Source organism: Clostridium malenominatum, from assembly GCF_039521365.1.
GTDB lineage: Bacteria > Bacillota > Clostridia > Clostridiales > Clostridiaceae > Clostridium_AW > Clostridium_AW malenominatum.
On record NZ_BAAACF010000001.1, the window covers coordinates 1,889,736 to 2,120,421 of the forward strand.

Annotated in this window: 209 protein-coding genes, 1 pseudogene and 3 riboswitches (2 of these 213 only partly in view); of the genes and pseudogenes, 36 read left to right on the plus strand and 174 right to left on the minus strand. The window is 31.5% G+C overall.

Going from position 1 to position 230,686, the window contains the following annotated elements; genetic code table 11:
* From ABDZ69_RS09605 to ABDZ69_RS09645, 9 genes are all read right to left on the minus strand, one after another.
* On the minus strand, nt 1-723 hold the 5' portion of the coding sequence (locus ABDZ69_RS09605; protein ID WP_343769120.1) for an aconitase X catalytic domain-containing protein. Its footprint begins 483 nt before the window's first position; the window shows 723 of its 1,206 coding nt (coding positions 1-723); its start codon is at nt 721-723; its stop codon lies off the left edge, out of view.
* 202 nt (nt 724-925) lie between these two features.
* Nucleotides 926-2,242, minus strand: a complete 1,317-nt coding sequence (locus ABDZ69_RS09610; protein WP_343769121.1) for a Na+/H+ antiporter family protein — start codon at nt 2,240-2,242, stop codon at nt 926-928.
* Nucleotides 2,243-2,360: 118 nt separating this feature from the next.
* Nucleotides 2,361-3,638: a YjiH family protein gene (locus ABDZ69_RS09615; RefSeq protein WP_343769123.1), complete on the minus strand. Its 1,278-nt coding sequence runs from the start codon at nt 3,636-3,638 to the stop codon at nt 2,361-2,363.
* Nucleotides 3,639-3,901: 263 nt separating this feature from the next.
* Nucleotides 3,902-5,428: a histidine ammonia-lyase gene (hutH, locus tag ABDZ69_RS09620; protein ID WP_343769124.1), complete on the minus strand. Its 1,527-nt coding sequence runs from the start codon at nt 5,426-5,428 to the stop codon at nt 3,902-3,904.
* A gap of 42 nt (nt 5,429-5,470) precedes the next feature.
* Nucleotides 5,471-6,370 carry a glutamate formimidoyltransferase gene (gene ftcD / locus ABDZ69_RS09625; protein ID WP_343769126.1) on the minus strand — a complete coding sequence of 300 codons (900 nt, stop codon included), beginning with the start codon at nt 6,368-6,370 and terminating at the stop codon, nt 5,471-5,473.
* Nucleotides 6,371-6,379: 9 nt separating this feature from the next.
* Nucleotides 6,380-6,952 carry a cyclodeaminase/cyclohydrolase family protein gene (locus ABDZ69_RS09630; RefSeq protein WP_343769128.1) on the minus strand — a complete coding sequence of 191 codons (573 nt, stop codon included), beginning with the start codon at nt 6,950-6,952 and terminating at the stop codon, nt 6,380-6,382.
* Between the two features lie 17 nt (nt 6,953-6,969).
* Nucleotides 6,970-8,226, minus strand: coding sequence for an imidazolonepropionase (gene hutI / locus ABDZ69_RS09635; protein WP_343769129.1), 1,257 nt, complete (start codon nt 8,224-8,226; stop codon nt 6,970-6,972).
* 90 nt (nt 8,227-8,316) lie between these two features.
* Nucleotides 8,317-10,032: an N-tau-methylurocanate hydratase gene (locus ABDZ69_RS09640; protein ID WP_343769131.1), complete on the minus strand. Its 1,716-nt coding sequence runs from the start codon at nt 10,030-10,032 to the stop codon at nt 8,317-8,319.
* Between the two features lie 218 nt (nt 10,033-10,250).
* A complete protein-coding gene (locus ABDZ69_RS09645; RefSeq protein WP_343769133.1) occupies nt 10,251-11,963 on the minus strand; it encodes a sigma-54 interaction domain-containing protein in 1,713 nt (570 codons plus the stop codon).
* 200 nt (nt 11,964-12,163) lie between these two features.
* Here ABDZ69_RS09645 and ytaF point away from each other — a divergent pair, with 200 nt between their 5' ends.
* Both ytaF and ABDZ69_RS09655 read left to right on the plus strand, forming a co-directional pair.
* Nucleotides 12,164-12,781 carry a sporulation membrane protein YtaF gene (gene ytaF, locus ABDZ69_RS09650; RefSeq protein ID WP_343769135.1) on the plus strand — a complete coding sequence of 206 codons (618 nt, stop codon included), beginning with the start codon at nt 12,164-12,166 and terminating at the stop codon, nt 12,779-12,781.
* 102 nt (nt 12,782-12,883) lie between these two features.
* Nucleotides 12,884-13,657: a 3'-5' exonuclease gene (locus ABDZ69_RS09655; RefSeq protein ID WP_343769136.1), complete on the plus strand. Its 774-nt coding sequence runs from the start codon at nt 12,884-12,886 to the stop codon at nt 13,655-13,657.
* Between the two features lie 41 nt (nt 13,658-13,698).
* On the opposite strand, the gene ABDZ69_RS09660 is transcribed toward ABDZ69_RS09655, so the two are convergent.
* From ABDZ69_RS09660 to ABDZ69_RS09705, 10 genes are all read right to left on the minus strand, one after another.
* Nucleotides 13,699-14,121: a DUF3785 family protein gene (locus ABDZ69_RS09660; protein ID WP_343769138.1), complete on the minus strand. Its 423-nt coding sequence runs from the start codon at nt 14,119-14,121 to the stop codon at nt 13,699-13,701.
* Between the two features lie 19 nt (nt 14,122-14,140).
* Nucleotides 14,141-14,359 (minus strand): (2Fe-2S)-binding protein, encoded by a 219-nt coding sequence (locus tag ABDZ69_RS09665; RefSeq protein ID WP_343769140.1) that lies wholly within the window; start codon nt 14,357-14,359, stop codon nt 14,141-14,143.
* Nucleotide 14,360: 1 nt separating this feature from the next.
* Entirely contained in the window at nt 14,361-15,599 is a 1,239-nt protein-coding gene (locus ABDZ69_RS09670; RefSeq protein ID WP_343769142.1) for a hypothetical protein, read from the minus strand.
* A 301-nt stretch (nt 15,600-15,900) separates the two neighbouring features.
* Nucleotides 15,901-16,083: an alpha/beta fold hydrolase gene (locus ABDZ69_RS09675; RefSeq protein ID WP_343769143.1), complete on the minus strand. Its 183-nt coding sequence runs from the start codon at nt 16,081-16,083 to the stop codon at nt 15,901-15,903.
* Between the two features lie 230 nt (nt 16,084-16,313).
* A complete protein-coding gene (locus ABDZ69_RS09680) occupies nt 16,314-17,429 on the minus strand; it encodes a metallophosphoesterase (RefSeq protein ID WP_343769145.1) in 1,116 nt (371 codons plus the stop codon).
* Nucleotides 17,419-18,651, minus strand: a complete 1,233-nt coding sequence (locus tag ABDZ69_RS09685; protein WP_343769147.1) for an MFS transporter — start codon at nt 18,649-18,651, stop codon at nt 17,419-17,421. The genes ABDZ69_RS09680 and ABDZ69_RS09685 overlap by 11 nt, the downstream gene beginning before the upstream one ends.
* 6 nt (nt 18,652-18,657) lie before the next feature.
* Nucleotides 18,658-19,704, minus strand: a complete 1,047-nt coding sequence (locus ABDZ69_RS09690; protein ID WP_343769149.1) for an ArsR/SmtB family transcription factor — start codon at nt 19,702-19,704, stop codon at nt 18,658-18,660.
* An 82-nt stretch (nt 19,705-19,786) separates the two neighbouring features.
* Entirely contained in the window at nt 19,787-21,763 is a 1,977-nt protein-coding gene (locus tag ABDZ69_RS09695) for a sensor histidine kinase (protein ID WP_343769150.1), read from the minus strand.
* A 170-nt stretch (nt 21,764-21,933) separates the two neighbouring features.
* The gene (locus tag ABDZ69_RS09700; protein WP_343769151.1) at nt 21,934-23,028 is read right to left on the minus strand and encodes an FAD:protein FMN transferase; all 1,095 of its coding nucleotides are present in this window, start codon (nt 23,026-23,028) and stop codon (nt 21,934-21,936) included.
* Nucleotides 23,029-23,104: 76 nt separating this feature from the next.
* Nucleotides 23,105-24,226: a hypothetical protein gene (locus ABDZ69_RS09705; RefSeq protein ID WP_343769153.1), complete on the minus strand. Its 1,122-nt coding sequence runs from the start codon at nt 24,224-24,226 to the stop codon at nt 23,105-23,107.
* A gap of 544 nt (nt 24,227-24,770) precedes the next feature.
* On the opposite strand from ABDZ69_RS09705, the gene ABDZ69_RS09710 reads away from it, so the two are divergent.
* Complete coding sequence (locus ABDZ69_RS09710; RefSeq protein ID WP_343769155.1) at nt 24,771-25,178, plus strand: FMN-binding protein; 408 nt, start codon at nt 24,771-24,773, stop codon at nt 25,176-25,178.
* 66 nt (nt 25,179-25,244) lie between these two features.
* Here the strand turns inward: ABDZ69_RS09710 and ABDZ69_RS09715 are convergent, their stop codons facing one another.
* The 13 genes from ABDZ69_RS09715 to ABDZ69_RS09775 are packed head-to-tail and all read right to left on the minus strand — an operon-like array spanning nt 25,245 to nt 34,206.
* Nucleotides 25,245-25,958, minus strand: coding sequence for a CoA-transferase subunit beta (locus tag ABDZ69_RS09715; protein ID WP_343769157.1), 714 nt, complete (start codon nt 25,956-25,958; stop codon nt 25,245-25,247).
* Nucleotides 25,958-26,791: a CoA transferase subunit A gene (locus ABDZ69_RS09720; protein ID WP_343769158.1), complete on the minus strand. Its 834-nt coding sequence runs from the start codon at nt 26,789-26,791 to the stop codon at nt 25,958-25,960. Before ABDZ69_RS09720 ends, ABDZ69_RS09715 begins: the two co-directional genes overlap by 1 nt.
* Before the next feature lie 15 nt (nt 26,792-26,806).
* The gene (locus ABDZ69_RS09725; protein WP_343769160.1) at nt 26,807-28,138 is read right to left on the minus strand and encodes a CoA-disulfide reductase; all 1,332 of its coding nucleotides are present in this window, start codon (nt 28,136-28,138) and stop codon (nt 26,807-26,809) included.
* A 13-nt stretch (nt 28,139-28,151) separates the two neighbouring features.
* Nucleotides 28,152-29,291, minus strand: a complete 1,140-nt coding sequence (locus tag ABDZ69_RS09730) for an ABC transporter substrate-binding protein (RefSeq protein WP_343769161.1) — start codon at nt 29,289-29,291, stop codon at nt 28,152-28,154.
* A 30-nt stretch (nt 29,292-29,321) separates the two neighbouring features.
* On the minus strand, nt 29,322-29,576 hold the full coding sequence (locus ABDZ69_RS09735) for a EutN/CcmL family microcompartment protein (protein ID WP_343769163.1): 255 nt from the start codon (nt 29,574-29,576) through the stop codon (nt 29,322-29,324).
* Between the two features lie 15 nt (nt 29,577-29,591).
* Nucleotides 29,592-30,254, minus strand: coding sequence for a phosphate propanoyltransferase (locus ABDZ69_RS09740; protein ID WP_343769165.1), 663 nt, complete (start codon nt 30,252-30,254; stop codon nt 29,592-29,594).
* A gap of 13 nt (nt 30,255-30,267) precedes the next feature.
* Nucleotides 30,268-30,543, minus strand: a complete 276-nt coding sequence (locus ABDZ69_RS09745) for a BMC domain-containing protein (RefSeq protein ID WP_425544633.1) — start codon at nt 30,541-30,543, stop codon at nt 30,268-30,270.
* A 30-nt stretch (nt 30,544-30,573) separates the two neighbouring features.
* Nucleotides 30,574-30,846, minus strand: coding sequence for a BMC domain-containing protein (locus ABDZ69_RS09750; RefSeq protein ID WP_343769167.1), 273 nt, complete (start codon nt 30,844-30,846; stop codon nt 30,574-30,576).
* Between the two features lie 13 nt (nt 30,847-30,859).
* A complete protein-coding gene (locus tag ABDZ69_RS09755) occupies nt 30,860-31,207 on the minus strand; it encodes a BMC domain-containing protein (RefSeq protein WP_343769168.1) in 348 nt (115 codons plus the stop codon).
* Entirely contained in the window at nt 31,200-31,499 is a 300-nt protein-coding gene (locus ABDZ69_RS09760) for a BMC domain-containing protein (protein WP_343769170.1), read from the minus strand. Before ABDZ69_RS09760 ends, ABDZ69_RS09755 begins: the two co-directional genes overlap by 8 nt.
* Nucleotides 31,500-31,526: 27 nt before the next feature.
* A complete protein-coding gene (locus tag ABDZ69_RS09765) occupies nt 31,527-31,850 on the minus strand; it encodes a BMC domain-containing protein (RefSeq protein ID WP_343769171.1) in 324 nt (107 codons plus the stop codon).
* A gap of 16 nt (nt 31,851-31,866) precedes the next feature.
* Nucleotides 31,867-33,393, minus strand: a complete 1,527-nt coding sequence (locus ABDZ69_RS09770) for an aldehyde dehydrogenase family protein (protein ID WP_425544649.1) — start codon at nt 33,391-33,393, stop codon at nt 31,867-31,869.
* Nucleotides 33,394-33,426: 33 nt separating this feature from the next.
* The gene (locus tag ABDZ69_RS09775; protein WP_343769173.1) at nt 33,427-34,206 is read right to left on the minus strand and encodes a class II aldolase/adducin family protein; all 780 of its coding nucleotides are present in this window, start codon (nt 34,204-34,206) and stop codon (nt 33,427-33,429) included.
* Nucleotides 34,207-34,469: 263 nt separating this feature from the next.
* On the opposite strand from ABDZ69_RS09775, the gene ABDZ69_RS09780 reads away from it, so the two are divergent.
* Nucleotides 34,470-35,231 carry a DeoR/GlpR family DNA-binding transcription regulator gene (locus ABDZ69_RS09780; protein ID WP_343769175.1) on the plus strand — a complete coding sequence of 254 codons (762 nt, stop codon included), beginning with the start codon at nt 34,470-34,472 and terminating at the stop codon, nt 35,229-35,231.
* A gap of 150 nt (nt 35,232-35,381) precedes the next feature.
* On the opposite strand, the gene mtnA is transcribed toward ABDZ69_RS09780, so the two are convergent.
* The 5 genes from mtnA to ABDZ69_RS09805 form a co-directional block, all read right to left on the minus strand.
* Nucleotides 35,382-36,434, minus strand: coding sequence for an S-methyl-5-thioribose-1-phosphate isomerase (mtnA, locus tag ABDZ69_RS09785; protein ID WP_343769177.1), 1,053 nt, complete (start codon nt 36,432-36,434; stop codon nt 35,382-35,384).
* A 10-nt stretch (nt 36,435-36,444) separates the two neighbouring features.
* Nucleotides 36,445-37,668 (minus strand): S-methyl-5-thioribose kinase, encoded by a 1,224-nt coding sequence (gene mtnK, locus ABDZ69_RS09790; protein ID WP_343769179.1) that lies wholly within the window; start codon nt 37,666-37,668, stop codon nt 36,445-36,447.
* Between the two features lie 18 nt (nt 37,669-37,686).
* Entirely contained in the window at nt 37,687-38,670 is a 984-nt protein-coding gene (locus ABDZ69_RS09795) for an ABC transporter permease (RefSeq protein WP_343769181.1), read from the minus strand.
* A complete protein-coding gene (locus ABDZ69_RS09800) occupies nt 38,660-40,177 on the minus strand; it encodes a sugar ABC transporter ATP-binding protein (protein WP_343769183.1) in 1,518 nt (505 codons plus the stop codon). Before ABDZ69_RS09800 ends, ABDZ69_RS09795 begins: the two co-directional genes overlap by 11 nt.
* Nucleotides 40,178-40,259: 82 nt before the next feature.
* Nucleotides 40,260-41,381, minus strand: coding sequence for a sugar ABC transporter substrate-binding protein (locus tag ABDZ69_RS09805; protein WP_343769185.1), 1,122 nt, complete (start codon nt 41,379-41,381; stop codon nt 40,260-40,262).
* A 355-nt stretch (nt 41,382-41,736) separates the two neighbouring features.
* Nucleotides 41,737-41,833, plus strand: a riboswitch (SAM riboswitch).
* Nucleotides 41,834-41,902: 69 nt separating this feature from the next.
* Here ABDZ69_RS09805 and ABDZ69_RS09810 point away from each other — a divergent pair.
* Both ABDZ69_RS09810 and metA read left to right on the plus strand, forming a co-directional pair.
* Complete coding sequence (locus tag ABDZ69_RS09810) at nt 41,903-43,180, plus strand: O-acetylhomoserine aminocarboxypropyltransferase/cysteine synthase family protein (protein ID WP_343769187.1); 1,278 nt, start codon at nt 41,903-41,905, stop codon at nt 43,178-43,180.
* A gap of 26 nt (nt 43,181-43,206) precedes the next feature.
* Nucleotides 43,207-44,115: a homoserine O-acetyltransferase MetA gene (metA, locus tag ABDZ69_RS09815; RefSeq protein ID WP_343769189.1), complete on the plus strand. Its 909-nt coding sequence runs from the start codon at nt 43,207-43,209 to the stop codon at nt 44,113-44,115.
* An 82-nt stretch (nt 44,116-44,197) separates the two neighbouring features.
* Here the strand turns inward: metA and ABDZ69_RS09820 are convergent, their stop codons facing one another.
* A complete protein-coding gene (locus tag ABDZ69_RS09820; protein WP_343769191.1) occupies nt 44,198-45,634 on the minus strand; it encodes a potassium/proton antiporter in 1,437 nt (478 codons plus the stop codon).
* Nucleotides 45,635-45,777: 143 nt separating this feature from the next.
* On the opposite strand from ABDZ69_RS09820, the gene truA reads away from it, so the two are divergent.
* Nucleotides 45,778-46,515 (plus strand): tRNA pseudouridine(38-40) synthase TruA, encoded by a 738-nt coding sequence (truA, locus tag ABDZ69_RS09825; protein WP_343769192.1) that lies wholly within the window; start codon nt 45,778-45,780, stop codon nt 46,513-46,515.
* Between the two features lie 74 nt (nt 46,516-46,589).
* On the opposite strand, the gene ABDZ69_RS09830 is transcribed toward truA, so the two are convergent.
* Nucleotides 46,590-47,684, minus strand: coding sequence for an RtcB family protein (locus ABDZ69_RS09830; protein WP_343769194.1), 1,095 nt, complete (start codon nt 47,682-47,684; stop codon nt 46,590-46,592).
* A gap of 219 nt (nt 47,685-47,903) precedes the next feature.
* On the opposite strand from ABDZ69_RS09830, the gene ABDZ69_RS09835 reads away from it, so the two are divergent.
* Entirely contained in the window at nt 47,904-49,469 is a 1,566-nt protein-coding gene (locus ABDZ69_RS09835) for a MutS-related protein (RefSeq protein WP_343769196.1), read from the plus strand.
* A 58-nt stretch (nt 49,470-49,527) separates the two neighbouring features.
* On the opposite strand, the gene ABDZ69_RS09840 is transcribed toward ABDZ69_RS09835, so the two are convergent.
* The 9 genes from ABDZ69_RS09840 to ABDZ69_RS09880 all read right to left on the minus strand — a co-directional run bounded on the left by ABDZ69_RS09840 (nt 49,528) and on the right by ABDZ69_RS09880 (nt 58,623).
* A complete protein-coding gene (locus ABDZ69_RS09840) occupies nt 49,528-51,120 on the minus strand; it encodes an oleate hydratase (protein ID WP_343769198.1) in 1,593 nt (530 codons plus the stop codon).
* 178 nt (nt 51,121-51,298) lie between these two features.
* On the minus strand, nt 51,299-51,865 hold the full coding sequence (dhaS, locus tag ABDZ69_RS09845; RefSeq protein ID WP_343769200.1) for a dihydroxyacetone kinase transcriptional activator DhaS: 567 nt from the start codon (nt 51,863-51,865) through the stop codon (nt 51,299-51,301).
* Between the two features lie 5 nt (nt 51,866-51,870).
* On the minus strand, nt 51,871-52,233 hold the full coding sequence (locus ABDZ69_RS09850; protein ID WP_343769201.1) for a VOC family protein: 363 nt from the start codon (nt 52,231-52,233) through the stop codon (nt 51,871-51,873).
* A 150-nt stretch (nt 52,234-52,383) separates the two neighbouring features.
* Nucleotides 52,384-53,118 (minus strand): amino acid ABC transporter ATP-binding protein, encoded by a 735-nt coding sequence (locus ABDZ69_RS09855; protein WP_343769203.1) that lies wholly within the window; start codon nt 53,116-53,118, stop codon nt 52,384-52,386.
* Between the two features lie 16 nt (nt 53,119-53,134).
* Complete coding sequence (locus tag ABDZ69_RS09860; RefSeq protein WP_343769205.1) at nt 53,135-53,890, minus strand: amino acid ABC transporter permease; 756 nt, start codon at nt 53,888-53,890, stop codon at nt 53,135-53,137.
* Between the two features lie 66 nt (nt 53,891-53,956).
* A complete protein-coding gene (locus ABDZ69_RS09865; RefSeq protein ID WP_343769207.1) occupies nt 53,957-54,793 on the minus strand; it encodes a transporter substrate-binding domain-containing protein in 837 nt (278 codons plus the stop codon).
* A gap of 115 nt (nt 54,794-54,908) precedes the next feature.
* Nucleotides 54,909-55,090, minus strand: a riboswitch (Lysine riboswitch).
* A 94-nt stretch (nt 55,091-55,184) separates the two neighbouring features.
* Nucleotides 55,185-56,519 (minus strand): TRAP transporter large permease subunit, encoded by a 1,335-nt coding sequence (locus ABDZ69_RS09870; protein ID WP_343769209.1) that lies wholly within the window; start codon nt 56,517-56,519, stop codon nt 55,185-55,187.
* Nucleotides 56,520-56,535: 16 nt separating this feature from the next.
* Nucleotides 56,536-58,116, minus strand: coding sequence for an N-acyl-D-amino-acid deacylase family protein (locus ABDZ69_RS09875; RefSeq protein ID WP_343769211.1), 1,581 nt, complete (start codon nt 58,114-58,116; stop codon nt 56,536-56,538).
* A 198-nt stretch (nt 58,117-58,314) separates the two neighbouring features.
* Complete coding sequence (locus ABDZ69_RS09880) at nt 58,315-58,623, minus strand: PadR family transcriptional regulator (protein ID WP_343769213.1); 309 nt, start codon at nt 58,621-58,623, stop codon at nt 58,315-58,317.
* A 133-nt stretch (nt 58,624-58,756) separates the two neighbouring features.
* Between ABDZ69_RS09880 and chrA the strand changes: the two genes are divergently transcribed.
* Nucleotides 58,757-59,854, plus strand: coding sequence for a chromate efflux transporter (chrA, locus tag ABDZ69_RS09885; protein WP_343769215.1), 1,098 nt, complete (start codon nt 58,757-58,759; stop codon nt 59,852-59,854).
* An 18-nt stretch (nt 59,855-59,872) separates the two neighbouring features.
* Here chrA and ABDZ69_RS09890 read toward each other — a convergent pair whose 3' ends face one another.
* From ABDZ69_RS09890 to ABDZ69_RS09910, 5 genes are all read right to left on the minus strand, one after another.
* Nucleotides 59,873-60,574 carry a CPBP family intramembrane glutamic endopeptidase gene (locus ABDZ69_RS09890; RefSeq protein WP_343769217.1) on the minus strand — a complete coding sequence of 234 codons (702 nt, stop codon included), beginning with the start codon at nt 60,572-60,574 and terminating at the stop codon, nt 59,873-59,875.
* Nucleotides 60,575-60,732: 158 nt separating this feature from the next.
* The gene (locus tag ABDZ69_RS09895; protein WP_343769219.1) at nt 60,733-61,602 is read right to left on the minus strand and encodes a DegV family protein; all 870 of its coding nucleotides are present in this window, start codon (nt 61,600-61,602) and stop codon (nt 60,733-60,735) included.
* Nucleotides 61,603-61,668: 66 nt separating this feature from the next.
* Nucleotides 61,669-62,205, minus strand: a complete 537-nt coding sequence (locus ABDZ69_RS09900; RefSeq protein WP_343769221.1) for a TetR/AcrR family transcriptional regulator C-terminal domain-containing protein — start codon at nt 62,203-62,205, stop codon at nt 61,669-61,671.
* Between the two features lie 223 nt (nt 62,206-62,428).
* The gene (locus ABDZ69_RS09905) at nt 62,429-63,976 is read right to left on the minus strand and encodes an AbgT family transporter (protein WP_343769222.1); all 1,548 of its coding nucleotides are present in this window, start codon (nt 63,974-63,976) and stop codon (nt 62,429-62,431) included.
* A gap of 350 nt (nt 63,977-64,326) precedes the next feature.
* A complete protein-coding gene (locus ABDZ69_RS09910; protein ID WP_343769224.1) occupies nt 64,327-65,526 on the minus strand; it encodes a DUF438 domain-containing protein in 1,200 nt (399 codons plus the stop codon).
* Nucleotides 65,527-65,698: 172 nt separating this feature from the next.
* Here ABDZ69_RS09910 and ABDZ69_RS09915 point away from each other — a divergent pair, with 172 nt between their 5' ends.
* Nucleotides 65,699-66,280: a LysM peptidoglycan-binding domain-containing protein gene (locus ABDZ69_RS09915; RefSeq protein WP_343769226.1), complete on the plus strand. Its 582-nt coding sequence runs from the start codon at nt 65,699-65,701 to the stop codon at nt 66,278-66,280.
* 416 nt (nt 66,281-66,696) lie between these two features.
* Here the strand turns inward: ABDZ69_RS09915 and ABDZ69_RS09920 are convergent, their stop codons facing one another.
* From ABDZ69_RS09920 to ABDZ69_RS09940, 5 genes are all read right to left on the minus strand, one after another.
* Nucleotides 66,697-67,434: a helix-turn-helix domain-containing protein gene (locus tag ABDZ69_RS09920; RefSeq protein ID WP_343769228.1), complete on the minus strand. Its 738-nt coding sequence runs from the start codon at nt 67,432-67,434 to the stop codon at nt 66,697-66,699.
* Between the two features lie 316 nt (nt 67,435-67,750).
* Nucleotides 67,751-68,557 (minus strand): MBL fold metallo-hydrolase, encoded by an 807-nt coding sequence (locus ABDZ69_RS09925; protein ID WP_343769229.1) that lies wholly within the window; start codon nt 68,555-68,557, stop codon nt 67,751-67,753.
* Nucleotides 68,558-68,712: 155 nt separating this feature from the next.
* A complete protein-coding gene (locus ABDZ69_RS09930; protein WP_343769230.1) occupies nt 68,713-70,338 on the minus strand; it encodes an ABC-F family ATP-binding cassette domain-containing protein in 1,626 nt (541 codons plus the stop codon).
* A 525-nt stretch (nt 70,339-70,863) separates the two neighbouring features.
* Entirely contained in the window at nt 70,864-72,621 is a 1,758-nt protein-coding gene (locus ABDZ69_RS09935) for an ABC transporter ATP-binding protein (protein ID WP_343769231.1), read from the minus strand.
* Entirely contained in the window at nt 72,618-74,348 is a 1,731-nt protein-coding gene (locus ABDZ69_RS09940) for an ABC transporter ATP-binding protein (protein ID WP_343769233.1), read from the minus strand. The genes ABDZ69_RS09935 and ABDZ69_RS09940 overlap by 4 nt, the downstream gene beginning before the upstream one ends.
* 111 nt (nt 74,349-74,459) lie before the next feature.
* Between ABDZ69_RS09940 and ABDZ69_RS09945 the strand changes: the two genes are divergently transcribed.
* Nucleotides 74,460-75,281 (plus strand): MerR family transcriptional regulator, encoded by an 822-nt coding sequence (locus ABDZ69_RS09945; RefSeq protein WP_343769234.1) that lies wholly within the window; start codon nt 74,460-74,462, stop codon nt 75,279-75,281.
* A 108-nt stretch (nt 75,282-75,389) separates the two neighbouring features.
* Here the strand turns inward: ABDZ69_RS09945 and ABDZ69_RS09950 are convergent, their stop codons facing one another.
* The 7 genes from ABDZ69_RS09950 to ABDZ69_RS09980 all read right to left on the minus strand — a co-directional run bounded on the left by ABDZ69_RS09950 (nt 75,390) and on the right by ABDZ69_RS09980 (nt 81,841).
* A complete protein-coding gene (locus tag ABDZ69_RS09950) occupies nt 75,390-75,989 on the minus strand; it encodes a hypothetical protein (RefSeq protein WP_343769235.1) in 600 nt (199 codons plus the stop codon).
* A 392-nt stretch (nt 75,990-76,381) separates the two neighbouring features.
* A complete protein-coding gene (locus tag ABDZ69_RS09955) occupies nt 76,382-76,735 on the minus strand; it encodes a DUF2512 family protein (RefSeq protein ID WP_343769237.1) in 354 nt (117 codons plus the stop codon).
* A 180-nt stretch (nt 76,736-76,915) separates the two neighbouring features.
* Entirely contained in the window at nt 76,916-77,842 is a 927-nt protein-coding gene (locus ABDZ69_RS09960) for a PhzF family isomerase (protein ID WP_343769238.1), read from the minus strand.
* A gap of 157 nt (nt 77,843-77,999) precedes the next feature.
* Nucleotides 78,000-78,656 (minus strand): hypothetical protein, encoded by a 657-nt coding sequence (locus ABDZ69_RS09965; protein ID WP_343769239.1) that lies wholly within the window; start codon nt 78,654-78,656, stop codon nt 78,000-78,002.
* Nucleotides 78,657-78,697: 41 nt separating this feature from the next.
* A complete protein-coding gene (locus ABDZ69_RS09970; RefSeq protein WP_343769240.1) occupies nt 78,698-79,648 on the minus strand; it encodes a hypothetical protein in 951 nt (316 codons plus the stop codon).
* Between the two features lie 184 nt (nt 79,649-79,832).
* A complete protein-coding gene (locus ABDZ69_RS09975) occupies nt 79,833-80,483 on the minus strand; it encodes an FMN-dependent NADH-azoreductase (protein WP_343769242.1) in 651 nt (216 codons plus the stop codon).
* 137 nt (nt 80,484-80,620) lie between these two features.
* Nucleotides 80,621-81,841 (minus strand): dicarboxylate/amino acid:cation symporter, encoded by a 1,221-nt coding sequence (locus tag ABDZ69_RS09980; RefSeq protein WP_343769243.1) that lies wholly within the window; start codon nt 81,839-81,841, stop codon nt 80,621-80,623.
* A 154-nt stretch (nt 81,842-81,995) separates the two neighbouring features.
* Between ABDZ69_RS09980 and ABDZ69_RS09985 the strand changes: the two genes are divergently transcribed.
* Nucleotides 81,996-83,615 (plus strand): PucR family transcriptional regulator, encoded by a 1,620-nt coding sequence (locus ABDZ69_RS09985; protein WP_343769244.1) that lies wholly within the window; start codon nt 81,996-81,998, stop codon nt 83,613-83,615.
* Between the two features lie 24 nt (nt 83,616-83,639).
* Nucleotides 83,640-85,175, plus strand: a complete 1,536-nt coding sequence (gene cls, locus ABDZ69_RS09990) for a cardiolipin synthase (RefSeq protein WP_343769641.1) — start codon at nt 83,640-83,642, stop codon at nt 85,173-85,175.
* 55 nt (nt 85,176-85,230) lie between these two features.
* On the opposite strand, the gene ABDZ69_RS09995 is transcribed toward cls, so the two are convergent.
* Entirely contained in the window at nt 85,231-85,839 is a 609-nt protein-coding gene (locus tag ABDZ69_RS09995) for a TetR/AcrR family transcriptional regulator (protein WP_343769245.1), read from the minus strand.
* Nucleotides 85,827-87,089 carry a glycosyltransferase gene (locus ABDZ69_RS10000; RefSeq protein ID WP_343769246.1) on the minus strand — a complete coding sequence of 421 codons (1,263 nt, stop codon included), beginning with the start codon at nt 87,087-87,089 and terminating at the stop codon, nt 85,827-85,829. The genes ABDZ69_RS09995 and ABDZ69_RS10000 overlap by 13 nt, the downstream gene beginning before the upstream one ends.
* Before the next feature lie 180 nt (nt 87,090-87,269).
* Between ABDZ69_RS10000 and ABDZ69_RS10005 the strand changes: the two genes are divergently transcribed.
* The gene (locus ABDZ69_RS10005; RefSeq protein ID WP_343769247.1) at nt 87,270-87,761 is read left to right on the plus strand and encodes a hypothetical protein; all 492 of its coding nucleotides are present in this window, start codon (nt 87,270-87,272) and stop codon (nt 87,759-87,761) included.
* Nucleotides 87,762-87,803: 42 nt separating this feature from the next.
* Here ABDZ69_RS10005 and ABDZ69_RS10010 read toward each other — a convergent pair whose 3' ends face one another.
* Genes ABDZ69_RS10010 through ABDZ69_RS10020 form a run of 3 tightly spaced genes read right to left on the minus strand, consistent with a single transcriptional unit; the run spans nt 87,804 to nt 89,771 of the window.
* Nucleotides 87,804-88,229: an N-acetyltransferase gene (locus ABDZ69_RS10010; protein WP_343769248.1), complete on the minus strand. Its 426-nt coding sequence runs from the start codon at nt 88,227-88,229 to the stop codon at nt 87,804-87,806.
* Between the two features lie 33 nt (nt 88,230-88,262).
* Nucleotides 88,263-89,501, minus strand: a complete 1,239-nt coding sequence (locus ABDZ69_RS10015) for a GNAT family N-acetyltransferase (RefSeq protein WP_343769249.1) — start codon at nt 89,499-89,501, stop codon at nt 88,263-88,265.
* Between the two features lie 48 nt (nt 89,502-89,549).
* On the minus strand, nt 89,550-89,771 hold the full coding sequence (locus tag ABDZ69_RS10020) for a winged helix-turn-helix transcriptional regulator (RefSeq protein ID WP_343769251.1): 222 nt from the start codon (nt 89,769-89,771) through the stop codon (nt 89,550-89,552).
* A gap of 196 nt (nt 89,772-89,967) precedes the next feature.
* Between ABDZ69_RS10020 and ABDZ69_RS10025 the strand changes: the two genes are divergently transcribed.
* Nucleotides 89,968-90,498, plus strand: coding sequence for a GNAT family N-acetyltransferase (locus ABDZ69_RS10025; protein ID WP_343769252.1), 531 nt, complete (start codon nt 89,968-89,970; stop codon nt 90,496-90,498).
* Between the two features lie 69 nt (nt 90,499-90,567).
* On the plus strand, nt 90,568-90,747 hold the full coding sequence (locus ABDZ69_RS10030) for an H-type small acid-soluble spore protein (RefSeq protein ID WP_343769253.1): 180 nt from the start codon (nt 90,568-90,570) through the stop codon (nt 90,745-90,747).
* A gap of 68 nt (nt 90,748-90,815) precedes the next feature.
* Here ABDZ69_RS10030 and ABDZ69_RS10035 read toward each other — a convergent pair whose 3' ends face one another.
* The 9 genes from ABDZ69_RS10035 to ABDZ69_RS10075 all read right to left on the minus strand — a co-directional run bounded on the left by ABDZ69_RS10035 (nt 90,816) and on the right by ABDZ69_RS10075 (nt 100,421).
* Nucleotides 90,816-91,808 carry an FUSC family protein gene (locus ABDZ69_RS10035; protein ID WP_343769254.1) on the minus strand — a complete coding sequence of 331 codons (993 nt, stop codon included), beginning with the start codon at nt 91,806-91,808 and terminating at the stop codon, nt 90,816-90,818.
* A 223-nt stretch (nt 91,809-92,031) separates the two neighbouring features.
* Nucleotides 92,032-93,507, minus strand: coding sequence for a protein adenylyltransferase SelO (locus ABDZ69_RS10040; protein ID WP_343769255.1), 1,476 nt, complete (start codon nt 93,505-93,507; stop codon nt 92,032-92,034).
* A 107-nt stretch (nt 93,508-93,614) separates the two neighbouring features.
* Complete coding sequence (locus ABDZ69_RS10045; RefSeq protein WP_343769256.1) at nt 93,615-94,250, minus strand: NAD(P)H-dependent oxidoreductase; 636 nt, start codon at nt 94,248-94,250, stop codon at nt 93,615-93,617.
* Nucleotide 94,251: 1 nt separating this feature from the next.
* A complete protein-coding gene (locus ABDZ69_RS10050; RefSeq protein WP_343769258.1) occupies nt 94,252-94,758 on the minus strand; it encodes a flavodoxin family protein in 507 nt (168 codons plus the stop codon).
* 17 nt (nt 94,759-94,775) lie between these two features.
* Complete coding sequence (locus tag ABDZ69_RS10055) at nt 94,776-96,185, minus strand: alpha/beta hydrolase family protein (protein ID WP_343769260.1); 1,410 nt, start codon at nt 96,183-96,185, stop codon at nt 94,776-94,778.
* 111 nt (nt 96,186-96,296) lie between these two features.
* Nucleotides 96,297-96,959, minus strand: a complete 663-nt coding sequence (locus tag ABDZ69_RS10060) for a response regulator transcription factor (protein ID WP_343769261.1) — start codon at nt 96,957-96,959, stop codon at nt 96,297-96,299.
* A 3-nt stretch (nt 96,960-96,962) separates the two neighbouring features.
* Complete coding sequence (locus ABDZ69_RS10065; RefSeq protein ID WP_343769262.1) at nt 96,963-98,147, minus strand: sensor histidine kinase; 1,185 nt, start codon at nt 98,145-98,147, stop codon at nt 96,963-96,965.
* A 158-nt stretch (nt 98,148-98,305) separates the two neighbouring features.
* On the minus strand, nt 98,306-99,973 hold the full coding sequence (locus tag ABDZ69_RS10070; RefSeq protein ID WP_343769643.1) for a GH3 auxin-responsive promoter family protein: 1,668 nt from the start codon (nt 99,971-99,973) through the stop codon (nt 98,306-98,308).
* 109 nt (nt 99,974-100,082) lie between these two features.
* Nucleotides 100,083-100,421 carry a hypothetical protein gene (locus tag ABDZ69_RS10075; RefSeq protein ID WP_343769263.1) on the minus strand — a complete coding sequence of 113 codons (339 nt, stop codon included), beginning with the start codon at nt 100,419-100,421 and terminating at the stop codon, nt 100,083-100,085.
* 245 nt (nt 100,422-100,666) lie between these two features.
* On the opposite strand from ABDZ69_RS10075, the gene ABDZ69_RS10080 reads away from it, so the two are divergent.
* Nucleotides 100,667-101,239, plus strand: coding sequence for a cupin domain-containing protein (locus ABDZ69_RS10080; protein WP_343769645.1), 573 nt, complete (start codon nt 100,667-100,669; stop codon nt 101,237-101,239).
* 98 nt (nt 101,240-101,337) lie between these two features.
* On the opposite strand, the gene ABDZ69_RS10085 is transcribed toward ABDZ69_RS10080, so the two are convergent.
* Nucleotides 101,338-101,850, minus strand: coding sequence for a dihydrofolate reductase (locus ABDZ69_RS10085; protein ID WP_343769265.1), 513 nt, complete (start codon nt 101,848-101,850; stop codon nt 101,338-101,340).
* Between the two features lie 175 nt (nt 101,851-102,025).
* Here ABDZ69_RS10085 and ABDZ69_RS10090 point away from each other — a divergent pair, with 175 nt between their 5' ends.
* Genes ABDZ69_RS10090 through ABDZ69_RS10100 form a run of 3 tightly spaced genes read left to right on the plus strand, consistent with a single transcriptional unit; the run spans nt 102,026 to nt 105,753 of the window.
* The gene (locus ABDZ69_RS10090) at nt 102,026-103,510 is read left to right on the plus strand and encodes a spore germination protein (RefSeq protein WP_425544634.1); all 1,485 of its coding nucleotides are present in this window, start codon (nt 102,026-102,028) and stop codon (nt 103,508-103,510) included.
* Nucleotides 103,503-104,594 carry a GerAB/ArcD/ProY family transporter gene (locus tag ABDZ69_RS10095; RefSeq protein WP_343769269.1) on the plus strand — a complete coding sequence of 364 codons (1,092 nt, stop codon included), beginning with the start codon at nt 103,503-103,505 and terminating at the stop codon, nt 104,592-104,594. Before ABDZ69_RS10090 ends, ABDZ69_RS10095 begins: the two co-directional genes overlap by 8 nt.
* 37 nt (nt 104,595-104,631) lie before the next feature.
* Complete coding sequence (locus tag ABDZ69_RS10100; protein WP_343769271.1) at nt 104,632-105,753, plus strand: Ger(x)C family spore germination protein; 1,122 nt, start codon at nt 104,632-104,634, stop codon at nt 105,751-105,753.
* A gap of 72 nt (nt 105,754-105,825) precedes the next feature.
* On the opposite strand, the gene ABDZ69_RS10105 is transcribed toward ABDZ69_RS10100, so the two are convergent.
* The 6 genes from ABDZ69_RS10105 to ABDZ69_RS10130 form a co-directional block, all read right to left on the minus strand.
* Nucleotides 105,826-106,716 carry a DegV family protein gene (locus ABDZ69_RS10105; protein WP_343769273.1) on the minus strand — a complete coding sequence of 297 codons (891 nt, stop codon included), beginning with the start codon at nt 106,714-106,716 and terminating at the stop codon, nt 105,826-105,828.
* Between the two features lie 159 nt (nt 106,717-106,875).
* The gene (locus ABDZ69_RS10110) at nt 106,876-107,730 is read right to left on the minus strand and encodes a hypothetical protein (RefSeq protein WP_343769275.1); all 855 of its coding nucleotides are present in this window, start codon (nt 107,728-107,730) and stop codon (nt 106,876-106,878) included.
* Nucleotides 107,731-107,787: 57 nt separating this feature from the next.
* A complete protein-coding gene (locus tag ABDZ69_RS10115; protein ID WP_343769276.1) occupies nt 107,788-108,825 on the minus strand; it encodes a serine hydrolase domain-containing protein in 1,038 nt (345 codons plus the stop codon).
* A gap of 127 nt (nt 108,826-108,952) precedes the next feature.
* Nucleotides 108,953-110,206, minus strand: a complete 1,254-nt coding sequence (gene apgM / locus ABDZ69_RS10120) for a 2,3-bisphosphoglycerate-independent phosphoglycerate mutase (RefSeq protein WP_343769278.1) — start codon at nt 110,204-110,206, stop codon at nt 108,953-108,955.
* Between the two features lie 48 nt (nt 110,207-110,254).
* Entirely contained in the window at nt 110,255-110,974 is a 720-nt protein-coding gene (locus tag ABDZ69_RS10125) for a hypothetical protein (protein ID WP_343769279.1), read from the minus strand.
* 13 nt (nt 110,975-110,987) lie between these two features.
* Complete coding sequence (locus tag ABDZ69_RS10130; RefSeq protein WP_343769281.1) at nt 110,988-112,454, minus strand: SLC13 family permease; 1,467 nt, start codon at nt 112,452-112,454, stop codon at nt 110,988-110,990.
* A 313-nt stretch (nt 112,455-112,767) separates the two neighbouring features.
* Here ABDZ69_RS10130 and ABDZ69_RS10135 point away from each other — a divergent pair, with 313 nt between their 5' ends.
* A complete protein-coding gene (locus ABDZ69_RS10135) occupies nt 112,768-113,682 on the plus strand; it encodes a LysR substrate-binding domain-containing protein (RefSeq protein WP_343769283.1) in 915 nt (304 codons plus the stop codon).
* Between the two features lie 145 nt (nt 113,683-113,827).
* Here the strand turns inward: ABDZ69_RS10135 and ABDZ69_RS10140 are convergent, their stop codons facing one another.
* From ABDZ69_RS10140 to ABDZ69_RS10310, 35 genes are all read right to left on the minus strand, one after another.
* Complete coding sequence (locus ABDZ69_RS10140) at nt 113,828-115,060, minus strand: cation:proton antiporter (protein WP_343769285.1); 1,233 nt, start codon at nt 115,058-115,060, stop codon at nt 113,828-113,830.
* A gap of 2 nt (nt 115,061-115,062) precedes the next feature.
* Entirely contained in the window at nt 115,063-115,686 is a 624-nt protein-coding gene (locus tag ABDZ69_RS10145; protein ID WP_343769286.1) for a TetR/AcrR family transcriptional regulator, read from the minus strand.
* Between the two features lie 204 nt (nt 115,687-115,890).
* Nucleotides 115,891-116,049, minus strand: a complete 159-nt coding sequence (locus ABDZ69_RS10150) for a hypothetical protein (RefSeq protein ID WP_343769288.1) — start codon at nt 116,047-116,049, stop codon at nt 115,891-115,893.
* A 66-nt stretch (nt 116,050-116,115) separates the two neighbouring features.
* Nucleotides 116,116-116,592: an NUDIX hydrolase gene (locus tag ABDZ69_RS10155; protein WP_343769289.1), complete on the minus strand. Its 477-nt coding sequence runs from the start codon at nt 116,590-116,592 to the stop codon at nt 116,116-116,118.
* Between the two features lie 22 nt (nt 116,593-116,614).
* Nucleotides 116,615-116,998, minus strand: a complete 384-nt coding sequence (locus ABDZ69_RS10160; protein WP_343769290.1) for a hypothetical protein — start codon at nt 116,996-116,998, stop codon at nt 116,615-116,617.
* 146 nt (nt 116,999-117,144) lie between these two features.
* On the minus strand, nt 117,145-117,588 hold the full coding sequence (locus tag ABDZ69_RS10165; protein WP_343769292.1) for a hypothetical protein: 444 nt from the start codon (nt 117,586-117,588) through the stop codon (nt 117,145-117,147).
* A 303-nt stretch (nt 117,589-117,891) separates the two neighbouring features.
* A complete protein-coding gene (locus tag ABDZ69_RS10170) occupies nt 117,892-118,587 on the minus strand; it encodes a flavodoxin family protein (RefSeq protein ID WP_343769293.1) in 696 nt (231 codons plus the stop codon).
* Between the two features lie 97 nt (nt 118,588-118,684).
* Nucleotides 118,685-119,158, minus strand: a complete 474-nt coding sequence (locus ABDZ69_RS10175) for a GNAT family N-acetyltransferase (RefSeq protein ID WP_343769294.1) — start codon at nt 119,156-119,158, stop codon at nt 118,685-118,687.
* A gap of 93 nt (nt 119,159-119,251) precedes the next feature.
* Nucleotides 119,252-119,668 (minus strand): hypothetical protein, encoded by a 417-nt coding sequence (locus ABDZ69_RS10180; RefSeq protein ID WP_343769295.1) that lies wholly within the window; start codon nt 119,666-119,668, stop codon nt 119,252-119,254.
* 12 nt (nt 119,669-119,680) lie between these two features.
* Complete coding sequence (locus tag ABDZ69_RS10185; RefSeq protein ID WP_343769296.1) at nt 119,681-120,646, minus strand: alpha/beta fold hydrolase; 966 nt, start codon at nt 120,644-120,646, stop codon at nt 119,681-119,683.
* Between the two features lie 78 nt (nt 120,647-120,724).
* On the minus strand, nt 120,725-121,096 hold the full coding sequence (locus tag ABDZ69_RS10190; protein WP_343769297.1) for a GNAT family N-acetyltransferase: 372 nt from the start codon (nt 121,094-121,096) through the stop codon (nt 120,725-120,727).
* A gap of 159 nt (nt 121,097-121,255) precedes the next feature.
* Entirely contained in the window at nt 121,256-121,573 is a 318-nt protein-coding gene (locus ABDZ69_RS10195; protein ID WP_343769298.1) for a MazG nucleotide pyrophosphohydrolase domain-containing protein, read from the minus strand.
* A 157-nt stretch (nt 121,574-121,730) separates the two neighbouring features.
* The gene (locus tag ABDZ69_RS10200; protein ID WP_343769299.1) at nt 121,731-121,862 is read right to left on the minus strand and encodes a hypothetical protein; all 132 of its coding nucleotides are present in this window, start codon (nt 121,860-121,862) and stop codon (nt 121,731-121,733) included.
* Nucleotides 121,837-122,349 (minus strand): nitroreductase family protein, encoded by a 513-nt coding sequence (locus ABDZ69_RS10205; protein ID WP_343769301.1) that lies wholly within the window; start codon nt 122,347-122,349, stop codon nt 121,837-121,839. Before ABDZ69_RS10205 ends, ABDZ69_RS10200 begins: the two co-directional genes overlap by 26 nt.
* A 524-nt stretch (nt 122,350-122,873) precedes the next feature.
* Nucleotides 122,874-124,127: a sensor histidine kinase gene (locus ABDZ69_RS10210; protein WP_343769303.1), complete on the minus strand. Its 1,254-nt coding sequence runs from the start codon at nt 124,125-124,127 to the stop codon at nt 122,874-122,876.
* The gene (locus tag ABDZ69_RS10215) at nt 124,120-124,800 is read right to left on the minus strand and encodes a response regulator transcription factor (protein WP_343769304.1); all 681 of its coding nucleotides are present in this window, start codon (nt 124,798-124,800) and stop codon (nt 124,120-124,122) included. Before ABDZ69_RS10215 ends, ABDZ69_RS10210 begins: the two co-directional genes overlap by 8 nt.
* Nucleotides 124,793-125,332, minus strand: coding sequence for a UBA domain-containing protein (locus ABDZ69_RS10220; RefSeq protein ID WP_343769305.1), 540 nt, complete (start codon nt 125,330-125,332; stop codon nt 124,793-124,795). The genes ABDZ69_RS10215 and ABDZ69_RS10220 overlap by 8 nt, the downstream gene beginning before the upstream one ends.
* 150 nt (nt 125,333-125,482) lie before the next feature.
* Nucleotides 125,483-126,019 carry a UBA domain-containing protein gene (locus ABDZ69_RS10225; RefSeq protein WP_343769306.1) on the minus strand — a complete coding sequence of 179 codons (537 nt, stop codon included), beginning with the start codon at nt 126,017-126,019 and terminating at the stop codon, nt 125,483-125,485.
* A gap of 564 nt (nt 126,020-126,583) precedes the next feature.
* Nucleotides 126,584-131,704: a sacsin N-terminal ATP-binding-like domain-containing protein gene (locus tag ABDZ69_RS10230; protein ID WP_343769308.1), complete on the minus strand. Its 5,121-nt coding sequence runs from the start codon at nt 131,702-131,704 to the stop codon at nt 126,584-126,586.
* The gene (locus tag ABDZ69_RS10235; RefSeq protein WP_343769309.1) at nt 131,701-132,018 is read right to left on the minus strand and encodes a hypothetical protein; all 318 of its coding nucleotides are present in this window, start codon (nt 132,016-132,018) and stop codon (nt 131,701-131,703) included. Before ABDZ69_RS10235 ends, ABDZ69_RS10230 begins: the two co-directional genes overlap by 4 nt.
* Nucleotides 132,019-132,223: 205 nt before the next feature.
* Nucleotides 132,224-133,531, minus strand: a complete 1,308-nt coding sequence (locus ABDZ69_RS10240; RefSeq protein WP_343769310.1) for a hypothetical protein — start codon at nt 133,529-133,531, stop codon at nt 132,224-132,226.
* Nucleotides 133,532-133,669: 138 nt separating this feature from the next.
* Nucleotides 133,670-133,912: a hypothetical protein gene (locus tag ABDZ69_RS10245; RefSeq protein ID WP_343769311.1), complete on the minus strand. Its 243-nt coding sequence runs from the start codon at nt 133,910-133,912 to the stop codon at nt 133,670-133,672.
* A gap of 449 nt (nt 133,913-134,361) precedes the next feature.
* The gene (locus ABDZ69_RS10250) at nt 134,362-135,453 is read right to left on the minus strand and encodes a hypothetical protein (protein WP_343769312.1); all 1,092 of its coding nucleotides are present in this window, start codon (nt 135,451-135,453) and stop codon (nt 134,362-134,364) included.
* On the minus strand, nt 135,437-136,795 hold the full coding sequence (locus tag ABDZ69_RS10255; RefSeq protein ID WP_343769313.1) for a hypothetical protein: 1,359 nt from the start codon (nt 136,793-136,795) through the stop codon (nt 135,437-135,439). Before ABDZ69_RS10255 ends, ABDZ69_RS10250 begins: the two co-directional genes overlap by 17 nt.
* A 20-nt stretch (nt 136,796-136,815) precedes the next feature.
* Nucleotides 136,816-137,250 (minus strand): hypothetical protein, encoded by a 435-nt coding sequence (locus ABDZ69_RS10260; protein ID WP_343769314.1) that lies wholly within the window; start codon nt 137,248-137,250, stop codon nt 136,816-136,818.
* 312 nt (nt 137,251-137,562) lie between these two features.
* Entirely contained in the window at nt 137,563-138,375 is an 813-nt protein-coding gene (locus tag ABDZ69_RS10265; protein WP_343769315.1) for a MerR family transcriptional regulator, read from the minus strand.
* A 102-nt stretch (nt 138,376-138,477) separates the two neighbouring features.
* Nucleotides 138,478-139,551, minus strand: coding sequence for a hypothetical protein (locus ABDZ69_RS10270; RefSeq protein ID WP_343769316.1), 1,074 nt, complete (start codon nt 139,549-139,551; stop codon nt 138,478-138,480).
* A 123-nt stretch (nt 139,552-139,674) separates the two neighbouring features.
* Nucleotides 139,675-140,376 carry a pirin family protein gene (locus ABDZ69_RS10275; protein WP_343769317.1) on the minus strand — a complete coding sequence of 234 codons (702 nt, stop codon included), beginning with the start codon at nt 140,374-140,376 and terminating at the stop codon, nt 139,675-139,677.
* Between the two features lie 166 nt (nt 140,377-140,542).
* A complete protein-coding gene (locus tag ABDZ69_RS10280) occupies nt 140,543-140,851 on the minus strand; it encodes a winged helix-turn-helix transcriptional regulator (RefSeq protein WP_343769647.1) in 309 nt (102 codons plus the stop codon).
* A 65-nt stretch (nt 140,852-140,916) separates the two neighbouring features.
* On the minus strand, nt 140,917-141,642 hold the full coding sequence (locus ABDZ69_RS10285; RefSeq protein ID WP_343769318.1) for a DUF2812 domain-containing protein: 726 nt from the start codon (nt 141,640-141,642) through the stop codon (nt 140,917-140,919).
* A gap of 15 nt (nt 141,643-141,657) precedes the next feature.
* Complete coding sequence (locus ABDZ69_RS10290; protein ID WP_343769319.1) at nt 141,658-141,978, minus strand: PadR family transcriptional regulator; 321 nt, start codon at nt 141,976-141,978, stop codon at nt 141,658-141,660.
* 197 nt (nt 141,979-142,175) lie between these two features.
* On the minus strand, nt 142,176-143,429 hold the full coding sequence (locus ABDZ69_RS10295) for a radical SAM/SPASM domain-containing protein (protein WP_343769321.1): 1,254 nt from the start codon (nt 143,427-143,429) through the stop codon (nt 142,176-142,178).
* A 30-nt stretch (nt 143,430-143,459) separates the two neighbouring features.
* Entirely contained in the window at nt 143,460-144,323 is an 864-nt protein-coding gene (locus ABDZ69_RS10300; protein ID WP_343769322.1) for a class I SAM-dependent methyltransferase, read from the minus strand.
* Nucleotides 144,320-144,895, minus strand: coding sequence for a class I SAM-dependent methyltransferase (locus ABDZ69_RS10305; protein ID WP_343769323.1), 576 nt, complete (start codon nt 144,893-144,895; stop codon nt 144,320-144,322). The genes ABDZ69_RS10300 and ABDZ69_RS10305 overlap by 4 nt, the downstream gene beginning before the upstream one ends.
* 79 nt (nt 144,896-144,974) lie before the next feature.
* Complete coding sequence (locus ABDZ69_RS10310; protein WP_343769326.1) at nt 144,975-145,847, minus strand: LysR family transcriptional regulator; 873 nt, start codon at nt 145,845-145,847, stop codon at nt 144,975-144,977.
* A 164-nt stretch (nt 145,848-146,011) separates the two neighbouring features.
* Here ABDZ69_RS10310 and ABDZ69_RS10315 point away from each other — a divergent pair, with 164 nt between their 5' ends.
* Nucleotides 146,012-146,551 (plus strand): DUF4865 family protein, encoded by a 540-nt coding sequence (locus ABDZ69_RS10315; RefSeq protein WP_343769327.1) that lies wholly within the window; start codon nt 146,012-146,014, stop codon nt 146,549-146,551.
* Nucleotides 146,552-146,652: 101 nt separating this feature from the next.
* Here the strand turns inward: ABDZ69_RS10315 and ABDZ69_RS10320 are convergent, their stop codons facing one another.
* The 7 genes from ABDZ69_RS10320 to ABDZ69_RS10350 all read right to left on the minus strand — a co-directional run bounded on the left by ABDZ69_RS10320 (nt 146,653) and on the right by ABDZ69_RS10350 (nt 153,714).
* Nucleotides 146,653-147,351, minus strand: coding sequence for a DapH/DapD/GlmU-related protein (locus tag ABDZ69_RS10320; RefSeq protein ID WP_343769329.1), 699 nt, complete (start codon nt 147,349-147,351; stop codon nt 146,653-146,655).
* Nucleotides 147,352-147,615: 264 nt separating this feature from the next.
* Complete coding sequence (locus tag ABDZ69_RS10325; RefSeq protein ID WP_343769330.1) at nt 147,616-149,172, minus strand: AAA family ATPase; 1,557 nt, start codon at nt 149,170-149,172, stop codon at nt 147,616-147,618.
* A 1-nt stretch (nt 149,173) separates the two neighbouring features.
* Nucleotides 149,174-149,629, minus strand: coding sequence for a hypothetical protein (locus ABDZ69_RS10330; protein WP_343769331.1), 456 nt, complete (start codon nt 149,627-149,629; stop codon nt 149,174-149,176).
* The gene (locus ABDZ69_RS10335; protein ID WP_343769332.1) at nt 149,626-149,796 is read right to left on the minus strand and encodes a hypothetical protein; all 171 of its coding nucleotides are present in this window, start codon (nt 149,794-149,796) and stop codon (nt 149,626-149,628) included. Before ABDZ69_RS10335 ends, ABDZ69_RS10330 begins: the two co-directional genes overlap by 4 nt.
* A gap of 20 nt (nt 149,797-149,816) precedes the next feature.
* On the minus strand, nt 149,817-151,544 hold the full coding sequence (locus ABDZ69_RS10340) for a hypothetical protein (RefSeq protein WP_343769333.1): 1,728 nt from the start codon (nt 151,542-151,544) through the stop codon (nt 149,817-149,819).
* Nucleotides 151,545-151,558: 14 nt separating this feature from the next.
* Complete coding sequence (locus ABDZ69_RS10345) at nt 151,559-152,038, minus strand: hypothetical protein (RefSeq protein WP_343769335.1); 480 nt, start codon at nt 152,036-152,038, stop codon at nt 151,559-151,561.
* A 209-nt stretch (nt 152,039-152,247) separates the two neighbouring features.
* Entirely contained in the window at nt 152,248-153,714 is a 1,467-nt protein-coding gene (locus tag ABDZ69_RS10350; protein WP_343769337.1) for a methyl-accepting chemotaxis protein, read from the minus strand.
* A 259-nt stretch (nt 153,715-153,973) separates the two neighbouring features.
* Between ABDZ69_RS10350 and ABDZ69_RS10355 the strand changes: the two genes are divergently transcribed.
* Nucleotides 153,974-154,972: a 3-oxoacyl-[acyl-carrier-protein] synthase III C-terminal domain-containing protein gene (locus tag ABDZ69_RS10355; protein WP_343769339.1), complete on the plus strand. Its 999-nt coding sequence runs from the start codon at nt 153,974-153,976 to the stop codon at nt 154,970-154,972.
* A gap of 79 nt (nt 154,973-155,051) precedes the next feature.
* Here the strand turns inward: ABDZ69_RS10355 and ABDZ69_RS10360 are convergent, their stop codons facing one another.
* From ABDZ69_RS10360 to ABDZ69_RS10390, 7 genes and pseudogenes are all read right to left on the minus strand, one after another.
* The gene (locus ABDZ69_RS10360; RefSeq protein ID WP_343769341.1) at nt 155,052-157,289 is read right to left on the minus strand and encodes an ATP-binding cassette domain-containing protein; all 2,238 of its coding nucleotides are present in this window, start codon (nt 157,287-157,289) and stop codon (nt 155,052-155,054) included.
* A gap of 132 nt (nt 157,290-157,421) precedes the next feature.
* Nucleotides 157,422-159,599 carry an RNA polymerase recycling motor HelD gene (gene helD, locus ABDZ69_RS10365; protein ID WP_343769343.1) on the minus strand — a complete coding sequence of 726 codons (2,178 nt, stop codon included), beginning with the start codon at nt 159,597-159,599 and terminating at the stop codon, nt 157,422-157,424.
* 175 nt (nt 159,600-159,774) lie between these two features.
* Nucleotides 159,775-160,131: pseudogene (locus tag ABDZ69_RS10370) on the minus strand (MBL fold metallo-hydrolase); the annotation flags it as partial.
* Between the two features lie 309 nt (nt 160,132-160,440).
* Entirely contained in the window at nt 160,441-160,791 is a 351-nt protein-coding gene (locus ABDZ69_RS10375) for a DUF2200 domain-containing protein (RefSeq protein ID WP_343769345.1), read from the minus strand.
* A 35-nt stretch (nt 160,792-160,826) separates the two neighbouring features.
* Nucleotides 160,827-161,993 (minus strand): iron-containing alcohol dehydrogenase, encoded by a 1,167-nt coding sequence (locus tag ABDZ69_RS10380; protein WP_343769347.1) that lies wholly within the window; start codon nt 161,991-161,993, stop codon nt 160,827-160,829.
* 98 nt (nt 161,994-162,091) lie between these two features.
* Nucleotides 162,092-163,723 carry a HEAT repeat domain-containing protein gene (locus tag ABDZ69_RS10385; RefSeq protein WP_343769349.1) on the minus strand — a complete coding sequence of 544 codons (1,632 nt, stop codon included), beginning with the start codon at nt 163,721-163,723 and terminating at the stop codon, nt 162,092-162,094.
* A gap of 60 nt (nt 163,724-163,783) precedes the next feature.
* Nucleotides 163,784-164,662, minus strand: a complete 879-nt coding sequence (locus tag ABDZ69_RS10390; RefSeq protein WP_343769351.1) for a DUF6414 family protein — start codon at nt 164,660-164,662, stop codon at nt 163,784-163,786.
* A gap of 225 nt (nt 164,663-164,887) precedes the next feature.
* On the opposite strand from ABDZ69_RS10390, the gene pdxR reads away from it, so the two are divergent.
* Nucleotides 164,888-166,297 carry a MocR-like pyridoxine biosynthesis transcription factor PdxR gene (gene pdxR / locus ABDZ69_RS10395; protein WP_343769353.1) on the plus strand — a complete coding sequence of 470 codons (1,410 nt, stop codon included), beginning with the start codon at nt 164,888-164,890 and terminating at the stop codon, nt 166,295-166,297.
* A 101-nt stretch (nt 166,298-166,398) separates the two neighbouring features.
* The gene (locus tag ABDZ69_RS10400) at nt 166,399-166,872 is read left to right on the plus strand and encodes a pyridoxamine 5'-phosphate oxidase family protein (RefSeq protein ID WP_343769355.1); all 474 of its coding nucleotides are present in this window, start codon (nt 166,399-166,401) and stop codon (nt 166,870-166,872) included.
* A gap of 239 nt (nt 166,873-167,111) precedes the next feature.
* Here ABDZ69_RS10400 and ABDZ69_RS10405 read toward each other — a convergent pair whose 3' ends face one another.
* The 10 genes from ABDZ69_RS10405 to ABDZ69_RS10450 all read right to left on the minus strand — a co-directional run bounded on the left by ABDZ69_RS10405 (nt 167,112) and on the right by ABDZ69_RS10450 (nt 179,992).
* Entirely contained in the window at nt 167,112-167,900 is a 789-nt protein-coding gene (locus ABDZ69_RS10405; RefSeq protein ID WP_343769357.1) for a response regulator transcription factor, read from the minus strand.
* On the minus strand, nt 167,893-169,611 hold the full coding sequence (locus tag ABDZ69_RS10410; protein ID WP_343769359.1) for a sensor histidine kinase: 1,719 nt from the start codon (nt 169,609-169,611) through the stop codon (nt 167,893-167,895). The genes ABDZ69_RS10405 and ABDZ69_RS10410 overlap by 8 nt, the downstream gene beginning before the upstream one ends.
* 95 nt (nt 169,612-169,706) lie before the next feature.
* Nucleotides 169,707-171,371: an ABC transporter permease gene (locus tag ABDZ69_RS10415; RefSeq protein WP_343769361.1), complete on the minus strand. Its 1,665-nt coding sequence runs from the start codon at nt 171,369-171,371 to the stop codon at nt 169,707-169,709.
* On the minus strand, nt 171,358-172,467 hold the full coding sequence (locus ABDZ69_RS10420) for an ABC transporter ATP-binding protein (RefSeq protein WP_343769363.1): 1,110 nt from the start codon (nt 172,465-172,467) through the stop codon (nt 171,358-171,360). The genes ABDZ69_RS10415 and ABDZ69_RS10420 overlap by 14 nt, the downstream gene beginning before the upstream one ends.
* Nucleotides 172,468-172,537: 70 nt before the next feature.
* The gene (locus tag ABDZ69_RS10425) at nt 172,538-173,599 is read right to left on the minus strand and encodes an extracellular solute-binding protein (protein WP_343769365.1); all 1,062 of its coding nucleotides are present in this window, start codon (nt 173,597-173,599) and stop codon (nt 172,538-172,540) included.
* A gap of 394 nt (nt 173,600-173,993) precedes the next feature.
* Nucleotides 173,994-175,118, minus strand: a complete 1,125-nt coding sequence (locus ABDZ69_RS10430) for a radical SAM protein (protein ID WP_343769367.1) — start codon at nt 175,116-175,118, stop codon at nt 173,994-173,996.
* A gap of 274 nt (nt 175,119-175,392) precedes the next feature.
* Nucleotides 175,393-176,541 carry a toxic anion resistance protein gene (locus tag ABDZ69_RS10435; RefSeq protein ID WP_343769369.1) on the minus strand — a complete coding sequence of 383 codons (1,149 nt, stop codon included), beginning with the start codon at nt 176,539-176,541 and terminating at the stop codon, nt 175,393-175,395.
* A gap of 18 nt (nt 176,542-176,559) precedes the next feature.
* Nucleotides 176,560-177,999 carry a 5-bromo-4-chloroindolyl phosphate hydrolysis family protein gene (locus ABDZ69_RS10440; RefSeq protein ID WP_343769371.1) on the minus strand — a complete coding sequence of 480 codons (1,440 nt, stop codon included), beginning with the start codon at nt 177,997-177,999 and terminating at the stop codon, nt 176,560-176,562.
* 320 nt (nt 178,000-178,319) lie between these two features.
* Complete coding sequence (rlmD, locus tag ABDZ69_RS10445) at nt 178,320-179,672, minus strand: 23S rRNA (uracil(1939)-C(5))-methyltransferase RlmD (protein WP_343769373.1); 1,353 nt, start codon at nt 179,670-179,672, stop codon at nt 178,320-178,322.
* Between the two features lie 29 nt (nt 179,673-179,701).
* Nucleotides 179,702-179,992 carry a hypothetical protein gene (locus ABDZ69_RS10450; RefSeq protein WP_343769375.1) on the minus strand — a complete coding sequence of 97 codons (291 nt, stop codon included), beginning with the start codon at nt 179,990-179,992 and terminating at the stop codon, nt 179,702-179,704.
* A gap of 278 nt (nt 179,993-180,270) precedes the next feature.
* Between ABDZ69_RS10450 and ABDZ69_RS10455 the strand changes: the two genes are divergently transcribed.
* Nucleotides 180,271-182,088, plus strand: coding sequence for an LTA synthase family protein (locus ABDZ69_RS10455; protein WP_343769377.1), 1,818 nt, complete (start codon nt 180,271-180,273; stop codon nt 182,086-182,088).
* Between the two features lie 33 nt (nt 182,089-182,121).
* On the opposite strand, the gene ABDZ69_RS10460 is transcribed toward ABDZ69_RS10455, so the two are convergent.
* The 3 genes from ABDZ69_RS10460 to ABDZ69_RS10470 form a co-directional block, all read right to left on the minus strand.
* Nucleotides 182,122-182,898, minus strand: coding sequence for a sulfite exporter TauE/SafE family protein (locus ABDZ69_RS10460; RefSeq protein ID WP_343769379.1), 777 nt, complete (start codon nt 182,896-182,898; stop codon nt 182,122-182,124).
* Between the two features lie 331 nt (nt 182,899-183,229).
* Nucleotides 183,230-184,621 carry a dipeptidase PepV gene (pepV, locus tag ABDZ69_RS10465; protein WP_343769381.1) on the minus strand — a complete coding sequence of 464 codons (1,392 nt, stop codon included), beginning with the start codon at nt 184,619-184,621 and terminating at the stop codon, nt 183,230-183,232.
* Nucleotides 184,622-184,654: 33 nt separating this feature from the next.
* The gene (locus ABDZ69_RS10470; protein ID WP_343769383.1) at nt 184,655-184,921 is read right to left on the minus strand and encodes an ATP cone domain-containing protein; all 267 of its coding nucleotides are present in this window, start codon (nt 184,919-184,921) and stop codon (nt 184,655-184,657) included.
* Nucleotides 184,922-185,077: 156 nt separating this feature from the next.
* On the opposite strand from ABDZ69_RS10470, the gene ABDZ69_RS10475 reads away from it, so the two are divergent.
* Nucleotides 185,078-185,974: an MBL fold metallo-hydrolase gene (locus tag ABDZ69_RS10475; RefSeq protein WP_343769385.1), complete on the plus strand. Its 897-nt coding sequence runs from the start codon at nt 185,078-185,080 to the stop codon at nt 185,972-185,974.
* Between the two features lie 13 nt (nt 185,975-185,987).
* Here ABDZ69_RS10475 and ABDZ69_RS10480 read toward each other — a convergent pair whose 3' ends face one another.
* The 5 genes from ABDZ69_RS10480 to ABDZ69_RS10500 are packed head-to-tail and all read right to left on the minus strand — an operon-like array spanning nt 185,988 to nt 192,246.
* Nucleotides 185,988-186,242, minus strand: a complete 255-nt coding sequence (locus tag ABDZ69_RS10480; RefSeq protein ID WP_343769387.1) for a hypothetical protein — start codon at nt 186,240-186,242, stop codon at nt 185,988-185,990.
* 39 nt (nt 186,243-186,281) lie between these two features.
* Nucleotides 186,282-188,579, minus strand: a complete 2,298-nt coding sequence (helD, locus tag ABDZ69_RS10485; RefSeq protein ID WP_343769389.1) for an RNA polymerase recycling motor HelD — start codon at nt 188,577-188,579, stop codon at nt 186,282-186,284.
* 39 nt (nt 188,580-188,618) lie between these two features.
* Nucleotides 188,619-190,148: a hypothetical protein gene (locus ABDZ69_RS10490; protein WP_343769390.1), complete on the minus strand. Its 1,530-nt coding sequence runs from the start codon at nt 190,146-190,148 to the stop codon at nt 188,619-188,621.
* Between the two features lie 11 nt (nt 190,149-190,159).
* Entirely contained in the window at nt 190,160-191,575 is a 1,416-nt protein-coding gene (locus ABDZ69_RS10495; protein ID WP_343769391.1) for a sensor histidine kinase, read from the minus strand.
* Complete coding sequence (locus tag ABDZ69_RS10500; RefSeq protein WP_343769392.1) at nt 191,560-192,246, minus strand: response regulator transcription factor; 687 nt, start codon at nt 192,244-192,246, stop codon at nt 191,560-191,562. Before ABDZ69_RS10500 ends, ABDZ69_RS10495 begins: the two co-directional genes overlap by 16 nt.
* Nucleotides 192,247-192,423: 177 nt before the next feature.
* On the opposite strand from ABDZ69_RS10500, the gene pepF reads away from it, so the two are divergent.
* Nucleotides 192,424-194,226 (plus strand): oligoendopeptidase F, encoded by a 1,803-nt coding sequence (gene pepF / locus ABDZ69_RS10505; protein WP_343769393.1) that lies wholly within the window; start codon nt 192,424-192,426, stop codon nt 194,224-194,226.
* Between the two features lie 124 nt (nt 194,227-194,350).
* Here pepF and hisS read toward each other — a convergent pair whose 3' ends face one another.
* Nucleotides 194,351-195,664, minus strand: a complete 1,314-nt coding sequence (gene hisS, locus ABDZ69_RS10510) for a histidine--tRNA ligase (protein WP_343769395.1) — start codon at nt 195,662-195,664, stop codon at nt 194,351-194,353.
* Nucleotides 195,665-195,828: 164 nt separating this feature from the next.
* Here hisS and ABDZ69_RS10515 point away from each other — a divergent pair, with 164 nt between their 5' ends.
* Complete coding sequence (locus tag ABDZ69_RS10515) at nt 195,829-196,491, plus strand: hypothetical protein (RefSeq protein ID WP_343769396.1); 663 nt, start codon at nt 195,829-195,831, stop codon at nt 196,489-196,491.
* A 70-nt stretch (nt 196,492-196,561) separates the two neighbouring features.
* Here the strand turns inward: ABDZ69_RS10515 and ABDZ69_RS10520 are convergent, their stop codons facing one another.
* The 4 genes from ABDZ69_RS10520 to ABDZ69_RS10535 all read right to left on the minus strand — a co-directional run bounded on the left by ABDZ69_RS10520 (nt 196,562) and on the right by ABDZ69_RS10535 (nt 199,015).
* Nucleotides 196,562-197,275 carry an immunoglobulin-like domain-containing protein gene (locus ABDZ69_RS10520; RefSeq protein ID WP_343769397.1) on the minus strand — a complete coding sequence of 238 codons (714 nt, stop codon included), beginning with the start codon at nt 197,273-197,275 and terminating at the stop codon, nt 196,562-196,564.
* Between the two features lie 131 nt (nt 197,276-197,406).
* Nucleotides 197,407-197,652 carry a hypothetical protein gene (locus ABDZ69_RS10525; RefSeq protein WP_343769398.1) on the minus strand — a complete coding sequence of 82 codons (246 nt, stop codon included), beginning with the start codon at nt 197,650-197,652 and terminating at the stop codon, nt 197,407-197,409.
* A gap of 76 nt (nt 197,653-197,728) precedes the next feature.
* Complete coding sequence (locus ABDZ69_RS10530) at nt 197,729-198,307, minus strand: YdcF family protein (RefSeq protein ID WP_343769399.1); 579 nt, start codon at nt 198,305-198,307, stop codon at nt 197,729-197,731.
* Nucleotides 198,308-198,322: 15 nt separating this feature from the next.
* Complete coding sequence (locus tag ABDZ69_RS10535) at nt 198,323-199,015, minus strand: Crp/Fnr family transcriptional regulator (protein WP_343769401.1); 693 nt, start codon at nt 199,013-199,015, stop codon at nt 198,323-198,325.
* A gap of 106 nt (nt 199,016-199,121) precedes the next feature.
* Here ABDZ69_RS10535 and ABDZ69_RS10540 point away from each other — a divergent pair, with 106 nt between their 5' ends.
* Nucleotides 199,122-199,808 (plus strand): ATP-binding protein, encoded by a 687-nt coding sequence (locus tag ABDZ69_RS10540; RefSeq protein ID WP_343769403.1) that lies wholly within the window; start codon nt 199,122-199,124, stop codon nt 199,806-199,808.
* 76 nt (nt 199,809-199,884) lie between these two features.
* Here the strand turns inward: ABDZ69_RS10540 and ABDZ69_RS10545 are convergent, their stop codons facing one another.
* The 4 genes from ABDZ69_RS10545 to ABDZ69_RS10560 all read right to left on the minus strand — a co-directional run bounded on the left by ABDZ69_RS10545 (nt 199,885) and on the right by ABDZ69_RS10560 (nt 205,090).
* Entirely contained in the window at nt 199,885-201,330 is a 1,446-nt protein-coding gene (locus ABDZ69_RS10545) for an NCS2 family permease (protein WP_343769405.1), read from the minus strand.
* 274 nt (nt 201,331-201,604) lie between these two features.
* A complete protein-coding gene (locus tag ABDZ69_RS10550; protein ID WP_343769406.1) occupies nt 201,605-203,008 on the minus strand; it encodes an alanine/glycine:cation symporter family protein in 1,404 nt (467 codons plus the stop codon).
* 98 nt (nt 203,009-203,106) lie between these two features.
* A riboswitch (glycine riboswitch) is annotated at nt 203,107-203,200 on the minus strand.
* A 144-nt stretch (nt 203,201-203,344) separates the two neighbouring features.
* Entirely contained in the window at nt 203,345-203,887 is a 543-nt protein-coding gene (locus ABDZ69_RS10555) for an ECF transporter S component (protein WP_343769407.1), read from the minus strand.
* A 399-nt stretch (nt 203,888-204,286) separates the two neighbouring features.
* On the minus strand, nt 204,287-205,090 hold the full coding sequence (locus ABDZ69_RS10560) for a CPBP family intramembrane glutamic endopeptidase (RefSeq protein WP_343769409.1): 804 nt from the start codon (nt 205,088-205,090) through the stop codon (nt 204,287-204,289).
* A gap of 359 nt (nt 205,091-205,449) precedes the next feature.
* Between ABDZ69_RS10560 and ABDZ69_RS10565 the strand changes: the two genes are divergently transcribed.
* Entirely contained in the window at nt 205,450-206,487 is a 1,038-nt protein-coding gene (locus tag ABDZ69_RS10565; RefSeq protein ID WP_343769411.1) for a M42 family metallopeptidase, read from the plus strand.
* A gap of 178 nt (nt 206,488-206,665) precedes the next feature.
* Here ABDZ69_RS10565 and ABDZ69_RS10570 read toward each other — a convergent pair whose 3' ends face one another.
* The 4 genes from ABDZ69_RS10570 to ABDZ69_RS10585 form a co-directional block, all read right to left on the minus strand.
* Nucleotides 206,666-207,673 (minus strand): zinc dependent phospholipase C family protein, encoded by a 1,008-nt coding sequence (locus ABDZ69_RS10570; RefSeq protein ID WP_343769412.1) that lies wholly within the window; start codon nt 207,671-207,673, stop codon nt 206,666-206,668.
* Between the two features lie 110 nt (nt 207,674-207,783).
* On the minus strand, nt 207,784-211,314 hold the full coding sequence (locus tag ABDZ69_RS10575; protein ID WP_343769414.1) for an AAA family ATPase: 3,531 nt from the start codon (nt 211,312-211,314) through the stop codon (nt 207,784-207,786).
* On the minus strand, nt 211,311-212,522 hold the full coding sequence (locus ABDZ69_RS10580) for an exonuclease SbcCD subunit D (RefSeq protein WP_343769416.1): 1,212 nt from the start codon (nt 212,520-212,522) through the stop codon (nt 211,311-211,313). The genes ABDZ69_RS10575 and ABDZ69_RS10580 overlap by 4 nt, the downstream gene beginning before the upstream one ends.
* Before the next feature lie 105 nt (nt 212,523-212,627).
* Nucleotides 212,628-214,088, minus strand: coding sequence for a carbon starvation CstA family protein (locus ABDZ69_RS10585; protein WP_343769417.1), 1,461 nt, complete (start codon nt 214,086-214,088; stop codon nt 212,628-212,630).
* A 210-nt stretch (nt 214,089-214,298) separates the two neighbouring features.
* Here ABDZ69_RS10585 and ABDZ69_RS10590 point away from each other — a divergent pair, with 210 nt between their 5' ends.
* On the plus strand, nt 214,299-215,924 hold the full coding sequence (locus ABDZ69_RS10590; RefSeq protein WP_343769418.1) for a LytS/YhcK type 5TM receptor domain-containing protein: 1,626 nt from the start codon (nt 214,299-214,301) through the stop codon (nt 215,922-215,924).
* The gene (locus ABDZ69_RS10595) at nt 215,921-216,652 is read left to right on the plus strand and encodes a LytR/AlgR family response regulator transcription factor (RefSeq protein ID WP_343769420.1); all 732 of its coding nucleotides are present in this window, start codon (nt 215,921-215,923) and stop codon (nt 216,650-216,652) included. The genes ABDZ69_RS10590 and ABDZ69_RS10595 overlap by 4 nt, the downstream gene beginning before the upstream one ends.
* Nucleotides 216,653-216,784: 132 nt before the next feature.
* On the opposite strand, the gene lgt is transcribed toward ABDZ69_RS10595, so the two are convergent.
* Nucleotides 216,785-217,546, minus strand: coding sequence for a prolipoprotein diacylglyceryl transferase (gene lgt, locus ABDZ69_RS10600; RefSeq protein ID WP_343769422.1), 762 nt, complete (start codon nt 217,544-217,546; stop codon nt 216,785-216,787).
* 244 nt (nt 217,547-217,790) lie between these two features.
* On the opposite strand from lgt, the gene ABDZ69_RS10605 reads away from it, so the two are divergent.
* From ABDZ69_RS10605 to ABDZ69_RS10615, 3 genes are read left to right on the plus strand one after another with little or no spacing between them, the layout of a single operon-like run.
* Nucleotides 217,791-218,273 carry an NADH-quinone oxidoreductase subunit NuoE family protein gene (locus ABDZ69_RS10605; protein ID WP_343769423.1) on the plus strand — a complete coding sequence of 161 codons (483 nt, stop codon included), beginning with the start codon at nt 217,791-217,793 and terminating at the stop codon, nt 218,271-218,273.
* 13 nt (nt 218,274-218,286) lie between these two features.
* Nucleotides 218,287-220,185, plus strand: a complete 1,899-nt coding sequence (gene nuoF, locus ABDZ69_RS10610; protein ID WP_343769424.1) for an NADH-quinone oxidoreductase subunit NuoF — start codon at nt 218,287-218,289, stop codon at nt 220,183-220,185.
* A 24-nt stretch (nt 220,186-220,209) separates the two neighbouring features.
* Complete coding sequence (locus tag ABDZ69_RS10615) at nt 220,210-221,943, plus strand: NADH-dependent [FeFe] hydrogenase, group A6 (RefSeq protein WP_343769425.1); 1,734 nt, start codon at nt 220,210-220,212, stop codon at nt 221,941-221,943.
* A gap of 58 nt (nt 221,944-222,001) precedes the next feature.
* Here the strand turns inward: ABDZ69_RS10615 and ABDZ69_RS10620 are convergent, their stop codons facing one another.
* From ABDZ69_RS10620 to ABDZ69_RS10650, 7 genes are all read right to left on the minus strand, one after another.
* On the minus strand, nt 222,002-223,027 hold the full coding sequence (locus ABDZ69_RS10620) for a glycoside hydrolase family 5 protein (RefSeq protein ID WP_343769426.1): 1,026 nt from the start codon (nt 223,025-223,027) through the stop codon (nt 222,002-222,004).
* An 87-nt stretch (nt 223,028-223,114) separates the two neighbouring features.
* Nucleotides 223,115-225,382 carry a glycosyltransferase family 2 protein gene (locus tag ABDZ69_RS10625; RefSeq protein ID WP_343769427.1) on the minus strand — a complete coding sequence of 756 codons (2,268 nt, stop codon included), beginning with the start codon at nt 225,380-225,382 and terminating at the stop codon, nt 223,115-223,117.
* 26 nt (nt 225,383-225,408) lie between these two features.
* Nucleotides 225,409-227,055: a CotH kinase family protein gene (locus ABDZ69_RS10630; RefSeq protein ID WP_343769428.1), complete on the minus strand. Its 1,647-nt coding sequence runs from the start codon at nt 227,053-227,055 to the stop codon at nt 225,409-225,411.
* Nucleotides 227,052-227,732 (minus strand): DUF4956 domain-containing protein, encoded by a 681-nt coding sequence (locus ABDZ69_RS10635; protein ID WP_343769429.1) that lies wholly within the window; start codon nt 227,730-227,732, stop codon nt 227,052-227,054. Before ABDZ69_RS10635 ends, ABDZ69_RS10630 begins: the two co-directional genes overlap by 4 nt.
* Nucleotides 227,733-227,743: 11 nt before the next feature.
* Nucleotides 227,744-228,433 carry a polyphosphate polymerase domain-containing protein gene (locus tag ABDZ69_RS10640; RefSeq protein ID WP_343769430.1) on the minus strand — a complete coding sequence of 230 codons (690 nt, stop codon included), beginning with the start codon at nt 228,431-228,433 and terminating at the stop codon, nt 227,744-227,746.
* Nucleotides 228,434-228,483: 50 nt separating this feature from the next.
* Complete coding sequence (locus tag ABDZ69_RS10645) at nt 228,484-229,629, minus strand: PP2C family protein-serine/threonine phosphatase (RefSeq protein WP_343769431.1); 1,146 nt, start codon at nt 229,627-229,629, stop codon at nt 228,484-228,486.
* Nucleotides 229,626-230,686, minus strand: partial view of a [Fe-Fe] hydrogenase large subunit C-terminal domain-containing protein gene (locus ABDZ69_RS10650; protein ID WP_343769432.1) — the 3' portion only. 661 nt of this gene lie beyond the right edge of the window; only the last 1,061 of its 1,722 coding nucleotides appear in the window; its start codon lies off the right edge, out of view; the stop codon is at nt 229,626-229,628. The genes ABDZ69_RS10645 and ABDZ69_RS10650 overlap by 4 nt, the downstream gene beginning before the upstream one ends.

The window sequence follows — 230,686 nt, forward strand, 5'->3', positions numbered from 1 at the left end:
ATGATACATTCCATATGCCCCAGATGTATTTAATTGGGCACCTAAATTTGTTAAAGATTCTTTTGATATATGCTCTGGAAGTCCAACAAAAACAGGAATGCCTTTACCTATTTTTTTACCCATGTAACCAAGTAGATGATAGTCAAAATCTGTTCTCATATCTGCTTGAACTTCTACAAGGATATCTCCTTTTCTATTTTCCTCATATAATAGACCATATTCTGGAACAAAACCTGTAATTGCTGCACATAATGCACTATTTGCTCCTTCTCTATTGCTTCTTGCACCCCAAACGGAATTAACAAAAGGTGTTGCACTGGACTCAGAAAAGGCTACTACCTCGCCAAAATGCGGTACATTGGTATCGATGTATGGAGTACAATTATAAGATAAAACAGCACCTAATCCTTTATAGGCTTCATGTGTTCTATGCATTAAATCAGCTGCTTCCTTTGATACCATATCCTTGTCCTTAAAAAAAGACAAACAAAATCCTGGATTAACAGTAGGTGCTACTCTACATTTTGCCCCAGCCTTCAATAACCTTTCTGCAAACCATAAGTCAGCCTCTTGATTACTTAACGCCACATGGGCTCTAGTTATAGGCACCATCCTAGGTGAATCAAAGGACTCCCCTATGGCTACCTGAATCTTCATTGCCAATGCTGTGCCTTCGCCATACTTTCCATCCAACATATCCTGTTGCTCTCTTGTTAGTTGCATTATTAATCCCCCTTATATACTAAATTTACATTTCTTAGCTGTATACATCTATTATAATAGGTGTATTTGAAAATGTAAATAGCAATTTAGTAATATCCCATTCCAATATTTCGTCATTTTTTTACAAAAATAGAAAGCTACATTGCTGAATTAATAAGCAATGTAGCTTCCTTTCTTTATTTACTGTTATTTATTTCATAGTCTAAAACATAAGTGCCCCTATAACTCCTAGTATAAGTAATGGTATATTGTAATGTAGGAACGTAGGTACACAAGTATCCCAAATATGGTCATGTTGACCATCGGCATTTAGGCCAGCCGTTGGTCCAAGTGCTGTGTCAGATGCAGGAGAACCAGCATCTCCTAAAGCACCTGCAACTGCAATTAATAAAATAGTAGACTTTACGCTAAATCCTACAGCAGATGCAAGCGGTACATATATAGCTGCAAGAATTGGTACTGTTCCAAAGGAAGTTCCTATACCCATGGTTACAAGTAATCCTAGTAATAGCATGACTGAAGCAGCTATCAATTTGTTTCCTCCCATCATACCAGCCGCCGCAGTTACTATATGCTGAACGCCACCAGTTTCTCTAATTACTGATGCATAGCCTGCAGCAACTAACATTACAAATGCTATTAATCCCATCATTTTAATTCCGCCGTTTAACAATTCATCTAAATCACTCCACTTAATAGCTTTGGCTATTAACATGATACCTATACCAACAACTGCTCCTAATGGTAATGAACCAAATTTTAATTGAATTCCGAGTGCCGCAACTCCTGCAACTAATGTAGCCAAGTGAGCTGATGTTACTTTAATTTCAACTTTCTCCTTTACAGCCGCAGCCAATTGTTCTGACTCGGCTATAGCTACAACTCCGTATTCTCTTGGCTTTCTATAAGTAAAGAAAGAAACAATAAGACCAATTAACATAGCAAGTCCACCAATCCAGTTTGCTTTCCAAACCATATCTAAAGTTACATTCATTCCATTAGCTATCATCTGATCTTTTATTATACCATGAAATATTAGTCCATAACCTATTGGTAAAGTAATATAGGGAGCCTTTAAACCAAATGCCAAAGCACAAGCCGCTCCTCTCCTATCCATTTTTAATTTGTCCATAAGTGATAGTAATGGTGGGATAAGAATAGGTATAAATGCTATGTGTACTGGTATTACCGTTCCAGATAAACAAGCCACAAAAGCAAATATAAGCAATAAAGTAATTTTTCTTCCCTTAATCCACTCTGCTATTTTCATAGATAAAATTTCCGCTGCACCAGTTTTGTGTATGGCTGCAGCTAAAGTACCAAGTAAGATATAGCTTAAAGCTGTTTCTGAATTACCGCCCATGCCCCCAATCAGCACACTCATTGTTTTAGAAATCGGCATTCCTGCCGTAACTCCTCCAACAATAGCAGCCACAATTAATGAAAAAATAACATTTAACTTTAAAAGACAAAGTATTGTCATTGCTAAAACCGATAATACTACAGGATTTGTTAACATGAAAATTACCCCCCTTTTTTAATGTTTATGTGAACATATAATGCAGTTAAAAGTAACAGAAAATTAAGAATATTTTTCTTATAATCCATGTTATTTATCTTCTATTTAATCTATAAAATTAAAAAATCAAATACACAATGGGCGTTGCTATAATTAAAGAAAGAACTACCCTTTCAAACCATATAATCACTATATCCTTTAAGTTAATAGGAATGTCTGTTGACAAAATGCAAGGTACTGATGCCGATAAGAATAATATTTCAGATATACAAACTATTGCAATTATAAATCTTGTACTAAATTCCGCCCCCGCGGCTATAATAGCAGGTACATACATATCTGCCAAGGTTATAGCACTAGCTTTTGCTGCTAATAATGGATCTGGTATTTTCAGCATTGCTGTAAAAGGATAGAATAAATATCCACCAATATCAAATATTTTTGTATATTCTGCTGCTAATAGTGCAAGGACACCTATGGACATAATGTTTGGACCAATATTTATGGCAAGTTTAATACCATCCCTTAGATTAGTTTTAACATTGTGTAATAACGGAGGAGCTTTTTCCATGGTCTTCATCCCCTCTTGCCAAGCCCTTTTAATAATATCGCCTTTCTCTTCTGACTCCAAATCAGGTTCCACATTATTATAGTAAGTTTCTGGTTTTTTACTTAAAGGATATATTGCCGCCGTTATAGCTGTCACAATGAATGTAACCACCAGAGTAATCCAGAAAAAAGCGCTCCAATATTCCATAATTCCTAAAGTATTTGCAACAATAATCATAAAGGTTGCAGAGACAGTAGAAAATCCTGTTGCTATGATGGAAGCTTCTTTTACATTATATTTTCCTTCCTTATAAACTCTATTGGTAACCAGTAAAGCTAAAGAATAACTCCCTACAAAAGATGCTACTGCATCAATTGCGGAACGACCTGGGGTTCTCCATATAGGTCTCATTACAGGTCTCATAAATACTCCTATAAATTCCATTAACCCATAGTCCACAAGAAAAGCTAAAAATACAGATCCTATTGGAACAATGGCAATTACAGGTACAACAACAACTTTAAATACATACGGTACCATTTTAGGATCTAACAAAAATGCAGGTCCTACATTAAATATAGCTATGAATGCTGTTATTAAGCCTAATATATTTAGTAAAGAAAACACTGTAGTTGTTTTATTTTTGTTCCATGTTTTATTTGCAAAAGGCAGTATAGTACCTACGGTTATCATAATACCGCCATAGACAGGTATAAAATAAGGTATTTTTCTAATCCATGTAACAATATGGTCTATTGGAATTGTCTTTTTACCTGCAAAGGTAATTGAAGCAAAAAACATGAAAATACCAATTAAACTATAAACGATCAATTTTATTCCGTCCATGCCTGTACTCGTTTTCCTAGGTTTTTTCTTAATGACCTCCAATTTAAACCTTCCCCCCTCTATATACAATGCTTATACTTACTTATATTCCCAGCAATTATTATGCCACCACTATTTTCTTTTTAAACTACTATATTTTAATGATATCATGTAAAGGAATACATAAACGGATGCATAAATTCTATGCACTTCTACATAAAGCCTTGAAAATAAAAGCAAAAAAATTTTGCATGTGCATAAAATTCATGCATAGCTTTTATTATTTAATTTAATTCTCCTATTACTCCTTCTACAACTTCTACTAAGCTATTGCTAGTAACCAGTTTGTAGCATTTATTAATATCCAAATACATTACTCTATCATTTTCTAAAACAGCAACTTCCCCTCTAACTTTGTTATAAGCAGCTTTTGTAGCAGGAGATAATTTTTCTACTTCTCCAAAGTCTATTGCTTGAGCAGCAGTCATTACTTCTATAGCTAAAACATTCATTACATTATTTAAAATTTCTCTAGCTTTTCTAGCTGAAATTGATCCCATACTTACGTGGTCTTCCTGATTAGCGGAAGTAGGTATAGAATCCACACAAGCTGGGTGAGCTAATACTTTATTTTCTGAAACCAATGCAGCTGCAACATACTGCGGAATCATAAAACCACAATTTAATCCACCCTTTTTAACTAAAAATGCTGGTAATCCACTTAAGCTTGGGTTTACAAGCCTTTCAATTCTTCTCTCACTTACATTTGCAAGTTCTGCTACGGCAATTCCAAGAAAATCAAAGGCTAGTGCCATAGGCTGTCCGTGGAAGTTTCCACCAGATATAACCTGTTTATTTTCTGCAAATATTAATGGATTATCTGTAGCTGAATTTATTTCTGTGCTAACTCTATCAATTACATATTCTATGGCATCTCTACTAGCACCATGAATTTGTGGAACACATCTTAGTGTATAGGCGTCTTGAACTCTTATCTCTCCTTGTCTTGTGGTTGATTTACTTCCTTCCAGAATTTTCAACATATTTTTTGCACAATTAATTTGACCTTTATGAGGCCTTACCTTATGAACTTTTTCATCATAAGCATCTATTATTCCATTTAGAGCTTCTGATGTCATTGAAGCTGCTATATCTGCTAATTTTGTAAGATTTTTCGCATCATAAGCTGCTAATGCTCCAACAGCTGTTAGTACTTGAGTACCATTTATAAGGGCTAAACCTTCCTTAGAAATTAACTCTACCGTATCTATTTCAGCTCTTTTCATAGCTTCCTTACCAGACATTAATTCTCCCTTATATGTAGCTTCACCTTCGCCAATCATAACTAAAACCATATGAGATAATGGGCACAGGTCACCACTGGCACCAACGGAACCTTTTTCTGGTATTGTTGGATGGACTCCCTTATTTAGCATTTCTATTAAAGTATTTAATGTACTTAATCTTATACCTGAGAATCCTTTTGCCAAAGCGTTAGCTCTAAGTAGCATGGCTGCTCTTACTACCTCCTCTGGATAAGGATTACCCACTCCGCAACAATCACTTAAAATTAAATTTCTTTGAAGTTCTTTAGTTTCTTCCTTTGATATACTAACATTTGCAAACAACCCAAAGCCTGTGGTAATTCCGTACACAACTTCCTCATTGTCTACAAATTCATCTACAATTGATCGTGATTTTTCTACTCTTTCAATAGCTTCTGGGGTCAACTCAACCTTATAATTTTCCCTTGCAACCTTCACAAGCTCTTCTAAGGTTAAACTATTACCATCAATATAAATAGCATTCATTTATAACTTCCTCCTTTTATATAACATTAAAATATAGGTTTCCTATTGTACTTCATCCAATAAGTTATTTTCAATAATTTGACCTAAAGAAAAATCATGAACCTTCAAATAATACTTCACAACTTCTTCTAATGCTTCCATTGGCACAGGTCCAACTAACTCTGCTCCTGCTATTGTAACTCCATATCGCTCTGCTTCTGATTTAACTGCTTCCATTACTCTATGAATTGGAGTTTTTGTGTAATTAGTAAGATTCATAGATACTTGTACCATTTTTTTATCAGTAATACTTAAGCCAATAGCCCTAACATAGCGAAAGCCTCCACTAATATGTCTCATGGCTTTTGCAATTTTGTTAGCTATTTCCACATCCTCAGTATTTAAATTAACATTAAATGCTACTAATGAAAATCTAACACCAGTAACCATAGCACCAGATTTAGCATTAAATTCTGCTGGCCCTTCATCTGGCATCCATTCAGGATTTTTTAACTTTTCTTCGAGGCCTTCATATTGACCTTTTCTAATATTAACCAAACTTTCTCTTTCAGGTTTTAACGCAGCATCTTCATAATAATAAACAGCAACTCCTTGTTCTCCCATATATTTACCAAAACTTCTTGCCATCTGAATTGCCTCTTCAGTAGTAACACCTTTTATTGGAACAAATGGTACTACATCAACTGCACCTATTCTCGGATGACTTCCAGTATGTTTTGTCATATCTATAAGCTCCACTGCTTTGCTAGCTAATTTTTTTGTACACTCTAGCATAATATTAGGCTCTCCAATATAGGTAAACACTGTTCTGTTATGATTCTTATCAGAATTTACATCAATAACCTTTACTCCTTTAACATTTGTAATAGTTTTTTTGACTTCTTCTATTACTTCCAAGTTCTCTCCTTCACTTATGTTTACTTCACAAAGTATAATTTTCATTTTATCCCCCTATTCTTCTGAATATTTTTTTAGTAGTTCTATTTCCTTTTGAAAATTTTCTTTTACATTTTCATCTTTAATAAGTGGAAGATTTGCTTCTATATTTAAAACGCAACCTAAAACCCCTGCATGAACTAAAAATCTAGCTTCTTCTAAATCTGATGAGGCATTTGGATTTGATTTTCCTTTTAATAAAACCCAAGAATTATATACTTCTTTGCAAAGCAGTCCATTTTCTAATGGCACATTAGCTGCACCAATAGCTGCATTTTGTATTGCAAGAGAACGAATTTTTTTCTCTTCATCTGTATCCTTAGGAAGAGCATAGGCATCCTTTATTTTTTTAAAGGATTCAGTGTCTTTTACTGCTCCTTCCAATAATTTCTTAGAAAGTTCCTCTGCTCTATCTGCTATAAATAAATATCCTCTTTCTGAAAGTCCATAGTCTTTTTTAGTAGATAATCTAGATACCATACCAATAAGGCCAGCTGCCATGGCTCCAGCTATTGCGGAAGCTGATCCTCCTCCTACGGTAAAATCCTTTGTATCTAGTATCTTATTTAATACATCAATATAATTCATAAAAATCATCCTTTATATTAAATTTTGTCTACTACAATTTTCCCTCTTTTTATGACCTTCTCCACTACGTTGCCTCCTAATCGGTATATTACATCTTCATAGGTTGAAACATCCCATATTTGAATATCTGCTAATTTTCCAATTTCAAGAGACCCTCTATCATTTTCTAAATTAAGAGCTATTGCTCCACCCAAAGTTGCTGCTCTTAAGGCCTCTGCTGGAGTCATTCCATGTTGCCTACATGCGAGAGCCATGACAAATTGCATTGATTCGTTCCAACAACCTGGACAACAATTGGTTGCTAAAGCCAAAATCATTCCTTCTTCAATCATAGGTCTTGGATTAAAAGGCTTTGGATGCTTAACTGCAAAATCAATTACTGGTAGTAATACACCAGGAATACTGGCCTTAGCTAATTTCTGTAGTACATTTCTTGGAGTATAATTTAAATGATCTGCGGAAATCATCTTCATATCTACAGCTAAGTCAGACCCTCCAATATAAGAGTAAGCATCTGTGTGAATTTTTGACTCCATTCCAAAGTCTCTTGCAACTTTAAGTAGTCTTTCTGATTCTTTAGCTGTAAAGTGTCCATCATCACACCATATATCAGCAAATTTTGCAAGCTTTAACTCCGCTACATTAGGTATCATTTCCTTTAGTAATATATCCATGTACTTTTCTTTAGAAATATCGCTAGGCCATCCATGAGCTCCTAAAAAAGTAGACACTATATCAATAGGTAGGTTATTATCTAAATCTTTATTTACCTTTAACATCCTTATTTCATCTTTCGTAGTAAGACCATAACCACTCTTACTTTCAACGGTGGTAGTACCAGAAGATAACATGTTAATTGCCCTAATCCTAGCTGTATTATAAAGATTTTCATAAGAAGCATCTCTAGTCATTTCTACAGTTACCATAATACCTGTTTTAATTCCCATCTTTTTAAGAACTTCAGCGTCATCGATGGTTAATCGTGCTGCATATTCTTTAACTCTTGATCCTCCAAAAACCAAATGAGTATGACAATCAATAAATCCAGGAGCTACTACTTTATCTTTACCATCTATTATTTTAGCTTCACTGCAATCCACTGCTTTATTTACTTCTTCTTTAGAGCCTACAGCAGCTATTTTTTCTCCTGCCACTGCAATCCACCCATTTTCTATTAATCCAATAAGATCTGAGGCACCTTTTTTGCAAGTTATTAGTTGAGAACAATTAGTAATAACTAAGTCTGCCTTCACTTTACTTGTTGCATTTTCCAATTGAGCTCACCCCCATATATAAAATATGTACCCTCCCCTTATTAGGGAAAGGTACATCTGCATTTAAAATATCAGTCAATTATACTATTGTTATCTCATTGGCATTCCTTCTGGTCCAAAGGTTACTTTGTCTGCTGGTTGCCACCATAGTGGAACTTTAATGCTATCAGTTGTTAATTTTCCCTTACCATTTGCAACATCTCTTGCAATTTCGTATCCTGCTTGAGCATGTCTTATTACACCTATACCTGAGTCAACAGTTAAGGATGCTTCAAGTCTTAGGTCTGCTTCTTCTGTTCCATCAGCAATCATTGTAACTCCTGTATGAACTGCTTCTCCCATGGAATAGTTTGCTTGTATTGCTATAAGATCACATCCTGCTGCACAGTTTAGTAATCCATTTAGGTATGGCCAGTCAGAGATTAAATCTCCTCCGTCCTTCATGTTTTCTGATTCGAAGGTTGGGTTAACAATTGAACCTGAGTCTAAGTTATCTCTTGAGAATCCTACTGGCCCTTTAATTTCTCCCTTTTTAATAAGATCGTTTACAGCAAGGCCAAATCTCTTTCTTTGTCCGAACCCCATGTAGCAAATTCTTGCTGGAAGTCCTTCTATTGGTAAGTTCTTTCTTGCAAGTTTTATCCATCTTTCTACAAGTGGGTCTCCAGCACATATTTCCAGTGCAAGATCATCAAGTCTCTTAAGATCTTCTGGATCTCCTGATAGACATGTCCATCTAAATGGTCCTCTTCCTTCACAGAATAATGGTCTAATGTATTCAGATACGAATCCTGGTATTATAAAAGCTTCTTCTTTAGGCATTCCTGCGTCACGACACTCTTTTCTTATACTTGTTCCATATTCAAATACTTCAACGCCTTTCTTAAAGAATGCATTCATTACTGCCAATTGTTTTTTCATAGTCTCTCTAGCTTTTTCTAAATAAAGCTCTCGATTTTCTGCTCTAAATTTATCTGCTTCTTCTCCAGTATATCCAGATGGTATATAGGAAATTGGGTCATGACATGGGCACATTTCACTGATAATATCAGGCATAAATCCTTTATCATATGCTTCTTGGAATACATCTGCTGCGTTACCAACTACTGCAATTGATAATGGTTCTTTCTTAGCTATTGCTTCTTTTGTAAGTGCAATAGCTTCATCTAGTGAATAAACCTTCATATCTAGATAGTTCTTTTCTATACGTCTATCAATTACTCTTTCATCAGCATCTACTATTATTGCAACTCCACCGTGCATTTTCATTGCCCAGCTTTGATTTCCACCCATTCCACCTGCTCCTGCAGTCATATAAACTCTTCCTGTTAAGTCGTTATTATATCTCTTAATTGCTATTGCTGATAATGTTTCAAAGGTTCCTTGTATAACTCCCTGAGTTCCTATGTATTCCCATGGAGCAGCTGTGTATTGTGCAAACATAGTTAAGTTCTTGTCCTGAAGATCATAGAAGGTTGGCCAGTCAGCTTTCATAATATTTGTAGTTGCCATTACTACTCTAGGTGCTAATTTATGTGTTTTGAATATTGCCACTGGCATACCTGATTGAACAACTAAAGTTTCGTCATTTTCTAATTCTTTAAGAGACTTAACAATAGCGTGATATGACTCCCAGTTTCTAGCGCACTTACCGTTACCACCATAAATAACAAGTAGTTCTGGAATTTCTGCATTTTCCATATTGTTTTCAAGCATTCTTAATATGGATTCTTGCTTCCATCCCTTACATCTCAAAGTTGAACCTCTCTGAGCTTTAACTGAATATAGTATTTCTGGCTTTTCCATAAACATTTCCCCCTTAAGTTTAATTTTTATTTTTTAATTATCTATATTATTAGCAATTGTCGTGCCAATGGAAAAACCCTCTATAATCCTTATATTTTTACGAAATCCTAAGAACTTATGCATAAATTTTATGCACCATTTTTAAAATCCTTTAAAAATTAGCAACAAAAAATTTTGCTACTGCATAAAATTTATGCAGTAGCAATTTTTTTTATTATCTACCTTTTTATATTCAATTTCTTTATTCTATACTCTAGGCTTTGACGTATAATGCCTAAATCTTTTGCAGTTTTAGTCAAGTTCCACGAATTCTTATTTAAACTATCTATAATTAATCTTCTCTCAATAGTTCTAAGTGTCTCTGGCAAAGTACTTTCTTGGCTTTCTGACATTTTAATGGTTGTACCCTTTGAGATTACATTTTTTATATATCTAGGAATATCATCAATATTAAGTTCCCTTTTGTTTTCTCTCGTTCTAACCATCATATTTTCAACAAAATGCTCCAGTTCTCTAATATTACCTGGCCAATTATAACTTAATATAATCTCTCTAAGCTCTTTTGAAAAAGTCTCTATGTTTTTATTTAGCATATCGTTATATTTTTTAATAAAGAATTCCCCTATACATATTATATCCTCTTTTCTTTCTCTAAGGGATGGTAGGTATATACAATGTCCTGAAATTCTATAAAAAAGATCTTGTCTCATCCTCTCTTCTTCAATAAGTTTTTGAGGATCTTCATTTATTGCACTAATTACACGGCATTGTATTGGAATTACATTAGAACTTCCTACTCTTCGAACCACTTTTTCCTGCAACACTCTCAAAAGTTTAGATTGCATTGAAATAGGCATCGAATTAAGCTCATCTAAAAAAAGGGTCCCTCTTCTTGCATCCTCGAATAAACCACTTTGTGTTACAGCTCCTGTATAAGCTCCTTTAACAGTACCAAAAAGTATACTTTCTAGTAAATTTTCAGGGATTGCAGCACAATTTATAGCAATAAAAGGCTCATCTTTATTTTTACCAAAATTATGTATACTTTGTGCAAATACCTCTTTCCCAGTACCTGTCTCACCTACTATGAGTATTGTATTACTTAATAACGATACGGTTTGGGATTCTTTTATAACATTTTTGGTAGCTTCACTATCCCCCACTATATCAGCAAAAGTATATGTAGTACCATTACTTTGATATTTTTGCTCCTTTTTTTCGCCCTTACTAAACAATTGCCTTTTCAATTCAATAGTCTCCGAAAGTAAACTTTGAAGGCTTGTCTCATTTTTACTAATAGAATACACTGCTATAGCTTCTCCGTCTTTTATTATAGGATATGTACTATATGATAAATATTTTGGGATTGCATTTTTATATGCATGGGCTTTATATTTTTCAATTATAGGCTCTCTAGTTTTATATACCCTTCTATGCTCGGCCAGCTCTGGGTTATACTCTGGATTGTAATCATAGGCTTCCCATAGATATTTGCCCACTACTTCTTCTGAAGATAATTCCTCTAGGGCTTCTTGCGCTTTGTTATATAACATGACTTTTCCATAGTGATCGCTTAGTATAACTCCGTCACTTATTGACTCAATAATTTTTTCTAAACAATATATCTTTATATCCTTATTGTTAAAGTCAGTTAACTCATCTATATAAATTATATAAATTTTTTCTTCTTTAATATATGAAGCTTTAAACTTATAAATATTTTCTTCAGAGGATTTAAAGGTTTTATAACAACCTATAATGTCCCTTAAATTTACTGGTAGTAAATTTGAAAACTTTTTATTTATTATATTTCTACTCCCACAAATACTTTCCACAACACCATTAGACCACAAAACTTCTTCATCTTCATTAAGTATAGCTATACCCATAATATATTCAGCTAATAGCTTACCAAGTATCTTATAATCCATGTTATTTCCCCCAATCATATATTTGTGAATGATAGTTTTTAATATCACACTTTAACTATTCAATATATACTGAATATTATCACACTTCAAAACCATTGTATATATTAACAGCTTTCAAGGAGACTGTAATTTAATTTGTACCCAATAAATCAAAAAGGAATAATATAGTAATAGTAAAACTTAAGTAAAGGAGCATTTAAATGTTTGAATCTATATTATTAGTATTGGCTTTATCTTTAGATGGATTTGTAGCTAGTATTGCCTATGGTGCAAATAAAATAAAGATACCTTATAAATCTATAATTATTATTAATATGGTTTGTTCATCTTTTCTAGCAACATCTCTTTTCTTAGGATGCCTAGTTAAGAGAATAATATCACCCAATGTAACCTCTCGTATTAGTTTTCTAGCTTTAATGCTATTAGGTATATATTACTTATTTGAAGGCATTATTAAGAATTATTTAGATAAAAACTGGAATAAAAAACTAAGAGTAAATTTATTTAATCTTAAAATTATAGTGGATATATATGTGGATGAAACAAAAGCAGATTTCAACAATTCAAAGGACCTTAGCTCAAAAGAAGCTTTGTATCTTGCAACAGCCCTTTCCTTAGATTCCTTAGCTGTAGGCTTTGGGAGTAGTCTTGGTAATATCAACTATGTACAAGTGATAGTATTTTCTTTGATTTTAGGAATGGTTGCCATACCTTCAGGACTCTTTTTAGGAAAAAAGTTTGCACAGAAATCTAAGGTTAATTTGTCTTGGTTGTCGGGAACACTTTTAATAGTTTTATCTGTCTTAAAATTAATTTAAAAAACTACTCTGGAGCTTATTGGCTTTCAGAGTAGTTTTTTGATATTATAATTAATACTTGTATATAATAAGTTATACTATTTATTTTAAAAGGTGGTAAAAATGAATTACATTATCTTTGATTTAGAGTTTAACCAATATTATAATTTCAAAGAAGGACAAAATGATGAGGCAAACCCCAAATGCCCTTTCGAAATAATTCAAATTGGAGCAGTAAAACTGGATACAAATCTTAACACAATTTCAACCTTTAATAAAATAGTTAGACCTGAACTCTATACTAGAATTCATCCTTATGTAAAAGAAATTACTAATATAACAATGGAACAACTAAGTACTGGGGTATCTTTTAAGGAGACGTATAAAGAATTTATTCAGTTTATAGATGCTAAAAGTATTTTTTGCATTTGGGGTATGGCTGACATAAAAGAATTTCTTAGAAATGCAGAGTATTATAAATTAGAAACTTCATCAATTCCCAAGAAATATATAAACGTTCAACAATATGCTTCTAAATATTTTAATTTTCCACGTGGAAGTAATATTGGCTTGAGTAAAGCTGTAACTTTATTAAACATTCAAAGTAATGCTTTGTTTCACGACGCTTTCAATGATGCTTACTATACAGCAGAGGTTTTTAAAAAAATTTATAATAATGAAATGAAACCTAAAATATATAACAATATTATAGGAAGGTATTCAGATAGAAATAGTTCCTCTAAAGGAACCATAGATACCTTTAACCTAATAAAACAATTTGAAAAAATGTTTAAAAGAGAAATGACTGAAGAGGAAATATCTATCATTAAATTAGCCTACATAATGGGAAAGACAGGTCAATTTTTTAAAGAACAGAAGACAGATACTAACGTATAGATATAAAAAATCCCTCTATGAGGGATTTTTTTAAACTTAAACTACATATCGCATTGTTCTATTTCAATGGAATAAGTTCCGCAACTTTCACATACTATTATCATTAAAACATAACTATTATCAACTTTTCCCTCTCTTAAGAGTTGTGTAAAGTTTGTATGTTCAAATTCCTTAGATATATTACTTATTACATATTCATTGTTTTTAGTAAAAATATAAAAACTATACTCTAAAAATCTAAAATGCTTAAGCTTTTCTGCTATTCCATTTTTACATTCCATGCAAGGCTCTTTATAATAGGATAAGTCAAATTCTACTTTGTTGCTTTCATTTAAAAGTCTCCTAATTTTGCCTAAATCTATGCCTGTAATTTCATTTTCTTCATCATCTAAGAATATAAAATCACAATTTTCACTTGAAAGATTATATTCCTTGTCTTTAAATATAAATTTATAATTGTCCATAACCCATCTCCTTAAAATTTTACTTTTGATTCTTCATATCTTCTAAAATATTTTCTATAGTGTGTAAACACCTAGCTCCTTTGCAAGCTCCAGTGCCAGCCCCTGTAACTTTCTTTATTTCCTCTACAGTAGTTGCCCCAGATTTTATTGCCTTTTTTATAGTAGCTCTATTTATATTATTACACACACATACTTTTTTTAGTTTATCCATAATTTCTTCACTTATATTATTTTCCATCTCATACCTCCATGTCAATTAAATATAATATTATATCTTCTAATGCAACATTGCAATATTTAGGTTTTAATATATCAATTTTGTTTTTTAGCTTGCTCTTAATAGTATCTATATATTCTAAGGTAAAAGGCAAAGATTTTTCTACTAAATCTATATATTCCTTAGAATAAAAATCTCTATTATTAACAATAGCAAAAAGTATCATGATTATACAATTGTTTTTTATTAGATTTTTCAGTTCTTGAGTATTATCTCCTCTAAAACACTTTGCATCCTCTACTACTTTTATAGTAAGGTTTATTAACTTATTAGTAATTACATCCAAGTAATATTTTCCAGCCAATTGCGACATTAAAGTCATATGACTATTTTTCAAATCATCTTTTACATCTTGGAGATCGTCGCAAAGCTGAAGCAAGAATCCATATCCATAGGCAAATATTTCTTCATCTTTAGTCAGCATACCATTAATAAGATAGCCATCTACTAAAACAGAAGCTCCTCCTTTTTCAATAGATATACCTAGTATATCCTTTTCATATGGAATACTTACTGTCTCTTGTTGACTTAAACTTTTTATTTGGCCTGCATGTATAAGCAATAGTTTTTCATACACCTTTTTATATTCTTCCCTCTTAAATATTGCTTCAATACACTCTATTAATTTATAAACCTTTTCCTCATGTGAATTAACACCTATAATAGGTTCACCTTTTAATCTTCTTGATAATCTTATATTGAAATCTTTCTTATGTTCCATACTGACTGAAGGATCATCTAAATAATTGTCAGTGTAAGGATAAAGCATACTATATCCAAAAATGGCCTTAGTAAATTTAATATCAGCCCCTATAATCTTTTGAAAAATAGCTATTATCCACACATTTCTCATAGCTTGACCTATATCTTCATAATCGATATCATTATCAAATTCTCTGCATTCTTTTATAAAGTCTTTAGTTGCTTTAAAGAATTTTTTCTTCATTTGATAATCTATTATTCCAATTTTAAAAGTATCTTCCTTTAAGATAGCTCTTTCAATATATTCATTCCCCTTCCTTTTCCACTCCTCACGTTTTTCTATTTCCAAAGGAAAGCTCTCTATATGATTTATTATATCATCAATAAATGTATTAAATTTTGTTTCTATTAAAATTTTTTCTATATAAGTGTTAGCTTTCCTATGTAATTTAAATTCTGTACTAGCCTCCCACCAAATATCTCTATATAAATTAATCATATCTAAAATAAATCCCCTACATAATTATTTTCTTCTTATTTTTATTATATTAGTGTTCACGAAAACTTTCAAAGCTTATATTTCTAAACTGATTTTTTTAAAACCCTATGAAAAAACAGACTGTAATTTTACTAACCTTTTTTAAAATTTTATTCTATTACTACCATTTTTGAGTTTTAAATTTTTTATAAATTTCTTCTTAATTGGAAAGGATAGTGGCAATCCCCAAAAACAACATAATAAGTCCAAAGATTATTATTTATTTTGCTAGTTCTAAATATAATGATGATTTCTAAAGCCGCTAATGCATAAACGCTTCCCGTTTCTGAACTGCTAAATAATAATTGTAAGCTAAATACATAGATACTCCGCCACCTGTAGACCATCCTACTGTAATGGCATTTTTAATTTGGAGTTTTTCGCAAAAATCATTTACATCCTCACTAAAATCCTTTAATGAATCCCAACATTTTGATGAGGTCATATTGCCGTTAATTAATAAAATCGTTTCCTCACCAAAGCCTGTCTCCCTATATCCGCTAACCTCTCAATTGCTAATCTCTACTGTCTTAATATCATACTGTTGTATCATTTTATTACACCTCTCCCCTAAGTAATTATCAATAATATTACCTATATATATTATTATCAAAATATTCCAGACTCAATTAAAAAAGTTATTTGTCACCAAAATTAGTTTAGTGACAAATAACTTTATTTTATGTCTATAATAATTATTTCACTCCTGCTTCCAATTCTTATTGGAGGACCCCAGGTTCCATACCCAGATGAAACTACAACTTGAAGATTATCTTTTTTCAAATATCCATGATCTATTTCAAATAATCTACCTGTAATAAAATTAAAGGGCCACATTTGAGCTCTATGGGTATGGCCTGAAAAATGCAAATCTATACCCATCTCTTCACTTTCTATTATTGAGGTTGGTGTATGGTCGATTACTATTTTAAACTTAGATTTATCTAAGTCTTTTACAATGTCCTCTAAGCTAGGTCTTTCTCCTTTAAACCTCTTTATGGATACATCATCTCTCCCTATTACGTAAAAGCTATTTTCTACAAGAAAAGCTTCATTTCTAAGAACATGAACTCCAGCTTTCTTTAGTTCTTCAGTAATCACATCTCCATGACCTCCCATGAAATCATGATTTCCTAAAGCTGCATAGGTTCCATATTTTGATTTAATCTTAGAAAATTCTAAGGCCATATTCTTATCAACAAAGGGTTTAATGTCGCTATCAACTATGTCTCCAGCAATAATAACTAAGTCTGGATTAAGCTCATTAATTTCTTCCACCATTCTCGCAAGCCTCTTGTTTTCAATTAAGTTTCCAAGGTGAATATCAGAAATCATAGCTATATTCAAGGAAGGGACATTTTTGTTGTTCTTTGATACGTTAAATGCGTTTACGTAAGAATTACTCCCATTATATGTACCGTATATTCCTACAAACATGAAAAAAATAATTACTAGACTTATTACAATATAATTTAGAGCAGTGGAGTTAGCCCCAAAGGCCCATTTTAAAAAATGTATAATCGGAAATAATATCAATGAATAGCCTAAAGCTACCATCCAATATACTCCTACTAAATAAAGTATATTATTAATAGTACTTGGCATGAACCTAGATAGTAGCATTGAAATAATATAAGAAAAAGCAATTATCCAAAATATAGGCCAAAACACTTTAGGGCTCAATGTAAGTATTGTATTTACCCCTTTAAATATACTAGCACCAACGTAAAAGTTAGCCATAAAGTATATAAATAAAAATGCTAAAATTATGAGTAAAATTTTATAATTCACAACTGCTATCTCCTTTAAATATTTCTAAATCTACTATTTTAAATAATATCAATGAAGAAGTCATTTGTATTATTCCACCGATTACTATGGTAGTAGAACTCCCCCAAAAATCGGACATCACTCCAGCAGCATAGGCAGCTATAGGTATAAGTATCCATGTAATAAATCTGCTTGTAGCTTGAACCCTTCCTAAAAGATATTTAGGTGTTACAGATTGTCTGATGGTTGTTACGCAAGGATTAATCAAGGACACTGCAAAGGTACCTAATGCATTACTCAATACTAACATCATATAGCTTCTTGCAATTCCAAAGATTACAATTGAACTACCTCCCAAAAGCATACCAAGAATTATAATCTTTATATGAGAAATATATTTTATTAAATGATTGGTAAGCAGTGATCCTAGTATGGCACCTACACCACCTATAGATAACAATACTCCAACTTCACTTGCATTTAAACCAACTATACTCCTAAGGTAAAAAAACATAACGGTTAAAAACAATGTGGTTCCAAGTGACGAAAAAATTAGCGCAGTATTAGTATATAATAAGCTAGGTGTTTTAAACACAAAATTGAAGCCCATTTTTAAATCTTCTTTTAAATATTTTAAGTGCCTAGCTTTTTTATCTATTGATTCTTCTGAAATCTCTGTAAATAAAACCGCTACTAAAGTACCTAAAAAACTTACTCCATTAATAATTAAAGCGTATCCTGGGTTAAAAGCTGAAATTATCAGTCCTCCTATAGAAGGCCCTATTAATATTCCCATGTTATAAATTCCTGAATCCAAAGAATTTACATAATGCAAGTCATCCTCTTTAGCTAATAAAGGAATAACAGAAAACTTAGCTGAATTATAAATTTGTGATAAAAACCCTGAAATTATAGTTATTAAATATATATACGGTAGCTCTAATTTCTCCCATAGATAAAAAAAACCCATGGAGCAGACCAATATGCTTTCTAGGGCATCGCATACTAATAAAAGCTTCTTTTTATTAAATCTATCTACCCAAACCCCTGAAATGGGCTGAAACATATTAGGAATTTTACCTATTGCAGTAATAGTAGCCATTTGTGTTATTGATCCTGTGATGTTATAAACTATCCAAGGTATTGCAATAATATAAATCTGATCTCCTATGAATGAAATTAAGTTTCCCACCATTAATTTATAGATAGAAGCAAGCCTTGAAAAATGATTTTTATTAACCATATATGATTATCTTTCTAAATAGCTTTTAAGCTCAGATTCTATCATAAAAAGAAATTCTTTATTCAAGTGATATTTAGATTCTTCAACTTTTACAAGTTTTGTCCCTCTTAACATACTTAAATGATGATGAATAGTTGACTTTGCAAGGTTTAATTTATCCGTTAGCTCCTGTAAAGTTTTATCTCCTTCATAGAGAAATTTTACAATTCTAAGTCTAGCTTCATCTCCAAGAGCTTTATAGCTTTGTATCAAAGCAAGGTCTGGAACATACGCATCTTTAACACTATGTATACTTTCATCGCTTACAGGGTAGTAAAATATTTTCGTATTTATATCATCAGCTTCAACAATCCAAGGTCTATAAATATACTGGGGAATAAGTAAAACACTAGATATAGTTGGTTCTGGCAAATATACTCTTCCCCCAGTAACCCATTCAACAAATTTTTCAGGAGTGAGGCTTTTAAGCATTCCACCTTTACTTTCAATGTCTCTTTTTAAAATTGATAGTATGTATTCTTCATCTGGTTTAATTACAGCCTCATACCATCCCCTCATTAGTTTCACTAAATGCTCTTTAAGTTCATAAAAGGTCACACTATAAATGAATTCTATGTAACTTGGAAAAAACTTATTATTTGATGAGGCTTTGATTAACTGAAGCTTAGCTAATTCATCTCCACAAGAGGCCTTTTTTCTACTTTCTTCATTTGCTAATCCTAAAAAGGGGATTGAATAAAACCTTAGCTCCTCTTCTTTTAAATTTTCAATGTAGTCCGTAAAGTGATCTAAGTTTTTAAAATCCTTTATACATAACAATTGAAGCAAGGTTTTCCATGTGTTATTTTTTCTACTATACATCAGTTCTTCTTTAATATCTGGACTTAACTTTCCTATGGTAGTCTTCCAATACTCTGCTGACCTTTCAAGAGTGTGATGCAGCTCATCGTAGGTAGATGCTGCTATTCCTAAGGCACACTCCCACAAAATAGAGTATTTCATATGGACCTCGTAAGTTATTTTTGTACTGGAACTAATATTAAGTACCTTCATAAAACCCATCCTTTCACTGTTTATTCTATCATTATCGAATAACAGATTCAATATTTATCGAATAGATTTTATAAAATTAAATTTAATAGTATATATCGGAAAATTCTAATTCAATTGCTCTACTTATATTTTTTTCATAATTAATTGGTTCTTCCATAGTTGCAGCAATTTCTAAGCATTCTTTTTCAATGGGAAATGATATAGAGATTTCTGTTCCATAATCAACTTTACTCCTAAGTCTTATATTCCACCCTTGCAGCTCTACAAGAGACTTTACAAGGGATAAACCTATGCCAGTTCCTTCATTATCTCGCGATAAACTCTTGTCCACTTTCTGAAACCTACTAAATATTTTACTTTGCATATCCTCTGGTATCCCTACGCCATTATCTTTTATATTAATTGTCACAATATCATCATTACTCCATATTGAAACATATATGTTTCCACTTTCCTTACCATATTTAAACGCATTAGATAGTACATTAAGCATGATTCTTTCTATTAAATTTTTGTCGCATCTTACATATATCTCTTCTTCTTCTGTATCAAATATTAAACTTATATTTTTTCTTTCTACATAACTAACAACGGACAAGGTAATATCTTCAACAATAGCCACTATATTTTCTATGTTCATTATAGGATTAAAAAAATCTGTTTCTATTTTTGTTATATCAATTAAGTTATTAATAAGCCTTATAAGTCTTAGGCAATTCTGATCGATTATTTTATTATACTTGCCAATTGATTCTTTATCTAACTTATGTAAGTAATTGTTTTGTAATTGGACAGCGGAATAAATAACATTAATTGGAGTTTTTAATTCATGAGAAATGTTTGCAAAAAAATTGCTCTTTATTTCTTCTTCTTTTTTCTTTTCTCTTAGTAACTCCTTTGTCTTCTCTGCATTTTTTCTATCTGTAATGTTTCTTATGGCAACAATTAAATATTCTCTATCTTCTCCATTCATAGCTAAAGAGGATGTCTCGGCAAATATTTTGTTACCTTCATTTATAAACTCATACTCTACTGGATTTAATAAAATACTTTTATCCTTTTCATTAAGTCTCTTATATAACAAATCGTGATATTTACTATGTATAAACTTACTAATACTAGAATTAATTATATCTTTATTATCTTTTATTTGGAGCATTTCGCAAAATCTTTTGTTGCCAAATTTTATTTTATCTTCATCTAAAACCACTATTCCATCAGGTATAAAGTTCATCAATCTTTTGTAATATTTATTGCTTTTTTCTAATTCTACGGTCTTTTTATTTAACTTTTGAAAAAGCATATCATAAGGATTAATTATTAAATTTATCAATAACACCTTAAAAAAATAATAATAGGATAAGAATTTTAAAATATGCCCAAAAAAATCAGCTATACTATATACATCTATATATAAATTGAAAGTCAATTCACTTAATACTTCTAATAAAAGTGCAGTAATAAATAACTTTTTATTACCTTTAGTTATTTCATCTTCAGATTTTATGTATAAAAAAATAACTATAAACAATCCAATGGATATTATATATTCACTTACTATTTTAAAATTAGTCAATCCATATCCTTCAACAAAGCATTTAGGGAAAAAATCAAAGACAAGAATTCCTAATAATATAAAAATTGTACATATTGTATTCAATATTACTAAGCTTTTAATGTTAAATTTTTTATTGATATATTTTACTGATAGCATAAGCACTATGCATTCATAATATCTTGCGCTTACGTATAATTGGATTGGTGTATTTGTATCTGTTAAAATAATTCCTAAACCTTTATAGGTAAAAATGTGAAAAATATCTATTAAGCTTATAAAGCCGTAACATATACCTAAAAAAGTTAAGTTACTATTTTCTGATACCTTTATTGTAGCAAATACTATAATCATAAGAGTTAATCCAAAAATAACTGTACTTAGTTCAATAATACTATGAAATAATAGGTAGTTAATCCTGCTTATAAAATAAGTCAAAATGCATATTGATAAAAGTATTAATGGCTCCTTAAATTTACTATAGTAAATTTTTATATAATCCATATTATCCTCCCCTTTTAATAATATTTTACCATTTTCAACATGCTAAATTATACATATTTTGTCATATTTCACTTTAAAATTATCGCAATATTCACCCTTTTTTTCGCAGTATATTCCCCTATTAAAAAAAAATTACCACCGAATTAATCGATGGTAATTTTTTTAATGCATCATTTTTCCTTCCCTCCAGATGCACCTTGACTCTTCATTATTTTCTTCATTCCTTCTGTAGCTTCTATCTTTCCATCATGCATAACCCATAAGGCCTCTACTCCTTCTACGCTTTCAACCAAAGCGCGGCTTTCTTTATAAGGCATTAAATAAACTGTAGTAGATAAAAAATCTGCTACTCCTGAATCTTCTGTCACCACTGTTACTGCTCTATAATACTCCCCTGGCATGAGAGTTTTAGGATCTATTAAATGATGAATAATTTTATTCTCTACAATATAATATCTCTGATAATCGCCACTGCTTACTACAGATGCATTATTAAGAAAAATAGTCTCTAAATTTTTCTCTTCTTCAGATACTATTGATCTATCTGGATTTTGTATTCCTACACCCCAACGCTCACGAACTCCGTCAAGAGGTTTTCCAAGGGCCCTTACATTACCTCCTGAACTTATAATTCCTGAGGTAAGCCCTGCAGCCATAATTTCTTTTGCTACTATTTCTGTTGCAAAACCCTTTGCTACCGCCCCTATATCTAAAGTCATTCTTTTATCTGAAAGAAAAACTGTGCTATTTTCAATATCAACTATTACTTTATTTATATCCGTATATTTCAAAGCTTCTTTTAAATCTTCTATAGGAGGTAATTTTGCATTTTCAGGAGTATCTCTACCCTCTTCACGATAATCGTGCCATATGCTAAGAACCGACCCCATAGCTATGTTAGTCCTTCCGCCTGTACGATTATACCAATCCTTTGCAAAAACAATAAGATCTATTATATCCTTATGAACCTTTACTGGTTTTACACCTGCATTATCATTTATTGTCTTTACATTATTTACTCCTTCATAATCATTATAAATATCATAAAGTTTGTGAAGCTCTTGAAATCTTGCATGAATTTTTTCCATATAAGAATTAAATTCCTCTTCACTTCTTGTGTAAGCTACTACTGTGGTTAAAGTGTCAAAGGTGTCGAAAAAACTATTTGTATATTTAGTGTATTCATTTTTAGGTGCTTTCTGACATCCTGAAAAAGGAAGTATTAAAAATAATATTATCATTAATGCACTTGTTATTTTTCTCATTGTTACCTCCTAGCATGTGTAATTAAAAATCCCCCACTTAAAGTGAGGGATTTGATATGTTTATATTTTATTACAATTATTTTGCGTTTGCAAGTGATTCTACAACAGCATTTCTGTAACCACCGATATCTATAGTAACTGTTGATGTTAATTCAGCTACATCTGGTACTTGAGTATGGTTATCATCAACTTTTTTAGTTTTTAAAGCTTTTATATCTTCTATTGATTTTCCAGCCATCCATTTTTCAAATTCAGCTGCTTGTTCAAACCACTCTTTTCCTATCTTTGAAGAACCCTTCATATTATACTTTTCTTTAAGTTCTTTCTTGGAAGCTACATCTGCAACAGTTTTGTCAGAAGTAACTTTACCTTCTTTGCTAAAGTTTACTTTTGTTTGAGCAACGTCTATTATAGTAGCAACTACTTTACCATCTTTATCAAATGCAGTTGCAGCTACAGTTGTATCAACTTGAGCTACTGGAAGAACTTCTTTACCGTTTTTGTCTACGCCAAGAGCTTTTGACTTAGCCATTGACACTTCATTACCAAGACCTACTTTTACTGCTCCTTCTTTAATTTCTACAGCATTTTTATATGCTTCTTCTAAAGCAGCTACATACCCACCAACATCTATAGTAACTGTTGATGTAAGTTCAGCTATATCTGGAACTTGAGTGTGACTATCGTCAACCTTTTTAACCTTCATTGCTTTAACTTCTTCTACAGTCTTACCAATCATCCATTTTTCTAATTCAGCAATTTGCTCATACCATTCTTTTCCGATTTTTGAAGAACCCTTCATTTTATAATCTTCTTTAAGCTCAACCTTAGTTTTGATTGGAGCTTTTACATCAGACTTAATTTTAAGATCTTTTTCATAGTTTACTTTTGTTTGTGCTGTATCAATAGTTACTTTAACTATTTTTCCATCTTTGTCAAAACCAGCTGCAACAATAACTGTGTCAACTTGTCCAACTGGTAAAACTTCTTTACCATTCTTGTCAACGCCTAAATCTTTTGATTTACCTATTGTTGTGATAAGTCCTAGACCTAGTTTTGCTATTCCAGCCTCATCTTTCTTAGTGTCTGTAACTGGCGCCTTTTCTCCTTCTTTTTTAGGTTCAGTTTTTGAACCACATCCAGCAAATAATGATAAGCTAAGCACAGTAGCTATTAAAATTGATAATGATTTTTTCATATTTACCCTCCATCCCTTCAATGAACAACTTTTTAATTTAAAATACAAGTATATTTTAACACATTGTTAATAAAGAAACAATACCATTTGAGTGATTTTTTTTAAATGCAAATATTTATTATTAAATAATGTTCAGTCTTACAATACATTAATATTAGACAAAAGAATTTTTTTAGCTTATTTTCGCTTACATTGTCTAAAATAAGCTAAAATTCGATTTTAAAAAATACGATTAAAAATAGAATTATAAATAAAATCAGCGATTTTACTCCAACATCAACCATAAATGTTAATATAAATTTTAACAATATTTCTTTACATTCATTATCTCAGTTTGACTTCTAATTTTAATAGACAGCCCTAAGTTCCGTAACCGAAGGACACCATAATGTAAAGATTGTTTTTTTAATATCCGTTTTAAATTTATTTTATATAAATTTTTATTACTAAAGTCATTTATTATTGAATAAAAGATAACACTTTTACTCATAACTATAATATATCTTTAAGATTACAGTTTAATCATTATAAGGAGGTTAATTTTATGAAGAAAATTTTATACTTATTAATATGCGTATTTGCTACCTTATCACTATTTGCATGCAATACCGCTGGAGGAAAAGTATATAAAGATGGTACTTATACAGTAAAAGGCGAACCTTGGCAGTTTGGTCAAGAGGAAGCAGTAGTAATTATTAAAAACGATAAAATTACAGATATAAACTTAAAAAGATTAGATAAAGAAGGAAAAGAACTTAATTACGATGATTGGACAGGACAAGAGAAAAACGGTAAAATATATCCTAACTTAAAACAATATAGACTAGATATGGCTAAGAAAATGATAGATAAACAAAGTTATGATGTAGATACTATTTCTGGGGCTACTGTTAGCTCAAAAAATTGGAAACTGGCAGTACAGAAAGCTTTAGATCAAGCTAAAAATAAATAATTTTTTAAAGTAAAAGGTGGCTAAAAATATTTTGCCACCTTTTACTTTAATTTCTTGCCAATAATTCTATTCAAATTCCTTAGTTCTATAATCGTAAGGATCTATTTTTTTCAGCATCATAAGCTCTTCTTTAGTAGGTTCTGGAGTATACTTTATTTCAGTGTAATTTAATTTGAATCCTGTATTCTCCTGAACTTCCTCCAAAGAAGATGTAGGATGTATGCTATCTAGCCATAGCTTGCCATCTCTAAATTCAAATACACATAGTGGAGTTACTATTTTCCATAGGTTTCCCCTAGTGGTTACAAAGTCTACCTTTTCTACAAAGGTTCTTTTGTCATGTTTAGTTCTCCAAATTATAGCCTTTTTTGCTGTAGGTATGAGCACCGCACTTCCCGCTCCACCTGGCAGCCTTATTTTAGGCTTGTTGTAATTACCTATAACAGAAGCATTTACATTTCCATTGACATCGAATTGAATTCCTCCTAGGAAGGCTACATCTAGTTCCCCTCTCATAGAAAGATCAAAAACCTCTGCTAATGGAAAGCTAGCTTCTGAAGTACTCCATAAATCTGCTCCTGCGGAGGAATAATAAGAATCCTTTATGGATTTTGGATTTACTCCTCCTGGAATATTTAAATGTACTAAGTTTGGGGCATGCATACTGCGAGCGAGCATCATAGCTACCATAGGCATGTGGGAAGATACTCCATGAAAGACCTTTTCTTCGTCCTTAAGCATTCTGCTTATGGCACAGGTCATTATATCACTAATTCTCATTATCTCATCCCCCTCCCAATAGTTTTTCTATCCTTGTTCTCATAACTATCAACATAGGTCTGTATTTCCTCAGGTTTTTTCATAGTTATAAATTTTGATAAAATAGTTTTATCAATGTCGTATTTTTTATAGCAAGAGCAAGGCGATGCTCCATTTGGCACATGAACTACTGCATGTACTAAAAAACCTGGTACATCCACTAACTCTGGATTGCTGCTCATCTTGCTAGATGGAACTATTTGCTCTGTAGTTACAATAACCTTTTTAGACGCCCTGCTTATAAGTACATCGTCAAATTTAGGTCCATATATTCTACAGTTACCAAACTCATCACATTCTTGAACATGAATTATTCCTATATCAGGAACTATAGCCTTAACTAAAGCTACAGGTTCTCCACCAAAAGGATCTTCTACCATTTTAAAATAGTCATTGTAGGTAAATAAATCACCATATTTTAAGCCTTTAACTGGCATAAAAGGAATTCCATAAGCTGCCGCTCTTAATGCACTTATTACAGTATAGCAAGCATGTTCATTCCCCTTAACTTTTCCACCTTCAACAGCTTTTCTATAATGAGTAGCTAATCCATATTCTGTTTCATAGCTTATAAACCCTGCATCCACACTTTCTGCACAATCCGTGGCGCATAAAAGATCCACTTCATGAGCCCCTGCAGTTTTTATTACCTTTAAATTCTTCTTACCCTTACGCACTAATTCTCTCGTAAATGCCATAGGTGCCCTATGAAGAACGTTTCCTCCAAAGGCAACGGTATCACCATTTTTAACTAAACTCGCTGCTTCTTGTAATGTTATTACTTTGTTTTTCATAATTTATTCCCTCCGTTATTTTGCCGCATTGCATGCTATATGCACTGCATCCCATACCCCTGCAAAAGGAGGAGCGTAACATAAGTCAGTCATTCCTAAATCTGATGTTGTCATATTGTTGTGAATAGCTATGGCAAACATATCTATTCTTAACACTGCACCCTTTTTACCTATAGCTTGAGCTCCAAGTATCCTTCCACTTCTTTCTTCATAAATTAATTTAATCCAAAGAGGTGTTGGATCTGGGTAATACGGTGGATGATCGAAGGCTTTAACAAATACCGTTTTATAGTCTATAGCTAAATCTATAGCTTCTTTTTCTGACAATCCTGTTCTACCTAATTCATAGTCTAAAACCTTTATTGCCGCACTACCTAAAGTCCCTACATACTTATTATGTTTGCCTAATATGTTTTCTCCAGCTATCCTTCCGCATTTATTTGCAGTTGTTCCAAGAGGTATAAATGCATTTTCCTCTTTTACTTTATGATAAACCTCTGCACAATCCCCTGCTGAATATATATCTGAAATATTAGTTCTCATTTCTCTATCTATTATAATAGCGCCGTTTCTTCCTAAAGCTATTCCTGAATCTTTTACAAAATCCGTAGCTGGTCTAACTCCTATCGCAAGCACTACTAAATCTGCTTCATAAGTACCTTTATCCGTTCTTACCCCTTTTACTTTATCGCTTCCAAGGATTTCTTCTACTTTTTCTGTTAAATTAAGTTTGATACCGCTTTGAACCATGATTTCTTCTACCATGTTTGTAATTTCTTCATCAAAAGGTTGTAATACTCTAGGCGCTAACTCTACAACTCTTACATCTTTACCTGTATGTTTTAGGGTTTCTGCTACCTCTATACCTATATATCCCCCTCCGACGATTACTACATTTTGTACGTCAGATGCCTCTACAGCTTTTTTAAGTATCATTCCATCTTCTAAAGTTTTTAAAACATAAACTCCCTTTAAATCCTTACCTTTTAGAGGAGGTACTATTGGAGTTGTTCCCGTAGAAATCATAAGTTTATCATAACTATCTATAAAAAGCTTTTTATTTTCTAAGTCTTTTACTAATACTTGCTTTTGTTCTGGTATTATTTTTACTACTTCATGTCTTAGGTTAGTTTTAATACCTGTCTTTTCAAATTCTTCTCTAGTTCTTGCAATCATTTTAGTATAGTCATCGTTTATTCCAGCTACGTAATATGGCAGACCACAAGCTCCATAAGATAAGAAGCTTCCTTTTTCATAAACCACTATTTCTGCATCTTTGTCCATTCTCTTTATTTTAGAAGCCGCTGACATTCCTGCCGCTACTCCTCCTATAACTATAACCTTCACCAGGTGCACCTCCTTATAGTTTTAAAATTCTCTCCTCTGCATCCTTCAATGCTTCTATTGGAGACATGCCATTAGAAAATGCCTTGCTTAGGTTATCATATAGCACTCCAAATTTATCTCCAGCATTATTAATTTTAGAAAGAGGTTTTGCATAGGTTTCTATAAGCTCTAAATGTATATCGTACCAATTATAAACCTCTCTATCCTTAAGGTAAGTAGATTTTCTTACAGGAGAACCCGCATATCCTCCAACATATCTGTCTACAGACTTTGAAGTAATATATCTTAAAAATCTGTTAGCCTCATCCATGTTTTTAGATTTAGCATTAATACCAAAGCTCCAGGTTACGTTCCATGAGGTCTTTAAAGCAGCAAAGCCTATATCTTCCCTGTCTAAACATTCCTCTCCTAAAACTACTCCTAGTTGTCCTCCCCAAGTTGTTATACATGCCACCTGCTTTTTCTGAAAGGCTTCTCTTACTCCATCATTCCCATAGTTTCCAGTATCAATAGGAGCAAAGGCTTTAAGGCTCATATATTTTTTCAACGCTTTTAGTCCTTGTAGGTTATTAAAGCTTGGGATGTTAAATTCATCTATTGCATCTACACCTTCATTTCTTAAATAAGGCAAGAAATCTAAGAATATTTCGCTAGGGTGAGCTTTAAGAGCTATTCCTCTCATGCCGTCTACACCATTGCACATAGCTGCCATATCTATTAGTTCATCTGTTGTAATAACCTTAGGCAGTTTTTTTCCTAAAAGTTTTTCTACTATAGATTTTCTATACAATACTATGTGTCCATCGCAAAAGGAAGGATATAGGAATTGAACATCATCTATTTCAATTTCTTTTCTTATTATAGGTAGTATATCTTCGTATTCATAATCATCACCGTAATTTTTATCTACAGGAGCTAAATACCCCTTGTCTACAAAGTCCTTTAACCAAAGATGTCCTGCCACCATAACTACATCGTATTCTTTCTTGCCTTCAAAGGCTTCCATCATAGATGAATAATAGTGTTCCCAGGGTACAATTTCAAAATCTACATCAAAATCCTCATTAAAATTAGACAGAATACCATAGTCTTCGCTTTTATAAACATAAACTGCTGGATCTGCCACTGCCAAAACCTTAAGAAACTTCTTCACCTTTTATCCTCCTAACCCATAACCTTTTAGTTATATTGCAGGTTCCTTATCTAATATTCCTACTACTATAGCATCCACAGGAGCTTCCCTATGAAGTGCATACTTTGTAGGCTCTCCTGTAGTTATTAATACTAGCTCCCCTATACCTGCACCAATTACATCTGCAGCAATAAAACATTCCTTGTCCTTGCCATAGAAGGGTTCTATTACTAAAAACTTCAAACCTTGAAGACTATCATATTTTCTTGAGGATACTACAGTACTAACAACTCTTCCAATAATCATAAGTAAACCTCCATATTATTTAAGTATTTCCATGATTTCCCCATTGCCAATAGAAAAAGCATTAGCTTCATCTGTATCTATATGCATATCTAGGGCGTAATCCTCTCTAACTCTTACAAATACATTATCAAATATTCCTCCACGGTCATTTAAGCATTTAACCATAACTTTTTGTCCATCTTTTACACCATATTCTACGGCATCCTTTGGGGTCATGTGAATATGCCTTTGAGCTACTATACATCCTTTTTCTAGTTGTAACGTAGCTTTAGGTCCTATTATAGTTAATCCTGGAGTTCCATCTACATTTCCGCTATCCCTTACTACAGGTTTAATTCCCAAAGTTCTTGCATCCGTTATACTTATTTCTATTTGGGTTTCTTTTCTCAAAGGTCCAAGTACTCTAACATTTTCTATCTTCCCTTTAGGCCCAACTAAGGTTACCTTTTCTTCTGCTGCAAATTGACCTGGCTGAGATATGTCCTTGACTCTGGTCAATTCATGACCAGAGCCAAATAACATTTCTAAATCTTCTTTTTTTAAATGGATATGCCTTGCAGAAATACTAACAGGGATTTTAGTTTTGTTTTGTTCTAGTGTCAATCCTTGAGCCAAAATCTCTTTTAACACTAATTCAGTTATATAGTTAACAGTTTCCTCTTTCTTTAGCATATTCATTATTCTTCACCACTTATTTTATCATTGGTAATATTTTTTCTATATCACCGTGAGGTCTTGCAATTACGTGAGAAGCTACTAATTCTCCCACCCTTTGAGCTGCCTCAACTCCTACTTCAACAGCTGCTTTTACAGCTCCAACATCGCCTTTTACTATTACAGTAACAAGTCCTGAGCCTATTTTCTCTGTTCCTACAACCTCTACATTTGCTGCTTTAAGCATTGCGTCTGCTGCCTCTATTGCTGCTGTTAATCCTCTTGTTTCAATTATTCCTAATGAACCGTTCATTATAAATTCCTCCCTTTATATTAAAAGTAATTATTTTATAGCTGGCAATATTTTCACTATATCATTGTGTGGTCTTGGTATAATGTGAGAAGCTACTAGCTCGCCTACTCTTTGAGCTGCTTCTATACCAACTTCTAAAGCTGCCTTTACAGCTCCAACTTCACCTTTAACGATTATAGTAACAAGTCCTGAGCCTATTTTTTCCGTTCCTACTATTTCAACTCCTGCTGCTTTAAGCATTGCATCTGCTGCCTCTATTGCTGCTGTAAGTCCTCTTGTTTCTATCATACCAATTGAATTCATTTCTTTTTCCTCCTTAATTTTTACCTTTTTTTGTTTTCTTTTTTACTTTTAAATCTTTTGTTTCAATTGTTTCTATAGCATCGTTATCTCTAACAATAAATTTCATTATTTCCTCATGAGGTCTTGATATAATAATTGCAGCCTTAAGATGTTCTTCTTCACATCCAAGTTTTGCCGCCTCTATTGCTGCTTCTACATTGCTAATGGAGCCACCAATTATTAAAGAAACTAGTCTTCCACCAAGTTTATTCTCACTAGCTAAAAGCTCTACCTCTGAGGTTTTACACATATTATCAACTAATTTTAAGGCTGTAGTAAAATATCTAACTTCAACTACTCCAATTGCCTCATATTTACTCATTTGTATCATCTCCACCTTGCTTCAATGAAACCTCATTTTTATTAAAGCTAAACAAAGGTTTTGCAATGGCATGTGCTGCAACTAACTCTCCTGTGCTTTGAGCTGCTTCCGAACCTATTTCTAAGGCAATTTTCACAGACTCAATATCTCCTTCAATTATTGTGGATACAAGGCCAGAGCCTATCTTTTCCATACGAACCACATCCACATAAGCCATTTTAACCATCATATCTGCTGCTCTAAGTGCAGCAGTGTATCCTATGGTTTCAATAATTCCCATAGATTTATGCATTGTTTTCACCTCAAAGCTTAACTATATTTATTTCTTTTTTACTTTTCCAACATTAAGAATATCTTGTAAATCCTCGTGGTAGGAAGGTATGCATGAAGTCAATATTTCTTCTTTAGGAATATATCCACTTGCTACCTCTCTAGCTACTTCTAAGGCTACGTTTACATCGCTTACACTTCCTATAAATTTAACTTGTACAACTACAGGTATGAAAGCTCCATCTCCCCCTTTGGGGTTATTACAATCCATAGCCATTATTTTTATATCAGCAGACTTACAAGCTTTATCCATAGCAGCTAAAGCTACACTATAACCTTGAACTTCTAAAAGACCCAATGCTTTTTTATTCATATTTTTCACCTATTATTTAAATTATTCTAAAGCCGCCTTCTGCAAGTACACATCTACGTTTTCTAGTGAAGTTTTTAGCAGAAGTTAATCCTTCTCCTGTAGGTCCTGCAATAGACATAGTGGTATATCCTTCTCCATCTGCCCCTACTCCCGCTAAGGAAGAAGCATTTTTCACAAAAATCGTTGTGCCAATTGCTTTAGCAAACTTAGTTAAATTATCTATATTTCTTGAATGCATCATAGCTGTATGCCTATTTCCGTGTTCTGCTTCTACAGCTAAATCTATAGCTTCATCTACATTCTTAACTCTTACTATAGGCATAACAGGCATCATTTGTTCTAACTGAACAAATGGATGATTAAAGTCTGCTTCAAAAATTAAAAGCTCTACTTTTTTATCTACTGTCACTCCCATTTTTTCTAAGAACAACTTAGCGTCTTTTCCTACCCATTCTTTTGCCACATGCCATTCTCTCTTATTATCAAGGGAACATCCTCTAGCAACGCTGTTTACATTTTCCTCTAATGCAAAACTCATAACCATTTCTAATTCCTTTTTAGATAGCATGTAAGCACCGTTGTTTAACATGTGAAATATTAAATCATCAGCTACTTTATCCACTACAAATACTTCTTTTTCCGCTATACAAAGTATGTTGTTATCAAAGGAAGCCCCTTTAATTATTTCTTTAGCTGCATGTTCTATATCTGCAGTTTCATCTACTATAACTGGAGGGTTGCCAGCTCCTGCTCCTATAGCTTTTTTACCAGACTGTAATAAAGTTTTTACTAATCCTGGCCCTCCTGTTCCTACAAGCATTCTTATTTTAGGATGGCTAGTTAGAAGACTTAACGTGTCCATAGTAGGGTCTTTAACCATATTGATTAAATTGGTTGGTCCACCTGCTTTTGATACGGTTTTATTTAAAAGTTCAACTACATTTGCGCAAGATTTTTTCGAAGAAGGGTGAACGTTAAATACTACTGAATTACCTGCTGCAATCATACCTATAGAATTACATATTATAGTTTCTATAGGGTTAGTAACAGGAGTAACAGCTCCAATAACTCCAAAAGGTCCTTGTTCTACTATAGTTAATCCGTTATCACCTGAGAAAGCTTCTGTTGTTAAATCCTCTGTACCTGGAGTCTTTGTTGCTGTTAACTCTAACTTTGCAACCTTGTGTTCATATCTTCCAAGCTTTGTTTCTTCATAAACCATTCTTCCAAGAGATTCTTTGTTATCTAGTACAACTTCTCTAATAGCCTTTATGATTCTTTCTCTGTCTTGCACATTATAATTTTTAGCAAAATTCTTTTGTGCTTTATCCGCAGCTTCAATAGCTTGTCCCATGTCTTCAAATACACCAGTTATACTATCCGTAGGGCTTGTATAAGCTGTGCTTTCAGCAGATATCTTGCTCCCGGCCATGTTAATTTCTTTTAAAGTTTCTATGTTTACATCACTAATCTTTGCTTCCTTGGTATTTTCTGTTTTAGAAATATTTTCAATTACCTGTTCTACTATACGTTGCAAATCCATTTCTGTTATATTCACCTTCAAGAGGTACACCTCCTATTTGCTTAAATTTCTTATAACTTGTTCTGTAACTTTAGCAATTATATCTCTCATAGCTCCATCTTTATCATTTAATTCTTCTTTTTCTTCTACCTTGCAAGGCGGAACTCCACCAGTCTTTATACCCATTTTTTCTCTTATCTTTAAAAGCTCACTAACTTGGTTGCAGCTTAACTCATTTGCTCTATTTATTATGTTACCAGTATACATAAGTATTAAAGCATAATGTTCAAGAGATTCCATTCTATACCAAGCTTCCATAACATCTTTTCCCCAAGTTAAAGCTCCATGATTAGCTAATAGCACTGCATTATAATCCCTACAATAAGGCGCTATAGAATCTGGCACTTCTTGACTACCTGGTGTTGCATAAGGTGCTACTGGCACATTTCCAAGCAATACTACCGCTTCTGGCAAAACAGCTTTATCCAACTGAATTCCTGCTATAGCAAATGATGTAGCCACTGGTGGGTGAGCATGCACAACTCCATTTACCTCAGGATTTTCATTATATACTCTAAGGTGCATTTTCACCTCTGAAGAAGGCTTATTTTTACCAGAAATTATATTGCCTTTTAAATCCATTTTAACAAGCATATCTGGAGTCATAAATCCTTTACTCACACCTGTAGGAGTACACCATATAGCATTGGGTCCGCACTTTGCAGAAATATTCCCATCGTTAGCTGCTACAAAATTTCTACTGTACATTCTTCTTCCTATTTCACATATCATATTTTTTGCTTCAAAATCAGAATAATATTTGCCTTTTAACAATTCATATCCTCCTCTCATAATTCAACTTCAATCAATATAAAACTCGAATAAACCAAATTTTTCACATTATTTTCTCTTTTCTATAATATTATTTTCCTACTTTATATTGTATTTGTCAATATTTTTTGGGTTTTAATTTGGTTTGTTTTTGATTTATCTTTATTTTTAGGATAATTCCCAAAAACCCCAACCTAATATTTGCTAATATTCAGGCGCAATGTTATAATAAAGTAAAGAAAATAAAGGTATAAAGGTGATATAGCATGCTACCAATTGCAAGAAGAAATAAAATTAAAGAAATAATAACAGAAAAAAAGAGTGTTATTGTATCGGAATTAGCCAAAAATTTCAAGGTAACAGAAGAAACCATAAGAAAAGACCTGCAACAATTAGAAGAAGAAGGGCTTTTAACTCGTACCTACGGCGGTGCATATATCTCTGATGGAGTTGAAAATGATGTTGATATCAATTTAAGAGAGCATATATATATTGAAGGAAAACAAAAAATTGCTCAAATGTGTATCAACTACATCAACAACGGCGACTCAATCTTCTTAGATGCATCTACCACTTCTTTATATATAGCTTCAAACCTAAAAGAAAAAAGGTTAACTGTTACCACTAACTCAATCAAAATAATGAACCTCTTAGCTGACAATCCTAATATAAAGCTAATCATTATAGGCGGAAGAGTAGAACATCCTTCAATGTCTGCCTTAGGTAGAAACGCAGAGTTCAATATAAACAACTACTTTTTCGATGCCGCATTCATATCCTGTCGAGCTATAAATATACTTCATGGAATTACAGATTCCAATGAACAACAAGCAGAAATACGTAAAATAGCTATAAATCACTCAAATCACACCTACTTAGTTGCGGATTATACAAAATTTGATCGAACAGCCTTTACTAAAATTTGTGATTTTGATGTTATAGACACACTAATAGTTGATAAACCACTTTCTCAAGAATGGGAAAATTACTTAAAAAACTTCGAAACCAAACTCATTGAATGTGATTAATTAGTTTTTAGTTGATAGTTTTTTAATTAATAGTTATAGATAGAATTTTGCATTACAAAATTCTTAAACTAGTAAACTTAAAATTCCTATGGAACTTTCCTATTAAAGAAATTCCATAGGAATTTTTTCCTTAACTAAATAACTAGCAAACTAAAAAAGTTTTGAAAGACTTTCGTTATATGGTGGATAAGCTATGCCCTTTTCTGTAATTATAGCTGAAATTAATTTATTATCCGTTACATCAAAGCAAGGATTATAAACCTTAACCCCTTGTGGTGCCATTGGCTTTTCGTACCACTTTGAAGTCACTTCTTCATCTGGTCTTAATTCTATATGAATATCATCTCCATGGGCACATTTCAAATCAATAGTTGATAACGGTGCACATACATAAAAAGGTATGCCATAATGTTTAGCTAAAATAGCTACTCCTGAAGTTCCTATTTTATTTGCCGTATCTCCATTTGCTGCTACTCTATCACAACCTACTAAAACCGCTCCAATTTTTCCTTCTTTCATAACTATAGAAGCCATATTATCACAAATTAAAGCCACATCTACTCCAGCTTCTTTTAGCTCCCAAGCAGTTAATCTTGCTCCTTGAAGTAGTGGTCTTGTTTCATCTGCATATACCTTAAAATTAACTCCTCTTTCTTTACCAAGATAAATTGGCGCTAGAGCTGTACCATATTTAGCTGTGGCTATAGCCCCTGCATTGCAGTGAGTGAGTATTCCCATACCATCTTTTAATAAAGATAGAGCATATTCCCCTATAGTTTCACAAACCTTAGCATCTTCTTCTCTAATTGTTTCAGCTTCATCTTTTAAAGCATTCTTAACTTCAACAGGAGTTTTTCCTTTTTCCTTTAAAATTCTTGTTTCCATTCTGTCAAGAGCCCAGAATAGATTTACTGCTGTAGGTCTTGAGGATGCTAAATATTCTTTAACCTTCTTAAAGTCTTCATATAACTCATCATAAGTTTCAGCTTTTGACTCCTTTGTTCCTAGATAAGCTCCGTATCCCGCTGCTATACCAATAGCAGGAGCTCCTCTTACTCTTAAGGAATATATAGCTTCCCATATTTGATTTTGACTTGTTAGTCTTAAAAAAATCTTTTCATTAGGGAGTAACGTTTGGTCTAAAATTACTAGTGTACTATTTTCATCATCTAATATTACAGATTGTATAGCCTGATTTTCCATAAATTTCACCTTACCTTTTACACTCTTCTATTAACTCTAAATAGCTATCACCATTTAACATAACTTCTCTGTTCATAATAAGCTTCTTTCCAACTACCAAACAGAATTTTTCTGCTTCGGTTCTCTTTTCTTTATCCTCTATAGAAGTAATGTCTTTTACGTGAGCTAATCCTAAAATTCTTCTACAAAGCTCTAATCCCGCAACTCCAGCAGTGTCCCTTAATATGCTATTTAAGTAATATTCTTTAAAACCTTCATATTTAGCTACTTTTTCTGTAGCCTTTTCATGGAACAACTTATTGAACTTTTCTTTAAACATATCCACAACATCTTTAATAGCGGATTTAGTCCAGTTTATATAATTTTCCTTTTCCGCTCCCTCTTCCATGGTAGCTTGTCCACTTACCATTGCAAAAATAAGATGAGCTACTACATTTCCTACGTCATATCCCGCCGGTCCATAAAAAGCGAACTCTGGATCTATAACTTTAGTGGAGTCTTCTTTTATAAATACAGAACCACTGTGTAAATCTCCATGAACTAAACTTTGAGCGTTATTCATAAATTCAAATTTTAATTTTGCTGTTTCTAGAATAAACTTCTTATCATCCCATAGCAATTCCTTAGCTAGTGGTTTTGTAGCTTCAAATATATCATTTCTTGGGCAGTCAAAGAAAGGTTCTGTGTATACTAAATCCTCAGATATTTCGCAAAGTTCTGGATTTATAAAGCTTTTAACAGATTCCTTTTTTTCTTTATGACCCATAACTACATCAGTAGTAAGCAATAAAGTATTAACCATGTAAGTAGTTATATGATCTGCAAACAAAGGAAAACTTTTATGCTTTAAAAGAGCTGTTCTTAATATTTCATGGTCAGACAAATCCTCCATTGCACAGCAGTTCATTATTGGATCATAATGATATACTTCTGGAACTAGTCCAGGAGCTAGGGAATATTGTAATTTTAAAATTTCACTTTCTATTCTATTTCTATCTGGTGATAGTTTAAATTCATCAGAAATTCTAGCCACAGGACCCGCTTGTTTTACAATTACAGATTTATTGTTCTTTTTATCTATAACTCTAAAAACATAATTTAGATTTCCATCTCCAATTTCTTTACAAGTTAATTCCGCATCTTCTTGGAAAAACTTCAATACGGTTTTTGAATACTCTATAGCTTCTTCTTCCTTCATAGTAAAATATTCTTTGGTAAAATCTATTTTTGACATAATTTCATCCTCCTATCACTATCGTTTTTTATAATAAGTCAATGCAAGAGCAAAGGCTAATACTGTTCCTTTTACAATATCCATTGCATAATAAGGAACTGAAAGCATTACTAATCCATTTTGTAATATACCTATTAAAACCGCCCCTACTAAAGTTCCTATAGCATTAGCCTTTCCAGAACCACCTACAGAAAAACCTATATAAGCAGCAGCCACAGCATCCATTAAATAAGGTGCTCCAGCATTTATTTCCGCAGTCATTACACGAGAACCTAAAATTATTCCTCCAATAGCTGCAAATAGTGCGGATAAAAGATATGCTATCACTCTATATTTAGTAACAGGTATACCAGATAATCTAGCAGCCTCCATATTTCCACCAATAATATACATATATCTTCCGTGTTTTGTATAAGTAAGGAATATATGCACTACTAAAACCACAACTAGCATTATGATTATTATCCAAGGAACCTTACCAAGCTGTGCAAATAATGGACTTATTTTTCCTGGTGCTGTTTCTCCATTTGCCATTACCATGTTTTGTGATATAACAGCTCCTTTAGTATAAGTTAATGCTACTCCTTGAAATATAAACATAGTAGCAAGAGTCATAAGCATATCTTGGACCTTTACCTTTACTATCATAAAAGCATTTATAGCTCCTGCAACTAAAGACGCAAGTAGCGCCACTAATATAGAAACAAAAGCATTTTGTTCATGCCACACAAACATTGAAATAACTATAGCTACGGAAATAGAAGCTACAGAACCTACAGAAAGATCAAATCCTCCAACAGATAATGAAATGGTTATACCAATAGCTATAATTGTTACTATAGATATGGAACGTAAAATATTTATTATATTACTTTGAGTTAAAAACCTTGGGGAAGCTATGCTAAAAAATATTAAAAGCAATACAATAGTTAATAAAGTTCCGTATTTATATAAAAAATCGAATAAACTAAAACCGTTATTTTTCTTAGCTTTATTTTCCACTATTATTTCCTCCTGTAGAATAATATAGTATTTCTTCTTCATTAGTATCAGATGTTTTAAGTTCTTTAACTATTTTTCCGTCATACATTAAGTATACCCTATCTGTAATACCTAAAATTTCCGAAAGTTCACAAGAAGCATATATTACCGCTTTTCCTGATTTTGCCAAACTGTATATGAGTTCAAAAATATCTTTCTTTGCTCCTACATCTACACCCTTAGTAGGCTCGTCAAATATATATAGTTCTGAATCTGTTACTAACCACTTTCCTATAGCTACCTTCTGTTGATTTCCACCAGATAGATTTTGAACCTTAGCTTCGTGGCTAGGAGTCTTAATTCCTAAACTTCCTATCATATCTTTAGCTACTTTCTTCTCTTTTGAAAAATTTAAAAATTTACTCGCATTACAAAATTTATCAAGATTTGAAACACTTATATTTATAGCAACGGATTCACTAACCAATATCCCTTCTTTTCTTCGCTCTTCTGGCACAAGTGCTATGCCCTGTTTTACCGCTTCATGAGGACTTTTAATAGAAAGCACTTTATCATTAAGTATTCTTTCACCAGTCACATTAGGTGTTGCCCCAAAAATAGCCTTACACAGTTCTGTTTTACCTGCTCCTACCAAACCAGATATACCAACTATTTCCCCTGCATTTACATGAAAGGAAACCTCTGACACCATCTCACCATCACTTAAATTTTTCACTTCAAAAAGTTTTTCACCAATAACATTTTCCTTTTGGGGAAACTGTTCGTCCATTTTTCTTCCTAACATATATTCTACTATTTCATTTGGAGTGGTTTTACTTATATCTTTTTTAACTACAAATTCTCCATCCCTCATTACTGTGATTTCATCACAAATTTCGAAAAGTTCTGGCAATCTGTGTGATATAAATATTACTCCTACATTTTTCTTTTTTAGATCCTTTACAATTCTAAAAAGTTCCTCTGTTTCAGCACTACTAAGTGGTGCTGTAGGTTCATCTAATATTAGAAACTTACAATCTTTTGAGATTGCTCTTGCAATAAGAACCATTTGTTTTTCTGCTAAGCTTAGTTCACTTACAAGTTTTTTAGAAGATATCTTTACATTCATATTATCTAAAATTTCTTGAGATTTTTTATAAATCTCTCTCCAATTTACTATAGAGCTCTTATCATCAGATTCTATCATATGGTTTAACATAATATTTTCAGCTACAGTTAAATAATGAATAAGTGCAGTATCTACCTCTTGATATACTATTTGAACCCCATATTCTTTAGATTCTTTAGGAGATCTAATAGTAGCCTTTTCATCATTAAAATATATCTCTCCTGTATAGTGGTTATAAGCACCAGACAATACCTTCATCAATGTGGATTTTCCCGCTCCATTAGCTCCTATTAAGGCATGGGATACTCCAGTTTCAGTTGTAAAATCAACATTTTTCAATGCCTTGACTCCTGGAAATTCAATAGAAATATTTTTCATGTCCAATGTTATCTTTTGCATTAAATCTATCCACCTCACCCTACCCTAAAATATTTACAGAGAGAACACATAAACCATGTGTTCTCTTGTATGGTAGTTATAATTATTTTTTAAACATTTCTTTTAATTCAGTCATCCAAGCTTCTTGGAATGCATCTGATTTACCCCAGCCTGGTACTACTTCAGAAAGGTTGTCCATATTAACTGCTTTTCCTGCTTTCTTTAATTGCTCTTGAGTTATTAGACTAGCTTCCATTTTATGAGTTTGTGGAGTTTCTTCTCCTGCTATTTTCTTAGCTAAAATTCTAAGATTTACAGCACCTATAAGCTTAGGATCTACCGCAGCAGTAGCTACCCATGGGCTTCCTTCTTCTTGCATTAACTGAATATCTGCATTGGAAATATCTATACCAACGATTTTAACATCTGTTCTATTAGCTTCTTTAACCGCACGAGCTGCTCCTATAGCAAAAGCATCCCACGTAGCAAAAATTGCATCTAAGTTTCCTTTCGGATATTTTGTAAGCATTGCTGAAACTGCATTTTGTGTTTGAACAGAAGTATCCGCTGCTGCCACACCAAATCTATCTAATTCTTTTATACCAGTATTATCTTTTAAAAATTGAGTATATACTTTATTTCTGCTTACCATTGGTGGGAATCCATCAACCCAAAGATATGCTAATTTACTTTGTCCATTGGTTACTTTCTTTAACTCATCTAAAGCTAATTTAGCTAAAGATTCATCATCCTGAGAAGTCATAGTAACTCCCTTTATGTTTTGTATGTCTGAGTTAGAGTCGAAGGTTACCACTGGTATACCTTTTTCAGTTAATTTTTTTACATCTTCTATGGTAGCTGCATCGTCACCATGAGAAATAATTACTCCATCATACCCTTTTTCCATAGCCTGACTTATAGCGTCGTGGAACTTTGCTGTATCTCCATTAGCGGTAAAGGTATCTACTTTAAATCCCATAGATTCCCCTTCTTTTTTAGCTCCTGCTAAATACTGAGCAGTATGGTCGTCTCCCCCTATTTTACGGATAACCATAATTTTTATACCATCAGAATCCTTAGCTATCTTTTCTGGGATATTCTTTGAGTATTCTACCTTTTTACTGTCTGCATCTACTTTCTTGTCTGATTTACTTCCACATCCTGTAAGTCCAGTTACTAACGTCATAGTAATTGCTAGAGTAAGAGTTAAAAACTTTTTATTCATACGTGATCCCCCTTAAAAATAATGATTTTAAAAGTTTAATAATACTAAAATTAACTTCTCAACTCGTTATAAAATATACACCCCCACTCAACTTCCCAAACGTTTACAATAGGTTCTCAAAAACAAACCAAAACATTCTAGTAAGAAACCAAATTTTTAACTATATATTAACATAAGATTTTGACACTTTCAATGCTTTTTTGATTTTAATTTGTTTATAATTGGTTTTATCTTTATTTCCTTTTATTGTTGCAATGTTTCAATATATCTTCTGCTACCTATTTACTCCTACACTGCATAAATTTCATTGACAATAGTTAATTTTTATAGTAGTATAGTTTAAAACTTAATAAAATATCTATCAAGAGCGGTGGAGGGACTGGCCCTATGAAACCCAGCAACCTGTTAATATAAGGTGCTAAATCCAGCAGCCAAAGGCTGAAAGATAGAAGTAACGTGAAATTAACCTCTTCTATTTTAGAAGAGGTTTTTTAATTTTATAAATAAAAGGGGCGATTTTAATGAGTAAAAAAATTTTAAATTTTAACACACTTCAAGTTCATGCAGGACAAAGTCCTGATCCAACTACAGGTTCAAGGGCAGTTCCAATATATCAGACATCCTCTTATGTATTTGAGAATGCCGACCACGCAGCAGATTTATTTGCATTAAGAGCAACAGGCAATATCTATACCAGAATAGGCAATCCTACCACTGATGTATTTGAACAAAGGATGGCGGCTTTAGAAGGTGGCGTTGGGGCACTTGCTACTTCTTCAGGTGCTTCAGCTATTACTTATTCTATATTAAATATAGCAAACTCAGGAGATGAAATTATCTCCGCTGCTACAATTTATGGAGGAACCTATAGTCTGTTTAAATCAGCACTACCTAAACTGGGAATTCACACTCGTTTTGTTAATCCTGACGATCCTGAAAACTTTAGAATAGCTATAAACGAAAAAACAAAGGCCATATTTATTGAAACTATAGGTAACCCTGGCATAAACTTAGTAGATATTTCAGCAATAGCTAGTATCGCTCATGAAAATGGCATACCACTAATTGTAGACAATACCTTTGGCTCTCCTTATCTAATTAAACCTTTTGAATTTGGCGCTGATATAGTAGTTCACTCAGCTACAAAATTCATAGGTGGTCATGGAACTTCCATAGGGGGAGTTATCGTAGACTCTGGTAACTTCAACTGGTCTGAATCTGGAAAATTCTCTGACTTTACAACTCCAGATCCAGGTTACAATAATATAGTTTATTCAAGAGATTTAGGAAAACTAGCATATATAGTAAAGGCTAGAGTTCAACTCTTAAGAGATACTGGAGCATGCATAAGTCCCTTTAATTCCTTCTTACTGCTACAGGGACTTGAAACTCTTTCATTAAGGGTAGAAAGACATGTTGAAAACACAAGAAAAATAGTGAAGTTTTTATCACAGCATCCTAATGTAGCTTGGGTAAATTATCCAGAACTTGAGGATAATAAATACAATGCTTTAGCTAAAAAATATTTTCCAAAGGGAGTAGGCTCTATTTTCACCTTCGGCATAAAGGGTGGACTTGAAGCAGGTAAAAGATTTATAAATAATCTACAAATATTCTCTATGCTTGCTAACGTGGCAGACGCTAAGTCCTTAGTTATTCACCCGGCTAGCACCACTCATTCACAGCTTTCTGAAGAAGCTTTACTAGCTGCAGGTGTAACTCCAGATATGATTAGGGTTTCCATTGGAATTGAAGATGTAGAAGATCTAATTTGGGATTTAAACGAAGCCCTAAAATAATTAAATCATCAAGGAGGTGATGAAATTTGCCTATTAAAATTCCTAACAATTTACCCTCTAGTGAAATATTAAATAATGAAAATATTTTTGTTATGGATGAAAAAAGGGCCTATCATCAAGATATACGCCCTCTTAAAATAGCTATACTAAATTTAATGCCAACTAAAATTGTTACTGAAACTCAGCTATTAAGGCTTTTAGGTAATACTCCACTACAAGTGGATATTACCCTCTTTCACCCTCAAAGTCATACATCTAAAAATACTCCCCAAGAGCATCTTCTATCCTTTTACAATACCTTTGATGAGATAAAAGAGAAAAGGTTTGACGGGCTTATAATAACAGGGGCTCCTGTAGAACATTTGGATTTTGAAGATGTAGACTATTGGGATGAATTAAAATTCATAATGAATTGGAGTATAACAAATGTAACTTCCACTTTCCATATCTGTTGGGGGGCTCAGGCTGGACTTTACCACCATTATAATATTCCTAAGCATACCCTCGACGAAAAAGCTTTTGGAGTATTTTCTCATAATGTAAATTATAAAAATGAAAAGCTCTTAAGAGGCTTCGACGATGAATTTTTTGCCCCTCATTCTAGACATACCTGTGTAAGTAAAAAAGATATAGAAAAGATTGATAGTCTTAAAATTCTTACCGAATACCATGAATGCGGTGTTCATATAGTGATGTCAATAGATGGAAAGCAAATATTTGTTATGGGTCATTCCGAATATGATCCTCTCACATTAAAATCAGAATATGATAGGGATATTTCTAATGGAGTTGCTATTTCTGTACCTAAAAATTATTATCCTGATGACAATCCTATAAAATACCCTATTGTACGATGGAGAAGCCATGCTAACCTTTTGTTTTCAAATTGGTTAAATTATTACGTTTATCAAGAAACCCCTTATATGCTTGATTAAAATTAGTGAATACAAAACAGGAGAAAAAATCATCCTTAATCCTTTATGACTTTTCTCCTGTTCTCCTATATTTATAATTCTTTTAACCAGTAATCTCAGCTATATTCTGCATTTCCATAAGCTGTACCTTATTGTCCCCCGCCATCATAATAATATCCCCTGCTTCAATTATAGTTGCACCGCGTGGGGTTATTAACTTACCCTCTCTTCTAATCATTACTATCAATATATCCATAGGTATATCCAGGTCCATTATAGCCTTTCCTACCATTTCACTGTGCCCAGGGATTTTTACTTCCAAAAGCTCTGCGTGAATTTCTCCTGAATAATCAGTAAAGGTTTTTAGCACTGTTTCTTCTTCCGCCACTAAATCAAGTTTTTTAGCTATAGGAATAAAAAGCGTTCCTTGAACCAAAACCGACACCAGCGCTATAAAAAATACAATATTAAATATTTCATCTGCGACTCCAAGACCTGCTGTTAATGGGTATGTGGCAAAAACAATGGCAGCAGCACCACGAAATCCTACCCAGGCAACAAGCAACTGTTCCTTAATAGGCTTTTTGAACAAAGTCAAGACAATGAATATAGCCACTGGACGGGCGATAAAGATAATAAAAAGTGCAATTACCATTCCCTTCATGGATACACTAGGTAATCTGGATGGAAAGGATAGTAATCCTAAGGTGAAGAATAAAAGAATTTGCATAAGCCAAGACAATCCATCAAAATAACGAACTAAGCTTATTTTATGAACAAGTCTACTGTTCCCCAAAATGAGCCCTGTAATATAAACAGCTAAGAATCCATTCCCTGAAAGTAGTCCAGCACCAGCATATGATAACAATGCCGTACTAATAACGATGATGGAATAAAGTCCATCAATATCAAGATTAATATTATTTATAAGCCATACTGAAAGTTTACCTACAATAGCACCAACTAGCACTCCTATTGCAATTTGAGTTAGCAAAAGCACTACTATACTTTGACCTTTACCTAATATTAATCCAAGAAAAACAGTGGTTAACATATAGGCTATTGGGTCATTTGATCCACTCTCCATCTCAAGCATGGGAGCTAAACCATTTTTAAGGTTAAGTTGTTTTGAACGAAGGATAGAAAACACCGACGCTGCGTCCGTAGATGATACAATGGAGCCTAGTAACATTCCTTCAAGAAAAGTAAACCCAAATACAAAATGAACGAAAACTCCTATTAAAAAGGCTGTAAGAACTACTCCTAGGGTTGCAAGCGCACCGGCGGCCAAAGCAACTGGTTTTGCTGTTTTCCAGCTTGTACCGAATCCCCCTGAAAACATAATAAATATAAGCCCAATATTACATAAGCTTTCTGCAAGCTTTGGATCATTGAAATAAATACCTCCTGGTCCATCAGACCCCATAAGCATTCCCATAGCAAGAAATATCACAAGGGTTGGTATCCCATATTTGTATAAAACTTTACTGGAAACTGCGCATATAAGCAGAATAATTCCTGCGACAAATAATACAGCCATCTAACTCCTCCTTTTCATCTTAAATTTATCCATATTTTATTCTATCAGTTTATGAAGTTAAAGACTAGACTTTATTTCTTCTTAGTACTGCAAAAATAGACTTTATGTTATATAATTAATACAAAAACTAAAGGTGGGTCTAGATGAGAAATTTAAAAATGACAATAGAATATGATGGAACTAGATATAAAGGATGGCAAAAACAAATTAAAGATGTTTCAACCATACAAGATAAAATAGAGACTGTTTTATCTAAAATGACAGGAGAAGATATTCAGGTAATAGGTTGTGGAAGAACGGATTCCGGTGTGCACGCTGAAAATTACATAGCGAATTTTCATACTAACTCTAATCTTAGCGTAGAGGAAATGTTAAGTTATTTATATACATTTTTACCTGAAGATATACTGGTAAAATCCATGAAAGATACCAGCGAAAGATTTCATGCAAGGTATAATATAAAATCAAAAACCTATGTTTATAGAATAAATAACAATAAATTTAGAAGTGTATTTAACAAAAAATATTATTATCACATTACCGAAAAGCTTAATTTAAGTGCAATGAGAGAAGGAGCAGAATTTTTAATCGGAACTCATGATTTTCAAAGCTTTACCAGATTGAAATCTAATGATAAATCAACTATTCGAACTATCAATTATATAAATATTACAGAAAATCATGGTATGATAGAAATAGAAATTAACGGAAATGGTTTTTTATTAAACATGGTTAGAATCATTGCTGGAACTCTTCTAGAAGTAGGTAAAGAAAGCATTAAACCAATAGATGTAAAAAAAATATTAACTGAAAAGAAAAGAGCAGAGACTAAATTAATTCTTGACGCAAAAGGATTATGCTTAAGAGATGTTCAATATTAGCAGTTAAATTATGGTGTAGCAGAAGCATACTAAATTCTTAGATTTTGGTATGCTTCTATTTTGTTAACTATATACTATTCCGCAGCCTTAAAATTATATATTGGTGTTATTTTATGAACTATCTCTACGGTATCCCCAATGTTATTTATTATTTCCTCCATAGGCTTATAAGCTAATGGACACTCGTCTATAGTTTCTTTCTTCACTGACGTAGTAAAAATTCCCTCCATTGTTTTTTTAAATTGGTTCAATGTAAATGAATTCTTAGCTTGAGTTCTGCTCATAAGTCTACCCGCACCATGTGGAGCTGAAAAATTCCAATTTTCATTCCCCTTTCCTACACAAATGAGGCTGCCATCACGCATATTTATTGGTAGTAAAAGCTTCTCATTCCTTTTGGCCGAAACTGCACCTTTTCTTAATATCATAGTTTCAGTATCAATATAGTTATGAATAGTTGTAAATTCCTCTACTACATTAAGTTTCATTCCCTTAATTATTTCATGAATCATAGCCTTACGATTTAACTCCGCAAACCGTTGAACAATTTTCATATCATGAATGTAATCTCCAAAAAGCTCTCCTGATACATAGGCTAAATCTCTCATAGTATTATTAAGAGATTTATACGCTTCTTCTTGATATAGGCTTGCAACCTCATGCCCCAAATGTCGACTCCCTGAATGGATAACAATATATAGGTTTCCCTCACTATCTTTATTAACTTCAATAAAGTGGTTGCCTCCACCTAAAGTTCCAATGCTTTTTCTTGCCCTGGAAAGATTTACTTTATTTTTGCATTTAAGTTCATTTAAGTCAATATCATCATTAAACTTATGTTCCTTATCTCGTATTTTAAATCCACAGGGAATTTTTTCATAAATTAACTTATCCAGTTTCTGGAGTTCTATACGGCTATTTTCAATCTTTATTACCTCCATGCCGCATCCAATATCTACACCAACAAGATTCGGAACTATTTTATCCTCAATTGTCATTGTTGTTCCTATGGTACAACCCATGCCACTGTGTACATCTGGCATTATCCTTATTTTACTTCCTTTTGTGAACTCTTGATCACATAAAGTTTGAATCTGTTTTATTGCGCCCTCTTCAATATTTTTCGTATAAACAATTGCGCTATTATATTTACCCTTTATTTCAACCATTGTATATCTCCTATCTATGATTTTATTTCCACATCAAAAATATACCCTATAGCTCTAACTCCATGTTTATCTGCCCCTTTTAGACAAAATTTGATAGATTCATATTAGCATAAGAAAAATAATTAATCCATAGCAATTTCCATTGTGCTTATCTCCTCTATATGGTAAATTTAATTAGAAAAGTAAATCATAAATTTTCAAGTTGGAAGGAGACTTCAATTGGATAGAAGAACGATTTTAAGTATTATTAGAAAAGAATACAAGGGAGATATTGAAAAAAGTAGAAAATTTGAGCATATAAAAAGATTTTTTTCCATGATGGAAAAAGAAGAGTATACAATTGACGATGACACTTGGAACGACATGGATATGAATAGGGTCTATGAGAAACTAGACAGAACCTATAGCACACTAGGGGAGTGCGTTTTATACTTTATGCTAAGAAATCCTCTGAAAGATGAGGAAAAACTAAAAAATAGAGATATTTTAATTGAAACCTTTAAAAATGATTCGAAGTTAAGAGAGTCGCTTTCATCTATATTCTTTGAATTAAGTACTGACTCAAAAAATACCTTTTTAGATATGATAGAAAGTGAGCTTGTAGTAAATAAGTTCAAATATTATTTATATACCCTATTAGGCAAGATATTTCCTATAATAGCTATTATTTTAACTATACTTTCCCCTGAAAAGTATGTGATGATGGTACTTGGCTCTGCTTCCTTAAACATGTTTGTAAATCACTTAGAAAGAAACACCATAAAATCTCGTGGAATAATATATCTAAAAGACATTTTAAAGTCTGCTAAAAAAATATCCAATATAAAAAATACTAATATTAAGGATTATACAGATACCATAACAACTAATCTTAAGCAGGTTAAAAATATTGATAGAAGCACATTATTAATAGGACTTGTTAATATGTGGGCAGGTTTTTTTGAACCTATATCAGTATTGTTCCTTATAGAAGAGTGTGCTTATTATAGAATATCAGGGGTTTTAAAAGAAAAAAAGGAATATTTAATAAACCTCTTTCATACTCTAGGAGAATTAGAAGCAATAATGTCTATCTCTGGTTATCAAAATAATCTAAAACATCCTTATACTAAGCCAATATTTACAAAAGAAGTTTCATTAACCATTACAGAAGGAGTTCATCCCCTTTTAGATAATCCTGTTGCAAATTCTATTTCTATTAAAAATAAAGGTATAGTACTTACTGGTACAAATATGTCTGGAAAGTCAACATTTTTGAGAATGATAGGCATAAACATACTTTTATCCCAAACCTTTTATTTTGCATTAGCTAAGGATTATAAAGCTTCATTTTTTAATATAGTATCATCAATTAGTCCTAATGACGATTTATCAAAAGGGAAAAGCTACTATATGGCTGAGGCTGAAGGAATACTTAGAATAGTTAATGCTCTAAAAAAACAGCTACCTGTATTTTGTCCAATAGATGAAATATTTAGAGGCACAAACCCTATTGAGAGAATAGCTATGTCAGCAGAAATATTGTCCTACTTAAATAATGGAAGAACTATTCCAATTGTAGCTACCCATGATAGAGAGCTAGTTGATATTTTAAAGAATATTTATGAATTCTATTATTTCAGCGAAGATGTTGATAATAAAAATGGGTTAAGTTTTGATTATAAGCTTAAAGTTGGAGTTTCTCAAACAAGAAATGCAATAAGACTTTTAGAATATATAGGCTATCCAAAAGAGGTAACTGAAAAGGCATATAAGCGAGCTGAAACCATTGAGGGCTTCGTTTAGTTTATTTTTAGCTAGCACCAATTTTACAGGGTGCTAGCTTTTTAAGTTTTATATTTTTTTACCTAAATGAGGCATTTACTGCTTTTAATAAGGTACGAACATCATACATATGAGGAGTAACTGGACAAATCTTTTTATCAAGCCCTAGCAAGGTATATACAGCAATTCTTGCCGCACGGATAGAGTACTCTTCAGTAAATACCATATCCTCTGGAATTTCAACAAATTGACTAATCATTGCAAGGTTTGTTGACCCTTCAGGTACTACCTTAGGACGATCACTCATAGCACGTGGCTGAAACTGAGCATCAATATATGGCATCATACATGGTATGACATTAACTACACTATCCATTATTTCATCAATTTCATCCTCAAAATGTAGGTGGCTCAATAGCTCAACAAGCATCTCTTCCCCAGTACAATCTCTCATAACTTTCTTTACATAATTACCTTCTTTGTCTGTATACAAACCATATCCCCAGAAAATTGTAGTATCTTCTGGCTGATTTTTAAAGTGGGGTTGTGCAGCAACTACTATAGACATAAGCCAGTTTGAATCTTTAAAGGTCATCAAAGCACCACTGCCAGGTTTATTACGAGAATATTTTTCAATCATTTTAAGCAATTTATCACCTTTGCAAGTAACAGTAAAGGATTCCCAATTGGTTTCTTCAGCATTTCCGAAGAATGGTTTTGGGTTTCCAAGGCCTTCTTTTTTAGCGGCAATTTTTGCCCAAAGATTACCAGACATAGGATTTTCAGCTATCATCTTAGCAGGAGTATTAAAATCCCCTAAGGAAGCGTTATCGGTCATACACCCGTTAGTTACAATACACAAGTCTCCATGGTTAAGCTTAAGAATGCCTTCTTTTCCGTCATGTTCATAACAGATTGTTTTAACTGTGATGTTATCACCTTCTTCAAATTCTAAATCTGTTACAGTGTATTTTAAGCTAAAATCAACACCAAAATCATCCAAATAAGTCTTTATAGGCAATATAATAGAATCATACTGGTTATATGGCGTTCTGGTTACACCTTCAAGAGTTTGAATTCTTGAAAATTCAAATATCATACGATTCATATAACGTTTTAATTCAAATAGACTAGACCATTTTTGGAAAGCAAAGGTTGTCTGCCACATATACCAGAAGTTTGTCTCAAAAAAGTGAGGGGTTCCTGCAAACCAATCACATATACGTAAGTTATCTAATTTTTCTTCAGGGGTAAGCATTAATTTTACTAGTGCCATACGGTCAGCATTATCAAACCCCATAGACAAAACGTCTATTACTTCGCCATCTTTATTAATAAGCCTTGCATTCGCATGGGTTGGATGATCATGATCGAAAGCTAAAATTTCATCACATACAGACATTCCCTCTTTTTCTAAAGATGGTATAGAAGAAAGTAGTTCCCATGTGTTTTCGTAAGTTTCTTCGTTTAGCATTCTTCCACCACGGCAGATAAATCCATTTGTTGCATTTCCTGCGCCATCATTACTTCCACCGAGAATATGCATTCCCTCTAATATATGAATATTTTCTCCTGGAAAATCACAATCTCTAACTAAGTAAACAGCTCCTGCAAGTGATGCTAACCCACCACCCACAAAATACACTTGTTTATTTTCGTATTCTTTTTTCATATTGGTCGCCTCCATGATTTTTTAAATTTTAGGAAATTAGCTTATTCTATCTCCCTACAACGTAAATAATAATACTTTTATCATGGTATATATATAATCAAAAAATAGCGCCTGTACAATTTTCATACACTTTGCTTCAAATGTATAAAAAAACAAGTCATAACAAACAAAGAGTTTATTATGACTTGTTTTCATATCTTTCTAGAGCCTTTACAAAGTTTCCTTCAACTAATTCGCTAAGCTTTTCAATTATTAACTTTGGGTTTTCCTTCATTCCTTCTTTTATCCATTGAATAACTAAGCCAGTAAATGCATGAGTATAAAAATTTGCAATAAATTTTTTATCTTCTTCCTTAACCTTCATATTGCAGGAAACTTCATTAACTACCCCCATAAGTAATTCATTAGTAACCGAATAAAGATACATGTCTAAATGGTTTCTTCCTAGGGAATTTAAAGTATTAAAACAAAATTCTTTATTATCTTCTATATACAGAAATATTTTATAAAATCCGTCTGTCCAGGTATTATAACTAGTATATTGAGCTATGCTTTCAACGGCTTCTGTTTTATAAATCCACTCAACTAAATCAAAAATATCTTGAAAATGATAGTAAAAGGTTTGCCTATTTAAGCCACAGTTGTCAACAATATGCTTTACAGATATCTTATTTAATGGAGTATACTTCATTAGTTCTTTCAATGAACTAGCAAGAGCTTTTTTTGTTATTAATGAACTAGACATTTTCCCTATTTACTCTCTACAAATTGAATTTTTAATCCGTTTGGATCTAAAACAAAGAAAAATCTTGTATTGGGATTAGGCTGAAATGGGCCACTATGAATCTTTATACCTTTTTCTTCAACAAGCGTCATCATTTTATCTAGAGATTTTACTTCAAATCCTAAGGAAATATCTATTCCCATATTAACATCTTTAATTTCTTCATCATATATTAGTTCAATTTTTGTCTCTCCATCTCCTAAAAACACTATTTCCATTCCTGGCCTAGCTTGAAATCTTTGGCAAATTGGAAGTCCTATTACCTCATGATAAAACTTTAAAGATTCTTCCATGTTCTTGACATTTAACGTACTCCAACAAAATTTCATAATATCTTCTCCTCATTATTTACTTAAATATATTTTATTAATTGTTATTTAGCTTCTTGTTATAATTTTACCCTAAGTATACTAGTTATTCCATAGACTTATTACTAAAATCTGTAGGTAATGAGTCATGGCTATTTATATTTATTACTACTATTTTAAAGTACGCTTTAAAAATTCCCTCGTACGTTCTCTCCTTGGATTATTGAAAATTTGCTCTGGACTTCCCTCTTCTTCAATAACTCCTTTATCCATAAATATTACGCGGTCTGATACGTCTTTTGCAAATTCCATTTCGTGAGTTACTATTAACATTGTAAGACCAGTTTCCGCAAGCTCCTTCATAACCTTAAGAACTTCTCCTACCATCTCAGGATCTAGGGCTGATGTTGGTTCATCAAACAACATAACATCCGGTTCCATAGAAAGAGCTCTAGCAATAGCTACACGTTGTTTTTGTCCCCCTGATAATTGTTTTGGTTTTGCGTTAACATACTGTTCCATGCCAACAACTTTCAAGTATTTCATAGCTGTTTTTTCCGCTTCTTCCTTGGAACGCTTTAACACCTTCATTTGCCCTATGGTGCAATTGCTTAAAACATTGTGATTATTAAATAAATTAAACTGTTGAAACACCATGCCAAGCTTTGTACGATAAGCGTAAATATCGTGCTTATCATCTAAAATATTTTCTCCATTATATATAATTTCTCCACCACTTGGTTTCTCTAAAAGGTTAACACAACGAAGAAGGGTTGATTTACCTGATCCAGATGAGCCAATGATACAAACTACTTCCCCTTTATTTACTGAGAAATCAACGTCTCTTAGAACTTCGTGAGTTCCAAAGGATTTACTTAAATGTTTAATATCAATTACTTTTTCCATACTATCCCTCCTTTGTCTAATTTCTAATCATATCTTCAGCTCTTGCTACTTGCATTTGATTGCCCATCATAATGTAATTATCAGGACCATCTAGTTTTCTTTCAATAAAACGTAAAACTCTCGTTACTGTAAAGGTCATTACAAAGTACAATACACATGCAACAAAGAAGGATTCAAAATACTTAAAGTTATTTCCTGAAACTGATTTTGTTTGGAAATATAACTCTGTCACACCAATTACGTTAAGAACTGAAGTATCTTTAATATTTATAACAAACTCATTTCCCGTTGCTGGTAAAATATTTCTAATCACTTGTGGCAATACTACGTTTATCATAGTTTGAATGTGATTCATACCTATTGCATGAGCTGCTTCAAACTGCCCTTTATCTATAGAAACAATACCTCCACGAACTATTTCTGACATATAAGCACCTGTATTAATTGATACAATAAATATTGCTGCAGTTAATCGATTCATATCTATACCAAAAGCTTGGGCAGATCCATAATAGATTACCATAGCTTGAACAATCATAGGTGTTCCACGGAATATTTCTATATAAACAGATAAAATAGCGTTTATAACTTTTAAAACAATTCTTTTAGCTCCTCGTTCTGGAATTGGAATAGTACGTATAACCCCTACTAATAGACCTATGATAGAACCTATAATAGTGCCGGTCATAGAAATTAATAGTGTAACGCCAGCTCCACGAATGAACATTGGCCAGTTCTCTTTCATAATATCTATTATCAACTGAAAGCTCATAATTATCCTCCTTTAAAAATATCTTGAAACCAAATGCTATAAATACACCTGGTTTCAAATAATTAATTATTTTGCTGCTGGTTGATTTTTAATAGCAGCATCCATTATTTTTGTACGTTCTTCTTCTGATATACCTTTTAATATTTCATTGATTTTCTTAGTTAATTCGCTACCCTTTGCAACACCTACAGCAATTGCAGTGTCATCATCTAAAGTAGTAAAGCCTTCTTTAAATTCCACCATTTTAAAGTTTGAGTTAGCAGCTTCTGCACTAACACCCTCTGGACGTTCTGATACGTATCCATGAATCATTCCTGATTCTAGAGCAACTCTCATTGCTGGGAAGTTGTCCATTGCGGGCTGTTTAGCTACACCATTGATTTGATCTATTACTGAATAGTGGAATGTATTTAATTGAGCAGTTATCTTTGCTCCTTTGAAATCTTGTATTGAAGTTGCACCGTCATATTTTCCACCTTTTTTAACAACCATAACTAAATTTGATTTATAGTAATTCTCTGAGAAGTCAATTGACTCTTTACGTTTTGCTGTTGGTGACATACCAGCGATAATTGCATCTATTTTTCCTGAAGTCAACGCTGGCACAAGACCATCCCATTCTGTTTTAACAACAACTAACTTTTTCCCTAAACCATCTGCAATCTTTTTAGCAATCTCTACATCGTATCCACCTGCATATTCTGCATTACCATCAATTTTAACTCCACCATTAGAATCATTCATTTGAGTCCAATTAAATGGTGCATATCCACATTCAAGACCAACTTTAAATGTATCTGATTCTACCTTAGCTTGCTCCTTTGAACTTTTAGATCCACACCCTGTAAAAAGCATAATTGCTGATAAAGACGCCGCTATTAATACTGATAATTTTTTTCTCATAACTATTTTCTCCTCCTGTTATATTAATTTTAGTTTTTTAGAAAACGCAAAAAGACCTGAGATGAACTCAGGTCAAAAAAGCTTACACTTTTCCCTAATTCCTCTTCTTTTCCCAAAATGAGATAGCACAACTCAATAAACCGGGAAGTTTATTGAGACAGTCCTGCAGTTCTTAGCTGCAGACCCAGCAAGTAATACTGAGAATATTACTAACTTCGGCGACATTTCCTTCTCCTTAGCATCAATGCCTCTCAAGCTCCTCTAAAGACTGTTAAATACCGCGCCTCTACCTCACCTGTAAAAGTGAGGCCTTATTAAATTGTATTTTAATATATTCTACAACAACATATTATATTTGTCAACCTATATCCATAATTTATTCAACATTAAATTATCTAACAAGGATTGGCCCAACAAAGGCCCAAAGCATAACCCAAATCCATAGTGCCGCAGCACCAACCCAAGCTGCTTTTAGAACTGCTTTCATATTGCTGCAACGTGCGATACCCAATTGACCTGCAAGATTCGCTGTCGGATATAAAGAACCTGTAATTCTTGTTGCAGCTAAAATTGCAGTAGCCCAAACTTCCATTGGTAAATTAACTGAGCTAACTAAGTCTATGAACATTTTGTGCACTATAGTAATTTCAGCAACAGCAGCTGCTTCTATGCCGAATCCACCAACCAGAGATGCAATTATTAAAACCCCTGCTTTTCCACCCCCAGAAACTAAGCCTGTTAAAAGATTACCTAAGGCATCAAAGCCTCCACCAATATTAATCATACTAAACATTACTTCGAAGAAAATAAACACCAAAAACATATTTGTCATTTTTGATGCACCTTCAACAAAGGTGTCAATTGCAGAGTCAATCCCCAGTCTACTGCTAATAGTAAGAACTGCGGATAAGATCAACATTACAATGATAGCATAGCTTGTGCCCTGCTTTGTGATGACACCAAAGCCAACTAAGAGAGCAAATGCTATTAAAAACAATATTGTTGTGCGTTTTTGTTCAGTAGCAATAACCATTTTATTAATATCAATCATATCATCAGTTATCTCATATACTTCAACACCTTTTAGTTTCTTTTGAATTTTAGTTACTGCAAAAACTGTAGCCCCAATCCATACTATGCTAAATGGAATAACGGCCCATAACATTAATTTACCATAAGAAAGTCCTGTAACTCCCATAGTGGCAATAGTAACACCTGTCAGTGGCCCCATGATTAAACCAACCTCACCTGCAACCTTAAGTAGAGTACATACAGCACTTGGTGTTAATCCTACAGCTGCCACAACAGGAATGATAACAGGAGCAATTATTGCATTACCACCAGCCAATGTTCCAAGTAATCCACATATGACAATAGAGCTAATTATAACTGCTGCCATACCTTTTTTCTCAGTATTTACTCCAATTCCTTTTACAATCCAGTATACAAGGGTTTGACTTACTTTTGTCTTATTCATTAAGTAGCCAAGTCCACTTCCGAACATGATTATAATGCCTATTATTGCCAAAAACGATCCTAATGAGGTTGCAAAAATTCCAGCTAGGCTTTTAAGTCCTTGTCCAGTTAAAACCGCAGCTACAATTACACCTACTATTAAACCTGCTAAGTTAGATTTATTTCTAAAAACCATTATTAAGTACACTAGTAGCGGAATTAGTGCTAATAGTGATGGTGTTGATATCAATGCATATTTTCCTAGTTCCATATTATTTCCCCCAATTTTAATTATTTTTTAATAGTATTTTCCCTATTTTATTTGAGGTTTTTGTACCATGAAGAATTGCAGGTACGCCAGCTATAAAAACATGATTAATTCCTAGAGGTTTTACAGGAGAATGTAAAAATGTAGACATATCTTTTATTTCATTAAAATCAAATACAGTTATATCTGCTACATTTCCAACCTTTAGTACTCCTCTATCTGCTAGTCTAATAATCTGAGCAGGAAGTCCTGTAATTTTATATATAGCATCTTCCAATGACATTAACTTGTTTTCACGAACCATCTGTAAAAACCTTGGGAATGTACCAAAGCTTCTTGGGTGTGGATTATAGTCCAAATCATAACTAAAGTTGTACCCATCACTTCCTATGGATATATACATTTCCTTCATAATATTAAGAACATCATCCAAACTTAGTGAATAATATATTGCAGATATTTCACCTCTACACTTAATTAAAACTTCTACTACCGTCTCTTCTGGTGATAAATTATACATCTTTGAGATTTCTTCAATATTTTTACCATCTATTTCAGGTATATGACCATGTGTAGATGATACCCCTACACATCTTGCTCCACCACGTCTATCAATTTCAGTTGCAATATCCATAAGCAGCCTAAAGTCTTTTGTTTTTAATCTTTCTATCATCTTTGAATTGCCACCATCATGGGCCCAACCAGGTACAAGAGCAGATAGTCCAGTGGATGTAGCTTCATAGGGATATTGATCACAAGTAATATTACATCCCCTTTGACGAGCAGCTTCGATATTATCAAGAAGCTTTTTTGAATTACCCCATTGCGGCTTTCCTATAAGTTTCAGGTGTGAAATATGTAGATGAACACCTGATAATTCTGTCACTTTAATCATTTCATCAATAGCTTCAAAGACTAAATTGCTTTCATTTCTTAAATGTACAGTTAATATCCCATTATTCTTTTTAATTACTTTTGAAAGTTCTACAAACTCATGTAATTTACCATAACTACTTGGCGGATAAATTAAGCCTAGAGACATACCAAATGCTCCATTTTGTAATTCTTGGTGAAGAATATTCTTCATTTTATCCAGCTCTTCATATGTGGGTTCCCTATCATCAAAACCTACCACACAAGCTCTTAGTGTGCCATGGCCAATCAAAATTCCAGCATTAATTGATAATGCGTGCTTATTAGCAATTTCTAAATAATCTCTCATGTTATCCATTTTAAAAGATGGATCTTCAAGAGGTATCTCAATTGTTCTTGAAAAAAATTCTCTTATTTCTGCTCTATTAGATTCATTTGAAGGAATTAGAGATATACCACAGTTTCCTCCAATTTCTAGTGTAACTCCTTGATTCAACATGCTTTCTGTTTCCTTGGAATTAAGAGGACATGCATCTGAGTGGGTATGAAGATCAATAAACCCTGGGGAGATTACTTTTCCCTCACAATTGATTATCTCATTTCCTATAACACTTGAATCCTTAGTAATGTCTACAATCCTACCATCTTTAATACAAAGGTTGGCCTTATAGGGAAGGTTCCTTCTCCCGTCTACTACTAGTCCATTTTTTAGAACAAAATCATACAAACTAACACCTCCAAATATTATTTTATTAAATACCACAGCGCGCTTACTTGTCGGCTATACTAATATTATGAAATTATTTTACATTTTATTACGTTTAATTCATATCAATGAAAAGTGGCAAAACAAAAAAGCCAATCAAAATAAAATAATTGCTTATTATCCTGATTGACTTTTATACTTTGTTTATTAACATTTAGTTTACTCTTTTATCTCTTTAAATAATTCATATGCTTTTGCTTTAGATTCTTCAAGAACCTCTTCCCCCAACTGAGTAATTGAATAATATTTTCTTATCTTTCCATCTACATTTCTATCTTCAACTTTCAATACACCATTTTTCTCAAGATTATGAAGTATAGGATATAGTGTTCCTGCACTTATTTCATATCCGTGCTCCCTAAGCTCTTCTATCATCCAAGCTCCATAAAAAGGCTCCTTTTTAGCATGATGTAATATATGAATATGAATAAATCCTAAAAATAATTTTCTCATGATTTGCTCTTGCATTTAAACTCCTCCTATGATATTCTTTACTTATAATTTCAATATCGCTTTTCGATATCGACTATCTATATCAATTTCCGCTATCTATTCTATTATTTTATCAATCCGATAAAATACAGTCAAGGAGGGTATTTATATGAAAGAGATAATTAGTTACTTTTTAAAAATTGGTTTATTAGGCTTTGGAGGTCCCATGGCTCATATTGCACTAATGGATTCAGAACTTGTTGAAAAAAGAAAATGGTCAACAAAAGATGAGTTTTTGGATGGTCTTGCAGTATGTAACCTACTGCCAGGTCCCGCTTCAACTCAATTAGGTATATATATGGGATATATGCGAGGTGGAATTCTTGGAGGAATTTTAGCAGGTATTTCTTTCATTTTTCCTGCGTTTATAATTATAACAGTATTAAGTTATATCTACTTTAAATTTGGTGAGATTCCTAGTATAGCTGGCGTACTCTATGGAATTAATGCAGTAGTTATTGCTTTAATATCTTCTTCTCTATTAAATATGTATAAGAAAACAATTGCTATTAAATCACAGTTCATTATCTTTTTAGCAACAACAACGGCTATAACCCTTTTTAAAGTAAATATGATTGTTGCAATGATACTGGCTGGTATATGTGGAATATTTTTATATTCAGATTCCTTTAAAAATAAAAATCATAGAAATCTGCATTCTATTGCTTTTCCATTAGTTTTTACCCCTTTACTTTCAAAAATGTTTATATTTTTTATAAAAGTTGGATTATTTATCTATGGTGGCGGTTTAGTGATTATACCTTTTATAGAAAATGAAGTAGTAACTAAATTAGGATGGCTAACTCAAGCAGAATTTTTGGCTGGCATAGCTTTAGGCCAAGTAACTCCTGGTCCAGTAGTAATAACTGCTGCATTTATCGGTTACAAAGTTTCTGGATTCATTGGAGCATTATTATCAACTGTTGCAATCTTTTTGCCTTCATTTATATTTATTTTAATTGCAGCACCATACCTAAAAAAATTAAAGGATATTCCATGGGTTAAAGCTGCACTAAAAGGAGTAAATGCTGGCGTTATAGGATCAATTTTATCCTCCATTATACTTCTTATTCCCGCAGCCATAGTTGATATACCAACCTTATTATTTGCAGTAATAGGTTTTATTTCAATAATAAAATACAAACTTAATGTTTTCTGGTGTGTTGGAATATCTGGTTTATTAGGTTTAATATTAACATTAATATAAGTGGGAACTTGGTATATATTACAATATTCCAAATAGCATAAAACCAATGGTGTTAATAGCAAAATTAGCACACATGTGTACCATCCAAGAGGTATAAATGTTATCACTTTTTTCATTAAGCCAATTAAATAGTAGCCCAGCTACTAATAAACTTGTAATCAATAATATAAATAGTATTGGTGTAAACCAGCTTGTCATCATAGCAATATGGTAAACAGAAAAAGCTGTAGCGCTAAAAAAATAAGCAAATTTTCTGCTGGTAACTTTTTTTAGAGTTAAAAACGCAAATCCCCTAAAGAAAAATTCTTCCAATAATGAGTTGATAAAGGAGATATAAAGAGATACAAAGACAAAATTACCTTTATTAACTCCAATATTATTTTCCAACTCTACAGTAACCTTTGAAAAATCAAAATAAGGACTCATGATAAAGTATGAGGCAATAATAAACAAGTATACCGCTATTCCTAATAATATTGGAAAAACCATTCCCCTTTTGCTGAACACAAAAAGATTGCGAAAAGATACACCTTTATCCATGAAAGAGTATACAATAGGTAAAACTAAAAATAAAAGAAGTTTAATAAAAGATTTAACAGCATAGCTAGGGGAAAGTATAGCATCTACCCATGCCATAATAATACACCCTAATATAATAAAAAACATAATAGAATAAATACTTTTCTTATTTATTATTTCTAAAGCTTTACCACTTTCCAAATCCCTATCCCCCTATGTTTACATAACTTTATATCATATGTATTCATTATAGCATATTCTTACTGTTTTAATAATAAATACACAAAGTGTTAGGGACTTAAAATATAAAATAGTTTTCACATACAATAAAAAACCCTTGAAAATTCAAGGGTTGGTCTCTATCGTCGTCCCACAAAAGTTAAGGCTATCATTCCTGCTCCAGTATGGGTTCCAATGATGGGGCTAATGTTACATATTATAACTTTTGACGCTAATTCTTGTTCTAAAATGAGTTGTTGCAAATATACGGCATCCTCTTCACAATTGGCATGTCCCACCATAATAGTTTGACTTTCTATATTCTCACCATCTTCTTTTAGCTTTTGCAATAAATAGTTAAAGCTTTTTCTCTTTCCTCTCATTTTAGTTACATTAACTAATTTTCCTTCTCTATTTACACTTAGTATAGGTTTCAAGTTTAAAATGGTCCCTACTGAAGCTTGTGCTGCATTAATTCTGCCCCCACGCTTTAAATGCTCCAAGTCATCAACGGCAAACCAATGACATACTTCAAAACGCTTATTTTCTATCCACTGCTTTAGTTTATCTATAGAAAATCCCTCTTGCCTTTTTAAAGCTGCTAAATATACTAGTAGCCCTTCACCAATTGAAGCACATAAAGAATCTACAGCCAAAATTTTATTGTCCGGAAACTCTTCTTTTAAATCATTTATTACTAATCTAGCGGCATTATAGGTACCACTTAAACCAGATGAAAATGAAATATATAAGATGTCTTTTCCTTCATTTAAAATATCAGTAAAAGCAGATTTATATGTATTATAATTAATCTGTGTCGTTGAAGACATCCTACCCATTTTTAAATGACTATAGAAATCACAAAAACTCATCTCTCTTCCATCAGGATAATGACTATAAACCTGATTTTCAATAATAAACTCCATAGGCAAAACAATTATATCTAAACTTTTAATGATATCCACTGGTAAATCAGATGTTGCATCTGTAATGATTATATAATCCTGCACTATAATTCCCTCCTAAGAATATAGCCAAATTATAACATCCATTTACCTATCGCGTATATACACAGATTAGCCATTTTGTGAAAATCGCTCTAAGGCATTTCTCATTGTTCCTTGTATAATAAGGTTTGTCATGTTAGTAATTTCCGTAGGATTAGGAGTAAAATCTGCTTGAATCCAATGTGTCATCATTCCTACTAAAGAAACCGTATAGTAATGTGCTATAAAATCTTTTTGTGCTTCTTTTACTTCTAAATCAAATGCAATATCATAAACAATATTTTTAACTACACGAAAAACGGTTTTATACATAAAATCTTCTAAGTATTCCCTTCCTAGCGATTTAAATACACATAAGGTGACTTTTCTATTTGATTCAATATAGTGAAATAAATAAAGTAGTTCATTAGTCCACGAATCATATGTACTATTTATTTCTAATTGTTTTAACGCTTCTTCATGATAAAACCATTCCAAGAGTTCATAGATATCTTTGAAATGATAATAAAATGTACGTCTGTTCATATGGCATATATCTACAATATCTTGAATTTTTATTTTTTCAAAGGCTCGTTCACTCATCAACTTTTTCAGTGCTTCAGCCAATTTCTTTTTTGTTTTGTTAGTCTCATTATTCATTTACTTCACCTTTTTAATGTATATAATTTTTTCTTCTATTGTAACATACCTTTTAAGAAATATCCCCATTAATCAGTTGTTCTTTAAATCGGTGGTATTTATTTAATAAAGAGAAATTGCCACCGATTTAAATTTTACGGTGGCAATTCTTCTTTATTAGAAATATTTAGTTGTTCTCACATTCTAATATTTACATATGAATAAATGCTCCTGGACCAAGTGGAAGACCTAAGAAGTACCATATAGTCATTAATAATGTCCAACCTATTATGAATGTAATTGAATATGGTAACATTGTTGATATAAGAGTTCCAAGTCCACTTTTCTTATCATACTTTTGAGCAAACACAACTATCATTGCAAAATAACTCATCAATGGAGTAATTATATTAGTTGATGAATCTCCAATTCTAAAAGCTACTTGCGTCAATTCTGGACTAAGCCCAAGTCTAAACATCATAGGAACAAATACGGGAGCCATAATAGCCCATTTTGCTGAAGCTGAACCCATGAATAAATTTATGAAAGCTGAAAACAAAATAAATCCTATAACTAGAGGTAGTCCAGTAAATCCTATAGTCTTTAAAAAGTCAGCCCCTTTAACTGAAACTATAATTCCAAGGTTTGTATAGGAGAAATAACTAACAAATTGAGCTGCAAAGAAAGATAATACTAAATATCCTCCCATGCTCTTCATTGCCTCAGTCATAGCAGATACTAAATCATTGCTACTTTTTATTTTACCTATAGTTTTACCATAAGCAAAACCAGGAATTAAGAATAACAACAATATAGTAGGTATAAGACCTCCATGCATGAAAGCATCTAAAGTAGCTTTTCCTGTTTTTTCATCTACAACTCTAAGCAATCCATTTTGAGGTACCATTAAAAATGCCATTACTAATACAAATACTAAAAGTGCTAGTCCCGCATTTCTAAGACCTTTATTTTCTTCTGCTGTAATTGCATCATTATTAGGCACATATTCTCCAGTGTAAGGTCCAAGATTTTTTTCTACAATTCTTTCTGTTACGAAAGTTCCTAAGAAAGTTAATAAAAATGTAGAAGCCATCATGAAATATAAGTTTGCTGTTGCACCAATTTGATAATTAATACCTGCGCTTTTTAAAGCTTCATTAGTGATTCCAGCAAGCAATGGATCAAGAGTACCTATAATTAGATTTGCAGAGAATCCTCCAGATACACCTGCAAAAGCTGCTGCTAAACCAGCAATTGGGTTACGCCCTGCTCCCGCAAATACAATTGCTCCTAAAGGTATAACTACAACATACCCTGCATCCGATGCTATATTTGACATTATACCAGCAAATACAACTACCGCTGTTAATAATCTTGCATTAACACCAGTCAATAATTTTTTTAAGGAGGTGTTAATAAGTCCTGACCATTCAGCAACTCCAACCCCAAGCATAGCTACAAGAACAGTACCTAATGGTGCAAAACCTGTGAAGTTCTTGGTTGCACTATTGAATATGTATCGCAATCCCTCTGCATTTAATAGTGAAACAGCTTTTATAGTCACATCTTTTGCTGCCTTTGCATCGTAGTAAGTAACAGGAGTGCCCGTTTTTGCTACAATTTCAGAAATTACAATTACAATTAGACTTAGTATTATAAAAATCATTGCTGGATGTGGTAGAGCATTACCTATTTTTTCTACATTTTTCAGAAAACCTTTTACTTCTTTGTTGTTTTCAGTGTTTAAATTACTTTTCAATGTCCCCTCTCCCCTTTATATAATATGTTTGCGTTTACATGAATAGTATATTATATTTTTAAGAAAACTGCAATAACTTATGCATTAAATTTCAAGATAAGAATAAGTTCTCCTACTTTATTAAATTAAATTATGAAATTGTAATTATTTCTTACAATTAACCATGATTTATGTGAAATTATGTTAATTAATTTACATCTGTCTTCTAATACAAGACAGATGTCCTGCATTTTTATATTGTTTTGCTAAGAATTTCACCTGGTAAACCTTCAATTTTACATATTATTTCTGAAATAAATATGTAAATAGATAAAAAACAAGGTATCGCAAGTATGCGGCACCTTGTTTTTTTATGCATTATCCCACTGAAGTAATCTTCTTTCCCCTTCTAACTTCTTTATTTCTGTTATATCCTGACTTACCTCTAAAACACCCTTATATTCACCCTTTGAATTTCTAAGAGCAAAATACTGAATAAGGATCATTTTTCCCCTCATGTTTATCCAAAAGCTTGCTACTTCTTTCCTTCCATTTCTAAACTCTTCAATGATTTCTTCAACAACATGTACACTTTCATGAGGATGACAATTCCTCACGTCTCGTCCTATAACAGCAGAGGAACGAGGGAAAATTCTATCCTTAGGTCTTGTAAAAAACTTCACTTTATTATTTTCGTCAACAAAGGATAAATCTACTGGTAAAGCATTGAAAATCATTAGGATTTGTTCAAGATTCAAAATTCCTGTTTCTGTCTTAAATATAAACCCATCCATGCTTTTAATAAGCTCATTTATCTCCTCATCATCTATTTTTTCAGAAGGCCTTTGAGGGCTATCTATAAATGGAAAAGAATATTCAAAGCTTTGTTTTCCCATGTCTCTCCACTCCTCTTCGCTAAAAATCTCACTAGCTGCCGGAAAGAGAATAAGCTCTTCCTTATTTGCAAGTCCACCCATTGCAAAAAATAACTTGCCTATTTCTGAATTAAATTCACTTTCAGTACAATCCTCAGATTCAAGTAGTGAAACCATCTTATTTAAACATGCTCTAGCCTCATCATGAAGTGACCACATAATAGTAAGCCCATGGAACTTTTCCATCCTCTTTTCCATGTATGGGAAAAGTATATTTTCTTTTTTTAAATAATGATCATTAAAGGCTTTGAGTTCACTAACCTTAACTAGCAAATCCTCTTTTCTTCCTTTAAAATTCTGTTCTTTAACTATTTCTCCAATATCATTAAGCTTGGCTCTTAAAGCCTTATTTTCCTGAATTAACACATCTAAGAAACTATCTTTCTCAGGTCTTTTCCATGGGTAGGAACTTAGTGACTTATAAAATATATTTATTACCTTGTCCAATACTTTTAATATTACTTTTGGCTTTTTATCCTTATTAAGCTGAAGGTAAAATACTTCGAAAGCTTCCTGCGGAGTGACCTTTTCAATGGCGTCCTTGTATTTTAAATAAAGTTCTTTTCCATCGTATTCGTTCATCAGACCTTCTACATATTCAGCTAATAAATTGATTTTAGTTTTATCTGAGTTCATATTATCCCATCCTTTCCCAAGTTATTACTATTATAATATCACATAGATTTTCAAATTTATGTACTCTATGTTACCATTTCGGAAAATATTTGCGTACTCTATGACTGTAATTTCATATTATATATAAATCTTATAATTTTATAGGACAATCAATACTAGGAGGAGAATTTTTTTGTTTAGACAAATCCCAAGAATTCCAAGCTCATGTCCCGAAGCCTTTAAAGGAAGATACGTGGTATCCCCTGGGGATACACTATTTACATTGTCACAAATATTTAGAGTAAGATTAGAAGCATTATACTACGCTAACCCACATATCACCAATCCCAATATCCTTTACCCTGGAGACGTTCTATGCGTTCCCTCATTCATACCTATTCCTTGTTGCATAGAGTTACAAAAGAGAGGAAGAATTCCCTTTGGAACAGGTGCAACTGCCTACGCAAACTTCGGACCAAGAGGTGGTCAATCCATAAGTGTACTTGCCACACTTCCTCCCCCATCCTACTTTGGTAACTATGATATATACATTACAACTGCATTTTTTAGAGATATTGGAGGCTTTGGAAACCAGCTATTCCCAACTAGAGAAGATCCCCCAACATGGTCTTCTAGAATAGATCTTCCAACTGTAGTGTCTCTAACTCCTGATGTACGAATAACTATACAGCCATCAAATTCTACTACAGGTATAGACGGAGCTGTAATATATGAAAATACTTTACGCCAATGCTGCAATGTAAATGGCTGCTAGAAGAAACTTAAATTTACTATTAAAAATTAAATCAGGGAGTTTGTATACTCCCTGCTAATCTTATTGTTTTTATTTATATTTGCCTCTGGCTTATTTTCCTAATAATGCATGTTTGAATATAATATAAGGTCATGCTTATCATTAATGTAATCCCAACGTAACCTTTATCAATTCCGCCATGAACGTTTGTTTCAATATTGGTTGCATACCATATGCTATAACGAGAAACTGACAAAAGAGTAGAATGCTGTAATATGCTTAATGCAAATAATATTCCCTTGTATTTATTAGACATATTATTCATAGTAAAAATTAATAAGCTATATATAATGCAGATTGCTATTATTAAAAGAAATACCTTATTGTTTTTACTTCCTAATAATTTACTATTGTTTATTGAATTTAAAACGTCAATTTTAATATATATCTATTATTGAAAGAAGTGTACCTATATGAAAATACAGAGGGATTTTAAAATTATTCTTATTTGATTTTAAAAATAAAAACAAGTTAAAAAATGTATAAAGCGTTACTCCCATTAACATATATTGAAGGTGATATCCCAAAATAAAATACTTTTTTTTTATAACGGTTGTATTAAAACTAAGCAAGTTTACAAATATAAATACTGTAATGCCTGATGAAATAATAAATTGTCGACATGAAGCTTGAATAATAGGAAAATCCACTTCTGTTTTAGATTCCTTGTAATATCTTAATAAATCACTATATTTTTTATCATAAAGATAGAAAATACTAAAAGAAATTAGTACAAGTGCTGCTGAGACTGCTTGTATTGTATAAGGTGCAACCAAACTCCAATATAATGCAATTGCCAATACAATAAAGGATATAATAGTTCCTTTTATATAATTATGATTTTTATCTTCTATGATAAATTGTCTATTTAACTGATTTTCAGTACCCACATGCCCTTCGCCATCTGCCTTCTTTCCAGTAAGCAATTCGTCAATTGTAATCTCCAATATAAAAGCAAGTTCTGGAAGCAACCCTACCTCGGGATAACATTCCCCTCTCTCCCATTTTGATACAGCTTTATCAGAAACATTTAGTAGCTCAGCAATGTCCTTTTGAGTCATACTTTTTTGCTTCCTTATGGTGCTGATTATTTTTCCAGTTTCTATTGTCCCCATGTAATCTCCCCTTTCTGTCTCTAAAACCATTGTTGCAAAAATATGAACATATCTCAACCGATTTATTTTAGATTTTCTCAACCTGTGGTAGAATTGCCTGAAATCAATGGTTTTCCTTTTAGTTATACCCTTATTATACCAAATATTAAAGCAGGGAGTTTATGTCTCCCTGCTTAATATATTATCATCTCTATTTTACTTCATTAAGAACTACGTTTAAATTAGGCACATTAAATTTTTGATTTGCTCCAGTATCATTTTTTACATATTCAACCTTCATATTATAATCTTAAATATGTGCTGGTTAATTAAATCTCTACCAATTTATTTCCAGACCCACTCCAACTTCTTTTACTGGCAATGTTTTATGTATTTCTGATCTAACAACAAATGAAGTACAATGGCAAGGATATAATTCCTTTAAATTATTCTGTTTTAAATAATCTATAGTTTTACTAACCTGTTCATTTACTTCAAATAAATGAAATCCTCCTATAACCCCTAATACTCTATTGTCTTTGCATACTTTTTTTGCATATTCTATTATATTGCATATCCCGCTATGAGAACATCCTGTGATAATATAAATACCATTTTCACTTTGATATACAAGGGCTGTATCATCTAACACGTAATCGTCAATTGAAGTTTCCCCAACGACTTGCTTACCGATAGCCTTTCTACTTTCGAAGTCGTTCATTTGAGGTATCTCACCTAAGAAAATTATATGCTCACTAATTTTTTTAGGTTCTTTAGAAAGAACTAGATTGCATTTATCCTTTAGTTCTTCTTGTAAAATAGGAGAGCAAATTTTTAAATCATCTATTGATTTTTCTTTAAATGCATCTGGATGAGCGAGAATTGAAATATTATTTTTATGCTTTTGTTCAAAATAATACTTTAATCCCCTTGTGTGATCGTCGTGACCATGTGAAATAACAATAGCACTTATATTTTTCAAATCCACACCTAATGCAATGGCGTTTTTTAAAAACAAATCAGAATATCCCACATCAAATAGTAGGCTAATATCCCCATCTTCAATATAATATGAAACAGCAGGTTCTCCACAATAATATTGGTCAATGTATGTATTATTATCTACTAAAACTTTTAGTTTCACCTCATTACCCCCTTTTCTTGATTACATTTTATCATGAAAAACCCTTCAACCCAAAAATAGGCTGAAAGGTTTAACTTGTCTAACGCACATTAATCTATCTATAAACTTCTATTTATCTATACTAAAATAAATAAAGATTTATTTCTAAAAATTAATTATTTAGATGCATTTAATAAATAATCGTCATAGTTTCCCTTAATGCACCTTACTCCCTCTTTTGTAAGCTTCATAACCTTGTTTCCTATTTTATTAATAAAATATCTATCATGAGATATAAATAAAATTGTACCTTCATAGTCCTTTAAAGCAGCTTCTAATACTTCTTTGCTCTGCAAGTCTAAATGGTTTGTAGGTTCATCTAAAAGCAGCAGGTTTGCCTCTATAAGCATAAGTTTAGCTAATGCTACTCTTGATTTTTCTCCACCACTTAAATCTCCTATTTTCTTAAATACGTCTTCACCAGAAAATAAAAATCTTCCCAATGCTCCACGTATTTTACTTTCTTTCATAATAGGAAAATCACCCCATATTTCTTCTAATACAGTATTATGAGGATTTAACTTTTCATGTTCTTGATCATAATAACCTATATGAATGTCTTTCCCCCAATTAATTGAACCGCATTCTAGCTTTAAATCTCCTATTAAAACCTTTAATAAAGAAGTTTTTCCTACTCCATTAGGCCCTATTAATGCTACTCTATCTCCTCTTGTAAGGTCAAAGCTTAAACCTTTAGAAAGTATTTTTTTATTTTCTACTTCCCCCACAGATAAAATCCCTTCCCTAATTTGCAGCACTTCCTTATAAGATTTATTCTTCATTTCAAAGTTCATATTAACCTTTTTTAATTCTCCTTGGGGCTTATCTATTTTTTCCATTCTTTCTATAGCTTTTCTTTTACTTTTAGCTGCTTTAGCAGAAGTGGCTCTTACTATATTCTTATCAACAAAAGTTTGAAGTCTTTCTATTTCCTCATGTTGTCTTTCATAATTTTTTATATGGAGTTTCTTTTCCTCCTGTTTAAGAAAAACATACTTTGAGTAGTTGCCATTATATCTTTTGGATTTTCCTCTTTCTATTTCGTAAATAACAGAAACTGTAGAATCTAAAAAATATCTATCATGAGAAACTATTAAAATTGCACCTTTATAACCTTTTAAATAGCCTTCCAACCAATTTAATGCATCCAAATCAAGATGGTTTGTGGGCTCATCCAACATTAATAAATCTGGTTCATTTAAAAGTATTTTTGCTAAGGACAGTTTAGTCTTTTGTCCTCCGCTTAGCTTTGAAACTTTAATATTTAAATCAAAATTTTTAAATCCAATTCCATTTAAGATGGTGTTAATTTTTGATTCTATTTCATATCCACCTTGCATAACAAAGTAATCAGTTTTAGATGAGTATTTCTTCATAACTTTTTCTAATTTCTCATAATCCTCAATAACTTCTTGTGAAGCCATAAGTTTTTCTAATTGCCTTAACTCTCTTTCTACATTTAAAAGTTCATTAAATACAGAAAGCATCTCCTCTTTAATGGAGTGTTCTAAATTCAAACCACTATCTTGCTTTAAATAAGCAAAGGTTTTTCCCCTAGACTTTATTATTTCTCCTTCATCCTGTGAGATATCTCCATAGATTATTTTTAATAGTGTAGATTTGCCTGCACCATTAACTCCTATTAAGCCTATCTTTTCTCCTTCTTCAACCTTTAAATTTATATTTGAAATTAAAATTTCTCCATTGAAGCTTTTTCCTATATTATTTAATTGTAATAACATTTTAACCCTCTCCTATTGCTCATTTGATGATTTTGTAACCCAAATAGGTATCTAAAACTCTAAGATACTTATTTTAAAATGGCTAAAAACCTAGGTTCTTGGGTTTTTAACCACCAAATGAGCTTGCTAGATGGTTATAACGCCTATCTTCATAGTTCTCACCGCCTTTCTTAAAAAAAGAAAAAGATCATGGAAATCCATGACCTTTTTTAAGTACTTAAATACAGATGCATATAGCTTTTAAAAGCTAATATAAAATATAAAAAGTCACGGAACTTTAGTTTGCCCGTGACATTTATAATCTCAATACTAATTTAATCCCATGGGGTCGCTATTTTTAATTCCATTCAATATTGTATTTTTAGCTATTGTTGGTTTTATAGTTAAATTTGCAATGTTTATCATATACTTGCGACCTCCTTTTCTTTAATCCTAATATTTATTAGTATTATACTATTTTATGAAAATTATAACAATAAATATTTTAACTCACAACTTAAAATTTACAATTATAGAGAAATATTATCAATCCACCTCTTCAAATTGTGCATGGTAAAGCTGTTCGTAATATCCCTTTTTCTCTAGTAGCTCATTATGGGTTCCCTGCTCCACGATATTTCCATCGCTCATTACTAGAATCAAATCTGCATTTTTAATTGTAGATAATCTATGGGCGATTACAAAGGAAGTTCTACCCTTCATAATATTTCTCATGGCATCCTGAAGCTTTTGCTCTAGCCTTGTGTCCACGGAGCTTGTAGCCTCATCCAAAATTAATATAGGTGGATCACAAAGTACGGTACGAGCTATGGTCAAAAGCTGTTTTTCCCCTTGAGAGATGTTGCTAGCCTCTTCATTAAGTACCATATTGTATCCATCTGGCAGCGTAGTAATGAAGTGGTGGACATTTGCCACCTTGGCAGCATTAATAATCTCTTCTTCGCTAGTACCTTCTTTTCCATAGCCTATGTTTTCTTTAATACTACCTTTAAAGAGCCAGGTATCTTGAAGAACCATTCCAAATTTTGCTCTTAGGTCATCTCGTTTCATATGGCGAATATCTAAGCCATCTATCTTAATGGAACCACCAGTAACATCATAAAATCTCATCAGCAGATTGATTAATGTGGTTTTTCCTACACCAGTAGGGCCCACTATGGCAACCATCTGACCGCTTTTCACTTCTACATTTAAGTGGTGAAGCAAAGGCTTTTCCTTTGTATAAGAGAATTCTACATTTTCAAAGGACACATTGCCACGCACTTCTTTATATGGTTTTATCATCTCTACTGCTTCTACTTCTTCCTCTTCATCTAGGAATTCAAAAACTCTTTGTACTGCTGCTACAGAGGACTGAATTGCTCCAGAAAGTTGGGTAATCTGGCTCATAGGCTGGTTTACCTGCCAAATATAACGGATGAAGGCTTGGAGTTGTCCTACAGCAATAGTTCCTGCAATTGCATAAAATGTACCTACAATGGCTACAGAAGCAATTCCAATGTAAGTTACAAAGGTTACAAGTGGAGACATCAAACCGCTAATGAACTGAGCTTTAAAACCATTCTCACATAGTTCTTCATTGGCGCCCATAAGTTCTTTAAGTGTATCTTTCTCTTTTCCAAATAATTTAATTTCATTAAATCCAGTAAATTTCTCTTGAACAATGCCATTTAAACGTCCCAATGCATTTTGCTGCCTTTGGAATATAGGTTGAGATTTTTTCACAATCACCTTAGATATTATAATAGCAGATCCTATAATTGCCACTGCTGATAGAGCCATTACCCATTGAATCTTAAACATCATAAATACTGCAAGGCTCAGCCCTAAAATAGCATTTAAAACTTGAGCAAAGCTTTGCTGAAGGGCATTAGAAATAGTCTCCATATCGTTGGATACACGGCTCAAAATATCTCCTAGAGCATTTCTATCAAAATATGATATAGGGAGTCTTCTGATTTTCCCTTGTACGTCATTTCTTAAATCCACCATAGCGCTTTGAATTGCATCGGTCAATAAGAACTGATAGACACAGTTGCTTAAAGCTCCCGCCACATATATAAAGACTAAAATTAATATAATTTTATTGATTTTACCAAAATCCACCCTTGCTCCTGAGCTAATGTCAGAAAATAATTGAGTAGTAATCATCCCTTCTAAGTAAGGGCTTAATGCAATAAAGCAGGAGGATACAATAATTAGTAATATGGCTATGATAATCTTTATCTTATATTTTTTTAAGTAGGGAATCAAACGTTTAATACTAGTACTTTTCTTTTTCATCGTTCCAATTCCTCCTTCGACATCTGGCTAGCTGCTATCTCATAATAAATATCGCAGTTTCTTAGTAACTGCTCATGAGTTCCCATATCAACCACTTTTCCTTCGTTCAATACGATAATTTTCGTTGCATCCATAATGGAGGATACTCTCTGTGCCACAATCAAGGTAATAGCATCAGTGGTTTCACTTTTTAATCTCTTTCTTAGTTTAGCATCGGTTTTAAAATCCAATGCAGAGAAAGAATCATCAAATATATAGATGTCCGGTTTTCTTACCACCGCCCTTGCAATGCTTAACCTTTGTTTTTGTCCTCCAGATATGTTACTGCCTCCCTCTTCTATGGTTTCATCAAACTGATTTGGCTTGTCTAGGATAAAATCATAAGCTTGAGCAACTTTGGCACTATGCTCTACTTCAAATTGAAGGGCATCATGTTTGCCATAGCGGATGTTTTCATTTATGCTTCCGGAAAACAGCAAGGATTTTTGCGGAATAAAACCGATTTTTTCACGCAATGCCATTAAATCGTATTTTCTAATATCTACTCCGTCTACTTTAATGCTACCTTCGCTTATATCATAGAATCTAGGAATTAAATTTATTAATGTACTTTTACCGCTGCCAGTACTTCCAATAAATGCAACGGTATCGCCTTTTTTTGCACAAAAACTTATGTCATGTAACACTGGAACCTCACCATCAGGATATTTGAAAGTTACATTATCAAATTCTAATGTTCCACTTTCATCTCCATGGGTTACTGCATTTTCTGGATCTTTAATAACTGGCTCTTCTTCCAGCAACTCCTGAATACGTCTAGCACTGATTTCTGCACGGGGATACATAACAAATACCATAGAAAATAGCATCATAGAAAACATAGCGTGAAACATGTATTCCTGAAATGCCACTAATTTTCCCACCTGTAGAGTTCCTACATCAACCATACGGCTAGACAAGATAAATACAACTACAACCCCTATATTTAATAATAGAAAGAAGGCTGGCTGTGTAACAGACATTAGCTTAAAGAGCTTTTTTGCATTTGCTGCATAGTCTTCATTGGCTTCAGAAAATCGCTGAGTTTCGTAGCGATCTTTTCTAAATGCACGTATAACCCTAACGCCAGTTAAGTTCTCCCTCGTAATTCGATTCAACCTGTCCATTCCCTCCTGCTGTCTTGTGCTGATTGGATTACTAGTCTTAGCAATGAGGTATACTCCAAAGCAGATAATAGGAATGCATCCTCCAATTACCATAGATAAAGTGATACTTGTCTTTATTACCATAAACATACTGATCAAAATCATCACAGGCGTTAAAAGCGCCATCCTAAGTATGACATTGATAAATTGCATTAATATAAAAGCGTCGTTGGTGGCTCTGGTAATCATACTGGATATACCAAATTTATTATATTCAGTATGAGAAAATTCTTGAGTTTTTTTGAAAATATCATTTCTGATATCTCTTATAATTAACGTGCTTACCTTGGAACTGCAATAGGCCAGTACAATATTTCCAATGCCGCCGATAATGGCCACCGCTAAAATTAGAACACCTAACTTATAAATATAGGCTCTATCGTTTAGTACAATGCCCCTGTCTATCATGTCAGAGACAATTGTAGGGATGCCAAGTTCCGCCACAGCAAATCCAAACACAGCTAGTATGTTACAGAATACATATAACTTGTACTTTTTTAAATACTTTAAAATTAACTTCATATTCAACCCTCTCTTGTCAATGATTTTTCTAAGCTCAATCCTTGCTTTTGCCGTCAACATATACTATGATAAAGTATAATGTTACCTTATAGTCAAGGAGAGATTTTCAAAATGCAGGAAAAATTTTTTACTACTGGCGAATTCGCTAAGATGTGTAATGTTGAAAAACACGTGCTGTTCCACTATGATGATATCGGCCTGTTTAAGCCAGCAATCATACAGAAAAACGGCTATCGTTATTACTCTTATTATCAGTATTTTACCTTCTCTGTTATCCTAAACTTAAAAAAGCTAGGAATGTCCCTAAAGGACATAAAAATCTATCTTGAACAGCGCAATCCTTCCATGTTCTTAGATCTACTAGAAGAAAAAAGTCAACAGGTAGCTGAGAAAATAAAATATTTTCAAGATATACAGGAAATGATTCAAAGCATGAAAAACATGACTAAGGAAGGCATAAAAATCCACAATAACTTCTACTTAGAAACCTTACCGCAAGAAATTATTCTCCGATCGGATAATATGGAAAATTCTCCAAATAAGACTTTTGCCAACTTCATGCAGGAATATATTAAGTTCTGCCAAAACCTAGGCATTACTGTTCAAGAATCTGTAGGGGGAATAATATCGGTGGAGAATTTGCGCAAGAGTAATTTCACAAACCTTTCTTACCTGTATATCAAGCTCAAATCCTCTCTACCTGGGAAAACAGTAATTCGTAAGCCAGGAGTCTATTTATGTGGATACTTTGAAGGCACATATGATGATTTATCCAATGCTTATGAAAAGATGCTGAAGTACGCTGATGAGAATGGAATTTCTTTGGGAGATTATTCTTTTGAGGAGTATCTAATTTCTGATATTGCCCAGAAAGATCAAAAGCACTATATTACTAAGCTAATAATAGAGACTTTAGAAAATGACTTAACTTAATAAAGTCTGAATCTATAGCAATATAAATTATTATAATGCTATCATACAATAAAAACAAAAGTGCAGATTGATGCCATAATTTATACATCTCCCTGCACTTTTTAAGATTTATAAGCTTGTAACGTAAAGTCCTCTTGCTGGAGCTACACATAGCTGTATATTATCTATGGCTGTCTGAAAATTTCCTCCAATAACTCTTATTGTAGATATTACATTTGACCCTAAATTAATTGTGAGTTGATTCCATATTGTGTTTGGAGGAGCCACATAATTTGCTAGTCCACCTACAAACTGCAATAGATTATTATTTATATCATATGCTTCTATTGCTACATTTACAAAAGAAGAATAAAATAAACTGACACTAGATACTGGGTTACTTAAGAATATATCTTTATCATTAGCCAAAGTAAAACCTGCTAGTGTAACTGGAGAAGGTAAATTATTAAAAGGCGCAGTACCTCCAGCTGCCACCTCAAGGTCCGTAAACCAACCTGTCTCAAAAGTTGCGATAGTAAATCCAAGGTTCTGTGGAGGAATTGGTAAGAAATTCCCTCCCAATCCTTCAAAGGTAATTAATCCACACTGTATTTGTCCATTTGTCTGTTGCGTCTGAACAATTTTAACTTCTGGAAGATCTTTAGCACTTTTTAAAATTTCTTCTATATTTTCTGGAGCATCAAATAATTTTATACTCTCGTTTGTCATTTTATGCACCTCCAAATGCATCAAAAATTTTTATGCTATAATGCTATAACACTCTTTTAGTTTCTATTTAAAAGCATAAAGCAACTTAATACCTTAATCTTTAGTATAATATATGATAGCATGTAGTTTGGTGCTACAATAAGTCTACAGTATACTCTTACCTTGTCTTAAAGTACAACTCATCTAAAATTTAAAATAAAAAAAAATAATTTACTTTATTCCCTAATTGAATAAAATAAATTATTTTTAAGTAGCTTGTCGGGGATATAGATTATTTATATTAATGTATTTTATCGGATCTAGCAAACTTGCCATAGCCTAATGGAACCATTACACCTTCTTTAATTTCCATATAAAACACCACCTGATTCATAATCTAAAGCATATCACAGTTACACATCTTCAGGTAAAACATTTCTATGAACAAATTCATGAAAAAACCATTCTCCTATTCCAATTAATATGGCTGAAAGAAATGCTGCTGTAAAAGGTATTGATCTAAATTTCCACCAATAGTTAAACATAAAAATAGTAACTAGAGCTAAACCCATGTCAGAAATTGTTGTTACAAGATTATTTGATATATCTAATAATATAATATCACCTAAAATATATGCAAGGGCTGTAACAACAGCGGCTATATATAATATGCTGATGAAGCTTAAATTGGTCATCATGCCAAGGACAACCTCTAAAACCACCGCAACTATAAGAAACTTTATTATTAAAGCAGAAACATGCTTCATTTCTCCACCTCCTTTGCGTATCATGCCGTAATACTATTATTCCTTGTGCTATGAGGAATATGCATTTATTAAGCATTTGCAAAAGAACTTTACGAAAACTTGAAGAAAGATGGTATGGCGACTGATAAGTTTGGAGTTACTTTTCAAATTTACACTAATAGAAAATAACAATCTGAACTCTCAACTTTCGTTGAGAGTTTCATTTAATGATAATTCAGTTTTAAATACTATTACAGCATTTCCAGCAACTTTAACTTCCACAGGCTCTCTATCTTCTATCTTTACCTCAACTTCAATAATCCCTGGTCGGTTTATAGCTTCACCCAGCTTAGCCTTAAATTTAAATATAGAATTATTGTGATGAACAAGATTATGATGAACAAGATATGCACCTAAAGGACCATTTGCATTGCCAGTAACAGGGTCTTCATTTATACCTATTGCAGGCGCAAACATTCTGCCATGAATTAAAATATCACTATGCTGTGTATTAACTGTAAAAACATAGTATCCATTACATTTAATAATCTTGCTTAAATTAGATAGTCTTTGGTAATCCGGCTGCAATGTATTTAAAGTTTGGATACTTTTTATTCCCACCATAACCTTAGAATGACCTGTTGAGACTATCTGAATTTCATAGTTTTCTAATAAATCACTATCTTTTATATTAAGTGCTTTTAAAAGTTCTTCTTTATTTACGCCATCAATAACACTTCCAAACTCAACTTTACCCTGGGTCATAACAATTTTATAATCCTCATTTTTCTTTATTACATCAACAGGTAAAATCCCAGCACCTGTCTTATGATAAACCCTTGAAGTATCAAGTCCATTTTCAACAGCACGGGCATAATGAGCAGCAATAGTAGCATGCCCACAGATGGGCACTTCATTTGTTGGAGTAAAGAAGCGTATATGAACATCATATTCACTACTATTTGAAGAAAAGCTAAAGGCTGTCTCAGAATTATTAAGTTCCCTTGCTATTTTCTGCATTTCATATTCCGTTAGTCCATCTGCGTTTGTTATTACCCCTGCTGGATTTCCTGTAAGTTTTTCCTTTGTAAATGAATCAATTTGATATAAATTATATTTTCTCGTCATTATCTCCACTCCTAAATATAGGTATTATATAATCAATTATAGTTTTGATAGGATATATATACAAGTACGCACTTTTTAATTTGATACTTACCTTTATGTGTAAAAAATAGGCTTACACTCTTTGAGATAAGCCTATTTTTATATGTTATTACATTAATTATTGTAATTCTATGCCTTGATTTTTTTGTATATCATCGGCAATAATAGCTTTGCCTTTAACTACTTTTCCTGTCTTTACCTCTGGTTGAACAGATGGATTACTTGGATATTTGTTTCCATCAAATTTGATTTGAGAATAAAATGGCTCTATTCCTCCTCCCGATACATACATAATTAAGTCATTCCAGCCATTTGTTTTATCGCTACTTACAATTATTGGGTTTCTTACAAGAGTAAAATTAGAAATTAATTTGTAATCTTCTTTTTCTCCTTCAAATATAAGTGCTGTAGAACCGCCACTTCCTGATACATATTGACCTACTAAATATACAAAAGTTTCAGCTTTTCCATCACCATTTAAGTCAATTTTATTGTAATAATATTTTAATGGTCCATCAGTTTTTTCGTTATAATTTAAAGTTTTTGCAATAGCTTCTTCTAATTTTCCATCTCTTTCTTTTTCAGACACCTCATAAGATAGATTTGAAAGATCTATTTTATCTGATTGGAGCTTAATTATATTTTCTTCTTCCTTTTTCTCCATTTGCGCAAATACCTTTTCTTCTTTTTTCGCTATTGCTTCTTTACTTTGTCCGCAAGCTGTTAAACTCATTACAGATGCTGTTATTAATAAAATACTTATTAATTTTCTCACTAAAAACCCTCTCCTCTTTCTTAAATATTTTATATTTTCTATTATTTTACCAAGTAGTATTCTTCAACTTTTTTTCCTACTTCATCCACAATTTTAAATTTTAAAGAATTAACTTTTTTATATGCTTCCCCACCATCTTGTTTTATCACAAATTTATATTCAGTTAATAATTTGTCCATTTCTTCTGCTGCATATTTTGAAATTTTAAGGTCACTTTCTTTTAACTCTTTATATGCATTTTTAACACTATCATTAACTTTACCAGTTTCAAAGTCTACATCTTTATTAAAATGACTAATAGTTAATAACGCTTGTATATGCCACTTCATTAAATCTTTTATATCTTCTCTATTAGCAAGTCCTCTGTTATCTTTAATAGCTTTTTCAAGTGTAACTACTCTATTCTTTACTTCTTCAACATCAACATTGATGTACTCTCCATTAAAGATAGGTTTCTGCTGGTCTTTTTTTCTTAATTCATAGTATGGTTTTAAATTTTTTGAAAGGTACTGGCTAAAATTATCTGCAATCATTGCATAATCTATGGTTAAATAGTGAGCTCCCTCTCTCATTTTAAATGTATAACCTGAAGTTACAGTTTTCTTAACTTCATCTTTTATCTTTTCATCTTTTATCTTTTCTAAATCTAATTTACGTCCTTCATTCATTTCATTGATTGCATTAAAATACCTTCCTTCCAATTTATCAAAATTAGTATTTAATAATAATTCATATTCTCTAACCATTTTATCTGCTATTTCTTCTGAAACCTTTTCGATATTATCTACAATGAACTCTTTTGTTTTTAAAGAATCACTAGTTTCTAGCACTTTTATAAACTCAGTAAATACTTCTTCACTAGCTTTATTTTTATCTTTTTCTACTGTAGATTCTATTTTCCCAGTCTCTATTGACTGCTCCTTTGCTCTACATCCCACCATAAAGATTGCTATACAAATTACTGTTATTAATCCTATCAATATTTTTTTCATTTCTATAAATTTCCCTCCTATGCTTAATTTTCTAATTAGATAATATCAACAATTGTTTATCTAAGAATTACAAATCATTTACTAATGAATTACAAATTAGCAACAAAATTATCCTTAATTTATATTGCTAATAAAAAAAGAGCTTCTTTCAAAGCTCTTTATCATTTACGATAATATTAATTTTTTATTCTCTCCAAGCATCTTCTATAACGTCATCTATTTTATCTATGGCTTTTTTTATAGCTTCATTTCTTTCTTCTTCAGTAAAACCAACGCCGTCAACTAGCAGTTCTTCAAATCTCTTTATACCAATTGTCTTCATGATATCTTCTACATAGTTTAAACCCTTATTCATAACCACTCTTAAAAGCCAAGGAATATTTCCTCCTGAGGATTGAATATAAACCATGCCTCTTGGCTTATCTTTTAGTAATCCCTCTATTTTATCTTCATTTATACTTACAGTTTTTCCATCCATAACGACGCAATCAATATATTCCTTTAATGGCGCTGGAAAGGATAAACTCCACATAGGAGTTGCAATAACATACATATCAGCTTCTTTAAATTGGTCTGTTAGTTTGACTATTTTGTGCACTTCTTTTTGCTGCTCTTCGTTTAGTTTATTATAATCTTCTTCCTTTATCATTGCATTTCTTCTTTCAAAATACTGATATTCTAGGCGTGGTACATGGACATCATAAAGGTCCAATTCCTCTAATTGAAAGTCTTTGTGTAACTCTAAAAATCTGTTAACAAATGCCCTCCCTACGGTTTTACTTGCCGACATGTGCTCTGGCTTTGAATTTACTGTTATATACAATAGTTTTTTCATTTACTTCACCCCTAATAATTATTATTTATATTAGTGTTTACCCCATTTTCAAAAAAATTCTACATAAAATAAGACTTCCAGCTCTTGTTATGAATTTCATAACATAAACTAAAAGTCTTTTTAAAATAGGCTGACTATTATTTGTACACGCTATAGTCTATTTCATTTTCACTTCTTGCAACGATTAGCGCTGTAAGGGTATCTGAATCTACGTTTAATATTGTTCTAAGCATTCCTACAAACCATTCTACTCCTGCAAATAAGGCAATAGCATCTATTGGTAAGCCCATTTGAGGTACGATTATGGCAAGGGATACAAGTCCTGCACCTGGAACAACTGCGTTAGCTAATGAAACTAAAGTTGCCAAGGCTGCAATATATAAGTACTGTGTACCTGAATATCTAACACCATAAATTTGTGCTATGGTGACAATTGTAAAAGCCATATGCATAGCTGATCCGTTGCTGTTAAGGGTCATCCCAAGTGGTAGTACAAGTTTTGTAACCTTTTCACTTATACCTAACTTTTCTTTAGCATCCTTCATTTCTGTAGGTAATGTTACAGCTGATGAAGTTGTAGCGAGTGCTACTAGTGACATTTCTGTCATTCCTTTTACTAGCTTTATAAAGTCAACTCTGCAGTAAGCTGCAACTATAATAAAGAATAATGCAAGGTATGCAAATGTTGCAATGGCATAAATGCCAAGATATTTAGAAAGAGGTAATATTACTGCAACCCCAACTTTTCCTATGGTAGAAGCTATTAATGAAAATATACCAATTGGGGCAATCTTCATTATAATTGAAATCATTTTTAATATGGTTTTATTAAACTCTATAATCATTTCGAGAAGTTTACTGTTTTCATCTTCAATTCTTACGTAACTTAAAGCTACTCCAAATAAAATAGCAAAGACTATTGCCTGAACTATAACTCCTTCAGACATTGATTTTATTACATTTGTAGAGAAAAATCCAAGTATGGTATCGTATATAGATCCCATATTATTTGCTTCAACTTTTGCTCCTCCACTTAAAGCACTTAAGTCTATCCCAACACCAGGTCTTAAAAACATTGCCATTCCAACTCCCACTAAAGCGGCAAAAAGGGATGTGGCAAAAAATATAATTATAACCTTTACTCCTCGTTTTCCAAGCTCCCTTGGGTTAAGACTTCCAACTGCTTCTATTATTTGACCCATCACAAGAAGTATAATGGACATTTGTATTAATCTTAGAAAAATATCCCCTATTAATTTAATTCCTTCAACTCTTCCGTTTGATAATGTACCAACAATAACTCCAAGCACCATGGCAATCATTATTTGCACAGTCATGTTTACTTTTCTCAACTTCATAATTATCATCTCCTTATGAAAGATAGGGATGTAATATTGCAATCTTACTTTATTATGCTAATATAAATATATCATTATTCGTATTCAGTTTCATTGGCATGAAGTTCTAGATTATAAGGCGTTTTTTATACCTAAGGGATAAAGGAGTGGTAGTTTGAATATCAAAGATTTGCTAAAAATAAAATCCTTTAATGGAGCAAAATTAATTGCAGGAAAAGAAGGAATTTTAAATGAAGTACATGGCGTTAACATACTTGAAGCTATCGATATAGAAAATTGGGGCAGGCTTGGAGATGTGATATTATCTAGTTTCTTTGCCTTGCAAAATTTAAGCCATAATGAATTGGATACCTTTTTTCAAAAACTCCATTCTCTTGGTATTAGTGCCATTGTAATTAAAACGGAAAGATTGGTTAATAAAATACCTGATAACATAATTGAGCTTTGTAACAAACATTTAATCCCCTTAATTCAAATCGATAAGAACGTAAAATATGAATCAATCATTTTAGATATATTAGGACCCATAATAGATACTAACGTTAACTTGCTAAATAAATATTATGAAGTACATAGTGATTTAACTAGCCTTGCTCTACGAATGCCCTCAATGGATGAAATACTCTATGAATTTAAAAACATGATACTTAGAGATGTAAGCCTTGTTAATTGTGGAAAAAACACCGAAATCAGCACTAATCCTGAACTTTTTGACGTTACAATATTAAGCACAACTGAAGTTTCAAAGGAAAAATATATGCTATTCAACTATAGGCGCAATAAAGTAATTTACAATAATGCAAATCCCAAAATAGTCGGAGAACAAATTAGGGTGAGTATACCCTTTTTAGGTCTTGAAGATTATGAGTTAGTTATACATGAAATAGTAGATAAAATTAGTTCCGAAGATTTTATGATAATAGAAAATGCAGTGAAATTTTTACAAATGGAGTTATTAAAAAAATACGTTGTATCTCAAAATTTGTTTCAACAAAAAAATAATATTTTAAGTGACTTATTAAATGATAAACTTTACGAAAAGAAGGATGTCGATGAAGTATTAGAGTCCCTTAATCTAAGCAAACACAAGCTTTACCAAGTTCTTCTGGTTAAATTATATGAAAGAGATGAAAGTAAAAACTTAGATAAAACTTTAATGCTTCCTATACTAAAACAAGTTAGAAATGTATTTAGGTTGAATTTTAATGACATAGCTTTCCTTGAAAAATCCGATAGAATAGTATTCTTAATTAATTTTGAGAATAATGAAGCTGGATTTACTACCTCTTCCATTGAAAAGCTAATGCAAAACCTAGTGGAAAGCAATTTATTTAAAGAATTTTATTACTCTGTAAGCATCAGCTCAAAGGTAGAAAAGTTTAACATACCTAAGGCAAACAAAGAAGTTTTAGACACTCAAAAGATTTTAAGATTATTTCATAGTACAAATAAAATACTATGTTATGAAGACCTTGGAATTTATAAATTATTCTTAGAATCAAACAGCTTAGGAGATCTAGAAAAGTTCATCTCCCCTAAAATAAATAAATTTAGATTGGATTATCCACAGCTATTTGATACCTTGAAAATATTTTTAGATACAAACCAAAGCTATACCCTAACTTCTGAAAAGCTATTCCTACACCCTAAAACTGTAAGGTATAGAATTGAAAAAACAAGGGATATTTTAGGCATAGACTTTACAAACCCTGAGGAAATACTTCAACTTCAAGTAGCCTCAAGGTTAATTAAACTAATAGAAGGCGGGAAATAAAACTAATTTAAAGGAATGAATGATATGAAAAAACTAGCAAGTATATTACTAAGTAGAATAGTTATATTCGGAGGTTTAATTCTACTACAGCTGTCAGCCTTTGTGGTTTTAGTTTGGAAATTTAGTACTTATTCCATATACTTCATGTTTATAAACATGTTAGTTGGATTCTTGGTTATTTTATGGATAATAAATAATAGGCAAAATCCTGTTTATAAACTTGCTTGGATTATCCCTATTTTACTCTTCCCTATATTTGGAATTTCCTTTTATTTATTGTTTGGTATGCAAAAGGTAAACAAGCGTGTTACTAAGCGTATGGAAGAAATTCAAATTAAGACAAACTCTATTTTGAATCAAGATTTAAAGGTTATGGAAAATTTAAAGAATAGAGATATTAGAATAGCTAACCAAGCAAAATATATTTATAATGCATCTCACTACCCAGTTTATCAAAATACTGAAGTGGAATATTTCAGCTCAGGCGAGCTAAAGTTTGAAAGATTAAAAGAAGAGCTAAATAAAGCAGAGCATTATATTTTTCTTGAATACTTCATTATCGAAGAGGGAATTATGTGGAATTCTATTCTAGATATCCTCATCCAAAAGGCAAAAAAAGGAGTGGATGTGAGAGTATTATATGATGATTTGGGATGTCTACAAAAATTACCCTATAAATATAATGAGGTTCTTGAAGGCCACGGTATTAAATGTACAGTTTTTAATCCTTTTGTACCTGTCTTATCCATTAAGATGAATAACCGAGATCATAGAAAAATAGTAGTAATTGATGGACATACTGCCTTCAACGGTGGTATTAATCTAGCAGACGAATATATCAATGCACGCCCAAAATTTGGTCACTGGAAGGATTCTGCAGTGATGATTAAGGGAAATGCAGTATTAAACTTTACAGTTATGTTTTTAACCGTTTGGGATTATTATAATAAAATCTATGAAGATTATAGAGACTTTTTACCACGTAATAAAAACCATACAAAGTTTGAAAGCGATGGCTTTGTATCCCCCTACGGCGATTCCCCTCTAGACGATGAAACTGTTGGGGAAATGACTTATTTAAACATTATCAACCAAGCAAAAGAATATGTTTATATTACCACCCCTTATCTTATTTTAGATAATGAAACTGTAACCGCACTATGTCTTGCCGCCAAAAAAGGGGTTGATGTAAGGATTATCACTCCTCATATTCCTGATAAAAAATATGTCCACATGGTAACTCGGGGATACTATCCTGTACTTATGGAAAACGGCGTTAAAATTTATGAATACACCCCTGGTTTTATGCATGGAAAAAACTTCGTAGCTGACGACGAGGTTTCTATTGTAGGTACAATAAACCTTGACTATAGAAGTCTATACCTTCATTTTGAATGTGCAACTTGGATGTATGGATCAAAGGCAGTGCTTTCTGTGAAAGAAGATTTCCTAGAAACCTTAGAGCAATGCTATAGAATGGACTTAGCATATTTTAAAAATATGAAATGGTATGTAAAGCTTATGTACGCAATTCTTAGGGTATTTTCACCATTGATGTAATATAAAAGCCACTGATTAAGGTAATTGTACAACCTAATCAGTGGCATAATTTTTTCTATTTTTTTATGCCACATTTTATAAAATCTATCATCTTATCACATATATTTTCTATTAATTCATTAGTAGATACTTTCCCTTCTTTAACTCCTTCAATCATTAGCTGAGAAGATAAAATATTTATTGATTTAGCTATGAACTTTACATCTATATCCTCTCTTATTTCCCCAGCTTCTATTCCCTTAGTTAACATATACTCGTAGCTTTTTGACACATCAGTAATTTCCTTGCCAAAGATTTCTTGAACAATCTCCATATTTTCATACATCTTAGCAGCAATTTTATCATACTCTGGATTAGTAGCTGCAAACTTGGCCCCTGCTTTAAAAAGTTCCCTAAAGGTTTCAAAAAAGCTCTCCTGTTCTTTTTCAGCTACTGGTCTCATTAATTTCATCTTTTCTTCTTTAATTAAAAGAAGAATGTGCTTATACAAGTCCTTCTTATCTTCAAAATAATCATAAAAACTACTTCTCGGTATTTGTGCCTTATTTATGATACTTGAAATCTTTACTTCATTAAAGGTATACTTGGAAAATTCACTTATTGCAGCATTTATTATTTGCTCTTGTTTTTCTTTAGTTAAATTGAAAAATGTTAGCTTCGGCACATAATCACATCCTCTATATATTTTACTGCATTTTCTACGCCTTTTTCACGTTCTATAATCTCTTTAATTTCTTTAGCCTTACTTATATATTTTTCACTTTCCATTTCCTTAAGTGCTTTTGCAAGGTCAGTTATCTGTAAATTTTTTTCTCTTAATGGGCTTATTGCATATCCTTTTGAATGGAGCAAATGAGCCCAAAAGGGTTGATCTACGGAAAATGGTATTATTAATTGTGGTACCCCACTTAAAAGAGCTTCAGCCATGGTACCAACTCCACCGTGGTGAATTATTCCTTTAGCCTCTTTAAATATTAGCCTATGTGGTGCTTTATCTACAGCTAAAACATTTTCATCCTCTTCAAAGGTCATACCACTTGTTCCAGTTAATACTATGGCCCTATTATTAGTTTCCTTCAAAGCTTGAAGTAGCTTTTCTTTAAATACCTTTGGATTGTTTAAAGGCATGCTGCTAAAGGATATAACTATTGGCTTTTCCTCAGCTTCTAAAAACCTTTCAATATTTTCATCTAGTGTGGTTTCTTCAATATCTAAATAGAAAAAACCGGGCAGAAAAACTCTATCCTTCCAGCTACTTACTTCCTTAAATAAAAAAGGACTTATTGGATATATTATTGGAATATTCTTCTCGCCACGTTTAAACATGAGAGACCCTGATTTTCTCTTTGGGAAATTTAAAAACTTTTCTCTAAACTCATTGATGTCTTTTATACTGGATGTTTCCGCAAAAGAAATTACCTTATAGGTTAATCTATTCAAGAAAGCTCCAAAATTTTTGTTAGGAGATATAGTGAAGTTAGGAAATTCAGTTATTGGATACACTATTGGGACTGGTGGCATGCTAATGCAAGGAATATTTAAATAATCTGCAATATCCACAGCTCCAAGGGCTTTAGGATGATATATAATAAGGTCTGAACCCTTTGAAGCTTCTAAAAAATCTTCTAAGCTTTTTTTATATGCTGGATTTATTACTTCCTTTGAAAATTTTAACATTTTAAAAATATTATATTTTCCTCCATTAAAAACCCTTCTACCCTCTTCACTTTCTAAAATACCCATTAAATCCGCCGTTGCTTCATGAAAAGCAACCCCATTTCCCTCTATAAAATTCTTAAAGGTTTTGCCAGTGCATATAAGTGCTTCATGTCCATTCTTTATAAGCCCTCTAGCCAATGCAACATAAGGCTGAACATCCCCTCTAGTACCCAAAGTTAAAATTGAAACTTTCATATTCATTTCCTCCTATCATATCACACTGCACTTCCGACGACTATGTCGTCATTAATTATATATTAACAATTTAAGTTAATGTAGTCAAGTGTAATCCTTTTTTTGTAAACAATAACACAATTTCTTAAGAAATCATACTATGTATAGATAGAGAAATAAAATAGGAGTGTAGAAGTAAAAATGGAAAATTTCAAATCCTTTCATGGTACTATTACCATGATTAATGATTTTTGGACAAATGCTAGCGGAGAAGGATTGGGATGTTACAAATTAATATCTGTACAAAATGAATACGGTGATTTAGTAAATTTCGTAGTATCACCATCTACTTACTTTGTAGACCATGTGACGTTATCAGTAGGGGATAGAGTAACTGGATTTTATGATGGGAATGCACCTGTTCCTCTAATTTTCCCACCTCAATATAGAGCACTTGTCATGGCAAGAGATACCTCATACCAAAATGTGAAAGTAGATTATTTTAACAGTCAATTGGTAAGTAGTGATAATACATTGAAGTTAAATATTGGTCCATATACTCAAATATTATTAGAAAATAATCAGCTTTTTACTAATAACCCTACAAATCGAAACCTAATTGTTGTCTATGGTCCTACCACCAGGAGCATACCGGCGCAAACTACACCATATAAAATTATTGTTATGTGCTAAAAGTTAGGCTTACCACTATTGGTAAGCCCATTTAAATTGCTTTTATAATCTCCATACCATTGTATACTCTATTTCCTTAGTATCATCATTCTCTTTTTCAATTTCTATTTTGAATCCATGCTTTTTATAAAACTCTACTGCTTTTAAGTTTTTAGCATAAACATCTAATTTTAAAAGGAGATACTGTTCCTTACATTTTTCAATTAACTTACTGCCTATTCCACTAGATTGATATTTATTTGAAACAAATAATCCAGCAATATAGGATTTATCTACAATACCTATAAATCCTTTTATTTTATCATCATCTTCATAAACAAGAATCTCAGATTGAGGCAAAACTTCTTTTACAAAATCATAATTTTCTATCCAATAGCTTTCGGAAATAAAATCGTGGGCTTTAATATTTACTTCAAGCCAAATTTTCATTACATCATCTATTTTAGATATTTCCATCTTTTTTATCATCACTTTTACTCCTCTTATTTAAACAGTTTAATTCTAGAATGAAGTCAAACACCTTGGTTTTTCATCTGACGCAAATATTGTATTTAACTTATTAAGATACTCATCTTTTGATAATTTAACCAAACCATATCTATATAAAGATTTTAAATCTACAACGCAAGTTATCAACGAAGAAAAATCTGCAATATCTATAGAAAGCTCCACATCATACTCTCCCTCATCCACGCAAGTAGCTTTCCCATCAATAAATTGTATAATATAAGAATCGTTGTTTTCTTCCATAAAGGTATCATTTATTTTTAACTTAAGTTTACAACTTATATTATTAAAATTATGTTCTTTTAAATCCTGGAAAAGCTTCTTAACATTTATAACTCTATACATTATTCCTGTCCCTTGAGCGCTACATTCATGGTATACAGAAATCAATAATCTACTAGAATTATTTCTTGGATCTTTTAGGGCAAACCTAAAGTTTTCGTCCTGTGTATTAATTATAATATATCTAAATTGATCGCTTTGGCTGTTTAAAAATGTCATTAGTTCTAGGAATACTTCAGAGTTATGGAATAGTATTTCAGAAATAAATATGTCATTAATTAAAAAAGACTCTACATCACCTTTTCTAAACTGCAAAACCATATACCCTAATATTTCACCATTTACCTTATATCCAAAAACCTTATTTGATGGATCCCTGAATAAACCTTTAAACTCATTTGTGCATTTTTCTATAAGACCATTAGTTTTATCCACCATTTTATTATAAAATATGCACATCGCTTCGGCATCATCTACAGTTAAAAGCTTAATATTTTTCTTTGAATACCCCTTTGGCAAATTCTTAGGACAAATTTTAAATTGATTCATGCTTGTCCCAAATCCAAATCCCATTTTCTTATAGAACTCTGGATTAAAAGGATAAAGTAGTGCCATTGAAGCTCCCTTTTCTCTAAAATGATACAAGAAAAACTTTATCATTTCTTTAGCAACCTTTTCTTTTTTGCGAAGAAGATCTACAGCTACAGACCCTACTCCACCTGCAGTTATTTTTTGCTGTAGTAAGTTCATATTAAAATCGTGTAATCTCATACCACCTATAAGGTTATCCTCATCATACACACCATAAAAATTTACAAAACTATACTTGTTTATAGCTAGTATTCTTTCTTCGTATTGCTCAAGTGAAACTGGTACACCTGGATAAGCATTTGAAAATGTTTTTACTGCATTTTTTAATTCATCTTCTTTTAATTTAACAATTGAATACATAATTATCCCCCTATTGATACATTATTATAAAAAAAGCCCTCTTTAAACTCATGTAGATATATTATTTTTCATCCTCTTCCCCCATTTCGCTAAAGATTCTAGCGCCGGTATCAAGTCTTTACCCGCTTCAGTAAGGGAGTACTCTACTCTTGGAGGAATCTCCATAAACTGCTGTCGGTTAATTATCCCATAAGCCTCCATTTCCTTTAGAGATTGAGATAACACCATGTTTGTTATTCCATCAATTTTTATTTTCAGTACCTGTACCACTCATTGAATAACTCCTTTAATCAGTTTTTTCTTACTTAGTCATTAAATACTGCATACTTGTACTTATTCTCTCCTGTATTATAATTATATCATAATTGATCAATTACTATTAATGTTATACAAGGTTATATGTACCAACTAGTTCTAGAAACTTCCTACTCTATTTTAGAATGATAAATAAAAGGGAGTGTAATATATGAATATAAAATATGAGATTATACCTAATGAAAAATTTGAGTATTGCAGAGATTTATGCAATGAACTCATGGTCTTTCAAAAGTCAAAAGCACAAATTAAACCAGAATTATTTAATAGCATGAATTTTGATACCCGAATGATTCCTTCTATGAAAGGTGCACTGCATAATTATATCGTAGTTGTTAGAGATGAGGACAAAATAGTTGGTTATGTATACTCAAACATATCTCCTAAAGCAACATATTCAAATAACTTCGCTACTTTCTTTGATCTTTCTTCAGTTACCAAGGACAATGTAGGTTGTTTATCTCAGTTTTATCTAAAAGAAGATTATAGAGGAAAAGGCATTGGCTCCGTACTTTTTGATATGTCCATGAAATGGCTAAACAGCTTTGATGATGTTGAGGATTATTTTATCTTTGTTTCAAATGGCAATGACAACGCTTTGAAATTTTATACGGGTAAAGAATTTGTTTTTAGTCATAAAATATTGGATGGTTTTATATCTGTTTTGCGAAATAAATTATAAGAATTTCGGGTTACTTATAAGCTTGCTGGGTATAATATAATTGTTTATATTACTAAGGAGGTATTTATTATGAATAACCAACGTGCAAAAAATATTATTGCTTCTTCAGATATGATTACAGTAACCTATAATGGTACACCAGTTTATCTTGAAGCTGTAAATGACAATAATAACACAGCTAAAATCCATTACCTCGACCATCCAGAAAACAAACAAGAAGTACCCTTAGATAATTTAGTAGAACATTAAATTTTACCAAAATAAAAGTATTATTTATCATTTATAAGTTGATAGATAATACTTTTATTTATATTTATTTATACTTGCAAAGCAAGATCTTCTTTCTTATTAAATTTATTATAAAAGCCTTTGTTCACAATAAAGGCAATGACAGTACCTACTAATATTAAGCCTATTCTCATAGAGGCTGATACATGCATATTATATAATATCATGGACGCTCCTAAGGAATTTATAGTTATAAAGAGTATTTGCACTTTATATTCCTTAATAAAAGTATAAATATAACTTAAAAATAACAGTACGTAGGTGCTTAAATTTTTGGGTACTATAAAGTTAAATATTACTACAAAAATTAGAGTTCCTAAAATAGTTCCGAATACTCTATACTTAATTCTTTCCTTTGTTTGATGAAGATAGGGCTGTGTTAATGACATTACCGTAATACTTATCCACATAGATTTTTCTAAGCTAAAATAATTCCCTAAAAGCATTGCTGCGGCTACTCCTACCGCCATCCTAAAAGCAAAATTAAACTGTAAAGAATGTTTATCTATTGATGTCAATTGCTCATATAAGCTATTATATTTAAACCCATACACTCTTTTATGAGTTGCATAATAAGCTAAGGCAATAAGAATTCCCCCAACCAAAGTCCCGACTACTCTAAGGGCCAGTTTTTCAATAGTTACTGGATTACCCTCTAAAAATACATAGCATAGTATGAAAGGCAAAAAAGTTTTTGTATTTTCCTTATTAGCAAATATATATGTTATAAGAAATACAGTTATACAATTGATCACTACACCTATTAAAGGATTTAACCTGCTTAAATAAGCTGAAATACCCATAAGCATTAAAGATACTATAATGGCCATAATAGAATCTTTAATAGGTAAATCTATTTCAATAACACCACACATGAGTATGGCAGTTATAACCCCAACGCCTAATAGGCTATTTTCCACCCCAAAGAACTTTGAGAATTGTGATACAGATATTATTATTCCAATTAGCAATATTAAATTTCCAAATAATAATTTAAAGCTCAAATTTTTAATTTTTCCCACTAACCTTTACCTCCGTTCTTATGATGCAATTTTAGACAAGACTACAATTATATCATAATTTTAAATTATTTATATCTAGGTTAAGGTCCATGTGCTTTAATCTCAACAAATAAACTTTATTATTACTTTAAATTTCTAAACCATGCTTTTATAGATTACAATAAACTTATTAAAATAGACATTAACGCTGCTTACCATAAACAGCATCAATGTCTATTAATTATCACGTACCGCAGAAGGTTCTATAGCGACGCTCTGATTTTCTTGGAAGTGCAGCATAATCATCTTGTTTATCTGAATATACATAAGGACATGCCAAAACATCTAAAAGTCTCTCCATCACACTATAATCTCCTCCCTTTACCGCAGCTTCTAATGCCTCCTCTACTCTATGATTACGAGGAATTACTGCAGGGTTAAAGCTACGCATTAACTCTTGGAAGGAATCCTTCCCTTCTTGTTGTCTACTTAATCTAGCTTTCCAATGCTCATACCATTTTGTAAAATCCTCATTTCCAAACAATGATGTATCCTCTGGCTTATCAAAAGTCAACGCACGAAAGGTATTTGTGTAGTCTGCACGATACTTTTGCATCATGCTAAGAAGATTAGCTATTAGCTTTTCATCCTCTGGCTCTTCATTAAATATTCCTAACTTTCCTCTCATTCCTTTGAGCCAATTATCTTTATATAAATCAGCATAATCTGCAATGGCATCTTGTGCTATGTCCACAGCCTCCTCTTCCTTTTCATGGAGCAGTGGCAATAGTGCTTCAGCAAATGTAGCTAAATTCCACGCTGTAATATTAGGCTGATTTCCATAGGCGTATCGTCCATACATATCTATAGAACTAAATACCGTCCCTGGGTCATAAGTATCCATAAAGGCGCAAGGGCCATAATCAATGGTTTCTCCACTTATTGTCACGTTATCAGTGTTCATTACTCCATGAACAAAGCCAACTAATTGCCATTTAGCAACTAATTGAGCCTGTCGCTTAATTACTTCCTTAAGCAGGCAAAGATATCTATCTTCATTATCTTTACATTCTGGAAAGTGTCTTTGTAATGTGTAGTCAGCTAAGATTTTGAGTTCCTCATCACTTCTCCACTGAGAAACGTATTGAAAGGTTCCCACACGCAAATGGCTAGAAGCTACGCGAGTTAGAATTGCACCAGGTTGCTCTGTTTCGCGAATTATAGATTCGCCTGTTGTAACTACCGCTAAACTTCGGGTAGTAGGAATGCCAAGTGCATACATGGCTTCACTTATGATATATTCTCTTAGCATTGGCCCAAGTGCCGCTCTACCATCTCCTCCGCGGGAGTATGGAGTTCTACCAGAGCCCTTGAGCTGAATATCAAACCTCTCACCTTGGGGAGTGATTTGCTCACCAAGTAATGCAGCTCTGCCGTCTCCTAGCATGGTAAAATTTCCATATTGATACCCTGCGTAAGCTTGAGCTAGTGGTGAAGCGCCCTCTGGAATTTTATTCCCTGCAAGCATCGCTACTCCATCACTGCTTTGTAATTCTTCTACCTTTAATCCTAACGATATAGCTAAAGGATTATTAAGAATAATCAATTTCGGTGATCGTACAGGAGTTGGATTTTGGCTGGTAAAAAATGATTGTGGCAGACAAGCATAACTATTATCTAGATTCCATCCTGCTTCTAATATTGTTTTTTCCTCTGTCATGGTATCTCCTTTCTTAATATCTTTTTTTATATCCTACTATATTTTTATCCCTTTTATTTTCTACTTCTGACAATTTATTATACTCTATACACTATATATTCCATAAATTACTTCTTTATAAATAAATCCTTTCCTCTTAATCCGTTCTCTTTTATTTGCTTACGCCATCCCATTTCTGCTGCAAACTTATAGGCAAACCTTGGAAAGTTAGGAGAAATAAATATATCATCTTCTGTGACACCTATGGCGATACTATTTGCAATAGTCTTTAAAGCTTTGGATAAATTCTTTTTTGGACCTTTTCCATCAGGAAGTCCTGCTAACATTGGAAGCATTCCCCCTCCTCCAATACCAATTCCCTGGCCCCAATTAAGCTTTGTTTTTTCACACCAATTTTTTATCATCTCTAAGGCAATTACATTTTGCTTTCCTTCATAAAATCCGCAGTTAACAATAGCATAAACTGTTATCTCCCTCAGAGGTTTTGTATTAAAAAATCTTTCTATTTGGTAAAGACAATTTATCAAATGTGAAGGGATTCCATCTACATATAGGGGGAATGCAAATACTAATATATCGCTCTCCCTTATTTGTTCTAAATTAAATTCACTTAAATTTGACATTCTAAAATGATATTCCATAACCTCATGTTCCTTAGGTAATATGGACTTTAAAGCCTGTAAAACGCACTCTGATGAACTATATTTTACTTTTGGACTTCCATTAATTAAGGCTATTTTCATACTAACACTCCTCCCATCTTTGAATTTCTGAAATATCTTTAAGGAAGGTAACTTTTTTAACATTGCAATCTAAATTAACTCCATTTGCCTTAACTAATTTTTCTGCCGTTTGTTTTTCCTGCTTTGTTATATTTTCACCGTAAAAACATACCTTTAAGTCAAAATTATTATCATATCGCCTTTTATGATGCATTTCATCATTTCTAATCTCAAAATATGGATGTACATAGGAGATGCTTCTATCCAACACTTTTTTTACAAAGGGGCTAAACCCACCATAAAAACATTGGCTAATGATAATAAGCTCCTGACATTTTGATATATATTCTCCCATGTCCCCATATTTATCACGTATAACACAAGTACCAGGTGTTTTTATCCAACATCCAAAACATCCGATGCAATTATTTATGCTTCCATCGTCAGATATTATTTTAATATCATCCATTTTTCCTCGTAATAGTTCTTTTAGTCTTTCCTCTTCTAGGTCATGTATTATTAATTTCATTTATATCCCTGCTTTCTTTATTTCTTACCAACAGTATTAGGAACCCTCTTACTAAATTCAATTTCATTACTACTTGCACTTCCATCTAACAAAGGTGAAGACTGCCCTTTAATATGCTTATCAAAGAAGTTTAGGGTATAGTCATTAACAATTTTAATACATTTAAAGGAATCTATGCTTCCAACTCCAAGCATTCCTGCTAGGAAAGGTGATATTCTAGGCAAATCTGTAAAGTTTAAATGTCCAGAACCCTTTATACATAAAGAGTATGCTGCATTAGTTGAATTATTAAAGGCATTGATGTTTGGCAGATAACTTGTCGCTTTTGCTTCCTCTTCTTGAAATAAAGAACCATACATTAACATAAGAGGTTTATCAAAACTCTTATCTGTAATTATTTCTTTTTTATCCCTATTTAATCCAATAATATCTCCTATCATTGTTCCATCAATAATAATTGCTGCTTTTACATCATCACGTTCTCTAGAAACCTGTGCCGAAGCAGCGCCTCCTAGGGAATGACCGAAAAGTCCTATCTTAGTCAAATCCATATGTCCCTTTAAGAATTCTCCTGACCTTCCAAACTCTTCTGATTTTAAACTATCTATTACAAGCTCTATATCTGCTGTTCTTAAATCCAACCAGTCATGGGTGATTTTAAATGTCTCCTCTGCAGGTAGGCCATCTCTTGAAACCCCTATTGCAGTATTTAAAAAATCTATATTCACAGGAATACCCTTTCCATCTTCAAAAGCAGTATAAAATGCTTGATAGGTGTGATCAATACTAGTAACAATGTATCCGTGACTAGCTAGTTCCCTAAATGTTGAAGCATTGCTCATACGCATACCAAAAGCACCATGGGAGAATATCAAAACAGGGTAATTCTTTTGGGATTTAGAAATTGGTGCACCGCTGATATCATATAAAATCTTTGAATCTGTCTTGTCTGAAGGATACCAAAATTGAACGGCAATTTTACGGGATTTCCCCTCTTCTTTTGAAAAAGTCTCAACACGATTTTCATCTGTAAAATCGAGTACCACAGTACCTACATTAAAATTACCTGTTGGTTCTGGTAGTGGCTTAAGAGGCAGAACTACAGTTGGAATCAGTACGCATATTGATAGCATGAATAAAGCAAACATACGACCTATTACTGTTACTGCTCTACGTCTTGGCTGGTTAGGGTTATGGTTAAATATCTTTGACATTGTAACTAAAAACATTGTAATTGTGAATATATAAAGTGGAATCATGCGCAGCCTTACAGGCTCATTATCTATAAAAAGGTGAATTACTAGAAAAATCACTGAAGTCAAAGGCATAAAGTCGAGAAACCTTGGCACCCGCTTAACAGGTAATAAGTGCCACACAAGTAGCGGTATATTTGCTATTATAATTAATATCTCTAAAGTGGTTAACATAATAAAACCTCCTAATATCTACAATCTTCTATATTCTAATTGTAAACCTTAGAAGGCTTCTACACATCTGCCTGGGGTAATAAGTTAAGTCATAATCGCATATGACCCGAGTCATATATATTGATTTTTAATTGCATATATTGTTAATTTGCTTCTATCATCAATTTCTAATTTACTATAAAGATTACTAATATAATTTTTAACAGTTCCCTCAGAGATGTATAGCTTGTTTGCTATTTCTTTATTAGCCATCCCTTTTCCAACTAGCTTTAGCACATCTTTTTCTCGGTCAGTAAGGTCTAAGTTAATATTTAATCCTGCATCTGTATTATAACAAACCGATTCTTTTGCTTTCCCAGAAATGCGGGAAATTACCTTTGCTGCAATTTCGGGCTGCATGATGAAATTTCCATTGTAAACATCTTTAATGGCTACAACTAACTTTTCAGAAGAAAAATCCTTAAGAATATATCCCACTGCACCATTTTTTAATGCATCAATAATAAGCTCGTCATCATCAAAGGTAGTCAAAATTAATACCTTGATATCAGGATACTGTTGTTTAATAATTCTTGTACATTCCACACCATCCATAATAGGCATACGTATATCCATCAGAAGTACATCAGGTTGCACACTAGGAATTTTATCTAAGGCATCTCTTCCATTTTCGCCCAACTGGACTACAGTCAAATCCTCTTCTAAATCCAATATGGTCTTGAGCCCCTCTCTCATCAATCGCTGATCATCTACAATCATTATTTTAATTTTCACCTTCTACACCACCTCATAAGGAATTGATACCTCTGTTTTAAAGCCGTTACCCTGAGAACTTGAAAACTCCACTCTTCCATTCAAACCCTCAATCCTTTCCTGTATTCCCTTCATACCGTATCCTTTCTTTATATTTATACACCCTGCACCATTATCAACAATACAGAGCTTAAGGGAGCTATTATCTTTTTTTATATGTATTTTAATTTCATCAGCCTGCCCATGTCTAATGGCATTAGTGATGCTTTCTTGTATAACCCTAAACAATGCAACTTCAATTTGTGATTGAAGTTTTATATCCTTTGAAAGTAGATTATCCAAAGTTATATGTACATTTGTACTTTCCATGGTTTCATTGACAATTGAGGCTACGGAAGCAAAAAAAGATTTTTCTTCCATGGCTTGAGGTCTTAGTGCCTTTATACTGCGCTTCACATCATTAAATCCACTTCTTGATAATTCTTGAGCTTTTTCCAACTCAGTAGGTAATCTAGAAGGATCTAACGCCGCTAGTTTCTTGCAAACCTCCAACTGGACGATTAACGTAGTCAGCGTATGAGCAAGGGTATCGTGGATTTCTCTAGCCATTCTAGTTCTTTCCTGCTCCACTGAAAGTTTTTGTGACGCAGCAGAATTTTCAATTAGCTTCTTGTAGGCTTGTTCAAGCTCGTCATTCATATGGCCTAGCTTTTCTTTTTCACGAATTTGAAGCTTAACAAGATAACTCATCCCCACTACAAAGGCTATAGAAACACCATAATTAAAAACCATTGGAATAATTGATTTCGTTAAACTAGTAAAACCATTTTTCATGGCATAAATAAAAAACATGGATGCAATATAAGCAACCACTAAGGAAATGGAATACCTAAAGGGATGTATTATAGTGGTGGAGGATACACAAATATAAAACAAAAGAAGGTTTATGTCGTTTTTATCTATAAAACTAATTGATATAATAAGCATCAGTTCAAGTGCAATGCTTATCCATATATGGTGAATGGGCTTGTTGTTAGAAACCAAGAAATTATCTCTCCAGTAATTAATAAAAAATATAACTATTAAAATAGGTATTAGATATGTCAATTTATCAAAGGTATTATTGGCTATTAATAATACCGTAGCGGAAACATATGTAAATACCTTTATCCAATTTGTAAGATTTCTTACTTGTAAAGCTTTTAACATAAAACCCTCCTGTGATAACACTTTTATCTTAATTATATTCCATACAAAGATAGCTGGCAAATTTTTATAATGATGGCAATACATGCATTACACCATATAAAAGCAGCAAAAATTGGCTATATAAAAAACCATTTCTGCTGCTTTTTCTGTTATTACTCTTATGTTCTATTTTTATTTATGATATTTAAGATATTTTTATTATTAGTTAAAACCCTTGGAATCTTAATTTGATTTTTTGATATTCCCTTGCTTAATTGAAATTCCTTTACAAAATTAAAAGTGTTTGGTTTTAAAAGCACTACTTTTACCCTAGCTAACTTCTTATTATTCCTAGCTCTGTCGTAAGCTAGGTTTGAATTTTTAATTTCACTATCTAATGTTTCTTCTAACAATTCAACCTTTGAGTTAGGTATAGTACTTTTAAACTCAAAATAAAAAACATATCTACCGGGTGAAATTGAATTATCCGGCATTGTTGTATAGTCTACTAGATTTAAGTTTAATTTTTTTACTGTACTTCTTATGGCACTGGTTAAGTGCTCTTCATTGGTCTTTTCAGATACCATATTCAACACTTGATTTTTCCTATATAAAAATTCAACTTCTGGACAATTATTATAAAAATCAACTACCTTAATCACATCGCCAATTCTATACCTATAAAGTCCTGCGTAATTAGTAATAACTACTTCATACTTCTCCCCTACTTTTAATTCATCTAAGCAAAGGACATGTTGTATATCTTCAATCCCATCTCTAATAGGGATGAATTCATAAAAAGCAGTATCAGGAATGATTACATATCTTATCTTGTTTACGTAGGGGTTAATTCCAATCATGGCTTCTGTAGCAGCATAGGCTGGAGAGTAAATGGGTAAGGAATCGGTATAATAATTTACTTTATCGTCATATATAGAAAAGTTTGCTCCAGTTACTGTAGCTATATATGATAGGTTTGGCCATATTCTTCTAACTACACCCTTAAATCCTTTTTTCAATTCCCCTTCTAATTGATCAGCTCTATTGGCATTAGGAGAAATAAGCTTATTTAAATTTTTTCTAGTACTTTCATCAATATTTAAATTACTATTTATACGTCCTCTTCTTATATCCCTTACTAGATCTTCATGTTTACTTTCTAAAACTCTAAATAAGTCTAGTACATTAGAAATAAAAATCCCGCTGATATATAAAAGGCTGCTTTCCTTTAATGCAAATAATAGATGTAGGTAAAGTGCTGCTTCTTTATCCTTTATTTTCATGACTTCAATTGGAGAGGTGTATAAATATGGCAGTATATATCTTATACCATTCATGCCCCCAGAAGTAGCAGAGCACATAGGCACTCCTCCCTTAGTGTAAGTTGTCATAAGTATATCTGTAATCATTAATCCTTTTCCATAATTCCATCTTTCTTTAAAATTGTCATAACAAATCTTATTAGAAAGTAAAGCCATATATTTTGAAGCAACCTTTCTGCTAGTTTTAGTAGCAGGAATTAGCTTTTGTTTTCCTGTAGTTCCAGAGGTATGTCCAAAGTACTCCACATTCGCCCCCGTTAAAATATTCTTTTCCCCATCTGCCATACGCTCTATATAGTTTTCATAATCCTTATATTCAGTTAATGGAACCTGTTTTTTAAAATCCTCAGCAGACTTAATATCTCCAAAGTTAAACTTAATTCCGATTTCGCTCTTACGGCTCATCCTTAATATTTTAAGTAATACTCCTTCGCTTACCTTCCTTGAATTTTTCGTATCTTTATTAAATCTCTTTTGAACTACTCCTCCCCCTTCAATAGCAATTTTGTATAACACCTTGCTTATTATGCTCGTAATAACACACTCCTAGAATTTCTCTATAATTATTATATGGGCTTTTTATGATAGGGTTCGTATTAACCAATATTTTACATCCTTTATTACTGTACTAAATTTATAAAATAATATTTCCTTTTATATTCAACTTACCAAAAATGTCTGCTCCATTTTTTACAGTTATTCCATTTAGGCAGTCATAAAACTGCGGGTATGAAGTTCCATCATCATTCTCTAAATAAGTCATTATCCTAAAGTCCTTATCATAACCTTTAACAGTATATACATCTTGAATTCCTAGTGTAGAAGCAAATTCTTTTGAATACTCCTCTTGCTTACTCCTTTGGTCTATATTGCCTTTAGTGGTTCCAAGTTTCTCTCCTAAAAGTTTTTTTCCATCTTCAGAGTCAATTGTTGTAGATGACATTGTATACACTCTTCCCTTATATACTATCAAGGGCATCATCTTAGCTGGTGCACCTTCCCTTGGCAGTTCTAGTACTGCTGAGATTATCTCGTTATCTTCTTTTGTAACTTCAACAAATTCCCCTTCTAAGGGTACTCTCTTGCTTTACTTGTTTCTGCATAAAGAGTGCCCTAATTTTTTAAATTTAAATGCTATAGCATTGCTGTAAATAGAATCACATTCTTCAAAAATATGGCATATGATAATTCTATAAATATATGAAAGGAATGAGCACTATGTATAATGATTATAAAACATATCCATGTCCCTATTTCATGAATATGCCAATGTATAATACTTGTCCATGTTCTTACTGCTTTAATACACCAATGTATAATACTAATCAGTATATGCCTTTTAATGATGAAATGGAGGATGCTGATTTAATTGAATTGAAGGACTATGGACCAAAACCCTTTGTGGTTAATATTAATGAGGCTACAAAGCAAAACAATACTTTCCGCACAGCTTTATGGACAGGAGAACATTTACAAGTTACTTTGATGAGTATCAACCCTGGCGAGGACATAGGTTTAGAAATTCATCCCCATCTTGATCAATTTCTACGTATCGAAGAAGGTCAAGGTATTGTTAAAATGGGTAATAGAAAAGATAAGCTAGATTTTCAAAGAAGGGTCTCTGATGACTTCGCTATCATGATACCTGCTGGTACATGGCACAATATAATCAACACAGGTGATATACCACTTAAATTGTACTCTATCTATGCGCCACCTCAGCACCCACATGGTACAGTTCATAAAACAAAAGCTGAGGCAGAAGCTGCAGAAAAGGAACACGGCCACTAATATTACAATAAATAAGCATCAGGAATGGTTTTAAATGACCAATTCCTGATGCTTTTATTCATTACATACTCGATTAAAAACATACCTTTAGCAAATCCTTAAGTAACTTTAACATAATCTACATATTTATATTCTACATCTTCTTGCTTATATATTTTCGATTCTTTTACTATCTTCCAATCCTCTAGCAAATCCAAATTAGGCATGGAAGTATCTGCCTTTTCAAAGGATTTCAATATCTTAGTTATATAAGCTCTGGTACAGTATGGCATTATCTGTCTTGCAATATTACCTCCCCCTATAACGAAATTTTCTGTTTCATTATTAGGATTTATTTCTTTTAATACAGAAAATAATTCTTCTATGGAGTTAACGATTATAATATTATCACCTTTACGACCCTTATATGCCTTATCTTCAGTAATCACAATATTTATCCTGTTAGGAAGTGCTTTCTTATCTGGCAAGGATTCAAAGGTTCTTCTTCCCATTATAACAATATTGTTTTCTGTTAACTTTCTAAACCTTTTTAGATCCTCAGATATTTTATATAATAAATCCCCCTTGTATCCAATGTTCCAATTATTATCCACTGAAAAAAGTAAAATCATAACTCCTCCTAATTAAACTTATTTGTAATAATATTGTTTCTTCTGTTCTAAAGAATATACCTGTGTAAATAATATTATTTCAAAAAATTATTTATATATTTATTACAACTACAATAGCAATTCATATGAATAAAATTAAGGTACTTGTCAAAAATCTACTAATAGGTGATATATGATGAGTAATATTCTTCAAGAAAATATTGACTTTATTTTGCAGGAAATAGGTACTAAAAGCCCTGTAGAAATAAAAAACTTTTATATTGGAAAAAGTTCTTCATTTTTAAATTGTGCAATTATATACAAAAACGCTTTAATAGATAGAAATATTCTTGATAGAGATGTATTAAATCCTTTAATGCTTCATGTGGACATAGACCTAACTCCAGGTGAAAACACTCCAGATTTTATATGCAAAAAATACATTCCCATGTGCAGTACCGTTGTAGAAAAAGATATTAATAAAGCTATTGAAGAAATTAAATCCGGAAAAACCGTTATACTTATTGATCAAATTCAAAGCTTTATTATAGTCAATACTGTAGGTGGTGAATATCGCTCTATTGAAGATTCTATAAATGAAACAGCTGTTAGAGGACCAAGAGAAGCATTTGTTGAAAGGTTAGAAACAAACTTAAGTATATTAAGAAGAAATATAAAAGATAAAAACTTAGTAGTGGAATCTTTTGTTGTAGGAAGACGTTCTCAAACATCCTTGTCAGTAGTTTATATTGATGACATAGCAGATAAAGATATAGTTAATGAGGTAATACGTAAAATTAATCTGATAGACGTGGATTACGTTACTGATACGGGGATGATGGGACAGTATATGGAGGATAATAAATACTCAATCTTTCCACAATTTTACACTACAGAAAGACCTGATGTTGTGGAAGCAAATTTAATGGAAGGTAGAATTGCTATTTTATTGAATGGAACACCTTATGTTATGACAGTTCCTTCACTATTTATCGAATTTATCCAAGGTGTAGAGGACTATTATACAAGACCCTTAGTTGCATCCTTTGGAAGGCTTGTTCGTTTTATTGCTATATTTATTATCATAACATTTCCTCCATTGTATTTAAGCGTTATATCTTACAACGTTGAACTTATACCTACTAATTTTATTAATCCAATAGTTCAATTTAGAAAAGGTATAGCATTAACACCATTTTTAGAAATACTGGCCATGGAACTCATGGTAGAGTTTCTGAGAGAAGGCGGCTTAAGGCTTCCTAGTAAAATTGCACAAACTTTAAGTATAGTAGGAGGTATAATCATAGGTAATACTGCTGTACAATCTAAAATAGTAAGTCCAACAACCCTTCTTGTTGTTGGGGCTACTGTTATTGCTACATTTTTAATACCAAATTATCAAATGTCTCTTGCTATAAGACTTATTAGATTTCCTATGCTAATATTTGCCAACATGGCTGGATTGTTAGGAATAGTAGCAGGGTGGTACATTATTTTAGTCCATCTTTACTCATTAAAAAGTTTTGGTGTTCCCTATTTGAGTTTTAATAAAAATGATATGGAAGATACTTTCGTAAGATATCCACTATATAATATGAAGAAAAGACCAGAAGCTATCCCCAATGATAACCCTAGGCGAAAAGGTAACTTCATGAAGAAAATGGTGAAAAAAAATGAATAAACAAAATAACGACCTTTTAACATCTAGTCAAGTAACTTTTCTACTATTTGGTATTACAATGGGGGCTTACTTTTTAAAGTTACCTTATCTTCTTATAAAAATAGCTAAACAAGATGCGTGGATATCCGCTTTACTAGGATGTATATATCCACTATATATCGTGCTTATTGGAAGCTATATTATTAAGAAACATCCTAAGTCTACTATTTTAGAATTAAATAAAAAATATCTTGGCAAACTAATTGGTAGTATTTTTAATTTTATCTTTTTTATACCCTTCTTTATGTATACTGGAACTGTTACATCAGATTTTATTAGCATTTCCTTAGTATATTTTTTATCATTTTTAGATAAAATAAAAATCGGTATTATAACTATTGGAGTATCCGCATATACAGCCTATAAAGGACTAAAGGTATTAGGAAAGATTAATGAAACTGCATTTTATATTACTGTATGCACCTTATCCTTTTCATTCTTAGCTTTAAAATATGGAAATATTAAAAATGTTATGCCTGCTTTTAACGTTGGAATAATAAATATACTGAAGGCAAGCAAAGAAACAGCTTACGGATTTTCTAATATTGAACTATTTCTTTTGATTCATCCCTTCGTTAAAAGTAATACTAACATGAAGAGTTGTGGATTAAAAGCAGTAGCACTAACTACAATTATATATACCTGGGTTGTTTTTATTACAATATTTTTCTTAGGCTCTGATATAGTTCCTAAAAATATTTATTCTTTCATAATGGTTGCAGAAAGTGTTCAAATACCAATAGTAAATAACTTTAGGGCCATATTTATGTTTTTATGGAGCATAGTTGTGTTTAAATTAATTTCTACCAACTATTATTTTTCAACTTTCATTATGAATGATTTAACTAGCATAAATAGAAAAAAAATATGTATATACCTTCTTCCTATAGTGTTTTTATTATCTTTATTATTTTTGAATGTCTCTATCAAACAAAAGATAATGGACTCTTTGGTGCCAATATCAACGCTTTTTAATATCTTTTTTATATCATTAATAGCATTTTTAACTTTCATTAAAAATAAATCTTCTTCAAATAATAATTAAAAAATCACTTCACAATTCCTTATAAGGAGTAATAATTATGTCAAATAAAAAATTTATTTTTATTGTGATTTGCTCAATCTCTCTATATTTTTATTATAAATTTGGAATAACTTATGTTCCCATAGAGTTCCTTGATATTCCTTCTGCCTCATCTATAGACTTAACTAAGGGTAGCGGTGAATCAAAGGAGTACATCTCAGATTATACTGCTTATACATATTTCGATCATGAAGAAACCTCTAGAAGAGTTGTCAGTGGAACTTCTATGTCTTTAGGCAATGCAAGAGAAGATAGACAACTGCGTACCCCTAATAAATCTCTTGTAGCACTGCGAAAAGTTACACTATTAGGAGAAGATTATGCACGGCTTGGAATAAATACTTTTGTAGATATAACCTTCGCAAATCCTGGAAGTAATGACACTGGATTAGTAGTTATAACACAAGGAAAAGCATCTAATGTTTTAGATACTAAAATTGAAGGCTTTCCAAGTGCAGGAGATTATATAGCATCACAAATTAAAAATTCTGTAAATAGTAACTTTTTTTCTAGCAATTATAAATTGATGGATATTTATGTAAGAATGGATGCAGAAGGGAGAAATTTTGTACTTCCATATATTGAAATAATAGATGAAAAGCCGGTAATTACAGGTATGGCATTGTTTAAAAAAGATAAAATGATAGAAAAGATTGCTGTGCAGGACGCACGTGTTATGAATTTACTAAGAGAAAATAAAGTTAGAGGAATATTAACATTACAGCAAAGCTTAAAAAAATATACAGATTATGAAGCTATTTCAAAAAGAAAAGTAAAGGTTGAAAAGCAAGATGATAATTATATATTTACAATAAATTTAACAATAAAAGGAACTATAGTATCCAATACTTTATATGAAAATCTCCTTATAAGTCCAGAAGTTATGAAAAAATTTGAGCATGATATGGCTGAGCACGTTGAAAGTATATGTCATAGATTTATTGAAAAAATGCAAAATGATTATAAAGTTGATTGTCTTGAACTTGGAAGAGATGCTGCAGCAAAATACGGACGTGGTAAAGATACTGATTGGAACCAGATTGTATGCAACTCAAAAATACAAGTTAATGCTGATGTTAAATTGGAGGGTTTGGGTAGAGGTAATTATTATCAAAAATAGATATGCTCTAGGGAGCAAAAAGCCAATATGCTTCTAAGAAACAATAGCCTTACATAACAAAAGAAGAGCTACTCACAGCTCTTCTCTTTTATTCCCGAAAAAGAAAAGTGCTACTGTTCCAGGGCCCGTATGAGAACCAATTACAGTTCCAATATTATTTATCATCACTGGACCATTAAGTGACGGAAATTTTTTCTCGATTAAATCCCCTACTTTACGTGCATCTTCATAGCATGCCGAATTAGAAATAAAGCATTTTCCAGAGTAATTTATACCTGCCTCCCCGTGAATCTCCATCATGCGTACAATCTCCCCTATTACACGTTTTTTACCGCGAATCTTTTTACGTGGAGTAAGCTTTCCTTCTTTATTAACATTTAATAGTGGACAAATATTAAGTAAACTTCCCACAGTGGCAGATGTGGCTGATATACGCCCACCTCGCTTATAGTGGGTAAGATCTGTAGAGAAAAACCAATGATGTACATTAAGTTTTTTCTCCTCTAGTAAGGCATACACCTCTTCAAGGCTAGCTCCATTATCCCGCATATCCGCTGCCATATCTACAAGCAATCCATAGCCTGAAGATGCTCCCAAGGAATCTACTATAAAGATTTTTCTATCCGGGTACCTTGATAAAAGTTCCTCTCTTGCAATAGTAGCAGAATTGTAGGATCCTGATAAACCAGAAGAAAAGGAAACGTGAAGAATATCTTTTTCCTCTTTTAAAAAGGGTTCGAAAAAATCTATATACTGCCCCACATTAACCTGAGAGGTTGTAGGCATTGCTCCTGCTGCAATTTTACTATAAAATTCTTCAAAAGAAATAGTTTGGCCCAAGTCATCCGGATACTCTTCTCCATCTAAAATATAATGAAAACAGACAAAGGGAATATTCCTCTCACTAAAATAATCATAGGTCATATCTGCTGTTGAACAACAAGTTAAAACGTAATTAAACATAATAAAATCCTCTCTTACATTCTGTTAATTTATTTATATTACTCAAAATACCATTATATAATATAATTATTGCCAATTATTTAAAATTACTTACACTTGAAAATCCGTAAGTTAGTAAAAGAGTTTTTATTGTTTTGCATAAACTATCTTTTCTCCTATTCATTTTATTATATATTTCATAAATTTAGCATTTAGAATAGTTGCTATAATGCCTAATACAACAAAGGAAATAACTAAACCAATAAGTTCTCTTATAGGAATGTCAATACCCATAGAGGTTTGAAAAACATTTTGTCCAATTACAGTGAATCCGATTATTGTAATAAAAGTCAACAAAACAGGTGTAAGTTTATAACCAATAGTTTTTTTCTTTAGTAAGGCAATGCCACAACCTAAATAAGTTGGTAGTATTATAGCTAAATCCAATACAAAAGTAGGCTCTGTTGTATATATCTCTATAATAGACAGTGGCTGCCCAGTAATAACAGCTGGTAAAATAAATTCTAACCACACTAAAACAGAACTTCCACTTACCATTAAAAAAATAGCTGTTCCTTTTAAACTTTTATCTTTAAGTGACTGAGGTAAATTGTCTTCTTTAATTAATCCATTTATCAAGAATATCATGGCGAACAAACAAGAGGAAAATAACAATACATAGATTGGAAATAGTCTGTTAAATGTAACACCAAAAGCCAAGCATGATGAATAATAGAGAAGTCCTGCCAGTGCACCTGCCTGCCAAAACTTATATTTAGCAGAACTTTTACTTAATGCAGTGAAAAATGCAAAAACAATTGCCACAATTAACGTCATAAGGTCTGTTCCTTTATTTCCTCCTGCCTTTAAAACAGAATTATACTTATAGATTCCATCACCATACAATTCAATGATTTCTCCGTATATATTCTGAACAACAAACCTGCTCCCTCCCGTTGAATAGAATATACCAACTAATGCAGTAATTAATGTCAATATAACTATAAAATAACATAAATAATCTATTTTTTTCATACCAGTCTCCCACCTTCATAAAATAATGAATAATACATGTATCTAACAACGGGTAATCTAATCGAAACAGTTTAACAATAAATAAATCAACGGAAAAGGTTGTTTGTTTATTTGATTAATTGTTCCTGTTATAAATAAGTTTTTAGCTGGGCAATAAAAAGCAAATGTGCCTGTGGAACCGGAATGTCCTATTATTTCAGGAGCTGGAAAGAACGGTGACATTAATCTTGACATTTTACATCTCATCATACCAACACCATATTCTAACGGAAACCATTGAATTCTATTCCATTGATAAAGTATAGGAAAATATGTTTCTTTAAAAAGCTTACCGGTATAAAATGCTTTCAAAAATTTCATTGTATCTTGTGCTGTGGAAATAATACCTCCGGATGCCCCCGCAGATGCCACAGTTAAAGGACGATTTAAAGGTTTTTCATTTAAATAAATTGGTGCAAAAACACTTGTTGTTTCACATAAAAAAGTGTTCTCTAATTCCAATGGTTGTATGATAAACTCATTATAAATATCTTTCAGTTCTTTGTGAGTGATTATCTTTGCAATTTCTCCAAGTAAATCGAAATTAATATCTGAATAAAAAGCTTTTCCTTTTGTGCCATTTATAAAATGAGACCTTAAAGTTTTAGTCCTTTGAAGTGCCTTTTCAAAAGTTAATTCATTATCTTTTTCAAACACTTCATCAAAGTACGTTTTTCCATTTTTATTTTTTTCTGTTGTGGAATCTGGTAACCCCGTTGTATGAGACAATAATTGCAGTATTGTAATGGTAGAAGAATATTCTTTGTCTTTATAGATGTGTAAGCCAGCAAGATATTCTTTAGAAAAAAATTTATCCATAGTGTGGCTTAAGGTGAGTCGTCCTTGTTCTATTAACTTTATAATAACCGCCGTAGTATACATCTTAGTAATACTAGCTATAGCATATTGAGTATCTGTGTTCATATTACCTGCAGATTTTATCCATGAAAACTCCCCGTCAGTTGATTCAATATCCACAATGGAACCAAATACTTTTTTATTATCAATTGTTTTATTCAGTACTTTATCAAGCCTATCAACTATACTTCCTTTCATTTTATACCCCCCATATAAAAACGAAGCCATTTTATGTAATTATATCATATAACACAATGTATATCCAAGAAAGGCTGTTATAATAAATAAACCCTCTGACATATCAGAGGGTTTAACATATACTAAATTATGATCCTACTTTATCAGTAAAACCTAATAAATCCATCTGCAACATAAAGATATCATTTGCAGTTAAATTGTTTAGACTACCTGACATAAACTGAGATTCTCCAGCAGATTTAACACTATCTTTCCGAACATCTCCACCAGCAATAATTGTTGGTACTCCATCACCAGTGTGATCTCTTGCCTCACAAGGGGTGGCGTGATCAGCTGTAACTGTTATATAACATTTATTAAGATCGATTTTCTGCCGAATCATTCCAATTGCGTTATCCACTTTTTCAATCATATCTTTTTTTTCAATTGGAAGATTATCATGTCCTGCCAAATCCGTAGCTTTAACATGCATCACAACCCAATCGTAGTTCATTTCATTGAGAAGTTTAATGCTCAAATCAACCTTACCTATTAGATCAGTGTCAAAACTTCCAGTAAAGCTGTCATTACAAAAGTAGTCCATTCCCACAAGCTTTGCGATACCCCCAACAGTTATATCCCCTGCCACACAAGCAGCTTTGATATTATAAAGCTTCTTAATAGATGGTATATATTTTTCTTGTCCTGCACCTCTAGCTATTACAACATTAGCTATATTTAGCCCTTCTGCATGACGCTGTTTGTTTATAGGATGATCTTTTAAAATCTCATAAGCACGATTTGTAAATTCCCATAGATTTTTTGATGTTTTTTCTGCGCTACTTGTGCCATCTAATGGATTTGGAATAATAAGCTTTGCTCCTTCTTCTGCAGTGCCTGGGTCAGTGCAGGATATTTTATCACTTAGGTCCTCGCCTCTTAAAACTATTGCAACTCTATGCTCAGTTAGTTCCTTAACAAATACTTGTGTACCATCGGATAGTGTTAATCCATTAATTGCAGCTGCTAATTCTTTTGTTCCTTTACGAATTCTACCAGCACGTCTATCAATAACAGTATATTCATCGTCAATAGTTGCAAAATTACCTCTGAAAGCAACATCCCCTGGCATCAATTTTATTCCAGCACTATAAGCTTCAAGTGGTCCCCTTCCAGAATACACCTTGTTGCTATCGTATCCAAATATATGGAGATGTCCAACATCAGTACCCACTCTTATACCTGGAGCTATTGGATAAATATTTCCACACATTCCTTTTGAAACAAGATAATCCAAGTTAGGCGTTTTTGCACTCTCAAGTGGAGTCATGCCGTTTAATTCTGGGTTGGGCCGATCCCCTAAGCCATCCAATATTATAAGTAATCCTTGTTTTTTTCTCATAATCTATACCGCCCTACTATTTAAATTTTAATTTCATGGTGTTTTCTTTTAAGCCTTCTTACCCTTAAGCAAATCTTTGTTCTTTACCATAAAGGCTACAGACAATATAACAGCTGCCACCCACACCACCATTACGTGTGTTTTCAAAGGACTAAAAATATTAATAGCTAGTTTAGTCTCTTGCCCGGCGCTAATACCCTCAAAGTCGAATCCACCAAAGACATATCCATCCTTCTCAGTTATATCAAAAGCTTCTTCAGCATCATAATTCACAATATTTAAGAGTTCTTTTCCCTTTGGTGCAGCTATCTTAGCAGAATATGATTTAATAGCATTTGGAGAAGTGTTCACCACTTTATGCTCTATGGTTAATGCACCACTTGGGAAAGTATCTCCTAACTTAGCTTTTTTCCCTTCGTAAAGACCCTCTTTATTCATAGTCACTTCAAAAGTAACTTCAGATCTCTTTTCATTAAATATTATCAGGTTATATTTTTGATCACCATATTCTACCGTCTTTTGCTTCTCTGCTATGCTGCCTTTTATTGCTTCTACCTTTAATATTTTACTTTTACTATATAACGGAAAGGCAACTTCACCATTATCATTGGTTACAGCAGTAATTTTTTGAGATATTATTGCGTTTTTTCCATCAGGTGTAAGTGTGTCTTCTACCTTCTCTAGCTTTCCTAAATCCATTGCATAAGCAGTATTAGAAAATATGCAAATAAAAACAACAGCTATTAGGGAAAAAATCCTTTTTTTCATACCTTTGTCCCTCCTATACAATTCCTATAATTTTAAACCATGTAAATGAGGCTATAATCATTATTGCCCATTTAGCTAATAATACCAGTATCCCATAAAGCATTTGTTCAAGTACTGTAAAATATCCTGTACCATAATAAATCAAATTAACCTTGCTATGAGGTGGTAATGTAATGGTATCAGCTATACAGAATGCCGCAGGTAATGCTAAGGCAACTGGGTTATACCCTGTAGCATTTGCAATACCAATTATAGTTGGGATAAGTATAATAGTTCTTACAGTCTTTGAAGTAAAGAGGAAGTGACTAAAACTTGCTATGAACATTAACACCGCAAATAATGCAGTAAAACTCATATTTTCCACTCCCATTTTCTTGAAAATAATATTTAATCCCCAAGCTGCAAGTCCTGTCTCATCAAGAGCTACACCTCCAGCGTAAGCACCACAGGCAAATATTAGTAGGTTCCATGATATTTTTGCTTCTTTCCACTGTAGGATTCCTATATATGGCAAGAAGAAGAGTGCTGCTGATAGTACAGCAACCATTACAAGACTTAACTGAACTCCAAAAAGTTTAACCTGTAAACTGTCCATTGCCCAAAGAGCTAGAGTCACAGCAAATATTAAAAGTGCTTTCTTCTCAGTAATAGTCATTTTTCCAAGCTTATTATATTCATCCTTAAGTTTAGTCAAATCAAGTTTTTTTGACTCAGATTTAGGTAATTTAAATATCATCTTACCTATAAAAAACATTGCAACTAAAGTTAATATTGTTATGGGCGCAGATGCGATAAACCATTCCATCCAAGAAACATCATGACCTGTGAGATCCTTTATAAAGCTAATTGCAAGAATCTGTGATGATGTAGCGGTGACAATTGCAGCAGTAGATAAGTTGTTAGCCTGTATGCCATGTATTGCAAGTAATTTTCCAAAGCTATTCTTTGGATCGTTAATATTTGCTTCAAAAGCCTCCACTACTAAGAGTACTATTGGGAACATCATAGCCGCTCTAGCTGTAGTAGATGGCACAACAAATGCTATCAAGAAGTTGATTATAATAAGAAGTATTAGTACACTATTAACACTCTTTCCAAACTTAGTTATTAAATAAAGTGCCATTCTCTTAGCTAGCCCACTTTTTTCCATACCTGAAGCTATGATAAAGGCTGTAAACGTAAGCCAAATTACTTCATACCCCAATACTCCCATAGCTTGTGCCTCACTCCAAGCTCCTGTTAGTGGTAAAGCAACGATTACTAATAAGGATACTGCATAGTTAGGTATACTTTCAGTAATCCAAAGTATTAGAGCTGTAAGGAAAACTCCCAATGCCATCTTTCCTGCATAAGACAATCCCGCTGGAGTTGGCATTGTATAAATTATCGCGAAAATTAATAACGCTAATGGCAAACCAAAGAACTGCATTTTAAGCTCAAAAGGACTTTTTACCTTTTTAACTTTAACTGTTGTTTCCATAAATTGAATCTCCCCTTTATTAAAATATAAAATTATATCAAAAGTTAACTATTTGATAATTCAATAATACTGAAAAAACTTCATATTAGCCAATTACATTTAATTATGATAATGATAAATATTATTTATAGTTAACATAAAAACTCATATTCATAAATTATATTTATAAGGCGAATAAAAAAGCTGTTGTAATAGCATTTATTTATATACTTTCTATCGAAAATGGTTTATACTACAATAAATAATATTTATGTGTAAACGGATTAATAATATTAACTTACACTTATATATACTCTATCAAGGAGGCGGAAAAATGGATTTGGAAACCCTTCAAACCTTTTTACTCATATCAAAGAACAACAGTTTTACTAAAACAGCAGAAGAGATGTTCTGTACACAAGCTGCAGTTTCCATGAGGATTCAACGCTTAGAAAAGTATCTTGACTGTAGTTTATTCAGTCGCAAATCAAAAAAAGCTGAGTTAACTAAAGACGGTCATCTCTTTTTACCTTATGCCCAGCAAATATCCAATACCTTTATTAATGCAAAAGAACATTTACTGCAAGCAAAATTAATGGAGCAGTCTGAAATATTTATTACATCATCTAGTACGCCTGGAACATATATATTACCAAACATAATGTTCTTATTCCGACAAAAATATCCTTTTATTACTGTAGTTAATAATGTACAATATACCAAAAATGTAATTAATAGTGTATTAAATAAAAATTGTTCCCTTGGAATAATTTCACAACCTTACTTTTCTGACACTCAGGATATATTATGTGAGCCTATGTTAGAAGATCCACTTGTCATAGTTGTAAATAACGAACATCCATGGGCCAGAAAAAAAAGAATATTTATCAACGAAATAAAAAATGAAATTTTTCTAATATCCAATCCAAATACTTCATTAATATCCTACTTGGAGAAAGTGGGTAATTTTAAGTTTGTTTCAAAGAATATATGTGTAGTTGGAAGTGTTGAAGCAATAAAACAAAGTATATATGATAATTTAGGAGTATCAGTAATATCTGAAAGCGCAGTAAAACAAGAGCTTAGACTGGGTCTCTTAAGTAAAGTTGAAATAATTGATGATATTAAACTAATGCGTCATGTTTACTATATAAAACGTAAAAATGAACAGCTTTCGCTTTCTACGGAACTTTTTCTAAAATTTGCAAAAGAGCTTATAATTTCGAAAAATAAAGAGCTTGTAAAATAGTAATTTAACTCATAATTGTAATCGATAGAATGTTTCAATATAATTCTCAGGGATCATCATAGATTTTTATAACTACAAAAAAGCGGTAGACGTTCTCTTTATAGATTGTCTACCGCTTATATTTTATATTGGATTTTTTCAAATACTATGCACAGGTAATTTTTTTATTGAATTCCCCTGCCCATTCAAAGGCTTTTTTAGAAACAATAACAGCAATGATCTCATTAATTACGGCTGCTGCTGCAATGGTACCTTGTATAATTTTAGCGCATTCAGGTGCAGGACCGGTTAAGACTGAAACCGCTATGCCTGTAAACACTAGAGAAACTCCTGAATGAGGCAGCAATGTAAAGCCTAAATACTTTTTTACTGTTTCTGGGCATTTGGTAATACTTGCCCCAAAGTATGCACCGCTGTATTTTCCTATAGCTCTTGCAAGAATATATATTGCTGTAAAAAGTCCTGCTCCCAAAATTAAATGATAATCAAGAGGAGTACCAAGATTTAAAATTACAACAATCATTGCAATCCCTAAAATTGGGTTAAAAGAGCACATAATTTGGTTTAAGCGTTCTTCTGAAATCATGTTAGCAAAGGTAGCAGAAAATGACATACCTATTAGCATAAAATTAAGCACAGGCTTTGGCATTACAAAGTTATTAAATATAAATCCTACGCCTGATGCTATGAGCAATGTAGCAATCAACAATAAAACTGTATTAGCTGAGGAGCGCTCTTTTTTAAGTACAAACCCTGCAAAAAATCCAGTTACAATTCCTATAATAATAGGTAATAGAACAACAAATAATATCATATAAGCAGGTACCTGCTGCTCTGAAATATTTGCAGAAATAATGGAAATTGATGTAAAAAACACAACTACTGCAACCATATCGTCAAGTGCCGCCATAGGAATTAAGGTCTTGGTTACAGGGCCGTCTGTTCTAAACTCACGAACAATAGAAAGTGCTGGTGCAGGTGCAGTGGCAAGAGCAATACCGCCAAATATAACTGCAAGATAAAGAGGCACCCCTGTAAAATAAAATACTATTCCAAACACTAAACTAACAACAAAAAATGTTCCTAATGATTGTGTCAAAGTGGTAATAATAATTTGCTTACCACTCTTTTTGATTTGTTTCCAAACAAGCTCTGTGCCTATTAAAAGACCTACAGCACACTCTAAAATATTAACAATGGTCTTATACCACTGGGCGTTTAAAACACCATCGTTGACAAGTCCCAAAGCATGGGGACCCAATATCATACCAGTAAGTAACCATCCCAAAATTTCAGGTAGTTTTATTTTTGAAACTAATTTACCAACAAAAAATGCAATAACAATAGCGCTTAAAAGTCTTAACATTAAAAGTATCATTTTTATTTGTCCTCCTTCACAATGCCATATAGCATAATATCTAGTATTTTTGACATCTTCATTTCATGAGCTTCAATTAAGGAATTGAAGTCGGAAAACTCATAGGCCTTGCTTTGAAAATATCCATTAAACATTTCTTGAAAAATTATAAAATATTCTATTGCTTCATCTTCGCTGACTTCATCTCTTAGAACAATATTGCTGAGTGCATTTTTATAACGCTGTACATTTAACATATCAAGTTCTGTACGTAATTTCTTAATTTCATCTTTCAGATGAACAGGGGGTTGCAAAACCGTTCCAAAAAAGATATTGGAAAACAGCGGATTATTTGAAAAAAATTGATTACGTAAATCGAGATAGGTTTTTATGTCCTTTTGAAAGTCTGAATAATGGCGTTCCTCATTATTTAAAAAATCTATAAACTCATCTATACAAGTTTTTACGCAGCATAAATAAAGCTCATCTTTGTTTTTGAAATAATGATAAATCAAGCCTTTTGAAATATTATTATCATTACAAATATTGTTTAGAGAAGCATTTTCATAGATTTTTGTTCCAAATTCTGCAATAGCAGCTTTTAAGATTTTATCTTTACTTGCTTCATTTCTTTCTCTTTGCTTCATAATCCAAATCACTTCCAAATTAATATTGACCACATGGTCTATTATTAATAATATCAAAAACAAACCACGTGGTCAATATTTAAAATATAGATTTTTTCACTTATTTTTTATAATAAGAAAGAGGCTCCTTTTTTAAGGTAGCCTCTCTTTGCATTTCTATTTATTTAAAATACTCTTCTAGCTCATCTTAGGTCTTTTAAAAATCTACTTTTCTTCAGTAGTTAAACCTGAAGTGTTTTCTCCCCAATTTGAAGATTCGGGAACAACATTAATAAGCTCCCACCCATCTTCTCCTAATTCTGGTAGCATTGATTCGACATCTTTATCCCATTTAAAGTTTGAAAACAAACCTGCCCTTCTCATACAAGTAATAATATTCTACTGTATTATAAAATCCCCTCTTATTGTTATTGCTTATAGCAGATACCGTTATTCATTTGAAATAATATGTTCGATGCCAGTAATGCTTCTTAATAATTTAGTTTTAAAGAACTCTGGAAATAAGTGATATTTATTTAAATCCTCAATAGGCAACCAGTGTAAATGTTCTTTTGAACCTTGTTCTCCAAAGCTGTTACACTTAAAATTTATATTGGGGTTCGCTTTCATTATATAGAAAAAAGCAATTTCATGATAATTCTCCCTTGTTATTTCTTCACAAAAAAAGTGTTCCTGAATAAATGCTAATCTATCAATTTCAAATTTTGCACCTGTCTCCTCAAATGTCTCACGAATAACAGCTTCTTCGGATGTTTCATTTAATTTTACTCTTCCACCAACTGAATAATAATAAGGTGCACTATCATTTTTAACCATAAGTATTTTTTTGTCTCTTATTATAATTGCCCCAACCCTATAATTGAATATTCCTTCACTAGTTTTAAATGTCAAATCTTGCTCTTTCATGCTAATCTCCCGTTCTAGATATCTAGTGCACTTCCTTTTCATGTCTTTGCTTGGAAATAAAACCCCAAATGACGGCAATCAGAATTGATAAAATGAAAACAGTACCCCATATTATCCAAGCATTGTTTGTTCTTCCTCCACCTGGGTCTACAGCATCAGTATTAAATATCATAGCAAGAGTAAATCCACCCATATATCCTACAACAGTGGCTACTGGAATTATTCGATTTCCAAACATGATAGCGATAACTATTATAGCAATACTTAATATAGCCAACAGCTTTGGCCACTGCTTCATACCATGCATTTCAAAAAAAGAAAATCTGCTTAGCCAATATGAGATACCAAGTAATCCAATCATACTAATTCCCCACAGAATTTTGTTTTTTATATCCATTGGTTTCAACTATATCCACCTCCTATTTTATAAACAATCTTTATTTCACGTTTTATTACTATAAAGAACAAGTTTTATTAGTTACTTCGCAATATAATAATAATAATAATAATAATAATAATACAAAGTACCAAATCTAATTTTGCTCATAACCTTCAATTTGATAATACAATTATTTCTTCAAGAGTGTTTTTCCAATTGGGGTTATTTATTTTTAGATGTTTGCCATTAAATTGATTTGCAATTGAAATCCATTTATTTCCAATACAATGGATATTTAACCAAACACCAGCATCATTATCGTTTATAATGATTATATATCTATCTTTGTCATTAAATCTTACCATAGTTGATAAGTTTCTGGTAAAATCAGATTGTATAATCAATGTTTTTAACATCTCAATTTGATTAGCATTAAGCACATATTCCTGCTCCTTTGTGTCGCCCTGATAACTCTTTCTAATTACTACATTGCTTGATGTTGTTATATTTGACACGCCAGTAATCTCGTCACCTGAAACATTAAAATATGAGTGAATAATTAAGCAAAATAATATAACTATTATAGTTCCTACAATTAACTTAAATAATTTTTTCATCATCGTCCTCCTTCACATAATATAAATAATGTTTTTAGATTTCATGATGGGGCTCCTTCTTTCTTCCCTATTATTTATATATTCTACTATGTGGAAAAAATCCCCTCTTATTCTTACTACTTAATCTAAACATCTAAAAAACTAATTATCTATCCAACTAAAAAAGAGGCTATCCTCTTTTTTTAAAAGGGCCTCTTTTGGTATTACAATTTACTTAAAATACTCTTTCAACTCCTCTAGATATCCAGTGCACTTCCTTATACACAAATTTGATTTGCTCATAATTAATTTAAAAACAATCGTTTATACCTTAATCCACCCTTTATCCACCCAATGCTGATTATCAACGGATAATGTTTTTTCTTTTTTGGCAACGCCCTGATGCATCATTTTAGTGATGGCGAATTTAATCCTTACTTTTATTCCCTTATGTGCTGCACGCGGTTTTTTATATTTTCCGGCAATCTTTTTTGTTTTTCTGATAATAATATTTTTACGCTTATTGGATAATTCATTCCAAATAACACCCTCAAGCAATCCTATGCTCAACTTTTTAATGTCAGAGACGCCAAGCCAAGATAGACTTGTTGCAATGTCCTTTTGTGCTCCACCGTTAAATATACCTATAGCATTTGTCAAAATCACAGCTCTTTTGTTAAACATTCTTTCATCAGGTCTATGTACCATCCAATGCACACACAAATGATCAAGCAAAGTTTTCATCTGCGAAGTAGTTCTTAGTGCATAAACAGGAGAAGCAAATATAAGCAAATCAGCATTCAAAATAGCGTTCCAGATAGGCATAACATACTCTGCGTGAGGACAAAACTGCTCACCTTTAAGAAAACAATTTTTACATCCACAACAAAAACAAGGCAAATCCTTTGGTAAATAAAATTCTGTTATTTCGTTTCCATCACGCAAAATCTCTAAAAAACTTTCTTTTATATTATAGGTACAACCTTTTATTTCGGTTCCAGTTATCACAGTGATCTTCATATTATTCAACTTCCTTAAAATATAATTTATTTCCTACTATAAAACACTTTTACTTACAAAATTGAAATTTGTTGATTACAAATTATTATTATAGCCATTATAAATTCATTAAATAAATCTTATTTTCTTCATCAAATCTAAAATTACAAGAAAGCAGTGTGTTACAAGAAGCTATGTTTTCTGAATCTGGTTGAACAATAATTCGCTTTGCATTTAAATTTAACTTTACTTTGATAATAAGTTCATTAATAAGTGCTTTCCCAAATCCTTTTTTAAGATAATCCACCTCACCAATCATATAATCAATACTGTATGTCCCATCAATTGGTATATTGCCATGCCAAGTTTCTCCGCTATTAAAATACTCATAATATTGACAGAATCCTATAGGTTCTCTAACATATTCCACAATATAATGATGTAGCCACATGAAATCACTTTGTCTCTTTTCCACTTCATCAATCCAGTCTAATGGACTATGATACCATTTTGAAACATGAGGTAGGTATAACCACTTTTTAAATAAAGATACATCTTCATCCATTAATTGTCTAAGATTTAATTCATTCATATTGTGCAGTACCCCCCAATTATATTTTAAATTACTAGATAAATCCCTATTTATCTGTATGTCATGTAAATAACTCTACTTCATCTTTTTTTACTAATAGATATTTATACTTGAACCTTTTGGTATAAAGTACTTTATAAACTGTATTTCTTCTTTTGATATGCCTTCAATTGAAAATTCTTTACCATAGTGACTAGACGATAAAATAATATCATTATTCCTAGTCAAGAAAAATGAAAACCACTTAATATTGCCATCATGTCCTATTGCGTTATAAACCAACTCATTAATAACTTTTTCACTTATATTAAATTTAAATATATGCATATTACAATTACTCTCTAAATCTAAATCAGTGCAAAGTTCTTTCAAATCATATATTATCTGCTCTTCATCATTCCAACAATCAATTCTGATGCCATCTGCTTCTTCAATATATTCCATTATCAATGGTTTCCAATAATCAATATTTGAAATTAACCCTGTACTAAAATAAATTCCATAACTCATTCCTCTCATCTCCTATAAACTTATGTGAATTCCCCTCAAGAAATTATCAATATATTTAATTGCTTCCTTAGTATTTGACCAATATAGATAGTGAGCTGCATTGTCTATCATTATCTGTTGGCTTTTATCAGACCACTTTGCTAATTGCACTTGTACTTCTCTCCATAGCCTTCCACTATCTGAGGATAAAATTAAAATTGGAATATTGCCTAATAGCTTACCATCCAAAACTTTTTCTGCATTTTCATTAATATATCTGATATTTTTAAAATTTGAATAGCTACCTGTATACTTATAATACATTGCTTTGTCAATTTCTCTCATAGACTGAGGTAAATTTTTGTATCGCATACTTTCACCATACATTGGGAGCAAAACATCGCATTCACCCAAAAGTCGATTCACTCCAGTAACACGAACAGCAGCCAATGTACGATTAATAGCAAAAGATTTTAATTCAGAATCTTTACTATAAAACTCAGGACTTCCTGCATCAAGAAATATTATTCCTAATACTCTTTCAGAATTTCTTTGAGTATATCTAATTGCTTCTATAGCTCCTAATGAGTGAGCTATCAATATTACTTTATTCTCCTTAGATACTGTGTTAATAATAATAGATAATTCATCTGTAAGACTGTCAATATCTCGCTTTGCATTTGTTTCAGAGCTCCAGCCAAGACCTGCATGGTCATAAGATATAGTTTGACCATACTTACTTAATTCATTTTGCAGATAATAATAATCGGTATAAGCACATGGAGTTCCAGCACCTGAAATAAAAACAAAAATGGTATTTCCACTCCCTTTAGTATAATAATGAGCATTGTAAGTACCCACGTCAACAAAATTACCAACTGCCCTATATTGATTATTTTCACTGTTTACCATTAACTTCTGCCAAACAGCTCCAATGATTAATAAAATAACCAGAACAAGTAAAATGATAAATGGTTTTGATTTCAATGTTTTTTTCATTTCATACCTCATAAAATGTATAAACTTCTTAATATTAACTCCTCGATAAATTGCAAATTTACCATGTTCCTATTATGCTCATTTCACATAGGTCATTGGGGTATATCTCATTCCATCCGTTACTTGTTCAGTATCACTATCAATAAATCCTAAACGATGATATACTTCAACGGCATAAGGCGAAGAATTAACCGTAATCTCATTTGCCGTACTATTTTTTAAAACCACTTCAAATAGTTTTCTTCCAATACCTTTTCTATGATATTTACCATCTACAAAAAACAGTGCAATATGATTTCCGCTGTTTCTTGTGGCAATAACTCCTACAATATTGCTGTCTTCATAAGCTCCGTACATGGTTATACTGTTCAAGTAATCATTATTGTTTATCACGGAATTTTGAAATGTCTCAATCCCCTCTTTAGAGTAGTCAGGTGCCTCATACTGCATAAAAACATCCCAGACAATATCTAATACCGCGACAATTTCATTTTGTTCTATTCTTCTAACTAACATAGCATCTCCTCCTTACAGGTTATATAAATAATCTACAGTTAATCTACCCCGACAAATTTTTATTTGCAAAATACGAATATTGTGCAACAAACGTTATCTTCCAGATCCCAAATCTCCTTTGTTAGCAAACCTCTTTTCATATTTGTCAAGTACACACTTTAGGCAATTCTCTAAATTAGTTTCCGTTTGATTTGCAATACAAATTAGAGAGAATAATACATCTCCAATTTCGCTATCCCATTCTCCAGTTTTCTCAAATCCTTTGTTGCCATAGTTACTTCCTTTTAATACCTCCTTTGATAGTTCTCCTACCTCAGAAGCCAAATCTATAATTCTAACTTCGACTGGCGAGTTTATATTTTTATCTTCAGTAAACTTTTTTATTAAATCTTGAACCTCAAATAAATTCATTTTCATCCTCCACTTTAAGACGTAATATATTACAATCATTTATATATTCTACTATTTTATAAAATCCCCTCTTAATTTGCCATAACTTATATATGGCTTTATAGTAAGAGTTGCAAAAAAGAAAGGCTATCCTCTTTTATAAAGGTCGCCTCCCCTATTAAAATCTACTAAAATACTTTTCTAACTCCTCTAAGATTTCAATATCAAATATATCCATAGCAGAAAACAGCTTAACTATTTCGTCATACATCTTCCCACTATCTCTATTTATATTTATCGTAGCAAACAATTTCCTCCAATGCCTTTCTTGGTTTTGCATTTGGTCTTTCCGCTGGATATCCAAGAGGTGTCATGGCAACCACTCTAACATTTTCAGGTATTTCAAGAATCTCTTTAACTTGTTTTTCAGAAAATCCTCCAATCCAGCAAGTACCTAGCCCAAGTTCTTGAGCTTCTAAAATCATATAGGACATAGCAATGGACAAATCAACCGTGTAGGCAGGCTGACCACAGGGCATTACAAAAGATGATTCCGTAGCGCATGCAACTATTATTACCGGGGCCTCTACAACAAACTTTCGTCCATTTACAGCAGGCAAAAGCCTTCCTTTTACTTCCTCATCCTTAACCACAATGAACTTCCACTCTTGTCTATTTTTCGCAGTTGGAGAAATCCTAGCTGCCTCTAAAACTCTACTTAATTTTTCATGTTCTATGGGCATGTTCAAGTAGGATCTAATACTTCTTCTTTCCCTTAAAGCTTCTAATACCTCCATTTTTCCCTCCATAACCTTACTGAAATACATCTCTATTTGAATTATATTCCTAAAGTGGTTCCTAAGTTCCTAATGGTTGACCTTTTCATTAAGGCAATTCACAACAAGACTATATATATTATTAAGGTCTTTAGTAGAAGGGTCTTTTAGTAGATTAATCTTTTGTTCGGGATTTTTTTCCGTAAGGGTTACGGATTTATTTCCTTAAGGTTCAGTAAAAATTTCCGAAGTAACTGTTTTAAAATCCGATATTAATTCTATAAATTTTAAAGTTAAATGGCCACTTTCCTAAATTATACGAACGTTCATTTCCGATATCAACACTATATCATTAATAACTTCCATTTTCAACCAAATACCATTTTAAATTTCCTTATTCTATTGAAATACTCAATTATTCCTGTATTTACTAGGGTTTATCTAGGTTTTCCCTACCTATTAACGTAAGATACGTCATTTTACGTATTTAACGTAGTTTAAGTATAAAAAACGACAGAGTTCTTAAATCTGTCGTTTTTTATATTTTACTGTCTTTCAGGGAGAAAAACAGTTATTCTTGTACCAATTTCTTTCCTACTTAAAACGCTAAAGTATCCTTTGTGACTATCAATAATCCACTTAGCAATAGAAAGCCCTAATCCTGTGCCACCATCTTTTCTAACTCTGGCAGTATCAGCTCTAAAAAAACGTTCAAATATGTGTAATACATCTTTTTCATCCATGCCTATTCCGTTATCTTGAACAGAAAAATATGGCTCACCTTTATTATTTTTTCCTGTTCTTAGTATTATATATTCATCTTTATCTGTATACTTTGCTGCATTTTCTATTAATATTCTAGCTGTTTGTTTAAGTAATGATATATCACCATAAACATTTATATTTTCTGAATCTATATATCTATATATATGATCTTTATCTATCATCTTAGATTCTTCTAAGACTTCTTTCATCATATCATTAAGTGAAAACTCTATAAGGTTAAGTTGAGTTTTACCATTGATACCTCTAGCTAAAAACAATAACTGCTCTACTAAGTTTTTCATATTTTCTGATTCACTTTTTATAGCTGCAATGGATTCTTCTAATACTTCCGCATCATCTTTCCCCCAACGGTCCAACATATTAGCATAACCTTGAATTACAGATATAGGAGTTCTAAGCTCATGGGATGCATCTGAAACAAATCTTGCTTGTTGCCTATAAGAATCTCTCATTTTATCTAATAAGTTATTAATGGCCTCCTCTAACCCTTGAAGCTCGCTATCTCCAATATGAATTCTTTCGTCAGATGTAGTAGGAGTAATCTTAGATATAGCATCCTCAAGGCTTTGAAATTTTTGTTCATTAAAGGCTATATCACTAAGCCTACTTGCAGCTTCTGCTATTTCATTAAGTGGTTTTAAAACCCTTCTATTTTGAGAAGTCCCAAATATTATTTGCTTTAATAGCATTACTGCTTCTATAACTCCAATAGCGCTAATTGCTTTTATTAAAAGGTTTAAGAAAGTGGTAGCCTCTTTTATCATAACTTTTCCATTATCCCAAAGAACTTTATAATTTGCTGTTTCTATGGGATAAAAATTAAAGCTTCTTTCAGCATTTTTTACAAATTCACCATAAAAGCTTGTTTCACTTTCAATACACCAAACTCCAATAAATCCTATAACTATGCATATATCAATAATAAGAAACTTTAGAAATAAATCTCTTACAAAAATAGAATTTAGTTTTATTGCAATGGATGTAACATTTTTTGTTTTATTTTTTCTATTCATCTTTAATTACGTACCCCACACCACGAACTGTAGTTATTATTTTTACATTAAAAACATCATCTATTTTTGTTCTTAAAAATCTTATATAAACATCTATAACGTTTGTTTCTCCAATATAATCATATCCACATACCTTTTCCATAAGTGTATTTCTAGTTAAGACTATATTCTTATTTTCCATTAATATTTGTAACAAATTAAACTCTCTGTTAGTAAGTTCTATCTCTATGACATCATACATCACTTTATGTCTCATTTTGTCTAAGGACAATAAACCACATCTTATTATGTCCTCATCCTTTTTTGATGTAACTATTCTCTTTTTAAGGGCTGTTCTTATCCTTGCAAGTAACTCTTCTATTGCAAATGGCTTCGTTATATAATCATCTGCTCCTGCATCAAGACCTGACACTTTATCCATAACTGCATCTCTTGCAGTAAGCATTATAACTGGAATATCAGAGGTTCTTCTAAGCCTTCTTAATACTTCAAGTCCATTAATTTCTGGAAGCATTATATCAAGAAGAACTAAATCCACCTCTCCTTTTTCTGCAATTTCAAGACCTACTCTACCATTATTTGCTTTTACAATATCATAACCTTCATGTTTTAATTCAAGCTCAATGAATCTTGATAATTTTTCTTCATCTTCAACTATTAAAATCTTAACCATTTTTATTCACCTTTTTTAATTTTTCTTTTACAATTTTTACACCCTCTGAAATATCGCTTAATACCCTATTAGCTTTATCGGTATTAACCCTCTTTGAATATACATAAAATTTTATGTCAAAGAATAATCCAACTACAGTTAAAGGTATTATAATCCAGAACATGAAAAGTAAAAGTACAATAACTACTGTAAGTGGGACCTTTAAAATTAATCTGTCTTTCTTTTTTATTTCTAGAAAAATATTATTATATGTGTCTATATACTTACATATAACCTCAAAAATTCCTTGATAACTATTGTTAGTTTTGTATTTGGTTTCTTTAATTTTCACAATTTCTCCGCTTTTTTCACTATACCCTACTTCATTAGTATAAAAGATGCTAACATAAGGTTTTTCCACCCTTCCCCTCTCTTCTAGATATAAGAAAGCATCTAATATATCCCAATTACTATTCTCTAAAGCTTCTTTAGCTTCTTCATAGCTTATATTTGCTTTTTCCTTCAATTTATCTATTAACTTAAGATTCTCCATAAATAGCCCTCCGTATCTACGGCATAGATAAAATCATTTACTATAATTCTATCCTTGATTATTAAATTATACCATTTTATCATGACTTTATATAACTTCAAAAATAAAGAGATCTTGAATATTTTCAAAATCTCTTTATCGCACTACATGTTATCTTTCATAGCTTTCTTTAAAACCTTTTTTAATAGAATCTGCTGATTCTGATACTTTTTCAAATACATTATTCACCTCATTATAGTTGTTATAAGAGCCTGCTAATGAATATTTATATCCACAGAATAATCCTATTACCAATAACACCATAGTTGGTACAAATAAGAATATTAATAGAAGTATTGATACTGTTAATGATATCCTTATTGGCTTTTCATTTTCTTTTCTGATTTCGAAAAAATTCTCGCTTCCCTTTTTTATGAGCTTACCTATAAATTTAAACATTCTACCAATAGCCTCTCCTATTCCACCATGTTTTTCTTCATACTTTTTATTATCTTCTTTTTTATCCTGCTCTTCTTCTTTAATTTCAATTATTGTAGTAGCTTCATTATTTTTTATTTTTCCGCTTCTCTCCAAGTATATAATAGAATCTACAACATCCCAGTTGCATTTTTCTAATGCATTTATTGCTTCTTCACGACTTACATTAGCCTTTGCAATTATAATTTCAATCATTTCATTTCTTTCCATTCGATTTACCTCCATGTATTTTTTAATCATTCATCATGGTTATATAATACTTTTAGAAGATTAATCTAAAATATAAGAAAGATTAAAATTGGATTAAAATATAATATTTCTTTTATTTCTTTTACATCGGTATCTGTTAAAATCAATTTACTGTTTAAAGTAGTTTAAATATAAAAACGACAGAGTTTTTATGTCTGTCGTTTTAGAGTTGATTCTGTAGTTATTAGCAGTTAATTTTTATCTTCATCATAGAAAACCATATATCGTGCACTATTTATTAAACTCAAATTATCATTATTAATAAACTAATATAAATATGTGTACATCCTCTTATATAGTTATTATATGCTCTATATAATATGGATAATGGGAAGTTTAAGTTCTCTAGAACTATCTACGGCTTATATTCCTATACTTTGATGTAGTTTAGGTTGTCTTGAAACACCACTGGTTCTTTGGAGGAAGGGTAGTATTACCCCCTTGGGTTAAAGACGGGTTTTGCATAAACCTTACAGCTACTTGCTATAAGGTTTTTTAGATTACCTCAACGTAGATATCTAGGTATTAAACATTTTCATATTCTATTTCTGCAATGATATTTTCATAGCTTGAATCTAGAATCGCTTTGGGATTTTGATTATATCCAAGTTCTTCTTTTGTATATGTAGATACACTATTAGAAAGATAATCCTGCAATAATCTATCTGTAATATATTTATTACTATGTATGACTTCTGATGCAGCACCACTTATTGCATTAACTAAATGATGAGTCCATATTCCATTTTTCAAAATATCACTTGAATAAGAACTTTGTCCTGGTTGGCAAGATAAAAATGTTGCGTAGTACGGAAATTCATTAGTAAGTAATTTTAGTTCCTCATCATTAATATTAGTAATTTGATTTCGCTCATTTTCATCATGGAAGATTTGAGCACAAGCATCTATAAAAATAAGTGCATTTTTACATTTAGATTCTCGTAAAGGATCAAGTAGAATTTTACGTAATGAAACCGCAGTTTCTGCTATATTGTATTGATGCATATCATAAGTTGATAGGTAATTCGTGATACCATTATGAAAACCATGTCCAACATAATAAAAAACTAAGCGTTCTTGTTCTGTTAAAGAATAAAATAAACTTCTAAAATCATACTCTAAAGTGCTTTTCAACGCTTCTTCATCCGTAATCATGTAAATATCATTTTCATCTACATTCATTGATTTAATCAACATTGATTTAAATTTAAGTGCATCATTAATAGCATATTTAACGTTTGATATTTGATTCTCTTGTCTAGGGGCATAGTGTTCTATTGCTATAATAATCGCTATAGTTTTATTAATCCTAGAAATATTTAATATAGTTTTATACTCTGGTGTCTTTTCTTCTAATACACTATTAGATTCTTCTCTGATATACTTTTGGTTCTCTAATAATATATCATTGTCTGCTTTTTCTGTTTTGATTACAAAAATAGATTTTTCTCCACTTTTTACCCAGTCATAAGTTACTGTCGGGATTGGTGAAAGTAGGGAAATTGCTTTTTTTGTAACTTCAACAACCTGAAAATCAGTACTAAGTCCAACAATCTCATTTGAAGTCGGTAAAATTTCTTTAAGTCCAAAAATCAATGTTCCTCCATTCGTATTAGCAAATGACGAAATAATTTTCGCTATTTTTTGTGGAACAAATGGTACAGCATTAAAATCTAGCACTTCAGACTTAGGATCATTTAATAATGTTTCAAGTTCATAGTCTGTAATATCAATATTTCTTATAGGGATTCTATTAATATCTGTTTTTTTCAGAAGTTGCCCCAACGTTATTTGTTTAGGAATGTTGATACCATCTTCATACCAAAGTTCAGCGTCTACATATTCAAGAACATCAAATTCAGAGGTGTAATAAACTAGTACTTCATCATTATCTGAGGGTCTAGCTACTACAGCTATCTCATTCCCGTTTTTTGTAATGCCGCCAATAATACTATTTGCAATCATATAAAAATACGAACAGTCATATGCCGGTAGTTCCTTGAGATGTTCTATTACATTAGCTACTGCTCTTGTAATACGTTCTTCAATATACTTCAATCGTCTATAATCATGCGTTGATAAATGAAAGAATTCTGGAGATATATTTTTTTCAGTGATCGCAGCCTCAATATCTGCAAAAGAATCTATTTTTTTATCCTTTGATTCAGTTTCAAAATTATTTCTTATTTCAAGAGCTTCTTCTGGTATGTTGAGCCCTTCCTGCATAAAGTACTTTTGAATCTCATCATCAGTAGATCTAAGTAAAAAGTCTAATTTCTTATCGTGTCCAACTAGATGAAAATAACGACATAAAACTTCAGATAACTTTAATAATACACTATTAGCATTCCAAGGATTCGTTACATAAAGACTGGTTTCATTAAAATGAATATTCACGCTCTTAATGAAATCAATTCCCTTATACGTAATTTTAAGCTCTTCAGCCTGAAAAATTTTTAAGGCTTGAATTTTGTCTTGTAGGTTTTCTAAGCTGTCTCTTGTATTAGCATCACTATCTTCATTTTCAATCCATATTTTAAAATATGGATTGATAATCTTCAATTGATTTTTCAAGCTCGAACATACTTCTTCCTGAGTGTGAACCAGCTCAAATTCACTTTGTCTCAATAACTTTACTTTAAAGTGCTTTAAGAATTTTTCTAGGTTAGAATTTTTTTTATTTTCAGCACTAATCATTATAAAACAACACTGATCTTGAAAAATGACTTCGTTACCATCTAAGAAATATTTGAGAGTGTTGCATTCTGTGAATTGATTTTTCGTATTTAACAAAAACCCAGTATTAGCCCATTCTTCAACTTTTGAAATATCGTCAGTACTCCAATTAGCACATTGAGCTAATAACCCAGAGTAAATAGATTGAATTTTTTTGTAATTATCATTCTTTATGGCTCCTTTGTCGTCAATATCTAATGAAATTTTACTGAGTAATTCTAAGTAGTCTGACAATTCTAAGCTTGTTCGAAAGTTAAAGAAAGCTTTCCAATCTGGAGATAATTCTGTTCCATTAAATACAGGTAAATATTTTCCGGCAATAGCTTTTATCTCTTCTGTATTAAGTAATACAGAAGTTGCAGTTTCACATTTTTCTGAAAGAGTAGGAATACATTGTACATTTTTAACAAACCATGGAACAAAGTTTTCGACCCGATCACCGCTTGTCCGCCCAGGCCTATTCTCATATCCCCAATATGCAATTGCTGGTGCTTTGATAATACTTGGTGAATAGTTTTCTATATAATCAGACCAAAATTTAAAAGCAAACTTATGGCTATTTTCTGTAAGTTGAATATAGTTCATAGTTATTATATCGCTGAAACAATCCGCTGTAAAAGTAGTTTGAAAAGGGGTAAACTCCTTATCCTTAGTTTCAAAATATTCACATTTAAAGTCAGCATTGATCAATTTAAATTTAGAATATTTATTTTGGTATGATAATGTTGAAATTCCTTCATTAACTCCAAGCATCTTAAAAAAGCGCTTCCATTCATCCTTTTCAAGGATGTTTACACAATAAGTTTCACTGACAAAAATGTCTTTTTCTAAAATTTTTTCAATTTTTAGCCTTGGATTATAAAAATCTGAAAGGAAACAATCTTTAGCTGGGCAAAAGGAACCTTTTTGAGTAAGAAGTTTTATCCTCGATAATTGTCCTATTATATCTTCTTTAAGATTTCCATTGCTATACAAATTAAAAAAGTCTCGAATTGTTTGTAAAGCATTTTGGGGTGTTATATAATCGTCGATTTTAGGTATAACTATTTGAGTTATATAAGTAATATCTGTTTTTTCTTTTACTCCTAAACTCTCTAGCCAGTGTCTACTCTCTGAATCTTTGAGAAGCCAACTCTGCAATTCTTTATGCAGAAAAGATAAATCACTATTAGGATTATCCCAGTTCTTATCATCCGCTGTAGGAAAGCATACTTGATATGGATAATTAATGCTATTCTTATGATCCCAGATAAATGGAAGCTTCATGAGTACTTCTTTTGAAATATCTTTAACCTTATCTGATTCACAAAGTTTCTTAAAATGTTTTATAAGTTCAATATTGTAAGCTATTGTATGTGCATCCTTAAAATATGTTGAGGAGAGAAATCGTTGGAGGTGTATCCATTCAAAACAAGAAGAGCCAAGCCTTTTAAAGTCGGAAAAAAAGCCAATATCTTCAGCAAATTGTTTAGAACAACCCGTTCCCTTTTTTTCATTGTTATCAATAAATTTCCTAATAGATTCTTCACCTACAAATTTTTTCTCAGATAGATACGTAAAATCAATTATTGTATCTTCAATTTTAATTAACTGCCCTTCTCTAGAGACAACAAACGGAATATTTTTTAGAGCATCTTTAATTCCTTCATTAAATTTCTTCCCTAGCTCATCATTAGAGATGTCATTAGGTATTAACTGATATGCTTGAAAATGAAACTCAGTATTCACTAATTTTGAGATCCACTTAAAAATCTCAATAGCAATTGTTTTAAAAAGCCATTGATTCCATTTTGAATCAGCATGAAGTGATTCACGATTTGCAGTAGTTAGAAAGCTTGTATTAACAAGCACTGGCAAAGAATACTTTGTTTCACCAGTCGGTAAATATGAATATAGAAGTTTTTCTTGTTTAGAAAGTTTAGTAATACCATCCTTCCCCACTTTGGCAGCTAACGATAACTCTATATAATCAGCATTCAGTAATTTCTCAGGAATATTTCGTTCATCTTGTAGTGCAGTCTTTACTTCACTCGGAACTGTTAGGCTAATAGTATTCAACAACCAATTGGCGCTTAAACTGTTACCTCTCTTTAAAGTGATTCTATCATTTTCTATTCGCTTGATTTCAACGGAAACTAATTCTGTTATATCAAAATTAATCTCAGAGATATTTTTAAGAAATAAAAACATGTTTAAGTCCTGAGATAGACTCTGAACAGCCTGACTCGTCTCATTTACATTCTTCATTTGAATTATTGTTGCAACATTTGCATCAATATCTTTAAGAAATTGATTTATTGGCTCAAAAACTTCTTTTACTTCTGTATATACAGGAATTATTTGCCAGGGAAATTGAAATTCTCTGTCATTGTTTTTCTCCCATATTATCTTTGATTCTTCCCATTTCCACTCAAATGAATAGGAAGAATCAAAGCTAAAATATTCATCTTTTGTAAATATCGTTACTTTATCAGATTGTCCAAAAACCGATTTAAAACCAATGCCTTTATACCCTGTTTTCGTCAAATCTGATTTTTTGGTGCCATTATTTACATTACAAATTCCTTGAAGATCACGTGTAGTGAACGGTCTCCCTGAATGAGCAACAACTAAGTTATTATCAAAAATTTTTATCCATACTTTAACAGCTTCACTGTTTTGAGACGAATCGTCTGCGTTTTGTAAAAGTTCATAAATAAATCGCTTTGAATCTGTATATAAGTCACCTGATAATGCGTTAAGTGAACTTGCTTGATTTACTGCTTGACTAGGGTTTGCATAATTGGTGTTGTCTAAAAAAATTTTTTCAATGTCTGTTCTTAAACTCATTTTAATCTTCCTTCCGCCACTTTCTCTTGTGGCACATATAATAATGAAAAAGTGGTCAACTTTCCATGTATTGTCGTTCATGAATAAAAAATCGATGAATTTCCACTGTATTTATCAATACTCTTAACGACCCCCGAGGGTTCTTGCGAGGAACATACTGTTTTATGTTCCGACAATGTAGTTTCATAAAATTTTGACTGCCATCCAATTAATTCATTACCTTCTTCGATTGGATTTGTTTCAATCCCAGATTGATTTTTATAACGAAAAATTCCTATATCTTTTTTATGCTCTCTACAAAATAATAAGTAACAAAACCATTCAAAATTTTTTTGTGGATTCTCACTGAATTTGGCTTTAAATATATCCCAATCTGATTTTACTATGTTTCTCATACCTTCTCCCCCTAATCAACCACAACATTTGCCATTCTATCTTTTGTAAATCTATGAACCATTTCATTACCATAATTAAATTATATATTCTGACTTTTAAAATTTCTACTTAATGGTTAATTTCAAAATAAAAATCCATGAAAATCTGCTTTTAATTATCATCAAATTGAATATTATAATAAAAATCTACAATCATGTGATAATATTACTTATTAGACCCTAATATTTGTCCAATTATATCGCTCCATTTTTTTGAATTCAAATTAAAAATCTTATTTGTAGCTTCAACATATCTAGCTAAGTCTATCAATAATTCTATTCCAGCTATAATATTATTATCAATATCTATTTTAAGGTCATTTCTTTCTTTTAAAATTAATGAATTATAGTAATCAATATCATCAACATTTGGTATGCTATTTTTCAAATCATAAAATTCAATACCCTCTTGTGAAATTTTAATAATCTCGGAAATTCCTGATTGCGTTAGCAAAATTTTATTGAGATAATCCTTGTTATTTAGTCGATATGTTGATAACTTTAGTACATTCCTATTTAAAACAGAAAAACTATGTAATCTATAGTAGTATCCATCTTTTTTGGATTTTTCCAAGATGTTCACAACTTCTTCTATAGCATCAATATCACAAAAACCATTAGGAATAACTTCTTTTAAATTACTGTTTGAGTAACTTCTATTTTTGCGCCATATTACTTCATCATCAACTATATCCTCTATACGATATGAAATACTTAATATTGTATCTTTAATAATCATATCTTTAATTGCATATTTTTGAGGCTTGTCATAGACTACCTCTAGAGCTCTTCCCAAATTTCTTGCTCCTTCATACACTAGATTTGCTAAACATTTATTTAATTCTTTATGCACTTTCGCCAAATCTACTAAATATTCTTTATTTACTTGTCTCACAGCTAAGTGATATTTATATTTTAAACTTACGAAGTGAACAGATGCAATTATTGTAAGAACAATTATAAAGCTTGGCAACAATGTAAGGAATCCATTTAAATTATTACTCAGAACTGAATATATTTTGCTATAACCCTCTTTTATAATGTTTGTGTTCTGATAGGATATAAGACTTTTTATTGAAATTTTAAAATAGACTATAATTGTTATTATTAAAGTCATTACGGAAAACTTTGAAAAGATTAAAAATCTAATTAGTACATTTAGTAAAGATTTAATAGTATTTTCTTGTATTATTTTATAAAACTTTAATTCACGTTTGTCATTTATTATGTATCCAGATGAAATCCATTTTAATCTAATTAAATATATAATACTATCAATTATTTTTTCAAATTTGCAAATATATATTAAAATCCTGGGGTGATATAAACTTTTTCTTTTTAAATTATACATGAGATCATATATAAATATATTTAAGTAAAATAAACCCAAATCATACAGCAATAGAATTATAAACATTACTGCACCTATTTTAAAATAACAACTAATAAATCTCTGAATATCAAAATTTAGCATTTTATCCTCCAAATATAAGGAATTTCTTATTGCTTTTATTATAGTTTAGTAAGAACATAATATTTTTTAATATATTAAAGACCACGCTGAATATTACTTTAATGTGGTCTTTGTAAACAATTACTTTATCGACATAATTCAATCAACATTATCAATATCAATTACTCTATTCTTAATATTTAAGTTATAAACTGATGTTTCATTAACTACTTTCAATATATCTTTAGGTAAATCTAGAAGTCTTTCGACTTCACTTGATTCCATGGATAAGTTATAATCTTGAGATAATTCGTCCATAAATTCCCTTACTATTAAAACACCTTGTTCTAATAACATCATTACTGATGTTCTCAGTAATGATGGTTGAACTGTATATAACATATCATTAGCGGCTCAATTTTTTTATACCTTTTTTCTGCATTGAGCGCATTACCCTCTTTTTCTTTAAATTCATCTTTATTTAGACGTTCTACATCTTCACTCTATTCATGTAATAATAAGTGCCCTAATTCATGAGCAACATCAAAATCAATTCTAGCTTATGTACACTTATTTCTAGAACATCCAATAAGGTATTTTTCTTAATTGTAAATATCTCACAAACGTTCTACAAACAAACTCAACCTCCTTTAATTTTAGGAAGTTTTCCCAATGTAAAAACAATAAAAACTCTCGTCTCCATTTAAATTGCTAATGTTTATAATCACATATATGCTATATTCAAGCAAACACTAATATAAATAGCAAATTTTTTCTGCTTACTCAATATATATTTTTTAATATATAGATATATAAAATAAAATCTAACTCTTATTTTAATTTTTTATATTCTAATGGATGTCCCATTTAAATCTATTAATCTTGTATCCAGGAACATATATAAATATAAATATTCCTGCTTGTATCATTGCTAGCACAATTATAGCAGTTATTAATATCCATTTGTATTGTATTAGTTTGCTTATATTTATATTTAACAATCCTAGTATACTTATAATCATAGTAATAGGCGCTGTATAAGTAGCTAATTGCGTTGTTAGTTTTATGTTTGTATCTAAAACATTATTTTCCTTATACATTACTAAGTTTCTATATTGACTGATCTTTTTATCTAACTTTTCCTTCAATTCACTAATCTCTCTATTAACAAAATTTGAAAAATATACTTCCGAATCTTTTAGTTCTAAAAATGTTATTGCATCTTTCTTCTTAATTATGTAAATAACAATTTTATTTTTCTTCACAGCATAAAAAGATATATTATCATCTGCCATTAATTTTTTTATATACTTAATTTCACTATCCTCTAATTCAACAATAGTATATTCTTTTCCGAAAAAATATTTCTTAATTGAATTATTAAAAATTTCGCTTACATGAGAAGTTGCTAAGCCTTCTAAGTTATCAATTTTCATATAAATACTTTTATTTATATGACTAACCTCATTTATTAAGTAATTATAGAATAAACTTAGTAAATTTATATCATTTAATAAATCTAACCAATATATCTCATCACTATATTCATAAACTTTGCACATATAAATACAATCTTTATTTATATTATTAACCTTATATTTTTCATTTAATATAAGGTCAAATTTTTTATTTGAACCATTAATATTAAAATCTATAGCTTTTGATACTTTATCTAACTTGCATCTAACATTCATATTATTTTTATCAAACTCATTCTGTAATAAATTAACAAAAAACTCTATCCAATTATTTGTTATTATCGTTATTCTTTCTGGTTTATCATCTATAAAACCATTTATCTTTAATTTTTTTATATATAGTTCTGCATCTTCCTCAAGTTCATCATTTAACTTACTTAATAAAAAGCTTAAATTTCCATCTACCTTGCTAGTAGAAATTAATGCTGCAAAAGATAATACCTCATATTCATATTGAATTAACATATTTTTCACCATATTGCTTTATAAACCCGTCCAGTTCTGCTATTAATATATCACCATCTTGGCTAAGAGCTATCTCAATTACCTTATTATATAACTTATTAACCGTTATACTATCTATTCCAAATATTTTTTTAATTGTCTGTAATGTAGCCTTATCTATTTCATAATCACTAGTTATATCTTCAGAAACTTCGATTTTTTTTAATAATAAATAAAAAAATGCATTTATTGTTAAAGATATATTATCTATATCAACTTTACTTACTAGTATATCTGTAATAGATTTATGAATAATTGAATATATACCATCAACTTGTGAAATCTTACTTGTTGTTGGTCCAACTAATACTCTTTTTGCAATATTCTTTGCTTGTTTAATATAATTGCTATTTAAATAATCATATTTAACTACTTCACTTAGTAATGTAACAAATTCATTTATATCAGAAATTTCTATACACTTAGATCTACTAATTAACTTTCCTCTTTCCCCATCTATAGTTATATATTTTTCCTCATTAGCGCTCATTGAAACTTTAATTTCAAACATTTTATGCTTATCATATATTTCCTTTAGTCCACTTATCGATAGAGGGTCATCTGTTACATTTTCAAGTATATTACAATCTAAGCTCATATAATCTCCAACTGTAAACTTAAATTTTGAAGCATACTTTTTACTTCTTTTTAATAATACTCTTAACGCCATATCACTTAATGTATATGGATCTAAAGCCCCATTTTGATTTAGAAGAATATGTCTTATTTCTTGAATTAATATAGATTTAACACTTTTGGAATGTGTATAATCGCTATAATCTGTCATAATCATTAATCCTAATTCTATATAAATTCTAACTTCCGTATTAATTAATCTATCATTTATATTTTCTTTATAGTCTATCTTTTTAGTACTAGCCAATCTAATATCTACACATTTCTCTTCTTCTCTAATAAATCTAGATATTTTTAAATCCTCAACGTCAAATAAATCAACTTTTTCTTCAAGTTTTTCTAATAAATTATATATAATTTCTGCATTCATATACGATACATCCATTTTATATAATGTTCCATTGAAATCTGCACCTATACCTTTATCTTCCTCGAAGAATTGATTAATCTGCATGTCCAACAAATTCTTCTGTTCATCATCAATAAGTCTATAACAATTATATATATAACTCTCAGCAGATGCATTTTCATATTCTTGTATATCAACTTGTAATTCATCTGATACATACGCTTTGATATTTTCAAGTTTTCCTTTTGATATATCCTGCAACTTCTCCCAAAGAGTATATTTTCCATTTCTAGTGAAAAATAATTTTTGTTCTAGCACTGTACTCCCCCTTATCCCATCTATTTTTCTTCGAAGTTTATAAATTGACTTGCCTTGGTAATAGAAGTATTTGTATTTAACTTTTCTAACTCAACTATATTTTCTCTTAATAAAGTTAATGCTGAATCTATTCCACTTGCTTTTGCTAGTATTTTGTCTAATGCATTATCTACATTTTTAGGTGTGATTTGCTTTCTATTACTATTTTTAAGTTCTTCTATTATTTCTACTATTAGCATTGTTATTATGTACTTACTCGTATCCTGTAATCTAACCAATCCATCTTTAGTTATTTGTATTCCTTCAAATTCCTCAAATGTAGCAATATCCTTTACTAAATCTCTCAATCTGTTTTTATATATTAAATTTTGTGCATCTTCCTCTAATGTTTCATCATTGACAACATCTATCAACCTTGTACATTCTATATCTAACTCCAATTCTAATTGTTCCATAAATCCTCCAACAAGTTACTTTTAACCAATCATTCTATTTTCATTATTTACCTAATGTGTATACTCATGATTTTTCTCACATTATCATAAAATTATTTTTAGTAGATAAATACCTACAATTCCATTATTCTACAAACAACCTCAATTTCCTTCAAATTTGGGAAACTTTATCAACATAACCCCAAATAAAAAGCGGCAGATTTTAATAATCTGTCGTTTTGACTTATTTATAAATTTATTAATAGTTTAATTTTCGTAAATAAGAAGGAGAACCCCTATCATGAGGATTCTCCTTACTTATAATTAATTTTATTATAATTTTTTTATTGGTATTTGTATTTCACTTAAATAGTCCTCTGTATTTTTTTCATTCCAAGGTCCTTTTATAGCAACTTGACGTGGATTTCCACACATACTGTATCCATTTTCCTCAATCCAGTTTGCTAGGAAATTATATGCTCCTGCTAAATTAGAATAATCCCCTGGAACTAATATACTAACAGCTTGCTCAACAGCTTCAGTCTCCTTGAATATGAATTCATTCTCATCCTCCATAAGTGTACTAACACCCATTAATACCTCTACGTCAACATCACCTTTTTTATGCCCTTCATCGTAATAGGTAGCATAAGCAATGTCATTACAAGGAATATTTTTTCTCATTACATATTCACTCAATCTTTCCCAAAGCATGCCTTCTGCATTATAAGCTGGTATAAGATCTCTTAAAGAGATAACTTTATAGCTAGGTAGTGATTTTAATTTAACATTATATTTCATATTAACTCTCTCCTTTTTCATATTCTTAATTGTGGAGTTAATTTTTTCAAGTCTTATTCCCTCAGCTCTTATATTATTCTTAATTTCTTCACTTTTCATCTTTAAAATGTCTTCTAGCTTTTCTTCAGATTTTTCTTTCATAAACGCTGCTATATCCGCTACATTAAACCCCATATCTCTCAATGATACTATTAGGTTAATATCTGAAATCTGTTTTGCAGAATAATATCTATATCCTGTGAAGTCATCAATTTCAGCAGGCTTAAAAAGCCCAACTTCATCATAATATCTGAGCATACGTACAGACACTTTGATCAATTTAGAAAAGTCTCCTATCTTGAACATAAAATCAACTCCTATAAATTTATGCCATTCGAATGACATCTTTAGAATAATGCCTACCACCATGTGAGAGTCAATATCAAATTTATAAATTATTTCATCCTTCTACTCCGTATACCCCATCAACTCCTCAAACACCGCCCTTGCGCCCTTACCCCAATTCTTATCCTCAGCATATTTTCTTCCTATCCATAGAAAAGGCTCTTTGTCCTCTGGTCTATTTTGTGATAAATTAATCACAGTTCTAGAGGCAATTCTTGCGGCATCATTTATATCTGTGTTATACTCCATCCAGCTATGAAATACATTAAAGGGATTATTAGCTATTTTATTAGCATCCTTATGGCTTTTAGGTACAAAACTTTGTTCCTGGCCAGTTATAGAAAAGAGTACAATAGGATTTAAGTTAAACTCTTCTGCTACAGAAACTATGGTGGAGAAATAGGGTTCTTCAGCTAAAAGGGATTCTCTCTTCTTTAAAAACTCTTTTAGCTTTTCTTCATCTATTTCTTTATATCTCATATATTCAGGAAGGTGTAAATTAGGATGTTTAGTTGAAGTGTTTTCTTTTTTATCTGATTCAATAACATAATTCTCTTCTTTATTTTGATTCTGCTTATTTATATAAACTCCTCTACCTACATAATATAAAGGTATAATAAAAATAGCCATAAGGGCTATGCATAAAGTTTTTTTAAAGTTTTTCTTATAAGCTACAGGGGCTTCAATGCTTACTTCACTTTCAATATTCAACTCTTCTTCTACGGTAACATCAGAATCTATTTCTTTAAATCCTAGGGTTTCCAAATGGGTGCTGATATCTTCATTTGTGATTTGAACCTCTCCATTTGAATATACCAAGTCCCTTAGTTCCTTTGTAAAGTCCTTGATTATCTTTTCCTCCCTTATGCAAGCTTCAAAAATATCACAAAGGGTGATTGAAATCTTATCCTTCCCAAAGGTATTTTTTATTACATTATCTTTAACAGATCCCTTCAAATCTTCCGGTAATCCTTCCAATTTGTTATAGATAACTTTATCAATAGCATCTAAAAGTATTACTTCATTTTCCGCTTCATGATTCTCAGGATATTTTTTATGAATATAATTCTTAATATTTGCCATATCACTTTTATTTAAAATCTTAATTTTATCTAATTCACTTAAAACACTTTTCATAAAATCCACTTCAATACCTATATTTTCATATTGATTATTTATCGTCTATATTGTAAAAATCTTTATAATGCTGAGAAAAACCCATGCAATAACTGCATAGGCTTTTATAAATGAACTTTCGCGTTAATCTTCTTTACTCATTTCTAAAATTAATATATGGGAAGTTTCTTTCCCCTTAATTAAAATATCTTCCTCAACTATTTCCATTCCATCTCTTTCATTTAATTCAATTTCATTAATTAGTGAATTTCCTTCTATTTGAACTAAATAAGCCTGTCTTCCTTCCTTAACTGGAAAGCTAATTTCTTCTCCTTTTCGGAGTTCTAAGGAATAAATATTTACATCCTGATTTATCTTTATTGGCGCATCCCCATCTTTGCTTGACACCATATGAAGCCATTTGTTTTCTCTATCCTTCCAATTAAATCTGTAATCTCCATAGTTAGGTTCATATCCTTTTTTATCAGGGTAAATCCATATCTGTAGAAGTCTCGCTGTATCCTCTCCAAGGTTATGCTCACTATGATAAACTCCTGTTCCTGCACTCATGTATTGAACATGGCCACGGGTTATAGTGTTTTTATTGCCCATGCTATCTCCATGAGTAAGTTCTCCATCTATAACATATGATACTATTTCCATATCTCTATGAGGGTGAGTATCGAACCCAGTATTAGATTGAATTAAATCATCATTTATAACTCTTAAAACTCCAAAGTTTATATTGTCTGGATTATAATACTCTGCAAAGGAAAAGTGAAATTTACTTCTTAACCATCCAAGATTACTACTACCCATATTTTTGCTTTCTATTTTTCTTAACATCTATATCACTCCTATTAAATATTCATCTATACTTCAATAAAACTAATTTACATTTTATATTTAGTTACTTTTAGTAACCTTCTTTAAAATTATTATTACATAATAGTAATTATTAGTCAAGAGTTTTTAGAAATAAAAAAGAATCCCCTTAAATTTAAAGGAGATTCTAATTCCACTTTTCCGCCCATTTTTGAATTTCATCCATAACCCCTTCCAGGTCATGGCCTTTTTCTGTAAGCTCATATTCTATACGTACAGGGGTTTCTGGATAAACCCTTCTAATAACAATTCCCTGGCTTTCTAATTCTTTAAATCTTTCTGTAAGCATGCGAGCGCTCATATTAGGAATGGCATCTGCTATATCAGAAAAACGCTTTTTGCCACTGAGTAATGTCCTTATAATTAGTCCAGTCCATCTCTTTCCTAATAATTCAAAAGCATTTTCAAACTTTGGGCACATATGATATTTTTCCATATTCACTCACCACCCACCTAAATTCTATCATAGTAACTTTAAAAAAGTAAGTGGGTTGCATTTTATTATAGAGATTTTTTATATTTTTTATAGCAATCTAAACTTGAAATAATACTAGAAGCACCTAAAATTATAAAAAATATTGCAAAATATTTTTTATCAATCAAATTTAATATTCCCAAAGCTAAAAATCCAGCCCCTGTAAATGCATTTACTTTCCACAAACTTTTGCTATTCATTGTTTCACTATTACACTTGCCGTATTTTTTTATTTGCCTGATTCTAGAATTATACATTAAGTAAGGCATAAAATTAAAAACAAACACAACCATATCAATTATTAATAATCCTAAGATAATCAGAAAAATAGGCCTTATGAAAATTACGGAAAGAGTTAACAAACCAATTAGCACTACAGCTATTATTAAAGAATAAAGGGTTCCCCTTCTTGTTCCATTTCTTATACTTGTGTATTTATCTATTTCTGATTGACTATCACTATAAATAGGTTTAGTGCCAGTTGGTGCTGAAAAAATGTGCATTTGGTTTCCTATAGAAATAACAAGGTCCCATCCTGCTTCTTTAAATAAAGTAAAATATTCTTCATCTGCCTCCATTTGATAATCTAAGCTATATACTATATCTTGAGGTTTATCTTTTTTTAATTTATAAAAAAAACCTCCTACTATGTCTTCTAATATCCACCCTTGTCTTGCATAATTTTTTAGCTTTTCCATATCACTTTCTTCGCTAAAGGCAAAGCCACTAATCATTACATATTTACTTTTCATGAATACTCCCCTTTTCTACTCCAAAAAATTCTCAGCAAATTTAATCATCTGTCTTTTACGCTCAATTTCTTTTATAAGCATCTCTCGCCCTTTATCTGTTATCTTATATACCTTTTTATTTTCATCTGTGTGTGAATTTAACTCCACTAAATCTGCTGCTAAAAGCTTTTTAAGTGTTGTATAAAGTGTTGCAGGACCCATAACAACTTCATTGTTAGTAAATTTCTCAATGGTTTTCATAATTAAATATCCGTGCTTTTCCTCAATAACACTAGATAAAATGTAAAAAGCAGAGTCCGTTAGTTCTCCAATATCAATAGAATCTTTTCTTGCCATAACACTTTCCTTCCTATTTTCTATATATATCATTTAATGATATATCATTAAATATAATATATCATTAAATGATATAGTTGTAAACTGTTTTTTTACTGTTTTCTCATAAACCTTAGCTTTTATCTTCACCTCATAATGTCTTAAATAAGATAGGTGGATTACATTTCTGAGTGTAACCCGCCTATTTTATTTAAATGCTATTTATGCAAATCCCTATAGTATTTTGGATATTTATCACTTTTATTTTTATTACAAATACTCATTGCCTTTTCCTTATTAAGTGGCAGCGCACCTTCTGCTTGCTTAAATACTTCTTTATTCACCTTCTGAGCAAAGCACCCTATTTTGGGTTTACCAATATAATTGTTCATTTCAATCCAAAGCCTTTTTATAGATTCTTCTTTTACATTTCCAAAACTCATAGGTACAAAATCACAAGGATACAATTCTCCTGAAGAAGATATATAAGAATGTTGGTTCCCTGCACCACAACCAAATTTAGCTTCACTTTCTGTATATGCAAAAGTTGTGATCTTGGGTAAATCACTTCTTTTATTTGCCTTATGTTGTATTTTTATAAGCTTCTCTCTATCACTCTCATTATAAAGAAAATTGTTTAATTGCTTTTCAGTTAGAAGATTTCCACTTAGTATAGGTTCCAGTATCTTTACTTCATGGGCACCATTATCTTTAGCCAACTTAAATAATTTAAACAGCTTTTCCTCCTCTAAATTTTCCTTTGATATAACGGTTTGTGCCATAGTATATAGTCCTACCTTATTTGCATTCCTCAGTGCCTCTAGCGCATAATCAAAAGCATTTTCATTATTTCTATTCTTATTATGTGTATCTTTATCATAAGAATCTAAGCTTATGCCTATACTAAATAGGCCGCTATCTTTTAACTTTTTTGCTTTCTCATAGCTTAAATTAAAGCCACTAGTAAATAGAACTGTCGTGCTTCTAATATCTATAGACTTTATAATATCAAATATATCCTCACGTATCAGGGGCTCTCCTCCTGTTATTCCGATAATAGGGATACTCATATCTTGAAGCTCCCCAATAACCTTAATCCATTCCTCCTTTGTCAACTCCTTTTCTGCTGTCCTATTTTTTGCACTGCAATAAATACAATTATTATGACATTTATTTGTTATACATAAGTACATAGATATAGGTGCAGTCCTTTTAGCATATATTTGCTTTGTAAAAATATTTATAGGTTCATCTACCGCTAAAATATTTTGTATAAAGGATTTAGATGGAAAAGGCGGAAAAAAGGTGCTCAATATATACTTATCCTCATGCTTCACTATCTTCTCTCCCTTTAAAATACCCTTCATCATTTTTATGTATTTTAATAGGGTGAATTGCTTGTCTTCTTTTAAAATGTTGTAAATCTCTAATAGACTCTTTAGAACATTTTTATCAAAAGCCATTTTTGTCATGATTTTTAAATTATTAATACTCATTGATTCCTATTCCTTTCTAAAAATACCATATGCAAATTTATGATTTATCTCGTAAGCTCCATTTTTATGCTTTTCTTTTTTTATTTTTTCAATTATGGAGGGTTTAACTTCATCGTAGTTCTTAAAGATTTTCCTAGTTCCCGCTGCTGCCCCAGTTACGTTTAGCCACTGTAAAAGTTCCTCTGGCTCTTTAAAACTAAAGAATGCCTCACCTTCCTCTACTTCTAAAGCTTTAAATCTGTATTTATTACACCATTTAACTAGCCCTTTTTTTCCTTTTGGTAAATTTAGTTTTATATCCATGGGTTTAATTACTTCCTTTTGCTTCTCGCTCATAACCTTCAAAAAAATACTTTCTATTTTATCCAATGTTCCTTCAACATTTGTGATTATTGCTAATATACCTCCTGGTTTTAAAATCCTATTAAAAAGCATTAATAGTTCATTATGATCAAAATAAGAAAGAGCCCAGCCAAAAAATATAACATCATATTTTTCATTAGTAGTTTCTAAAAATTCAATACCATCACTCTGAATAGCTGTTACTCTAGGATCATTCATATCCAAAAGTTTCTCAAGCATTTTATTTGACTGATCTACAGAAGTAATTTTATATTTTACGGATTTATTTAATAAAGCTTTTGTTATATAGCCTGTTCCACAAGCAAAATCAAGTATTCTTAGTTCTTTATCTATTTCTATGTATTTTGAATGAATAATATTATCCGTATATCTACCCATCTCTTTAAGCCAATAATGATAGGTGCCTGAAACTTTATCATACTCTCCTCTGTAATCTTCTCTATTTACCACTTCTTTTTTTATAAGCTTATATCCAAGCTTTAAGTAAAACCATACTTTACTTATCATCTTTTTTCTCCTACAAATATAAAATAATATCCCTTTTCATAAACCTTTTCTATATAAAAATATTTCTCTAATAAATTCCCAACTTCATCTTTAGTTCTAAAAAATAATCCTCCAAAAAGAATAAATTCAAATGCCCTTAGTAACTTTGTTTTTATATGTTTTCTATGAAAATCCAGCAAAACTATCTTTCCACCATACTTTAATATCCTATTTATTTCAACTATAAGGTCTTTTTGCTCTTTGATATGATGGAAAACATCACTCAATATTACTATATCAACAGAGTCGTCCTCAAATGGAGTTTTCAGAGCATTCCCCCTTATGCACATCAAATTTTCTCCCTGCTTTACCATTGAAAGCATCCTCTCACTTTCATCAAGAACATATACCCTCTTACAACTATTACAAATATACTGAGCTAATCTTCCAGTACCCCCACCTATATCTACAACCACATCATGTTCATCAATATTTGCAGCTGCCTTTACTTCTTCATGCTTATATAAATTAAACATAGCCATAAATTTATCATAATACTTGTACACCTTATCAAAATCATTTATCTCTTTCATAAACACCCTCTCCCCAGTAATTAATATTGTAAGTCATTATTTAATTACTTTTTTACCTTATTATACCTTAGTTGCATATTTATACTTGTGAAAGTATACCAACAAAATTATTAATTGGATGATTTATATTTGAATCATTTCGTTTGATAAAATATATTATTAGCTTGTTAAATTCATTAGATAACTCATGAATATATAATCTGTCGTTATTTTTTATCACACTTTTTGGCAATAGCGATATACCCATGCCATTTGCTACACACTTAATAATAGCTTCTAAAGAATCAAACTCAATAATTCTACTTGGAGTTCCTTTATTTACAACAATCCACTTTTCCAATATTGCCCGATAAGGACAATCCATATTATTGCTTATAATAATAGGTCTTTCCATCAAGTCATCTATTTTTTTAATATCTATAGAAGATATAACTGCTAGCTCTTCTATAAATGTAAAAAACGAAACAACATTGTGATGTAAGTATTGAACATTAGTAAATGCACCATCCAGCTCTCCATTAAGGACTTGCTCTATCAAATTTTTTTGAATATCTGTTTTTAAAGCAACTGATACATTAGGATATTTTTTAGAATATCTACTTAACCATTTAGGTACTACTGAGGCTGCTATTGTTTGAGTTGCACCTATTCTTAAAGAGTTATTAGAATTATTATCCTTAAAAGCTGCTTCAGCTTCGTTAAGTAATCTAATAATCTGTTCTGCATATACAAGCAACTTTTCACCACTAGAAGTCAGTGTAACGCCTTTATTATGTCTTAATACCAAAGTAGTTCCCAACTCTTTCTCAAGCATTTGAATACGCAATGTTACATTAGACTGAACATACCCCATCCTTAAAGCTGCTTTTGAAATAGACCTTTCATATGCAACCATTTGAAATATTCGCAAATCATTACTTTCCATAGTTTTATTCCCTTCTTTGCTTTGCAATAATTATAATTTTAGCATATTTCTATTATTAGTACTCATTTATATTGGTATTATTTTGATTAATATCTACTATGATTTATAACTATTATTCATATGGTTTAGAAGGATATATAATAAATCTAAAGATAGTTGTAAAAAATATAAAATAGAGGAGTGATTATCAAATGATAGCATCACAATACAAGATCACATTACCAAGTGATTACGATATGAATATAATCAAAGACAGGGTAAAAAATAACGGTTATAAAACTGATGGATTTGAGAGTTTAAGGTTTAAAATGTATCTAATAACTGAAAAAGGGCAAAATAACAATTTACAGAATAGTTATTGTCCTTTATATCTTTGGGAATATAGCGATGGGTTGAACAAGTTCTTATTTAATGGATTCTATGATAATATAATAACTTCTTTTGGATGGCAGCAAGTAAATATAGGAATACCTTTAATTGATACAACAACAGTTAAAATTACAGATATGAAATATCTATTTGAGACCACAGGGGATATTGAGCCGAGATTTAGTTTAAATAACTTAAAAGATAGAATAAAAGAAGAACTCCCAAGAATTGATGATGCAGAATATATAGTTATATATAATCCAGATAAGTGGAAATATGCTGTATTTTACTTTATAGATGATTTAAACAAAGTAAAATCAGAAAAAGGGGCAATTTATGATATACTTCATATATCACAGTAACCCTCCTCTACCACAGGATTATTACTCTATATTTTAATAGAATCAAAACAAGAGAAGTGCAGATAAATACAAAATCTACATTTCTCCCTTATAATTTTTATCTAATTGCTAATTAAGGTATTATGATTACAACAAAGACCGCAACTACAACCTGTATCACCAAATTTCAAGTCATAAACTTCTGAAAGCTCTACATTAACTTTAATAACCTTTTCCGCAAAATCTGATTTTTCCTTTGGTACTTCTAAAAGATTATCTGCCTTAGCTTGTGTATTTATAATTGCACCAATTGGTACATATCTATTTGCAGCTATCCTAATTCCCCCTGTTACTATTGCTCCAGTATCAATATAGCAATTGTCCTCTACTATAGCATTAAATACAATTGAATTAAACCCAACAAATGTATTATTCCCCACAATAGCCGGTCCATGAATTAATGCTCCATGAGCTATACTTACTTTATTTCCAATATATATTGAATACCCTATACCATTTGCAAAGTATTTAGCATCTCTTAGCCCATGAAATATTACTCCATCTTGTATATTAGAATTTTCACCTATATAAAATGGTGTTCCCTCATCTGCTCTTAGCACTACATTAGCACCTAAAAATACATTCTCTTCTATTATTACATCACCTATTACACTTGAAAATGGTCCTATAAATGCACTTTCACTTATTTGTGGATGTCTACTTACAGGATTAAATGAAGTAATTGGATTTTCTCCAATAAAATAAGTATATAAATTAGTTGGCCCTACTGGCTTATAATCTTTTTTTGTATTATTATACATTATAATTTTCTCCTTAAATTAATATTACATTATATTAATTTAATATTAATTTGTTAATCATTACATAAATATAAAGCTTATTAAAAAACGACAGAACTTTGATATCTGTCGTTTTAGTTTGTTTATGTATTTATTTCACTGCTCTATTCTATATATTTCATCAACTTTTCAAATACAGCCCTTGTACCCTTACCCCAATTTTTATCTTCAGCATTTTTTCTTCCTATCCACAAAAGGATCTTTAGCTACCATTATATATAAATACTAAACTAAAACCCTTCTAGATACTTTATTATTAGATAAATTTCCGCCTATAGGCTGACCTGAAGCTGGTACCGCTCTTTCTCTTCCCCAATCTCTAATTGATTCTATTTTTTCTGGACTTGTTTTAGATAATGGAATAACATTTTTTAGTGAATTTATTATTAATTCGTCTGAGTATTGCAGTTCATCATCTGCAATCAATCTATAAGCAACATCCCTAAGCGATGATTCTAAATCTGCTCCAGTAAATCCATCTGTAATATCTACAAGCTGTTTTATAGTACTTTCTGACAACTTCATATTTATATACTTGTTTACATATAAATTGATTATTTCTTCTCTTTCAGTTTCTGAAGGTAAATCTACAAAAAATAATTCATCGAAGCGGCCACGTCTTATTAATTCAGAAGGTAATTTTGATACATCATTTGCTGTAGCTACTACAAAAACTAGCTTTCTGCATTCCTGCATCCAGAATAAGAATTGTCCAACCATTCTTGTTGTAACTCCTGAACTATCACTACCTGATGTCCCAAGACCTTTTTCTATTTCATCTATCCATAATACACATGGGGAAAGATGCTCAGCAGTTTGAAAAGCTTCTTTTAACTGTTGTTCACTTTGACCTACATACTGTCCCTGAACTGTTGCAAAATCAAGTCTGTACAAAGGTAAATTCCAAAAAGCTGCTATTGCTTTTGCTGAAAGCGACTTACCGCATCCCGGAACCCCCACTAAAAGCACACCTCTTGGTGGCTGTAGTCCTCGTTTTCTTAATTCATCTCTTTTTTCTGGCGTCTGAAGTTTTTTCTTATTATTAAGCCATTCCTTTAATCCACTTAAACCTCCTACATCCAAGATGCTTTGCGACGCTTCAATTTTCTCTAATCCTTCTATGTTTGAAAATAATTTATTTTTAGCAAAATTTAATTCTGTCAAGTCGCTTTTCTTAATAGCTTTATTAGCAACTAATGATACTATTACGTTCTGAGCTTCAACCTGGGTTACTCCTGCCAGAATTGTAGCAGCTTCCCGATAGTCATTATTATCCCATTCTATTGTTATATCTCTCTTATATGGCTCAATATTATCTTGTATAATCTGAAGCATTTCTTCTTCATTAGGTAAATCTAATGCTAGTGTCATACCAGATCTTTGTAACTGCCCCCAAACTGAAGTTGTAGTTAATGCAATAATTACTCCTCCAGTTTCTTCTGCCAAAGATACAACATCTTGAAGATACCTTGCTGTCATTGTATCATTCTCAATATCTGATACTTCTGTCAGTATAAAGGTTAAATTCTGCTTCACCTTTATTTGTTCTGTAATAAAATCCAAAGCACCCATTAAAGATTTATCATCATTAACTGTTCTCCCATTTGAAATATCATACATTCCTTTAGAAAGTGTATGAACATAAAATGGTAATAACAATTCTTCTGATACTGCTTTACAAACTTCTAATGCTCTGCTTTTTTCAAAAGTATTAAAAGATATAAACGGTATTCTGGCTAATGAATACTGCTTGATCTTTAGAATACATTCTTTAAAATTCATCTTATTTATCCTCCAGGTTATTAATTCTGTTTCTTCGTATTATGCTTGCTAACATTCCTGTCCTATCGCTTTTGCTTGTTGTTTCAAGAGATTCCTGCATTAAATCTGCCTGTTTTTTTATTGCATCTACAAATCTCTTAACATCTTCTTCAGGCAAAATTGAAATCTGTACAAATTCTATTAAAAATTTAAACTCTTTTCTTAACAATAACAATGAATTCGTTAACATGTTTATGTCACCATTATTAAATCCCATGGCTCTTGTAAACTTGTCAGATGCTTTTTTTAATCTTAACTGAATAACTTCATTCATTTGCTTAGCAATTCTTCCTCCTACACCTGCATTCAATGTAAGAGTTCCATTTTTGATACATCTTAATACTTCCTCATCATGAGTTCCTTCCTTTGCTAAATCAAAACATTCAACCCATTCAGCATATATAGTTGGATTTTTCATATTCCTCTCCTTACTCTTTTTACAACAACTGCTGGTGGTGTTAAGTCCCATTCTGGAAATGCTGCTGCAAAATCATCTGTTGTTGATTCCATTTTATTATTATCTGAATCCTTATTAACTTCTGTATTTTTCATTACATTTCTATTGATTGGCAAATTATTCTTCATAACTTTTTAAATCCACCTTTCTATAATACTTGTCTTACTCTACTATTATTTTGTACCGTAATAAACTGCTCAGGTGATATTCCTTTTAAGAAATCTATAACTTTTTCACTTTCCTTATCCTTCAAAGAATATAATCTTCTATAATCAACTACTTCAGCTAAAAAACCGTTTAGTATCACTTGAGATGATTCTCTAAAATTTTCAATATCAGTAATTACTTTATTTCTGTTTTTTTCAACTGATTTCTTTTGAGATAGTATAACTCCTGTTGCTATCGGTATAGTAATTAAAGGGATTATTATACTTCCTATTCCTAAAATAGCAATAATACCACCAATTACTCCAGCTGCTATTGTTTTACCATTTGGCCATTTTAGTTTACTTAACTGTTCTTCTTTTATTTTATCTATATAGCTGTTTAATGAATTACTAAGTTCTTCTGCATTTACTCCATCTCTTGTTTTACCATGCCAGTTATCAATAGCAACTTCAATTTCAATTGGAACTCCAGCTCTGCTTTTAGCTGTTAAATCTTCATGTGCATCTAATATCCATTGTTTAGATAATGAAATTGCAAGTTTTTGAGTTGGAATTAAAGCGCCAGTTGACTCAGGTGCTAATGCAATATTTGTTAGATGTTGTGAGAAGTCATCATATTCTTCATATCCTTTATATTCTAGATCAAATCTCTTATTCGCTCTATCTATTTCCCCATTTTCTTCAATTGCTAATTTATTTTTTCTTAACTGAGCTCTAATTGGTAACTCTTCAGTATCATAATTTTTAACTAAACTATCTAGTATTTCATCTATCTTTGCAGATATCGATGCTACATTTTCCACTGGAGTATTGAATATATCACTAAAATAGTTATAAATTACATCATGAGTTTCCGCTATTTCTAATACATCTTTGAGCTTGCCCCATGTATTGCTATGTTTTTTTAATATAGGAAATTCATTTTCATCTATACTTGCTTTTTTTGCAATAAGAGCATTTCGCCATTGCTGTCTTTGTTCTTCAACAAATCCAGCTTTTGAAGATAATTCATCCAGCCACTGCCTAATCTTTGAAGAACACATACCTTTTACATCTCCGCCAAATAATCCACTTGCAAATGCATCTAAAACAACAATTATCCTACGTTCCATTTTTTCTGGATCCTGCATTGAAAAATATCTTTCCAGCCATACTAATGAACCATCTAGCTTTCCTGCTCTTCTACTTATTAAACAGAAAAGTAACGATGTTTTTTCATCATCTCTTCTAAGCGCTTCCCTAAGTGCTTTATCTGCAAGTTCCTTATTATCACTTAGCCATGCAGATAATGCTATTAAAGCTGGAGCCAACCAATATCTTGGTGTTGATAACATAAGTTCTTCAGTAGCATTTTCTATTGTCTCCTTTTTAACTACACTAATGTCAGCAGCCTGAAGTATACCTACTGTATGTCTTCTTACTGTTTCATAATTTCCAAATTCTTTTTCTAACTCTTGCTCCAACATAACTACACTTTGCTTTGCATCTGCTAAATTAGCTATTCTCTTTGATTCATTAACAAATGCTCTAAATTCTTCTGTTAAAGCACTTAATTCTGATGATACTACATTTACTTTACCATCAACATTATTTACCCTGACAGCTACACCCTCTACATTATTAGCTACTGCAGCCAGGTTATTAGCTAATCTGCTTAAATTATTTTCTATAATGTTTAAATTTGCCGTGCTTATTACACGATCCCCCATCTTAACCTACCCCCTTATTTTACTATACTAACACTTCCATCACTCTTTACAGCACATAAACAATCTGTATATACTTCAATATATTCATACCCTCCATGAAGAGCTAAACTTCTGGCTCTTTCAATTAAAGCTGGCATACTTTCGGAGGTCTTGTAATGAACTAAAATACCTCCACTCATATCAATTGTATGAACATCATATGGTTGTCCCAAATAACACTTTGCTACTAATCCTACTAATAGATTATTTTCTGGTATGTCTTTAAATTCATTTCTTATTGCCTCTACACAAGCTTCAAATTGTTTTTTACTTTGTTCACATCCACCAACATCAAGTTTTTTTATTGACTCCATATACTCATTTGATCTTTTATTTCTTAACCTTTTCTCTAATGTAGTTTTATCCATGAAAAGCTTTTGATTTACAGCTTTTTCAACGCTTAATTCTAATTTGTGTTGATGTTCTGCTTTTCCTGCTAATATTGGTCTTGGCATTCGATTACCTCCTTATTACTGATTATAATTATAGATTCATTTATTCCTTAATTTGTATTATACTACATTATTGGTTACTTTTACTATTCTATTGCATCATTTTGTAATTCTTTCTAAAACTAGATTTAATATTATCCTTTATAACTATTTTATATAAAAAAGGATGGTCACTACTAATTTGTAATAACCATCCTTTTATATTATGCATTTTATTTATTTATGGAGTTTAATTCATTACATATATTATCTATTTCGTCATAACTACTTGTTATATCCATTATGCTATTATTAAGCTCATCAATAGCCGCAAAGATTTCTTCCATAGCAGTTGTAGTTGATTCTACATTTTCGCTAATATTATTTACTGAACTTAATGTATTTTTCATAGTACTTTCAAGCAATATAGATTGTGATCCAACATTTCTTGAATAACTTAATACATTAGAAGTGTTCTTATTAACATCTTTAAATAACTCTTTAACATCATTTGTATGTTCATTACATAGCTCGATTGACTTTTCTTCTTTTAATATTTCTTCTGCAACTACCTTTGTTTTATTAGATATATTATTCAATATTGATTCTACTTGATCTGTAGATATTTTTGAATCCTCAGCAAGTTTTCTTACTTCTTCTGCAACCACAGCAAAACCTCTTCCATGCTCTCCAGCTCTAGCTGCTTCAATTGATGCATTAAGAGCTAATAGATTCGTTTGCTCTGATATTTGTGTAATACTGTTAATAATATTAACTATTTTTGCGTTTTCATCACTTAATTCATTTATCATAGACACCACATTTAAAATATTTGTATTTACCTTATTCATTTCCGAAGATAATATATCTACTTTATTATTACCTTCTAACACAACATTTTCAGTTGACTTAGATAATTCCTCCATAGTTTTAATGGCATTCGTAACTTCTTCTACTTTCTCTACTCCATCCTCTATTGAATGTTTCATTCCACTCATTAAATCCACTTCTTTAGCTGCACTACTCGCAACGTCGCTTGTAGAGCTAGTTATTTCTTCTGCTATTTGTCCTGCTACAGAAATTCCACTTTTTATTTTCTCATTAGTTGCTGTTAAAACTTTTATAGTACTATATATTTTTTCTAGCAACAACTCTGCTCTAGATTTAGCTTCTTCAGTAGCCTTATGAGTTTCTTCTAAATCTTTATAAATATTTTTTGTAGCAATAGCATTAATTGACAATATAACTGATGCTGCTACTATGTATAATATATAAAATATTAATTCATAATATTCTACGGAAGCAAAGAGAGTTGTCTTATAACCTAAGAAGCAAAACACCACAAGTCCTATAGCCAAAATCGCTTCAATAATTAATATCCTTAAATCTTGATATACACTCATTAACATAACACCATAATATATCAGAATAAAATTAGCCCAATTGGGGTCTGATATAAACATTATGCCTATAACAACAGTATACATCATTACCGTATAATACATTGTTTGAATAATAAATTTCTTTTTTATTAATATAAAATCAATTATAGCTAAAGGTATGGAAAGTCCAACTAATATTAATATGGCATTCCTATCTACCTTTAAAATTATATTAAAAATTACCCTTAATACTACCGATAATATAAATCCTGCCAGCATTACTTTATTCTTCAATTCTGCACTTTTTTTATAGTCCATTACTACTCCTCCTTATTCAATACCATATTATTATTATTCGTAATATTGTTATATAACTTTACCATATTCTATATTTTTTGCTCTTTAATCCTTATATTTTATAAATATGAATTTTATTACATTTAGAATATATAAATAACTATTTGTTATGTCATTATTATAATAAATGTATTTTTTTAATAATTATTTTAATTTATTTAAATACTTTACGATAATTATAAATGGACATATTTAACAACAAAGATAAGGTGGAGAGAAAATGAGTATAAAAATTAAAAACATCGAGTATTACACTCCTAAAACAAATTATTCTAACGAATATTTTTTAAAACATTTTTCAGAGCAAGACGTAGATATTTCCGGATTATTAAATATTACCGGAAGAGACCAGAGATATATTTCTGAAGATTTTCATGAAAATTCTTTAACTATGGCTATAGATGCTTGTAGAAAAGCAATAAGAACTGCAAATATTGATGTACAAGATATAAATTTAGTTGTATTTGTATCTAGTACTCCAGAATATCTATCTCCTACAAATGCTGTTAAAATTCATAGTGCTTTAGGTTTATCTAAAAATGCAAATGCATATGATATGAATGGTAATTGTGCAGGAATGATAATTGCAATGGATCAAGTCTGCAGAACAATGAAAAGCAATAACAAAATTAAATATAGCTTACTTGTTGGTTCAGATTTGGTAGTTAGATATTCAAGAAAATCAGAACCTATTACTTATGCTAATTTTGGTGAATCTGCATGTGCTGTTTTACTGGAAAACACTGAAGATAACATATCAGATTTCATAGATAGTTCATCTTACGTAGATAGCTCATTAAGCTGCTATATAAAATTTCCTCCTGAGGGTTTTTCTAAGGTATTACCAGTAGATGAAGATACACCAAAAGACAATAGAATAATAGAATGGATAGATTTTAATACAGATGAGGCCTTTGCAAGTTCTGTTGATTCAATAAATGAAATACTAGCTCGAAATAATCTAACTAAAGATGATATTAAATTATATTGCTTATCTCAATTTGCAAAGAAAAATATTGATATGATAAGAGAGACTTTAGAAGAACCAGATCATAAATTTCCATTCGTAGGTGACAGATTTGGATATACAGGTGTTACAAGCCCATTTATGGCCTTAGCCCATTCTGTTTCGGATGGTAAACTTAAGCGTGGAGATTATATTATTTTATGGACAGTTGGAGCTGGTGTGGTTGCTTCATGTATACTAATTAGATATTAAATTTTTGTTTCAAATTATGTACTAGCCTTCTAAAGACTAAAAAGCTATGAGCATTTCACTCATAGCTTTTTAAAACAAACTAAATATACTTAGCAGTTAATGATGTTTCGCAATTACATAATTGTTTTGGAGTTCCTTCAAATATTATTTCTCCACCTTTTGTTCCACCATCAGGTCCCATATCTATAATCCAATCTGCTCTTTTTATTATATCTACATTATGTTCAATAATTATAACTGTATTGCCACTATCCACAATATTTTCTACTATATTTATGAATTTCTCAATATCAGCCATATGAAGACCTGTTGTAGGTTCATCCAATATATATACAGAACTTTCATTATGCAGTTCACTAGCAAGCTTTAATCTTTGGCATTCTCCGCCAGATAAGGTATCGAGAGTTTGACCTAATGTTAAATATCCTATACCCATTTCCTCAATAGACTGTAGCTTTGTTTTTATTGGCTTTAAACTAAAGAATTCAATTGCTTCTGAAACTGACATTTCAAGAACTTCTATTATATTTTTCCCTCCGTATTTATAATCTAAAACTTCTTTTTTATATTTCTTACCTTCACATACATCACAAGTACTTTTTATGTTTTCCATAAATGCAAGGTTTGTTTCTATTACTCCGCTTCCATTACAATTTTCGCAGGCCCCTTCTGAATTTGAACTAAATAATGATGCACTAACTCCGTTTGCCTTAGCAAAAGCTTTTCTTATATCATCCATAATTCCGCTATAGGTGGCTAAGCTGGATCTAGAATTAGCGGACACAGGACTTTGATCTACTAGTATTGCATCCTTATTTTGTTTTAAGAATTCATGTTTAATTAATGTACTTTTACCTGACCCTGCAACCCCTGTTACTACTGTCAAAACGCCCTTAGGTATTGTAACAGATATATTCTTTAAATTATTTTTATTACAATTTACAGCCTTTAAATATCCCTTATGTTCTCTTACCTTTTCTTTAATAGTAAGAAATTTATTTAAAGCATTTCCAGTTAAAGTTCCTGATTTAAGTAAATTTTCATAGGTTCCTTCATATACAATTTCACCACCATATTTGCCTGCCCTAGGGCCTACATCTATAATATGATCTGCAATTTTTATTACATCAGGGTCATGCTCAACAACTATTACAGTATTACCTTTATCACGTAGCTTTTTTAAAAGATTATTTAATTTATGGACATCCCTTGGATGAAGACCTATACTAGGCTCATCAAATATATACATTAAATCTATAAGATTACTATTTAAATGCTTTACCATCTTTATACGTTGAGATTCTCCACCGGATAAGGATGAAGTTTCTCTATCTAAAGTCAAATATCCAAGACCTATATCTATAATATTATTTAGCTTTTCTATTATCCCTTTAACTAAAGGCTCTGCTTCTGCCTCATTTATCTCTTTAATTACCTTAACTAATTCATCAATTTGCATACTAGTTAAATCTGCTATATTATAACCATTGATTAAACATCCATATACTCTTTCATGAAGCCTTTTTCCCCTGCAAACAGGGCACTGGTCTTCTATAAGCAGTTTACTTAGCTTTTTCTTTGTAGCTTCAGAGGTTTCTCCCTCTTTACTTAAATATAGCCTATTAAACTTAACCAATAAGCCTTCATAGGTTATGTTCATTCCACCTGTTTCATCTATCTTAATTTTATCTGGCCCACCATATAAAAACTTATCTAATTCTTCTTTTGAGTAGTCACATATTTTCTTATCATTATCAAAATACCCTGACTCGGCAAATATCTTCCAATGCCAGGAACCTACTCCAAAACCTGAAAGTAAAATAGCTCCTTCATTTAAGGATTTACTCTTATCAAGAATCTGCTCCATATTTGGAACCAACTTTTTACCAAGGCCTTGGCATTCTGGGCACATACCATTAATATCATTAAAGGAAAACATATTGGCCTTACCGATATAAGTACTTCCAAACCTTGAATACAGCGCTCTAAGGAATGAATTTATATCTGTAATAGTACCTAAAGTTGACCTTGAATTACCACCAAGCCTACTTTGGTCAATGATAATCGGTGTTGATAAATTTTCTATGTGATCAGCTTTAGCCTCACCATACTTAGGTAAAAAATTTCTTATAAAGGCAGTGAAGGTCTCGTTCAATTGGCGTTGAGCTTCCTTTGCAACTGTTTCAAAAACAATTGATGACTTCCCCGAACCGGATACCCCTGTAAATATTGTTATTTTTCTCTTAGGTATTTTCAATAAAATATCTTTTAAATTATTTTCCTTACATCCTTTTAAAACTATAAATTCCTGCTCCATCTATATCCCTCCTTGGTATCTCTAGCATTATAAAATAATTGCCTCTCTTCTGAAACTTACTTATCAAATTATAACACATGTGACGAACTCTGGTGACATAATGTAGGGTTGTGATTTTTTCTTGAATTTATTTCATAACAAAGGCGTAACCTTCCCTGAATAATATATGCATAAAACATGAAGTGCCCTAGTGCATGCAGTATAAAGCAACAGCCTTTCCTCTTCGCAGCTGTAATTTTCATCCCCTGCATTATATATTAACACCACATCAAATTCTAATCCTTTAGCAAGATAAGCGGGGATTACCAAGGTATCACTGTCATATTCATCGTCATCCTTCATTATGGCTTTAACATGTATCTTGTCTTTTAGGAAGTTGTGTACATCATTGGCTTCCTTTGTAGTCCTTGTTATGATGCCGATAGATTTGTGACCTTTTTCTTTATACATTTTTATATCCTTTAGAAGTCTTTCTTTAATCTCCTCTTCATCTGTAAACCCAAGAACTAAAGGCTTATCTCCACTTCTTTCTACCCATTCGTCTGAAATCTCCTTCTTGAGTATCCTTCTTGAAAACTTACTGATTTCCGCTGTGGATCTGTAGCTTTTGGTTAAATTTATTATACATGTATTATCTTTTGGAAATATATTAGAGATATTACTATAATCTCCTACATTCATGAATGGATTGATGGATTGATGTAAATCCCCTAGTATAGTCATATTGGCATGGTTGAAAAGCTGATGAAAGATTTCATACTGTAGCGGTGTATAGTCCTGTGCCTCATCAATAATAACATATTTGATTTCTGAGGTTTTTGGAATGTCTCCTAAGGCACTTTTTAAATATAAAAGGGGTGGCTGATCCTCATAGTTAAGCTTTCCTGCTCTTAAGCTTTCTAAAGTGTAGTTTTTGATTTCATCAATGTTTTTCTCACGGTATTCAGCATTTGACTTTCTTAAGAAAAACTCCATATTCTCAAAAAGCTTTTTATAAGCATCCATTAAATCAATGTCTGTCATTTTATTGATTTCATCCTTTACAGCAGCCATGCTCTGCTTCATAATTTCTAACTCATCCGCTTCTTCTTTTACCCGATGTTTTTCATAAGGCTCCATCAGGAACAAAATTCTTTCCCTTATCTTTTGAAGCCTTCTTTTAAGTGGGAGCTTTACATAATCTTTAAAAAATAATTCTTCTATATCCTTCGAGGAGATTATCAAATGACCCTTAAAAATAATATCTTTAAAATTTCTATCTATTTTTTCTAGATAGCATACATATTCTTTTAGTACATTTATAAACTCCATGGAAGACTTAAATTTTATATTGTTTATTCTCTTTTGATAAGTATCTTCCTTATTTGATGCAAGTATATACTCCATCATCTCAGAATAGTTTTCCTTTATAATCTCATTGCCTAAGGCCTTGTGCATGTATTCCTTAAATGTGGTCTGACACATATTATCTTCTCCAAGCTGAGGCAATACATTAGAAATATAATCATTAAAAATATCGTTTGGGGAGAATATTACTATATTTTGAGGGGTTATTTTATCCCTATGCTTATATAATAGATAGGCAATTCTATGAAGAGCCACAGAGGTTTTCCCGCTTCCAGCAGGACCTTGCACAATCAAATTTTTATACTCCTCATTACGAATTACTTTATTTTGCTCTCTTTGAATAGTTGTTACTATTGCATTCATCTTATTATCGGTGCTTTTACTCAAGATATTCTGTAGAATTTCATCGTCTATCTTAAGATTGCTGTCAAACATATACTCAATTTCACCATTTTTAATTTTGTACTGTCTTTTTAGCGTAAGCTTACCATCTACCCTTCCTTCAGGACATTTGTAATTGGCTTCTCCAATTTCGTAATCATAAAACATTCCTGAAATCGGTGCTCTCCAGTCGTATACGAGGAAATCATAGTCATCATTAATAAGGTTTGAGATTCCAATGTAATACTTTTCAGCTCTCTCCTCTCCATTTTCAATAAAGTCTATCCTTCCAAAATAGGGAGATTGGAGCATTCTCTCGTATTTTTCTTCAAGTTTTTTTGTGAACTCGTAGCTTCTCTTCTGTATTTTCATGGTATTGATAAATCCCATAAAGTCTACAATCTGATCTAATCCATTGGTTATGGAAACAGAACCTATATCCTTCCATAGTTCCCGTTGTGTTTCAAGAGCTTCCTTTTTAAATTTTTCTTTAAACTCACCTTTTTCATTGTACTGTTTTTGAGCCTCTTGAAGCACCTCCTGGAGCCATTCCTTTTCAACCTTCCATTCAAAATCCTTCATGATATCCCCTCCTTACATATCAAAGACATTTGCCATATGATTATTACATTTTAGCAGTTAGATTCAAAATTTAGTAGTCTATATTTCACCCTTTACATATGTTATAATTAAAGTGGGAGAGAGTTATATCCATATAAAAATAATTAACCCTTCACGTTACTGTGGAGGGTTTTATTTATGCAAATATGGCCCACTCAATCAGTTGCAAGTAAATTTTTTTATGTTGCGATTTTAAAAACTTAATGATCTCAGTTTTATTTATAGGTGATGAATGTCCTGGAAAACAAGTATTAAACTCTAAATTCTCTAGGGTATTTATAAAACTCTCTAATTTAACTGGATTATATTTGCAATTATTATAATAATCCATTCCATAAGCATCTCCTATAAATACTACTTTTTCCTCTAGTACATAAACTATTACTGAATCCTCAGAATGAGGTGAAATAACATTCTTTAAAATAACTGTTAATCCTCCTAAATCTATTTCTAAATTGTTTTTAAATACTATGTCCGCAGTAGTAATTTTTATCTCCTTTAATGTATCCAAGCACTGGTCTATCAGTTTCCTTGTCGTTTATAAGATAATAAATCCTTTCTGTAACTTTTGCTAAAGCCATAAAATTCCCACCTTCCTTAATATAAAGCTAAAAATCCCCAGAGACGAACAATATCATCTATGGGGATTTTATTTATATAAAGATCTTTTATTTTATCAAATTAAACTTAATACAAAATATATATACCTAAGAAAATATGATTAAATATATTTCTCATTTGCCAATTCAACAAAAAACACCGATTCTTTTATATAGAATCAGTGTTTCTTCGTTTTTAATTATTATTTTCGCAAAATCTTATCCATCGCTTTACCCTTTGCTAACTCATCGATTAGCTTATCCAAATAGCGAATTTCCTGCATAGTTGGTTCTTCGATGTCCTCCACTCGGACACCGCAAACCACACCTTTGATCAAAGCCCTCAAAGGATTCAGTTGGGGAGCTTCCGCAAAGAAGGTCTCAAAGTCTGTCTGTTTTTCCAGTTGCGCTTCTAACTCTTCCTGACTATATCCTGTCAACCAACGGATGATTTCATCCACTTCTGTTTTCATACGTCCTTTTTTCTCCGCCTTCGTAACATAATGTGGATAGACTTTTGCCACACTCATTGTATAGATATGATGTTTGGTCATGATACATCCTCGCTTACATGTTTTTATTTTCTATTTTACAGAGCTAAACGATATATACTTTCTACGTCTTTAGCAGTTAATGGTACTAATCCGCCTATATTATCTCTTCCACCCATTAATTTTTTGACCATCTCTGGAATGTCACTTTCCTTTGCGTCAATTTCCTCAAAAGTTAGTGGCATACCGATGGATTTTAAAAAGTTCTCAAATCTATGGATTCCCTCTAAGGCAGTTCTTTCAGGGTTTTCAAAATCCATTTGACATCCCCATACTCTAACTGCCATTTGAGCAAATTTATCTACTGCATTTTTCATAACATATTTCATCCATGCTGGGAATATAACCGCAAGGCCCGCTCCATGAGCTACATCGTATAAAGCTGACAATTCATGTTCTATTTGGTGACTGCTCCAATCTTGAACACGTCCTACTCCACAAATATTATTATGTGCAACCATTCCTGCCCACATTATATTTGCTCTAGAATTGTAGTCATTAGAGTCTTCTAAAGCCTTAGGCACTTCTTTAATCATGGTAAGCAGTACACTCTCACAAAGTCTATCTGTTATTTCAACATCCTTAGTATTTGTAAAATATCTTTCAAATACGTGAGCCATAATATCTGTAGCTCCACAAGCTGTTTGATAATTAGATAAAGTAGTAGTTAATTGTGGGTTTAATATTGAGAATACTGGCCTTAGGGCCTCTCCACTGGCACCACGTTTTAACATGCCATTTTCATGGGTTATAACAGAATCACCAGACCCCTCACTGCCTGCAGCAGAAATAGTTAATATAGTTCCTACGGGAAGTGCTTCCGTTACCTCTTTTCCTTCATAAAAGTCCCAGAAGTCTCCATCATACTTTACCCCTGCCGCTATAGCTTTTGCTGAATCTATAACACTTCCTCCGCCAACAGCTAAAATGAAGTCTATATTTTCTTCCTTGCAAAGCTTAATTCCCTCATAAACCAAACCACTTCTTGGGTTAGGCTTTACTCCGCCTAAAGTTTTGGATGTTATACCACTTTCTATAAGAGATTTTTGCACTCTTTCAAGTAAACCACTTTTAACAACAGAGCCTCCACCGTAATGAATTAAAACATTACTTCCACCAAAACGCTTCACATACTTTCCTGCCTCATTTTCTGTATCTTTTCCAAAAACAAAATATGTTGGACTGTAAAAGGTAAAATTGTTCATATAACCCCTCCTATAAATCAACTTATTTACCATACTTATTATATTATAAAACATTTCTGAAGATTATTCCAAATTATCTGCATCTATCCATATACTCTTCAATTACTTTTTAAATCCCTTATGGTAAATTCAATAAAATCTCTATCACTTTCTTTGATGAAATCCTCAAAATCCCCTAAAGACTTTCTTATTTTCTCAATTTGACTTTTACTAGGAGTTGTAAAAGACTGATTATATCTTCCCTTCCAGCTTTCAAAGGAATAACGTCCAATTGCTGAAATATTCTCGTTTTCATCTCCACAAAATTCTATAATGTATCTTATTGCATCCCATTTACTTAAATAACATAAAAGAATAGCAGAGTTAATTTTTGCATGTTCATATGTAGTTTTTCTAAAAATCTTATATATAGCATCTGCATCAATAGCATCAACTTCTTTGTATAAGGACCTTCTGGCTACCTTTGATACCCCAGCTCTTTCATCATTTATAGCGCAAATTATCTCTTCCTTATATCCGTTAATATCAAGTCGTGCTAATGCATTTATTGACGCTTTAACTATTTGAATAGTATGGGATTTTAAAAACTCTGCTATAATTTTTGAATCCTCACTCTTCCCCGTCTCTTCAAGGCCATAAATACTAGAATAAAGCTCTTCATTTTTCTCTATTGACTCCCTATATATAGCAGGAAAATCATATTTTTTATGCTTTGATAGTAAATACCGTGATAGCTCACGAAGAGATTGATTTCTATCGAATAAACTTTTTTCTAATGTATCTATAGCACCTTCAGGGTTAAATTTATATAGCAATTCAAGAGCAATAATCCTTATTTGAGAAAACTTATCCTTAAGCAATAACACTAAAATATCAGCAAGCTCATCAGGTGTTATATTTTCCTGTATGCTCCTAAGTACAAACAATCTATTATGTGGATTTTTGTCTTCCATTACATAACTTATGATACTTTTATTATCTAAAATTCTTCTCTGAAGGATTATTTTATAACAACATAATCTGACCTTTGGATCATTTGATTGAAGCCCTCCTATTAGTTTTTGTGAGCATTCATCACTAGATAACATTGAAATAACAGCATCTATAATGTCCATATGCTCATCCCTTGAACACTCCCCTAATCTTAATACTAAAGGTAGGCTATTTACAAAATTCATGGCATGCTCTGATGTTAAAAACTTAAGCAGTCCTTCCTTTGAAAGGTCTCTTACTCCTCTCACCCAGTCGTTAATTCTAATCAAAAGGTATGGTATTTCATGGCCTGTTTCCATATTAGAAAGGGCTTTTATTGCCTTTTCTCTAAAATAGCCATTAGGATGAAAACTACTTAATCCAAGTATTGCAATTTTCTCCTCTTGTGACATTAATGGATGAAATAACTCTTTGGGATCTTTGTTTCTCCAATCATAGCTCCAGTCATAGGAAGTTCTTTCCCTAAACATTTTGTCTAATTTAATTAATTGAGATGAGTTTAATGTACTCATAACGTGATTAAGAACTTCCACAGATTGTAGCTTTACCTTTTCTTCACTACTGAGTAATAGTTGAAATGCATCTGGAATAGCTGATAATTCTATATCATCTCTTAATAATTCATTTAACCCGTTAGTTTGCATGCTATTGCTTGGCTTAAAAGTTACTAAATTATTTACTTCTAGCGGCTTATCTCTATTTAACCCTATTATTTTCTGTATAATTTTTTTTATCATATTCTTACCTTCTCTCAGCTTTTATTTGTCACTGATGTATTGAGGTATTATCTTCAAGCATTAAACACAAATGGCAACAGGTATAATATTAAGCCCAGGTCCATTTACCTTCGTAGTAAAATTATCTGGCACTAATATCCCATTATTATTTAGTATTCTTAAATAAGGAGATAAAGAATCTAGGAATCTATTATAATAATTACTTGTAGCTGTTTTTCTTAATAAGTCAAAATAATTAACTTCATCTACAACTCTAGAAACCCTCCCTAAAATCCGTACTTCTGAATATGCCAAATCATAAACATAAGCATTTTTATCTGAAAAATAATTTAAATTTACCGTTAACACCACTTTACTTGAACCTATATTTAAAACTAAGTCAGTGGTGCTATTCATACTTAGAGAATTACTTAAAAATTTTAATTGGCCTAATATAAATGTAATATTATTTATACCAGGTAGCTTTTCCCTTATTAAATTATCTAAAATTTTAGTATCGTAGGCCTCTATCACACCTATTAGCGTATTGATGGTTGGCAATAGGGAAGTGGTTATCATATTTGCAGTAAACTCTACATATTCGCCGCTATTTATTTTACCCTCCAATATATCTCCCTCTATTATCGGTTTAATCATATTTTTCTCAAGCATCATAGATCTAACGGTATTAAATCTAGAGAAACTTGTAAATATTACTCTCGAGCTGACATCCTTTCCAAATTCTACATCGCCATGAAATTGACCCGAGTCATTTTCATTGTTAACAACAGACTTTTCTTGTATAGTTTTCTGAAATCTATTCTCTTGTGTGTTTCTAAAATGAACTTCCACATCTTCACTGTCTCTAACACTTTTGCTTTCTATATATCCATTAAACATTGATGATTCTAAATCTAACACTAAAGCTTGGTTTATATAAATTGGTATACCATTTACCATATGCTACTTCCTTAAATTACTATAATATATAGTATTAAACGCATGAAGGGAGGGTTAATATTAATTTATATTTTTCCATAATTTATAATAAAATACACAATTCCTTTATTGAAAATAAGTTAGATGACTGCAATTTATATGAGTATCTTTATCAAAAGGAAGCAAATACCGAACATTAAAATATGATATAATTGTGGCAGATATCAGTGAATGGGGGAAGTGTGAATGCTACACATTGAACATGAAAGCCAAAAACCAATCTATCATCAGATATATGAACAAATAAAATATGATATTCTTATGGGAAATTTGCCTATGGGCACGCGGATAACATCCACAAGGGCATTGGCAAAAGAATTGCAAATTGGACGGAATACTGTGGAAAATGCCTATGCGCAACTAGTTCTAGAGGGATACATTACAAGCATGGCAAGCTCGGGCTATGTGGTCAACAATCTGCAATTTAATCTTAACCAGAAAGTAACGGAGAGATTTACAACGAGTAAAACGGTGGTGGTTGCTTCCAATGGTGGAATTGAAAATATTCAGTATAATTTTCAATATGGAAATCTAGATGCTGGGAGTTTTCCGTATCAGCTCTGGAGGAAGTATATGACTGATGTATTGAATGGGGCGGATGCCCAAGACGTCCACAGCGACGGCGATGTAAAAGGAGACATAGATTTACGAATCCAACTCATGGAATATCTTTATCATAGCCGTGGAGTCAACTGCAAGCCAGAACAGATTATAATTTGTAGTGGCACACAATCCGCTCTTGAACTTATGATAAAAATATTTCCCTACGCGGAAAAAAAGGTTGCCATGGAAGACCCCTGCTATAATGGTGCCAGTGTCATTTTCCAAAGGAATGGATTCAATATTTCGCCGATACCAGTTTTTGAAGATGGGATTGGACTAAGCGAGCTTGCCTCATCATCCGCAAGAATGGTCCACATTACCCCATCTCACCAGTTTCCAATGGGCTCCGTTATGCAAATCCATAAGCGAATCGAAATACTAAACTGGGCGCGAGAACATGACAATATCATTATCGAGGATGACTATGATAGTGAATTTCGCTATAACGGGCGGCCAATTCCATCTCTCCAATCCATCGATCAATATGAGCGCGTAATCTATGTTGGTACATTCTCCAAAGCACTTTCTCCTGGCCTTCGGATAGCGTATATGATATTGCCCACATGGTTGCTACCAGCATACCAAAAGAGGTTTACTGGATACCAATGTACTGTACCATTGATAGAACAGAAAGTTCTGGCCCGGTTTATGGCACATGGGCATTGGGAAAAGCATATACGGAAGATTTGTCTATCTCAAAAAAAGAAGCACGATATTTTGATTGATGCAATCAAACAAAATATGGGAAATAAAGTGCGAATCTATGGTCATCAAGCTGGATTGCATATTCTTTTGGAGTTTTTGGATGGACAGCAGGAAGATGAACTTGTCCGAAAAGCACTTGAATACAAGATTAAGGTATGTCCTGTATCCCCCTTCTGGCTAAAGAAACAGAATTACAGGAATAATGCCCTTGTCTTGGGATATGGCATGATGCCAGAGAAGGACATCCCCAGGGCTGTGGAGATTTTATCTCAAGCCTGGTTCTGTTAATACAACTGTATCCTATAAAATTATCAAAACTGGCTCTTACAAAGATGCCGTTTTTTTAGTATAGTAAAAGAAAACTTAACGTATGATAAGGAGGATATATTATGCAACACCGTATGAAAACACACCCTTTGACCGAACAACAGATAAACCACTTACTTCAACGAACACAAACCGGCAGTTTGGCAACACTGAATGCCGATGGCACACCGTACATTACTCCATTCCATTTTGTCTATTACGATAATTCAATCTTTGTCCATGGGCTACCAAAGGGCAAAAAGCTGGACAATATTGCCCAGGATTCCAGAGTTGGATTTTCTGTTTATGAAATGGATAAACTGCTGCTGGACCCCAACGGAAACCCATGCGATACAAATACAAAGTATGAAAGTGTGATTATCTCCGGTACTGCCAAACTTGTGGATGATATGGATGAAAAAAGAAATGTGCTAAAAAAAATCGTGGAAAAATATACACCTCATTTGGTAAACTATGAACTTCCAAACAATATGATTAAAGGTACAGCGGTGATACAAATTGATGTAACAGAAATCACGGGAAAATACTACTTATAGTAAACGCACATTGTCCATTAATTAAAATTTTTATAAAAAATAATAGATACTTGTTTTCAAAACCGCCCCAAATGGAATAAAAAACTGCTGTTGTTGCGGTTTTGAAACAAAGCTTAATTTGTAATTACATTGCTTTTGAATGCATCAAACCCCATATGTTTATAAAATCCTACCCCTTGTAGTGTTATTTAGCCTCAGTTATGGATCTATATAGCAGAAAATAGATTCATATCTCCACTTCAATCATTTACATCTTTTATAAACTCAGTAGGTGATTTTCCTATATATTTTTTGAATACTTGACTAAAATATTTATAAGTTTCAATACCTACGCTATCTGCTATTTCATATATCATAAGATTTCCTTGTTTTAATAGTTCTACAGATTTTAAAATCCTATATCTATTTAAAAAGTCGTTGAATGTATAATTTGTTTCTTCCTTAAATATTGAGTTTAAGTACACTGTAGATAGATTATATATTTTACTTACATCCGTTATAGAAATTTTTTTAGGATAATTTTCTTGTATATAATCTATCATATTTTTTACATAACTTGATTTCTTTTTAATATTACTATAATGAGTAATATCTAATATATCTTTATAAATATTTGTCTTATCTAGGGAGCTTACATATTCTTTAAACTTAGTTTTTTTATTTATTTTAACTTTTAAATTGTTAATTGTTTCCGCTAATTTTTTAAAATCTATAGGTTTTAGTAAATATTCACTTACTCCTAAAGAAATAGCCTTTTTGGCATACTCAAATTCACTATAACCTGAAATAATTATAGCTTCATATTTATATTTTTCTATACTTTCTTCTAGCATTTGAATTCCATCTTTGAAAGGCATCCTAATATCTGTAATAACAATATCAGGTGCTAAGCTCTCAATCATTTTTAATCCTTCTTCTCCATCCCTTGATTCACCTACTACAATGCATTCTATTTCTACCCAATTCATCATATAGATTAATCCTTTTCTTATAATGTCTTCATCTTCAACAATTAAAATTTTAAACATTTTTATCATCCCCTACTATAGGAATATTGAATATAATTTTAGTGCCTTGTTTATACTTACTCTCAATATTTATTCCATAACTATCTCCATATAGGATTTTTAAAACTCTTTGTACATTATATATTCCTATATGGTCTAATACTTCATCATTTTTATTTAGTGTTTCCTTAAGATATGTAAGCCTGTCCTCCTTTATTCCCTCCCCATTATCCTCTACTATAACCTCTATATTATCTTTAACTTTTTTAATAATTATATTTATTTTTAAATTTTTGGTATTTTCTATGCCATGTTTTATGCTATTTTCAATTAGAGGCTGCAATATTAATTTAGGAAGTTTGTAATTTACTATATCTTCATCAACTTCTATATTATATTCCAATCTTTCATTAAACCTTCTTTTTTGTAAAGTTAAATAGCTTTCTATATATTCAATATCAGTATTAATAGGCACTTCTATATGCCCATAATTAGAGTTATATCTCATCAAGTTTGCGAAGCTTACAATCAAATCAGAGGCTAGTTTAGAATCAAATATAATTTCATACCTTATCATTTCCATGATATTATAGACAAAATGGGGATTAAACTGGCTTTCTAGCTGCTTTATCTCCATTATTCTTTTTCTTTCACTAATCTCATTATTGTTCTTTATTAAAAATTGAATTTGCTTTGTCATATTATTAAATTCATTAAATAATATTTCAAACTCATCAAAGGTATTAGACTCAATTTTATAATCTAAGTTCCCTTCCTTTAATTCACTTACAGCATAGTTTAAGGCATTTAAGGGCTTTAGACTTTTTTCTATTATTTTAGGTAACAATAAGCTTATTACAATTATTATAATTATAGTTATTATAAGTAAAAATATTATTCCTATTATGAGAAAATCCTTATACCTATCAATTGAAGTCATTGTTATAATTTGAAGATCACCATCTCTAATTTTATTAGAATTTATGTAATAAAGTTGTTCATTAAAATAAATATTATCACTTTTAAATTTAAAATTTTCTATGCTTAACTTCCCCATAGTATTTACTATGGAATTATTATTTGTATATACTATATAGTCAAACTTATCCATAATAATAGTTATATCAACATTTTTATTACTAATCCACTTATCTAAACTATCACCCTTCAGGAAAAAAAGTAAGTATCCTTCAATATTACTATTTTTTATTACTTGCCCAAATAGTAATGGTGACTCTTGCCCATGTTTAAATTTAATTTGATTTAAATTGCTATATAATATTTTTTTATTATTTCTTAAACTTAGCATTATTCCTTCTAACATATTATCATTTGTTAGTAACATTCTATTTTCATCGTATAAGCTGGTTGTGATTATATTTCCTTTATAATCTAGCAATACAAAGTTTGATTTTATGTTTCTTTCATTACTAAATTTATATAATAACCTATTAGTTTCTTTTAAGTAGCTTTTGTCATTAAAAGATTTTAAAATATAATTATCCTTATCTATATTTTTCATTGAATTATTGTAAACATCGTATTCTTTCTCAATTATCCTACTTAAATTATCATTGACAATATCATTGGTTTTAATTATTCTTTCTTTAAAATTAAAATAAAGCGATGCGATAAACATTAAAAATATTACAGCTATAATTATAATAGTGTATAAAAATAACATTTTACTTATATAGTCTTTAAATTTGTTGGATCTTTTAAACAATTTCACATAGCTTCCTCCCATTTATAATTTATAGTTATTATACTACAAATTATATTATTCGTGGAAAATAGTAGCTAAAAAAGAAGCCTTAAAGACTTCTTTTATATGCTTAATTCTTTTTTACCAGTTACTTTAAAAAATATTAACAATGAAACTATAGAAGTTAATGTTAAAACTGTGGAATATGCAGCTGCATTTCCATAGTTTCCACGTATTACTTCTGTATAGATGGATACTGTTAAGGTTTGAGTTTTTGTAGTGTACAATATAATTGATGAACTTAACTCACTTATAGTAGTTATCCAGCTCATAATAGCACCAGCTATTACCCCTGGCATCATCATAGGAATAACTACCTTTGTAAAAGCTCCCACCTCAGTCTCACCTAAACTAATAGCGGCCTCCTCAATACTTGGACTTATTTGTCCTATTATTGCCGTACTAGATCTTATAGTGTAGGGAATTCTTCTAATTACAAAGGAGACTATCATAATTAAAGCTGTTCCACTTAATAATAAAGGCGATTTGTTGAAGGCAAATAAATAAGATATACCTAAAACTGATCCTGGTATTATAAATGGAAACATAGTTATAGTATCTAATATAGATGTTAATATATTGCTTTTTCTAACAGTTAAATATGATATAAGAACTCCAAGTACAATGATGATAATTATAGCAATTATACCTAATTTATAGGTATTTAATATTACCGAATTATTCTTTGACAATAAAGTGGCTTTATAACTATCTAAGGAGAACCCCTTTACAAACACTTGTCCACCTCTATTTTTCTTAAAGGATGTATATATAACTACTATTTGTGGAAGTATGGCTAAAAACACTGTGAAATATACAAATAAATGTGCTGTAATATTTTTTATTCCTTTAGCTTTTTCCTGAATCATTGGTTTAAGTGCTGTCATTGAGAATGAATAACGTTTTGCTATTATTCTTTGAATTAAAAATAATATTATAGTAACTGCAATGATAATTACACAAAGGGCCGCTGCAAATCCATCATCTCCTCCAACCTCACTCATATATTGATTATAAATTAGAACAGGCATAGTCTTATAACCTTCACCTATGAGCATAGGAGTTCCAAAATCTGCAATTACACGCATAAATACTAATAAAGCACTGGCTAATACTGTAGGCATAACCAATGGTATTATTATCTTAAATAGACGCTCTACACTTGTATACCCAAGGCTTTCTGCTGCTTCATTTAGTGAGTTATCCATATTTTTCAACGCACCTGATATATATATATACACTAATGGAAATGATTGAAGACTCATTACAAGTACAATACCTAGAAAGCCATAGATTCCATTAAAATTCATACCGAAAACACTATTTATAAACTTTGTTACAACCCCACTTCTACCTAACAACTGTATCCATGCATATGCTCCAATAAAAGGCGGCGATAAATAGGAAATTATTATAAAGATTTCTAAAATTCCATTTCCTTTTATCTTAACTTTTCTCATTAAGTATGCTATAGGTAAACCAATAACAACTGCTATTAAGGTACTTACTATGGTTACTTTAAAGCTGTTTATTAATCCTATCCAATAAAACTTCTTGGTGAAAAACTTTTGAAAATAACTTAAAGTAAAAGATCCGCTATTAGGATCTATGATACTCTTTTTTAGTACAAGTAAAAGAGGGTAAGCAATAAATAGAAAAAATACTGCCAATATAACAATAGTTATAATCTTCCATATATTTATAGGTTTCTTATCATGTTCTTTCATTTACTTCACCTTCTTTTATTAAGCTTTTAGTACCTTCTTCATTAAAGATATTTATTTTAGATGGTTTTATATTTAATTTAACCTTAGTATTATTTTGAATAATACCAAAGGTATTTGTATTTTCTATGGCCTCAATAATACTGCCATCTAAGAGCTCTATGAAATAATGAGTATTTATTCCCAAAAAAATACTTCCCTTTATAACACCATCTATACCGTTACCTTCTTCTGATATTATAAAGTCTTGTGGCCTAACAGAAACAATCACTTCTTTTCTATCTTCCACATCTTCTTTTAAAATAGTAACTTCTTGATTATATTCATCTCCAAAATCTAAATAAACCCCTTCAGATTTTTTTCTTATTTTAGCTTTTAAAATATTTGTGGTTCCAATAAAACTTGATACAAAAGCATTTTTAGGTCTTCCATATATCTCCCTTGGAGTTCCTATTTGCTGAATAACCCCCTTATCCATTACAGCTATTCTATCGGAAACTGCTAAGGCTTCTTCTTGGTCATGGGTAACATATACAGTAGTTATTCCTATTTGTTGTTGGATATCTTTTATTGCATTTCTCATTTCTACTCTTAGTTTTGCATCTAGATTAGAAAGAGGCTCATCCATTAATAATACTTGAGGATAAGTAACTATGGCTCTAGCTAAAGCAACCCTTTGCTGTTGTCCACCTGATAATTGATCCGGCATTCTATTTTTGAATTCTTCAATCTTTACCACTTTTAATATTTCATCAATCTTAGCTTCCATTTCCTGCTTTGTTAGGTTTTTCTTTTTTAGTCCAAATGCAACATTATCCTTTACAGACATATGTGGAAATATAGCATAGTTTTGGAATACCATCCCCATATTTCTTTTATTAACAGGAATATTGTTTATAATTTGATTATTAACCTTAATTTGTCCATCTTCAATACTGTTAAATCCAATAATCATTCTTAATAAAGTAGTTTTTCCACATCCAGATGGTCCTAATAATGTAAAAAATTCTCCTTCATTAATATCTAAGGATAATCCATCTATTACTGTTTTATCTCCATATTTTTTTGTTACATTTTCAATACTAATTGCAACTCCCATATTTACACCTCACTATAATTGATTAGGTAGCATATTAATATGCTACCTAATGTTTTTGATAATTTTGAAATTATTTCAATGAGTTTTCTAATACTTCATTATATTTGGATACAATATCATTTTTATGCTCTGATACCCATGCCTCATCGTAATTTTTTGCTAAAACTATCTTATCATTTGGTACCATATATTCAGCAAGTTTTGCATTTTTTCTTAAAGGTCTTACTGTTAATTCTGAGCCTACTAGGTTCTGAACTTTTTCTGATAGAACATAGTCTATAAATTTCTTTGCATTTTCAACATTTTGAGCTCCTTTAATAATTTGAACTGATTCTCCTGGAAAAATGGCTCCTTCTATTGGAAATACTACTTTTACAGGAGCTCCATTTTTAATATAGTTAACAACAGGGTCTTCCCAAGTTAATCCTATAGGATATTCTCCATCGGCAACACTTTTATGAAGTTGTCCTGAACTCTTCATGATTTTTCCATCAAGATTAGCTATAAACTTGTCTACAAAGTCCCAAGCTTTATCGGACATTGGATCTCCATCCCCCATTGCATAAAGCATAGCTGCTAATGATTGGAAAGCAGAACTTGAATTAGCAGGATCACCAAATGCGATTTTACCCTTTAGTTTTGGATTTAATAAATCTGCAAATCCTTCTACCTTTATATCTCCTATTAAATTAGTATTAACTATAAAAACTGTTGGATCTGCAAAAGCTGGTGAGAAAAATCCAGTTTTATTTTTAAATCCTTCCATCATATTTTCATTTTCTGGTGAAACATATTGCATAAATAAATCTTTTTTTGATGAAAGCATTGTTTCATCTGCAGCCCATAAAATATCACCCATTGGGTTATTTTTTTCTGACTCAACTCTTTTAACAAGCTCTCCTGTTCCAGCTGTTACTAAATTTATCTTTATTCCTGTTTCCTTTTCAAAGTTTGGTATAACTGCATTATTAAGACTTTCACTACGTGCAGTATAAACAGTTAAAGTTTTACTATCTTCTACTTTTCCTTCATTTTTATCAGCTGTTTTAGGCGAACTAGAACAACCTACTGTAATTAAAGAAACACTTAAAATTAAAGCTAACGATTTAAAAAAAGAGTTTTTTCTATTCATTTCTTTCCCCCCATTTTATAGTATAAAGCTCATAAACTTAATCTTTATCTATATAGTCCATATTGTTTTTATTTTATCCGTTATGCAATGAAAGATTTAGTATTGAGCTTACTCTTATAATAAAAATTATATTGTAAAAACGTTTTCAGGTATATACTATAAAAAAAAACAAATGTCTAAAATAAATAACTAAATATTTCTTTTAAGATATTTTTAACCAAATAAAAATACCCTCAAAACTTTAGTCTGAGGGTATACAAAACATACTTCAATATTTACTTAAAATCCTTAGTTTTCATTCATATTCAATTTCATTGTTTTATGTGGTATTGAATATGCACCTCTCATAGGAGTGTTTCTAGCTTTTTAAGGAAAAACAAAATGATAAGACTCTCTAAAAAAACATCTCTCCTGCTTTATAGCCCTCAGGCAATTCTTCTTCACTTACAAATTTGAAATTGTCATCACGTAGTATTGGTAAAAATACTTCGTATGGCATCACAGAAAACTCACTGGTATAACTACTTGCTCCAAACCACTTGCCTTCTTTGCTACTCAAGTTCAAGTTTCTGGCAAATTTTGTGGAGTTAGAGCAATCATGAACTGCTAAATCCCAATTTTCTTCATCGGCTATTTTCATGAATTTCAGAGTTAATTCCCTGCTCCAAATTGGAGATATATAGCCATGTCTAGAAATATACATGTTTTCTCCATAATAATTGTCTATATTATTATCATTTAAATGTAATTCTGCACAATTAATAAAATCCAGTTTTGTATCTAATATAGCTTGTTTTTTCTTAAAAAATCCTTCAAAAAACTCAGGAGTCATTGGCGTTTCAATACCTACATTTTTAATGTATTTTTTCGCTATTCCAATATTTTCAATAACTTTGTCTGAACAATTAGAGGCACCCAGGTTGAAACGTATCTCGTCAAGACCAGCTTCACCTAATGCTTTCAATGTCTCTTCTGTAGCCAAAGTACCATTTGTATATAGATGTTGGTGAATTTGAGCATTCCTAAATTTCTTTATAACAGAATAGTATTTTTCAATTTCCATGAATGGCTCTAAATAAACGTAGGAAACACCAGTAGGTTTCTGTTGTATGGAAAGAAGTAAATCAATATCCTTCTCATAAAATTTTGTGCCTCCGATTTCCCACATACCTTCGCCAACTGGAGCAATATCATTTAGTTCTCCATAATTATAACAGAACTTACACTCTAAGTTACATTTGTTGGTTTTCCTAATTGCACTAAGCCCAGTTCCCAACAGACAAGAACGACATCCCTTGGCAAATTTACTTTCATTTCCTACAAAAAGAGTTCTATTCTCTAAAGTTTTCAAACCTTTAATTTCTGACATTAACCTATCATTTCTGTGATCGATTGCCGCTTCAATTTGCGCAAAGGTAGAGTAAATGATTTCTTGTTGTTTTGTCATTGGTTCCTCGCCCTCTGGTAATATTGAAAAAAATTCAAACCATATCAATGCATCTTTTTTTGAAATTTTCATAACATGTCCTCCTCTAATTAATCGTCCTGAAGATTCAACTTAAATCTTCTTGCTGTACTTTTTATCATATTCTTCTAAATACAAAGGCACTCCACGTGTTTCCTTTTGGGATATATTACTCAGAGCACTTTGCTCTATTTATATATACACACAAATGAAAACCCTCGAATGTGTGTACATGCACCCAAGGGCTTCAAATAATTGATATTACTAACTTTTAACTATATGTGTTTTCTTTCGAGCCTTACTACAGTTTCAACAAGCGGAGTTTTCATCAACCTCTCATTTCTAAAAGTTTAGTTCTCAATTCTTCCTCAATTCTATTCAACTCAATCTCTGCTTCCTTCCTCTTCTGATGACCTTCTGTTTGAATACGCATAACTTCATCAAGGGTCTTTATTAATGACTCATTGGTAATACGAAGTGTCTCAATGTCCACAATTCCTCGTTCTGATTCCTTTGCTGTTTCAATAGTTGCCATTTTAAGTGTTTCAGCATTTTTCCTTAATAACTTATTGGTCATATCCGTTACTTCCCTTTGAGCTTTTGCAGCCTGACCTGAATGGGTAACTCCCAAGGCTAGAACCATCTGACTTTTCCATAGTGGAATTGTGTTTACAATAGTGGACTGAATTTTTTCAGCCATTATGGTATCATTGCCTTGAACCAAACGAATCTGTGGTGCCATTTGGATTGATATTATTCGAGTTAATTCTAAATCATGAATTTTTTTCTCAAAACGGTTGCAAATAGCAGTCAAATCATTAACAGCCTGGGCATCCTCTGGCAAACCACTGGCAGCAGACTTATTTATCAATGCAGGCAATTCTTCAGCATGAACCTTAGCCAGCTTCTTTTTACCTGCTAGAATATACATGGAGAGTTCTTTATAATAGGTCTTATTAAGTTCATACATTTTATCAAGCATTGCTATATCTTTCATCAACTGTATCTGATTACTTTCCAATGCCTCACAGATTTTATTTATATTAACTTCTGCTTTATCGTATTTTGCTTTCATTGCCGTAAGTTTGTTAGATGATTTCTTAAAGAACCCAAAAAATCCTTTCTCTTCTTCTTCTACATCAAAACTTTTCAGTTCCGTTACCACACCAGAAAGCATATCACCAATTTCGCCCAAATCTTTTGTTTTAACATTATTTAATGCTGTCTCAGAAAAGTCCGCTATTTTCTTTTGAGCTCCTACCCCATATTGGAGAATCTGATTGGATTTATTTAAATCAATCTGATTTGCAAAATCCTCCACCATCTTTTTCTCTTCAGGCGAAAGTATACTTTCATCAAATACTGGCTTTTGACTATGAATATCTTCCTTATTTAGTATGCCTTTTCCTTGTTCTTCTTGAGTTGATGTATCATCACTAAAAGGATCAAAAGTTAGTGTTGGTAATTCATTATTCATTTTCTGCCCTCCATAGTTTTATTTTTTTACTCTCATACTCTTCTCTGTTAACCCTTCTTGGGCAAACATAGTTTCTAATACAGATATATCCGTTGATATATCCATTGCTTCATCCTCAAACAAACCATCTAATAAATTTTCAAAGGCAAGATTAATGGTGTCCATTGTTTCCTCTATCTCTTTCTTTGCATTAGAGATATTCTCTCCTTGTACAGTCTGATAATCTAATCTCCTATAAGCATCCACCAGTTTTAATGTTGTTGGCAGGAAATATTCCGTAAATTTCTTTATCTCAGTAAACTTTTCTGGGTGAACTTCCACATAATCAAAAATTTTTCCTGTTACTTCTTCTAATCTATCTAATTTGCGTGATATCTCCTCACCTGGAATTGCGATATTTGCATCTTTAATTTCCAAGACGAATTTTCTTCCTTCATCAATGGCTTTTTTAATTTCTGGTTTCAGCTCATGATTTTCACTATTTTTTTCTTCCTGTGTGAAATCCTGCTGCGTCCTCTGATGCTTCTGCTTTTCCTGCTCTTCTAAATTCTTCATTTTCATATTTTCCTGCAACTTAAGATATAATCCATAGCATTCGTTGTTTAACATAAAACATGTATTTTTATCATCAATATGTCCTTCTGGAAACATGCCAATGGAAATCATATTTTGTAGGTCTTTCACCGTAGATTTATCGCTTAGGCCTGTTACTGAAGAAAAATCCTTAATCAAACAATAGTCACGGTTATGCATCTGTGCTATATACCTTTGAAATCTCTTTAATCTTTTACGAATTCGGCTTCCATTCATACATGAAATTATACTTACAATAAAAAAAGGTATCAGCCCTATAGCAATGGTATGAAATATTGCCTTACCTCCAAGCAAATATCCTAATACTGTTAATACAGTTATTCCTATTCCAAATGCAGTGCTTCCTATGATTCCAAATACAGTAAACAATGTTCCTGACACCTGTCCTACTGGAACTGTAAACTTAGTTGGCTTTAAAGCTGCTTTGTCCTGTCTGTAAGAATTATTGTAATTACTCATGGTATTATAGTTATCTTTTTGTTGTTTTGGTTTTTCTTCCTCAAATGTCTGCGAATTTTTTCCATATCTCTGCTGATAATCATTAGTATTACCAGTCTGACTATTCCAAGTTTGACTATCCCAAGTCTGACTGCTCCATGTTTGGCTGTTCCATGTTTGATTGTTCCAATTACGACGATTCTCTCGCTTCCAATCAATTGAACTTCTAACCTCATCAAGCGCACCTTTAACAACATTCTCAATATCTCGATTTAATCTTTTAAAATCCCCATTGTTCAAAGCATCCTGAACTATATTTTTAATCTCATCACCTAAATTATATTTACCCCACTTATTCATTTCCGCCTCCCAACGATTAACTTTAGAACATGTCTTTCTCAATAACACCAAATCTATTTTCATCATTTTTTAAATCATATCATATCTTATTTTCTAAATCAATTCATTGCAATAATTTACAATAAACTATCATAAGTTCACATTCATCCTTTATATTATATTATATTATATTCCTCTATTCATTGCATTATTTCTAATACTAGTATCTCATTAACTCTCCCTTGATCTTATCTTCCTTCTCCTTTAAATCTAGTTTTAGGCATGGAAAAAGAGCTGAGATTTTGCTCTCAGCTCTGGGATTTTATTCGATTGGGTTGAATTCCGACCAAGATGGCGGTTTCGTCAAGGTTTGGTGGGAATCAGTATGGTTTAGTTGATGGCTATAGTTACATCTTCAACAAGACTACAACTTCTGTATGCGGGGTGTGCGGGAACATATCTTTAACCTTAACCTGCTCCACTTTATATCCTGCTGCAGCTAAAGCCTTTAAGTCTTCTACTAAGGTTTTTGGGTTACAGGATACATATACAATTTGTGGCGCATCAAACTTGATTACGTAATCTAATGCCACAGGGTGTACCCCTGGTCTTGGTGGGTCTAGGATTATTAAATCTGGCTTTTCAGTTAAATTTCCTATTACCTTAGCCACATCTCCTGCTATGAACTCACAGTTATTAAGTTCATTAAGTTTTGCATTTTCTCTTGCTGAAATAACAGCTTCTTCTATAAGTTCTACTCCCACAACTTTTTTTGCTTCAGGAGCAACTATTTGGCCGATGGTTCCCGTTCCGCAGTATAAGTCAAAAACCACTTTATCCTTTGATTCACCAAGGAATTCTCTTACTATACTATAAAGCTTTTCTGCTCCCTTGGAGTTGGTTTGAAAAAATGAAAAAGGAGTTATTTTAAACTTTAATCCTAATAGCTCTTCTATAATGTAATCTTTGCCGTAAAGTATTTCTACTTTATCTCCTTGAACCACATCTGAAAAAGAATTATTTATTGTATGTATTATACCAACTAGCTTTCCTTTGTAATCAATGTCCTTAATTAACTTTACCCATTCCTCTAAATCAAAATCCAATTGAGAAGTGGTAACTAGATTAATTAATACCTCACCTGTATTTGCAGCTTTTCTTATAACTAGGTTTCTAAGATACCCTTCCCTACTCATTATTCTATAGTAAGGTAAGTTCTTTTCTATAAAATAATCTAGGGTAACTTTTAAAGCCCTTCGAAAATCCTCATCAACAATTTGGCAACAGTCTGCAGTAATTATGCCGAAACTTTTACCTTTAGCATGCATACCTAAAGTTAGCTCTCCGCCCTTTTCCATGTCACCAAAGGAAAATTCCATTTTATTTCTATACTCAAACTCCTCAGGACTGCCTTCTATTCCTAAATATTCAAAGCCTTTTATGTCGCCCTCTTCAAAAAGCTTTAACACTTGCTCTTCTTTTAATTTCAACTGCATATCATAAGGTACGTCTTGATGAGCACAGCCACCGCACTCTCCAAAGATAGGACACTTAGCCTGAGTCTTGTAGGGAACATCTTCCATAACTTTTATTAATTTCCCTTCTGCATAGTCTTTTCTCTTTTTTGATATTCTAGCTAATACCTTTTGACCTGGTAGAGCACCTTTAACATAGACTTTTAATCCTTCATATTCACTAATTCCCGTGGATGGAAATTCTGTATCTTTTACTATTAATTCGTATTCTTTACCTTTCCTCATGCTTCCGTATCCTCACCTTTAACTTTTTACTATTTTGTATTCTTTTTAAATACTGGGTAAATTATTGTTACTACTACATATATAATTAATACTCCTGTAATCATGTATTCTTTAATGAATTTGTAGCCTAAAACTCTTAATATTATCATATCAAAAATAAAATATGCTATTACTGCAATGGCTGCCATTATTGCAACATTTATTAAATTTGAAATAAATAAGTTAGGCTCCTTTGATACTACTGTTGTTTCTATATTATTTTCTTCTAAATTATTTTCTGGTTCTATTTTCTCTTCTAATTCCATTTTTTCCTCACTCATCTGTAACACTCCAATCTATTTTCCGAAATTTTAATACAACTACTATTATGCAATAGTATGATAATAATGTAAATACTGAAAGGTTGACTAATTTATGAATAAATTATAAAATAATATTCGTGCAAAAAATCCTGCAATTGTGTTTCCACTTTATTTACAAATTATTCTCTTGCACTTAATATTTTGAAATTATAATAATTTATTAGTTAATAGTTTTTTAGTTAGTTAGCTTGCTAGTTGAATCACTAAAAATCTAAAACACTAATTAGGAGGTTACAATGGTATTAATAGATTTAATAACCTTTATATTTTCTGTAACAATTAAATTACTTTTATTTGGAAGAGAAATAGAAAAGGGCTATTTTACATATAAAGCTATATTTATTCCAATTCTATCTTCAGTTTTATTATTAGCTAGTATTGGATTTTTATTTAACAAAAGACGCAGAGTTAAGCTTTATACTTTATTTAATCTAATTATTTCTCTATTTATAGTGGTAGATATAAATTATTTTAGATATTTTAAAGATGTTATGTCTCTGCCTGTATTGTTAAATGGCTTTCAGCTAGGTGCTGTAAAAAGCAGTGTGGGAAGTCTGGTTAAAGGAACGGATTTTCTTTACTTTTTAGATATTGTTATATTTGTAATTGCTAGTAATTTAAAAAACTTTGAATATAAGAATACTATAAAATTTAAATATAGAGCTTGGGTTTCTTCTGTATTAATATTAATGGGGATCACTCTTAATGGAATTAGTATATATAAGTTATCTGTTGAGCAACCAAGGCTACTTAGCACTATGTTCAACAAGGTATATATTGCTAAAACTTTAGGTGGACTTAATTACCACCTCCTCGATAGCTATAATTCCATGACTAGTTATATAAGCAAGAATGTTCCTATTTCCCAGGAAACAAAAGACGAAGTAAAGAGCTTTTTAATTACTAACTCTGAAAGTTCATCTGAGAAATTAAAGGGCATAGGAGAAGGTAAAAATCTTATAACTATTCAAGTAGAAGCTCTTCAAAGCTTTGTTATAAATAAAAGTATTAACGGAAAAGAAATTACTCCTAATTTAAATAAATTGATTAAAAAAAGTGCTTATTTTAACAATTATTTTTATCAAACAGCTTCTGGGGGTACTTCTGATGCGGAATTTTTATCAACTAATTCCCTTTACCCTACCCCTGCTGGTTCTGTAACATATTTATACACGGGCAATACTTTTAATGCGTTGCCAGAAGCTTTAGTAAATAAAGGATATGCTACTGCTGCTTTTCATGGCTTTAGAGAAAGCTTTTGGAATAGAAATCTTATGTATCCTAAATATGGCTTTCAACAATTCCATGGAGAAAAAGACTATAATATTGATGAAATAATAGGACTAGGCTTAAGCGACAAATCATTTTTCAATCAAAGTCTCCAAAAGCTTGATAATTTATCTAAGCCATATTATTCATCTTTTGTAACCTTAAGCAGTCACTTTCCTTATGATGGCGCTGAAAAATATGGTGATTTTCCAGTGGGAGATTTTGAAGGAACTCTTCTTGGAAACTATTTTAAAGCTATTCACTATACAGATAAAGAAATTGGTAAGTTTATAAACGAGTTAGAAAAGAGAGGTCAACTAGAGGATTCTGTTTTAGTTATTTACGGAGACCATTATGGTATTCCTAAAGAAAATAAGAATGAAGTTGCAAAATTCTTAGGAGTAGACGATTTTGATGAATTAGGTTGGGCTGAATTAGGTAAAGTTCCTTTATTAATACATTTTCCTCAAGATAATCATAAAGGAGTTTATGAGATTTATGGAGGACAAATAGACCTTTATCCAACCTTAGCTAATATATTTAATCTTCCTATACAAAACATGATGGGAAGGGATTTATTTAACTCTAAAGAAGGAAATGTTATTTTTAGAAATGGCTCCTTTGCTAATGGAAAATATTTTTACTTATCTAGTGAAAACAGTTTCTATGAAATATCAACTGGTAAGAAAATTTTAGAAAATGATGAGCTTTTAAATCTAAAGGCAAATGCAGTAAATCAATTAGAGTATTCAGACTTGATATTAAAATACGATCTATTAAAATAAAGGGAATTTAGCATTGCTAAATTCCCTTTTTAACTATTTAAGTAACATTTCATAAAGCATTTTGCCTGCAACTCCTAAGGACATGGTGACAAAAATAGGCTTTATAAATTTTGCTCCTTGCTTTAATGCAAGCTTTGTCCCAGTTCGTGCTCCGATAATCATAAATATTGACATTGGTATTCCCATAAGATAATAAATTTTTCCCCTAATTGCAAATAACACAAGTGATGTAACATTGCTCATTAAGTTCATAGCCTTAGCATTTCCACTGGCTCTAACAAAATCAAAACCATAAATCTTTATAAGTCCGAAAATTAAAAATGATCCAACCCCTGGGCCAAAAAAACCATCGTAAAATCCCATAGCAAAAGCGAAAATACTCCCTATTATCAGTGTTTTTTTAGTAGTCCCTTGAAAATTATCCTCTAATCCTACTGTTTTGGAGAAAAAACTATAAATACCAACTCCTATAAGTAATGCTAAAACTATTGGCTTTAATACACTTGAATCAAGTATTAGCACTGTTGAAACTCCAGTTGCTGCTCCAAATAAGGTGAATGGAAGTAATCTTTTTAAAAGGTCCTTGTCCACTTTTCCTGATTGAGCAAACTTTGCTGTACTTACTACTGAACCACAGCTAGCTGAAAATTTATTTGTTCCTAATGTAAAATGTGGTGGAAAACCAACTAAAAAATAAGCTGGCATACTTATAAGTCCGCCACCCCCTGCTATTGCATCTACAAAAGCAGATAAAAATCCTGCTGCACATAAGAAAATTATTTTATAAACTATATGAACCTCGGCTAACACTAAAACCCCTCCTATAGAAAAATTTATATAGCAGCATAATTATACCACTATATTGCTATTGTTTATATATATTTTTCTAAATATTAAATAAAATTCAAGAATTCAATATTTATTTGGAATTATTTTCAAATAAATATCTTGTTTACAAAATTATCTTTCAAAAAATTAAAGCCAATTTCCCCTTGTTAAGGGAAAACCGGCTTTATCACATTTTTATATACAAAGTTTATATGCTTCATATTTGTATACCAATATAATAAACGGTAAATATTAAATTAACTGTTATTGCAAGAATATTCTATCAAGTCTATGGTAATTTGTCAATGCAAACTTACTTTGCTAATTCATATATGGCTTCTGCATATATTTTTGTATTTATTATTAAATCTTCAATTTCAATATATTCATTAGCTTGATGACATAAATCTGGTTTTCCAGGGAAAGCAGGACCAAAGGCTACTATATTAGGCATCTCCTTTGCATAAGTTCCTCCACCTATTGCTATTGGCTCTCTATTATCTCCCGTTTGTTCCTTATAAACCCTAAGTAAAGTTTCTACTAAAGGATGATCTTTAGGGAAATATAGAGGGCCTTGATGCCGCACATTACACATTTCTACGCCACTATCTTTTATACTTTTCTCAATAGGCTCTGTTACATCTTCCATCTTGAAAGTAACTGGGTATCTTATGTTAATCCCTAAAACTATTTTATTATCCTTCATTTCTACGGTTCCTACGTTAAAACTTAACTCTCCTGAATCCTCATCTTTTAAATTAATTCCTAAAGATTCGCCATTTAACTCAAAACCTATATTTTTATTTATGAATTTCACAAACTCATATATATGAGTTTCTTCAATTGGAAGAGTTTCTAAAAACTTAAACATTTGAGCTATAGCATTTACCCCTAGCTCTGGTGTACTTCCATGGGCTGATACTCCCACTGATTTTATTACTAGCATATCACTTTTTATATGAGCAGTTAAATTATAATCGTAAATTTCTTTAAATTTATCTAAGGCTTTAATAATAAACTCCTTTTCTCTTGCCCATATACCCACTTCGCAATAATCAGGTACCATATTTACCCTTTGTCCACCTTTGATGTACTTTATACCAAAGTCTTCAGTTTCTAATATTTTAATTTCCTTTACTAAATCAAAGGATAGTATTCCTTTCTCAGCAAAAATCAAAGGATACATAGCATCTGGAGTAAATCCTGATACTGGAGGCTTTTCATGCTTCAAATAATATTCCATTTCACCACAGCCTGTTTCTTCATTAGTACCGAAAATTATTCTAACTTTTTTGGATAAAGGTATATTTAATTCTTTTATAGCCTTTAATCCATAAAGTGCTGCAATGATTGGCCCCTTATCGTCTAGTGCCCCTCTTGCATATAATTTACCACTATGTATTTCTGCTCCATAGGGTGGATATTTCCAGCCATCGCCTTCTGGTACCACGTCTAAATGTCCTAAAACACCAACATATTCTTCACCTTCACCATATTCTGCATATCCTATAAAGCCATCTAAGTTCCTTGTCTTAAATCCCATACCTTCAGATAACTTCAATGCATATTCTAATGCCTTAGATACTCCCTCTCCAAAGGGCATACCTTCTTTGGAAGTATCTTCTATACTTTTAATTTTAAGTATTTCTTGTGTAGACTTTATTATTTCATCTCTCATGTCATTAATCTTTATGCTTAACTTCATTTCTATACCTCCAGCAAATTTTTCAGTATTAATTTATTGCTTAATATAGTTTTCATATAAATTAGCCACACTGTCAAAACCTAATTTTCTTAATTCCTCTAATATAATATTCTTAACTTCTCTAGTGTAAATCATACCATTAAAATCAGAAACTATTTTCTTCTTTATTAGTTTAAGTAATGTATCTATATCTGAATTGTTAAAAGGTACATTCCCTTCTTCAGCTGCTCTTATTAAAGTAATTTTAATTTTATCAATATCAAAATCTTCTGTCCTTCTATCTCTTTTTATTACCTTCATATTCATACCTCCATTAATGCCTTAATATGAAATCTATTTATAATATTATATCACAAATATTGAAAAAATTTTATAAAAGTTTCTTAATGTATCAATTTAGTGTTATACTAAATTAATACAAATTAATACAAATTAACAGCAAAAGGTGATGATTTTATGGAACTAATAAAAATTAAAGGAAATACCTACTATATAGATGCTCCAACAAATATAGGTGTTTATGTGTTTAAGAATAAAAATTGTCTTCTAGTGGATACAGGAATAAATAATTCTCAGGCTAAAAAAATTGACGAACTTCTAATTAAAAATAATTTACATCCAAAATATATAGTAAACACCCATAGCCATATAGATCACTGCGGTGGCAATAACTACTTTAAAGAAAACTATCCGGGATGTTTAACTTATACCTCTTGTAATGAGAAATTATTTATGGAAAACCCTGAACTTACTTCTATTATGCTCTCTAATTCAATTCCTATTAAAGGTTTAGATAGAATTACTAAAATAAACTCTGTAGATTTTGTATTAGATTATGGAATAAACAAAATAAATGATGAGAAGTTTGAGGTTTTATCCTTAAAGGGTCATTCTCAAGAACATATTGGATTTGTAACTCCAGAAAAAATATGTTTTTTAGGAGATGCTTTGTTTAGCTCAGAAATTATAGATAAATATTCCCTACCTTATCTTTACAGTATAGAAGATAGTATTAACACCTTAAATTATATTAAAGATATTCCCTGTGATTATTTTATAATATCTCATAGCGATAAGATAATTGAACAAAGTGAAATATCTACATTAGTGGAACATAATATAAACAATATAAACAATTTTATAAAGCAAATAATTGATTTATTAGATGGTCCTATGTCAAAAGAAGATATACTTCACAACTTAACCATATTAAATGAATTACCTAGTAGCTTTACTCAATATCATCTGAATTTATCCTCTGTATCCGCCTTTGTAAACTATCTTTATAATAAAGATTATATTGATTGTTCGGTACAAGATGGCAAAATGTACTTCTTCTCTAAAGATAAATAAAAAAGTCCAGTAATTATTTTTTACTGGACTTTTTATTATTCTGTTTTTTATTATTCTTTTCTTTATTACTAATTTCAATAGTTTCTTTAGCTTTATCCGCTTTCTTTCTAGCTCTTGCCATGGAAAAATATGTAGCCATCATAAAGGCAAAAATAAAAAATATCTTAGCTATAAATCCATAAAAATTACCCTTGGAAAGATCTGAAAAATATCCCCAAATCCCCGCAATGACCACTGCTCCTAATGTATACCATTTAAAATTTTTCATACTGTATTCCTCCATAAGTTATAATAATATAATTATTTATTACATGCTCTCTATTATTTGAGAAAGTTCTCCCTTATAAAGAACATACTCCATATGAAGTGCTCTAGTGAGTACTACATATAGTAATTTTTTATCTAGTTCACTAAGGGTATAATTCTTTGTATCACAATTATAAACTATTGTACAGTCAAATTCTAACCCCTTTGTCATGTAAGAAGGAATAATAATTTTCTTATCTCCAATTTCTCCCTTATCCTCTTTTATTAATTTCCATCCTTTTATTTTATTCTTAGTAAGAATTTCATGTATTTCAACGCATTCTTTCATGTCTTTACCAATTAGAGCTATGCTACTTTTACCCGTAGATTTCACTTTTTTCTCTATGCTATCTATAGTTTTTATTAGTTCTGCTTCATCTTCGTATTTTATAATTTCAGGCTCCATGCCGTGTCTTAATACTGGCTTTGCAGGCTTCAAATAATTTTCTTGTTTTGCCAAAGCCTTATTTGCAAAATTAACAATTTCAATGGTAGAACGATAGCTTTGAGAAAGGCATATATATTCTCCCTCTCCATTATAAACATCTTTTATGAGGTTTTCCCATTTATTAATTCCTCTATAATAATATATACTTTGCCCTAAATCCCCTACTATTGCAAAGGAATTATTAATTACTGAAGAAGTTAAAACTAGAACTTCAAAGTTACTGTAATCTTGCCCTTCGTCTACAATCATATACTTATACAAGGGATAATCATTTCCTTGCAGTTTTAATTTTAAATATAATAAAGCCGCTAAATCATCTCTATCTATAATATTATTGGATATGTTTTCATTTATTTCATCCCTTAAGTAATCCCATAAGTCCTTAGGAAGTGATTCTTCTGTTAAAGTATAATAGAGGGTTTCATCTGAAAACAAATTACTATACAGCGATACCACATCAATTTTTTCTAATCTATTAAAAAATTGTTTTATAGCCTTTTTGCTTTCTTTTTTAATTTTCCCTATTTTTTCATCTTTTTCATCATATATGAGATTGAATTTCTCTCTTTTTACCTCTTCCTCTTCCTCAGAATTTCTGATGTCTTTTAACAAAATATCATAATCTCTTTCTATGGCTCTAGTTATTTTATCTAATCTATTATTTAATTGACCATTAAAATATCTTTTTAATTCTTCTATTCTTTTTTCTAGAGGAAGATACTTCATGTTTTTCATTATTAAATCTCTTATTTCTTTTCTAGAAAATATAATATGTTCCTCAACCATAATATTTTCGTAATTTACTCCAGAAAACTCCACATACTTAATATATCTATCTATAATAGTCTTAAAGAACATACTCCCTTTAAACTTACTTCCCTTTACTATGTTTTTTACATTTTCATTATTGTTTTCTATAATATAACTTAGTTTTTCGTCCTTTGTATATATCTTTGCCTTAATCTTTAATATTTCTAGTGCAAATTCTTCAAAGGTCTTTTGAGGTACGTCTCCCCCTCCTAAATTAGGAAGCACTTCAGAAATATAATTTAAGAACAGTTTATTTGGTGCAAGAACGATTACCTCTTCTGGAGATATTTTATTTTGATATTTATATAATAAATAAGCTAATCTATGAAGAGCAATAGTGGTCTTACCTGATCCTGCTGAACCTTGTACTATTGCTACTTTATTTTTTTCACTTCTTATTATTTGATTTTGTTCCTTTTGTATTGTAGCAACTATATCTTTTAATTTACTACTACTGCTTTCTTCAAGGGCAATTTTTAAAAATTCATCCTCTAGCCCTTCTCCTGATTCATCTTTATTAATTCCTTTTAAAATTATTTGATTACTTCCTTCATCAAAGGCATCAATTAACTCATTATCCTTTATCAAAAATTTTCTTTTAAGTAAAAGTTCTCCCTCTATCTTTCCATAAGGTCCTTCATAACTAGAATTACCCTCTGTGCCGCTATAGTATAAATCCGCTATTGGCGCTCTCCAGTCAATTACTTTTTCTTCCTCTTCTCTCTCATCGTGAAGACCAATCTTCCCAATATAAAAGCTTTCATTATCTCTTATTTTTTCCTTAAAATCTATTCGAGCAAAATAAGGCTTATCTTTTACTTCTTTATAATTAGATATTTTATCCTTAAGATTGTTTTGTATTTTCAAAAAAGATTCCATCTCTATATTATATTTACCTTTGGATTCCTTTTTAATCTCTCCTATTTTTGAATTGATTTTTTCTATATTTTCTTCTAAATAAACTGTTTCATTTTCTAGCCATTTCATTGTACTTTTCAGATTTTCCTTTTCAATACCGAACTCGTCTTTATTTATAGCCATGTAACCACCTCCAAAATAGCATTGGAAATGCTGGTGTATTTATTCATATACAAATACATCAGCATTTCCTCTTAAAGTTTTTTCCCATCTTTCCATGTATTCTCCCGTAGCCCACTCTGCCATTATAACACTTTCTCCTTCTTTTAAGGAAATTTTTTTTAAATATAAATTCCCTAAAGCTCCATTTACAATTTCATATATAAATAAGCTGTTATTGGAAGTTATAATAGCTAAATCTTTATTAGGAGATGTATAGGCATCTATGGCATTTGGCACTTTTTCCTTTACCTCATTCCACGAGAGATGGAACTCATCATAGTTTACCATTTTAGATGGTGGTACAATATTAATAGTATAATCTTTAAAGAAAGAATCATTTTGGTTTATACTATTTAGTCGTCCTTTAACTATCCAGTGGCCATTTCTTCTAACTAAAGTAAAACTTTCTTCTCTAGGTCGCTGCTCCAATCTCTTTCCTGTAATCCCATCTTCTAAAGCTAAAAAGCTATAGGCAGAATTAAACATTGCTTCTTTTCCTTCTTCACCACTTATATCAGAAATCTTTATGCCCTTATTTCCATTCAAATTATCTATTAATCTTACTTGAAGGTTACTTCTTCCTTCTTCACTTTGTAAGTTTAAAGATTTTTTATTTTCCAGGGCAATATAGTCATTGCCAACAAATAAAATCCTCTTTGATGAGTTCTTTTCTGCCCATTTTACACTATTGAAATCCTTAATTTCCTTACTTACAGGATAAGCAAATACGCTATCTTGATTATCAAGCCCTACCCACCAAAAGCCGCTTATTCTAGGAACAAATAAATTTGGTGTCTCCAGTACTTCACGAAGCTTTCCATTTTTTGCGCCAATCCAAAGGGTTCTATAAAATAAATCTTTATCCTTATATTCCTCTCCAAAACCCTCTTTGTAATCAATAGGAGAATTAGATCTTAATCCTATTAATACTCCCGTTCTTAAAAGCTTATCATCTCCATAATGACTTGACACTTTTTCTTCTCTTATCTTTCTTAAATTCTCTTCGCTTAATATATCGCTTGTGTCATCACTAATTTTTTCTAAATAATAAAAAACATTATCTAAATAAACAATTAGCTCCTTATCGCTTATCTTTATAAAGTCATAAAATAAACTTTCTTCACAAATAACTGAAATTACTTCAATCTTATCTACACTTATATCTAAATCGCTTTTATTAACTTTATATGTATAGAAAAAATAATTGTTTGCATCTACCTCTTTTAATTTATAATTTGGTTTATTACAAACCTCATCTATTAACAATGAATAATCTTCGTTAAAAGCGGATTTAATTCCTAATAAATCTACAGGTTCTGTTTTGCTTTCTCCATACTTTTTATTACCTGAGTTAAAGACCTTAAACTTTTTAATCTCCCAAACGCCATTTATTGGAGATAATTTATTATTTGGTGATGTTATTTTATCTGTAAATTTAAAACGGCTTAAAGAGCATCCTGATAAAATAGCGGAGGTGAAAAATATGATAAACAGTATTATTGTATAAAATCTTACTTTATTTTTTTTCATTATTATCTCCTCTAATTATTTAATAATAGGGGCAACTTTATATATACATTAGTTCCAACATCTACTCTACTTTCTATAAAGAACTCCCCATTGTGCATTTTTATTATTTCATCGCAAATTGATAGCCCTATTCCATTTTGTGATTTACTGCTTTTCCCCTTATAAAATTTCTCTTTAACCTTTGGCAACTCTTCTTTTTCTATGCCTTGGCCATTATCCGCTACTTCAATAACTACATATTTTCCTTCTTTATAGATTTTTAAAGCAATTTTCTTTTCCCTATCTTCTTTCATAAACTTAAAGGCATTATCTAAAATGTTAATTAGAACTTGCTTAATTCTATTTTTATCCATAAAAACAAAGGGTAAATCTTCATTATACTCTAAAAGGAGGGTGACTTTTTCTCTTTTACTTCTAGGTCCTATATACGTTTCTATGTAATCTATAATCTCTTTTATATTGACCTTTTCCCTTTTTATACTTACTTTTCCTGAAATCAGCTTAGAAAAATCAAGTAATTCTTCTACCATTAAAGATAATCTATCACTTTCTTTTTCTATAATAGTAAGGCCATCTCTCATCAAATCCTCTGGTGGGAGTTCCTCAGTATTTAAAGTTAAGGCCCATCCTTTAATTGCCGTAAGAGGAGTTCTTAGTTCGTGAGAAACAGAAGAAATAAACTCATTTTTAAGCTGTTCTTTTTTTAATATCTCTTCTGCCATATAATTTAAAGTATCTGATAATTTACCTATTTCATCGTCTACGTTTTTTTCATTTCTAACCTCTAAGTTACCACTTGCCATTTTCTCTGCAGTTTCAGTTAGTTTTTTTATTGGTTCTACAATGCTTTTAGATAAAAAAATGCTTAGAATTCCTACTAAAATTATAACAATGACTCCAATAGATAAAAACAAAGCGCTTACGGATAGTATTGATTTATCTACTTCTCTTAAGCTACTTATATATCTTAAAACACCAACTATTTCTCCTCGAGATTTTAATGGATATGATATAGCCATTACTCTTGCATCATCGTATTCTGTTATCCCTATCCATTTACCTATATTGCCTTTTACTGCTTTTCTAAAATCAGAGGCTTCACTAATGTTTTTTATATTTGTCCCTATAGAATCCATTAGCACCTTGCCTTCAAGATCTATAATTTGCACTTGAGCTGTAGTTTGTCTCCAAAACACATCCACATTATCCATTATGTTCTCTTCTAGTGAGCTATTAGAAAAATATCTAGAATAGAAATCTGACGAAATTTTGATTTGATTTGATAGTATTTCTTCTACATTTCCATAGTAATAAACCTTTACAAAATTCATCAATACTACTTCGATGGCCATTACGCTAGCTATAATTATAAGCATAAAATTTATTATTAATCTTTTTTTTATGCTTCTTTTTAATTCTTTTTCCATCTATATCCTCTTCCCCAAACAGTTTCGATAAATACAGGACTGGAGGGATCATCCTCTATTTTTGCCCTTAATCTTCTTATGTTAACATCAACTATTTTTGAATCACCAACAAAATTATAACCCCATACTAAATCTAATAATTCATCTCTACTAAATGCTTTATCTTCACTTTCAATGAATATCTTCATTAACATGTATTCTTTTGGAGTAACATCTATCTCTTCATCATTTTTGTATACTTTCTGAGAATAAGTATCTAATTTAAAGCTGCCACTTAAAATTGTACTTTTACCCTCATTTAAATTACTTTCCATTCTTCTTAATATAGCCTTTATTCTTAATACTAATTCAGATGGATTAAAGGGTTTTACCATATAATCATCTGCCCCAAACTCTAATCCCATTATTTTATCAATATCTTGAGTTCTTGCAGTAAGAATAATTATTCCCATATTAGGATAGTCCTTTCTTAATATCTCACAAACCTTAAACCCATCTATCCCTGGAAGCATTACATCTAAAATTGCAACGTCAGGTGGGTCAATCTGAGCAAGCCTTATACCCTCTTCTCCATTTTCAGCTTCTATAACTTGAAAATCATTTCTTTGTAAGTTTATTTTAAGAAAGCTTCTTATACTCATTTCATCTTCTACTATTAAAATTTTAGCCATAGCTTCCTCCTTTATACTTTTTATATTAATTTTATATTAAACTAATAATAATTTAAAGGGGTTACAAAAAGGTTGCAAAATAGTCTATGAATCTATGGCAATAATAATTTATATGTGTTTACTTTTTCTTTGTTATTATGTATTATAATTGTAATTTATTCTTCAGGAGGTAATTATATGAAAAACGAACAGAAAATTAAATCTAGAGAGGAAATAGAACAAAATTATAAATGGCAAATAAATAAGATTTATAAAAATGATTCTTTGTGGGAAGAGGATTTTTCTAAGTTAAAAAATTTAGTTCCTAAATTGTCAACTTATGAAGGTAAGCTTAAACACGGAGAAGAACTATTAAGTTTTTTTAAATTAGATGAAGAAATAGGGAGATTAGCTGAAAAACTTCATATTTACGCCCATTGTAGAGCTGATGAAGATACTTCTAACACAAAATATCAAAGCCTTTGGAGTAAAATTGTAAGCTTTGTTCCTCAAATTAATGGAGAAAAAGCGTTTTTTCTTCCAGAAATACTTTCTTTAGAGGAAGATCATTTATTAAGGGAAGTTAAAAGAGTACCTGGATTAGAACTCTATACCTTTGTGGTGGAAAATATATTAAGCTTAAAACCTCATACTTTAAGTAAAGGAGAGGAAAAAATACTTGCTTCCGTAAGTGATACCCTAGAAGCACCTGCTAATATTTTTAATATGCTTTCAAATGCAGATATGACCTTTCCTAAAGTTAAAGATGAAGAAGGAGAGGAGGTAGAATTATCCGATAAAAACTATTCCATATATATAACTTCAAAGGATAGAGATGTTCGACGTGAAGCCTTTAAAACTTTATTTTCTACCTATGAAAAATTTAAAAATACCCTGGCAACTTCCTTGACCTCCTCTATGAAAGCTTTTATTTTTACTTCACAGATGAGAGGATACTCTTCTTCCTTAGAAAGTTCCTTAAAGCCTAATAATATACCTGTGGAAGTGTATCACAAAACCGTAGAAACCATAAATAATAATCTTTCTGCTCTTCACAGATATGTTAGTTTAAAAAAGAAAATGCTTAAACTCGATGAAATTCATATGTATGATTTATATGTACCAATTATAGATACTCCTGATATAAAAGTTGCCTATGAGGAAGGAGTGGAACTAATACGAAAAGGGTTAGCTCCCTTAGGTAAAGAATATTTAAGCGTATTTAATGAAGGAATTGAAGAGGGTTGGGTAGATGTCTATGAAAATAAAGGCAAAAGAGGTGGAGCATACTCTACAGGTTCTTATGACACAATGCCATATATTCTTTTAAACTACCATAATAAAGTTAATGATGTATCAACCTTAGCTCACGAAATGGGTCATTCCATACATTCATATTATTCAAAAACTGCCCAGCCTTACGTATATTCAAATTATACTTTGTTTTGCGCAGAGGTAGCTTCTATTACTAATGAGTGTATTTTAATAGATTACCTAATTAAAAACGAAAAAGATAAAATGAAAAAGTTATATTTTATAAATACTGAATTAGAGCAAATAAGAACAACTGTATTTAGACAGGTTATGTTTGCAGAATTTGAGATGCTAGCTCAAGGCAAATTAGAAGAAGGAATTCCTTTAACAAGCGAGGAACTTTGTGACCTTTGGCACAATTTGAATGTTAAATATTTTGGACCTGAAATGATAGTAGATAAGGAAATAGATATGGAATGGGCTCGAATACCTCATTTTTACTATAACTTCTATGTATATCAATATGCTACAGGCTATGCTGCTGCAAACTCCTTTGCAGAGAAAATATTAAAGGGAGAAGAGGGTGCACTGGAAAGTTATATTTCTTTCCTAAAAAGCGGAGGAAGTGACTACCCAATTAATATACTAAAAAAATCAGGAGTAGATATGACTACTTCAAAACCAATGGAAGAAACCATTAAGAGGTTTAATGAACTTTTAACAATGCTTGAGGAAAACCTTAGATAGATTTTTAGTTGTTTAATTTTTTAGTTGATAATTACAGACAAAATTCCTACGGAATTTTCATAATAGAAATTCCGTAGGAATTTTAACTTTAACTAAAGTACTAAAGCACTAAAAATCTAAAAAACTATTTAACTATTTGAACCGCTTCTTCAAAAGAAACCATCTTCTGTTCTCCTGAAGCCATGTCTTTTATTGTAACTTTATTTTCTTTTATTTCTTCAGGGCCTACTAAAATTACAAAAGGTATCTTTAATTTATCTGCATAACCAAACTTTTTATTAATCTTTCCTTCCTCTAAATAAAGTTCAGCAACTATTCCATTTTTTCTCAAATTGTTAGCAGTCTTTATACCATCCTCTATGCAATCCTCCATTGGTATAACCAAAGCCTGTGATAGAGTTGAAGAAGCATTTTCTCCAAGGATATTAGCTTCTCTTAGCTGATAGAACAATCTAGTTAATCCTATGGATATTCCTACTCCAGGTAATTTCTGCTTAGTGTAGTATTCAGCTAGGTTATCATATCTTCCTCCTGAACACACACTTCCTATGTTTGGATAGTTATCTAATATGGTTTCATATACAGTGCCTGTATAATAATCAAGCCCTCTTGCTATGGTAAGATCTATTTTAAAGTTCTTTTCAGGCACATTAAAGCATCTTATATAATGAACTACTTTACTTAGTTCCTCAAGACCTTCTTTAAATATTTCATTAGCAACTCCTAGATCTTCCAATGATTTTAATACATCGTCATTGCTACCTTTTATTTTTATAAACTCTATAACTTTTCTAACAGCCGCTTCTTCTATTCCTAGCTCCACAAGTTCTTTTACTACAGAATCCTCGCCAATCTTTTCTATCTTATCAATGGTTCTTAAAACATCTCCCTTGTTTTCAATATTCAATGATTCAAAGAAGCCATTTAATATTTTTCTATTGTTAATTCTTATAGTAAAATCTTCAAATCCTAATTCTTTAAAGGTTGAATATATTACACTAGGTATTTCTGCGTCGTTTATAATACTTAGCTTTCCGTTTCCAATAATATCTATATCACATTGATAGAACTCTCTAAAACGACCCTTTTGATTTCTTTCCCCTCTATATACTTTAGCAATATGGTATCTTCTAAAAGGGAAGTTTAAGTCATTAAAATGTTGAGAAACATATCTTGCTAGGGGTACTGTTAAATCAAATCTTAAAGATATATCCGTATCCCCTTTATTAAATCTATATATTTGTTTTTCCGTTTCTCCACCACCCTTAGCTAAAAGCACTTCCGACTTCTCCATTACAGGTGTATCTAGTGGAATAAACCCAAACTTTTCATAGTTATGTCTTATAGTATCCATTACTTTATTAAATAATATTTGATCTGCTGGTAAGAGTTCCATAAATCCTGGTAATATGGATGGTTTAACTATATCATTTGCCAATTTTATCCCTCCGTTTTCAATATAAAAATATTTCCTTTAGTTTCATATTATAACATAGTTTAACCAATTTTAAAATTTTAATATTCACTATTAATCTACTTTATGATAAAATGAGTAATAGTCTAAATTGTAAAACAATTAATGCATTTACAGGAGTTGATTTAATGTTATTCTTTAGCAAAAAAGTAGATGATAAAATAATTACTGAACTAAAAGAGCTGATAGAAAAATTTAATGAAGAATTTCACCAAAGTTTTATGCCAAAAGAAGTGTCTTGTCTTTGGTACTTAGGTGGAAATGAAAGGATAGATACATTATGTGAACATGAATTAACTAATTTTAATTTACATAATCTTTTTGATTACAAGAATGCTTCATTAATAAGGTGTTTAGAAGATTTTCCACAGGTTAGAAAATCCTTTTTTTACTCGCTAAACAATATAAAACAAAATCAAAATTTTGAAGACGATGATGCTCTTTTTGATTTTCTAAAAGAGAAAGGGAAGTTTTTCATAAATGACTATTTAAAAAGCTTTCAAAAATCCGCTGAATACTATAATAAAAAATCTGACAAAGGCAAACTACCAGAATATAGAGAACTATTCACATGGATTGATGAGGATGAATTATGCTTTTTAGATAAGCTTTTTGTTTATTTAGGGGATTTTAGAATCAGTTTAAATGATATAGTAGCTTGCTTTAAAGATGAAAATTTAGCTAGAACCATTTTAAAATATACAGAAAATGGTGAAGAAAAAGAAATGCGTTTTAATTTAGCAGCTTTTGCGTATTTTGAAAAAAACCTTCCAGCACACAAGGAAAAATAATAGATAATCACGTGATTTTAGTGAATAAAGTAAGTGTCATAAAAAATATGACACTTACTTTTAAATCTTTTTACTTTGCTATTTCAAAGTAAGCATAAAAAATACGAGTCTCAGAGTTCCCTACTTCTTTGAAACCTGTAATTTCCTTGGCTATTCTATAATTGCCTGCAGGAAGTTTTCCATATAACCATTCCCAATTCACTTCCCATTGTACACTATCATTAATAGGTATAATCCAAGCCTCCTCTGTCCAAGCAATATCATTCTTCTGTGGTAGGGTTTTTACAGCTTTCCACTGATTATCCTCACTCACTTCTAAATTAAAATAACTGCCAGTACTGAATTTACCTGTAATATCCCCTCCTGACTGATTGCATACTAATGTCAGTCCTATAGGTGTTATTTGGGTAGCAGCTAATTCTATACCCCATTCATCCTTTTCTTTTATAAACCTTATCCATTTTCCATTCATAAAAACATCTATATTATTTTTATCCACATGCTGATATCCATAACCTTTTCCAAAATTAGATTGATTATTTTCTATTGGAATTTCTGATGGATCTACTGTTGAAATAATTTCTCCATCCATCACACCACACCTAGCACCAATATCACTTTCTTTTCCAGCATCAAGATATATCTCTCCGTTCACCATTACCATAGGACGTCTATCCACCTTTGGTGATTCTTGAATTTTTAAGGCATCATCACTTTTGCCGCAACCCATAAGGATAAAGATTGTACAAAGCAACACCGAAACTAATTTAATATACTTTTTCACATCCATTCCTCCTAATAAACAGACAAATATTTATTCCTATATTTATATAAACGAAATAAATCAAGAATCGTATCAAGGCTTCCATATAAATAACCCCCCCATGAAATCATGAGGGGGTTATCCTTATGTCTTTATAAAACTTTTCTAAGTTCTTCTGGTCTATATTCTTTTATAAATTTATTATTATATTCATCTCTTACAAGTAATCTAACTACGCCTTCCTTTATCTTCAAAATTGTCCCCTTTGATTTACTCCCTATTACATTAACTGGTGCACCGTAACTTAAATCTTTTGTATTTTCCCCATTACAATAATCACATTTTTCTTCCTTGCTAATAACTCTTTTACAGTCTAAACAATAAAATAATTTCCCCATGACTATCCCTCCAATTAATTTTGTCTATGACTATATATTCTATATATTCTGAATTTTTCCTTCTAGATTTTAACATTTAATTCTTTAATATATAAAACTTAGCTAATGCAAGGATTTCTCTGAAAAAGTAATATATTTCCTTACTTTTATACTCTTCTACAAATACCCCTGAATATGACCCGTCTATTCCTACTTCTTTTGCCATTAAAGAAGCTCTTTTTAAATGAAATTTATTAGACACAATTATAGCTTTTTCAAAGCCCTTCTCCTCCATTATTTTTTTGCACTCCTGCAAATTTTCCATGGTACTTGTAGATAAATCTTCTTTTATTATTAATTCTTCTTTTACTCCTTTATTTAGAAGATATCTTTTCATAGCTTCTGCTTCACTTATATTCTCTCCTGGACCTTGTCCACCTGAGGGAATTATATAATCTACTACTCCTTCTTTATGTAATCTATACCCTTCTTCTATTCTTTTTTTCAAAAATGGACTTGGAGTCTCCCCATAAACACTACATCCTAGAATAATAACACATTGGCTTTTTTCAGCTTTTGTATTCCATCCAAAGTTGTATATACTTATTGCTAAAAAAATTGATGTTAATAGCCCTAAAGATATTATTCCTAAGAAAAACTTCATTACTTTATTCATGTTCATCTCTCCTTATTATTCTGATAATATATCCTCTAGAACTTCTATATCCATTATCTTTATTATATTTTTATCAAACTCTATTAAACCTTCATCCTGCATATTTATCATTTCTCTAGAGAGTGAAGGTCTTGGTACTCCTAAATATTCAGCCATTTCTTTTCTTGAAATTGGCAGTTTTATTAATTGACTCTTTTGATTTTCATAAATAAATAATAAATAACTACATATTTTTTGTCTTATACTTTGATAAGATAAGGTTTTTACTCTTCTATTTAGCATTAAGATTTTATTGGATAGAACAGCCATAAAATTGTTTAACACCTTATTGTTATGAGCACATAGTTTTATTATTTCACTTTTAGGTATAAGAATTACTGCTGTTTTCTCTATACTCATGATTGTAGCTGGATAAGTGTGAGTCTTTGAAAATATTATAGCCTCTCCAAAGGTGCTCCCCTTTTCAAGCCTATCTATAGTAATTGCTTTCCCTGAGGAAAATATCTTTTGGGGCTCCACTTTCCCTTGGATTACTATGCCCAAATTATTGCAGTCATCCTCCTCTATGGCTAAAGCTTCCCCTTTATCATAGATTTCTACTTTATAATTTATAAAATTTAAAATTTCCTTTATTTCTTCTCCCTCTAGGTCTTTAAATATTATAGAAAATTTTAGTGCTGAAATAATATTTTCTTCGTTAATTTTCATAAGTTACTCCTTTTTTATTCTTGTAACTTGCGTTACCGATTTATATAATTAATTCTAATATAATAAAATCAATAAATCAATGTACACAATAATAGGAGGAATTATCATGGCTAAAAAAATAATTAAAATAGATGAAGAAAAGTGTATGGGATGCGGATTATGTGTTAACGCTTGTCAAGAAGGTGCCATAGATTTAGTTAACGGTAAGGCTAAATTAGTTAATCACGATCATTGCGATGGCTTAGGAATGTGCTTACCTGAGTGTCCTACCGGTGCTTTAGAGTTAATAGACAGAGACCCTATGGAAATACCTATGGAAAAACAACCTATGCCTTGCGGATGTCCTGGTCAAGCCGCTAAGTTAATTGAAAGAAAGCCAGTAGCAAAAGCAACTATTGTTAAAAAAGAAGAGGATTATTCACAAAATGAATCTGAACTTAGACAATGGCCAGTTCAATTAAATTTAATAAATACTCGCGCCCCATATTTAAATGGTGCTAATCTATTAGTGGCAGCAGATTGTACAGCTTACGCTTATGCTAACTTCCACAGAGATTTTATAAAGGATCACATAACAGTAATCGGTTGTCCAAAGTTAGACGATGTTAAACATTATGAAGAAAAATTATCTGAAATGCTAAAATTAAATAACATAAAAAGTGTTACTGTAGTGAGAATGGAAGTTCCTTGTTGTGGTGGAATAGTGAGTGCCGTTAAGAACGCGATGTTAAAGTCCGGAGAAATTGTTCCTTATAGAGAGGTAACCATATCTACAGATGGAAATATAATTTAATAATTTTAGTTAAATAATAAAAAAAGTTAGGTTTTGAATAATTCAAAACCTAACTTTTTTAGGGTATGTTATATATTTATTTAGGAAGAAGCGTAAATCTTATTATAAATAGTGCTGCTAGCACATATACAATTGGATGAACATCCTTAGCTTTTCCTGTAGTTACTTTTACTATAGGATAAAATATTATTCCTGCTGCTATTCCATTTGCAATACTATAAGTAAATGGCATAATAGCTATTGTAAAGAAAGCTGGTAACGCTTCTGTAAAATCATCAAAATTAATCTTAGTTACTGCTCCCATCATTAAAACTCCAACGATTACTAGTGCTGGTGCTGTTGCTTCAGCTGGAACAATTCCTACAAGTCCTGTACATAACATAGCAAGTAAGAATAAAATCGCAGTAGTAACAGAAGTTAAACCTGTTTTTCCACCTTCGGAAATTCCTGCAGTAGATTCAACGAAAGTTGTAACAGTACTAGTTCCAAGTAGTGCTCCTGCTGTTGTAGCAACTGCGTCTGCCATTAATGCTTTATTCATATTTGGCATTCTACCATTTTCATCCAACATATTAGCCTTTTGAGCTGTTCCTACTAAAGTTCCAATAGTATCAAACATGTCAACTAAACTAAAGGATATTACAACCATAAATACATTTAATAATGCGGATGCTACTCCACCTTCACCTACGTTTAAAAGACCCTTTAAGTCTAATTGAAATAAAGTTGGTGCTAGTGATGGTGGTGCAGAGAACAGTTGATTTACAGGAACCAATTTAGTTATTCCTAGTGGTATACCAATTATTGTAGTTAAAACTATTCCCAAAAGGATAGATCCTTTTACTCCTCTAGCCATTAAAATTGCTGTGATAGATATACCAATTAATGTTAAAATAGCCCCTGGCTTAGTAAAATCACCAAAAGCCACTAAAGTTGCTGGGTCAGAAACTATTATATGACCACTTTTTAAACCTATAAGTGCTATAAATAATCCAATACCTCCTGAAATCGCTAATTTTAAGTTTTGAGGTATGGAATCAACTATTTTTTCTCTAATTGAAGTTAATGTTATTAAAATAAATAATATACCTGAAACAAATATTGCTGCTAAACCTTGTTGCCAAGTGTATCCTAACGACAAGCATACTCCATAAGTAAAAAATGCATTTAATCCCATTCCTGGAGCTTGAGCAAAAGGAACATTTGCATATATACCCATAATAAATGTACCAATAGCTGCAGATATACAAGTAGCTGCAAATACGGATCTTACTATAGGATCATTTAAGGCACTTATTCCAGCATTAACTGCTGCATCCCCAAATAACCCCTGTGCATTCATGCCTGCTTGCATAAGTATGCCAGGATTAACAAATATGATATAAGCCATAGTAATAAAGGTAGTAATACCTGCTATAACTTCTGTTCTTACATTTGTATTATTTTCTGATAATTTAAAGTATGAGTCCAAAAAAGAACTTTTTACTGAAGAATTGTTCTTTTCTTTTGATTTTTGTTGCATTATAGTTACCTCCTAATAATAAATACGAACATTAATATTATAACCACACTTAAATGTTACCATGCACCCAAATTTTTGTCAATGATATATTACGAAAAACTTGTCCAATATTCGTATATGAGGTTATTGTAGAGGTAAATCTAATGTCATTGTTCGTGTTTTGAGAATTGTTCAACAATTTATATCTAGTTTGTCAGATAACGAAAATCCCTTTAGAATTTCTTTTTTTAAAATTCCAAAGGGATTTTTTCCTTAACAAAACACTCTTAAATTATTAGCAGCTTTTTCTTAATTCCACATGGTTTTCATTTATTTCTTCAATCTCTTTTGCTCTATCAAAATATTTTTTTGTTTCTGATATTACTACACCACTTAGTCCTACCAATGCAATAAGGTTTGGTATTGCCATAAGACCATTAACTATATCTGCTATTATCCAAATTAAATCTAATTTTAAAATAGATAATCCACCTATTCCTACTATTAATATAAATATATATCTATAGGGTTTTACACCTTTTATTCCGAAAAGATACTCTGCACATCTTTCACCATAATAGTTCCATCCAAGTATAGTGGTAAAAGCAAAGAACATTAATCCTACTGTTATTATAAACTTTCCTACATATGGTATTCTAATTCCATTTATAAAAGCGAAGTTTGTCATTGCAGCTCCTGATAATTCAGATTTCCATGCCCCAGTTAAAACTAAAGTTAGTCCTGTCATAGTACATATAACTATTGTGTCTATAAAGGTTCCAGTCATTGATATAAGTCCTTGTCTTACACAGGATTTAGTTTTCGCTGCCGCTGCTGCTATTGGCGCACTTCCAAGGCCTGATTCATTTGAAAATACTCCTCTTGCTATACCATTTTGTATTGCTCCCTTAACTGTTGCCCCTAAAAATCCACCAATAGCTGCTGTTGGGTTAAATGCACTTGTAAAAACTAGTTTTATGGCTTCAGGAACTAATTTAATGTTTAATCCTATTATAGTTAAGGATGCTAGTAGATATAAGATAGCCATAAAAGGAACTACTTTTTCAGAAACCTTTGCTATATTATTAATTCCTCCTAGAGTAACCATGGTAACTAATAGAGTAATTATTATACCTGTTACTATTACAGGAACATTATAGGAATCCTTTAAAGAGTCTGATATAGCATTAATTTGCGCAAAAGTTCCTATACCAAAGAAAGCTACTCCTATCCCAAATATAGCAAACATTTTAGCCATAAGCTTACTGCCTAGGCCTCTCTCAATATAATACATAGGCCCACCAGACATTTGTCCATTTCCATCAGTTACCCTATATTTTACTGCAAGTAAGCTCTCTGCATATTTTGTTGCCATTCCAAAAAAAGCTGCTACCCACATCCAAAATATAGCTCCTGGTCCACCAGCTTTTACAGCAGTAGCAACCCCTACTATATTTCCAGTACCGATAGTTGCAGCAAGGGCTGTACACAATGCTTGAAAGCTTGTAACATCTCCTTCACCAGTGCTATCTTCATCTTCTTTTGCAAACATATACTTGAATGCTAAGGGAAGTTTTGTAATTTGAATACATCCTAGACGTAAAGTGAGATATGCACCAGTACCTACTAATAAAATTAGAAGTGGCGCACCCCAAACGATTGAATTGATTTTGCTCGCGATTTGAATTAAATTTTCCATTTTCTTTCCTCCTATTAATTTAATTTTGGACATAGGAAGAACAGAAGCATCTCAAAAAAAGAGAGATCTATTCAAAAAATGAATGATCTCTGGATTACTTCACATTCTCTGTCCTTTTACCTGAGAGTTTCGCTGGATTTCTCCAACTTGCTCCTTCGGTGCTCTAAAAAGAGTCTCTCCAGAGTTTCGTCCGATAACAGTCCTCACCACTAATGGCACCTGAAAGATTTACATCTTCGGCGGGCATAAGCCACTCTCCTGCTACCTTCATCCGAACCACTTTATTCAATTAATTTTTTATAATTATACCACCATATTAAATACTACGCAATATGATTATACTATTTTTTTCAACTTTTTAATTAAAGGCATAGCTATTAATATTCCCGCTACAACTTGTACTATATAGCCTGGTACTTCTTTTAATCCAATGATAAAAGCTTCAGTAATATTTACATCAGGAGTAAATACATATTTACTTAACACAACACTAGCTAAGTAATATCCTATTATCATCCAAAGTCCTGCTGATATAAATGCTATAAGGTTGTTTTTGAAATTTTCTCCATTGTATTCCTCTCTATAGGCTATAGTTCCTGCAATGTATGCCATTACTGCTTTTATTATCAATGTTGGCGCTGCCCAAACGGCATATCCTGATAATATATCTGCTAGAACCATACCTGTCGCTCCAATAAAGGCTCCTTTTTTACTTCCAAATAATGCTGCTGCTAAAAATACCATACTATCGCCTGCATGGGTATAACCTAGTGGGCTCGGTATTTTTACGAACATGGTCAATACACAAGTTAATGCTATCATTAGCCCCATTTGCACCATTTCATAAGTTTTAGATTTTAATCCTAATCCCTTTTCCATATAAATCCCCTCCGTTATGTATCTTTACTTACTATTATATGGTTATGCGTCATTAAATCAAATGTATGGGTACAATTTATAAGTAATAATTTTATAATTATAAATTAACAATGAAGGAGGAAATTCCTAAGTGAATTTCTTTGATTATATTAATCTAAGGAACACCAGTTTAGAAAGTCTTCACAACTTCTTAGGGCAGGATTTTATCCTGTTCCCTGTTGTCGGCAGTGCAATGGCACGGCAAAAATCCAGCCAATCAAAGGGTTTAAGAGTAGAGATTTTGCAGCTGCAAAATACTACTCGGCCATTGACTTGCTGGATAGCCGCAGCGGTCTGATGTACAGGCAATTCTGTACTTGCTCATCCACCTTATTAGTATAAGGTGATTGAAGATAATGCTTATACTATTCGCCTGTTCTTTTTGTCGTATATCACAACGGTTACAATTGAAACAAGAACAATCAAAGCATTTGCGGCAATGGTTCCCGCCCAAGTCGTAGGCGGTATGCCAAATGCGTAGCTTGCCGCATTGAACATGGTGTGGCATAATACGCACATAAACACACGGCCTTTGCCTGATATTTTGTAGATTGCCCCGTATAAAAACCGAAACGCAATGATTTGAACTGCAAACATCCCAAAGTCAATGTGGCCCTCATAGTGACCCGTCCCCGGAATAAAGAAGAGAGGGATATGCCACAAAAGCCAAATGATTCCAACATAAACGGAAGATAAAACAAAACCATATTTTTTATCAAGCCCAGGCTGAAATATGTACATCCAGCCAGCTTCCTCCAAGCCACCGATAATAAGATTGCCAGGTAGGGCAAGGAAGAACATATAAAATGGAAGTACCATTTCGATGCGGTCTGAAACTGCAAGATGTATCAAAAAATACAGCGCAAGCCCTGCAACAACGAACAAATAAAGAGCTATGTTATTTTTGGCATAAAAAACAGTTTTCAACCATTCCTTAAAATCTGCTATTTTGTTATTTTTCTTCAAAACGATATATGAAGCAATAGCAGGCGACAAAATATAGATTGCAAAAGGAATATTCATCCCTAAGTGCTGTAACGATTCTTGAATCGAAGAGTGAACCGAAAATCCGAATTGCCCAAGAGCAATCAAAGCACCTGAAACAAGATAGGCTATGCAAAATGTCAGCATCGTAAATTGTACTATGATTTTTTTGTCTGTCACGATTTCTTCACCTCACGTTTTGAAGTATACATTAAATTTTCTACCTTCGCCATATACTACAATTGTTATTTAATTCACATGAAAATTATACCATAATATCTATATATCTTCATTACTTCGCAGAAAATATAGGTATTTTCAACAGTTGCGTCGCATAATTTTCGTAAGGCAACATAGGTGTTATTGAACAATATCCTTTAACATAGCCTAATTCAAAAATTCAGCATGAATTTTATCCTAAATTATTAATTGTTCATTGTTAATTTTTAATTATAACTATTAATTGTCCTCTTCTGTTCTTTGTTCTTTAAATTAGTGATAAAATAATAAATATGACTTTACATAGAGGAGTGGTTATTTTGAATTACAATATTGATGAAATAAAAAATTATCTTAACAGCATTTTAAACATACCAAGCCCTAGTGGCTGTACTGAAAAAGTAATGAATTACATAAAAGGAGAATTAGATCTTTTAAAAGTTCCATATTCAGTAACAAATAAAGGTTGTGTTATAGTTACACTTGAAGGAAAAAACAAAAATTATGGTAGAGTATTCTCAGCTCATATTGATACACTAGGTGCAATGGTAAAGGGAGTTAAATCCAGTGGTGCTCTTTCCTTTTCTACCATTGGTGGGTATATGATGAATTCTATTGAAGGTGAAAATTGTATAGTAGAAACCTTAGAAGGTCATCAATATACTGGAACAATTCAAAGCATTAAGCCTTCTGTGCATATAAGTGGAGATGAAGCCCGTGAATTGAAAAGAATTCCTGACAATATGGAAATAATGCTTGATGAAAAGGTCTTTTCAAAGGAAGATAGTAAAAAACTTGGCATCGATGTAGGGGATTTTGTATTTTTTAATACAAGAACTATTTTTACACCTAGTGGCTTTGTAAAAAGCAGACACTTAGATGATAAAGCAAGTGCCGCCATACTTTTATATACAATAAAATATTTAAAAGAAAATTCTATAGAACTTCCATATAACACTTACTTTTTTATAAGCAATTATGAAGAAGTTGGTCATGGTGCTTCCTCTGCCCTTCCAGAAAACACAAAGGAATTTATAGCTGTAGATATGGGAGCTCCTGGACTGGAACAAAATTCATCGGAATATGAAGTTTGTATTTGTGCAAAAGATTCCTCTGGTCCCTATGATTTAGAAACGCGCAAAAAGCTTATAGATATTTGCAAAGAATATAATATACCTTACAAGGTAGACATATACCCTTATTATGGTTCCGATGCTTCTGCCGCTTTACGTGCTGGTTGGGATATTAAAACCGGACTTATTGGTACTGGCGTGTTTGCCTCCCACGGATATGAGAGAACCCATATGGATGGAATACTCGCAACATTGGATTTAATAGTGAAATATTGTAGCAAGTAGGTATAATGATATGTAATGTGCCGTATGCATTTGAGCAAAATTTAGAAGTTCTTAATTTATTTTAGAAAAAATCCGTTAAAATGCTGTACATGTTTGACCGAAGGGAGTTTGTCAGCATTAGGAGATTTTATAAAATAAATTTTAGAACTTCTTATTGTAGCGAAATGGCTCACAAATATTACATATCATTTTTATTCTCAAAGATACAATCAAAATATATCATTTTTTTGTATTCTTCTAAAGGTTTTCCTGATTCATAGGATAAATTCGGAATTGATTCTTTCAATTCTTCCTCACTTGTTTCATTTTCTAAATATTTTATAACAGAGTCAATTAAAACCAAGGCTCTTTCTATTCCTTTATAATAAAGTTCTTCTGCATCTGCATTGATTATTTCATCTAATGATGAGGGGTGGTTCCACTGTTTATGCTCTTTATTTAAATAATCCTTGTCATCTTTAATTTTCCTTGGATTTAGTAGTACTTTAGCACCACTTGTTTTCTCAATAAATTTTTCCATAATCCAAAATAAATTTTCCTTTTTTCCATTAGGATCTGTCAAAAACTTCATTCCCATTTTCATGTCTTTATAACAATAGTCTACTAAATAATTCTTTATTTCTAAGCTATACACACTCTTTATAGCATTTTTCAAAGTGTCTTTTACTATAATAGGAACATTTTTACCTATGTCTATCTCTTCATGTAAATGCACCTTATATGGATTTTCTTTTCTTTTTTTCTCAAGTTGAATTAATCCAATGATAGTCTCCAGCTCCCTATGATAATGATCATATTTTTTACTTTCAGGAAGCTCAGCATGATAAATTCCACCAAAATAATATATGTAAGGATGCATACAGGTATCCAATGCATAGTGGGTTATATATCCTATTACGTAAGAAAATAGTGTATTAAATTCTTTATAATCCTTAATTTCTTTCAGTTTGTATATAAAGTATAATATAAAATCTCTAGTTTTATCAGTATGAAGCCTTTGACCTAGCTTTTCTACCCTTTTATGTTTACTAGGAATAAGATAACAATAATAGAGAAATATATCTGGCCCTTGCGCTCCAAGCTGATATAGTTTCAAGTTTTCCCTCAATACTTTTTTATATTTATCCTCATTTAATTTATTCATTATTTCACTTGATGATAGTATATGGGTCCAAGCACCTGGCATGTTATCCCCTTCTTTTCTAAAGTTTTAACCTTAGCTTTCCCTTACCACAAAGTTAATATGAGGAGTTTTTTAATTTTTCCCCTTAACTAAAACACTAAAAATCTAAAAAACTAATAATCTATCTTAACCTTAGTTCCGCCTTCTCCTGGTTTAGATGGAGTTACTATTAATTTCACTGGGATTCTTTGCTTTAATTCTTCTACGTGACTTATGATTCCTACAGATAATTTATCGTTATGAAGTCTTTCCAGTGAGGACATAACAATGTCAAGTAACTCTGAATCCAATGTACCGAAACCTTCATCTAGAAAGAAAAACTCTAAAGGCGCATTCCCTTTTAGTTGAATTTGAGATGAAAGTGCTAAGGCTAGCGCTAAAGAGGCTAGAAAAGTTTCCCCTCCAGACAAAGTTGTTGTATTTCTCCTTTCTCCCCCATTATAATCATCAACAATTATAAAGTTGCTTTCCTCATCAATTTCTAAACTATATCTATCTCTACTTATACTCTTTAGTCTTTTTGAGGCTTCTTTCGCTATATATTTTAATTGATGCTTTGCTACGTATTCCACAAATCTATTACCTTGAATTAATTTATCTATTTGATTTATAGTATCTAATCTTTCTCGTATCCTTCCCCTTAGCTCTAATAAATCTTTGCACTTTTCTAGTTTTTCTTTCATTTCTCTATAGTTTTCACTTTTCTTTACAAATGCATCATGCTTTTCTTCTAATTCTCTAGTTATTTTTATAAGATGAATTTCTAGTTCTTTATACTCTTCTTCTGCTATACTCTCACCCTTTAACTTTAATCTTAAAGCTTCAACATTGCTTCTTGCAATGGCATACTTTTCTTCAAAGTCTTTAATATCCTTCTTGAGATTTTCTACAAGATTTTCTTCTAAAGAATACTCCATTACTTCCTCAATAGATAGAAAATTATTTTCCTCTAATAAAACATTAATTCTCATAAGTTGATCTTTTTGCAGGCTTTCAAGAGTAAACTTTTCACTAATAAAAGATTCTTTTTTCTTAGAAATTTCTATTAACTTAGAGTTAGTTTCTTCATATTTTTCTTTTAAGTCCTCATAATTTTTATTTATGAAAATTATAAGATTTTGAACCTGTATTAAGTCCTTTTCAGGGTGTTCTCCGGAATACTTTTCGCTACATTCTTTTATTTTTTCATCAATTTGCTCCTTTAAAGCCTTTCCTCTAGTTTCCACCTCTTGTTTTTGTAACATAAAAATATTTGTTTCATCCATAAGAAGTTTCAACTTACTTTCTTTTTCTTCCATATCTTTTTTCAACAGGTGATTTTTTTCCTCTAAAATTTGAACTTTCTTTTCTCTTTCCTGTACTTCACTCATTTTTACTAATAAGTTTTCCACCTTAAGTTCTTCTTTTGACTTTAAATATTCCTTCTCCTTCTCTAAGAAAACTCCCCTTTTTTCTAATAGTTTTTCTTCTTTTTCAGTTTTATTTTTCTTTTCTCCTAAAACCTGCGAATAAAGAGAAGAATGATAGCTATTTATCTTTCCAAGCTTCTCAGTTATCTCAAGAATTTTACTGTTAAATCTATCCCTTTCACCCATATAGTTTTTTATACTTTCTTCAAGGTCTACAATTTCTTTTTCTCTATTTTTTAATTTTTCAATTAACCCCTCTATATTTACCTCTACATCTACATCTTTATATATATTTAACCCTTTTACCAAACTTTCTTCTTGAGCATTTGCTTTGGCAATTTCAAATTTTAAATCCCTTAATTCTTCATCTAGGGCTTTAATTTGTTCTAAAGTATATTTATATTCCTCTTCCTTAACATTTAAAAAAGAATCTTCTATTTCTAAAGCCAATGCTTCATGGTGAGTAGCTCCACACACAGGGCAAGGATCCCCTTCCTTTAAATCTTTAGCAAGTGCACTGGCTCGATTTTGTTCTAGAATTTTATCTATTTCCTTTTTTAGTGTTTCTTCATTTTCTTTAAGTTTTCCTAGAGTTTTCTCTAAATTTTCTTCTTCTTTAAATTTTATTTCTTTAAAATTTTTAACCTCTTCTAATTCCCTTAAAATCCCTTTTTTCAAAGTAATTTTTTCTTTCAAATTCCATAAGTTATTTTTATCTTCTATCAATGACTTTTGTTTTTCATTAACTAAGCTATTATCTCCAGGTGACTTTAAGTCCTCAAGGTTCTGTCTAAAACTACTAAGTTTTTCTTCATTTTCTTTTATAAGCTCTTCACTTTTTAATAATTCCTCTTCGTTTTTAATTATAATTTTGCTACCTTTTTCTATTTGAAGTTCTAATTCCTCTATATCTCTACACAATATTTTGTATTCTTTTTCTACATCAATAGCTAACTGAAGCTTATTCCTAAAGTTAGGTTCCACTTTATTTTTGCTTATTACCTCTTCATTGCTTGTTAACTCTTTTTTTATATTTTCTATAAAGTCATTAATATTTTTTTGCTCTTTTTCCTTTATTTCAATATTCCTTTTAAAGCTATTCCACTTTTCCGCATAACCTTTTCTTTCCTCTTTAAGTTTTTCTATGTGACTTATGATTTTAATAACCTGTTCTAATTCACCTTCTTTTTTAATAAGCTCAGGAATTTTTGTATTTTTTTCTACTTCTGCTCTATTAAAATTCTCTTTATTTATTTTTAAATTACTCTCTAAATTAATAATTTCTTCTTCAACAATTATCAAATTTTCTTTGTTATCTTTTAATTTTTTTCCAGTAGCATTAAAACTTAAGATTTCCCCTTTTATATTATTTGCCCTTTGTCCTTTGTCTACCCTTACCTTGTTTTCTTCATATTCCCCTAGCTTTTCTTTCAAATGATCTAAAACTCTTTGATATGAAACTAATTCTTGTTGAAGGTTCCATACTTCCTTATATTTATTAAATTTTTCCTCACTTTTCTTTTTTTCTTCTTTAATTTCTTCTCTCTCTTTTTTTATTTCTTCTATTTCAAGAGCTAAAGCTTTATATCCTTCCTCTGTTACCCCTTCATAGGCCTTTAATTCTCCCTCTATTTTGCCTTCCTTTGAAAGGTTTTTGTTTCTTTCTAATCTCACTTTTTCTGTAAGCTCTCGGCCATACTTTTCTAAGTTAAAAATTCTCTCCAGCATATTTCTTCTTTCTGTGCCAGTTAGTTTTAAAAACTCACTAAATTTCCCTTGAGGAAGAACTACAGAACGAGTAAAATCATCTAGACTAAGCCCAATGGTGTTTTCTATATGTTTGTTAACTTCCGTTGCCTTTTCAGCTATTACCTCCCTATCTTCGCCCTTTGCTAAAAGTAATCTTACCTGCTTTGTCTTATAAGCCCCTTGTTTATCTTTAGAAATATTTCTTTCAGCAATATATGTTTTTCTATTAACTCCTTCACCAATTTCGAACTCCAAACTTACAATAGTATAATCTGTATTGGTATTTATAAATCCCTTGTCATTTTTAGAGGCTCTGCTTATTTCACCATATAAAGTAAGAGTTATAGCATCTAAAATAGTAGATTTCCCACTACCTGTAGGTCCGAAAATCCCAAAAAGTCCTTTCTCCGTAAGTTTAGAGAAATCTATTTTTTGCTCTTCTAAAAAGCTATTTAGTCCTTTAACTTTAAGTAACTTAGGCTTCATAACTCTTCTTCCTCCCCGCCATATAATATTTCCATGAAAGTATTCATTAACTTTTCTGTAGGCTCTACACCAGTTCTATGAATGAAAAATTCTTTAAATAGGCCCTCAACGGATTCATCACCAACAGATAAGTTGTCCTCATCCTCCCTTGAATCTCCTTTTATTACAGGCTTAATTTCTAAAATATCATTTTTGTAGCTTTTCATAATTCTCATTTCTTCTTGCTCTATAATTCTATCCGTTTCAATCTCTAAATAAACCCAGGATTCTCTTCCTTCATTATCCTTACATTTTTGAATAGCTTCTTCAACATTTTTGCATTTCCATATATCAATTGGTTTATAATTTTTAAAAAGTACCTTACTTATATCAGGAGCTTTGCCAGGCTTTGCATCTATTATGTAACATCCCTTGCTTTGATTTACTTCCCTTTTGCTATATTGAAGAGGAGAGCCTGCATAATAAATATTATTACCTCCATCTATCTTTTGTGCGCCATGAAGGTGCCCTAGTGCAACGTATTGAGCATTTTCCGGAAAGCTTGAAGCTCTTACAGCTAAGCTACCTCCCAATTGAATAGCTCTTTCAGAGCCACTCTCTTCACCACCTATAACAAATAAATGAGATGCCACAATATTTACAGAATCTTCTCTAAACTTAAGCTTTCTTTCATCAAATAATTGCTTAATTCTTTCACTATACCCCTGCATTGCCTCTTCTTCTTCCATACTTATAGAAAGTACTTCATTTAATCTTTTTTCACTTGGAAAAGGTAGTGCTATTATCACCGCTTTCTCTCCACAAATATCTATTTCGAAATACCCTTCTCCACTTTCTACAACCTTATGCTTGCCACATGCTCCTGTTTCAATTGCAGTTTTTGGTTTATCTATAATTATAACTCCCTGTTCAAAGGCTAAAGGGCTTGATGCTATTAATCTGTCTGGATTATCATGATTACCTGCTATTATTAAAACTATTCTCTCACCATTTTTACAAATGTTTTTAATACCTCTATAAAATAATTTTTCCGCTGCAGCTGGAGGATTGCTGTTGTCATATATATCTCCAGTTATCATTACTAAATCAATTTCATTGTCTTCTACTATTTTTACGAAATCCTCTAAAAATCTTTCCTGTTCTTGGAGCCTAGAAGACCCCTCTAAATATTTGCCCAAATGCCAATCTCCAGTATGTAATATCTTCATAATTCTCACCTCTTTTTATTTCTTAAAGTATACCATGTTAAATAAAAAATCAATAATAAAAAAATTGCGATGCACTTTTTAGTTTTGCATCGCAATTTTTATAAATTAAACAGCTTTAGAATCGTTTATTGATTTACCTTTATTTGCATTAGATAAGAATACTCCATACACGGCTACCATTCCAATTAATCCAGCTATATTTCCTATGGAAGACGGTAGTCCAAATCCTTCTGGCGCTACTATTATATAGGCTATACTTACTGCTGTCATAAAGGCCGCTGGAACCGAAGCTAACCAATGGGATTTTTTAATGTGAGTTAAATATACTGCAGATGCCCAAAGCACAACTGTAGCCAATGCTTGGTTAGACCATCCAAAGTATCTCCAAATAATGTTAAAGTCAATCTTAGTTAAAGCAAATCCTACAACAAATAATGGTATACTTATAATTAATCTATTTTTTATTTTCTCTTGTTTATAATTTATTGCGTCAGCTATAGTAAGTCTTGCACTTCTAAAGGCTGTATCTCCAGAGGTTATAGGACATGCAACAACTCCAAGGATAGCTAATGCTCCTCCAACTTTTCCAAGAAGTGAGTTACATATAACATTAACTGCCCAAGCTGCATTATTTCCATTAGCTGCCATAGCCTCATTTAACTTCGCTACTCCATCATTTGCTCCTGTTCCAAAGAAACTCATTGCAGCTGCTGCCCATATTAAAGCTACAATACCTTCTGCAATCATGGATCCGTAGAATATCCCTCTTCCTTGCTTTTCATTGGTAATACATCTTGCCATTAATGGTGACTGAGTTGCGTGGAACCCTGAAATTGCACCGCAGGCAATGGTAACAAATAATACTGGAAATAATGGCGTAGTTGCTGCCTTTCCATGCATATTAATTAAGTTTGATGGAACTATTTCAGGTATTTGATAACCATTTATTATAAGAGCTCCTCCAACTCCCACAGCCATTATAAGCAAGCAAATTCCAAATATCGGATAAACTTTTCCTATTAATGCATCTATTGGTACTAATGTAGCTAGTATATAATATGCAAATATTACATAAAGCCAGAAGGTTTTGTCTAACTTTTCAGGTGTTAAGCCTGCTAAAAGTCCTGCAGGCCCTGTAACGAAAACAACACCAACAAGTACTAATAATATAACGGAGAATACTCTCATAAACTGTCTAACGCCATTTCCTAAGTATTTCCCTACTATTTCAGGAACACTTGCTCCATCATGTCTAATGGATAGCATTCCTGTAAAATAATCATGAACCGCTCCTGCAAATATACATCCAAACACTATCCATAAAAATGCCGCTGGTCCAAACATAGCTCCCATTATAGCTCCAAATATAGGTCCTAATCCTGCTATGTTTAAGAATTGAATTAAGAATATTTTCCACCATGGTAGTGGCACAAAATCAACACCGTCTTCTAATCTTATTGCTGGTGTAGTTATTTTCTCATCTGCTCCAAAAGCTTTTTCTACAATTTTTCCATAAATAAAATATCCCACCACTAGAGCAATTAATGAAATTATAAATGATATCATTTAACCAACCCCCTAATAATTCTTTATATTTGGAATTATACTGAAATTGAATACCTTTACATAGGTTTTCTCCTCCAGATGTTAAAAGATACGGGTGAAGTGTCAAAACATCAGGCTGAATTGTAGAAATATTAGGTCAAAGGCAGTTTATATAATAATAGTTTTATGTAATAATATGTAGTATAAATAAAACTTACGAGGTGTTCTTTAATGATATATATACAACTTCTTCAAAGTATGTCCTTAATAGCTTTATCAGCGTATATCTTTAATCAGATAGTTTTTTATAAAAAGTCATTTTCTAATAACTCCATAGGTTATAAATTAATTCTTATTATCTTTTTTACTATTGTATCTATTTTAGGAACCTATACAGGTGTGGAAATAAATCACGCCATAGCTAACACAAGACCTATAGGCGCAATAACAGCTGGATATGTTGGCGGTCCTTTTGTGGGTGTAGTTGTTGGATTAATTTCAGGATTCCAAAGACACTCTATAGGAGGCTTTACTGCTTTGGCTTGCGGAATATCAACAGTAGTTGAGGGTTTATGTGGTGGACTAGCTAAGGTTTTATCCAAAAAGAAAGAATTAGATCCTAAGTTAGGTTTTTTTACAGCTCTAATAGCGGAATTACTTCAAATGTTTATAATACTACTAATTACTAGACCTTTTGACCAAGCCTTAGAATTAGAAAAAATTATAGCTCTTCCAATGATATTGATTAATTCAATTGGCGTTGTAATTTTTATAAATATAACTAACAATGCCATAGATCAATATAATAAAATTGGAGCTCTTCAAGCTGAAAAAGCTTTATTAATAGCAGAAAAGACTCTTAATTACTTAAAGCAAGGTTTTAATGAAGAAACTTCACAAAAAATAGCTAGGATAATTTATGAAAGTAACAACTATAAAGGAGTATTTATCGGAAACCTTGAGGGAATACTTGCTTCCTATGGTAATACACTAAGTACAGATGTACTAAAATCAGTACTACAAAGATATTATATTTCCCGGGAATATAAAGGTATATTTTTAATAGAAAATTATAAGGAAGAAATATTTTTCTGCATACCTATATACGAAACAGAAAAACTGGAAATGGTTGTAGGACTTCATATGAAAGCTGAAAAACATATGGATGAATATTTTATTCAATTTACCAAGCAATTAAGTAAATTACTCTCTACTCAATTAAGAATGTATAATTTAAACAAAGCTGTTGAGCAAGCTTACTTGGCAGAATATAAGGCCCTTAGAGCACAAATCCATCCTCATTTTTTATTTAATGCATTAAATACCATCGCTTCATTTTGTAGGACAAACCCTTTAAGGGCAAAAGAGTTAATTATAAACTTATCAAATTATTTTAGAAGAACTTTAAAAAGAGAAGAAGAATTTTTAACACTTAGAGAAGAACTTGATTTTTTAAACTCCTATTTATCCATAGAAAATGCACGCTTTGGAACTAGACTTCAGGTAAATATTAATATACCTGAAGAATTAATGGAATGTATGGTACCTGTTTTTATACTTCAACCATTAATCGAAAATTCCATAAAACATGGTATACTTCTAAGACCTTCTGGAGGTAATATTGATGTCATAGTAAAATGTGTAGAAGATAAACTCTATTTTTCTGTGGAAGATGACGGTGTTGGCATGGATGAAGATGTATTAAAAAATATATTCAATAATCCAGGAATCGGATTAAATAACGTTAATGAAAGATTAAGATTACTATATGGCAATGATAGTAAACTTAATATTGAAAGCGCACACCATATTGGTACTAAAATATGTTTTTTCATACCTAAGGAGGTAAGAATATGATGAATATAAACTGTATTATAGTGGAAGATGAACTTCCAGCTGCAGAGGAATTAAAATATACACTAAATGAATATAGTTTTATAAACGTATTAGATATGGCTCATGATGGTGAAAGTGGTCTTCATTTAATAAAATCTACTAATCCGGATGTAGTGTTCTTAGATATTAATATGCCTTTAAAAAGCGGAATGGAGTTAGCAAAAGAAATAAAAATATTTAACAAAAACATTGATATTATCTTTGTTACAGCCTATGATGAGTATGCTGTAAATGCTTTTGAAGTGGAAGCTCTAGATTATATTTTAAAACCTTTTGATGAAAAAAGAATTTTTTCTACTATTAATAGACTTTATAATAAAAAAGCAAATATCCTTTCTAATGATACTTATAAAAAAACTACTACAGTAAATAAAATACCTTGTGAAAAGCATGGAAAAATTATATTAGTTCCTATAAGTGAAATATATTATTGCTATGTGGAAAATGAAAAAGTTTATGTAAAAACCAAAAAGCAAATTTACCCTACTCCTTTTACAATGTATAAATTAGAAGATAGAACAAATCTCTTTAGATCTCATAGAAGTTATTTAGTTAACTTAGATAATATAAAAGAGCTGTATTCTTGGTTTAACGGAACATATAAACTTGTAATGAATGACGATGATAACTCTGAAATACCTATAAGTAGAAAAAATGTTAGAAATCTTAAAGATATTTTAGGAATGTAGAAAAATTGTAATGCAATTTTTCAGTGTTTTAGTTAACAGTTTTTTAGTTGGTTAGTTAACGACAAAATCCCTACGGAATTTTCATAATAAAAATTCCGTAGGGATTTCTTCCATAACTAAAACACTAAAAATCTAATCAACTTTCTTATTTTTTATGTAAATCAAAAATACTGCTCCAAGTATAATTCCACTTAAACTAACCAGTTGCGCCATTCTTATAGGCCCCAGCATTAAACTATCTGTTCTTAATCCCTCAATGAAGAATCTTCCCAAGGAGTAAAGCACAATATAGCTACATAATACAGTACCTGGTTTTTTGCTTCTTTTTAATATAAATAATAGAATTGCACATACCATTACATTCCATATGGATTCATATAGAAAAGTTGGATGATAATATACTCCATCTATAAACATTCCCTTTTGAATAAATTCAGGAAATTTACTTATAAATTCATAGGTAACTTCTCCACCATGAGCTTCTCCATTAAAAAAATTACCCCATCTTCCTATGGCCTGAGCCAATATAATACCTGGAACTGCTACATCTGCATAATCTAAAAAATTCTTACCTTTTTTTCTTAAATACAGATAAGCTGCGGTTAATCCAAAAATCAACCCTCCATGAATTGCCAATCCACCCTCTCGAATGTTAAAAATACTCCAAAGATTATCTGTATAATCTTTAAAGCTAAAAAGTACATAATAGAACCTTGCCCCTATTATGGCTATGGGAAAAGCTATAAAAAAAGTGTCAAACAAAAGATCGTAATCCACATTTTTAACTTTACTAGTATACTTAGCAATTAATAAAGCCACTAGTACTCCTAATGTAATAAAAATACCATACCATCTGATTGGTAGACCAAAAATGTTAAATGCTATAGGATTCAAACTATCCTCTCCTTTAAGTAAATATTTGCATGGTGTCCATATATAAACATTTATATCTATATATTATACCATTAAATTAAAATTTTAAAAATAATAGCTGGTTCGAATAGTATTTTTAAAAATTATTTTGATTTTTTATATAAAACATATTTATTTTAATTTATGTTACTGTTATAATAGCAATTAGCTATCTGTTATATGCGAATTAGTTATTTTTATAACAATATAAAGGAGGTCTTTTTAAGTGTGCTGCAAAAATGAAGTTTGGGAAGCGAACTTAAAGGAATTAAATGGTTTTATCGATGGTTTAAGTAATAAGGAAGGTTCTTTAATTGCTATATTGCATAGAGCTCAAAAGATATTTGGATATCTACCAAGAGAAGTTCAAGACCATATAGCTGAAACTTTACACATACCTGTTTCAAAAGTGTACGGAGTTGTTACATTTTATTCCTACTTTAATACAGAGCCAAAAGGCAAGTATGTAATAAGTGTATGTATGGGAACAGCTTGTTTTGTTAGAGGTGCTGGAGATGTATTACATGAATTTGAAAATAAACTTAAAATAAAGACTGGAGAAACTTCAGGAGATGGATTGTTTACTTTAGACGCTTTAAGATGCGTAGGTGCTTGTGGTCTTGCTCCTGTAGTTACTGTAAATGACAAAGTTTATGGTCATGTTACAAAAGATCAAGTAGCTAAACTATTAGAAAATTATAAAGAATAAGGGGGAGTAACCAGTGGTTAAAATAAAATCCTTTGATGAACTTAAATCTCTTAATAAAGAATTAAAAAAACTTGTAGTTTTAAGAGAAGTTTCCCACGAAGCGGAACTCGCTGCTGAAGGTAAAAGATGCAAACGCCAACTTTTGGTATGTGGAGGAACAGGATGTAAATCTGCTGAAAGTTATGAAATAGTAAATAAATTAAAAGCTAAAGTAGAAGAAGCTGGATTAAAAGATGAAATAGAAGTTTTAATTACAGGTTGTTTTGGTTTTTGCGAACAAGGTCCAATTGTTAATGTTTGTCCTGACAATGCATTCTACGTTAGAGTAACTCCAAATGACGTAGATGATATAGTAGACAACCATCTTTTAAAAGGAAAAATAGTTGAAAGACTTTTATATATAGAGCCTACTCTACAAATGAGAGTAAAAAGACAAGATGAAATGGGATTCTATAAAAAACAACATAGAATTGCTCTTAGAAATTGTGGTCTTATAAACCCTGAAGATATTAATGAAGCTGTAGCTGAAGATGCTTACATGGCACTTGGAAAATGCTTAACACAAATGACTCGTGATGAAGTTATTAACTTAATTTCAGAATCAGGCCTTAGAGGCAGAGGTGGCGGTGGTTTCCCTACTGGAAGAAAATGGTCCTTTGCAAAGCAATACGAAAGTGATAAAAAATATATAATTTGTAATGCTGACGAAGGTGACCCAGGTGCCTTCATGGATCGTTCCATACTAGAAGGTGACCCACATAGCGTACTAGAAGCTATGGCCATTGCTGGTTATGCCATTGGAGCTGACGAAGGAAATATATATATTAGAGCAGAATATCCTCTTGCTATAGAAAGACTTTATAAAGCTATAGAAGAAGCTCATCAATATGGATTGCTTGGAGAAAATATTTTCGGAACAGGCTTTAATTTCGATATTCATATAAAATACGGTGCTGGAGCCTTTGTGTGCGGTGAAGAAACTGCATTAATCCAATCCATTGAAGGTGAACGTGGAGAACCAACAAATAAACCACCATTCCCTGCAGAATGTGGATTATGGGATAAACCAACTTCCGTAAATAACGTTGAAACCTTGGCTATGATACCAGCTATCATAAATAAGGGCGCTAACTGGTTTAAATCCATAGGAACAGAAACTTCAAAGGGAACAAAGGTATTTGCCCTTGCTGGAAAAGTTAACAACGTTGGTCTTGTGGAAGTTCCTATGGGAACAACTTTAAGAGAAATAATTTATGACATTGGTGGCGGAATTAAAAATGGTCGTAAATTTAAAGCAGTTCAAACAGGAGGACCATCTGGTGGATGTATTCCTGCTGAATATTTAGATACAAAAATAGATTATGAATCCTTAAATAATATCGGTTCAATGATGGGTTCTGGCGGTATGATAGTAATGGACGAAGATAACTGTATGGTAGACATCGCTAAATTCTATCTTGAATTTACAGTGGATGAGTCTTGCGGAAAATGTACTCCTTGTAGAATTGGTAACAAACGTTTATTAGAAATTTTAAACAAGATTACAGAAGGAAATGGTACAGAAGAAGATTTAGTTAAACTTCAAGAATTAGGAGAAACTATAAAAGAAACTTCCCTATGCGGTCTTGGTCAAACTGCACCAAATCCAATCTTAAGTAATCTTAAGTATTTCATGGATGAATTTGTAGCTCATATTAGAGATAAGAGCTGTCCTGCTGGAGTTTGTAGTAAACTATTACGTTATGAAATCGTAGCTGACAAATGTATAGGTTGCACAAAGTGTGCTAGAGTGTGTCCTGTTACTTGTATTACCGGAAAAGTAAAAGAAGTTCATAATATAGTACAAGAAAAATGTATAAAATGTGGAAGTTGTTATACAGCTTGTCCTGTAGGTGCCATAATTAAAAAATAATATTTTATGAAAGAGGTGTACACTTTGAGTTTAGTAACACTTAAAATAAATAATAAAGAAGTTCAAGTGGAAGAAGGCTCTACTATACTCGATGCAGCAAAAGAGTTAAATATTAAAATACCTACCCTTTGCCATTTAAAACTTCATGATAGAAAAACTGAAAATAAGCCAGGTTCTTGCAGAGTGTGCGTTGTAGAGGTGGAAGGAAGAAGAAATCTTGCTCCTGCTTGTTGCACCCCTGTTACTGACCATATGGAAGTTAAAACAAATTCTATAAAGGCTATAAAAGCTCGTAGAACTATGGTTGAATTATTATTATCCGATCATCCGCAAGAATGTTTGCTTTGTGAAAAAAATACTGAATGTGAACTTCAAACTATGGCTGCGGATTTAGGAATTAAGTCTATAAGATATGATGGAGAAATGTCCACATTCCCTAAGGATGCTTCTTCCTATTCGATAATAAGAGATTTGGATAAGTGCATACTTTGTAGAAGATGCGTAACTATGTGTAACGAAGTTCAAACCGTTGGAGTGTTATCTGCTGTGGGAAGAGGGTTTGAAACAGTAATATCACCAGCATTTGAAGATGACATGGTAAAAACAAATTGCACCTTCTGCGGACAATGCGTTGCAGTCTGTCCAACTGGAGCATTAACTGAAGTTAACAATGTTGGAAAGGTTTGGCGTGCTTTAAATGATAAAAACAAAATAGTTATAGTTCAAACCGCTCCTGCTATAAGAGCAGCTCTTGGTGAAGAGTTTGGAATGAATGCTGGAACTGTTGTAACTGGAAAGATGGTAGCAGCATTACGTGCTTTAGGATTCCATAGAGTTTTTGATACTGACTTTGCTGCGGACTTAACTATAATAGAGGAAGCAAGTGAGTTAATTCACAGACTTGAGCATGGTGGAAGATTACCTATGCTTACAAGCTGTTGTCCTGGATGGGTTACCTTCTTTGAGCATCAATTTAATGATCTTTTAGATATTCCATCCACTTGTAAATCACCACAACAAATGTTTGGTGCTATTGCAAAAACTTACTTAGCTGAGAAAATGGGAGTGGATCCTAAAAACTTAGTAGTTGTTTCAGTAATGCCTTGTCTAGCTAAGAAATATGAAGCTGCTAGACCTGAAATGACAAACAATGGAGTTCGCGACGTAGATATAGTTGTTAGTACAAGAGAGCTTGCTAAAATGATAAAAGAGGCAGGTATAGATTTCTCATCATTAGAAGATGAAGGTTTCGATAGTCCTTTAGGAGAATCCACTGGTGCTGGAGTAATCTTTGGAACTACAGGTGGAGTTATGGAAGCTGCTCTACGTACAGCTTACGAATGGATAACTGAAGAAGAATTAAAGGATGTTGACTTTAAGGCTATTCGTGGAATGAAAGGTATCAAAGAAGCTACTATAAAGATTAAAGATATGGACGTAAATGTTGCTATAGCCAGCGGTCTTGGTAACGCACGTAAATTACTTGAAGATATAAGAGCAGGAAAGGTTAACTATCACATGATAGAAATCATGGCCTGTCCTGGCGGATGTATAGATGGTGGTGGTCAGCCATACCTTCACGATCATCCTGAAAAGCTTGAAAAAAGAATGGAAGCTTTATATAAAGAAGACTCCAATAAGGTTCTTAGAAAGTCTCATGAAAACCCATTTGTTAAAAAACTTTATGAAGACTATTTAGGAAAACCATACGGCGAAAAGGCTCATGACTTATTGCATACAACTTATGTGAAGAGATAACAACATCGAAAACCCGAAGTATCTGATAGAATACTTCGGGTTTTATAAATTATAATCTTCAATGTTTTAAAGCGTCAAATATAAAACTTCCTGTCTCACTTAAGTCCTTTTTCTCCCACCCACTTAACTTTTCATTATTACTATCAATGACAGAGTATACTTCATCTTTATTGGCAAGGGACCAATTTACCCAACTAATTCTTTTTTCATTTAAAAACTCTAAAAACTTTGTTGCTTTTTCGTAGTTTATTTTACCATTTTCCCTATCGCGATTTAGCCCCCATTCTGAAACAAACACAGGGAAATTATTTTCTAAAGCATCAGTTAAAACATATTCATATCCTCCCTTAGAGGTTCCTGTATATAGATGATAGGTATACATAATATTGTTGTAATTTAAAGGGGATTTCATTGCACTTTTAATATCCACGCAATAATTTGGAGTACCAACTAAAACAATTGCATTAGGAGAATTGTTACGTATAATTGGTATTATGAAATCTGCATACTCCTTAATATCTTGCCATGTTGTGTCTCCATTTGGCTCATTACAAATTTCGTAGATAACTCCAGGCTCATCTGAATATTTTTTTGACAGCTCATCAAAAAAAGCGGCAGCTTTGTCTCTATGTGTGTTGGGATTGCTGTCTTTTAAAGTATGCCAGTCCACTATGGCGTACATGTCTGCACCTAAAACATTTTCAAGAGCCATAAAGAGCATACGCTTTGTATCCGTTTGATTGTAAACATATCCTTTGTTTTCATCAGAATACATTGCTATTCTGAAAACATTAGCTCCATATTTTTTTGTAGTTTCAATAGCTCTATAATTTGTATATTCTGGATACCACATAAGTCCATGGCTACTCATCCCACGGAGCTGTATATCTTCACCTCTACTATTTACAAGTTGAGAACCTTTCACAGATAACCACCCATGATCTTTCACTCCATTGGGAGGACTCTCTAAATTTTTTATTTTTTCTTGCAAAATTGTTATTTGTTTTTCTTGATTTAATACCGTATCTGTTTTTTCATATAAAGTTTTTCTAAGCCTTACATTGGAAGAGAAACTATAAAACAAACTACCTCCTAGTATAGTAAAAATCACAAATAAAACTACCCTTTTTATGAAAATCTCTCCTTTCGTAAAATACAAACTATGCCACTATCAACTCTTTAAGCATTTATCATCAGTATCCTCAGATAAATCAAGCCATTTACACAATCTTTCATGAAATCTTTTGTCACCAATAACTTCTTTCCAATTTTCAATATGACATAAAACTTTATCCATAAATGGATTGTGTGTATCAGGTACGCATTTTACAATAAGCCCTTCCCCTAAATCCAGCTGTATATCATTGCCCATAATATTTGTAGTCTCAAGTAATATATACTCATAATTATAATTTACAACTCTCACAGTATTACCATCCACTGTATTTAATTCTACATTTAACGGTATTCGTGGAAGCTTACGATTTGACACAATTGTTGACTTTGTGCGTCCTCTTATATTTCCTCTAATCTCTTTCACAGTACCAGATTTTATAGTGGTAGGTAGAGTATGATCACGATCAAACACAATCTGATAATAACTTCTCTTATTCTCTTCTGATATATCAGTAATTTTAATACTGTATTTCCACTTATTATTTATGTTAGTAACATGCCTAACACGCCCTTTAAATTCAGCGTGATATTCAAGGTAGTTTACTTCAATATCTATATCTGTGTCATATGGTATATATTCAGGTGAATTTAACACTACAGCCAAGCCACCTTCAGAAATATCCGAAGTTATTCCATGAAATACATTATATAAAGTTGAAATTTTTGCATCAACCTGGGCATAATAGCGTTCTTCTTTTCTGTAATTCACACGGCCAAGCATAAATAATATTGCCATTAAAAGAAAATATAAATTTACTACCAACCAGTAAATTAAAATAATATTGCCCATTGAATGATATAAAATAGTATTTTTTACACAAGACCAAAGACCTATAATAGTAGCCACAGAAAGCATTATATGTGGTATAGCATAGCGTACTTCTGAATTTTTTGTAATTGGCTTATCTTTAGGGGTAACAGCAAACTTGTTAAGTCTTAATCCAATGGTTTCCGCAAATACTGGGATAATCATATAAGGGAAAATAATGGTATCCACTATATTGTTCCACTTTTGATTACGTATATTTCCTGACATAACCTTTAAAGCTTTGTTATAGACAAGGTATGATGGAAGCCAAATCACAACAAGTTCTAATAAGGAACACTCAACCACAACAATACCAAAAACCGTAAACAATATAGGAGATATTATATAAATAAAACGTCTCATAAATGTCCACCAGTACAAAAGGCATAGTAGGTAGCTAAATTTTGACCTAAGAGGAAGCTTACTAAAAATAAAGTTCGATTTACGCAAAGTCTGCACACAACCACGACCCCAGCGCTGCCTTTGTTTAATAAGACTTTTAAAATCATTTGGCGCAAGTCCATGGGCAACTACTTTAGATATAGCAAAGCATTTGTATCCCTTACTTTGTATTTCTATTCCTGTAGCGAAATCTTCTGTTATAGTACCCGTTGTAATTCCTCCCACATCATTTAGTGCATCTCTAGATATTATAGTGTTGGATCCTGCATAAATAGGAGAGTTTGTACGATTTCTTCCCACATTCACTTCACGGAAGAAGTAGTCTTGTTCGTTGGGAATGTTTTTTTCTGAAAACAAATTATATTGAAAAAGGTCAGCATTATAAAAACTTTGAGGTGTTTGAATAAACCCAATTTTATAATCCTTATCAATTTCACTCTCTGTACGTTTAATCCAGTTGCCTTCCTCATCTTTTTTCATTAATGGTAAGAAAAAGTAAGGGACTGTTTCCATTAAAAAATCATGCGTGGGTATCATATCCGCATCAAAGGTTACAACAAGTGGAGATTTAGTATTATTTAAGGCATTGTTCAAATTTCCTGCCTTAGCCAATTTATTGTTAACCATTCCAAAATATCCAACGCCCATGTTTTCGGCAAGTTGTTTCATTTCAAGCCTGTCGCTATCATCGCATATGTAGATGTGAACCTTGGTTAAATCAGGATATCTCATATGCGTGCATCCGTTTACAGTTTTATATAAAAGCTCTGTTGATTCGCTATGGGTTGCAATAAAAACATCAATATCTGGATACAACTCCAAGGGTATTTCTGGCTTTTCTGGCTCCTTGGCAAAACTCATATTTCGATAATGTGAAAATGCCTCAATTGCTCCTATAGATTCTGAAGCTATTAAAGCAATACCAGCAATCATTGATACTAGTCCATGTTCCGTAGGTATTGTAAAAACTATTCTCCAAGTAATATATATAAGCGAAGAAATAGACGCGGCTATTAATAAAGATTTACGTCTGGATTTTATACTTTTTCCCATAAAATCACTTCTCCTTTTTTTATGAATCACTCTCTCTGAATAAGAACAATAGAAATAATGAAAACTCCTATAAATAAAACTGCTAACACTCCTCCACTCCATGTTTCAATACTTTTTCCAAATGCAATTTGCGAAAGCTTGTATAACCAATTGTAGTTGTTGTGTTTATCTGAGTACTCGCTAAATTGGTATAAAGAATCAATGTTATCATCTAGCCATCTACCATGTTCAATTAAAACAGTTTTTATTTTTTTTACTTCCTCTTCATAGTTTTTCGTATTACGCAAAATGATATTACCATTTTCATCTGAAATATCATTAAGATAATTCGATGTATAAAAATATCCCCATCGATGCCAATCTCGTTCTCGAGCATGCCCTAAATATTCAACAGCACCATCAATATCCTTAATAATGTTCTCATCAGATAAAACCGTTTTTCTTAGTTCATGATAACGCCCTATTAAGCTCGTTACAAAATTGCTATCCCTAAGTAATTGAGTAAACCATGTTGCTGAATGCATAGCCGTACTTTCAATCTTTAAACTTTTATGGTCAAAGTTATCTATCGATCGATCAAAATCCCATACTGGACCCATTGAAATTTTTCCACCGTTATCTTTATACATATATATTGAATTGTACTTCGAATCATAGTTTGCAAAAAATTCATTAATTATAAAATAGTCCAAAAATGATTGCTTATTTATATGCTCAGAATATGTTAAAAATACATTGGGATCTTTAGAATAAATAATCTTTTCAAACTCACTTATATCATCCTCAATGTACTGTATTGTTCTATCAGTAATCTTATTTTTAGTTGGATATTTTATATCTAAAAACCCTTCCGTAATTTGAGCTTGTGTTCCATAATTGTTAAGCATAATCCCATCTTCATCAAAGCGATCCCTTCTCAATATATAGCTTGTACTCACAAAGTGTTGGTCATATTCAGCTATATTGATTCTGCTTGAACCCTGCTTTATACTTTCCATTATTAAATAAACACCTTTATACATATTTTTTGTTCCATTTTTCATGATTACTTCACAAAACTTTACTTGCGGAGTATAAGGCATAATCTTTGAAGCTATATTAAATCCAATATAATTTCGCAAAAGGGATTTATCAATCATGGAAATGTTTAAAATCCATTCCCAATCTTCACCCATATCCATTATATTTTGTTTATTTTTACTTCCATCTTTATTAATAAACTTAATAAAATACTGTTTTTTATCAAAACTTAAAGATGAGTTTCCACGCAAACGAATACGAATATTTGATTTTAAAGAAGGTTCATCTTTTAAGCTATTAACTCCATCTTCTCTATCTATTATGGCTATATCTCCAGTTACATAAGGGTCATAATCTACTGGAACACGGTACCCCTTTTCTTTATCCCATACAGTATCAGCTTTAGGTTCCTCCCCCTTTGTATCAATAACAATTAATGGTAAACTACTTCTAAAGTTTTCATCCACAGTGTTATCTTCTTTTAAGCTAAATCTATCTGATATATTATTAATATCATTTTTATTGTTATAATTTATATGGCCATCTTTCCTATATTCTTCAATAAGCAAACCATAACTTATAGATATAATAAACAAAAATACTACTATTAATAAGCTAAAGGATCGAAGAGAAAAATTATTTTTCCTCTTCATCTACTGATCTCCTCATTTTGGCATATTAAATTTACTGCTTCTACTCCACTAACTTCATATAGCAAATTGGTAATAGAAATATTTCTTTTTTCAGCTTTTTCTATCATTTTTTCCGATAGTTCATATATATACTCTACATTTTCCGCAGTGGTATTTTTAACACGTAAAATAGCACGACCTTCATAGCTTGTTAGAATAGTAGACTCTATTTCTGTTTCACCTGCTCTCATACCATGGATTACAAGTAAAAATCTATCATTACTTTTTATAGAACCAAATAGTATTAAGAATAAGAAAATAATGCCACTTCCTAAAGCTGCAATAGTATATTCTGATACTCCACAGCAAATTCCTACAGCAATACACCAAAATATAAATACAGTATCACGGGGATCTTTTATAGCTGTTCTAAAACGTACAATTGATAATGCACCTACCATACCTAGTGAAAGAGCTATATTATTTCCTATTACATTCATAACAAGAGTAGTTATTAATGTAAGCATTACTAATGATACATTAAACTTTGCACTATAAACAGCCCCTGAATGTGAAAATCGGTATGCTAAATATATTACCATAGCAATAGCTAATGCTATTAAAAAATTGATTAAAACATTTTGTAATGATAAGGATCCTTCATACATTTTTAAATAATCAAATAGATGTTTTTTCATAAAATTTCCTCCTAAAAATAACGCATTTGCCTTGCAAGGTAATATTTACTTATAGATATTTGTGTTTTATTTGCAATATTTATTACATCTTTTATATAACTTAGCAAAAAGTTATCATACTTAACTTCTAAAACCTTAATAGAATTTATGGGAATTAGCGCCAAATCCGAAGAAAACAAGTCGAAATTCGCCTCAGTACTTCTAATATTGCTGTCTATGGTAATTCTAGTACTATTCTCTTTAACTATATATGCTAGTCTGTCATACTCTACTATGCACTTAGGTCTATAAAATTCCTTTTTCATAATATAAGCTAATTCGTTTGCTAATTCGCTTTCATATTCTCTCAAGGAATCATAATCACCTTTTATTAATTTTTCAGCTGTTTCTTTTGATATTGTTAAGGATCGCTTAAGCTGATTTTCTCCCTGTTTTTGTTTTAATTCAAGTTTTAAAGTTTTGGATGTTGGATCATAAATACGTAATCTAATTTTTCTTCTATTTTCAATTCCATTTTCTTTATCGTTATAATCATTATCATATAAGGTGTCAAAGTAAAGCGAACGAACCATATAGCCATTTCCTTTATTATTTATGTCTTTTTTTAATGTAGTCGACAACTTAAATTTTAATTGAGCCGCTGTAAAATGAGAAATTTCATACTTTTTTTCTGTCCTCAATACAATTGATTCATTTTCCACACCTAACTATCCCCCATTAATATAAATTTCTTTATAAAAAATATGCTTTATTATAATTCTTTTATTTCCACCTTCTTACCTACCTTCTCTAAAAGCTCTGCAAGTTCCTTAATTAATTTTAATTTTATTCCCAAATCCATTGGTAAATCAGGGTTTTGATGGGCTGGGTTAACTGCCTTTCCTACCCAAATTCTAAGATGAGTACAATCATTAATCAATATTCTTGCAAGTTTTGTAGCTCCATCCTCTCCTATAAAATTAAGCTTACCTTCCTTTATTATTTCAACAACTTTATTTAAGGTTATTACCCCTTCTGTTATTAAATAAATTCCCTCCATGGATGCCGTTGGGGGAACTTCCTCACATATATAATCTAAATCTACCTTTAACTGTCTATTAAGTTCTCTTTGAGCAATGTTTGCTGCGGTACCCCCACAGATAATCTTTTTTCCACTGCTCTTCATAAATTCTTCAATAATTTCTCCATCGCGATTTTTATCCTTTGGAGGCCCTGTAAACAAATCTATGTGTTCAGGAGCTTTTATTTTTATCGCAACAATGGTAGCGTCATCTCCTGGTCTTCCTCCATAAAGGTCTTCACAAACCTCAGCTAAATCCTTTGATAAACCTTGTGCATCTTGTATATTAAGTGTACTTCTTTCTAAATAATCCATTACGTTTTCCCATTTCCATCCTAAATTCATTATATTACCGAGTCCCGCATGTACTACTCCATCACTAACTACTGTTAACACGTCCCCAGGCTTTACATAGAACTTACTTTCATAAACAGCTCTGCCATTAATCTTAAGCTCTTTTTTGAAAATCTCTAATTTTCTTCCCTCTCTTATAATAAACATAGGAGGATTATCGTATTCCGCCACATAAACTCTGCCATCATCGTATATTTTCATCAAAGTAAAGGTACAATAAGCTATTTTTCTCACCTTACACACTGGCAAAGTGTTTATTATGGTATCTAAGGTTTCATAAATATCTCCACCCTCTTTAAGCATAGTGGAGGAAATCTTTGTGGTTAGTGTGGCAAGAATATTGGCCTTAACTCCACTGCCTAATCCATCGGCAAGCACCACTATAGTGCTATCTGGAAGTCTAGCTATTTCTACCCTATCTCCACATAGCTCTTCCCCATGTTTTGTTAAACTTTGAAATGCCACGTCTATAAATAAACTCATCGGATTTCACCCTCTTCACCTTCCACAACCTTTTTAAGCTTTGATAAAATTATCTTGGTTTCAGCTGTGGTTTCTCCAAGCAAGCTTGCAATTTCTTGGGCTACTCTCATTTGTTTTTCTATTACTTCTTGAGCTGCATTTAGGGTGTTTTCCTTTACCTTTATAAGTTCTTTTCTATTTTTTTCTTCCTCAATAACATTCATCATAGAAGCCATTATTAAATCCTGTTCTGGCAAATAAACGATATTTTCCATAAATACCACGTTATATTGTGGTATTGCAATTCTTTTTCCTATTATACTTGTATTGTTTTCCTTTACGTATTTAAAATCTTCATCTCCCATTAAAATAGATATAGGCTTGTCCTTTATATTTTCTCTTCTTACAGAAAAAATCCTTTCTCCTGCTGGATTTATTTCCTTTATATTCAAATCTCCATCTAATAAAATTACACAAGTGATGGTGTTTTCAAAAATTAAGTTACTAATGCTTTCCGCTTTACTTCTCATGTGATTAAGGCACATAGTTGGCTCTGCCATATTATTATATATAGCTTTAGCCTTATTTCTACAAGTATCATAACCACAAACTCCGCAATTTAGCTCATCTTCTATATTATACTTACCCATAGTCTTCATAATTTCTTCTAATTTTTCACTATAAGGTTCTTCATTATAAACAATTTTATCTTTTAATACTTTAGTAAAATTTAGTTCTTGCAAATTTAAAGTTACTTTTTCTAAACTTTTTTCTTTTAATCTTTTGTTATAATCCTTTACTCCCTTTAATCTTTTAAAATATTCGTCCTTTACAATTCTACTGGGTCCTCCTATGCAACTTCCCTTGCAAGCACTTACTTCTACTAGTAAATTTTCTACCTCACCCTTTTCCATAGCTTCAAATAACTCCATACATTCTTCTATTCCATCAACGGATATTTTTTCATAATCTTTTACTTCTTCTAAATTCTGTATAGAATTTAAAATTCCTCCATGTATAGGATAATTTCTTCCAAAGTCTAAAAAATATTCTTCTTTTCTCTTTTCATTTAATTTCT

Bases quoted from the DNA above. Each gene is read 5' to 3' on its own strand.
- ABDZ69_RS10030 (WP_343769253.1), top strand. From the start codon at position 90,568: ATGAATAACCAACGTGCAAAAAATATTATTGCTTCTTCAGATATGATT.
- ABDZ69_RS10495 (WP_343769391.1), bottom strand. From the start codon at position 191,575: ATGGAAAAAGAATTAAAAAGAAGCATAAAAAAAAGATTAATAATAAAT.
- ABDZ69_RS10110 (WP_343769275.1), bottom strand. From the start codon at position 107,730: ATGAAAAAAATAGATTATTTATGTTATTTTATAGTTATATTGACATTA.
- ABDZ69_RS10325 (WP_343769330.1), bottom strand. From the start codon at position 149,172: ATGAATTTTAAAGAATGTATTCTAAAGATCAAGCAGTATTCATTAGCC.
- ABDZ69_RS10125 (WP_343769279.1), bottom strand. From the start codon at position 110,974: ATGAAAAAAAGGATTTTTTCCCTAATAGCTGTTGTTTTTATTTGCATA.
- ABDZ69_RS09715 (WP_343769157.1), bottom strand. From the start codon at position 25,958: ATGAGAATTAGTGATATAATGACCTGTGCCATAAGCAGAATGCTTAAG.
- ABDZ69_RS09780 (WP_343769175.1), top strand. From the start codon at position 34,470: ATGCTACCAATTGCAAGAAGAAATAAAATTAAAGAAATAATAACAGAA.
- ABDZ69_RS09665 (WP_343769140.1), bottom strand. From the start codon at position 14,359: ATGGAAAATAATATAAGTGAAGAAATTATGGATAAACTAAAAAAAGTA.
- ABDZ69_RS09630 (WP_343769128.1), bottom strand. From the start codon at position 6,952: ATGAATTATATTGATGTATTAAATAAGATACTAGATACAAAGGATTTT.
- ABDZ69_RS10440 (WP_343769371.1), bottom strand. From the start codon at position 177,999: ATGATGAAAATAGATTTGGTGTTATTGAGAAAGACATGTTCTAAAGTT.
- ABDZ69_RS10300 (WP_343769322.1), bottom strand. From the start codon at position 144,323: ATGATAAGTAAAGTATGGTTTTACTTAAAGCTTGGATATAAGCTTATA.
- ABDZ69_RS09880 (WP_343769213.1), bottom strand. From the start codon at position 58,623: ATGCAAGAGCAAATCATGAGAAAATTATTTTTAGGATTTATTCATATT.
- ABDZ69_RS10330 (WP_343769331.1), bottom strand. From the start codon at position 149,629: ATGAAAAATCCAACTATATATGCTGAATGGGTTGAATGTTTTGATTTA.
- mtnK (WP_343769179.1), bottom strand. From the start codon at position 37,668: ATGTCAAAAATAGATTTTACCAAAGAATATTTTACTATGAAGGAAGAA.
- ABDZ69_RS10455 (WP_343769377.1), top strand. From the start codon at position 180,271: ATGGTATTAATAGATTTAATAACCTTTATATTTTCTGTAACAATTAAA.
- ABDZ69_RS09675 (WP_343769143.1), bottom strand. From the start codon at position 16,083: ATGACCTCATCAAAATGTTGGGATTCATTAAAGGATTTTAGTGAGGAT.
- ABDZ69_RS09690 (WP_343769149.1), bottom strand. From the start codon at position 19,704: ATGAAGGTACTTAATATTAGTTCCAGTACAAAAATAACTTACGAGGTC.
- ABDZ69_RS09830 (WP_343769194.1), bottom strand. From the start codon at position 47,684: ATGGTTGAAATAAAGGGTAAATATAATAGCGCAATTGTTTATACGAAA.
- ABDZ69_RS10345 (WP_343769335.1), bottom strand. From the start codon at position 152,038: ATGCCAAGACCAATATTAGCAGGAAAAGCAGAACATCAACACAAATTA.
- ABDZ69_RS10275 (WP_343769317.1), bottom strand. From the start codon at position 140,376: ATGTTAAGAAAAATAGAAAGCAAAAATATGGGTAGTAGTAATCTTGGA.
- ABDZ69_RS09945 (WP_343769234.1), top strand. From the start codon at position 74,460: ATGCAGGAAAAATTTTTTACTACTGGCGAATTCGCTAAGATGTGTAAT.
- ABDZ69_RS10430 (WP_343769367.1), bottom strand. From the start codon at position 175,118: ATGAAAATTTCAAAAAAAGATGCATTGATATGGTTTGAATTTTTTTCA.
- ABDZ69_RS10145 (WP_343769286.1), bottom strand. From the start codon at position 115,686: ATGAAGCAAAGAGAAAGAAATGAAGCAAGTAAAGATAAAATCTTAAAA.
- ABDZ69_RS09765 (WP_343769171.1), bottom strand. From the start codon at position 31,850: ATGAATAAAAAAGCATTGGGTCTTTTAGAAGTTCAAGGTTATAGTGTA.
- helD (WP_343769389.1), bottom strand. From the start codon at position 188,579: ATGGCTATAAATAAAGACGAGTTCGGTATTGAAAAGGAAAATCTGAAA.
- ABDZ69_RS10155 (WP_343769289.1), bottom strand. From the start codon at position 116,592: ATGAAAGAGCAAGATTTGACATTTAAAACTAGTGAAGGAATATTCAAT.
- ABDZ69_RS10150 (WP_343769288.1), bottom strand. From the start codon at position 116,049: ATGAGAAGGGCAGGTTTGTTTTCAAACTTTAAATGGGATAAAGATGTC.
- ABDZ69_RS10475 (WP_343769385.1), top strand. From the start codon at position 185,078: ATGGAACTAATAAAAATTAAAGGAAATACCTACTATATAGATGCTCCA.
- ABDZ69_RS10405 (WP_343769357.1), bottom strand. From the start codon at position 167,900: ATGTTTAAAATTTTAATTGTTGAAGATGAAGACATTATAAGAAAAGGA.
- ABDZ69_RS10185 (WP_343769296.1), bottom strand. From the start codon at position 120,646: ATGAAAAAAACATTGAAATCAAAACCATTTATCATTTTACTTGTTCTG.
- ABDZ69_RS10535 (WP_343769401.1), bottom strand. From the start codon at position 199,015: ATGAAAATTAACGAAGAAAATATTATTTCAGCACTAAAATTTTCTATA.
- ABDZ69_RS09735 (WP_343769163.1), bottom strand. From the start codon at position 29,576: ATGATTATTGGAAGAGTTGTTAGTACTGTAGTATCCTCAAGAAAATAT.
- ABDZ69_RS09750 (WP_343769167.1), bottom strand. From the start codon at position 30,846: ATGAATTCAATTGGTATGATAGAAACAAGAGGACTTACAGCAGCAATA.
- ABDZ69_RS10570 (WP_343769412.1), bottom strand. From the start codon at position 207,673: ATGCCAGGTGCTTGGACCCATATACTATCATCAAGTGAAATAATGAAT.
- apgM (WP_343769278.1), bottom strand. From the start codon at position 110,206: ATGAGAAAAAAACAAGGATTACTTATAATATTGGATGGCTTAGGGGAT.
- ABDZ69_RS10000 (WP_343769246.1), bottom strand. From the start codon at position 87,089: ATGAAAGTTTCAATTTTAACTTTGGGTACTAGAGGGGATGTTCAGCCT.
- hutH (WP_343769124.1), bottom strand. From the start codon at position 5,428: ATGAATGCTATTTATATTGATGGTAATAGTTTAACCTTAGAAGAGCTT.
- ABDZ69_RS09800 (WP_343769183.1), bottom strand. From the start codon at position 40,177: ATGCAAAAGATAACATTGGACATGAAAAATATTTCTATTGAATTTCCA.
- ABDZ69_RS10480 (WP_343769387.1), bottom strand. From the start codon at position 186,242: ATGAAAAATTTTAAATGGTATACATTAGGAGCAGTGGTCATTGCGGGG.
- ABDZ69_RS09935 (WP_343769231.1), bottom strand. From the start codon at position 72,621: ATGAAAAAGAAAAGTACTAGTATTAAACGTTTGATTCCCTACTTAAAA.
- dhaS (WP_343769200.1), bottom strand. From the start codon at position 51,865: ATGTCTAGTTCATTAATAACAAAAAAAGCTCTTGCTAGTTCATTGAAA.
- pepV (WP_343769381.1), bottom strand. From the start codon at position 184,621: ATGAAGTTAAGCATAAAGATTAATGACATGAGAGATGAAATAATAAAG.
- ABDZ69_RS10420 (WP_343769363.1), bottom strand. From the start codon at position 172,467: ATGGGAGTTGCAATTAGTATTGAAAATGTAACAAAAAAATATGGAGAT.
- ABDZ69_RS10115 (WP_343769276.1), bottom strand. From the start codon at position 108,825: ATGAAAGGAAGTATAGTTGATAGGCTTGATAAAGTACTGAATAAAACA.
- ABDZ69_RS09695 (WP_343769150.1), bottom strand. From the start codon at position 21,763: ATGGATTATATAAAAATTTACTATAGTAAATTTAAGGAGCCATTAATA.
- ABDZ69_RS09980 (WP_343769243.1), bottom strand. From the start codon at position 81,841: ATGAAGTTGAGAAAAGTAAACATGACTGTGCAAATAATGATTGCCATG.
- ABDZ69_RS09910 (WP_343769224.1), bottom strand. From the start codon at position 65,526: ATGAACTCAGATAAAACTAAAATCAATTTATTAGCTGAATATGTAGAA.
- ABDZ69_RS10180 (WP_343769295.1), bottom strand. From the start codon at position 119,668: ATGAGTTATGGAATTTATTTTAGTACAGGGTTAATTTCAAATATTGAT.
- ABDZ69_RS10010 (WP_343769248.1), bottom strand. From the start codon at position 88,229: ATGATAAAAAAGATGGAAATATCTAAAATAGATGATGTAATGAAAATT.
- ABDZ69_RS09710 (WP_343769155.1), top strand. From the start codon at position 24,771: ATGAAGAAAATTTTATACTTATTAATATGCGTATTTGCTACCTTATCA.
- ABDZ69_RS10175 (WP_343769294.1), bottom strand. From the start codon at position 119,158: ATGAATGAATTAAATCTTAGACAATTAATGGATGAAGATGTATCTTTA.
- ABDZ69_RS09670 (WP_343769142.1), bottom strand. From the start codon at position 15,599: ATGATTAATTTATATAGAGATATTTGGTGGGAGGCTAGTACAGAATTT.
- ABDZ69_RS10580 (WP_343769416.1), bottom strand. From the start codon at position 212,522: ATGAAGATATTACATACTGGAGATTGGCATTTGGGCAAATATTTAGAG.
- ABDZ69_RS10295 (WP_343769321.1), bottom strand. From the start codon at position 143,429: ATGACAAAAATGGCTTTTGATAAAAATGTTCTAAAGAGTCTATTAGAG.
- ABDZ69_RS10205 (WP_343769301.1), bottom strand. From the start codon at position 122,349: ATGGAGGTATTAGAAGCTTTAAGGGAAAGAAGAAGTATTAGATCCTAC.
- ABDZ69_RS10415 (WP_343769361.1), bottom strand. From the start codon at position 171,371: ATGAAAGAACATGATAAGAAACCTATAAATATATGGAAGATTATAACT.
- ABDZ69_RS09950 (WP_343769235.1), bottom strand. From the start codon at position 75,989: ATGACAAACGAGAGTATAAAATTATTTGATGCTCCAGAAAATATAGAA.
- ABDZ69_RS09720 (WP_343769158.1), bottom strand. From the start codon at position 26,791: ATGAAAAACAAAGTAATAACATTACAAGAAGCAGCGAGTTTAGTTAAA.
- ABDZ69_RS10190 (WP_343769297.1), bottom strand. From the start codon at position 121,096: ATGCAGTATGAGGCACCTGACTACTCTAAAGAGGGGATTGAGACATTT.
- ABDZ69_RS09860 (WP_343769205.1), bottom strand. From the start codon at position 53,890: ATGAGCTTTCAGTTGATAATAGATATTATGAAAGAGAACTGGCCAATG.
- ABDZ69_RS10575 (WP_343769414.1), bottom strand. From the start codon at position 211,314: ATGAAGCCTAAGTTACTTAAAGTTAAAGGACTAAATAGCTTTTTAGAA.
- ABDZ69_RS10390 (WP_343769351.1), bottom strand. From the start codon at position 164,662: ATGGTAAATGGTATACCAATTTATATAAACCAAGCTTTAGTGTTAGAT.
- ABDZ69_RS10165 (WP_343769292.1), bottom strand. From the start codon at position 117,588: ATGAAAAAATTATTTAAGTTAATTGTAGGAACTATAATAGTTATATTA.
- ABDZ69_RS10320 (WP_343769329.1), bottom strand. From the start codon at position 147,351: ATGTATAATAATACAAAAAAAGATTATAAGCCAGTAGGGCCAACTAAT.
- ABDZ69_RS10355 (WP_343769339.1), top strand. From the start codon at position 153,974: ATGAGTATAAAAATTAAAAACATCGAGTATTACACTCCTAAAACAAAT.
- ABDZ69_RS10595 (WP_343769420.1), top strand. From the start codon at position 215,921: ATGATGAATATAAACTGTATTATAGTGGAAGATGAACTTCCAGCTGCA.
- ABDZ69_RS10435 (WP_343769369.1), bottom strand. From the start codon at position 176,541: ATGAATAATGAATTACCAACACTAACTTTTGATCCTTTTAGTGATGAT.
- truA (WP_343769192.1), top strand. From the start codon at position 45,778: ATGAGAAATTTAAAAATGACAATAGAATATGATGGAACTAGATATAAA.
- ABDZ69_RS10290 (WP_343769319.1), bottom strand. From the start codon at position 141,978: ATGGCAAGAAAAGATTCTATTGATATTGGAGAACTAACGGACTCTGCT.
- ABDZ69_RS10065 (WP_343769262.1), bottom strand. From the start codon at position 98,147: ATGTTAAAAGCTTTACAAGTAAGAAATCTTACAAATTGGATAAAGGTA.
- ABDZ69_RS10170 (WP_343769293.1), bottom strand. From the start codon at position 118,587: ATGAAGATCACTGTGATAACTGGAACCGAAATAAAAGGTTGTACCTAT.
- mtnA (WP_343769177.1), bottom strand. From the start codon at position 36,434: ATGGAAAATCAGGCTATACAATCTGTAATATTAGATGATGAAAATAGT.
- ABDZ69_RS10335 (WP_343769332.1), bottom strand. From the start codon at position 149,796: ATGAAGAATAATTTGCCAATCAATAGAAATGTAATGAAAAATACAGAA.
- ABDZ69_RS10515 (WP_343769396.1), top strand. From the start codon at position 195,829: ATGTTATTCTTTAGCAAAAAAGTAGATGATAAAATAATTACTGAACTA.
- ABDZ69_RS10025 (WP_343769252.1), top strand. From the start codon at position 89,968: ATGAATATAAAATATGAGATTATACCTAATGAAAAATTTGAGTATTGC.
- ABDZ69_RS10040 (WP_343769255.1), bottom strand. From the start codon at position 93,507: ATGACAGAGGAAAAAACAATATTAGAAGCAGGATGGAATCTAGATAAT.
- ABDZ69_RS10585 (WP_343769417.1), bottom strand. From the start codon at position 214,088: ATGATATCATTTATAATTTCATTAATTGCTCTAGTGGTGGGATATTTT.
- ABDZ69_RS10470 (WP_343769383.1), bottom strand. From the start codon at position 184,921: ATGAAGGTAATAAAAAGAGATAGAAGGACAGAAGATTTTGATATTGAT.
- ytaF (WP_343769135.1), top strand. From the start codon at position 12,164: ATGTTTGAATCTATATTATTAGTATTGGCTTTATCTTTAGATGGATTT.
- ABDZ69_RS10635 (WP_343769429.1), bottom strand. From the start codon at position 227,732: ATGAAAAAACATCTATTTGATTATTTAAAAATGTATGAAGGATCCTTA.
- ABDZ69_RS10530 (WP_343769399.1), bottom strand. From the start codon at position 198,307: ATGAATAAAGTAATGAAGTTTTTCTTAGGAATAATATCTTTAGGGCTA.
- ABDZ69_RS10285 (WP_343769318.1), bottom strand. From the start codon at position 141,642: ATGAAAAGTAAATATGTAATGATTAGTGGCTTTGCCTTTAGCGAAGAA.
- ABDZ69_RS10210 (WP_343769303.1), bottom strand. From the start codon at position 124,127: ATGAATAGAAAAAATAAAACAAAAAATGTTACATCCATTGCAATAAAA.
- ABDZ69_RS10280 (WP_343769647.1), bottom strand. From the start codon at position 140,851: ATGGAAAAATATCATATGTGCCCAAAGTTTGAAAATGCTTTTGAATTA.
- ABDZ69_RS09975 (WP_343769242.1), bottom strand. From the start codon at position 80,483: ATGAAAAAACTATTGTATATAACAGTAAATTCAAAGCCAGAGCACATG.
- ABDZ69_RS10555 (WP_343769407.1), bottom strand. From the start codon at position 203,887: ATGGAAAAGGGATTAGGATTAAAATCTAAAACTTATGAAATGGTGCAA.
- ABDZ69_RS09660 (WP_343769138.1), bottom strand. From the start codon at position 14,121: ATGGACAATTATAAATTTATATTTAAAGACAAGGAATATAATCTTTCA.
- ABDZ69_RS09685 (WP_343769147.1), bottom strand. From the start codon at position 18,651: ATGGTTAATAAAAATCATTTTTCAAGGCTTGCTTCTATCTATAAATTA.
- ABDZ69_RS09615 (WP_343769123.1), bottom strand. From the start codon at position 3,638: ATGGACGGAATAAAATTGATCGTTTATAGTTTAATTGGTATTTTCATG.
- ABDZ69_RS10540 (WP_343769403.1), top strand. From the start codon at position 199,122: ATGGCTAAAAAAATAATTAAAATAGATGAAGAAAAGTGTATGGGATGC.
- ABDZ69_RS10225 (WP_343769306.1), bottom strand. From the start codon at position 126,019: ATGGAAAGAAATGAAATGATTGAAATTATAATTGCAAAGGCTAATGTA.
- ABDZ69_RS10130 (WP_343769281.1), bottom strand. From the start codon at position 112,454: ATGGAAACAACAGTTAAAGTTAAAAAGGTAAAAAGTCCTTTTGAGCTT.
- ABDZ69_RS10490 (WP_343769390.1), bottom strand. From the start codon at position 190,148: ATGAAAAAAAATAAAGTAAGATTTTATACAATAATACTGTTTATCATA.
- ABDZ69_RS10375 (WP_343769345.1), bottom strand. From the start codon at position 160,791: ATGACCAAACATCATATCTATACAATGAGTGTGGCAAAAGTCTATCCA.
- ABDZ69_RS10350 (WP_343769337.1), bottom strand. From the start codon at position 153,714: ATGGACTATAAAAAAAGTGCAGAATTGAAGAATAAAGTAATGCTGGCA.
- ABDZ69_RS10015 (WP_343769249.1), bottom strand. From the start codon at position 89,501: ATGTATTCAATTGTTAAATTAAAAGAAGATGAATTAAAAAATGCAGTA.
- ABDZ69_RS09700 (WP_343769151.1), bottom strand. From the start codon at position 23,028: ATGAGAAAAATAACAAGTGCATTAATGATAATATTATTTTTAATACTT.
- ABDZ69_RS10315 (WP_343769327.1), top strand. From the start codon at position 146,012: ATGATAGCATCACAATACAAGATCACATTACCAAGTGATTACGATATG.
- ABDZ69_RS09805 (WP_343769185.1), bottom strand. From the start codon at position 41,381: ATGAATAAAAAGTTTTTAACTCTTACTCTAGCAATTACTATGACGTTA.
- ABDZ69_RS09855 (WP_343769203.1), bottom strand. From the start codon at position 53,118: ATGGAAAAAGTAATTGATATTAAACATTTAAGTAAATCCTTTGGAACT.
- ABDZ69_RS10550 (WP_343769406.1), bottom strand. From the start codon at position 203,008: ATGGAAAATTTAATTCAAATCGCGAGCAAAATCAATTCAATCGTTTGG.
- ABDZ69_RS10425 (WP_343769365.1), bottom strand. From the start codon at position 173,599: ATGAATAGAAAAAACTCTTTTTTTAAATCGTTAGCTTTAATTTTAAGT.
- ABDZ69_RS10625 (WP_343769427.1), bottom strand. From the start codon at position 225,382: ATGGGAAAAAGTATAAAATCCAGACGTAAATCTTTATTAATAGCCGCG.
- ABDZ69_RS09770 (WP_425544649.1), bottom strand. From the start codon at position 33,393: ATGGATTTGCAACGTATAGTAGAACAGGTAATTGAAAATATTTCTAAA.
- ABDZ69_RS09940 (WP_343769233.1), bottom strand. From the start codon at position 74,348: ATGAAGTTAATTTTAAAGTATTTAAAAAAGTACAAGTTATATGTATTC.
- ABDZ69_RS09645 (WP_343769133.1), bottom strand. From the start codon at position 11,963: ATGGATTATAAGATACTTGGTAAGCTATTAGCTGAATATATTATGGGT.
- ABDZ69_RS10195 (WP_343769298.1), bottom strand. From the start codon at position 121,573: ATGAATTTATTTGAGGTTCAAGATTTAATAAAAAAGTTTACTGAAGAT.
- ABDZ69_RS09850 (WP_343769201.1), bottom strand. From the start codon at position 52,233: ATGAAATTTTGTTGGAGTACGTTAAATGTCAAGAACATGGAAGAATCT.
- ABDZ69_RS10500 (WP_343769392.1), bottom strand. From the start codon at position 192,246: ATGGCTAAAATTTTAATAGTAGAAGATGAAATGAGTATAAGAAGCTTT.
- ABDZ69_RS09865 (WP_343769207.1), bottom strand. From the start codon at position 54,793: ATGAGAAAAAAATTATCAGTATTAATAGCGGCGTCTTTATCAGCAATT.
- ABDZ69_RS10525 (WP_343769398.1), bottom strand. From the start codon at position 197,652: ATGGGGAAATTATTTTATTGTTTAGACTGTAAAAGAGTTATTAGCAAG.
- ABDZ69_RS09810 (WP_343769187.1), top strand. From the start codon at position 41,903: ATGAGTAAAAAAATTTTAAATTTTAACACACTTCAAGTTCATGCAGGA.
- ABDZ69_RS10050 (WP_343769258.1), bottom strand. From the start codon at position 94,758: ATGAAATTAATAATACATGACCTAGAAGAGGAAAGACTAAAAGAACTA.
- ABDZ69_RS10105 (WP_343769273.1), bottom strand. From the start codon at position 106,716: ATGTTTAATTACGTTTTAACTTGTTGTTCAACAGCAGATATGACCTAT.
- ABDZ69_RS10085 (WP_343769265.1), bottom strand. From the start codon at position 101,850: ATGATTTTACTTTTTTCAGTGGATAATAATTGGAACATTGGATACAAG.
- ABDZ69_RS10265 (WP_343769315.1), bottom strand. From the start codon at position 138,375: ATGTTCAAGATAGGAGACTTTTCTAAATTGATCAAAGTGTCTGTACGT.
- rlmD (WP_343769373.1), bottom strand. From the start codon at position 179,672: ATGAGGAAAGGTAAAGAATACGAATTAATAGTAAAAGATACAGAATTT.
- ABDZ69_RS10100 (WP_343769271.1), top strand. From the start codon at position 104,632: ATGTCAAATAAAAAATTTATTTTTATTGTGATTTGCTCAATCTCTCTA.
- ABDZ69_RS10235 (WP_343769309.1), bottom strand. From the start codon at position 132,018: ATGAGAAACATAGTAAAATCAGATTGGGATATATTTAAAGCCAAATTC.
- ABDZ69_RS09655 (WP_343769136.1), top strand. From the start codon at position 12,884: ATGAATTACATTATCTTTGATTTAGAGTTTAACCAATATTATAATTTC.
- ABDZ69_RS09870 (WP_343769209.1), bottom strand. From the start codon at position 56,519: ATGGAACTAGGAAAATATGCATTGATATCAACACCATCACTATTAGCA.
- ABDZ69_RS10230 (WP_343769308.1), bottom strand. From the start codon at position 131,704: ATGAACGACAATACATGGAAAGTTGACCACTTTTTCATTATTATATGT.
- ABDZ69_RS10590 (WP_343769418.1), top strand. From the start codon at position 214,299: ATGATATATATACAACTTCTTCAAAGTATGTCCTTAATAGCTTTATCA.
- ABDZ69_RS10240 (WP_343769310.1), bottom strand. From the start codon at position 133,531: ATGCTAAATTTTGATATTCAGAGATTTATTAGTTGTTATTTTAAAATA.
- ABDZ69_RS09760 (WP_343769170.1), bottom strand. From the start codon at position 31,499: ATGCATAAATCTATGGGAATTATTGAAACCATAGGATACACTGCTGCA.
- ABDZ69_RS09705 (WP_343769153.1), bottom strand. From the start codon at position 24,226: ATGAAAAAATCATTATCAATTTTAATAGCTACTGTGCTTAGCTTATCA.
- ABDZ69_RS10380 (WP_343769347.1), bottom strand. From the start codon at position 161,993: ATGAACAATTTTACCTTTTACAGTCCAACATATTTTGTTTTTGGAAAA.
- ABDZ69_RS09740 (WP_343769165.1), bottom strand. From the start codon at position 30,254: ATGAATATGCTAAAGAAAGAGGAAACTGTTAACTATATAACTGAATTA.
- ABDZ69_RS10340 (WP_343769333.1), bottom strand. From the start codon at position 151,544: ATGGGGGATCGTGTAATAAGCACGGCAAATTTAAACATTATAGAAAAT.
- ABDZ69_RS09920 (WP_343769228.1), bottom strand. From the start codon at position 67,434: ATGGGGACAATAGAAACTGGAAAAATAATCAGCACCATAAGGAAGCAA.
- ABDZ69_RS10045 (WP_343769256.1), bottom strand. From the start codon at position 94,250: ATGAAAATAGCCTTAATTAATGGAAGTCCAAAAGTAAAATATAGTTCA.
- ABDZ69_RS10385 (WP_343769349.1), bottom strand. From the start codon at position 163,723: ATGATAAAAAAAATTATACAGAAAATAATAGGGTTAAATAGAGATAAG.
- ABDZ69_RS09610 (WP_343769121.1), bottom strand. From the start codon at position 2,242: ATGTTAACAAATCCTGTAGTATTATCGGTTTTAGCAATGACAATACTT.
- ABDZ69_RS10305 (WP_343769323.1), bottom strand. From the start codon at position 144,895: ATGAAAGAGATAAATGATTTTGATAAGGTGTACAAGTATTATGATAAA.
- ABDZ69_RS10055 (WP_343769260.1), bottom strand. From the start codon at position 96,185: ATGTTAACCACTTTAGAGATATTAATTATAATAGCAAATATACCGCTA.
- ABDZ69_RS09970 (WP_343769240.1), bottom strand. From the start codon at position 79,648: ATGAAAAAAATATTGATAGGATTAATAACAGTAATTTGTATAGCAATC.
- ABDZ69_RS10250 (WP_343769312.1), bottom strand. From the start codon at position 135,453: ATGTTAATTCAATATGAATATGAGGTATTATCTTTTGCAGCATTAATT.
- ABDZ69_RS09840 (WP_343769198.1), bottom strand. From the start codon at position 51,120: ATGAAAAAAGAATACGAAAATAAACAAGTGTATTTTGTGGGTGGTGGG.
- ABDZ69_RS10090 (WP_425544634.1), top strand. From the start codon at position 102,026: ATGAGTAATATTCTTCAAGAAAATATTGACTTTATTTTGCAGGAAATA.
- ABDZ69_RS09640 (WP_343769131.1), bottom strand. From the start codon at position 10,032: ATGGAAAAGCCAGAAATACTATATTCAGTTAAAGCTCAGAGAGGTTCA.
- ABDZ69_RS09820 (WP_343769191.1), bottom strand. From the start codon at position 45,634: ATGGCTGTATTATTTGTCGCAGGAATTATTCTGCTTATATGCGCAGTT.
- ftcD (WP_343769126.1), bottom strand. From the start codon at position 6,370: ATGAAAATTATACTTTGTGAAGTAAACATAAGTGAAGGAGAGAACTTG.
- ABDZ69_RS10545 (WP_343769405.1), bottom strand. From the start codon at position 201,330: ATGCAACAAAAATCAAAAGAAAAGAACAATTCTTCAGTAAAAAGTTCT.
- ABDZ69_RS09955 (WP_343769237.1), bottom strand. From the start codon at position 76,735: ATGAAGCATGTTTCTGCTTTAATAATAAAGTTTCTTATAGTTGCGGTG.
- ABDZ69_RS10360 (WP_343769341.1), bottom strand. From the start codon at position 157,289: ATGGAGCAGGAATTTATAGTTTTAAAAGGATGTAAGGAAAATAATTTA.
- chrA (WP_343769215.1), top strand. From the start codon at position 58,757: ATGAAAGAGATAATTAGTTACTTTTTAAAAATTGGTTTATTAGGCTTT.
- ABDZ69_RS10630 (WP_343769428.1), bottom strand. From the start codon at position 227,055: ATGAAGAGGAAAAATAATTTTTCTCTTCGATCCTTTAGCTTATTAATA.
- ABDZ69_RS09960 (WP_343769238.1), bottom strand. From the start codon at position 77,842: ATGACGAGAAAATATAATTTATATCAAATTGATTCATTTACAAAGGAA.
- ABDZ69_RS10645 (WP_343769431.1), bottom strand. From the start codon at position 229,629: ATGAGTTTATTTATAGACGTGGCATTTCAAAGTTTAACAAAACATGGG.
- ABDZ69_RS10140 (WP_343769285.1), bottom strand. From the start codon at position 115,060: ATGATACTTTTAATGTTAAGACTTTTAAGCGCTATTGTTATTGCATTT.
- cls (WP_343769641.1), top strand. From the start codon at position 83,640: ATGAAAAAACTAGCAAGTATATTACTAAGTAGAATAGTTATATTCGGA.
- ABDZ69_RS10095 (WP_343769269.1), top strand. From the start codon at position 103,503: ATGAATAAACAAAATAACGACCTTTTAACATCTAGTCAAGTAACTTTT.
- ABDZ69_RS10215 (WP_343769304.1), bottom strand. From the start codon at position 124,800: ATGGTTAAGATTTTAATAGTTGAAGATGAAGAAAAATTATCAAGATTC.
- ABDZ69_RS10400 (WP_343769355.1), top strand. From the start codon at position 166,399: ATGCAACACCGTATGAAAACACACCCTTTGACCGAACAACAGATAAAC.
- pdxR (WP_343769353.1), top strand. From the start codon at position 164,888: ATGCTACACATTGAACATGAAAGCCAAAAACCAATCTATCATCAGATA.
- ABDZ69_RS09930 (WP_343769230.1), bottom strand. From the start codon at position 70,338: ATGTTATTACAATTAAATAATATAGGAAAAAGCTTCAATGGAGAAATT.
- ABDZ69_RS10220 (WP_343769305.1), bottom strand. From the start codon at position 125,332: ATGGAGAATCTTAAGTTAATAGATAAATTGAAGGAAAAAGCAAATATA.
- ABDZ69_RS10135 (WP_343769283.1), top strand. From the start codon at position 112,768: ATGGATTTGGAAACCCTTCAAACCTTTTTACTCATATCAAAGAACAAC.
- ABDZ69_RS10005 (WP_343769247.1), top strand. From the start codon at position 87,270: ATGGAAAATTTCAAATCCTTTCATGGTACTATTACCATGATTAATGAT.
- pepF (WP_343769393.1), top strand. From the start codon at position 192,424: ATGAAAAACGAACAGAAAATTAAATCTAGAGAGGAAATAGAACAAAAT.
- ABDZ69_RS10270 (WP_343769316.1), bottom strand. From the start codon at position 139,551: ATGAAAAGTGTTTTAAGTGAATTAGATAAAATTAAGATTTTAAATAAA.
- ABDZ69_RS09745 (WP_425544633.1), bottom strand. From the start codon at position 30,543: ATGAACGGTTCATTAGGAATAATTGAAACAAGAGGATTAACAGCAGCA.
- helD (WP_343769343.1), bottom strand. From the start codon at position 159,599: ATGAAGGATTTTGAATGGAAGGTTGAAAAGGAATGGCTCCAGGAGGTG.
- ABDZ69_RS09755 (WP_343769168.1), bottom strand. From the start codon at position 31,207: ATGAGTAAATATGAGGCAATTGGAGTAGTTGAAGTTAGATATTTTACT.
- ABDZ69_RS10260 (WP_343769314.1), bottom strand. From the start codon at position 137,250: ATGGAACAATTAGAATTGGAGTTAGATATAGAATGTACAAGGTTGATA.
- ABDZ69_RS10450 (WP_343769375.1), bottom strand. From the start codon at position 179,992: ATGAGTGAGGAAAAAATGGAATTAGAAGAGAAAATAGAACCAGAAAAT.
- ABDZ69_RS10245 (WP_343769311.1), bottom strand. From the start codon at position 133,912: ATGTTATATACAGTTCAACCATCATTACTGAGAACATCAGTAATGATG.
- ABDZ69_RS10080 (WP_343769645.1), top strand. From the start codon at position 100,667: ATGTATAATGATTATAAAACATATCCATGTCCCTATTTCATGAATATG.